The organism is Streptomyces sp. NPDC005374 (assembly GCF_042872225.1).
Taxonomy (GTDB): domain Bacteria; phylum Actinomycetota; class Actinomycetes; order Streptomycetales; family Streptomycetaceae; genus Streptomyces.
On the sequence record NZ_JBIAKA010000006.1, the window covers coordinates 335,419 to 544,764 of the forward strand.

Here is a 209,346-nt window from a genome sequence, read left to right on the forward strand (position 1 = left end):
AAGTCCGGCTCAGCCGGCAGGCACGCCGGTCACCTCGTCGAGGCTTCGGCAATCTGCGTCCAGGCTTGCTGGATCGTCCTGTAGTCGATCACGACGATGCCCTCCTGACGGAGAAGTTCCTCGGCCCGCGACGACGTCAGGAACTCGTAGTCGGTACGGCGAACCAGCCAGCCGGCGTCCACGGCTCGCGAGTCCTGATCGGCGACGCTCGGATGAACAGCCCATTCGTTCAGTCCGGCGGGCAGTTCGCGCAGCAGCTGACCATATCGGGCAGCCTTCCCTTCGATGTCGAGGGAAAAGCTGTCCAGGAAGTCGTTGTCGACGACCGGCAGCCCCCGCCAGCGCATCGCATACCGTCCGGGTTCCAGCCACACCCGCGCCGCGAGGCCGTACTCGGCGGCCAGTCCCACGGTCAGGTCGAGAATGTCGTCGCGTCCGCCGTCGGCCAGACAGTGGAAGTCCAGGTGGGTCGGCGTGAGCCCCGCGTCACCGACGGCATCGATCTGCGCACGGAACTCCAACTCGATCTCGTCGAGCCGGGCTTGGCCGAGCAGAGCGGCACGTCCGGCGGGCGTCGGCGCGAACAGCTCGCCCGCCTCGTCCAACAGTGAGGGCACCTTCTCCCTGGCGGTCATCGGGCCCCACCGCAGCTGAGGCATCTCGCAGACCAGCGTGAGGTGGATCCCGAACGGAATCCCGGGTCGCCGGGTGAGAAGCCGCATCGCGTCCTGCGCAGCCGGACACAGGGTCATGAGACTGCACGAACTGGCGATGCCCTGCTCGATCGACTCGACCACCGCGGTGTTGATCGAGGGATACATCCCGAAGTCATCGCAGTTGACGATCAGCAGTCTGGCATCCGAGGGATACCCCAGACTCTCGCTCGACCGCACAGAAGGTGTGGTGGCCACAGGGGCGACGGCTTCTCCATCCATACCGGAAGTCTGAAGCCCCGCCGGGACATCGGCACGGCATTTTCCCCTCGGATCGGGCCTCGGTTCCGGCGCGTCCGGCCCGGACCGCGACCGAGGTCGTGCTCGATTGTGGGTGCGGCGTCGCGGTCTTGGTACCGGCGGTGGTCAGGCTTGTGACCGACAGGACGCTGGGCGCATGATGATCGTGTGAATGACTGGATGCGTGCCCGGAGCGGTTCAACGGTCCTTCTGATGTTCTGGGGGCTCACACTGACGGGCGGGCTGCTCGGGCAAGCACTGTCGCGGACGGTCTTCGAGCATCACCCCGCGGCATCTTTCACCTCGAACCTGCCCTGGCTGGTGGGCGGTTCTCTGTTCGTGGCCCTCTGCGGCACCGTTGGTGTTCTGCGACGGCGACGCCGACAAGGCTGACGAGCGTCGGCAACGCCGGTTTCGGCGGCCAGGGATGTGGAGATGGCCGCGCGAGGTGGTGTTGTCGGGACGCACTGCCTGGCCCATGCGGCCAGTCGGGTCTGGACCGGCATCCCGCGCCGTCGACTCGGCGTGCTGATCGGCGAGTTGGCCGACGCCTGGACAGCCTCGCAACAGGGGCGACTGCACGACCGTCGTGGCAGTGAAGTCAGTTCAGGGCCGTCGCCCATGCCGCCAGCGCCGCGAAGTCGTCGATGGCGAGGCCGCATCGGGCGTCGATTCGTCGCAGTAGGGCGGGACCGTCGTGGTGTTCCCTCACCCAGACTCGATCGGCCTCTGTGATCTCGTCGTCGATCCAGGCGAAGGCACGGCCTTCCGCCCATGCGACGATCTGCGGCGTCTTCCAGAACACACCGCCGCCGGGCTGGGCCAGCGGCGAAGGCCAGGCGATGAAGGGCAGCTCGGGCAGTCCCAGGACCGGCGCAATGAAAGCGTTGGCTTCTTCCTCCCATGTGGTCGCCCATACCAGGTCGAAAGGAAGGGCACTGAGCGCCGGGCCGTGATCCGGGTTGAGCCACACTCGCAGCGGCTTCACGGACTTGTTCGGCAGCCCCCGTTCAGTCAACCTGCGCCGCTCGGCGGCCTCCCAGCGAGGCGTCAGCAGGCGGTGCGTCCGATAGCCGGCGGGCCTGCGGTGCGGCTTTGCGGCATACGGATTGAGCGGTCCGTCCACATCCACCAACAGCACTGGGCGCACCAACTCATCCCCCTTGGTTCCGCGACGCACGGTACCGGCCGATGACGAGACGGCCCAGTGAGATTCCGGCACGTGGAGATCTCCTCGCGTCCGCGCTCCGGGGTGCCTGGTCGTAGGTCTGAGGTCGGTGGTCAAGTGACGGCCGGCCGCTCATGATGGGAGACGTGCCGTCTCCTTGTTTTGATGTGGACACTTTCCTGCAGCAGCCGTTCACCGCTCGCGTGGCGACGAGCGGACCAACGGTGCGTCCTGTCTGGTTCCTCTGGGAAGAGGGAGCGTTCTGGATATTGACGGGTCCTTGGGCCCGGTTGTTCGACCGTGTGAAGGCCGATCCGAGCGTCGCCCTCGTGGTGGACGAGTGCGATCTCACGACGGGTCGTGTTCGCCAGGTGATCGCTCGGGGCCAGGCCGAGCTTGTGCCTTTCGACGTGGCGAGGGGGCGGCGCAAGCTCGCCCGTTACTTGGGAGCGGACGAAGCGCTGTGGGACGCGCGTTTCGTGCACTACCTGCATGACGATCCAGGCGAACGAGGCACGATGTGGCTGCGTTTGGAGCCGTCCTCGCTCACTGTGAGCGATCTCAGTTACTCCGTGGCCTCGTGATGAAGTGCTTCGTGGCGTCGTTCTCCCGTGCCGCGACGGCTTCTTCGCGGCCCGCAGCTTGGGGCTCGCGGCGTAGGTTGAGCGGGTGACGACTACCGCTCCGCAAGAGGCGTTTTTGCAGGCGTTCCACGCCGAGTACCCGGCAGTCACGACGGAGGCGTTCGGCCGTGGCCGTGCTCCGGACGGCCGGTCCAGCTATGAGATCCTGTGCGACCGGGTCGCGGGGAGCACGCGCGTGCTGGACCTCGGCTGCGGCGATGGCCTGCTGCTCGAGTTGCTGGCCCGAGAGCCCGGGAGACAACTCGCGGGACTGGACCTGTCCTCGCACTCTCTGGCGCTGGCACGACGCCGGCCGGCGCTCTCCGAAGCGAAGCTGGAAGTGGGCCGCGCTCAGGAGCTTCCTTTCGCCGACGACAGCTTCGACGCCTGTGTGTCCCACCTGGCGCTGATGCTGATGAGCGAGATCGAGCAGGTCGCGGCTGAGGTTGCCCGAGTCCTGTCTCCCGGAGGGGTTCTGGCATGCGCGGTGGGCGGCGGGGCCGTAGGCGGCGAGGCCTATGAACGATTCCTGACGCTGTTGCGGCGCACGATCGAGGAGGCGCCAGTCTCGCAGCGCATCCCGGCCTTGGGGGACAGAAGGACACGCAGTCGCGAGGGGCTCGATGAAGTCCTCGGTCCGGCAGGCTTCGCGCCGGTGGACTGGGAGACCGTTCCTGTCGATCTGAGCGGAACGGTGGAGCAGGTATGGGCCGCTGTGTCCGGCCTCTATGACCTCGGCCCTCTCGATCACGCGGCTGTGGAGCGGTTGCGCAAGGCCTTCTTTGCCGAGGTTCGGGATATCACCACGCCGGACGGACACGTCCCCTGCGCCTTCAGGATCCGCCTCGCGACAGCGCGACTGCGTCAGGCGGCTCCTTCGACGGGACCGGTTCCGCCGCGGTCGAGGGCGTAGCGGGCGGCTGCCCGGTGACCGACGTGGCCGAGGCGCCGCCCGCCGTCGACGTCCTCATGGACAGGGCGTGGCTCCTGCTCGAGTCGCTGACGTTCGGGGTCGGGCCGTGCAGGACTGGGGTGTCACCACGGTTCGAGCGCGCCGGAATTCGGGTTGTGTGAGCCGGTGTCGCAACGGCACGTCGTCACGTAGGAGGGTCCGAGCCATGACCATCCCGATCCCCGTCTACTTCATCCACGGGCTGTGGCTGCACAGCGCCTCCTGGCAGCCGTGGATCGACCTGTTCCGGGAACAGGGCTACGATCCGTCCGCTCCGGGCTGGCCGGGCGACCCCGACAGCGTCGCGGAGGCCCGCGCGAACCCGGAGAGCATCGCCGACCACGGCATCGACGACGTCGTGGAGCACTACGCGAAACTGATCGCCGAGTTGCCGGTGCCTCCCGTCCTGGTCGGTCACTCGTTCGGCGGCATGATCGCTCAGAAGCTGCTCGGCCAGGACCGGGCCGCCGCTGCCGTCGCGATCGACGCCGCACAGATCAAGGGGGTCCTGCCGCTGCCGTTGTCGGCGCTGAAGGCCACGCTCCCGGTGTTCCGGAACCCCGCCAACAAGCGCCGTGCGGTGTCCTTGACCGCCGAGCAGTTCCGGTTCGCCTTCGGCAACGCCGTCTCCGAGGAGGAGTCGGCGGCGCTGTACGAACGCTGGACCATCCCCGCTCCGGGCAAACCGCTCTACGAGGCGGCTTCCGCCAACTTCAACCCGCACTCCCCTGCGAAGGTCGCCACCGGCAACTCCGCACGGGGCCCGCTGCTGCTGATCTCCGGCGGCAAGGACCACACGGTTCCCGAGACCGTCACCCGCGCCACTCTCAAGCAGTACCGGCACTCCGACGCCGTCACCGACATCGTCGGCTTCCCCGATCGCGGGCACTCCCTGACCATCGACAGCGGCTGGCGCGAGGTCGCCGAGTCGGTCCTGACCTGGCTGGGCCGACAGAACCTGGGGGCCGCGCGATGACGTCGAGCACCTTCGGGCCCGCGGCCTTCGACCTCGGTCTGGCCGGGCAGAGTGCCGTGGTCACCGGGGCCGGGCGCGGCATCGGCCTGGCCGTCGTCGAGGCACTCCTCGGAGCGGGCGCCCGTGTGGTCGCGGGTTCGAGACAGCGCACCGACGCTCTCGACGCCCTGATCAAGAACGGTGCCGAACTCACCGTCGTGGAGCTGGATCTGACCGATCCCGACGCCCCGGCCGCGCTGGTGGCAGAGGCGGTCGCGGCGAACGGCCGGGTCGACGTGCTGGTGAACAACGTCGGCGCGGTGCGCCCGCGCGTGGACGGCTTTCAGGCCGTGTCCGACGCCGACTGGGACTGGGCCTTCACGATCAACTTCATGGCCGCCGTACGGGCGACCCGAGCCGCGCTGCCCCACCTGATCGCGTCCGGCGACGGACGGATCGTCACCGTCTCCTCCGTCAACGCCCGCCTGCCCGATCCACTGGTCATCGACTACAGCGCCGCCAAAGCAGCACTGACGAACTTCTGCAAGGCCCTTTCCAAGCAGGTCGGGCCGGAGGGCGTGCGCGTCAACACGGTGAGCCCCGGGCCGGTGGAGACCGCGCTGTGGAGGGGCGCGGGTGGTGTCGCCGACACCGTCGGGCAGTCGCTGGGCGTCGACCCGGGAGAAGTGGCCCGCAACGCCGCCGGGGCGGCGGCGACGGGCCGGTTCAGCACCCCGGCCGAGGTCGCCGACCTCGTGCTCTACCTGGGAAGCCGGCGCTCGGGGAACATCACCGGCGCGGACTTCATGATCGACGGTGGCATGATCGACGCCCTCTGAGGAGCGTCCCCGACGGGCCCCTGACGGATGCCGGCCGCCGGGATGCCGTCTGACGGACGCCTTCTGATCGCCGTACAGTCGCGTGGCCTACCGCGATACGCGTTCGTCATCGGGGCAGCGTGCCTGGCGCAGACGCCCGACCCGGAACCTCGCGAGATGCGACTCGGTCGGGGTGCGTCGCATGGAAGTTCCGCGCGGACACCGCCTGTTGCCGGGGCCGAGGAGGAGGTCGATCGCGTCCTTGTATCCCTCTCAGACCGCCCGCCGAGGCGCAGTACCCTGACCTTCCAGGCAGACCGGGTGCGGGGACCCGGTCGATGGGGGGAAACGTGGAGCTCATCGGCCGGGACGATCAGCTGGATCTGTTGCGCCGGCTGCTGGCCGAGCCGCGGAGCCACGGGAGCGCGCTGCTGGTCCGTGGGACGCCCGGCATCGGGAAGACGGCGTTGCTCTCGGAGACCGCCACGCTCGCCGACAAGCTCGGTTACCGGGTTCTGCGCACCAGCGGTGTCGAGGCCGAGAGCGACATCCCCTATGCCGGTCTGCAGCTCGTCCTGCGTCCGTTGTCCGCAGAAGCCGCCAAGCTCTCGGTGCCGCACCGGCAGGCACTGGACACCGCTCTCGGACACGCCGGGGCCGGTGTCCCCGACGTCTTCCTGGTAGGTCTGGCGGTGCTCAACCTCCTGGCCGACGCGGCCGCCCTCGCGCCGGTGCTGGTCCTGGTCGACGACGTCCAGTGGCTCGACGACACGACCGCCGGCGTCCTGGCCTTCGTGGCGCGCAGAGTCGGCACGGAGCCGGTGGTCATGGTGGGAGCCGCACGCGACGGATACCGGTCGCGTCTGGCCTCCGACGAACTCACCTCCCTGGTCCTGGGCCCGCTGACGGACGGCCAGGCCACAAGACTTCTGGCGGACCGGGCCCCGGACCTGCGCCCGACCGCACATCGCCGGCTGCTGGCCGAGGCGGCCGGGAACCCCTTGGCCCTGACCGAGCTCTCCCGCGCCCTCGGAACGTCGGCCGATCCGCACATCAGCGAACTGCCCCTGACCGAGCGGCTCGAACGGGCCTTCACCGACCGCCTGGAAACCCTGCCGGACATCACCCGCGCCCTGTTGCGGATCGCGGCCGTCGACGACACTCCTTCGCTCCCCGAGATCTACCGCGCGACCCGGGAGTTCACCGGCGCGACGGCCTCGGCCGCGGACCTCGAACCGGCCGTGCGCGCCCGGCTCGTCCAGGTCGTCGGCACCGAACTGCGCTTCGGGCATCCGCTGATGCGGTCGGCGATCCACCAGACCATGCCCACCGGCGTCCGCCACGCCGCGCACGCCGCGCTCGCCGCCGTACTCGACGGGGATCCGGACCGGCAGATACGTCACCGGGCCGCCGCGGCCGACAGCCCGCAGGAGACGGTCGCCTCCGCGTTGGAGGACGCCGCTCACCGGGCCGCGCGCCGCGGCGGCATCGCTGCGGCCGTCACGGCTCTCGAACAGGCCGCCGCGCTCAGCGAGGACGCCGGCCACCGGGCGGAACGGCTGTTGCGTGCGGCCGACTTCGCCGTCGAGCTCGGCCGCCCCGAGACCGTGACCCGACTGCTGGACCAGGCATTCACCGGGCCCTTGTCGCGGCGGCAGCACGCCACGGCCGTCTGGCTGCGCGGCAGCTTCGACGAGGGACTGCACGGCCATTCGTCGGGCGCCGTCTCCCTGACGGCGCTCGCCGAGGAGATGGCCGGGGAGGACCACACGCTGGCCCTGCGGATCCTGTGGAGTGCCGCGCAGTTGTGCTTCTGGTCCGAGCCCGGACCGGAGGGTCGCCGCAAAGTCCTTCAGGCCGTGAAGCGGATGGAGCTGGACGAGCTCGATCCGTGGCGGCTGGCCATCTGCGCCTACGCCGCACCTGTCGACTGCGGCGCCTTCGTCCTGGACCGTGCCCGCCACGTCGTACCGAAGGAGGGCGACGACGGCCGTGCCTATCGCATGCTCAGCACGGCCTCGCTCCTCGCCGGGGGTTTCGACCTGGCCCGTGCGTTCTCGTCGGTCGGTGGCGCGCCGCTGCGTGCCCAGGGACGGCTGGGGCTGCTGGCCCGTACGGTCGGCGCGGACGCGTGGAGCGCCCTGGTGGTCGGCGACCTCGGTGCGGCGATCGCCTCGACCGAGGAGTCGCGAGGACTGGCCCGCGAGACCAGCCAGACGATGATGTACGGGCTGATGACCGCCACCGCGGCGAAGCTGGCCGCGTTGCGCGGTGAGGAGGACTCCGCACTGCGGCTGGCCGAGGAGGCGGAGGAGATCGGGCTGCCGGCCGGGGCACGTCCGGTGCTGGCCACCGCGTCGATGGCACGCGGGCTGGCCGCGCTGGGTGCGGGGCGGTTCGAGGAGGCCTTCGGGCATCTCCGCCGGCTGCACGATCCGGCCGACCCCGCGTTCCAGGTCGCCCTGCGGCTGACCACCGTGGGCGACCTCGTCGACGCGGCGACGCACTGCGGGCGGACGGAGGCCGTGATCCCGGTCGTGACGGAGCTGGAAGAGATCGCCACGGTGACCCCCGCGCCGGTGCTGCACGCCGACCTGCGTCTGGTCCGGGCCCTGCTCGCCGCCGACGAGGAGGCCGACCAGCTGTTCACGACCGCGTTGGCCGCCGACCTCAGCGCCTTGCCGCTGACCAGGGCCCGGACCCACCTGGCCTACGGCGAACGGCTACGGCGTCGGCGGCGCAGCGTCGAGTCCCGCGACCATCTCCGGGCGGCCCGCGACATGTTCGACGCGCTCGGCGCGATCCCCTGGGGTGAGAAGGCCCGTCGGGAACTGCGCGCCGCGGGTGAGACCAGTCGCCGCCGGGCGCCGGACGCCCGTGACCGGCTGACCGCCCACGAGTTGCAGATAGTCCAGCTCGCCGCCGAGGGGTTGACCAACCGCGAGATAGGGCAGCGGCTCTATCTGTCGCACCGCACCGTCAGCTCGCATCTGCACCGGATCTTCCCCAAGTTGGGCGTGGTCTCGCGCGCCGAGCTGCGGACGGTGGTCAGCGCACCGAGCTGACCACCGTCACATGACGCTCGCCGCCGTCTGCGTGCCGCTCCTAGCGTTGCTCATGCGGGGGCGTCGACGAGTGGGGAGCGGTTCCATGGTGGGGAACGGTGTCCAGCAGGCATCCGGGCGGCCCACGATCATGGTCGGTCGGCACGCCGAACGGGAAGCCATCGGGCGGCTGCTCGACGCGGTGCGCGACGGGCTGAGCGGCGTCCTGGTCCTGACCGGCGAACCCGGCATCGGCAAGACCCGGCTGCTGGAGTTCGCAGCGGCCCGGGCCACGGAGCTTCGCGTGGTCCGGCTGACCGCGGTCGAGCAGGAGACCGGTCTCGGCTTCGGCGCGCTGCACCGGCTGCTGCGGCCGTTCCTGAGCCGGACGGCCGGGCTGCCCGGGCCGCAGCGGGGCGCGCTGGACGCGGCCCTGGGCCTGGCGTCGGGGCCGCCCGCGGACCGCTACCTGGTCGGGCTGGCGACGCTGACCCTGCTGTCCGAGGTCGCCGCCGATCGGCCGCTGCTGTTCCTGGTGGACGATGCGCAGTGGCTGGACCGTGAGTCGGCGGAGGCGCTCGCGTTCACCGCTCGCCGACTGCATGCCGACTCGCTGGGACTGGTCATCGCCGTCCGGCCGGAGCTCGGCGGCGTGGGCCGGTTCGACGCGCTGAGCACGTACGCCGTGACCGGCCTGCCCGAGTCGGAGGCCAGGGCGCTGCTGCTGACCTCCGGCACCCGGCGGGTGGACGCGGCCGTGGCCGACCGGATCGTCGCCGGCACCGGCGGCAATCCGCTGGCGTTGTTGGAGCTGGCCGACGCCCTGCCCGCCGAGCAGCTGTCCGGGATCGCCCCGCTGCCCGATCCGCTGCCCGTGGGCCATCTGCTGACGAACCATTTCCAGCGACTGGTCCGCGCCCTGCCGCCGGAGACCGTAGCTCTGCTCCTGCTGCTGGCGGCGGCCCCCTCGGGCGACACGGCGACGATGTGGCGTGCCGCCGGGAGGCTGGGCCTGTCGGCCCGCGCCGTCGAGCCGGCGGTCGCCGCGGGCATCCTCGTCCGGAGCGTACCGACGGCCTTCCGGCATCCCCTCATCCGCTCGACGGTGTACGCCGCAGCGGAACCCGGTGAGCGCCGCCGGACGCACGCGGCCCTGGCCGACGCCTACGACGCCGTACGGGACGCCGACCGTCGCGCCTGGCACCGGGCCGAGGCCACCGAGGGCGTGGACGACAAGGTCGCCGACGATCTGGAGGCCGCCTCCGAGCGAGCCCGCTCCCGCGGCGGCTACTCCCAGCAGGCCCTGTTCCTGTCGCGCGCCGCCGATTTCACCGGCGACGCCGGCAAACGGGCCGAGCGGCTGCTCGACGCGGCACAGGCCCATCTGATGTCGGGCGACGCGTCGGCGGCACGGACCGCGCTCGACCTGGCCGACGCCGACGTACGCGGCCCGGTGATGCGCACGCGTGAGCTGCGGATGCGGGCGACCGCACAGATGTTCAGCATCGTCGTCGCCGATGTTCCCGCGATGCTGATGGACGCCGTGACCAGGCTCGGCCCGCAGGACCCACGGCTGGGCTGGGAGCTGCTCTGCGAGGCGCTGCACGCGGCGCTGGTCGCCCACGGCTGCACACAGGGCACATCGTCGGCCGAGGTCGCCGCGGCCGTCGCCGCCGCCGCGCGGCACAGCCCGGTCGTCACCGTGCGCGGCCGTGACCTGCTGATGGAGGGTCTGGCCAGGCGCGTGGCCGGGAGCTACCAGGACGGCGCGCCCGTGCTGCGCACCGCCCTGGACCGGCTGCGGGACGGTGGCGAGATCGGGGACGCGAACAGCCCGTTCGCGGTGATGCTGTCCATGGCCTGCGACGACCTGTGGGACATCCGGGCCGAACGTGACCTCGGCGATCGCCTGGCAGCAGCCGAACGCGACGCCGGCGCCCTGTACGCGCTGGGCATGACGCTGCTCGTCGAGGCGCGCTGCGACCTCTGGGACGGACGGTTCACGCAGGCGGAGGTCCGCTACGCCGAGTTCGACGACATCGCGGCCGACACCGGCTTCCCCGGCGGTGGAGACATCAACCGGCTCCATCTGTTCGCTCTGACCGGCCGGGAGGCCGAGCTGCGGGCGGCCGCACGGCGGACCGCGGAGATGAGGGGCATGGGCCACGGCCTGCTCCAGCTCCTGGCGCAGCACGCACTGACCCTGTTCGAGCTGGGACAGGGCCGCTACCGGCAGGCGATGCGGCACGCTCGGGCGGTTTTCGACGCCGATGCCCCGGCCTGCGGCAACCTTGTCGTTGCGCTGCTCGTCGAGGCCGCTGTGCGCACCGGCGACCGGGCCGGTGCCGACGAGGCGCTGGCCCGGCTGGAGGAGCGGGCTCCGATCGCCGGCACTCCCTGGGCGCTGGGATCCCTGGCGCTCGGCCGTGCGCTGACGGCCGACGGCGACGATGCCGAGATGTTCTACCAGGAGTCGGTCGAACTGCTGAGGCAGGTTCCGCTTGCTCTGGAGGAGGCCCGGTCCCGGCTGCTGTTCGGCGAGTGGCTGCGCCGCCGCAAGCGGCGTTCCGAGGCCAGGACGCAGTTGCGCGCCGCGTACGGGAGCTTCGACGCGTTCGGTGCGGTGCCGTACGCCGAGCGGGCCCGGATCGAGTTGCTGGCCACCGGTGAGAAGGCGCGCAGGCGCACCGAGGAGACCAGGTTCGATCTGACGCCGCGGGAACGGCAGGTGGCCTCCATGGCCTCCTCGGGGTTGACCAACGGGGAGATCGCCACGCGGTTGTTCGTCACCACCTCGACAGTCGAGTTCCATATGAACAAGGTGTTCCGCAAGCTCGCCATCACCTCCCGGAAGCAGATCCCCCGGGCGCTCGGCGAACCGGGCCCGGCGGCCGAAGAGGACTGACCGCTCGGCGCCCTCGGTCGCAGGCGGGCCGACGCCACGCTGCACCCTTCACACGTGGCGGCCCGCACGAGACTGCGTTCAGTCTCCGATGCCTCCCGCGATGCCCGCGGCGAGTGTGTTGCCGTCGGCCGGGTCGATCAGCAGGAAGGAACCCGTTTCGGGGCAGTCGGCATAGCCGTCGAGGGGCAGCGGTTCGGCTGTGCGGACCGTCAGAGTGCCGATGTCGTTCGCGACGAGTTCGCCCTCGACCCGGTGCTGCGCCAGGTCGTGCAGCGTGAGGCGGGAACGGATTTCGCGAACCACCGCCCGTACCGTGCGTGTTGTGTGCCTGATCAGTACCCGGTCGCCCGCGCGCAGCGGCCGGTCCGCCACGTGGCAGACCGTCGCCTCGAACTCCTGGACCAGGGACGGCACTTCGCTGCTCGGTGCGATGACGTCACCGCGTGCGACGTCCACGTCGTCGGCAAGGCTGACGGCGACGGACTGTGGAGCCCACGCCCTGTCGACCGGTGTGCCCAGCATGTCGATGCTCGCGACGGTGCTGGTGCGTCCGGCCGGCAGTACCGTCACCGGATCGCCGACCCGCAGCACACCGGAGGCGATCTTGCCCGCGTACGCCCGGTAGTCGGGCTGCGCGTCGGTCTGCGGCCGGATGACGTACTGGACCGGGAGCCGGGCCACGTCGTTGTCCGGGTCAGGGCCGGTCGGCACCGTCTCCAGGTGTTCGAGCACCGTGGGTCCGGCGTACCAGTCCATGTGGGCGGAGGGTTCCACGACGTTGTCGCCTGCCAGCGCGGAGATGGGGATCGCCGTGATCTCGGAGATCGCCAACTCGCGTGCGTAGGCGGTGAATTCCTTGGTGATGCGCGCGAACACCTCCTCCTCGTAGTCGACGAGGTCCATCTTGTTGACCGCGAGGACCACGTGCGGGACGCGCAGGAGAGCGGCGACGGCGGCGTGGCGGCGGGTCTGCTCCACGACGCCGTTGCGGGCGTCGACGAGGATGACGGTGAGTTCGGCCGTCGAGGCTCCGGTGACCATGTTGCGGGTGTACTGCACGTGGCCGGGTGTATCGGCGAGGATGAACCGGCGCCTGGGGGTCGCGAAGTAGCGGTAGGCGACGTCGATGGTGATGCCCTGCTCGCGTTCGGCGCGCAGGCCGTCGGTCAGGAGCGCCAGGTCGGGGGTACCGGTGCGGGAGATCGACTCCAGTTGGTCGGCGAGGACGGACTTGGAGTCGTGCAGGAGGCGGCCCACGAGGGTGGACTTGCCGTCGTCGACGGAACCGGCGGTGGCGAACCGCAGAAGGGTCGTGGTCGGCGTGTGCACGTTCTGATCGGCAAAGGTCGTCATGTCTAGAAGTACCCTTCACGCTTGCGGTCTTCCATCGCGGCCTCGGACACCTTGTCGTCGGCGCGGGTGGCGCCGCGCTCGGTGAGCCGGGAGGCGGCGATCTCGGAAATGACCTTCTCGATCGTCGTCGCGTCCGAGTCGACGGCACCCGTGCAGGACATGTCACCGACCGTGCGGTAACGGATGAGGCGCGTCTCGACTGCCTCCCCCTCCTTGGGGCCGCCCCAGTCGCCGGCGGTCAGCCACATACCGTTGCGGCTGAACACCCGCCGCTCGTGCGCGTAATAGATCTCGGGCAGGGTGATGTTCTCGCGGGCGATGTACTGCCAGACGTCCAGCTCGGTCCAGTTGGACAGCGGGAAGACGCGGACGTGCTCGCCGGGGGCGTGCCGGCCGTTGTACAGGTTCCACAGTTCGGGGCGCTGGCGGCGGGGGTCCCACTGGGAGAACTCGTCGCGCAGGGAGAAGACGCGTTCCTTGGCGCGGGCCTTCTCCTCGTCGCGGCGGCCGCCGCCGAAGACGGCGTCGAACTTCTCCGCCTGGATCTTCTCGGTGAGCGGCAGGGTCTGCAGCGGGTTGCGGGTGCCGTCGGGGCGTTCGCGCAGCACACCGCGGTCGATGTAGTCCTGTACGGAGGCCACATGGAGGCGCAGCCCATGGGTGGCGACCGCTCGGTCGCGGTATTCAAGGACCTCGGGGAAGTTGTGCCCGGTGTCCACGTGCAGCAGGGAGAAGGGAACGGCCGCCGGGGCGAACGCCTTCAGCGCCAGGTGCAGCATGACGATGGAGTCCTTGCCGCCGGAGAAAAGGATCACCGGCCGCTCGAACTCACCCGCCACCTCACGGAAGATGTGCACCGCCTCCGACTCGAGGGCGTCCAGGTGGCTCAGGGCGTAGGGACTTCCGGTGTCTCCGCTGTGCAGAGCGACTGTGGTCATGCTGTCTCTCCTTCCTTCGTCGACCGTCGCAACAGGCCCCTGTTCCGCAGCATTCGGTGTACCGCGGACACGGACTCGTGGACGGTCTGCGTGTTCGCTTCGATGCGCAGGTCGGGCGACTCGGGCACCTCGTACGGGGCGTCGACCCCGGTCAGCCCGGACAGTTCGCCCGCGGACTGGCGGGCGTACAGGCCCTTCACGTCCCGCACGGAGCAGACGTCGACGGGTGTCGCGACGTGCACCTCCAGGAACGGTGTGCCGTCGGCTTCGTGCCGGGTGCGCACCGCCGTGCGGCTGTCCGCGTACGGGGCGATCGCCGGCACCAGCGCCAGCACGCCGTTCCGGGCGAGGAGCCCGGCCACGAAACCGATGCGCTGCACGTTGGTGTGGCGGTCGGCGCGGTCGAAGCCGAGGCCGGCCGACAGAAAGGCGCGGATCTCGTCGCCGTCCAGGACCTCCACCGCGTGGTGGTCCTCGCGCAGCCGCCGGGCCAGAGCGCGCGCGATCGTCGTCTTGCCGGCGCTCGGCAGCCCGGTGAGCCACACCGTGGCACCGCCCGTTCTGTTCACCGTGGTCCTCGATGGTGCCGGGCTCATGGGCATGGAAGTCGACTCCTTGTCTCGCTGAGGCAGGACGGTCGGTGCTTTCGTCCGGTCAGGCGGCCCGGGTGGGCACGCTCAGCCGATGGGCCCGCAGTTCCTCGTAGAAGGGAAGGTGGAAGGCGAGGAACTCCGCGAGCTGCGGGTCGTTGTCCGGGCCGCGGGTGTAGGCGGAGCCGGTCGCGGCGAAGCCCTCGGAGCGGCTCGTCGACTCGTGCCACGCCTTCGTGCCGACCCATTCCTGGCGCATTTCGGGCCGCCAGGAGAGCGCGGAGTCGATGAAGGGGATCCCGGCGCGGTCGCAGTACGCGCGCACAGTGGCTTCCGGGTCGGCCACGAGGTCGTCGGAGTCCACGACGACCGGGCGCTGCCCCGTCGCCTGCCGCACCGCGTCGTAGATCTCGGCGAGCCGCGAGAACCCGATCTCCTCGCAGGTCGCTTCCGGGTTGATCGCGCAGTGCGACGCGATGGCCTCGCTCGGGTGGCGAATGATGAAGGTGTGAGTCGCCTTCTGGAGGAAGGCGGTGTCCGCGAGCAGGCCCGGGTAGGCGAAGTCGGTGGTGTCCTTGAAGAACACCGGGCCCTTCTCGGCGAGTTCGTGGACGGCCTCGATGAGCTCCGTCTCGCTGCGCACGGTGCGGCCGTCCACCGAGGTCTCGCCGAAGTTCATCACGTGCGAGAAGGGCTCGTGCAGAATCGTGTGGTCGCCGCGCTGCGACATCATCTTCAGGAACGCGGTCGACCTCGATCGAGGCGCGCTCCACAGGGCCAGGATCTGCGGTTCGAATGTCACGGGGTCCCCATTCTCTGCGATCGAAAAATCGGTCAACGCCATGAAAGATACCCGTCGTTCGCGCCCGGAAAATGGGCCGGAGGATATCTCATCAAGGCGATTACACGCGCTTTGGAGCCGTCATCCTCAGTGCGATGCACCTGCCCCGAATCAACGCGATCGCGATACCGTATATCCATCCTGTGCCGATGTACGTGAGCCGTGCACAGCACCTAGCGTCGGGGAGATGAAGCATGCAGCGAATCAGCGAGAAGTTGACACCATCGGTCCCGGGACACCGTTCTTCCGGACGGTGGACCTCACCGACCATCTGAACAACAGGGCCGTCACCACGGAATCAGGAAAGGGGGACGGGAGGCTCAACGTCTGGCGCAACACCATTCCGTCCCAGCATTTTCCCGCGGCCGGGTCACGGGTGGAAGTCGACGGAATCCCCTACCGAATGGCTCCGGAATCCGCGTACGACAACGTGCGCTGCGCGGGTCAGTACGTGACGGTGCCCGAGGGCCGGTACGACTGGATCCGGGTCCTGGCCACCGGCGAGCGCCGGGCGGAGACCGAGATCGCCGTCCATTTCGCCGACGGCCACATCGATTTCGAGGCGCTGCGGGTGTCGGACTTCTGGCACGCCCCGCCGCGGTTCGGCGAGAGCGTCGCGTACCGCACGCCCGTCATGCACTACCCCCACCACGTGCAGGAGCGGGTCCACGCCGGTGTCTTCAGCACGCGTGTGCCGGTCTCCCGCCAGACACCGGTGTCCGCCCTGCGGCTGCCACGGCATGTGGGTGTCCACGTGTTCGCGCTGACGTTGCAGTGCACCCCGGACGACCTGACCAGGAGGAGCACCTCATGACCACGGTGACCGCGTCCGCGCGGCTGAGCGGCGACATCCGCCTCTGGTACCGGGACACCATCAGTTGTCTGCAGGGCACGTTCGCCACCGCCCTCCTGCGCGCCGGGCACGATCCACTGCACGCGCTGGGTCTGCACTGGGAGTTCCGGTACCGGCCGGGGGAGGTCACGAGCGAGGAGTTCTCCTTCCCCTGCCCGCCGGGGACCGATCTGGCCGGGGCCCTGATGCCGCATCACTCGGTCCGCTCCGCGTGGCACCGCGCGTCCGACGCCGGGGACGGAACGGAGGAGTTGCTCTCGGAGCTCTCCCGGGACCGTACGGTGATCACCGCCGTCGACAACTTCCACCTGCCGTTCCGGCCCGCGTATCACGATGTGCACGCCGCGCACCTCCTGGTGGTGTCCGGCATCGACCGGCGCAACGGCACGGTGACTGTCGCGGACGCCATGCCGCCGGAGTTCCTCGGGGCGATACCGCTCACCGCGTTCCTGAACGCGTGGACCTCCGGCAACCCGAGCGACGAACAGGACGCGTTCTTCAGCGACACCCGCATCGAGCGTCGCTATCTCACCGTCGAGGTCGGCACCCCTTTCCCCGAGATGAGCCCGCAGCTCCTGAAGTCGGCCATCGGGAACAGCCTCGATCTGTTCCGGGCGCCGTCGCCCGACACGCACGGCGACCACGTCGGCCTGCACGGGCTGCGCCACTTCCTCGGTGACCTGGTCGAGCGCGCCCGCACCGGACACGACGGGGCCCTCCAGCACGCGTACCCGTTCGGCTGGGGCATGCAGGCGCAGGCCGGCCTGCACGGAGAGCTGCTGCGCACCTGGGGCCGGGCCACCGGGCGGCCCGCGCTGGCGGAGGCGGGCCGTCGGACGGAGGCGGTGGCCCACGCCTGGTCCGGCGTCCGTGTCACCGCCGCCCACGCCACCGCTCATCCCCCGTACGACGCCCAGGCGGTCTCCGCCGATCTGAGCGGTCACGCCCAGGCCCTCGAAAGCGCGTACGCGCGCGCCGTCGAAGCCCTCACCCAGGCGAAGGAGACGCTGTGACTGTGAACGCCGCCCCCACGAAGCGGTCCCAGGACACCCTCGCGGTGTTCGGCGGTGCCCCCGCCGTGCCCCGGCGGTTGCGGTCCCTGGAGTGGCCCGTCATCACCGACGCCGACCGTCAGGCCGTGCTGTCCACCCTGGACGGCGGGCCGTTGGTGTCGGACGTGAACAGCGAGAGCCCGGTGAGCCTCCTGGAGCAGGCGTGGGCCGCCCGCTGCGGCGTCGCCGGGTGCGTGGGCACGTCGAACGGGACCACCGCGCTGACCACCGCACTCGCGGCCCTGGACATCGGCCCGGGCGACGAGGTCATCGTCCCCGCCCTGAGCTTCATCGCCAGCGGACTGGCGCCGCTGCACCAGATGGCGGTCCCGGTCTTCGCCGACATCGACCCCGTCACCTTCACGCTCGACCCGGAGTCGGTGCGCTCCCTGATCGGTCCGAGGACGGCCGCGATTCTCCCGGTCCACCTGCACGGCCACCCCGCGCCCATGGACGACCTGCTCGACCTGGCCCGCCGGCACCGGCTCGCGGTCGTCGAGGACGCGGCCCAGGCGCACGGCGCGCTGTACCGGGGGCGCCCCGTGGGCTCTCTGGGCGACGCGGGCGCCTTCAGCCTCCAGGTGACCAAGAACCTGCCGACCTGCGGCGAAGGCGGGCTGCTGGTCACCGACGACGCCGAGCTGGCCCGCAAGGCACGGCTGATCCGGCAGTTCGGTGAGGTGATCGACGCCGGGAAGGAGCGCGACTACGTGTCGTACCGGCTGGGGTGGAACAGCAAACTCAGCTCGGTGCAGGCCGCGTTCACGCTCTCCCAGCTCGACCGGTTCGACGCCTACGAGGCGGCCCGCGAGGAGCAGGTGACGCGCTTTCTGGGGCGGCTGGCCAGCCTGCCCGGGCTCACGGTGCCGACGGTCGCCGAGGGCAGCACGCACGCGTGGCACATTCTGCGGTTCCGTCTCGAACCCGCCGCGGCGGGCCTGGACGGAATCACCCCGGGGGCGTTCCGGGCTGCCGCACACCGCCTGCTGCGCGCCGAGGGCGTCCCGATGTCCCGGTACCAGCTGATGCCGCTCAGCGATCAGAAGGTGTTCGCCGACCGCGTCGGATTCGGCCACGGACACCCATGGGCGGCGGCGGGCGACGACGGTGCCGCGCGGCCGGTGCCGACCCCGGTCGCACGGCAGGTGATCGACGACTCGCTGACGTTGCAGAAGCGGCATCTGAACCCCGGTGCGGGCGCGGCACTCGACGCGTACGCCGACGGCTTCGAGAAGGTGTGGAACAACCTCGAGGATGTCCTACGCCTCGCGCGTGGCTACTCGAACGAGTAGTCGATCTGGTCGGTGGCCGAACCTAGCGTGGACGCATGGTCGATGCCATCGAAGCACAGCCGACAAGCAGCTCACCGTCTCTCAACGAGAAGCACGCGGTTGACCGTGCCGCCCCCGCGCCCGCCCGCGGGGGCGCACCGGTCCCGACGACGGTCGTCATAGTCGACCCCGTCTCGACGGGCGCCCATCTCGCCCCCGTCTTCCACCAGCAGGGCTGGCGGACCGTCGCGGTCCACAGCAGTGATCCCCTTCCCCCGGTGTACGCCAAGAACTTCCGCCCCGAGGACTTCACGGAAGTCGTCGTGCACCACGGCGACATGGCCGAGACGACACGTCAGGTCGCTGCGTTCGAGCCGCGGTTCGTCGTCGCCGGTGCCGAGCCCGGGGTGGAACTCACCGATGCGCTCGCCGAGCGGCTCGGGCTCTGCGGGAACGGGGTCGCCACGTCCTCGGCGCGCCGCGACAAGTACGCGATGGTCGAGCGGGTCCGCCGGGCCGGGCTCGACCACGCGGCAAGCCTCGTCACCGCCGATGGCGACGAACTGGTCGCCTGGGCCGAGCGGGGCGGACACTGGCCGCTGGTCGTCAAGCCGGTCGACAGCGTCGGCTCCGACAGTGTCACCTTCTGCGCCGACGCCGCCGAGGCCCGCGAGGCGTTCACCCGCATCCACGGGGCGGTCAACCACCTCGGCATACGCAACGACGTCGTCCTCGCACAGGAACTCCTCACCGGTCAGCAGTACTTCATCAACAGCGTCAGCCGCGAAGGCCGGCACTACGTCAACGAGATCTGGAAGGACGTACGCACACACGTCGACGGCGCCCTGGTCTACGACTGGGAGGAACTCGTACCCGGCGAGGGCGCCGAACAGCAGGCGCTGCGGGACTACCTGACGCGGGTCCTCGACGCCCTGGGCATCCGCAACGGTCCGGCGCACAGCGAGGTCATGTTCACCGGGCGCGGCCCGGTCCTCATCGAGTGCGGTGCCCGGATCCAGGGTGCCGACGACCCCGAGCTGCACCGGACGGCGACAGGAACCAGCCAGGTCGATCTCACGGTGCAGGCCTGCGTGGACCCGGCCTCCTTCGACCGGCTGCCCGGACAGGTCTACCGGTTCGACCGGCGGCTGCGGGTGGTGTCGCTCATCGCCCCGTACGACGGTGAACTGGCGGCGGGACCGGCCCTTGACGAGGTGGCCTCGCTGCCGACGCTGGCCGGCTCGGTGCGCGGACTGCACGCGGGGACCCCCGTGCGCAAGACGGTCGACCTGTTCTCCTCACCCGACCACCTGGCCCTGCTCGACGCCGACCCCGCCGCGGTCGAGCGCGACTACACGACCATCCGGCGCCTGGAACGCGAGGGCCTGTACCGGCCCGCGGACGAGGGGCGGGCCGTGCGATGAGCGACGGCGGCACACGGCGGCTGACGCCGCTGCACAAACTGGTCTTCGGGCAGAGCCTCATCGGCATCGCCTACTGGGCGCTGCTCATCGTCATCGAGTCCAAGGCGACGTTCACCCTGCGCGAGGACGCCGCGTACATGGCCGCGATCGCGGTGGCATGGGGCGGCCCCTCCGTTCTGTTGAGCCATCCGGTGGGCCGGATCATCGACGCCGTCGGACCCCGTACGGTCGGGGTCGTCGCGAGCGGCGCCGCCGTCGTGACCACGCTGGCCATGATCGTGACGGACACCGCGCCGCTGCTGTGGGCGGTCACGCTGGCCTCGGGTGTGGCCCGCGCGTTCGCCCAGCCGGCCGCGGACGCCATGCCGAGCTGGCTGCCCGGTCGCGTCGAGCACGTCGAGTCCAGCATCTGGATGGGTTTCGCGACGAGCCTGCCGTTCATCGCGGGACCGACGACGGCCGCGGTGTGCATCGCGTTGTGGGGCACCGTCAGCGCGTTCGGAGTGATCGCGGCGATCTCCCTCCTCGGCGGTCTTGTCTTCATCCTCCTGGGCGCCACCGTCCGGCCCGCTTCCGAGGGCGCGGAGAGCCGGATCGGGGTGCGCGCCCTGATGGCGTCGTTCACCGTCGCCACCGCGCTGGTCCTGACCCTGGTCACCTCGCTGGCGAACGGTGCCTTCCGTCCCCTGGAACCCCTGTACGTGCGTGAGGTCCTGGAACGTCCCGCGAGCACCTTCGCCACCATCGAGGTGATCTTCGGCATCGGGCTCCTCGGGGCGACGGTCTTCATGCTGCGCTGGAAGCACCTGCTGGACCACCCCCGCTTCCTGCCCCTGTCCGTGGTGCTGATCGCTTTCGGCGAGGCGGTGTACATCGGCACCGACCAGGTGCCCGTCGCCTTCGCGGGGGTCTTCGTATGGGGCATCGCGGTCGGGCTGTTCGGTCCCGCGTGCCGTATCGCCCTGCTGCGCGGCGTCAGTTCCGAGCATCACGGCCGCGCCATGGCGCTGTGGCGGGCGATGCAGGCCACAGGCTCGCTGGTGGCTCCCGCCGCGTCCGGGCTGATCGCGGCCGTCGTCGGGATCCAGGCCATCCTCCTCGTCGTGTCCGCCCTCGTGGGCGTCAGCGGGGCCCTCGTCTGGAGCCTCGTAGGACTGCGCACACGTCGCACCACGCCACGGGCACCCGCGACAGCTCCTGAAGGAGCGTGGGGCCCGATGGCCGACGCCGAGCCGGCCCGGGACCGGACGTGACGGCGCGCGAGGCGGCGACGTGGACCGGGGCCGGGTCCGCGCACGCACCCGTCGAGGCGGCGGTCCCCGGAGGGTCCCCGGACGGCGCGCGTCGCACGCATGCGTCCCGCGTCCTCATCTGCGACCAGCTCCCCCTCATGCGGGACGGCTTGCGCACCATGCTGTCCGCCACGTCGGACTTCGTCGTCACCGGCACGGCAGAGGACCGCGGCGCGACGCTGGAGGCGATGGCCCGCACCGGACCGGACGTGGTCCTCGTCGGTCTGTCCGAGCCGGCCGAGGCGGTCGACCTGGTGCACCGGGTTCTGGGTGCGGCACACCAACAGGGCCGTACCCCGCCCTCGTTCGTCGTGCTCTACAACGAGTGCCGCAGCGAGGACATGGCCCAGTTGATCGCGGCGGACGTGCGCGGGCTGATCCGACGCGACGCCACCCGCTCGGAGGTGATCGACGCGATCCACCGTGTCGTCCGCGGCCAGACGGCGTTCAGCCCGGAGATCGTCGACCAGTTACGCACCTGGTTCCTGCGCAAGGGCACCGTGGCCGCCGAGGACACGAGCGGGGCGGCCGACGCGCTGACGCAGCGCGAGCGGGAGATCCTCGTCCTGATCGGCCGGGGCAGTTCACCGGAGGAGATCGCGCAGTCGCTGTTCATCGGACTGACCACGGTGCGCACCCACATCTACCGGATCCGGCACAAGCTCAGCCTCAAGGACCGTGCCCAACTGGTCGCCTACGCCTACCGGACGGGGCTGGTGGAGCGGCTCACCCCGGTCTCCGGACCGTTGGCCTCCTAGAAAGGACCCGCATCGAAGTCTCGTCCGACGATCCCGTTCCCAGGCCCTTTCCGGCGACCCGCTGGAAAGGGCCTCCTGATTTCCCCTTCCTTTCCGCCTCACACAGCCGGGCCGGGGAGGTCATCATCGTGATGACATGAGCCGCCGGAATTCCACGGGAAACGTACGCGCGGTTCATTCCACGATCGATACCGAAATGCCGCGGCGTGCGATGTACTCGAAGACGTACAGCGAAAGCCGCACGACTCAGGAGGAAACTCATGCTTGCCTGCCCCGAATGCGAAACCGACCTGGCGCTGACCGACCAGCCGAAGACCAACGAGATCGTCGAGTGCGGCAGTTGCGCGGTGGAACTCGAGGTGCTCACCGTCGACCCCGTCCAGGTCGGTCTCGCGCCCGAGGTCGAGGAGGACTGGGGCGAGTGACTACCGGTCCGCACACGCCTCCCGCAGCGGTGTGCGCGGTGTTCGCCTCCCGGGTGCGCACGGATGAGAAGCGCATCCTGGAGGCGCTCGACCGCCGCAAACTCCCCTATGTGTTCCTGGACTCGCGCACTGTGTGGCAGTCCCTGGACAGCACCACGGGGCCGGCGCCGCTGGTCCTCAACCGGGAGATCGGTTACGCGCGGGCCCTGTACGGTGCCCGCGCACTGGAAGCGGCGGGCTGCGTGGTCGTCAACTCCGCGCAGGCCACCGAGATCTGCGGCGACAAGTACCGCACCTCGGTGGCCCTGCGTGACGCGGGGATCCCGACGCCGCGCACCGCTCTCGCCCTCACGCCGGAGGCCGCGCTCCCGGCGCTGGACGCCCTCGGCTATCCCGCCGTGGTCAAGCCGCTGGTCGGCTCCTGGGGCCGGCTGGTCAGTTACCTGCCGGACGCGGACACCGCCGGCACGGTGCTGGACTACGTGGCCGCTCTGCCCGGGGCGAACGCGCACATCGTGTACGTCCAGGAGTACGTCTTCAAGCCGGAGCGTGACATCCGTGTCGTGGTCATCGGCGACGAGGCGGTGGGCGCCATCTACCGCAGCGGAGAGGACTGGCGCACCAACGTGGCGCGCGGCGCGGTCAGCCAGCGCTGTGAACTCACCGACGACGTGGCCAAGTTGGCGGTGTCGGCCGCGCGGAGCACAGGAGCCGACGTGGCCGGCGTGGACCTTCTGGAGGGACCGGACGGCGAGTTGTGCGTCCTGGAGGTGAACCACGGAGTCGAGTTCTCCGGTTTCCAGCGCGCACACGGCAGCGACCTCTCCCTCGCGGACCTGATGATCGATCTCCTGGAGGCGAGGCTGCCGTGCTGACCGTGGCCGTGGCCGGTGCTTCCGGCTACATCGGCGGAGAACTGCTCCGCATCCTGCTGGGTCACCCCGACACGCACGTGGCTCTGGCCACGTCGGACTCGCTCGCCGGGAAACGCGTGGACGGGGCGCACCCCAATCTGCGGGGCCGCACCGACCTCGTGTTCGCCCCGCACGACGCCCTCGATACCGGCCCTTCTCCGGACGTGCTGTTCCTGGCCATGCCGCACACCAAGACCATGGCGCGCATGCGGGACTACCAGCGGACGGCCGGTACCGTCATCGACCTCTCCGGGGACTTCCGGCTCGGCTCGACCGAGGCGTACCGGCGCTACTACGGAGTGGACCACGAGGCGAGCGACCTGCTCCCGCACTTCGTGACCGGGCTGCCGGAGTACCACCGCGAGCGGCTGCGCGAAGCCGACCTCATCTCCGTACCCGGTTGCATGGCGACCGCGGGGATGCTGGCCACCGTGCCCGCCGTCGAGGCGGGACTGGCCGGCGGCGAGGTGCTGGTCGACGCGCGCACCGGGTCGAGCGGCTCCGGCGTCACCGCGGGGCCGTCGAACCTGCACGCCGAACGCAGCGGTGCCATGCGCCTGTTCGCGCCCACCGAGCACCGGCACGAGGCGGAGATCGCCCAGGCGCTCGGACTGCCGGTCCGCATGAACGCGACCGGCGTGGAAGCCGTGCGCGGGGTGCAGGTGGTCTGCCGTCTGTCGCTGCACGAGGGCGTCGACGAGGCCCGACTGCGCCGCGCCTACACCAAGGCGTACGAGGCGGAGCCGTTCGTGCGGGTCGTCGCCCGCAAGCGAGGTGACCACCGCCTACCCGAGCCGAAGATCCTCTCCGGCTCCAACTACTGCGACGTCGGCTTCGCCCTCGCTCGGGACGGCACGCACGCGGTGGCGGTGGGCGCTCTCGACAACCTCGTCAAGGGCGGCGCCGGAAACGCCGTCCAGTGCATGAACATCCGCTTCGGCTGTCCCGAGCGCACCGGACTCGAATTCCCGGGACTGCATCCCAACTGACCCCGGACCGAACCGTGGCACGACCCGTACACGTTCGCAGAGATCCCGATTGCGACCGTCCGACATCCGCTTGAGGGGAATCGCCGTATGACCGAGACCATCGTGGTCAAGTGCGGCGGCAATGCCGCCGTGAATGCCGAGGCCGTCTGCGCCGACGTCGCCCGCCTCTCGGAACGGGGGCGGCGCCTGGTACTGGTGCACGGCGGCTCCGCCGACATCGAGCAGCTGGCGTCCCGCCTCGGCGTGGAGTCCCGCACGCTCACCGCGCCCGACGGCATCAGTACGCGCCACACCGACAGCAGCATGCTGGAGGTCGTGCAACTCGCCCTCGCGGGGCTGGCCAAACCCCGCCTGGTATCCCTGCTGAACCGGCGCGGCACCCGCGCCGTGGGCCTGACCGGGCTCGACGGCGGGCTGTTGCGGGCACGGCGCAAGTCCGCGCTGCGCGCCATCGTGGCGGGCCGTCCGACCATCGTGCGCGACAACCACACCGGGAAGATCACCTCCGTCGACACCGGACTGGTGGAGGGCCTGCTGGACGGGGGCTGTCTGCCGGTGATCTCGCCGCCCGCCGTCGCCGAGGACGGACATCCGGTGAACACGGACGCCGACCGGGCCGCAGCCGCCGTCGCGGGGGCGCTCAAGGCCAGCGTGCTGGTCCTGCTCACCGGGGCTCCCGGGGTGCTGGCCGACCCCTCCGACGACTCCTCCGCGCTCGACGTGTGCGAAGTGCCGGCGAGCGGGCCGCCCCCGCACCGGGGCGGCGGCATGGGGCTCAAGCTGATCGCGGCCCGTGAAGCGCTGCAGGAGGGCTGCGACCGGGTGGTGATCGCCGACGGCCGCGTTCCCTCTCCCGTCGAGGCGGCGCTCGCCGGCCGGGGCACGGACGTGGCGGTCGCCGGCTCGGGGGCCGGTTCCGGCGCCTGGGAGGTGGCGGGATGACCACGCACCCGGCGCACGACATCGGTTCCTCGTCGCAGCCCTACGCCGTGGGAGTGCTGCACGGCATGCTGCAGGTGGACTCCCCCTCCTGCCACGAGGGGGAAGTGGCCGCTCACATCGTGTCGTTGATGCGCGACCTGGGGTTCACGGCCGAGATCGACGCGGCCGGAAACGCCGTGGGCACCATCGGCCGGGGCGACGGCCCCTCGGTGATGCTCCTGGGGCACATGGACACGATCCCCGGTCACATACCGGTCCGGGTCGAGGGCGACCGGCTGTACGGGCGTGGCGCGGTGGACGCGAAAGGGCCGCTCTCCGCCATGATCTGCGCCGCCGCCACGGCCGTCGCGCGCGGCTTCCCCGGTTCGCTCACCGTGGTGGGCGCCGTGGAGGAGGAGACGCCCTCTTCGCGCGGGGCCATGCACATCCGCGCGGACCATGCCCGGCCCGACGCCCTGATCGTGGGCGAACCGAGCGGCTGGGACACCGTCGTCGTCGGCTACAAGGGCAAGACCGACCTGTCCTACCAGGTGCGCTGCGACCCGACGCATCCCTCCAACCCGGCGCCCAAGGCGACGGAACTGCTCTGCGGTGCCTGGGCCACGCTGCTCGACGTCCTGGGTCCCGACATCGGGAACCACAGCTTCGCGACGCCGGGTCCGACCCTGGTGTCGCTCAGCGGTGACATGGCCGTGGCCGAGGCGGAGTTCAGCGTCCGTACGCCGCCGCTGTACGACGTGGACCGGCTCGTGGACCAGCTCACCGCGAAGCTCCCCAAGGGGCGCCTGGAGCTGATCAACTCCGTCGCCGCCTGTCGCACCGATCGCTCCGACCCGGTGGTGCGTGCCCTGTCGGGCGCGATCCGCGCCCAGCACCACCGGCCCGTCTGGAAGGTCAAGAGCGGCACCTCCGACATGAACACGCTGGCCGAGGTGTGGGACGTTCCCATGGCCACGTACGGCCCGGGCGACAGCGCCCTGGACCATGCCGACAACGAGCACATCCTCATCGAGGACTACCTGCGCGGTATCGACGTCCTCGTCCGGGCCCTGGAGGCGCTCGGCGCCGATCCGGCCGTCCGTCCCGCACTGTCCCTGCTGACCGCGGAAAGGAGCAGCGGCCCGACCGGGCCCGACTCCCCATGAACGAGACCAGTACGGCCGAACACGCCCGGCGAGTACGCCGACGTGTCGTCGACATGTGCGCGAATCCCGAAGGCGGTCACCTGGGCGGATCCCTGTCCCTGACGGAGATCCTGGTGACCCTCTACTCCTCGGTGCTCCGGATCGACCCGGCGCACCCCGACTCGCCCGACCGCGACGTCCTGATCCTGAGCAAGGGGCACGGCGCGATCGGTCTGTACGCGGCGCTCGCCGAGTACGGCTTCATCCCCCAGGACCACATCGACCGCTACGCCCGGCCCGACGCGCCGCTCACCGCTCATCCGCACGCCGGCATCCCCGGCGTGGAGTGGTCCACGGGCGCGTTGGGACACGGCCTGTCGGTGGGCGTCGGGCACGCGCTCGGGTTCCGTCTCGCCGACGCCGACCGGTGGTGCTACGTCGTGATGGGCGACGGCGAGCTGCAGGAGGGATCGGTGTGGGAGGCGGCCATGGCGGCGAGCACGCACGGCCTGGACCGCCTGGTGGCGGTGGTCGACCGCAACCGTCTGCAGATCACCGGGTCCACCGAGGACAACGCGGCACTGGAGCCGCTGGCGGACCGGTGGGCGGCCTTCGGCTGGGATGTCCACGACATCGACGGCCATGATCCCGGCCGGCTGGCCGAGGCCCTTCGTCCGCCGGCGATCCCCACGGGCAAGCCACGTGTCGTCATCGCCCGCACCGTCAAGGGCAAGGGCATGCCCCAGGTCGAAGGCCAGGTACGCAGCCACTACGCCAAGTTGACCGACCGGCAGCGGCGGCGGGCGCAGAGCTCGCTCACTGCCCGTGACCCGAGGGGGAGCCGATCATGACGCAGCCGACGACCTTGCTCGACGCCCCCGGCACCATTCCCGAGCCGCCCCGGCCGAACCGTGAGGTGTACCGCGATCAGCTCGTCGACCTCATGCGGGCCGATGCCCGCGTGGTGTGCCTGGACAGCGACACGGGACTGTTCGGTCCGGTCGACTGGGGTGAGCTGTCCGACCGTTACGTCAACCTGGGGATAGCGGAGCAGAACCTGCTCAGCACGGCGGCGGGCCTCGCCGCCGTGGGACGCAGGCCGTTCGTCAACACCATGGCCACGTTCGCGACCACCCGGGCCCTGGAGTCCGTGAAGCTCGACATCGCGCGCAACAACCTGCCGGTCCGGATCGCCGCCACACACAGCGGTCTGGCGGCCGGCCATCTGGGGGCCACGCACCACTGTCTCGAAGACCTCGCCGTCATGCGGCTGTTGCCGCACATGACCGTCCTCGTGCCCGCGGACGCGGACCAGACGGCCACCATGGTGCGAGCGGCGGACGCGCTTCCCGGGCCCGTGTATCTGCGTCTCGGCCGTGGGGCGACCCCCGCCCTGCCGCCCGGCGCGGAGCCGTTCCGGCTGGGGAAGGCGCAGACGCTGCGCGAGGGTTCGGACGTCACCATCGTCGCCACCGGCCCTCATCCGGTCCTGAGGTCGCTGGAGGCCGCCGGTCTTCTTGCCGCGCAGGGCATCTCGGCGCGGGTGCTGAACATGCACACCGTCAAGCCTCTGGACGAGGCGGCTCTGCTGGACGCCGCGCGCACGACGGCCGGCATCGTCACCGTGGAGGAGCACTGGGCGCAGGGCGGTCTGGGGTCCGCCGTCGCCGAGGTCATCTCCGCGGCACGGCCCTGCGCACCCGTGCTGCGCGTGGGTGTGCCCGATGCCTTCGCCGCGGGCAGCGGGGGGCATGAGCACCTGCTGAACCGCAACGGCATCACCGCCGAGGCGGTCATGACACGGGCCCGCCGGATCGTCACGCTGGGATAGGGCGAACCGACGGCATGCGGAGGGCCACCCGATCGTGATGATCGGGTGGCCCTCCGAGGTTGTACCTGGGGCGACGGCGGTCAGGTGGATGAAGTGACCGGCACGACACCGCGTCCCGCGGACGTGGAACCGGTCCGCGGCGCGAGGGAGTTCAGGATGCTGTCGGCCACCTGCGCTGCCTGACCGCGGATCTCGGGTATCGCCGTGGTCTCCAGCAGGTTGCCGCGCCGGACCGCGCCGATCGTCCACAGCGGTGCCGCCGGCCCGGTGGCCGGGACCAGGCGTCCGTCGCCCGCGGTGTCGAGTCCCTGGCCCGCCGGCCCCGGCCGTGCGGTCCCGTCGCGCAGGAGGCAGTCCACCAGCGGGTCCCCGGCCCGGTGCAGATCGGTGCGCGCACCGGTGCAGTTGACGACCGCGGTCACCTGGAGCTGCCTGCCGTCGCTGAGCCGCACGCGCACGGCGGCGCGGTCGACGGCGGCGCCGACGATCTCGGCGGCGGCCACCCGCAGCCTGCCCCGCCCGCGCAGCGCGTGCAGACGGGCGGCCGTCGGGGGCGCGAGACGGTGCCGGTGCACCTCCCAACTGCGCAGGTCCTCCTGGAGGAACCGGGTGCGGTCCTCCTCGGTGAGCTGTTGCCACAGGTCCGCCGTCAACGGACGCAGTCCGTCCATGCCCGGTCGCCAGTCGCCGTGCTCGCGCCGGCAGGCGGACAGGTGACGGCGGATGTCGCGGCGCAGCACGTCCAGGCCGAGCGCACCGTCAAGCGGGCACGGTGCGGCGGGCGGGGCCGGCGGGGCGAGGTGGGGGTGCGGGACGAGGCCGTGCCGTGAGACCGCGTGCAGCACCCGGCCGGGGCCGGCGAGGGTGACCGCGACGTCGGCCATGGTCAGGCCGGTGCCGACGAGCAGGACGTCACCCGTGTCCTCGACGGTGTCCAGGGCGCCCGGCGCCCACGGGTCGGCCACGAAGCGTGGGCTGGAGCGCAGTTCGTCGCCGGCCCACTGGGCCGCGGGGACCGGGTTGCCGAGGGCCAGCACGGCGGCATCCGCTCGCAGCCGGGCACCGTCGGCCTGCGTGAGCGTCATCTCCCGGGCCTCACGGTGCACGCCGACGACCTTCGCGTGCAGTCGGCGCGGCCGTCCTGACCGGCTCGTCCGGGCGGCGTGCTCCAGCACCTCTGCGAGGTACTGCCCGTAGTCGCGGCGCGGGACGAAGTCCTCCGGTACTGCGGACGGTCGGCGGGCGGTGAGCCAGCGCACGAAGTGCCCGGCGTCGTCGGGCAGCGCGCTCATCCTGCTCGCCGGCACGTTGAGCAGGTGGTGCCGCTCGCGGGTGCCGTAGGCGAGCCCGGGGCCGGAGCGCCGGGACGGATCGATCAGCGTCATGTCGAGGGCCACCCCGTGCTCCGCGGCACGGTTCAGCAGGTGGACGGTGGTCAGCGCGCCGGCGGCACCGGCGCCTACGACCGCGACGCGGTGTACGGGAGAGTTCCGGGTCACGTCTTACTCCTGTTGCTTCCTGCCTGGGGAGCGTGAGGCTCCCGTGCGGGGGAAAGGTTGACTGCGCGCACCGCTGTCTCGGGCGGTTGCTACGCCCGTGCCGTCTGCATCGCGCTGCTCAGTTCGACCCTGGAACCGACTCCGAGGCGCGGGTAGATCTTCCGCAGGTGGTAGTTGACCGTGTGCGGCGAGAGGTAGACCCGCTGGGCGATCTGACGGTTCGTCAACCCGGAACCCGCCAGGTGCGCGATGGTGCGTTCCACCTCGCTCAGCGTCTCCCAGCCGGTCCCGTTCTCGCGCCGGAACCGCTGGGAGGGGGTGTACCGGCCGACCGTGCGCAGCCGCTGCCGCACGCGCGCCGCGTCGCGATCCGCACCGCAGGCGCGGAACTCCTCGAAGGCGGACTCCAGGGTCCGGGTCCACTCGTGCTGCCCCAGTGCCTTGGTCCGGAGCGAGACGACGGCCAGGTCCTCGAGTGCGCAGCCTCGCGCCCATGCGTCGCAGTGCCCGGCCGCGGCCACCCGCAGGGCGTCCAGGTCCCCCAGCACGAGCCCGCGCGCGTGTTCGTGGACGGCGGCCGTCTCCGGCAACCCGCCGTTGAGGTCGACGATCTCCGCCGTCCTGTCGACGACGTCCTCGGCGAGTTCCGGGTCGTCGACGCTCTGCGCCAGCCGGACCAGCCAGGCGGCGGCACCGGGCTCCTCGAGATACAGGGACGGCTCGCGCCACAGGTGCGCGCCCGGCTCGCCGTCCGTCGCGGACAGCAGCCGGATCGCGGGGCGTGCGCCATGGCGGGCGGCGACCAGTTGGGCCCGCACCCAGCCGTACATCGGTGAGTCGAGGGGCGCGTCGCTGCCCTGCAGTGACACGAGGCAGTGGTCCATGTGGTCGACGGCCTCGGAGAGGTCTCCGCACCGCAGCGCGACCAAGGCTGCCAGCGCCTGCCCCATGGGACGGTAGGCCGCCGCTCCGGCCGTGTCGTCGAAGCGCGTGACGCGCTGCGCCGCGCGACGGGCCTCACCGATCCTGCCCGCCCGCAGCAGCAGGCGGGCACGGGCCAGTGTCGTCTCGCAGGACCGGCCGCTCTCGCTGAGCGGCTCCTCGGGCGCCCGGTCCAGCATCTGCCACGCCTCGTCGGCGGAGCCCATCGCGGCGAGTTTCCCGGAGACCGTCGCCGCGGCGGTCGACGTCCCGTGCAGGCCGACGTCCTCGGAGACGACCCGGCGGCCGATGCGCAGCGAGTCGACGGCGTTTCCGGCGCGCCACAGCTCCTCCACCCGGGCGGCCGGATCAGGAGCGCGTTCCGGCGCCGCGCAGGGGCCCGGTGCGGCCTGCGCCGCCGGTTCCTGCGCGGGTCCGGGTCCCTCGGACCGGGACCCGGACGGGGAGAGGCGTACGGAGCGTGCCACTTCGCTGCGGAGCAACGGGCTGGTGAAGGCCACGCGGCCGTCGTCGTAGGTCCGCAGGAGTCCGGCCGCCACCGCTTCCTCGAGGAAGGGCGCCAGAACGGTGGACTCGTGCCGCTTCAAGGATGTCCGGGAGGACGGGGCGTCGGCCCCGGGCGCGGAGACCGCGACGGCGGCCCTGCATACGGCCTGACGCGAGCGCGGCGAGAGTCGCGCCAGCCGCTGTTCGACCGCGATGCGTACACGCGCGGGCAGTGAGTCGCGCGTCGCCAGGCCGCCGGACGCCGCCCCAGGGGCGGGTATCTCCTCCGTCAGACCCTGGACGAGTTCGGTGATGAGTTGCGGATCCCCGTCGGCCTCGGCCACCTGACGCGCGACCTGACCGGGCAGCATCTGAAAGCCCAGCAGCTTGGCTGCCAACGCGGTCGCCTGTGGTTCGGTCAGCGGACGCAGCATGGTGCGCGTCACGATGCCCGGGCATTCGCGGAGCAGCCGCTCGGCGGTGCGTCCGGGGCGTGCCGCCAGCATCCACACCACGGCCTCGCCGCTGCGGCGGATCGCCCTGCGCAGTGCCCGCTCCGCAGAGGAGGAGAGCGACTGAACGTCGTCGACAGCGACGAAGTGGGGCGTGCCGTCGGCGGGTTCGTCCACGGCAGTCACGCCACCGTGACCGAAGTCCGCCCTGTGCGTCGCGACCGGGAGGCCTCGCGCGCCCGCCCATGCGGCGGCGTCGCGCAGGAGCAGTGACTTGCCGATTCCCGGCCCTCCCTGCACGAGGAGCACGGCAGCGGCTCCCGCCTCGGCCTGCTCCACGGTGGAGACCACACAGCGCCAGGCGTCGTCCCGGCCGATGGTCGCTCGTTCCGTACCAAGTGACGCGTGCATCGGAGCCGCTCCCCTGTGAGTCCACTTAGTTGAACTGCAGTCCATGTATAGACTACATCCCAGGATTACTCAAGAAGCTTCCGTCGCAAGAAACTACGACAATTCGCCACCATGTACGCCTGGTTGATCGCCACCAGGCAGGGTGGCTCCCCAGACCAGGGCAGGACCTGGCGCGTCAAAAATGCACCGCCCCCAATGGCTCGACATATGCCACCCACGATGTTGTACTATGGTCCAAATATGACGCGGGGGCGAAAGGGGCACCCTTCATGACAGCCGCAGGGCCGGTCCCCATGGGACGCCGAGAGCGCAGCAAGCAGCGTGTCCGCGACTCCTTGTACACGTCCGCGCTCAGCCTGTTCGCCGAGCAGGGCTACGAGCGCACGACGATCGACCAGATCGCCGAGCGCGCGGACGTGGCCCGCGGAACCTTCTTCAACTACTTCCAGCGCAAGGAGGACATCGTCCTGGCCTGGGCGGACAAGCGCAGGCAGCACCTCGTCGCCACCATGGAACAGACCCCGCAAGGCCCCCACGACGACGTCGCCGTCTACCTCGAGCGCTGCATGTCGGTCCTGGCGGATTTCAACGAGTCGGAACGGGACGTGGTCCCGGCCATGCTCACCGCCTGGGTCAAGTCGGGCCGGCCCATCTTCGAGGAGCCGTACACGGCACGGATCTTCGCCGACATCATCGAGGCCGGCCGCAAGCGGGGGGACGTCGCCCCGGACGTGGACCCCGCCCGCGTGGGCAACATCCTGCGTGACGCCTACCTGGGGCACCTCTACCGCTGGTCCCAGGCGCCGGACGCGCACGCCCCGCTCCGTATGGAGCTGCGCGAGATCGTGCGAATCATCCTCGCCGGTTCACTCTCCTACGCCCGCCGCGGCTGGGCCTCGCCCGGGGCCGACGATGCGAAGGCCGCTTCCAGGGGCTGACCGCGCTTCACCGACAGGCGCGGAGCATCCCGCTCCCCGCAGCCCGGTTTGGGTCCTTCCGGACCGGGGAGTCGGATGCCACCACGAACCACGGCACGGTACGGCCGACGACCGGCGCCGTCACCGACCCCGTCCGGGCCGCCCTCTTTGCCGGGGCCGCCTGGCGGAGCCGGTCGCGGGAGACGCATGTCATCCCCCGGATGACCGACGCCGAAGACCTGCCAACCATCAGCCGCCAGGTGTTGACTTGGGGACAAAGTTGAGTCCTAGTATATTCTTGTACTTCGCTAGTCTCAGCTAGTCCTTGTGTCCCGCGTCGACCGCCGGGCACAGCCCTCACACAGAAGGCGGACCTGGAGATGGAGCAAGCCCCGGCCGACGACCGATCGCCGATAGCAGTGGTGGGCATGGCCTGCCGCTTCCCCGGCGCCGACGACGTGAACGCCTTCTGGGCGAACCTGCTGACCGGCGTGGACGCCGTGTCACCGGTCCCCCGCGAACGATTCGACGTCACCCCCTATCTGAGCGAGCGCAGCGTCGACCCGGGCCGCACGGTCTCCCGGCACGGCGGTTTCCTGACCGATGCCTTCGGCTTCGATGCCGCCTTCTTCGGAATCTCACCGACGGAAGCGACCGACATGGACCCGCAGCAACGATTACTGCTGCACGTCACGTGGGAATCCCTGGAATGCGCCGGCATCCGGCCGTCGAGCCTGGCCGGCTCCCGTGGCGGGGTGTTCGTCGGACAGGCCACCGCCGAGTACGGCGACGCCGGCTCCCCCAACCGGCACCGCGACGTGCACGAGGTGGTGGGCAACCGACTTCGCGCCGTCACCGCGGGCCGCGTCTCCTACGCCCTGGACCTGCGCGGCCCCAGCGTGGTCATGGACACCGCCTGTTCGTCGTCCCTCGTCGCCGTGCACGCCGCGCGACAGAGCCTGCTCACCGAGGAGTGCGACCTTGCGATCGCCGCCGGCGTGAACATCGTCCTCGCCCCCGACGACGCCATCGCCTACTCCCAGGGCGGCATGCTCTCGCCGGGCGGCCGCTGCCGGTTCGGGGCGGCCGACGGTGACGGCTTCGTGCGCAGCGACGGTGTCGGCGCAGTGGTGCTGAAGCGGCTGTCCGACGCCGAGCGTGACGGCGACCCGGTGCTCGCGCTGCTGCTCGGCTCCGCGGTCACCAACGACGGCCGGGCCAGCGGCCTGTTGCTGCACCCCTCGGTGGACGGGCAGGTCCACATGATCGAGGAGGCCTGCCGCAGCGCGGGCGTCTCCGCCGGCGAGCTCGACTACGTCGAGGCGCACGGAACGGGCACTTCGGTGGGCGACTCGGTGGAACTGCGGGCTCTGGCCGCGGCGTTCGCGTCTGGCGGGGGCGGCGAGCGGTCGCTGCTGACCGGTTCCGTGAAGAGCAACATCGGGCACGCCGAGGCCGCGGCGGGGATCGCGGGCCTCATCAAGTCCGTGCTCATCGCACATCACGGCGAGATCCCGGCATCCCTGCACTGCGGCGACCCGCACCCGCTTCTGACGGACGACGGACTGCCGGTGCGGGTCGTGGGCGAGAACGTTCCCGTACGTCCGGCGGGCCCCGCGGCTCTACTGGGCGTCAGTTCCTTCGGGCTCTCCGGCACCAACGCACATGTGGTGGTCGGCGCCTACGTCCCGGACGGGCCGGGGGCGCCCACGTCCGATCCGGACACCCCTGTCGGGAACGTCAACGCCTCGGTCCCGGACCCCGACTATTCGGACTCGGACGCCGGCACCCCGCACCTGCTGGTGCTGACGGCGAAGTCCCGCGCCGCGCTTCTCCGCCTGGCCGACGACCACGCGGCGCACCTGGAGCCGGGCGGTGCGGGTCACGGACAGTCGTTGCGCGATGTCTGCGCGACGGCCGCCGCATGCCGCGACCCCCTCCCCCAGCGGCTCTGGGTGGTGGCCGCGACGCACGCGGACATGGCCGAGCGCCTGCGTGCCCTGGCCGCGGGCCGTCGGATCCCCCAAGGGGGCCTCGGCGAGGCGGGGTTCGGCGAGCCGCGCAGGACGGTGTTCGTCTTTCCCGGCCAGGGCTCCCAGTGGCTGGGCATGGGACGAGACCTCTACGCGTCCTCCCCTGCCTTCCGCACACAGTTACTGGCCTGCGACGCGGCGATCGGGCGGGAACTGGGCTGGTCGGTGGTGGACGTGCTGCACGCGGACGACCTGCCCACGGAGGTCGAGCGCGTCCAACCGGTGCTGTGGGCGCTGGAAGTGGCGCTGACCGCCGCCTGGCGTGCTCTCGGCGTGACCCCCGACGTCTGCGTGGGTCACAGCATGGGCGAAGTCGCCGCCGCGTACGTCGCGGGGGCGCTGTCCCTCCAGGACGCGGCCTCGGTCATCTGTCGCCGCAGCCGTCTCATGCAACGCACCGCCGGGCTGGGTGCGATGACCGCCGTGGAACTGGGCGCCGCCGACGCGGCGTCGGCCGTGGCCCCCTACGAAGGGGCCGTCTGCGTCGCGGCGGAGAACTCCCCCACTGCCAGCGTGCTGGCCGGAAAGCGGGATGCGCTCGAGGAACTGTGCCGCTCCCTGAGCGAGCGCGGCGTGCTGTGCCGGCCGGTCAAGGTCGACGTGGCCTCCCATTCGCCGCTGATGGACACGCTCCACGACGACCTCCTGGCCGAACTCGCGCGTCTCACACCGTCGCAGGCGACGACCCCGCTGTTTTCCACGGTCACCGGTGAAGCCCTGCGCGGCCCGGAACTTACGGCCCCCTACTGGGCGGACAACCTGCGCAGCCGCGTCCGGTTCACCGGGAGCGTCGAGGACCTCGCCCGGTCCCACGACAGCGTGTTCGTCGAGATCAGCCCGCATCCGGTCCTGAAGGGCGCGCTGGACGAGATCCTCGCCCCCTCCGACAGCACCGCCGTAGCGTCCCTGCGCCGCGACCATGACGGCGGACTGCAACTCCTCTGTGCTGCAGGGCAGTTGTTCGCCTCCGGCGCCGACGTGGACTGGAGCCGCCGCTACCCGAGGCCCTTCACTCCCGTCCCGCTCCCCCACTACTCGTGGGACCTGACGCAGTACCGGTACCCCAGTACGCCGCCGCCCGCCTCGGGACATGTACGCCAGGACGAGCTGGCCGACCTCGGTCTGCCCGCGCAGGATCCCGGCGTGGTCTTCCACGGCATGACGCCGGTGCCGCCGGCCGTGTTCCTGGCCACGGCACTGAAAGCCGCCGGCGACGCGGCGCCGGGCGAGATCTTCGCCCTCGACCATGTCGAACTGGGCACAGAGCCGGTCGAGATCACGGCCGACCAGCAGCTCTCGCTGCGAACCACGGTGGGCGCGCCGTCGCCCGACGGGTCGCGCCACGCCGCGGTGGACGCGGTCAGGGGCGGCTCCGGCTCCTCGGTCCCGTGCGCCACGGCGCTGGTCCGACCGGTCGGGGGCGCCGAATGCGCCGACGCCCCGGACATGTTGGACGCCGCTCTCGGCCGCTGCCGCAGGTACGTCTCCGCCGACGCCTTCTACCGGGGGGCGGAACGTCAGGGACTGTACGTCGGGGAGGCGCTGCGGTCCGTACAGCAATTGTGGCGTCGGGACGGGGAGGCGGTCGCACGAATGCGCCACCCCAAGGCCCCGGCGCCGGCGGCCTGGGAAGCGGCTCTGCAACCTCTGCTGGCCGCCGTACCCGCGTCGCGGGGCGTCTCCTACGTTCCCGAGGCGTTCGACTCCGTGCAGCTCTTCGAGGATCTCCCCGACGAATTCTGGAGCACGTGCCGCTTGTCCGCGGCGGCAGGAGCCGGTTCGGTCGCCGATGTGACCGCCATCGCCCCCGACGGCCGGGTGCTGGCCTCCTTCGCCGGGATACGGCTGCGAAGGCTGGCCGTCGCGTCCGCGCCGACCGCATCGGGCATCCGCCGTTCGCGGTTACGGGCCCGTGCCGCCCACATCGCCTCTCGGCTGTCCCGGCGGCACCCGGCCCGCGAGCCCGCGTCGCCCGCACACCTGCACCGTCCCGACCCCGCCGTTGCCGTCACGGCGGGCGAGCCTCCCCACACGCGGTCCACTCGCCCTTCTCGCCCCGTCCGCGACGTGGCGGCCGCCGCGCTGGGGATGGAGCCGGCCGAATTGGACGACAGGCGGCCGTTGAGCGACTACGGCCTCGACTCCCTGATGGCCAGCAAGATCCGTCTGCAGCTGTCCCGCGATCACGGCGTGGAGGTCACGGCCGGGCAGTTGCTCGGCGGCGACGCCCTGGCCCGCATCGAGGAGCTGAGCGGCCAGGACCCTTTCACGCGGCCCTGATGCGGCCCCCCGGGACCGGGCGCTCAGTCGGCGGCAAGCGCCCTGCGACTGCGGAAGGCCGCCACACGTGTCCGGTTCTGACAGGTCACCGAGCAGAAGCGGCGTCGGCCGCCGGGAGACTGGTCGATGTAGACGTCGGCGCAGTGGCCACCGGTGCAGATGCCGATGCGCGCGAACCCGTGGGCGACGAGGTACTGGCGCAGGGTGATCGCCGCCGCCCCGACCAGGACGTGATCGACGTCGTCGGCGCTCCACGCGGCGTGCAGCGTGCCCGCGGCCCCGGTCTCCACGACGGGACGGACACCGCTGTCGGACAGGAGACGTGTCAGGCTCTGCGCGCACGCATCGGCGTCCCGGGCGGAGAAGATCTCGTGAAGACGGTCCGCCGCGTGGGCGAGTGCCTCCGGGGTCAGCGCGGCGCTCACGGTCGCGGGCAGCTCGAGATGCGCCGCGATGTCGGAAACGGGCAGGTGAGGGGCGCCTCCTCGGCCGTCCTCCAGGCGCGGCAGCGTGCCCCAACCGTTGACCAGTTCCGTCAGCGTCGCGAGCGGGACTTCCGTGAAAGTGACTGCCATACACACCAGTGTAACGCGTTGCGGGTCGTTTTCGCGTTGCAGAGACCACTCCAGGCGGGTAACGTGATGAAGTGTAGTTATGCGTTACTCCATCCGAGCGCGGGAGGTTGTCATGCTGGACCTCACTCTTCTGCCGGCCTACCTGGCAGCAGTCGCGATCATCACCATCGCTCCAGGGCCCGACGCCGCGTACATCGTGGCCGTGGCACTGGAACGCGGCCCGCGAGCCGGTCTCGTCTCCGCCACGGGAATGGCCCTGGGCATGGTCGTGCACGTGACGGCCGCCGCCCTCGGTCTCGCCGTCCTGCTGCGCTCGACCCCCGCCGTGCTGATGGTGGTGGAACTGGTCGGCGGTCTCTACCTCGACTGGCTGGCGGTGACCACGATCCGTTCGGCCAGGAACACGCCCACGGCGGTGCCCGAGACACCACCCGAACGTCAGGTCCTGCGTCGCGCCGTCCTCACCAATCTCCTCAATCCGAAGACCGTGCTGTTCTTCGCCGCGTTCCTGCCGCGGTTCACCAGCCCTGAGCAAGGCCCCCTCTGGGTCCAGCTGCTCACCCTCGGGCTGATCTTCCTGGTGATGGGATTCATCTGGGACAGCACCATCGGCCTCTTCGCCGGCCGAGTGGGACAGGGACTGGTCCGGGGGCGCCGAACGGCCGTGACGGTGAACATGGTCGCCGGGGTCACCTTCGCCGTCCTCGCGGCGTTCCTCCTGGAGGACGCGCTGACCGCCGCCCTCACATGACGGTGACCCCGCTCCGGGCTGGCAGCCCCCGCGGCCCTGCGACCGGCCCGTGCGCGGCACAGTCACCTACGCCCTTCGCAAGGGACCGGCCAGGCAGGCGATCATGCCGTGACCGCAGGTCACAGGCCGACGGATCGCAGCGGCCGGCCCTTCGCCCGTCCCCGGCCGAACGCGTCGCTCAGAGCTGTCCGCCGCGCTCCAGGGGGATCCTCTCGCCCGCCTCGATCGCGACGGGGAGTCGGTTCTCCGCCGGCGGCAGCGGGCAGGTCGCCAGATCGGTGTAGGCGCACGGCAGGTTCCCGGCGCGGTTGAAGTCGAGGCTCACCCGGCCCTGGGCATCGGGGGCCGCGATCCGCAGGGACAGGTTCGCCGCGTACGTCGTCACGCCCGACGTCCGGTCGGTGAACAGCACCATCAGGCTGCCGGGGGCCACACCGTTGAAGGCGGTGAGCCGGTGAACGGTGCCGTCGAGATCGAACTCGACCTGGCCGGGCGAGTCGTAGACGTGCTCCAGTCCTTCCACCGCCGCGCCGACCGTCACCGGGCGCGGTTGCCCGAAGGGCAGAAAGCGGCCCTCGCGCACCCAGCGCGGGTCCGGATCGTACGCGGGAGTGCTGGTGAACGCCGTTCGCAGCGTGTTGCCGGGGTGGCGCGGGCGCAGGATGTCCTGACCGCCGCGCTTGGCGACCTCGATCAGGGCGTCGCCCGCACCGACGTACAGGCTGTCCCGCTCGGCGATCACTCCGAAGTCGTGACGACCGTGCAACGTCTCGCCGTCGAGGGTGAGTTCCTCGCCCTGATCCAGTTCGACCACCACTCCCCGCGGGGTGCTCGACCAGGCTCCGGGCGCGTCCTCGAAGCGGGCCGGTTCCGCGCTCAGCCAGTGCAGACTGGTGATCGCGAGGAATCCGTGCGGGCCGGCGAGCACCTCTTCCTTCTGCCGGTGCCACTGCTCCCAGTCCTCGGTGAAGCTCTGCCGTTCGACGTCCTGGACGCTCACGCGGACTCCTTCTCTCGGGCCTCTTCCTCCCGGTCAACCGCGACGGCCTCGCCGTTCATCCCGGCCCGCACCGGACTCCGGCGCCCGGTGCGGGAAACATGCCCTCAGAGCAGGTCGAGGGCGTCGAACCCGTAGCTGGGGCTGAGGTAGCCTCCGCCGCCCGCCGAGCCGCTGGCGGCGTCGATGCGCAGGGTGTTGGTGCCGGTCACCAACTGGGCGGCGGGGATGACGTATTCGTACGTGTGGTTGTTGCCGCGGTAGCTGCCGACGGTCAGGGTCCGGGTGGAGGGCTCGGCCGCGGCGGCCGGGATGGCGGAGGTCCAGGTGTCGTTGACGGTGATCTGGGGACGGCCGTTGGCCTTGGCCGTGGTGATACCGATCCGGAGGGTCCGGTCGGCGCCGGCCTGGGCGGCGGCGAGGGTGAAGGACACCTGCAGACCCTGGTTGATCTCCTTGAACTGGTAGGCGGGCCAGGCCGAGGCCGTCGAGCTGCCGATGACGTAGGGGTCGGCGGTCCAGGCGGCGGCGCGGGAGTCGGAGGGGTGGGCGTGGGTGACGAGGGAGGCGTTCTTGAAGCCGGCCGGGGTGCCGTTCCAGTCGCCGATGCGCCAGATGGCGGTGTCGGCGGAGGGGTCGCCTGTGATCGTGATGGTGTGCAGGGTCGTGGCCGCGCCCGCGGTGACCGTGACGTCCTCGGTGTGCACGGCGAGTTCGTCCTTGTAGACGGTGAGAGTGTAGGTGCCGGGCAGGATGCCCTTGACCGTGTACTTGCCGGTGCTCGCGTCCACCTTCGTCCAGTACTGGGCGGCGGAGTTGGAGACGCCGACGACGTAGGGGTGCGAGGTGTCGCGCCCCGCGAGCCCGTTGCCGACGATCCGGCCGCGGCCGCTCGCGCCGGTCCAGCCGGTGAGGCCGAGGGCGTCCACCCAGCTGGTGTTGTCGCGCCCGGACACGGCAGTGGTGGGTGCGGAGCCGTCGGTGAAGGCGAGGACGTACGGGCCGTGCAGCCCGAAGCGCTCGGCCTCCGTCTGCCCCTCGGCGTAGTAGAGGTGTTCGTAGAGCCCGGCGCCTGACTCGTTTCCGTGGCGCAGGAGTTGACGGATGAAGGGCCCGCCGGAGTCCTTCTCCTTGTTGGAGCGTACGACCCAGATCGAGGCGGCGGAGGCACTGAAGCCGAAGTAGTCGTAGTCGATGGTCCGCAGGTCGGAGAAGTGCTTGGCCCTGGTGGTGCCGTCGGCCTTGGCGAAGATGTCGGCGGACTCGATGACGGTGTCGGAGTTGGACCAGGTGTCCGGGTAGGTGGTGGGGAAGACGCCGGGCTTGAGGCGCGCGATGTAGCGGCTGGCGGTGACCGACGTGTCGGCCTTGTAGGTGAACAGGTAGATGTTGTTCTCGCCGCTGCGCGCCGCGTAGTAGTGGATCAGGGTGCCGTGGACGACCTTGACGAGGACGACCCCCGTGGCGGGGGTGGAGATCGACACCGTCGAGGTGCCGAGGCCGCTCTCGACGTGGGAGTTCTTGCCGTCGTACCCCTGGTACTCGGTTCCGTTGTAGACGAAGGACGACAGGTCGCCGTTGCTGTGGTCGATCTTGAAGACCAGTCCGGCTCCGGTGTCGACGACGTAGTGGGTGCCGTCGTCGGTGTAGCCGAAGCTCGCGGCCGAGGACCGGACGGGGGTGGCGAGGGCCAGGACGAGTCCGGCCGCTCCGGCGAGAACGGTGCGGCGGGACAGCGGGCTGTCGTACGGCATGCGAAAAACTCCTGTGACGGGAGGGAGGGTTGGGGAGGGACGACACCAGACTGACCGCCCGCGTGACCCCCGGGAAAGATCGACAGCCGATGGCCATGGAGTTGTAACGGCACGCCACATTCGGTCTCAGCATGCGGAATTCGACGACGAATTCGACAGTTCGCGCACGCCTGCTCGCACTCCCGTACCGATCAGGCCCCGGACCCGCCATTGACGTACGGCGAGAGCGCTCCGTACGATCACGAACGGCATTGAGTGTCAGCGTCAAGCCCTGGCTTGCTGACCGGCAACCCTCCCACGCGGTGGGGTGCTCCAGGTGAAAGCCCGGCGGGGATCGCCGATGACCCCCGCAAGCGCGTGGCCCCGTGACCGGGGCCTGAGATGTGGAGGACCGGTATGCGGCACGGTGGTGACCCCGATACCTCCTTCGTCCTCGCCACGGTGTTCTCCCGGCTCGCGCGCCGACGCCACATCGATCTGAAGCGCTCGACCAGCTGCCTCTGTCAGGCCTGACGGTCCTTCCCGCCGCCGGCCGAGTCCGGCACGCGCCGGTCGTCACCGCACCCCTGCGCGGCTGACCCTCGCTTCCCCTGATCCCTGTCTGCACAGCGCTCCCCCGCCACCGGCGTCGCTCCGGCCGGGGCCGCACACCCATGTACGGCCGTGCCTCGTACGGCACCCCATGCCTGGTGACACGAGTTGGAGAACCCTCCGTGACCGCACTTCCGGCTTCCACATCCCCCCGATGGGCGGCGCTGGCCGCCCTTCTCACCACCAGCGTGCTGCTGACCGCCTGCGGGTCGGGGACCGACGGCTCCGGCACCGGCAGCACCACGCCGAAGTCCGGCGGCACCCTGACCTTCGCGGTGGGTTCCGACGCCGGCTGCGTGGACCCGCAGCAGGTCGCCAGCAACGAGACCATCTACTCGGTGCGCCAGATCGTGGACTCCCTGACCGACCAGGACCCCAAGACCGGCAAGATCGTGCCGTGGCTCGCGAAGAGCTGGGAGATCGGCTCCGACGCCAGGACGTTCACCTTCCATCTGCGATCGGGTGTCACCTTCAGCGACGGTTCGAAGCTGACCGCGCAGGTGGTCAAGGACAACTTCGACGCGGTGCCGAAGCTCGGCGCCCTCGGAACCCTGGCCGAGGGCTATCTGAGCGGCGTCAAGAGCACCGTCGTGGTCGACCCGCTCACCGTGAGAGTGACTTTCGCCGAGCCCAACGCCCAGTTCCTGCAGGCCACTTCGACACACTCGCTGGGCATCGAGTCGTCGGCGAGTGTGCGCAGGACCCCGCAGCAGAAGTGCAGCGACGGAGTGATCGGATCCGGGCCGTTCGTGCTGAAGCAGTACGTGCAGAACCAGTCGGTCACCTTGGCCAGGCGCGCCGGGTACGACTGGGGCTCCTCCCTGTGGTCCAAGAAGGGGGAGGCATACCTGGACAAGCTGGTGTTCAAGGTCGTGCCCGAAGCGGGGGTGCGCGCCGGCAGCCTCCAGTCCGGCCAGGTGGACGCCGTCTCCAGCGTCGGCAAGGCCAACGAAGCAGCGCTCAAGGGCGGCCAGGTCACCCTCCTGCGCCGGGCCAACCCCGGTGTGGTGTTCGGCCTCGGCCTCAACAACTCGCGGCCGGTCCTCGAAGACGCGAAGGTCCGGCAGGCGATCCTGTTCGCCATCGACCGGCAGCAGATCGCCGACGCGGTCTTCCCGACCGGCACCCAGGCGGCGAGCAGCGTCCTCGCCCACACCACACCCGACTACACCGACCTCGCCTCGGACCTGTCCTTCGACGCGGCGAAGGCGAAGTCCCTCCTGGACGCGGCGGGTTGGAAGGCCGGCAGCGGCGGCATCCGCGTGAAGGACGGCAAGAAGCTCGCTCTCACCATCGACTGGATTCCCAACGCGGGAACGAACCAGCCCGCGTTGGAGCTGATCCAGCAGCAACTCAAGGCCGTCGGCGTCGCCGTGACCCTCAAGCAGCTCCAGGTCACCCAGCTTGCGCCGACGCTCCAGTCGGGCGACTACGACGCGGCCTGGGGGAACATCACCCGTGGCGACCCGGACATCCTGCGCAGTTCCTTCTCCACCAAGCTGGCGAACTTCTACCGCGTCCCGGCGGGTGACCTCGACACGGCACTGTCCGCGCAGGCGGCGAACACCGACCCGGCCAAGCGCAAGCAACTCGTGGGCGATGCACAGCAGTTGATCGTGCGGAACGCCTACTACGCACCCGTGGTGGAGCTCCAGACCCAGCTGGGTGTCGCGACGAAGGTGCACGACCTCGACTTCGACGCCTCCAGCCGGATCCAGCTGCACGACACCTGGATCGGCTAGCCGTGCGCCGCTATGTGATCAAACGGCTCGCGCAGGCGGTCGGGGTGCTGTGGGCGGCCTACACGCTCTCGTTCCTGGTGCTGGACTATCTGCCGGGCGACCCGGTGACGGCGATGGCCAGTGCGGGGATGGACTCGGGGCAGGTCGACCCGGAGCAACTGGCCGCGCTGCGGCACGAGTACGGCTTCGACAAGCCGGTGCTGGTGCAGTACGCCGAGTACCTCGGCCGGGCCGTGCGCGGCGACTTCGGCGACTCGGTGTCCACGGGCCGCCCGGTCACCTCGACGCTGGCCGACGCGCTGCCGCAGACCCTCCAGCTGACCGGCGCCGCCCTGCTGCTCGCGGTCCTGCTCGGCGGGGGCCTGGCGGTGGTGGCGACCTACACCTCCCGGCGCTGGCTGCGGCAGGTGCTGCTGTCGCTGCCTCCACTGGGGGTGTCCGTCCCGACCTTCTGGGTGGGACTGCTGCTCGTCGAGGCGTTCTCGTTCCGGCTGCGCTGGTTCCCGGCCTTCGGCAACGACGGGGTGAAGGGACTGGTGCTGCCGGCCCTGACGCTGGCGATCCCGACCGGCGCGCAGGTCGCCCAGGTCCTCGCCAAGAGCCTGCTCACGGCGCTGGACCAGGCGTATGTGGAGACCGCGCGGGCCAAGGGCGCGGGACGGTGGCGAGTCCATCTGCGGCACGCGCTGCGCAACGCGTCCCTGCCCGCGCTCACCGTCGTCGGCCTGCTGGTGGGCCAGCTGATCGCCGGCTCGGTGGTGATCGAGACCGTGTTCTCCCGCGACGGCCTCGGCCGGGTGACCGCGGCCGCGGTCACCTTCCAGGACATCCCGGTGGTGCAGGGGGTGGTGACGTTCGGAGCGCTGATCTTCGTGACCACCAACCTGGTCATCGATCTGGTCTATCCACTCCTCGATCCGCGGATCGTGGTGGCTTCGGACAGAAGGGGGAGCTTCGCATGAGCCAGACCTTTGTCGACGACCCGGCCGAGGCAGCCCTCGGCCTCGCGCGGCCGCTGGACCCCGGGCCGGATCCCGGACCGACGCGCTGGGTCGACGTACGGCTGGTGCTGCGGTTCGTGCTGCGCCGTCCCGGTCTCCTGCTGTCGGTCGTCGTCCTCGTGCTGGTGGTGCTCGCCTCGTTCCGGCCGGACCTGTTCACCTCGCAGGACCCGCTGAAGGGGGTGCCGTCGCAGAACTTCCGCGGCCCGGGCGGCGCGCACTGGTTCGGCACGGACGAGTTGGGCCGGGATGTGTTCTCCCGCGTGGTGCACGGCGCCCAACTGTCCCTGAAGGCAACCCTGATCGCGGTGCTGGTCGCGTTCGTGGTCGGCGGTCTGCTCGGTGTGGTCGCCGGGTTCGTGGGCCGCTGGGTGGACGACGTGCTGATGCGCTTCGTCGACGTCCTGCTGTCCATCCCCGCGCTGTTCCTGTCCCTGGCACTGGTCACCGCGCTCGGCTACGGCACGGTCAAGGTGGCCGTGGCGGTCGGCATCGCGAGCGTCGCCTCGTTCGCCCGGGTGGCCCGCGCGGAGGTACTGCGGGTGCGGCAGGCGGTGTTCGTCGAGGCCTCCCGCTCCTGCGGGACCCGCTGGTACTCGGTCCTCGGCCGCCATGTGCTGCCCAACGCGGCGGGACCGGTGATCGTCCTGGCCACCCTCGACTTCGGCTCCTCCATCCTGGCCGTGTCGGCGCTGAGCTTCCTCGGCTACGGCGCTCCCCCACCGGCCCCGGAGTGGGGCACGTTGATCTCCGACGGCCGCAACTACCTCGCCAACGCATGGTGGTTGACCGCACTGCCCGGACTGGCGATCGCCGCGACCGTACTGGCCACCAACCGCATCGCCCGCGCGCTGGACGGCGAATGGTCCCGGCGGCGATGACCGACGAACGTGAACACGGTGAGAACGGTGACGACGTGAGCACACCCCTGTTGGAGATTCGCGGCCTGTCGGTGTCGTACCGCACCCGGAGCGGCACGGTTCCGGCGGTCCGGGGCGTCGACCTCAACGTGTGGCCGGGGCAGGTGACGGCCGTGGTGGGCGAGTCCGGGTCCGGCAAGAGCACGACCGCGCACGCGATCACCCGGCTCCTGTCGGCGAACGGCCGTATCGACGCGGGCACGGTCCGCTTCGGCCGCCACGACCTGGCAACGCTGTCGGAGGCGGAACTGCGCACCGTGCGGGGAGTGCGGATCGGGCTGGTCCCGCAGGACCCGTCGGTGTCGCTCAACCCGGTCAAGCGGATCGGCGACCAGGTGGCCGAGGTGCTGCGCGTCCACAACCTGGCGACCCGCCGGTCTGCCCCCGTCGAGGCGATCACCGTCCTGGACCGGGCCGGGCTGCCCGACGCGGCCGTACGGGCCCGCCAGTATCCGCACGAGCTCTCCGGCGGCATGCGGCAACGCGCACTGATCGCCATCGCCATCGCCGCGAAGCCCGAGCTGATCATCGCCGACGAACCCACGAGCGCGCTCGACGTCACCGTGCAGCGGGTCATCCTCGACCATCTCCAGCATCTCACCGAGGAAACGGGCACCGCGGTCCTGCTCGTGACCCATGACCTGGGGGTCGCCGCCGACCGTTCCCAGCGTCTGGTGGTCATGTCGCAGGGCAGGGTGGTGGAGGCGGGCCCGACCCGCGACATTCTCGCCGACCCGCAGCACGAGTACACCCGCCAACTCCTCGCCGGCGCACCCAGCTTGACCAGCGCCGGACCCGCCAGGCCTGTAGCCGCGCCAAAACCCGAAGCGGCGCCTCTCGTCGAAGTGCGCAACCTGGTCAAGGAGTTCAGGCTGCCCCGCGCCGGGGACGGTCCCCGGATCCTGCGCGCGGTGGACGACGTCAGCTTCACGCTCCACCGCGGGCGGACCCTCGCCCTGGTCGGCGAGTCGGGCTCGGGCAAGTCCACCACCGCCCGGCTGACACTGCGCCTCACCGACGCGACCGCCGGGAAGGTGCTGTTCGACGGCGCCGACGTCACCACCTCGCGAGGCGCCGAGACCCGGAAGCTGCGCCGTCGCGCCCAGCTCGTCTACCAGAACCCCTACGCCTCCCTCGACCCACGCTTCTCCATCGGCGAGGTGATCACCGAGCCGCTGCGCGCCTTCAAGGTCGGCGACCGTGCCTCCCGGCTCGACCGGGCCCGCGAGCTGCTCGACCGGGTGGCACTGCCCGCCGCCACGCTGGAACGCAGGCCGGCGGAGCTGTCGGGCGGGCAGCGGCAGCGCGTGGCGATCGCCCGCGCGCTCGCCCTCTCCCCCGACCTGGTGGTGTGCGACGAGCCGGTCTCCGCGCTCGACGTGAGCGTGCAGGCTCAAGTCCTCGACCTGCTCGCCGAGTTGCAGGCCGACACGGGCGTGGCGTACCTGTTCATCTCCCACGACCTGGCCGTCGTACGGCAGATCGCCCACGAGGTCGCCGTGATGCGCTCCGGCCGGATCGTCGAGACGGGCCCGCCGGAGGAGTTGTTCACCCGCCCCCGCCACGAGTACACCCGCGAGCTGCTGGCGGCGATCCCCGGCGGCCGCGCCCCCTCCCTCGCCGCCGGGACCCACACGAGCCGGGAGTCGGTATGAGCCTTCCCACGATCACCTCACTCGCCTTTCTCACCCCGGGCAACTTCGCCGACGACGACCCGCACACCGGACTGGAGGAGACACTCCAACTCTTCGAGTACGGCGAGCGGTTGGGCTTCGACGGCGCCTGGATACGGCAGCGCCACCTCGAGCACGGCGTCGGCTCGGCCGCCGTGTTCCTCGCCGCGGCCGGCCAGCGCACCGAGCGGATCGAACTGGGCACCGCGGTCATCCCGATCGGCTACGAGAACCCCTTCCGCCTCGCCGAGGACTTGGCCCTGGCCGACGTGCTGTCCCGGGAGCGGCTCCAGATCGGCTTCAGCACCGGCATGCCGCACGCCGACCTCCTCGGCGACCTCGTGCACGACAGCGACTGGCGCGAACTCGACCTGTCGTACGGCAGGATCGCCCGCGTCCTGGACCACCTGCGCGGCGACTACCTCGGCGGCCCGGACACGGTGATCCACTCACCGGGCAACGTCCAGCGGCCCCGTCTGCAACCGCACAACCCCGGTCTGGCGCACCGGATCTGGTACGGCGGTGGGAGCCTGCGCTCGTCCCGCTGGGCCGCCGAGCACGGCCTGAGTCTGCTGTCCGGGAACATCGTCACCGGGGAGGGCACCGACGACTTCACCACGGCCCAGCTGAACCTGCTGACCGAGTACCGCCGCGCCCTCTCCGAGGGCCGCGAGACCCGGGTGGCGCTGGGCCGGGTCATCGTCCCCTTCGACAGCGCGGACGCGCCTGGCCGGGCCCGCTACCGCGACTACGCGGCGAGCCGCCACGAACGGACCCTCGCGCCCCAGGGCCCCAGACGCACCCTGTTCGCCCCCGACGTCGTCGGCACCGCCGAGCAGATCCTCGAGCAGCTCGCCGCCGACCCGGTCCTCGCGGAGGTGTCGGAGCTGCGCCTGGAGCTGCCGTACGAGTTCCACCGCGAGGAGTACGAACAGATCCTCCACGACGTCCGGCACCTGATCGCACCGGAGTTGGGCTGGCGTCCCGCCGCTCTGGCGGAGGGAGCCCTTCGGCTTCGATGAGAACCACCGTGCGCCTTGAGGTGCACCCCCGAGAGCCGTCCGACGCCGGCCACCACTTCCCCGGCAGAGGCGTGTACGAGGTGGTCACCGCCACGGAGGACGAGCGGTCGATCACCGGCGCCCGAGCGTCTCCTACGTCGGCAGGCCGCGCGGATCGGCGCCGTCCGCCTGCGCCTCGACACGATCAGGCAGGCGATCGTCCGCTCCGGGCCGACACGGCATCCGCAGAGTTCGGTGAACCCACTGACCGTCATCTGGGAAACCTGGCGCGACACCGCGGTGCGCGCGGGTGTGGGTCGCGGTCGACGTGGAGGTGGTGTGCTCCGACGTGGCCGAGCACCAACGGCGTATCACCTCGCGGTCACCCGACGCCGCAACACGTAGCGCCGCGGCCCCTCACTTGGTGAAGTGCCGCACCTCACAGCGGCATCGGCCAGGCAGGGAACAATCCGGGGTGGTCGACCGTTCATCAGTATGTGGCTGCGGAGGGGACAGTGTCCCCGGGCCTCACCTATAGCCCACGGGGACGATCGTCCGGCTGAAGCCCCGTGGAGCCTTTCGCCGAGAGGCGACCGCCCTCCGCACGCCACCGCACACGGCCCCGGCTGGTCTCCCCCGTCCAGCCGGGGCTCTTTGCATGCCGGCGGCCGGGCACACCGCGGCGGGGTATTCCGGCGAACGGCGAGCGCTCGCCTCCGTCAGGCCTGTCAGTCGAGGTGAAGATCTGCCAGAGCGGTGGACCAGTCGGTGACGATCGCGCGCTGCGCGGCGGCGAGGGTGACCTTGCCGTTGCAGACCGCGGTGTGCAGCTTGGTCTCCACCGGGTCCTTCTTGTTGTTCACCCCGGCCCCCTTCGGGTGGCCCGGGTCGGCCGGCTCGACCCAGAGGTTGCGCGGGTCGTTCGGGTCGCCGCCGAGCTGAAGGCTGATCAAGTGGTCGTACTCGGCGTCCCCCATGCGGCCGGTGAAGCCGTAGGAGGCGGCATTCAGCTTCTTCTCCTTGCCCGTCACATACGTGGACGGACGTATGCCGGAGGTGTAGCCGCCCTTGCGGCAGATCGTCGACTTCAGGTTCGCCTGCGTCACCGCCGGCGAGATCGCGCCCGGCGTGCACGTCGGGTCCTCGAGCGGCTCGCCGTGCTCGTAGCGGTAGTGGCATGAGCCGGCGGCCGGCTGCTGCTGCACCGTGTAGTGCTTCTGCGGGCCCGCTCCCACCGCGATCGCGCCCCCCGCACCGGCGGTCGCTCCGGGCGCGGGGTGCCCGGTCCCGGAGGGTGTCGACGTGCCGAGTTCGACGGACGAACAGCCCGCCGTCAGCAGACAGGCGAGGAGGGCGGGCGGTATGGCACGGCGGACAGAGCGCATGACGATCCTTCACAGGCAGGGGACGGCTGAGCAGATGCTCCCTTATCACCATCTGGTCCTACCGCGCGGGGTACGACAACGCACAGTGCGGGCCGCGGCTGCCTCGACCTGGGCGGAGTGCGGCGGGCCTCGCGGACATCCCTGGTGCGAGAAGCCGAGGCTCCGGCCGGCTGCCGGCCAGGCCACCAACGGCCGGGGCGTCGGTCCGCGCAACCAGCCGGGCTGATGCCCCGCTGCTCAGACGGCCGGCTCCGGCAGGTGGCCGAGGTGCTCGATGACCCGCTTGCGCAAGACGAGGTAGGCGTCCCAGCGGCGGGGCAAGGGGCCCGGCGGGCGTTCCACGACACGGGTCGCGGTGACGGTCTGGCCCAGCTGGAACTGCTCATGCGTCAGGTCGAGTTCGACGCCGCTGGGGAGCCGGTTCCACCAGTGGAAGCCGCGCTGGTCCCCGCCGAGATGCACTTCCCCGAGCATGAGATCGCCGCCGAAGACATCGTTGACGATCAAGGTCGTGATGTCGCAGTGACCCCAGGCCGGGTTACTCGGCTGCCAGTCGGCCTGGTCGTCGGGCGAGCAGGTGTCCGCGGCCCAGCTGGCTCGCAATGCGTTGTCGAGGTCGAGCAGATTCCAAGGAGTCATGTCGCCAGCATCGCAGCCACCACTGACATCGCAGAGACTGTGCCGGACGCCAGCAGCGCGAGGCCTACCCCCTGGCCGCACGCCAGGACCGCGAGGCCTACCCCCTGGGCGCTCGCACCAACTCCTCCCCGAGGGAGGCCGGTTGCAGGGTCGTGGTGCGACCGCTCCGATCCGTCCTCCGTGTATTCACGGGACTTGTGCCGGGCCGGCGAGCGCGGTCAGAACCAGTGCAGGCAGTGCGGGCGGCAGCCGGTGCGGAACAGGGCGTCAGCGAGCGGGGCCGCATCCGGGCGGTGGGCCCGAATGTGTCCGGCACGCACCAGCGTGCTGGGAGCGGTACCGCCGAGGTAGACCGATCCCAGGTCTCTCACGTCCAGGGACAGGTCCGGCTCGCGGTCCGTGGGGACGCAGTCGGCCTTGCTGTCCCGGACGGTCAGCAGGTAGCGACCGTGCTCGCCGAGGAACGGGTCCGCGACGTCGAGGACGAGTTCCCCGTCCGCGAACCAGCCGCGCGAGGTCAGCGCACGTGGGACGTCGAGGAGACGCACCCAGAGCCAGTCCATGTCACCGCTCACCTCGCCGGCGCGAAAGTCCGCGAACTGCCAGCGCAGCGGGTGATCGGGCGGGACCTGCTTGAACACGACCTGAGACACCAGGTCGTGTTCAAGCACGAACCGGGCCAGGGCCGTGAAGACCGCGTCGTCGGTGACGATGGTCTCGTCGACCGTCAAGGTGTCGCCGTCGACCGAGTAACTGGCATAGCCGTCCGGGACACCAGCGGCGTCCCGGTGGACGGCGATATGACGCGGCGCGTGCGAGATCGGAGGCTGCCCCGCGCGCAAGGCCCACCAGCGGCGCGGGCGGGACAACGCACCGGGTTGGGCGCGGCGGTACCGGTCGTAGACCTCTTCCAGGATCTCGCCGCACTCGGCCCGACGCAGGACTTCGACCGAGCCGTTGTCCGGGCCGGCCGTCGGTGTGGTCGGTGCCGTCGGTGCGGCGGCCGTTCCTCGCGCCCGGGCGAGAGCGAGGGCCGCCCGGTGGCGCTGCACCGTCAGGCGCGCCGTGTAGGTCGCAGGTCCGTACCCGAACCTGCCGTAAATCGCGGCCTCGGACGCCAGCAGCACGGAAAGGAACTCCCCGCGGGCCCGCCCCTGCGCGAGCTGATGCCGCATCATCGCGGTGAGCACGCCCTGGCGCCGGTGCGAGGGCAGGACTCCGACGGCGGTCACCCCGGCAACCGGGACGAGGGTCCCACCCGGCAGCGTGAGCTCGAAGGGGTGCGTGGCGGCGGTGCCGACGGGCCGCCCGTCCGCTGTTCGGGCGAGCAGGCAGCGGTCCGTTTCGAGCGCCGACCACCAGAGCCCGCCGCCCTCGACCGGGGTTTCCGGAAAACGCCCGAACGCGGCATGAACTGTGTCGACGAAGACGTCGAGATCCTTCTCGGTGGTGGGACGGATCTCCATTGCTACCGCTGCCTCCTCGGAGTACCGGCACCACGGACTGGTGGCGTCGGGCAACAATGAGGCGTTGACCCATGGCACGGTCAAACGAATTACGGCTCAGCCTCTGACCGGGGCCGGAGGAGCGCAGTACCGGATCAGGCGACCGTGAAGTCGGCCGCCTTGGTGTTCAGGGTGGTGTCGCCGTCCTTGGCGGTGACCAGGACGGCCACGTGCCACAGACCCCGCGGGGAGTCCTCGGCGTCGGCGCGGGTGACGGGGACCTTGTAGGTGCACCGCTCACTGTCGTCGCCCGAGGGCTTGCAGACGGCCGACTCGACACTGGCCATGTCCTTGGCCGTCAGCCCCTTCTTCGCGAAGGACGAGTTCGCCGGCCACGCCAGCACCTTCACGCTCTTGACGTCGGAGGACGCCGTGACGTCGGTGGTGAAGGTCAGCGAGCCGTCACGGTCGGCCGCGGGAGCGGTGTAGCGAGCGGTGCTGTGCGACAGCGCGGGCGACTGGTCCCCGGCGTAGGCGAAGGCGAAGGCACCGGCTCCACCGAGGACGACGACACCGGCAGCAACGGAAACAGCGATACGACGCGACATGAGAAATTCCCCCGCAGGTTCAGTTGGATCCCATCGGCGCTCTTGGCGGCGCCGTGACTCCCATACTGGTCCCGCGGCGAGCACCAGGGATGAGCACGCGTACTCAACTCCCGCCTGAGTAACGGGCCTTCGGTGAGAGCGGAGGTGGGCGGGAGGCCGTGTTCTGGACGTCGTTCCCGTTGGCTCGCACAAAGAGGCAGAACGGGTGGCCCGCTGGGTCGCACAGGACACACACGTCGGCCTGAGGTTGCAGGTCGGCCACGGTTGCGCCCAAGGCAAGGGCATGCTCGACGGCTGACGGCAGATCGTTCACCTCGATGTCCAGATGCATCATCATCTGCTGCTCGGACCCCGTGGAAGGCCACCGCGGACGTGCGAAGAGAGGCTCTCTCTGGAACGACAGTCCGGCACCGCCGTCGGGCGCCGCGATCTCGACCCAGCCCGGTTCCTCCTTCCGCACCGGCCACCCGAGCAGGCCCTGATAGAACTGGGCCAGTTCATGGGGGTCCGGTGCATCAAGAGTGGTCGCGGCCAACGTGAGACGCGGTTCGGGCTCCATGCACTGCTGCTGCCCGGTTCCGCTGCTGACAGGCCGGCCGTCCACCGTCTGACCGACCTGCCCGAGCCGGGTGCACGGCGCCGACGGGCCACGATGGCCGCTGTGACGTCCGCGGTCTCTGCCGAGCGTCAACGATCCAGCGCAGGCAGGCCGACCAGGCCGGTGTCGCGCATGATGAGGTCGACGGACGCCTCCAGGGTGCTGTCCGCGCCGATGACGGTCTCGATACCGCCCGGCAGGAGGTCGAGAGGCCGGTACCAGTCACGCAGTTCCGTCTCACCGAACTCGTCAGCGACCGGCTTGGTGGCGTGCCGTACGAGGGTCTGCTCGAAAGGCACGTCCAGGTAGTAGGCGTGCGTCGGGCCGCGGTGCTCGGCACACAGCCGGGCGAGCATGTCGCCGTAGCGATCGGCGTACAGGACCCCTTCGACGACGACGTGATATCCCGCGTCCAGGGCATAACGGGCCGTGAGGTCGATCAGCCCGATGTTCGCCGCGCCCGGCCGGTCCCGCTCACGCAGTACGACACGGCGCAGATTGTCCTGGCCGACCAGAGCCAGGCCTCGGCCGAACGTCGCACGGAGGCCGGCCGCGACGGACGACTTGCCCGAGGCACTGTTGCCGCGCAGCACGACCAGCCGGGTGTCCTCGGTGCCCACCATCACGGCGATCACCCTACCCACGACCTTGCTTCGTCTATCGAAATTCGATAGATTCCCATCGTAATTCGATGGAAGGACGGGTCATGGGAAAGCTGACCGTAGGTGCGCTGCGCACCGTGCTCGTGGTGGTGTTCGTCGGCACCTTGTTCGTACAGGCAGGGATGGTGTGGGCGTTGGTCAGCGGGAACGACCCGGAGGACGGCACGCTCCCGCTGACCCCGCTGCGTGTGATCACGATCCTGGGCATGGTGTCGGTCCAGGTCGCCCTGGTCTCCGTAGGACGGCTGGTGACGATGGTGCGACGCGGAACCGTGTTCTCCCCCGCCGCCTTCCGGTACGTGGACGCCGTGATCGGCGCGATCGTGGTGGCCGCTCTCCTGTGGTTCACCGTCACGGCCATCAACGCGCCGGGCCAGCGGGACGACCCGGGCGTCACCCTCATCATGGGCGGGGTCGGCGTAGCCATCCTGGGAGTCGCGCTCATCGTGCTCGTACTGCGGATGCTGCTCGCCCAGGCCGTCGCGCGCGACGTCGAAGCGTCGCAGATGCAGGCCGAGTTGAACGAGGTGATCTGATGCCGATCACCGTCGACATCGACGTCATGCTGGCCCGGCGGAAGATGTCCGTGGGCGAGCTCGCGGACCGCGTGGGGATCACTCCCGCCAACCTGGCGGTACTCAAGAACGGCCGCGCGAAGGCGGTGCGTTTCGCGACGCTCGCCGCGCTCTGCGAAGTGCTCAAGTGCCAGCCGGGCGACCTGCTGCGCTGGGAGGCCGAGGACGCCGCGAGCGGATGACGTGCCCAAGGGCGAGCCTGAGAACGCCCACCTCTGCCGACGCACCTCTCCCGCCCGGGCCCTCGGAACCCGCCGGGCGAGCTGCCGGTCAACGCGCTCCTGCGCAGTCGCGGTGACACGCGGTGCCGCCCTACCGCGCACCACGGCGCGATGGGGCCAGGCCACATCGCACGCCCCCGATCAGGCGCGTGCAACGGACGCGGGAGAGCGGAAGGCCGCAGCGGCGACACCGGCAGCTGTCAGCTGTCAGCTGGCGATGGTGGCCAGTCCGGCGATCCCGACCAGGTAGACGACGATGGCGGTGATGCTGTCGATGCCCATCCGCGCGTACTGCCGGCGGGGCCGGAAGACGAGCCCCGTCATATAGATGACCGTGAGGATGATGCCGAGCGCGGTGAGATAGATGTCGGTGTCGTGCGCGGCCGGCAGGACCGGCTTGCCGGAGATGACCGTTGCCAGGAGGAACAGCACCGGCAGGAAGGCGTTGCCTCCGAAGATGTCGCTGACCGCGAGCTGGTAATCGCCCATCTTCGTGGAGGTCAGGCCGGTGCTCAGCTCGGGCAGCGACGTGGCTGCCGCCAGTACCGTGGCGCCGAACAGCACACCGCTCAGCCCCTGGCGGGCGAAGAACTCCTCGCCACTGCGTTCGATGACAACGCCCGCCACCAGGGTTGCCAGGGCCGCCGCACTGAAGACGAGCGCCGCGCGCGTGGTGCCGACGCCGTTTTCGGTGGCTGCCTTCTCCTTCTTCCCACGGGAGTGGCCGCGGGGCTCCGGCTGACCGTCGGGAGCGTCGCCGCCTTCCCGCCACGGCAGCCCCCGGCCCGCCCGGTTCAGCAGCACCAACCCGATCACCCACAGCACCACGATGGCCACCGACGCCGGAGCCAGCCGGCCGGCATGCAGGTCCGGCGACAGCTGGGTGCCCATGACCACCACCGCCAGTACAGCCACGACGAGCGCCCCCTCCAGGACCAGCAGGAGACTGGCGGCCAAGCGGGTCAGCGGCGCGCGGGGGCGAACCCCGGCAGCGTCCAGGACGGCGAGAACGACCGTCTGGACGGCGATGCCGCCGAGGATGTTGCCGACGGCGACGTCCAGTTGGCCGGCCAGCGCCGCTGAGACAGTGATGGCGATCTCAGGCAAGTTGGTGGCGACCGCCAGGAGGATGAGCCCGCCCAGAGCGCTGCCCAGATGAAGCCGCTCTGCCAGGACGTCGGTGGTGTCGGACAACTTGACACCCGCGTACCAGATGACGCCCGCACTGGCCACGAACAACGACAACAGCACCAAAGAACTCAAAGATCCCATGACGCCTCGTGTACCCAGCGACCACGCCCCCAGCAGATCCCTCGACCCACTGCGGTGGGACCGCCGACGGCCGCACCCTGCCGTACCGCCGTCGGCGGGGCATTGTCAGTGGTGGCAGGCAAGATAACGGACATGACCACACCCACTGTGCAGATCGTGGATGCCGCCGCCTACGCGCAGGCGGTCGAGGAAGCCGTGGAGGCCGCGGCCGCCTACTACACGGGCGCCACCTCGCCGCTGGACGACGATGCCTACGACCATCTGGTGCGCGGCATCGCGGCGTGGGAGGCCGACCATCCGGGCGAGGTGCTGCCCGACTCCCCGACCGGGAAGGTCGCCGGCGGTGCCGTGGAGGGCGATGTCCCGCACACGGTGGCGATGCTGAGCCTGGACAACGTGTTCTCGCCGGAGGAGTTCACCGCCTGGACCGCGTCGCTGTCCCGGCGCATCGGCCGTGAGGTCGAGCGGTTCAGTGTCGAGGCGAAGCTGGACGGCCTCGCGGTCGCCGCCCGCTACACCCGCGGCCGGCTCAGCAGGCTGATCACCCGCGGCGACGGCACGTCCGGAGAGGACGTCAGCCATGCGATCGGCACCATCGAGGGGCTGCCCCTCGAGCTGACCGAGCCGGTCACCGTGGAGATGCGCGGTGAGATCCTGATGACCACCGCCCAGTTCGAGCACGCCAACGAGGTACGCACTGAGCACGGCGGTCAACGGTTCGCGAACTCGCGTGGCGCCGCGGCGGGCACCCTGCGGGCCAAGGACCGTGACTACACAGTGCCGATGACGTTCTTCGGCTACGGCCTGCTCCCCCTGCCCGAGACGGATACGGCGCTCGCGGTACAGCTGCGCGAGGCCGCACACAGCGAACTGATGACGCAGGCCGCCGACTTCGGAGTGAACACCCCCGCCGCCACCGCTGTCCCCGGCGTCACCGCCACGACCGTGGAAGAGGTCCTGGCCCGGGTGCAGGAGATCGCCGCACTGCGGGCGGACCTGCCGTTCGGCATCGACGGCGTCGTCATCAAGGCCGATCCGGCCGCCGACCAGCAGGCGGCCGGATCCGGTTCGCGGGCCCCGCGCTGGGCCATCGCCTACAAGCTGCCCGCCGTCGAGAAGATCACCCGGCTGCTCGCAGTGGAGTGGAACGTCGGCCGCACCGGCATCATCGCCCCACGCGCCGTCCTCGAGCCGGTCACCATCGACGGCGCCACCATCACCTACGCCACCCTGCACAACCCGGCCGACATCACCCGCCGCGACCTTCGCCTGGGCGACCACGTTATCTATAGGAGTCAAACGGCCTCTGGCACATGAGTGTTGAGGGCTCATTCTTATGCCCCTGAAAGGTATCTGATAGGTGTCTGTCACGACTGGCACGTTTGCAGCCATGTCCCCTCGGTATACCGCTGAACGCGCTATCTCCCCCCGCGACGAATCCGTGGCATGGGTGGTGATCTCCTCGGAGTACGAGCTGCATGTGGAGGCGTGCGCCTACTTGGTGAGCCTTCGGAGGGCGGACCGTTCGATCAATACCGAGCGTACGTACGCCTCTCGGGTCGCCTTGTACCTGTCGTACTGCACGGATTGCGGCCTGGACTGGAAGGAGCCGGGGCTGCCAGGGCTGGCCCGGTTCTTGCACTGGCTCATTGATGAGCCGCTGCCGTCACGGACCCGGAAGAAGCGAGTCGAGGGGCGCTTCCGCGAGAAGAAGACCGCCAACCAGATCATGACAACTGTCTGTCAGTTCCTGCGGTTCTGCTCCCAGCAGGGATGGGTGCCGGCGGGGACTGTCGCTCAGCTGTCTGAGCAGAAGTACCTGTCCTATCTGCCGCAAGGCTACGACCCGGGCGAGGAAGGACAGTTCCGCACCGTGCGGACGAAGGCGATCAAGTTCGATGTGGCGGTCGAGGGCTATGAGTGGCTGAACCCCGAACAGTTCACGACGCTCATCGGACTGACCAGGCATGCCAGGGACCGCTTCTTGGTGGCTCTGCTTGCCGGCACCGGCGTCCGGATCGGAGAGGCCCTGGGATTGCGACGGGAGGACATGCACTTCCTGTCGAACTCCGCCGGGCTCGGCTGTCAGGTCGCCGGTCCACACCTCCACGTCCGGCGGCGGCGCAATTCCAACGGCGCGTTGGCCAAGGCGCGCATGCCGCGGTGGATTCCGGTGACGACCGAGCTGGTGACGCTCTACACGGACTACGTCTTCGAGCGGGACCAGGTCGAAGAGGCGGCCGATGTCGACATGGTGTTCGTCAACCTCTTCAAGTCCCCGCTGGGCCGCGCGATGACCTATCACAACACGAAGGACCTGTTCGACCGGCTGGCGACGAAGGCAGGGTTCCCGGCACGGCCGCATATGCTGCGGCACACCGCAGCGACCACCTGGATCCGCAACAAGACCCCGCGCGACGTGGTGAAGAACCTGATGGGGCACGTCTCTGAGTCGTCGATGGAGCCCTACGTCCATGCGACGGACGAAGACAAGAGGGAGGCCGTCGAACGCGTCGCGGCGATCCAGAAGAGCCAGGGCCTCGCGTGAACGGGAACCTCGCGGAGGTCATCGACCTGCCCGGCCGGTCCGCACCCGACCAGAGTGCCTGGGTGGCCTGGCTGAAGTCGCAGTTACTGGAGGACTGGCGGCCTGGCGAATGGGACGGCGGATCGTGGCTGTTCACCGGCGATCTCGACAGCGACAAGACGGTGGCATGGCCATGCGTCATCGACACGTGCCCGGTGATCCACAAGGCCCGGAACCGGCGGTGCAGGTCCTGCGAGGACCACTTTCGGCTCAGCGACTTGACCGAGGAGGAGTTCAGCGTCGCCTACCAGCCGAGCCGGAGCCGCGTCTACAGGCGGGCATTGCTCTGCACCGTCGAACGCGACGGCGAACGGTGCCAGCGCGAACTGCATTCCAAGGGCCTGTGCCGCGGGCACAGCATGCGGTGGATCAAGGCCAGTCGGGCGGCGGACAAGCGCCGGCCGTTCGACGGGACGCTTGAGGAGTGGGTCCGCGATGTCGCAATGCCGCTCGGTGCCTGGCCGGACTGCAAGGTGGCTGGTTGCCCCCTTGAGCAGGTCACGCTCACGACGGGGCTGTGCCGGATCCACTACCAGTGGTGGTCCAAGCACAAGGAAATCATGAAGGTCGCGGACCTCGATGACTGGATCGAGCACACGACGCCCTACATGGCCAGTCACCAGTTCTCGTTGGCGCCGTTGAGCGACATCGCAAGGCTGGAGGTGCTCTACGCGCTTCAGCAGCGTGATCTGCGCACGCGGGTGATGCAGCCCTCCCCGATCCGACCGGTGATCAAGGAACTCGCCGGGGTGGCCTGCCTGTTGACCGCGAAACCCGAGACGTTCTCTCCCGTCGGATGGCCCGAGGTGTCGAACCGTATTTCCGTACTCCGGGACATCGCCTGGATCATCGAACGCGGGCACGACCAGTTCGTGGGGGTCAAACCCACCGACAAGCTGATCTGGGACATGAGGGCGGTGAATGGGCCGATCGGCCTCGGTCCGGGGCGAACTGGGTCGGCCTGGCGATCGGGCAAGGTCGATTTCACGGTCATCAAGCAACTGTGGCTGCGCGATGCGCTGATGGAGTGGGCCCGGTCCACCCAGCCGGACAACAACCGTTTCCGCCGCCACTTGGATGCGTGCCTCCTGACCTCCACGGTTCTGCACCGTCAGCCCGGCGGAGGGCTGAACCCGGCTCAGGTGCGGTACACCGACATGGCTTTGGTCGTGGAGGGCTTTCGCGCGATGACCAAGAAGGACGGCGATCTGTTCTCCAGCAAGCACCGATCGGACTGCCTGTCCATGCTGCACAACGTCCTGGACTTCGGCCGCCGAGCCGGACTGCTGAACGATCTGCACGGCACGTTCGGCCGCCACAAGTCGCTTCGGATTATCCGCGAGGAGTCCAACGAGGATGAGATCGGCAAGGCGATCCCCGAGTCGGTGATCCGCCAACTCGACGGTTGTCTCGGTGGTTTCGGCACCGGTTTTCCCTACCGCGGCTATGCCGAGGACGACATCGCGGCCATGTTCCAGGCGGTTTACCGGGTCCTTCGGGACACTGGCAGGCGGCCGTGGGAAGTGGTAAGTCTGAGGCGGGACTGCCTGGAGTTCGCGGGCAATGACATCTTCTTGATCTGGAACAACTACAAGGGCAAGCGGCTGAAGCGACGGCTGCCGATCACCCGGGACACCGCCGATGACATTCAGAGCTGGGCCGCTCACAGAGACGGGCTGGTCACGCCCAGGCGAAGCGAGAAGTACCTGTTCCCCGCCATCTCTGACAGCGGCAAGTACCCTCACCTGACGTCGGGATATCTCGCGCGGGCAATGCGCCAGTGGGTGCAGCCCCTCGACAGAGTTGACTCCGAGGGGACAGGCCGGGACGGCCTGCCCGTCCCGTTCGACAAGAACAAAATCTTCCCTTACGCGTTCCGTCACTCCTACGCTCAGCGGCACGCGGACGCTGATGTCCCGATCGACGTGCTCAAAGAGCTCATGGATCACAAAAGTGCCGATACCACGGCCCGGTACTACAAGGTGTCGTTGAAGCGGAAGCAGGAGGCGGTCAAAAAAATGCGCCTGCACGTCGTGGATCGGCACGGCAACCCTGCCCCGATGGCGTCGAACAGAGCCTACGAGATACGGGCAGTGGCGGTGCCGTTCGGCGGGTGCACCGAGCCGTCGAACGTCAAGGCGGGCGGCCATGCCTGTCCGATCCGGTTCCAGTGCGCCGGATGCGGCTTCTACCGTCCCGACCCGTCCTACCTCGCAGCGATCGAGGACCACATCCGGGACCTGAAGGCGGACAAGGAGACCGCGCTGGCGATGGGCACAGACGAGTACGTCACCCGCAACCTGCAGGACCAGATCGACTCGTTCAAGAAGGTCGCGGCGAACATGCACGAGCAGATCGAAGCTCTACCGGAGAACGAGCAAGAAGGGTTGATGGAATCGGTGAAGGTCCTACGTAAGAGCCGGGCAGCCAAGGGCCGGATGATGCTGCCGCTGACCGTGATCAGGCCGGGTGAGTCCAGCGCATGACAGGCGAACGCTCCCCCCGTGAAGTGCTCGCCGCCTCTCGCCGCAAAGACAGCCGGGACAAGCGGGCCAGGGTTGTGGCGGTCGTGGACCAGATCGCGGCCCGCGGCGACGCGGTCACCTTCGCGGCCGTGGCCAAGGAGGCCGGAGTGTCGAATTGGCTGGTATATGCAGAAGGCGTCCGCGAGCACATCGAGGCGGCACGCAAGAAGCAGGCGGGCCAGCCACGCCGGGAGACCCAGTCCGGGCTGTCGTCGAGTGCGGCAAGCCTGCGGACGGACCTGCAACTGTCCAAACAGCAGGTTGCCGCTCTGCGTGGCGAGCGCGACAGGCTGAAGGCGGCGCTTCAACGGCAGCTCGGTCAGCAACTCGATCAGGTTGGGGCCGCCGACCTGGTGGCGAGGGTGGAAGAGTTGACCCGCCAGCACGAGGCACTGACTGCCGAGCGTGACACCCTCCGCCGGGAGAAGGCCGGGCTGGAGGAACAGCTGGCCGAGAGCGAGGAGGACCTGGCAGCGGCCCGCTCCAGCCTCAGGCGGATGATCCGGGCTGAGAACGCTGGCCCGTTCTCGGCCTGAGACAAGTCCGTACGCAACTGAGCACGTTCATCTGTGCTTCCCCCCTCGAGAGAGGAGGGAAGCACAGAGATACGTGCTCAGGCTGCGCCTGGGAGCGAGTCCTGGGCACCGGCGGGGCTCCGAGCCGGGCGGTCAGATCGGCCGGGCCGAGATAGGCGATGGCCCGCAAAGCCATGCCCCTGACCGGGAAGAGGCGGTGTTCCAACCCTGCAGTATTCAGGGGCAAGGTGTTCCCGCCAGCTCACACTCTTGCACAGGACGATGTAGAGGGTGCCCCGCAACGCAGCCCGGTCATCCGTCGGCAACCGCCCGGGAAACCGACGTTGGGGCTTCCCTCAAGGCCGGGTAGTTAGGACCTGTGGATCAATAACTCGCCTTCTTGATCTCCGCTGTGGGGATGCCGAGGTGTGCGGCAAGTTCGGTGAGAGGCAGTCGGCAAGGGTGAGGCCGGGACATCGGCCGGTGTAGAGGCCGGGCTGCGGGGGTCTTCTGCCGGTCGCCGCCGCGTCGTTGCTGGAGGCCTTCTTCTCGCTGGGTCTCGCGGGCCACTGCCAGTTCGGCGAGCAGTTGGTCCCACCGAGCTGGGCGGATGCCGGTCAGGGCCGGATGAGCGAGCCGCTCTCGGCTGGGGCCGGGCTGGTCCTGGGGAGGGATCGGGGGGATCCCGCCCCGGCAGTGCTCCTTGGGTCGGAGGCTGTAGTTCCAGTCGCCGTGCCAGTCGTGGCGGTGCAGGGGCAGCGCGTTCAGCTGCCGGTCGCTGATGCGGGCTCCGGTCTTGTAGGGGGCGGTGTCAAGTTCGGCGTGCACGGTCAACCGGTGGTGGCGAGCCTGGACGGACACGGACCCGCCCTCCGAGCTCCAGGCCCTGATCGACGCGGTCACCACCGGACACGGCATTGACCTCTACCTAATAGATCCAATGCTCTGTCACCGCCTAGCAGCAACTCGTCTTCCTGGTCAGGCACTTCGCTTCTTGCGGTCCGCAGAAGGCCGCGTGCTGCTCAATGGATCCGGCGCTCACGCCACCGGGCGGGCACGCCACCCCATGAGCGGTCTGGCCTCCCGGCCGACCAGCAGGGGCACGGTCTGACGACAGAAGTCGAGTGCTTCCGGCAGCGAACGTGCTCACCTGCTGGCGCTACGGCACCGAGCCTCACCGACCCGCCAGGTCCCGTCAGGCGTTGAAGCGGTACGACCCCGCCCGTGCCCGGTACACCTTGTAGGCGGCACCGCCGAAAGTTTCGTCACGGACGTGGGCCACACCCCGGGGAGCGGTGACGGGCTTGTCCTGGGTGGGCACCCAGATCTCGGCGTCGGTGTTGTACGGAACCCTCACCGCGAGCTCGATGCGCCCGTCCGTACGCCGCCGCCACTCCGAGGAGACCGTGCCCCGTACCGTGTCGATCGAGGCACCGACGTGGTCGAGAGTGGCGGGTGACAGGTCGGTGTCGTCGACGCTCGTCGGGACCTGGCTGTTGACCGCGACCGAGGGGACGTACGGGCGGATCCGCAGCGTCTCGTAGGCGGTTGAGGTCGGCCTGATGCCGGCCAGGCTCTGGTAGAACCAGGTCGCCACGTTGGAGCGGTAGTGGTGGTCGACCGAGAGGCGGTCGGTCCACTGTTCCCACAGCGAGGTGGCGCCCTTGGCGATCTGGTAGACGTAGCCGGGCACGCCGGTCTGGGTGACGGCCTTCAGCGCGATGTCCGTGTAGCCGTACTCGCTGAGGATGTTGAACTCGTATCGCGAGCCGTACATGTCGTTCTGGATGTGCTGGTCGGCGGCCGTGATGCGGTCGGCGAGCAGCTTCGCGAGCGCCTTCTTGTTCTGCGCGAGTGTCTTCGTGCCGGACAGGTAGCGGGGGTCGTCGCGGTCCAGGTCCGAGCCGGGCACCAGGTTGAAGGCGATGGCGAGCGTGTTCTCGCTGGAGATGCTGCCCTGCGTGAACCAACCCGAGGAGGCGTCCCAGTAGTCGGCGATGAACGCCTTGCGCAGGGTGCGCGCCAACTGGGCGTAGTGGACGGCCCGTTCGGTACGGCCCAGCCTGCGGCCCACCTCGTCCATGTAGTCGCAGAAGTGGATGTAGAAGGCCAGGCTGATGACGGCGTTGCTGCCGGGGGCCTCGGCACCGGAGTAGGCGCCGAGCGAGGCCTCGAACTTGTAGTCGTTCTCGGCGGTGAACAGCGTCTCGTAGTACTTCAGCAGCGTGTCCTGGTGCTCGTACAGCTCGGCGAAGAGGCTGCTGTTGCCGTAGTACGTGTACAGCTCCCTGGGGATGACGAAATACGCCGAGTCCCAGGCCGGGACCGCCTTCCATGTGGCGTTCCAGCCGGGGGTGTGGTCGTAGCCGTATCCGCCCTTGGCGATCGGGACGAACATGGGCAGCTGGCCGGTGGAGATCTGGGTGTCCGGGAAGTGACGCAGGTAGTTGGTGAGAACCCCGTTGACGTCCCACGTGAGGGATTCGGACTCGGAGCTGGCCATGGCGTCGCCGGTCCAGCCGTTCTTCTCGCGGGACGGGGTGTCCGTGGGCTTCTGCACGAGGTTGTTCTGCTCGGCCCACTCCAGGTTGCGCTGGAGGCGGTTGAGGAGGGCGTTGTCGGTGGTGAAGGTGCCGGTGCGGGCGAAGCCGGAGCGGGCGACGCCGACGGTCAGGACGTCCGCGTCCCGGGTGAGGTCGAGGGGTCGGCCGAGAACGGCCTCGAGGTTCATGACCTCCAGGTAGCGGAAGCCGAAGTGGCTGAACTGCTGTTCCCAGGTCTGCGTCGACCGGCGGCCCAACGTGTAGTAGTGCGTCTGGAGATTGGCGTCGTGCTGGAAGTTCTCCTCCTCCACGGAGAAGGGGGAGGCGGCCGTGCCGTCGCCGCCGGTGACGCGGTTGCCACCCCGGATACGGAGGGTGAGGCCCTCCTTGTCGGAACGGACACCGGTGAGGGACAACCGGACGAGGCCGGTCATGATCTGGCCGTAGTCCAGGACCCAGACGCCCGAGCCGGGTGCCGTCTCGGTGAGCGATATCGGGCGCAGGGTCTGGTTGACCAGCACCGGTTCCGCCTCGTGGGCACGTACGGCTGCCGGCCGGAAGCCGTCGGGGACCGTCGTGGCGGGGAGTGCGCCGTGGTACTCGGGGTTCGGTCCGGAGCAACTGCCCGGCGGGATCAGCACGGTGGCCGGACGCCAGTCGCGGCCGGTGCGGTGGCCGGCCGAGCGCCAGTCCCCCAAGTCGTCGGCGCGGCGGGCGTCGTACTTCTCGCCCGAGTAGACCGAGTCGAGGGTCGTGGGCCCGTCCGTGGTGAGCCAGTCCTTGTCGGTGACCAGGGTGGTGGCGGAGCCGTCGGCGTACGTCACGACGAGCTTCGCGCGCAGGCGGGGCGCGCCGATGTAGGGGGCGAGCTGCCAGTACCACTCCTGAGGGGTCGTCACCCCGTACCAGCCACGGCCGAGTTCGGCGGCGACGACGTTCTCGCGGCCGTTCCGGAGCAGTGCGGTGACGTCGAAGGTGTCGTACAGGACGGTGCGGTCGTAGGTGCTCTGGTCCGTCAGAAGGCGGGGCACGTTGGTGCGGTCGTGGGTCGCCCGTTCGCCGTCGACGGTGATGGGGTCACCGTTGACGGTGAAGGTGACGTTGCCGGCGGCGCTCAGGTGCAGGCGGGCCTTGGAGACACGACGGCCGCGGGGCAGGGTGAAGGCGCGACGCAGCAGGGGTGCCGGGTTGGCGATGGGGAGAATCGCGTTCTTGGCGGGGATGAAGGGGTTCTTCGGCGGGAAGGTCAGGCCGGAGAGCGTGCCGATACCGGACTCGAACGGATTGGCCCCGGTGGTGAGGTCGACGGCGAAGTCGGGGGCGCCGGTGCCGGCCACCTTGACGTGGCGGATGGTGGCGCTGGTGCCCCCGGCGAAGCCGAAACTTCCGTGGCGGCGGATCTGGTCACCGGTGAGAGCGCGGCTGTCGACCTCGACGCCGTTGACCGTGGTGGTGACGGTGAGGCCCACGGCCTCGACCAGGACGGTGTGGTCGCGGGTGGCCCAGGTGTCCTTGGTCAGGCCGGCCGAGGCGGGGAGAGTGACCGTCGCGACGGGGACGGTGCGGGTGCCCGAGACGGTGGGGTTGGTCTCGCTCTGGGGGTCGTAGTGGTTCACGCCCCAGTCCGGCTCGGAGGTGCCGTCGTCGATCCAGGTGTTGCCGGCGTAGTGGCGGGTCGTCATGACGAGCTGCATGTCGTCACCGCTCTGCCTGAAGGTCCAGTTCAGGCCTTCGCCCCAGGTCTTGCCGATGGGCTCGGCGCGCAACAGCAGGGCCAGGCCGGCGGTGGGATCTGCGCCACCACGGAAGACGACGGTCGCGGAGAGGTCACGCCAGTCGTGGTCCTGGGGCTGGCGCCCGCCGATCCACCGCGCACCGGACCAGTCCTTCTCGCCCTTCAGCAGCCCGGTCTCCCACCTCGCGGGCTCACTCCACCGGCCGGGGGTGCCCTTCTCGTCCCAGGTCCGCACCCGCCAGAAGTACGCCCGCTCTGACGTCAGAGCCCCTCCCCCGTAGGCGACTCCGGTACTGCTGGAGCTCGCCACCTTGCCGCTGCGCCAGACGTCCGCGCTGCCGGGGCCGGTGCCGACCTGGATCTCGTACGCGCTCTGCCTGGCGACCGGGGGCACCCAGCTGAAGGCCGGCTCGGTGTCGGCGCCCAGCGGCTCGGTGCGGGAGTTGACCTGCAGCCCGGCCGGTGCGGCCACCCGTCCGCCCGCCGCATGGGCATGCGGCGCGGCGGCGAGCGGGAGGGAGGCTCCGGCCGCCGCCGCGGTCATGATGCCGATCATGCGCCGACGGCTCAGGGCACTTCTGTCGTCCTCGTCCACGGATCGTTCCTTTCGTGAGCAGAAGACGCTGAAACGATTCAATACCTTCCAAGTGGAAAGCTTATGAACGGCGCGGGCGAAGCACAATGGTTTGTTTCAGTCCGGTTTCGAGAGTCACGTCCTCGACGCGGGCCGGGACAGGCGCGCTCGTGACGACCTCGCACTCGACCGTCCCGGTCCACTCCGGCCTCCACCACGGCGAGGGCCGCGTGGTAGCCGCGCTGTGCGAGGTCGTGCGCGCTGACTCGGTGAAGCCCCGGCGGTGCTTCGGTCTGTCGTCGCGGTGGTCCCGGCTTCTGCAGTCTTCGGTGACGCATCGCTGGGCCTGGCGCTTCATCCGGGCAGCGGAGCCTCGATGTTCACTGGATGGACAGTGACGTTGTGCGGGCAGGGACGGCCTCCGGATACTCGCGTGTGGCTGCTTGCCGTGGGTCGGCAGCCGACCGTTACGAGGGGACGCCGGCGTGATCATCCAGGACGAATCCCAGCTCACTGCGGCGGTGCTTGCCGAGACGGAGCGGGCCGGCGACCCGCGTGTCAAGGAGATCACCCAGGCCCTGGTGCGCCATCTGCACGAGTTCGCCCGCGAAGTACGGCTGAGCGAAAGGGAGTTCGACACCGCCCTCAACATCGTGACCCGGCTGGGCCGGCTCACCACGGCCAGCCACAACGAGGTCAGGCTGATGGCGGGCTCGCTGGGCCTGTCGACGCTGGTGTCCCTGATGAACAACGGCACCGAGGACAAGCCGACCTCGGCGAACCTGCTCGGCCCGTTCTGGCGCCGGGGCAGCCCGACGATGAACAACGGCGAATCGATCGTCCGCTCACCCACCGAGGGACCACCGCTGTTCTTCACCGGCCGGATCGTCGACACCGAGGGAAACGCTGTCGTCGGCGCGGAAGTCGACATCTGGCACGCATCACCTGCCGGCCTGTATGAAAACCAGGACCCCGAGCAGGCCGAGTGGAATCTGCGCGGCAAGTTCTTCAGCGACGAGGAAGGTGTGTTCGCCTTCCGCAGCATCAGGCCTTCCGGTTACCCGATACCGATGGACGGGCCCGTGGGCGATCTCTTGACCGCGCTCAATCGTCACCCCTTCCGGCCTGCACATCTCCACGCGCTGATCCATAAACCGGGATACAAGACGATCGCCTCCCAGCTCTACAGCCACGACGACCCCATCCTGGAGACCGACGCCCAGTTCGGCGTCGTACAGAATCTCGTCGGCATCTATACGCGCCACGAGAACGAGCCGGCACCCGACCCGGACGTGACCGAGGCCTGGTTCAGCCTCGAGTTCACCTTCGTCGTCGAGCCGGGTGAGGCCTGGCTGCCGACGCCGCCCGTGTCGGCCAAACGCGACACGACGCCGGACAGGGCCTGATGTGACCGTGCCATCACCCGCCCGGTGCATGCCCCGCTCCACCCGAACGCCGCGTGAAGACAGTCCGTACCTCCCGAGAGGAAACCGGTGATCACCGAAGCAGAACGTCGCGCAGCCGCGGCTGCCCTCATGCAGGCCGACCGTGAGCGTCGACCGATCACCCAGCTCAGCCTGACCTATCCCGATCTCGAGATCGAAGATGCCTACGCCATACAGCAACTCTGGGCGGCGGAGCGTGTGGCGGCCGGAGCTCGGCTCGTCGGGCACAAGATCGGGCTGACGTCCCGCGCCATGCAGATGGCCTCGCAGATGACGGAGCCCGACTACGGTTTCCTCACGGACGACATGGTCGTCAACGACGGTGCCTGTCTCGACGTGAGCCGCTACACGAAGCCCAGACTGGAGGTCGAGATCGCGTTCGTGCTCGGCGCGGACCTGCGTGGGCCGAACCTGCGCGTCCACGACGTCCTGCGGGCGACGGAGTACGTCGTCCCCGCGCTCGAGGTCATCGACTACCGCACCGAGGTGCCGCGCTCGATCACCGACACCATCGCGGACAACGCCGCCGCCGCGGCGATGGTCGTCGGTGGGCGGGTCGTGCGCCCGATGGACGTCGATCTCCGGTGGGTGGCCGCGACGCTGGCGAAGAACGGTGTGATCGAGGAGTCCGGGGTCTCGGCCGCCGTCATGGGACACCCGGCGGCAGGCATCGCCTGGCTCGGGAACAAGCTCGCCGCGGTCGGCCAGCACCTCGAAGCCGGCCAACTGCTGCTGTCGGGCTCGTTCACCCGACCCGTCTCGGTCGAAGCGAACACCGTCATCCACGCCGACTTCGGCCCGTTGGGCTCGATCGGAGTGGCGTTCCGGTGACCGTGCACAACCCGCCGGCCGGAGCATCGCGGCCCGCACCGGGCCAATGGCCCCTGCCGACAAACGCGTTCAAAGCGGCGCTCGCCCGAGGTGAGCAGATGATCGGCATGTGGTGCTCGCTGGCAGACCCGTACCCCGCCGAGATCATCGCCGGCGCCGGCTTCGACTGGCTGCTTCTCGACACCGAACACTCGCACGCCGACATCGCGACCGTGCTCTCACAACTCCAGGCGGTCGCCCCGTACCCCTGCTCGGCGGTGGTACGTCCTCCGGTCAATGACCCCGTCGTGATCAAGCGGCTCCTGGACGTCGGCGCGCAGTCGCTGCTGATTCCGCAGGTCGAGTCGGCCGAGGAGGCACGTGCCGCGGTCGCCGCCACCCGTTACGCCCCCATGGGCGTCCGCGGCGTGTCGGCACTGACCAGGGCCACCCGCTTCGGTCGCGTCAAGGACTACGCCACCCTGGCGCACACCGAACTGTGCGTGCTCGTCCAGGTCGAATCGCGGCAGGCGCTGGAGCAGATCGAGGAGATCGCGTCCGTCGACGGCGTGGACGGGATCTTCATCGGCCCCAGCGACCTGGCCGCCAGCCTCGGTCACCCCGGAGACCTGAACGCACCCGGCGTCATCGAGACAGTGGAGGAGGCGATCGGACGCGTGCGCGCGGCGGGCAGACCGGCAGGCATCCTGACGACCAACTCCACGTTCGCGCGACGGTGCATCGATCTCGGAACCACGTTCACCGCCGTCGGGGTGGACGTAGGCCTGCTGGCGCGCGGCGCCGACGCCGTCGCCCAGTCTTTCCGGCAACAGGCCGCGTCGGCTGCCGCGCCTGCCGTCGCGAGCGGGTCCTCGGAGGCCCCATGAGGGTGGAGCCGTAGCGCCACCCGCCGCCCGTCGAGGGCGCGTTCGTCGGCGGCCACCGGTCGTAGCTTCTACGCCTCTACGTCGCGTACTCAGACGCGGTACGTCTCGTTACGTCCGTCGAGTGGGACGCGGCACGCGGCGGCACGTCTGTCCACAGACCGGGTTCCGGCTTCACGGACAGGCGTCCGGGTGCCTCAATCGGCCTGGAGGAAGGGGTAGCCGGTGTAGCCCTCAGGGCCGTGCGCGTAGAACAGCTCGGGGCGCGGCTCGTTCTCGGGGTGGCCGCCCTGCCAACTCGACCAGGTCGGGGTTGGCGATGAGCCCCCGGCCAATGGCCACGGCGTCGACGTGAGCGGCCTCGATCAACTGGGCCGCTTCCTCGTGCGAGGTGACCGGCGCCGCACGCCCCGGCCTGGCCTGCGGCGGCTTCCGTCAGGACCTCATACCGTCCGTACTCACCCGCCACTTCCGTGTCCTGCAGGAGGCCGGCGTCATCCGGCAGCACGACGAGGGCAAACGTCGCACCAACACCCTGCGCAAGGAAGAACTCGACACCCGCTTTCCCGGACTGACCGACATGGTCCTCAGGGAAGGTGCCGACCAGGTCACGCCGCCGGGAGACGCCGACTGCGCCTGACGCTCCGGAGCCCGCCGGGCGGCCGTCTCGGAGCGTCAGCAGCCCCGGTCTGCGAAGAACCGCTCCAGTCAGTCACCGGAGCTATAGACGGCCATCCCGCCGGTGCCCGCGGCGGCGAAGACGAAGACGGAGACGCAGACGCGGACGCTGGACCAACTGACGCTGGTCACGCCGACGCAGTCGACCTCAGGGGGCGCAGGGCCTCGGTGACTCGGACGAGTTCGTCGAGCATCGCCGGCGCGGAGCTGGTCATCACCTCGTTCGGCACCAGGCCCTTCTCCTCGTCAATCAGCTGGTGCACGAAGGGAATCGACACCGACTCGACGACCGGTGTCATCTTCAGAGTGGTCACGACCTGCTTGATCATCTGCGCGGCCCGGGTGCCGGCCGAGACACCGCCGTAGCTGACCAGGCCGACCGGCTTGTACTGCCACTCGCTGTGCAGGTAGTCGATGGCGTTCTTCAACTCGGCGTTGTAGCCGAAGTTGTACTCCGGCATCACGAACACGAAGGCGTCCGCCTCCGCGACCTTGGCGCTCCAGTCACGGGTGTGCTGGTGAGTGTACGTACCCAGGCGCGGGTGGTGCGGCTCGTTCATGAACGGCAGGTCGATCTCGGCCAGGTCCACCAGCTCTATGTCGTCGAATCCGCCGTGTTCCTTGGAGTGGCTCTCGAACCACTCACCGATGGTGAGGCCGATCCGGCCCGGCCGCGTGCTCGCGATAATGATCTTCAGCTTGGCCATGGGAAGTTCTCTACTCTTTTCTGGGCGGAGATCCGCCTGACGTCGGTTCTGGCCCGGTGTATGCGTATCGAGATGCGTTCGCGCTACTGGGCGCCGGACACCATCTGGGACAGCTCGCTCAGCTGATGCCAGGTCCGGTTGTGGTAAACCAGCGGACCTGATGCGTCACTTCGGGCGTCGGCGCCCGTCGGCGCGTGATGCGCGTGGGTGGCGTTGACGACGACGAGCGTCGAAGCCCCCGCTGTGAAGGTGGCCGCGATCCTGCCACGGATGCTTACCGGAGCCGCGACGAAGTGCGGCTCGCCGGTCGGCAGCCGGGTCCAGGCAGCGGTGTCCGCGAAGCGGTCCGCTCCGCTCGTCGCGCATAGACGTGCGAGGTCGACCTGACCGGCTCCCAGCAAGTGTACGACCACGGACAACGACTCCAGGATCGTCGGCGTCGTCGAAGAGAGGGTCGAGGCAGAGAACACGAGGAGCGGGGGCGTCGCGCTCACCGATATCACCGATGTCGCGGTCAGGGCGACCGGGCCTCGTCCGGCGTCAGCGGTCACGACCGCGACGCCGCCCGCATGGTTGCGGAACGCCTCGCGGAAACCGTCGGGCGACAGCCCCGGCTCCAGAGAAAGTTCGTCGATCAGCGCGACGTGCTGTCGCGCCTGCTGGCGATCAATGTGATCAATGAGTTCGGACATCGGCGGCGTCTCCAGTCAATATCGACGAAACGATGTATTCATAGAACCCGAAGGGCCGGCCTGCCCTCTTGCCCGGTCTCACCAAATTGCTCTTCGCCAATTGCACCGACGAACCAACGTCTCGCCGGGCGACTGATTGCGTGTTCGGCGCGGGAGAGAACAGGTTGAACGCCTGACGGGTAGGGTCACGTTTCTGCCTGACGGCAGTGAGGTATTCCACCGCGTACTCCCACTCCTGGATCCTGGGGGCGCAGCTCACGGACGTGACCGTGCAGATGGCGGACAAGCCCTTGGAGCAACTGACGCAGCCGCGGGTCCGGGGTCCGGCGGAAACCGTCGACGGCCGCGGCAGTGATGGCCTTCACCGCTTCGTTGGTGCCAGGCATGACATGCCTCCAGTCGTAGCGGGCGTTCGAGGAGACGTTACGAAGCCGCAGCCGGGGGCAATCTCCGCGGAGCGCGACCGGCAGCCGCATCACGCGACAAGTGGCGAACGGCCCTCTCCTGGGGGGGCTGCCGGGAGGACTTCGTCTACGTGGTGATGACGCTCACCCGCTCCGGTAAGTTGAAGCTCCTACCTGGGTGCACCTATCCACTCACCGGCGTCGGTGCCCACAAGCTCGCGGAGCACATCGGCATCATGCTGTCCTAGTTTGAGCGTCGCGACGTTCTACGGCGGGGGACGGGAACCGGGCACGATCGGAACCGCCGGCCCCGCCCCGCCCGGCCGGTCAGGCACCGTCGCTCTGCGGGACGAGTATCCGCAGCTGCGTGATCAGTCCGTCCGCGTCGTGGGTCACGTGCTCGGTACCGCTCTGGGACCCGAGTTGGCCGTCGGCGGTGCGCCACGCCATGATGAAGCGGACTTCGATCGTTCCTTCGTCGAGCACCGCGGTGGTCCACACGTGCTTGCCGTCGGCCATGTCCGAGTAGAGGCTTCGGTAGAACTCAGTGATGTCGACCAGGCCGGTCACCGGAGGGAGTTCACCGAACAGCACGGTGGCCTTCGGCGCGAACACCGCATCGAGCTCCTTCAGTGCTTCGGGCTCGTGCACCGCACGGTCGACGAGCGTCATGTAGCGATCGACCACTGTCCCGGTCGTCCGAGTCATTGCGTTTCCTCTTTCTGGTGAGGTGTCAGCCCATCAGGGCTTTGCCGAGCTTGGCGCCGACCAGGGTGGAGGCGGCGCGGATCAGGGTGTTGCGGGCGATGCGGCCGAAGCGGTTGGCGGCATGAAGAAGTGCCGCATGCGCAGGGCTTCCTCCTGGTGGCGGGCGACGAACAGGGGCGCGGCGGCCGCTACGGCAGGGCTCATCCGCGTACGCGTGCCGGGCTCAGGAGCTCCTGCAGACGCGGCAGTTCGTGCCGGTCGGCGCGGTGGACCCGGATCCGCCCCCGCCGTCGGTCGCGTGCACCCCTCGTCGGCTGTGGCGAGGGTGTCCTGGTCGCAGCGAGTATGCGTGACCCATCCGCAGGTGCGTGTGCCACGGGCTTCCCCACGATGGCAGTCCAACTGCCTTACCGTGAGCGCAGGTTGGAAAGATGCGTAACCCTAAACGGTGTTCAGGTCCAGCCCGAAGTGGGCCCTTGCCGTCGTCACAGTGATGACAGGCACGTGCTCCGCGATCTGCGCCTTCGACATCTGCGTCACCAGGAAGTAGTCCTGCAGCGGCAGCCCCTTCCGCGCCACCGAGGAGCCCACCGAGCGGAACAGCAGTTCAGTGGCCTCGTGCGACAGCCGGCACGACGTGTACAGCACATTGCCGAGGGCGACCCAGTCTTCGAAGGACGGGAGGTCACCGTTCGCCCAACGCTCGCCCAGGCGCTCGTAGTCGCGGGCCGCTGTGAGAAGGACCGCCTGGGCCGCGTCGATCGTCGCCCGCGCCTGGCCCCAGATCCTCTGGCCCTCTTCGTGCTTGTACCGCTCGACCATCGGCGGGTACAGGCGCTTCTTGGTCAGGATGGTCTCTTCATAGGCGTCGAGTGCCGCCCACGCCGCACCGACCTGGACAGCCGCGAGCGAGGCCGGATACAGCGGCTGGATCTGGCCCAGGTACAAGGGGTTACCGGTGGAACGGGTGCCGTGCGTGCCTTCGGGAAGGGTCGAGTATCCCCAGTCGAACAGGGGAGAGACGTTGTCGGCCGGGATGAAGACGTCCTCCACGACGACCGTGTTCGACCCGCTCGCGCCGAGGGCCATCGTGGCGTGCCCTCCCCAGTCGTCCCGTACGGTGTAGTCGCTGCGAGGCAGCAGCACGACGGCCGGGACAGGGTCGCTTCCCTCGGCCAGGATGATCGTGCTCACCATCGCGTGGGTCGAGTACGGGACACCGGACGAGTACGGCCACACCCCCGTGAGGCGGAATCCGCCTTCCGCGGGAACGAGCGCGCCTCGGGGGTTGGCGGAGTGCGGCGCGATGAAGACGCCGTCCTCACCGAAGGCTTCCCGCACGACCTCCTCCGGGAAGTGTGCGACCAGGGGGATGGTGTGGCCCGTCCCCAGGGTCAGGCACCAGCCGATGCCGGGGTCGCCGCGCGAGATCTCGATCATCGTCCGGTAGTACGTCTCCAGGTCGAACTCGTAGCCGCCGTACTTCCGAGGTTGCACGAGGCGATAGAAGCCGGCGTCCTGGAACGCCTGGTGGATCTCGGCGGAGTACTTTCCCTCCTCCGCTGCCTTCACGCGATTTTCGCGGAGAGTCGGGCGCATGGCCGCGGCACGGGCGATCACCTCCCGCGGGGTGAGGCCCGGCTCCGGTACCCGGAGATCGCCGATCACAGCGGTCGTGTCGTTCGACGACATCGTCGTTCCCTTCGTCCGCTCCTTCTCACCCGGCCTCGTTGCCGTGGGATGAGGAGTGGAGCGAGTCAAACCCCCCGCACCCGCGCGTCGCTTGCCCCGATCCGCCAAATCCGGCGCAGCGCATTGCCCCAGGGAGGCAAGCGAAATCGGCGGGCGCCGAACGAGCATGAGAGGCGGCTGCTCGACGAACGGCAGCCATACGACGAGACAACGGAAGAGTTGGTGACGATGGTCGACGAAGACTTCTCGTACCCACCGGCGGATCGGGCGGCGAGCCTGTGCGAGCTGATCGAAGAAGGGCGCTTCTGATGGCGAGTGTCCAGCATCTGGCCGTACGCGTCTCGGACATCGAGCGCTCCACGAGGTTCTACGTCGAGACGTTCGGCGGTAAGGAAGCCCTTCGCCCATACCACACCGGCAAGCAGATGACCGAGATCATCTTCGGCCTGAAGGACACCGACTACCGGATCGCTTTCATCGAGCTGCCCGACGGCTTCGGCCTCGAACTGTTCCAGTTCCTCCCCGATCGCAACCCCACGATCGGCGTGCCGCAGCCGGAGGCGTCGTTCATGCACTTCGCCATCTCCGTCGACGACGTCCAGGACACGGTGGCACGTGCGGTGGCGAACGGTGGGGAGAGTTTCGGCGACCCGGCCGGGTGGGCTCCGGGCGACCCCGCGAAATACGCCTATGTCAAGGACCCGGACGGGAACATCCTCGAGGTGAACGACACCACGTGGGAGCGCATCCTGCACTCCGCGATCGAGCTGTATCCCAAGGCCAAGCGGTAACATCGGCTGAATCCAAGGGAGGGCGGGAGCACCGTCCCCGCCCCTCCCGCCGGCGTCGTCCCTTCAGCGGGATACGCGCATACAGTGTGCTGCCATCACGCCTGACCACGTCGGGCGCTCGCGACGATGCGAGAGGGGATGCGGATGTCCGCCACCGGGTCCTGGGTGTGCCGGCTACACCCGAGCGCCTCCCCTGATGAGCTCGAACCGACCTGCCTCCCGGAGACCTGGAACCGGACCGTTGCCGTCATCGGAATCGGGGCGTCCTCGTGGGCCGTCGAATTCTGCCGCGAGCTCGCGGCGCTCTCGGTCGACCCCGACGTCCCGGCCGTCCGCCGCGCGGAAGCCACCGAGGAGCTACGCCCCACCGCCGAGGCGGTGGTCATGGAAGCCCTGGTGGCTCTCTGCCTCGGCCGGGCGGTCCCCACGACGGTCCCCCCGGAGACGACCCGGCAGATCGCCCGAGCGGTGAGACAACGGATCTCACTCGAGCGCATACTCGCGTTCCAGCGAGCCTCCCATGCTCGCTTCAGCGACGCCCTGGTCTCCGAGTTCCGCCGCCTTGTGCCGGCCGATCAGCAGTCGGAGGGGCACTCCGACCTGTCACGCTTTCTGGTCGACCTCGTGAGTTCGTTCTCGCTCGCCTGCAGCGCCGCCTACGCGGCCGAGGAACAAGCGTGGCTCACGAGCATCGACGGTTCGCGCGGGGAGCTGGTCAGGGCTCTGCTGCGTGGCGACCACGCGGTCCTGGACCCCGCGAAGGCCCTGCGGTACGAGCTCGTGAACCGGACCCATGTCAGCCTGATACTGCGACGCGACGCGCACGCCGACGGCGACGACGACGAGGAGTCAGAGGGACTCGACCGGGTGGCCGCCAAGCTCTTGACGTGCATCGGCGCGACCGCACATCTGGTGATCCCTTCGGACGAGCGCGAGGTGTGGGCATGGGGCGGGTTCACCGACCCGCGGAGTGCGGCGGTCCGCTCGACCCCCGTGGTGCCGGGTGCCCTGGTCACGGTCGGTCGCCCAGCGCGCGGACTCGATGGTTTCCGAGCCACGCACGAAGAGGCGAAGGCAGCGGCCCGCGTCACGCTGTACTCGGCCGCCCGCTCACGCGGTCGCACAGTCCTCTTCGAGGACGTCCGACTCGCGACGTTGCTCACCTCGGACCCGGAGCGGGCGCAGAGCTTCGTCCGGGACGAGCTCGGGGCCCTGGGACATCCGCGAGAGTCGCTGCTCCGGGAGACCGTGCGCGTCTACCTCGAATGCAACTGCAGTCCCGCGACAGCAGCGGCGCGGCTCGACGTGGTGAAGAACACCGTCGTGTACCGCATCCGACGTGCTGAGGCGATGCTGGGGCGGAGCGTCAAGGAACAGCAGGGCATTCTGTGGGCGGCGCTCCATCTCGTCGACGTCGTCGACCCCGTGGAGTCGCAGTATTCGGCTTGACGTCGGGTCGCATACGGGCGGATGACCACGCGCCCGCCACGTGGCTCGGCACTTCCGCTCGAACCGCTTGATCATTGGGCGCTGCGGCGTACTGCCTGTGACGGTGAGCACAACAGACACCGCAGGTGGTCAACCTGTCCGACAAGGCCGCCGGTAAGGTCGTCCATGTGACAGGGGAAGAGACGACATCAGGGAAGTCGGGAGCGGCGTCCGGCAGGCAGCAGCGCCGCAGGCACCCCGGTGATCCCGGTCGTCAGCGCGACCCGGTAGGAACCCGGCGGGCCATTCTGACCGCCGCCGGCGCGGAGTTCGCGGCCCACGGATTCGACGGAGCCCGGGTCGTACGGATCGCGGAGTCGGCCGGCGTCAGCCATCAGCTGATCACGTACTACTTCGGGGGCAAACGCGGGCTGTACGAGGCGCTGAGCGATCAGTGGCTCGAGGAGTCCATGCGCGTCAGCCAGACCCGCACCTTCGCGGATGCCGTGCGGCGCTACGTCCACTGGGCGCATGAGGACCCCGCGTGGGTGCACACGCTGACGCGCGAAGAGCCCGGCAGGCGCCCGCCCGCCGAGGACGAGCGGGCCACCGAGTTGTTCAAGCACGTCGAGGAACTCCGCGAGCGGCAGGCGCGCGGTGAATTCCGGAGCGACCTCGACGTGGGGGCCGTGGCCCTCGTCTTCTTCGCCGCCTCGATCGCTCCGGTGGCCATCCCGTGGATCGCCCGTGAACTCGGCCAACAGGACCCGGGCTCACCGGAGTTCATCGACCACTACGCGGAGCAGGTGGGCCTGATAATCTCCGCGCTCGCCGAAGCGACGACGGCGGCGCCGGCGGCACAGGACGAGGGCTCGCCGGTGGACGGCGAGCCCCAGGACTGACGACGACCGGACCCCCGGGTTCCGGGAGTCCGTACGCCGCTCAGCCGGGCGGCAACCGCCGGGCCATCTGGAGGTGCGCCAGCTGCCAGCCACCCGACAGGGAGCGCACCCACACCCGGGTGACCGCGGCCTGGATGACGAACGGGGCCAGCTCGGGCACGAAGGCGACCCACATCTCCTGAAGACAGCTGACCACGGCCGTGGTGCCGAAGCGCTGGACGGTCACGTCATGGGTGTCCACCTGACTGGTGCGGCCCAGGCGTACCGCGTACCGCAGCCAGTCGTCCACGCCGTGGATGTGGCCCACCGCCGAGTGCACGATCACGCAGTCGGGATGCAGCAGGGCGCGAAGCGCCGGTTCCGGGTCCGGGAGGGTCTGCGCGGCGAGCCAGGCGGCCTCGGCCTCCTCAACCGTGGCGGGAGCGGAGGCGGAGACGGGGGCAGCGGCGGCGAGGCCTTTCGCCCCGGTCGACGAGGTGGTCACAGCTCCAGCTCCAGGACCGGGGACTTAGACCGGGACGAGCACGGGGTGAACAGACCCTCCCCGCGCTCCTCATCAGTCAGGACCTCGTCCCGGTGGTCGGGCTCACCGGCGCGCACCCGCACGATGCATTCGCCGCAGATCCCCTGTCCGCACGAGTTGGGCGCCTCGACACCGTTCGCCAGCAGGACGTCCAGGACGCTCTGGTCCTCGGGGACGAGGTACTCCGCTCCCGTGGAGGACAGGCGCACGGTGAATCCACCCTCCCCTCCCCCGCCGGGCTCGGCCGCGACAGGGGGCGGGGGCGAGGCGCTGAAGCGCTCCTTGTGCAGGGCGGACGCGGGCCATCCGAGCTCGGCCGCCCGCCCCAGCGCGTAGTCCATGAACCCGCCAGGACCGCAGACGTACACCGCAGTCCCGGGAGCGGGGTCCCCCAAGTCGCTTCCGAGATCCAGAAGTTGCTCCGGTGGCTCGTCGTCGAAGTGGAGGGTGACCCGCGGATGGTTCTCCAGGTCGGCGAGGAAGGCGGCCTCGCTCCGGCTGCGGGCGCAGTAGTGCAGCCGGTAGTCGCCCCCGGTGGCGTCGAGGCTCTGGGCCATCGACAGCAGCGGGGTGATGCCGATGCCGCCCGCGAGCAGCACGTGCCGGCGCGCGGACGTCAGGCCGAAGCGGTTGCGCGGTGCGGCGATGCGCAGCGTGTCGCCCTCGGCGAGGGCGTGCATGGCGCGTGAACCCCCGCGCGAGGCGGGCTCGTCGAGGACCGCGAGCCGGTACTGCTTGCGGATGTCCGGGGGGCCGCACAGGGAGTACTGCCGGATCAATCCCGCCGTACCGACAGTTACGTCGATGTGGGCGCCGGGCTCGTACTCCCACAGCTCGTCGCCGTCGGCCCGGGCGAGGTCGAAGACCGCGATTCTCGGCGTGGCGTCGTACCGGGCCACGACGACCGCGTCCGTCCAAGTGGTGCTCACGCTTCGGTCACGCCCCCGCCGCCGTGGGCACGGCCGCCCGGTCCGTTCCTGTGGAGTCCTTCGGCCGGGTGGAGAGGCCTGCTTCCACGCGGCGGACCGGCTCGCCGGGGGCGGCGACGCCGAGCGGGGTGCGTCCGGCCTCGACGTCGTCCAGCATCGTGCGCAGCATGCGCCGGAGCATGACGACACCCTTGTCGGACGGCGCCAGGGTCTCCTCGGAGTGCTGGGTGATGGGGCCCTGCGACCACTGGGCCTCGTAGTCGCCGGGGAAGCGTTGCTTCTCCTCCTCGCTCAGCTGCCAGCCGTCCTGGCCGTTCTGCTTGATGCCGAACATGAAGGACGTGGCCCGCTCGGGGTCGGCGGAGCGGATGGAGAAGACCAGCCGGTGGTGGGTGTCGTCGGCGGGGACGACCCAGATCAGCATGTCGTTGCGGACGTCGGGGGCCGAGCGGATGAAGTCGGGCAGGGCGATGATGTTGGGCAGCATGCACTCCACGGACCACTCCAGGTCGACGGGTGCGCCCGCGTCGCCCTTGGTGTCCTGGTAGCGCCAGATGTACCTCACGCCGTTGTCGGTGCGGTGGTAGGTGGTGCGCTCGGCGGCGGTGCGGTGGTCGTAGTAGTGCTCGGGGAAGCCGGTCGTGCCGGTGCCCTGGAACTGGAACCCGCTGTGGTTGGAGTGCAGCCACGCCGCGTGCACGGGGTCGACGGCGTTCTCGAACAGCTGGAGCCAGTTGTAGTCCTGCTCCAGGCCGATGACCTCGGCGCCGGGCACCATCCAGCTGGTGTGGTAGCTCTCGCCCTCGCCCAGGGGTTCGAGGCTGTCGTAGCGCGGCAGCGGGGGCTTGAGCTCGGGCGGGCCCATGTAGACGAAGATGAGGCCGTAGGCCTCCTCCACCGGATACCACGGCTGACGTGCGAGATTGCGGCGCTTGCCGCCGTCGAGTTCGCAGGCCTGGTCCAGGCAGTGGCCCTGCACGTCGAATTTCCAGCCGTGGTAGCAGCAGCGGATGCCGTCCTCCTCGACGCGGCCGTAGAAGAGGCTGCTGCCGCGGTGCGCGCACCGCTCGAAGACGACGCCGGGGCGGCCCTGTCCGTCCCGGAAGACGATCAGGTTCTCGCCCAGCAGGCGTACACGGTGCGGAACGTCGCTGGTCAGGGCGGTGGAGCTGGCGATCGGCTGCCAGTGGCGGCGCAGCGCCTCGCCCATCGGGGTGCCGGGGCCGACCTCGGTCAGGCGGGCGTCGTGGGAGGAGGGCTTACGGCCGTAGCCGGTTCCCGTGTCGGGCACGGTCGTGTCGGTCATGTGGACCATCTCCTCGGCGTTGAGGCAGTGGGGACGCGTGGACAAGGGCCGTTCGAGGGGGTCGGCAGCCCGCGGTCGAGGTTTTCTCGCGCTGTCGCGAGGTGTCACGGCACGAGCGTGCGGCGGCTCTTCCGGCGCTCTCGGACAGGGACGGACAGGCACGGCGAGCGGTGTGTGCCTATGAGGCGTTCATGCCGTTGTACGGCTCTGATGAAAAACTGTCAATGACTCCGACCTGGTTTGATGAATTACTTGCAGACCTCTGTCGGATCGCCGGGCGCCCTTGTTACGGTGACAAGGCACCGAGGTGACGACCCGCTCGCGGACTCCGCCGCACCTCGCGACAACACCTGTAGAACGTGCCGAGCCGGCGACCGCCTCCCCGCGATTTTCCGCAGCTCCTCCAGCGCGCGTTCCCTCCAGAGCCGAAGGAAACGAGATGTCCGGACCCTCCGCAGGACCCTCCATATGAGCGCCGGGCACGGCTCCGCGTACGACTACGTCGTCGTCGGTGCGGGCACGGCCGGCTGCGTCCTCGCCACGCGCCTGTCCGCGGACCCCGGGACACGGGTGCTGCTGATCGAGGCCGGCCCGCCCGCGGACCGCGGCCTGCTCGTTCAGCTGCCCCTCGGGGTCGGGCTGCTGTCGGGACGCAAGGACATCGGCTGGGGTTACGAGTCGGAGCCCGAGCCGGGCCTGAACGGCAGGCGTATCCCGGTCCCGCGTGGCCGACTGGTCGGCGGCACCGGATCGATCAACGGCTCGACTCATGTCCGCGCACACCGCCTCGACTACGACGACTGGGTCAAGTCCGGTGCCACGGGCTGGGGTTGGGACGACCTGCTGCCGTACTTCCGCCGTTCGGAGAGCAGTTGGCGCGGGGACACCGAGCACCACGGCGGGTACGGACCCGTCACCGTGTCGACCACGGTCCGACGAGGTCCTTTCGGCCGCCGTCTGGACCGCGCCGCCCGATCGCTGGGCATCGAGTTCCCCGACGACACCCAGAGCGGGGACCCTACCGGAGCGGGCCAGGTCGAGAACGCCATCCACCGCGGGCGACGGCACAGCACAGCCGCCGCCTACCTGCGCCCCGCGCTGCGGCGGCGCCCGAACCTCTCCCTGCTCACCGGGGTGCTGGTGGACACGCTCGTGCTCGACCAAGGACGCGTGACGGGCGTCCGTGTCGTGAAGGGCGGACAGAGCCGGGTGATCCGGGCCGCCCGCGAGGTCGTGGTCTGCGCCGGTGTCTACAACTCGCCGCAGCTGCTGATGCGTTCGGGCATCGGACCGGCGGATCAGCTGCGCGAGCACGGCATCGAACCGGTGGCGGATCTGGCCGGCGTCGGCGCCAACCTCCAGGACCACCCGGCGGCTCCCGTGCTGTTCGACGTCAAGGATCCGGTGACCTTCCACGAGCACCTGCGCCTCGACCGCGCGGCGGTGGGCGCGCTCCGCTGGCTCCTCACGGGGGACGGTCCGCTGGCCGGGATGCCCGAGTTCCTCTCCGCGTACATTCGCACCCGCCCCGACCTGGACCGTCCCGACGGGTTCCTCGGCATCCTGGGCGGCGGTTTCGACGCCCGGCCGTGGTTCCCCGGCATACGGCCGCTCAAGGACCGGCACTGCGTGGCACTCAACGCCGTCGCGACCCCCCGCAGCCGCGGCGAGGTCAGGCTGGGCTCCGCCGACCCGGCCGCCCCGCCTCGGATCACGTTCAACCTGCTCACCGAGCCGGAGGACGTCGCCGCGCTGCGGGAGACCGTGCGCACCACTCTGGCCGTCCTGCGCAGCCCGGACGTCTCGCCGATGATCCGGGCGGAGCTCGCACCAGGCCTCGACGTACGCACCGACGCCGACTTCGAGCGCTATCTGCGCGAGACCGGTTACACCGCCAACCACGCCTGCGGCACGTGCGCCATCGGAACCTCCGAGACCGCGGTCGTCGACCCCGAGCTGCGGGTGCGCGGCGTCGACGGGCTGCGTGTCGTCGACGCGTCGGTCCTGCCGACCGTGCCCGGCGCGAACATCAACGCCACCGTCATCGCCGTGGCGGAGAAGGCCTCGGACCTGATCCGCGGGATCCCGGCAGCCTCCGCTGCCCCGCTCCATAAGAGGACCGCGGGATGAGGGAACCACTGTCGTACGCCATCGCGTACAGGGCGGCCGAGGCCGCGCTGGGCGCGGCCCGGGCAGAGGGGGCGCGGATCTGCGTGGCGGTCGTCAACCGCAGCGGCATCACCAAGGTCCTGCTCAGCGACGACGGCGTCGGCCCCATCGGGATCGAGACCGCGCGCCGCAAGGCCTACACCGCCGCCGTCACCGGCCTGCCGACCTCGAAGTTCGCCGCCCTCGCCGCGTCACCCGCGATGGCGGTCGCGCCCGTGCACCTCGTCGACGCCGCCCTCCTCGCCGTACCGGGCGGGGTGCCCATCACCGTGGACGACGGCGAGGTCATCGGTGCCGTCGGCGTCGGCGGAGCCGACGCCGAGACCGACGAACGACTCGCCTCCCGCGCCCTGGAGGGCCTGAAAGACCTGATCGTGTGAGCGCCTCTGCCACCCGTGACACCAAAGGAGAACGACCATGATCGAGGACTTCCTCGTCGTCGAGGGCGTGGCCCACAACTACAACTTCCGGCCCGAGAACTGCGTCAACCCGCACATCGGGGCGGCCATCGGCGAGCACCTCTACGGCCTGCACAAGCGGGTCAGCGGCCCCGAATACACCCTCGAACGCTCCACCTACATGCAGGGCGCGGGCGCGGACATCATCGGCCGGGCCCTGCTCGCGGAGAGCCAGACCGACGTGATCGCGTACCACGAGACGCCCATCTACGGCCACTTCCGGGACGGAGGATCGGCGCTGACCTTCGGCCTGGAGATGCGCGAGAAGTGGCCGGAGCGCGTGCTGATCTACGGCGCGGTGTCCCCGCTGCGTCCCGGCGCCCTGGACCGGGTGGACGAGCTGGTGGAGAAGCACCGGGTCAACGCCCTCAAGCTCTATCCGATCGACGTCGTCGAGGGCCGGGTGACCGCGCTGGACATGGGTGACCCGGAGATCTGCTTCCCACTGTTCGAGCGGGCCCGGCAGCACGGTCTGAAGGTCGTGGCCATCCACAAGGCCCTCCCGGTCGGGCCCGGGCCGACCTCCGCCCTCGGGATGAGCGACGTGGAAGCCGCCGCGCTGGCCTTCCCCGACCTCACCTTCGAAGTCGTCCACGGAGGCATGGCCTTCGTCGAGGAGACGGCCCTTCAGCTGGAGTCCTTCCGCAACATATGGGTCAACCTGGAGGCCACGTCGTTCATGGCGGTCTACGCGCCCCGCCGCTTCGCCCAGGCGATGGGCGCCTTCCTGCAGGCCGGTGCCGCCGAGCGGATCATCTGGGCGACCGGCTGCGACGCCGTCCACCCCCGGCCGGCGATCGAGGCCTTCTGGAACTTCGAGATGCCCCGTGACCTGATCGAGGAGTACGGGCTGCCCGAGCTCACCAAGGAGATCAAGGCCGACATCCTCGGCCGCAACTTCCTGCGGATGCACGGCATCGACGAGAAGGACCTCCGCGCGCGCATCCGCGGCGACGAGTTCGACACCACCGAACTCCAGGAACCGTGGGGCGGACGGGTCGCACCGGCCGACGACGCGTTGGCCGGTGCGCTATGACGGTCACGGAAACCCAGGTCCGCGCGACGCTCAACGAGATCGTCGATCCGTGCAGCATTACCGCGGGAGTCCCCGCCGGACTCGACGACATGGGACTCGTCGGTGACATCCGCGTACAGGACGACGGCTCCGGCGGTCAGCGCATCGCGGTCACCGTCGGCGTGACCGAGCCGAGCTGCGTGCTCATCGGCTCGTTCGCGACCGAGGCCCAGATCCGGCTCACGGCTCTGACCGGTGTGTCCGCGGTGGACGTGCGGCTGGCGGACGACTTCGACTGGACCCCGGACAGGCTCGCACCGCACTACCGGCAGCGGCTCGACGAACACCGTGCACACAAGCGTCGCACCCTCCCCCTTCTCGCCCTGACCAGGACAGGACCAACCGGTGACCAGTGAGACCCGACAGCAGCCGCACACCTCGGACCCGACGACCGTGACGGCGAACAACGCCGCCGTCATGGGCCGCTTCATGGAAGGGCTCAGCCGGGCACCGCTCCCGCCCGAGAGGGTCGACCCGACTCCCGTCCAGGTGGTGCGCGACATCGCATACGGCGCGGCACCGGTCGCGGACCTGCGCATGGACCTGTACCTGCCGACGGGCGCGACGTCACCCACCCCCGTGATCGTGTGGCTGCCCGGTGGCGGCTGGCGCCATCAACGCCGGGGCTACGGGCCCAGCTTGCCCCGGCTCTTCGCCGAACGCGGATACGCCATGGCGGACATCGAGTACCGCTCCTCCGAAACCGCCGTCTGGCCCGCGCAACTGCACGACGTCCAGGCTGCGTTGGGCCACCTGCACGGCCTCGCGGACACCCACAACCTGGACCCGGCGTCGATCGGCCTTTGGGGCAGCTCGTCCGGCGCGCACCTCGCACTGCTCACGGCCTTCGCCACCGACGCCGACGGCTCCCCCGCGGCGCCCGGCGTCCGCGCGGTGGTGGCGGGCTATCCCCCGACTGACCTGCTCCGGCTCAACGAGGACGCGCTGCCCGGAGGAATGCTGGGCGTGGATCCCGCCGATCCGGCCTGGGGTCTGCTTGGCGGCCGGCCGTCGGACCGGACCGCTGCCGCGGTCGACGCCAGCCCCGCCCGGCAGGCGCACCCGAGGGTGCCGCCCGTGCTCCTCCTGCACGGCGACGCCGACCTGCTCATCGGCCCGGCCCAGAGCCGCCGCCTCCACGACACCCTGGTCGCCGCGGGCGCCGAGTCCCATCTGCTACTGGTGCACGGCGCCGACCACGGCCTCCTCAACACCGGCGCCTGGGAACTGAACCCCATGACGGCCACAGTGCGGTCCTCACACTCCCCGGATGCCGAGAGCTCCGTACGGCTGACCCCCGCACTGATCGAGCGCTTCTTCGACCGCCACCTGCGAGCGGACCCCTGGAACACCTGACACACCACGGCGCCACGACGACATCGGCCGCGATCTGTTCCGTCGCGCTCTGTGGACGCGCGCAGGCAGGGATGCCCACAAGAGCAGGGTGTTGTGGGGGTGGCGGTGCGGTGTGCCCATGAGTTCGATGCGCCCTACGCGGCCGGCCGGCGCGGCCAGCAGCGCCTCGGCCTTCAGTCGAGCCACGTGCCAGCCGATGCACCGGTGGACGCCCATGCCGAGACCGAGGTGCCCGGTGAGGTCGCTGGTGAGGCCGAAATGAGCGGTGGCCGTCGCGCGCCGAAGGCCACGACCGCGCGATGGCCTCCTCGGCGGCCCGCCCGGTTCAGAGGGAGTCGGGGAACGCCTGGTCCATTCCGAGCAGGCTGAGCGCGTATTCCTCCCGGTTCATCAGGGTGTTGTTCAAGCCGTGACGGCTGGCGACTTCGAGGTCGCGCCACACCCGCTGAAGCGGGTTGGACAGCGCGAAGCTGCGGGTGCCCCCTATGTCGAGGAGCAGGTCGACGGCGTTGCGGAAGCTGCGTGTGGCGACGGCGGCGGCACCGCGAAGGTTCCCTCGCTCGGCGAGGCTGAGAATCCGGCCGTCGTGGGCCGCGCTGTCGATGGCGTCGGCGGCCCGGAGCAGATGGAAGCGACCCGTGTCGATCGCCGTGCGCGCGTCGGCGAGAGCGATGCGGTAACTGGGAGCGTCACGGATGTCGCCGTATGCGGCCGTGATCGGCCGGCCCGACTTCATCGAGTCCAGCACCAGATCCCAGGCTCCTTCGGCCATTCCCATGAGCGGTCCCACGATGCCCAGACAGGCAAGAGTGCCGATCGGAGCCCGGTAGCCGGGCTCCTCCGGGAGCCAGGCCGCGAACTTCCGTCCCGCGAAGGTCTCCACATCCAGCGTGAACTCGCGCGGCACGTACAGATCGTCCGCGACGTAGGTGTTGCTACCGGTGCCGGCCATCCCCGCGACGTACCAGGTGTCCTCGATCGTGAGATCGGCCGCGGACATGAGGGCGAAGCGGATCTCCCGCAGTTGCCCGGCGTCGTCCAGTACCCGGAACGCGGTCAGCGTCCACTGTGCCTGGTGGCTGCCCGACGCGAACGGCCACTTGCCGGTGAGCCGGTACCCACCGTCCACCTCGGTTGCCGCTGCGACGGGTGTGAACTGGCTGATCGCCACACTGTGGGGATCGGTGTAGACGGCGGCTCGCACGTCGTCGGGGAACAGTCCGAAGGAGAAGGCGGTGGTGTTCGCGATGAACGCGACCCAGCCCGTCGAGCCATCGCCACGCGAGAGTTCGGCGGTGACTTCCACCATGGTGCGCAGACCGCCGCCGAATCCCCCGGACGCACGCGGTGTGCAGACCTGGAAGAGACCGGCGGACCGCACCGCGTCGGTCACCTCGTCCGTGAGTCGGCGATCGCGCTCCGTGCGTTCCGCGTTGTCCCGCAGGAGAGGGATCAGGTCATGTGCCGTGCGCACCAGTTTCTCGCGGGTGGCTGCTTCATCGGCTGCCGCTTCCGTGGGGATGACCGCGTTGATCGTCATGATGTGGACTTCCTTCGCGGCAGATGTCCGCCTGCCTTCGGGCTCCGGCCGGGTGGACGGAGCGAAATGGGGCTGCAATCGCGTCATTGCGCGCCCGGCAGCACCTGGGAAAGCTCGCTCAGCTGATGCCAGGTCCGGTTGTGGTAGACCAGCGGGTGCGGCGCGTCACTGCGGGCGGCGACGTCCGGCGCCGCGTAGTACGCATGGGTGGCGTTGACGACGACGAGCGTCGAGGCTCCTGCCGTGAAGGTGGCCGCGACGGTGCCGCGGATGCTCACCGGGGCCGTGACGAAGTGCGGCTCGCCGGTCGCCAGCCGGGCCCAGGAGCCGGTGTCCGCGAAGCGGTCCGCTCCGCTCGTCGCGCAAAGGAGCGCGAGGTCGACCTGGTCGGCCCCCAGCAGGTGCACGACCACGGACGACGACTCCAGGATCGTCGGCGTCGCCGAAGAGAGGACCGACACCGAGAACACGAGCAGAGGTGGCGTCGCGCTCACCGATATCACCGACGTCGCCGTCAGGGCGACCGGGCCTCGGCCGGCATCGGCGGTCACGACGGCGACACCGCCCACGTGGTTACGGAACGCCTCGCGGAATCCGTCGGCCGACAACCCCGGCTCCAGAGAGGATTCCGCGGTCAGCGCGCCGTGGTTGCGTATTCGATCACGGCCACTTGTCTCGGACATCGGCAGCGTCTCCAGTCAACATCGTCGAAACGATGTGTTCATGGAACCGGAGGTGCCCACCTGTCCGCTTGCCCGATCTCACCAAATCGTTCGCCGTCGATTGCCCTGACGGACCAACGCCTCGCCGAACGACCGGCCTACGTGGCTGGAGAAGGAGGACCTGCGTCCGGGGCCGATGACGACCGGGACCGCAGCGCGACGCGCAGTTCGAGCTGCCCGGGCCTGCGCACACCTGAAGCCTGCGGAGCAGGCCTGTTGCCCCCTGCGCCGGGCAGTGTCCGACGGCACGCCAGACGCGCCGTATACGTGGAGTTCTCCACGTATACGGCGCGTCTGCAAGGCCTCGTTCGACCGACTCGGCCCGCGGGCGCTCGGACGCCGGGTCGACGGCGAGGGGCATGCTGCGGGAGCCGGGTCACCGGGTTCCCACCCGGCTCAGTAGGCGACGCTGAACCGTGTCCGGTGGTGAGCAGGCTTGTCGATCTCGTCGAGGAGCGCGATGGCGTAGTCGGCACCGGAGATGGAGGACTTGCCCTCGGCGTCGGAAAGCAGCACGTCACCACCGACGCGGTAGGTGCCGGTGCGCTCACCGGGGACCTGAGCACCGAACTGGGCGGCCGGGCTGAGGTAGAACCAGTCCGCGTCGCTGTCGGCCGCCCGCAGCGCGTCCAGGGTCTGGGCATGCGCGACTATCTCGGCCTTGACGGCATCCGGGAGATCGACGGTGTCGAGCAGCCGCGGCCCGCCCTCCGTCACGTGCAGGCTGCCCGCGCCGCCCACCACACCGAGCCGGGCGCCGCCCTCGACAGCCGCCTTGAGGAGTGACGGGATGAAAGCAGGCAGGAACGGCTCGCCGCCAAGGCTGCTGCGGACCGTGACGACCAGCACATCGGACTTGGCCGCCAGGTCGCCCACGAGAGCCTCGTCAGCGAGGGATCCGGCGACCGGGGTGAGGCCGGGCCGAGGCTCGGTGGAGCCTGTGCGGTTGACCGCGAGCACTTCGTGCCCGCGGCGCAGAGCCTCGTCGATGATGTGGCCGCCGGCGTAACCGGTCGCACCGAACACAGTGATGATCGCCATGATTGGCTCCCTCGGTAGGTATGTAGGTAGGACAGGGCCGGTCTGACGGCGAGTCCGCGCAACGGACCCTTCACGCGCCGCCGCACTCGAGTGCGGAAGACTCCATTGCCGCAAGCCACCGTCGACGTGCTCAAAGGTCCGACAGCACGTGAGGAGCACCGGGGCGCGGCGGCGGTGGGGAGGCTCAGTCCCGCGTGGCGGGGAGGGGCAGGAAACGCCGGAAAGCGGGGACGGCGACAGCGGCGACAAGGACATGCATGACCATCAAGGCGATGACGGCGCCCCAGCTGGTCCCGGGCCGACTGTCGGAGACGCCGACCATGATGTCCGGGATCAGGCTGACGATCAGGATGACGGGCACGAGGGTGCGCAGCAGCCTGTCCGGACGTGCCGAACGCGCGCGGATGATCGCCCAGGCGGCAGCGGCGATCAGGACGCCGAAGACGGTGAGGGGGGCGTAGGCGGAGAGCTGAAGCGGCTGGAAGTCGTCCGAGGCGCCGGCGGCGTGCGCTATCGCGGCGACGACGGCGTTGACGGCGATGGCGACGGCAGCGGTGCCGATCAGACCGCCGGCGATGACGAGGCCGCTGGGGCGGGCCGGGTGGGCGGCGAGCTGGTGGCTCATGGAGTTTCTCCGGATCGAACGGGGACGGGTGGGAAAGCGAGTGAGGTCAGCCGGCTATGACGACGGAGCGGCGGCTGGTGGTGCTGTCGGTGAGCGCGGTGAGCATCCAGACGGCGACGTCGGCGCGACTGATGGTGTCCGCCATGCGCAGGGTGGCCGACCCGGGCAGCAGCTTGGTGACGCCGGTGGCGGGGCCGTTGGTGAGGCGGACGGCGTGGACGAGGGTGTAGTCGAGGTCGCTGGCGCGCAGCGCGTCCTCGGCAGCAGCCTTGTCCTTGACCATGGCGCCCATTGCCGTGCTGGACATGAACTTGGCGGGTCCGCTCAGGCGGTCGCGCAGCACGGCGAAGGAGGACAACTCCACGAACCGACTGACACCGGTGGCGACGGCTCCGGAGATGACGGCCCGCGTGGCATCCGTGATGACGGATCCGCCGGTGGCGCCGAGCGTGCTGATCACCGCACCGACGCCCGACATGGCCTGCGTGACGTCACCGGCGTCGGTGGCCTGCCCGGCAACCACGTCGAGGCCGGGCTGAGCATCCAGCTTCTCGGGTGAGCGGACCAGCGCGCGGACGGTGTGCCCCGCGGCCAGGGCATGATCGACGACCAGGCGTCCGGTGGCACCGGTAGCACCGAGTACGAGCAGCTTCATGGGGGACCCCTCAAGGCTTCGACGCTGCTCGGAACCCCCGGGCAGTCACTTAAAGCGTTAACTCAAAAGTAGCGCCAATGACTTCAAGCTTCAAGTGAAAACTAGATGACTTCACTTGAAGCTTGAAGTGTTCGGTACATTGGAGGGCATGACGAACACCCCTGCCGACGAGGCACCCCGCTGGCTCGACGAAGAGGAGCGCCACGCCTGGCTCGGACTGGTCGGCATCATGCGGCGCCTGGAACACGCGCTCGACGCGCAACTGCGCGACGAAGGGCTGACACATTTCGAGTACGGGGTGATGGCGGCGCTGTCGGAGGCGCCGCAACGGGTACTGCGCATGAGCTCGCTCGCCGCGTACGCCGAGGGCTCGCTCTCTCGCCTGTCCCAGGTCGTGGCCCGGCTCGAACGCAAGGGGTACGCCCATCGGCGCCCCGATCCGGCCGACGGCCGTTACACCCTGGCCACCCTGACCGATGAGGGGTACGAGAAACTCGTCAGCACTGCTCCCGGCCACGTCGCGGAGGTGCGCCGCCTGGTGTTCGACCCGCTGACCAAGGCACAGGTCAAACAGCTCGGCCACATCGGCCAGCGCATCCTGCACACCATCGCCGCCGACCCCTGCGACGGTGACCGCGGCTGAGACTCCTCGGCCCGGGAGGCTCCGCCCCTGGCTCGGCTGCCCGGCCTCAGCAACGCCGCCGGAGCGAACACCCGGACATGCCGGCCACACGGCCGGGTGCCGTGCCGCTCACGCGTATCGAACGCTCCCGGGCGACCGCGCCGCCCGAGGAGACGATGTACGACTGCTGTCACTCTTGATGCACAGGGCCGCCTCGCCACCTCATGGCCGCCGGCGGCCGTACCCGCGATCTCGTCCTCCCGGCCTCCGCCGGGTCGGCGAACTGCGACAAGCTGGACCAGGGCAGGTCCACAAGATCGTGTCAGGAGCTCCAGGGCAACGTGGTGCCGAGTCGTTCCGCGAGTTCGTGGGCGCTGATGCCGTACGTCTCGCGGATCCGTGCGCCGTCGGGGCCGACGTCGAAGACGCCGTGGTCGGTGTAGACGCGGCTGACGCAGCCGGCGCCGGTGAGCGGGTAGGTGCACTGCGGCACGATCTTCGGCTCACCGGAGCGGGTGAAGAGCGTCATCATCACGTAGACGTCCTTGGCGCCGATGGCGAGGTCCATGGCGCCGCCGACGGCGGGGATGTCCTCGGGCCTGCCGGTGGTCCAGTTGGCCAGGTCGCCGTCGAAGGCGACCTGGTAGGCCCCCAGTACGCAGACGTCGAGATGTCCGCCGCGCATCATGGCGAAGGAGTCGGCGTGGTGGAAGTAGGCCGCCCCCGGCAACTCGGTCACCGGGACCTTGCCGGCGTTGGTCAGGTCGGGGTCGACCGCGTCGCCCTCGGCTTTCGGGCCCATGTTGAGCATGCCGTTCTCGGTGTGCAGTACCACCCCGGAGTCGGCAGGCAGATGGTCGGCGATCTTGGTGGGCTGCCCGATACCAAGGTTGACGAAGGAACCGGCCGGGATGTCCCGTGCGATGACTGCGGCCAGTTCGTCCATCGAGAGCCGGTGGGCGGCGCGCAGCTGATCGCTCGGCGTGATGGTCATCGTGCCCCCTGGACGGTGTAGTGACGTGCCTCGACCTGGACGACCCGGTCGACGTAGATGGACGGGGTGACGACAGCCTCGGGGTCGAGTTTCCCGGCATCGACCACCTCGTCGACCTGGACGATGGTCGTCGTCGCGGCCGTGGCCATGACCGGTCCGAAGTTGCGGGCGGTCTTCCGGTAGACCAGGTTGCCCAGAGTGTCCGCGATGTGCGCGCCGATCAGCGCGTAGTCGCCCTTGATCGCGTACTCCAGCAGGTACTTCCGGCCGTCGATCTCACGCTCCTCCTTGCCCTCGGCCAGCGGTGTGCCGACCGCGGTCGGGCAGTAGAACGCGCCGATGCCGGCACCGGCCGCGCGCATCCGCTCGGCGAGGTTGCCCTGCGGCACCACCTCCAGCTCGATCTTCCCCGCGCGGTAGAGGCCGTCGAAGACCCAGGAGTCGGCCTGGCGCGGAAAGGAGCAGAGCACCTTGCGCACCCGGCCGGCGGCCAGCAACGCGGCCAGCCCGACGTCACCGTTGCCGGCGTTGTTGGACACGATCGTGAGGTCCTTCGCGCCCTGCCGGATGAGCGCGTCGATCAGGTCGAACGGCATCCCGGCCAGGCCGAAACCGCCGACGAGGATCGTGGACTCGTCCTCGACCCCGGCGACCGCGGCGTCGGTGCCTTCGAGGATCTCCGCCCGGCTCATCGGTCCGACCCCATGACGTCGCAGTTCTCGAGTACGACGGCCAGGCCCTGACCGACTCCGATGCAGATGGCGGCGACGCCGTAGCGCTGCCTCGTCTCGCGCAGCACCTTGGCCAGCGTGGCGAGGACCCGTCCGCCCGAGGCGCCCAGCGGGTGCCCGATGGCGATGGCGCCGCCCTTCTGGTTGACGATGGCGGGGTCGATCTTCCAGGCGTCGACGCAGGCGAGCGACTGGACGGCGAAGGCCTCGTTGAGCTCGACCGCGCCCACCTGGTCCCAGCCGATTCCGGCCCTGGCCAGCGCACGGTTGGCGGCCTCGACCGGGGCGTAGCCGAAGGCCTGCGGCTCCAGCGCCATCACGCCGCGGCCGGCTATACGGGCGATCGGGGCGGCGCCGATCGCGGCCGCGGCCTTCTCGCTGCCCAACAGCACCGCGGAGGCACCGTCGTTGAGCGGACTGGCGTTGCCCGCCGTGATGGTGCCGCCCTGCTCCGCCGTACGGAAGACCGGCTTGAGCCCCGCCAGCACCTTCGGTGTGGATCCGGCCCGGATGCCCTCGTCGCGGGCCAGGTCGACGCCCTCGACCGGCACCACCAGGTCGTCGTAGAAGCCCGACTCCCAAGCATCGTGGGCGAGTTGGTGGGAGCGGGCGGCGAACTCGTCCTGCCGCTCGCGGGAGATTCCGAAGCGCTCCCGGAGCTGCTCGTTGGCCTCGCCGAGGCTGACCGTCCACTCCTTCGGCATCCGTGGGTTGACCAGCCGCCAGCCGAGCGTGGTCGAGACGGCGGTGACGTCGCCGACCGGGAACGGCTTCGCCGACTTCGGAAGCACCCACGGCGCACGTGTCATCGACTCGACACCGCCGGTCAGCACCACGTCGGCGTCGCCGGACTCGATCGTCCGGCTCGCGATCATCGCCGCGTCGAGGCTGGAGCCGCACAGCCGGTTGACCGTGGTGCCGGGCACGCTCACCGGGAGCCCGGCGAGCAGCGCCGCCATACGGCCGACGTTGCGGTTCTCCTCACCTGCTCCGTTGGCGTTGCCCCACACCACGTCGTCGATCGCGGCGGGATCGAGACCCGGCACCCGGGCGAGCGTCGAGATGATCGCGGCGGCGGCGAGGTCGTCAGGGCGGACGCCGCCCAGCGCGCCGTTGAAGCGCCCGAACGGGGTCCGTGTCGCGGCGTAGAGGAAAGCACTCATGGCAACGACGCTAATCGCGAGCCGCGATATTCTGAAGTACGCATATCCAAGCCGATTGATATGGACGACATATGGATCTGCGTCACCTGAGGTACTTCGTGGCGGTGGCCGAGGAGCGTCACTTCGGTCGCGCCGCCGAGCGGCTCCACATGGCCCAGCCGCCGCTCTCCACGCAGATCCGCCAGCTCGAAACCGAGCTCGGCGTGCAGCTGCTCCGCCGCACCACTCGCCGCGTCGACCTCACCGAGGCCGGCCGCGCCTACCTCGAGCGGGCGCGCGCGATCCTCGCCGATGTCGACGAGGCCGGCCTTCACGCACGGCTCGTCGCCGCCGGATCGGTGGGCCGCCTCGCCATCGGCTGCGTGGGCTCGGCGACGTACAGCCTCCTGCCCGCCCTCTCGCGGCGACTCACGGAGGAACTGCCCGGCGTCGACTTCTCCTTCCGCGGCGAGATGCTCGCGCCCGACCAGGTCGAGGCGCTGCGCACCGGCGCGATCGACGTCGCGCTGCTGCGCCCTCCGGCGGCCGACCTCTCGCTCACCGTGCACACCCTGCGCCGGGACCGGCTCGTCGTCGCCGTACCGGTCGACCACCCGCTCGCCCGCCGGAAGCGGCTGCGGGCAGCGGACCTGGCCGGCGCCGATCTGATCGTGCACTCCGCCGACCGCCGTTCGGTGATGTACGACGTCGTGCTTGGCCTGCTGCGCGACGCGGGCATCGAGCCGCACATCCGCCACGAGGTCGGGGAGACCTCGACGCTGGTCACGCTGGTGGCCGGCGGCCTCGGCGTCGCCGTCGTACCCGAGCCCGTGACCGCGCTGGCCCTCGACGGCGTGGCCTACCGACCGCTGACCGGAGCCGACGCACGCGTGGAGCTTGCCGTGGCCCACCGCTCGGACCGCTCCGAGCCGCACCTGGGGCGCACCGTGGGAATCATCCAGGCGATGTTCTGAGACGTCCACCGACGCCGGACACGGTTGGGCGTCGGCCGCGGGGTCGAGGGTGAGACCGGAGCCTGCGGATCTTGACTCAAGCTCACTTGGCCACTCTCGGCGACGAGGGTGTGCGGAGGCAGCGCCTCGAGGTCGATGTCGGCGGTGCTCATTGAAGGACCATCCTTTATGCAGCCCTCCGGCCTGGGACCACGCACAAAGCACCGGACCAGACGCTCAGTCAGTCGTGCCGGCCGAGGGTGTCGGTCAGCGGATGTCGCCGGCGGTTTGTACGCCACTCCAGCGGCTGGTCTCGGCTTCCAGGTCCAGGGGTTCGATGGGCACGGCGGTCGCGTACGCGGCCCACTGTTCACGCGGGAGCATCCACATGATCTCGAATTCGTTGCCATCGGGGTCGGCGCCGTAGACGCTCTTGGTTGTGCCCCCGTGGCTGGACTCTCCGGTGTACGCGCCGGCCTCTGCCAGTATTTCGCGGGCGCGCTGGAGCTCCTCGATGGTGTCGACCTGCCAGGCCAGGTGGTAGAGCCCGATCCCGCCGCGCCGCTTGGGCGGCGTGGACGGGCCGACGCCCATGAGGCCGAGATCGTGATCGTTGACGGAGCGTGGCAACCGCAGAAACACGGCCCGGCCCCGGGGCTCACGCGCGGCGACGTCCATGCCGAAGACCTCGGTGTAGAACCGCTCAGATCGCGCCACATCGGCGACGAACAGAACGGCATGGTTGAGTCGCACGGGACCGATGCTCATCGGGATTCTCCTTGTCGTGAATGCTCAGGAAAGCGTTGCAGGATGGCCCCGGGTCGCTCGGGGGATGCGCGGCAGGCAGCGTCGCCAGCCCCACGTCCCCCGAGCGGCGGTGTCACTGAGCCAGGGTGAATCCGCCGGTCCAGGAGGTCTTCCCGCCGTCGGCGAGGGGAGTTGCAGGAAGCCGAGTGCCTCCAGCTCCCGAGCCCCATTGAGGCCGCCCGCGTCCACGGCACGCGGCCCGGCGGCCCTGATCACGCCGCCGAGCGGCGCCTCGGCGTGCCGATGATGCTGATGTGCGTCATGACGACCTCCATAGGTTGTAGCTACAACCATGCCATATTCATCCAGTTGTAGCAACAACTATTTTGGTGACATACTGTGCCGCGTGGACACGCGATGGCTCACCCGGGAACAAGTGGCGGCATGGGTACGGCTGGCTGCCGTACTGGAGTTGCTGCCGACGGCCCTGGACAGCCAACTGCGACGCGACGCCCAACTGACGCACTTCGACTACTACGTACTCGCCCTGCTCTCCGAGGCGCCCCAGCGCACGATGCGGATGACCAAGCTCGCCCAGAGCACCACGGCCACCCTCGCCCGACTCTCCCACGTGGTGCAGCGTCTGGAAGGCCGCGGCCTGCTCGATCGCGCTCCCTGCCCGACGGACCGGCGCGCCACCAACGCCCGCCTCACCGAGGCCGGCTGGCAAAAGGTGCAACAGGCCGCTCCGGGCCACGTGACCTTCGTACGAGACCACGTGATCGACGCGCTCACACCCGAGCAGGTCATCCAACTCGCCGACATCACCCAAGCCATCCTGTACAGGCTCGACCCCGATACCGGCCGGGCCGACACGAACCGGTTGCACGACTCGCCCGACTAGCCTCTCGCCCTCGCGAGTGCGAGTGGCCGTGGCCGCGCACGCCAGCTGGGTCGTACCTGCCCGGAAGCGTCAGTCCATCCATTCCGCAACGACATCAGCGATGCCAGGTCCGCAGCGGGACCGCGGACCGTCTGTTCGGCGAGCAGCTCATAGGCCTTCGTCAGTACCAGCGCGTACCGGCACCCCTGCCGCCTGGCCTGGTGGCCCACCGACAGCTCGGCGGAGTCGATCGTGATGGCACCATGCCGCCGCCCCTCCTGCACGACCATGTCGCCCAGCTCTGGACACTGCAGATCAAGCGGTTGCCTCACGCGGGGAGGCCATCCAGCACCAGGAACGTAGGTGGCCGATGCCGCACCCTCTACCCCCACCCGTCGGCTCAGAGAGCGCTGCGGTCAGCACCGGAAGAGCGCCCTGCACCCCGATCCCAGATCATTCAAGCTTCAATGACTCCTCGAGAGAAGGCCCCGTGCCCGGTCCCGTAGTCCACTGGTCCGCCGCCGAGACGGAACGCGCCGGAACACCCCTGATCCTGGCCCTCCACGGCTGGGGCGCCGACGAGCGGTCCTTCGCCGATCTGGCACCGCAACTGCCTGCCGGGACGACCGTCGCCTCCGTCCGGGCGCCCATCCCGGCAGGCGGCGGCTACACCTGGTTCGCCAATCGCGGCATCGGACGGCCGCTTCCGGACTCGATCGCCGACACCGCCCGCTGGCTCTTCGACTGGCTCCACACCGTGCGGCCGCAACATTCCTCCGTCATCGTGCTCGGCTTCTCGGGCGGCATGGCCATGGCCGGCGCTCTGCTACTCGCACGCCCCGGGGAGTTCTCCGCCGCCGTCCTGCTCTCCGGCACCCTGCCCTGGGACGCGGCCCTCCCGGAGGAACCCGGCCGACTCAGCGGTCTCCCTGTCTTCTGGGGGCGCGACACCGAGGACCAGGTGATCCCGGCCGATCTCGTCGCACGCACCGGGACCTGGCTCCGCGAGCAGTCGGGGGCAGTCCTGCGTGAGCACACCTACCCGGGCCTCGGCCACGGCATCAACGCGAAGGAAGTGGCGGACATCCGCGACTTCCTCACCGCGCTCCCCACACCCAGCGCCGGGGGGTCGGCGTCAGGAACGTGAAGGGCACTGTCACGTCGGCCGACTCGTGGGAGTCCCACGAGCCCAGTCTCGACCTCCCGCTGCTGGAGGTGGCACTGCGATTGCCCGAAGTCGGGTACGTCGGGGCGATGGGCTCGCGTCGTACCCACGACGACCGGATGACACGGCTGCGGAACGCGGGACCGACCGAGGAGGAACCGGCCCGTCTCTCCAGCCCCATCGGCCTGGACCTCGGCGCACGCACGCCCGAGAGACCGCCATCAGCATCGCCGCCGAAATCGTCGCCGGCCTTCGAGGGGGATCAGGGCAGCCCCTGGCCCGTTCGGCAGGGCCGATTCACGGGCCGAGGCGGTCCGGGCACGCCGACCAGCGCGAGGACCTTCTCATCGGCGGAAGTGAGCTGGTTCGACCAGAGGGGACTCCGGGTCACCTGTCCGCGTAGGCGGCAGCCTCACCTCATCGGCCCGGGGCCGCTTCCCGCAAGAGTCAGGCGCGCGACGCGAGATCACACACACTGGCCGGCGCCCGGAAATCAGCCACACCGCACAGGTCGCAACGGCGGCAGCGGACCTCGATACGGCCGCCGTACCGACCAGGAGGCAGCCCTGCGCGACAAGAACCTACGCGACGATCTTCGCAACGGAATCGCGAGCCTGCTGCGCGATGCGGTCGTCCGTGGTGTCGTCCGCCCCGCCGACGCCGATGGCGCCGATGACCTCCCCGTCGGCCGTCACGATCGGCACACCGCCGGCGACCGGCAGGAGGTCGGAATCGAGCAGGTGGGGAGGCGCCACCTGCATCTGCGGGGATGCCGCGAAGGCCGCGAACTTGGCCGTCGGGACGCCACTCACGGCCGAGGTATAGGCCTTGCGCCGCGCCGTCTCCACGCCGAGGAGTCCCACGCCGTCGTCGCTGAGGAGGACCTTCGCGACGCCACTTCGGTTGACCACGACAGCGCACACCTTGTGTCCCTCGGCCCTCCCTGCCTCCAGCGCGGCGAGTGCGGCGCCGTGCGCGATCTCGTAGCTGAGCGGCTCTCGCATGGAGCGGTTCCTTCCCTTGCCGACCGGAAGGTCTACCGACCGCCTTCCGTGAAGTCCGCTCAGTATGTAGCCGCCAGGCACGAATGTGAAGCGAGGATCGCATTCGCATCTGACGGTCCGATGCTCACCGCGCCGGCGCGCCGAGCAGGTACAGGCAGGCGACGCTCACCAGCTCGTCGGTGAGCTGACGCCACGTCAGCGCCTGGTCGGACTCGAACAGTTCGCCGTACAGCACGCGGTTCTGACAGGTCCCGTAGATCAAGCGATAGACGACATCCACACGCACCTCCGGCTCCGGCGCGTCGATCATCGGCGCGATCGGCTCCAGGAACTGCCGGAAGACTCGGGCGGCGTCGATGGCGGCCTCGGAGCCGACCCGGGCCACCGCGGAATCGGTGGCGCCCGCGGCCAGGAAGACCCGCATCAGGCGCTGGTGCGCTTGATACGTCTCGGTGAGTCCGGCGACCGCGGAGGCGACCAGCGCGGAGGGATCCGTGCGCAGCGGAGTGAAGCGGCGGATGATGTCGGCGCGGAACTGGTCGATCATGTCGTGCTGCAAGGCCGCGATCAGGCGGTCCTTGTCACCGAACCGCCGATAGACGCTGCCCACCGAGACGCCCGCCCGGGCGGCGACGGCCGCGACGGTGAGCGCTTCGGTGCCGCCCTCTTCGAGCAGGGCCGTGCCTGCCTCCAGGATCCGCTGCTGGGTCAGCCGGCTACGCGCCTGCTGCGCCGGCGGTAGATCGAGCGACGGTTCGATACTCACCGCACCAGCGTATACGGCGCCAACATCCCCTCCCGCAGCCTCCGTACGCGCCGCCGCCGGACGCGACCAGCGGTGCACTCAAGCCCCCTGCCGCCCCCACCCGGCCCCCTGCCGACCGATCGCGTCCTCTGCCCATGAGCACCCGAACGTGACCCTTGACGCACTCGCAGGTTAAATGCGAATGTGAATTAACAATCCTATTCGAGGTCGCGCACGACGGTGCCCTCGCAGGCGCTCCCCCGTAGCCCTGCATGCTCCATCTGCTGTGCACCCGAGCCGTACGGGAGACGCAACGATGACCACCACTTCAGAGGTCGACACCGGCACGGCCTACGGCCGCCCGAAGCCTTCGTACAATGCACGCCTCCGCGAGGTGGGGCCCGGTACTCCGATGGGCGAGGCGCTGCGCCGCTACTGGCACCCGGTCGCCAGCTCGGAAACCCTGGTCGCCGGCGCGCTGCCGCAGAAGACTCGCGTCCTGGGCGAGGACCTGGTCGTGTTCCGGGACGGGCAGGGCAACCCCGGTGTCGTGATCGAGCGCTGCACCCACCGCGGCGCCAGTCTCTTCTACGGCCGCGTGGAGGACGACGGTATCCGCTGCTGTTACCACGGCTGGAAGTTCGACGTCCAGGGCCGCTGCATCGAGCAGGCCTGCGAGCCGGCCCTTGGGCGCAGGCGCGACGCCGCCCGTCAGCCGTGGTACCCCGTCGAGGAGCGTTACGGCCTGGTCTTCGTCTACATGGGCCCGCCCGAGCGCAAGCCCGAACTCCCCCGCTACGACGCGCTGGAGAACCCCGCCGAGGACGAGAGGTACTTCGCCAGCTGGCCGGTCCCGCACGCCGCGGTCCTCGGCATGCCGGCGGACTTCAGCTGGCTCAACATCTACGAGAACTCCGCCGACCCGACGCACGTCACCTGGCTCCACTCCTCGCACAGCGGATACCAGATGCTGGGCACCGGCACCTTCGGCTACCCCGAGAACTTCTTCGACCCGGCCACCATCGCCGAGCGCCTGACGTACGAGCGCACCGACCACGGCGTGAAGTACACCCAGCGGTTCGAGGTCGAGGGTGAGGACGGCGAGGTCACCGAGTACGGCTTCGCAGTCGACCAGCACCTGCCCAACGTTTTCGGCCTGCCGGACTACGTAAAGGTGACCCCCGACGGGCGGGCGGACCAGTTGCTGTGGGTCGTGCCCTCCGACGACACCAGCCACCGGGTCTTCTTCTCGATCCGCACGAACGACGCCGAGCGCATGGTCCGCTTCGTCATCGGCATCGCGCAGGACGGCAGGCAGAACCACGAGCTCACCGACGAGGAGCGTCAGAAGTTCCCGGGCGACACGGAGGCCCAGGGCTCGCAGGGAGCGATCACCCTGGACTCCGAGGAGACCCTGGCCACCGGGGACCGCGGCGTCGTCATGCTGCGTCGCATGCTCCTGACGATGGCCGACGATGTTGAGGCGGGGCGCGACCCGATCAACATCATCCGCGACGCGTCGGAGGTCCACCACGTCGGGACCGGCGTCTTCACCCTCGGCAAGAAGCGCCCGGCGGACGACACCGCCGTCGCCCCGGCCACCGCCGGCATCTGAGCGGGAACCATGAGCAACGAATGGCTCGACACCATCGTGGTCGGACGGCAAGACGCGACTGCCCGGATCGTGGTACTCGACCTGGTCAGTCCTGACGGCTCCGAGCTCCCGGAGTTCGCCGCCGGCGCCCATGTCGACGTCGTGGTGGACGGTGGCGCCGGGCTGGTCCGCCAGTACTCCCTGTGCGGGCCGCCGCACGACCTCACCCGATACCGGCTGGCGGTGCTGGCCGAGACGGAGTCGCGCGGCGGCTCGCTGGGGATGCACCGGCTCAGCAAGGGCGACCGTCTGCGGATCTCCCGTCCGCGCAACAGGTTCGGCGTGTCGGACGAGGCACGTCGCCATCTGCTGGTGGCCGGCGGTATCGGCGTCACACCCCTGCTGGCCATGGCGCACGCGCTCGAAGCCAAGGGCGCGGAGTACGAGTTGCACTACTGCGCTCGAAGCAGGGTGGATGCCGCGTTCCTCGACGAGCTGGAGCTCAACCCCCGCGTCCGGCTCCACTTCGACGACGGCCCTGCCGACCAGCGATTCAGCGTCGCCACCGACCTCGGCCGGCCCGACCCCGGGACGGCGGTCTACGTCTGTGGCCCCGGGGGCTTCATGGACTTCGTGATCTCCTCCGCACTCGAAGCGGGATGGCCTGCCGAAGCGATCCACAAGGAACGCTTCGCACCCGTGGAGGACGTCGCCGCGCACACGGCGGGAGCGACCTTCAGGGTGCGGCTGGCCAGGTCCGGCGGCGAGTACGAGGTCAAGGACGGCGAGAGCGTCCTCGACGCCCTGCTCGCGGGCGGCGTCGACGCCCCTTACTCCTGTCAGCAGGGGATCTGCGGTGAGTGCATCGTGCGCGTACTCGCCGGAGAGCCCGACCACCGCGACGACATCCTGACCGACCGCGAGCGCGCCGACGGCATGTTCACCACGTGCTCGTCACGAGCACGCTCACCGATTCTGGAGCTGGACCTATGACCACAACGCCCACCACCACCGCCACCGCCGTCCAGGCGATCGAACAGGCAGAGGCCGCATGGCTCGCCGCTCTCGTCGAGGGCGAGAAGGCGCTGATTCCCCTCATGCTCGAGGACAGCCGCGTCGTCCACGGCCCGGTCGGGAAGGTCGACGACCGGGAGACCTGGGCCCACTTCCATGTGACCCGCCGCCGCTCCGTCTCCGCGAAGGCCACGGAGCTCAAGATCACCGTGCGTGGCAACACCGCGATCACCACGTGTTTCCACGAGATGTACACCGTCCTGGACGAGAGCATCGCGCCGTTCCCGATGCAGGAGACGGTGACGAAGGTCTGGGAAGAGACCGACGAGGGCTGGCGCCTGGCGCACATGGTCATGGGCAGGCGATTCCCGCCGGTCTGAGGTCCCGCCGAGTCGGTCACATGCCTCCTACACCACTGTTCGATGAACGGACAAGAGGGTTCAGGGCGTGCCGCCGGGCAAGGAAAGTTCGACATACATGGTTGGTACGGCGATCGCCACACATGGTTCATCCGGCGATCGCCGCTGTCGTGAAGGTAGGGCAACACATGTCAACCACTGAGATCGAGGCACCCGCTTCAGGCGCCGTCCGCACCAGTGACCTCTTCATCGCGGGCGAGCACGTCGCGGCCACGGACGGCCGCTACTTCGAGACGACCGAGGCCCTGACCGGCGAACCGATCGCACGGGTCGCCGCGGCCTCCATAGAGGACGTCAACCACGCTGTGGACGCCGCGGCCGCCGCCCTCCCGGAGTGGTCGGCCCTTCCGCCGGCCGCACGACGGTCGGTCCTGGAACGTGCCGCCGCCCTGCTCGGCGAGCGCACCGACGACATCGTCGCCACGATGAGCCGCGAGATGGGCGCCACCCTCCCCTGGTGCGGCTTCAACGTGCACGTCGCGAAGGGCATGCTCGTCGAGGCGGCGGCCCAGGCGTACGCGGCCGTCGGCGAGGTCATCCCGTCGGACGTGCCCGGCCTCACCGCCCTCGGCGTACGTCAGCCGGTCGGCGTCGTCGTCGGTATCGCACCGTGGAACGCGCCGCTGATCCTCGGCGTACGTTCCATCGTGTGGCCGCTGGTGTGGGGCAACACCGTGGTGCTGAAGTCCTCCGAGCAGACACCGCTCACCCAGGCCGCGATCGTCCAGGTGCTGCACGACGCCGGCGTGCCCGTCGGAGCGGTCAACCTCATCAGCAACGCACCCGAGGACGGTCCGGGTGTCGTCGAGGCGCTGATCGCCCACCGCGCCGTCACGCGCGTGAACTTCACCGGATCGAGCCGGGTCGGCCGTATCATCGGCGAGCTCGGCGGTCGCCACCTCACCCGTGTCGTGCTCGAACTCGGTGGCAAGGCGCCCTTCCTGGTGCTCCCCGACGCCGATCTGGAGGAGGCCGCCGCGGCGGCGAGCTTCGGTGCCTTCATGAACCAGGGCGAGATCTGTATGTCGACCGAGCGGGTCATCGTCGACAGAACCGTCGCCGACGAGCTCTCCTCCCGCCTGGCCGAGCGTGCCTCCAAGCTCGTCGTCGGACCCCCGAGCGACCCCGCCTCCCAGGTCGGTCCGCTGGTCCACGGCGCCGCCCGCGACCACGTGGTCGCACTGATCGAGGACGCCCGTGCCAAGGGCGCTCAGGTCCTGGCCGGCGGCACGGCCGACGGCCTGTTCGTGAAGCCCACCGTCCTGCGCGGAGTGACGCCGGACATGCGTATCTACACCGAGGAGACCTTCGGCCCGGTGGTCTCGATCATCGAGGTGGATTCGACCGACGAAGCCGTCACGGTGGCCAACGACACCGAGTACGGACTCTCCGCCGCGGTCTTCGGCAAGGACGCGGCCGCCGCGCTCGACGTGGCCCGCCGGATCAGGTCCGGCATCTGCCACATCAACGGCGCCACCGTGCACGACGAACCCCAGATGCCCTTCGGTGGTGTCGGGGCCAGCGGCTGGGGCCGGTTCGGGTCCCGCGCCGCGCTGGAGGAGTTCACCGAGTTGCGCTGGATCACCATCCAGTCCGGATCCCGCCACTACCCCATCTGACCTGCGCAACGAGATCGATCGGAGATCGAACCATGTCGCAGGCCGACGACGACCGCCGCGAGATCCGGCGGCTCACCGAGAACTGGGCGCTGTGGCGCGATGCCGGTGATTGGAGCCGCTTCGCCACAGTGTGGCACCCGCACGACGGCTGGATGAGCGCCACCTGGTTCCAGGGGAGCGCCACCGACTTCATCAAGGCCAGTCGTGAGGGCTTCGAGAACGGCGTCAGCATCCTCCACTTCCTCGGTGGCCACACCGCGGACATCGTCGGCGACCGGGCCGTCGCCCAGACGAAGATGACGATCAATCAGCGCGCGAGCGTCGACGGCGTCGAGGTCGATGTCGTCTGCACGGGCCGCTTCTACGACTTCCTCTCCCGGCACGAGGGGCGCTGGACCCTCGTGCGCCGGCAGCCGATCTACGAGAAGGACCGGCTCGACGTCGTGGATCCCGCCGCCTCACTGACGTTGGATCCCGAGCTCCTGAAGCGGTTCCCGACCGGCTACCGGCACCTGGCATACCTGCAGACCAAGGCGGGTTTCACGGTGAGGGACGGGCTGCCCGGTCTCACCGGCACAGCCGTCGAGCAGCTCTACGAAGAAGGCAAGCAATGGCTGGCAGAGGCCCGATGAAGTTCACCCACGAAACCCTCCCCCAGCGGGTCGTGTTCGCGGCCGGGCAATCACCCGCCGCCGTCGCGGCGGAGGTCGAGGCGCTCGGCGGTTCCAAGGTCATGCTGATCGCGTCGGACCGCGAGAAGGAGCTGGCCGACCCGATCGCCGAGAAGATCCCGGTCGTACTGCGTCACGAGGAGGTCGTGATGCACGTACCGGTCGAGGTCGTGGGGCGAGCCCTGCGGGCCGCGGTCGGCGCGGAAGCGGACATCCTGGTCAGCGTGGGCGGCGGCTCGACCACGGGTCTGGCCAAGGCGGTGGCGCTGACCACCGGGCTGCCGATCATCGCGGTCCCCACCACGTACGCGGGCTCCGAGGCGACCAACGTGTGGGGTCTGACCGAGGGTGAGACCAAGACCACCGGTGTGGACGACAAGGTGCTGCCCGCGTCGGTCGTCTACGACGCAGCTCTGCTCACCACGCTGCCCGGCGAGATGACGGTGGCCAGCGGCCTGAACGCGATGGCGCACTGCGTGGACTCGATGTGGGGGCCTCGTGCCGACCCGATCGACCGGGCGCTGGCGCAGGAGGGCATCCGTGCGCTGGCGACCGGTCTGCCAGCGGTGGCCGAGGACTCGACGAGCGTCGAGGGCATCGAGCAGACGCTGTACGGCGCCTACCTCGCCGCTGTCGCGTTCGCCTCGGCCGGCTCCGGGATGCATCACAAGATCTGCCATGTCCTCGGCGGCATGTTCAACCTCCCGCACGCCCAGACCCACGCGGTCGTGCTGCCGTACGTGCTGGCCTTCAACGCCCCGCACGCCCCCGAAGCTGAGGCGCGCATCGCCCAGGCCTTCGGCTCCCAGAAGGCGGGCGTCGGCCTGGCCGCCCTGCGCGAGGTGCTGGACGCGCCGAGGGCGTTGCGCGACTACGGCATGCCCGAGGACGGCATCGCCAGGGCACTGGGGCCGATCATGAAGGCGATCCCGGCCAACAACCCCACTCCCGTCACCTACGCGAACCTGACCCTGCTGCTGCAGGCGGCATGGGCCGGCGAACCGAGCAACTGAGAGAGGCCGCCATGGCTACCTATGTCAACCCCGGCTCGGCCCAGGCGGCCGGTGCCCACGGCGCGATCTACCGTGATGTGTCGCCGGAGCAGCAGGCGGTCGAGCAGCAGCTCGTCGACAATGTCGTGGCCTCCTTCGACCTCTGCGAGGACCCGCGGCTGCAGGAACTCATGACCTCCCTGGTCAAGCACGTGCACTCCTTCATCCGAGAGGTCCGGCTGACCGAGGAGGAGTGGGGGACGGCGATCGACTTCCTCACCAAGGCCGGTCACATCACCGACGAGGTCAGGCAGGAGTTCATTCTGCTGTCCGACACCCTCGGCGCGAGCATGCAGACGATCAACGTCAACAACCAGGCCTACCAGGGCGCCACCGAGGCGACCGTCTTCGGGCCGTTCTTCGTCGAGGACTCCCCCGCGATCGAACTCGGCGGCGACCTGGCCTTCGGCGCCCCCGGCGAGCCCTGCTGGGTCGAGGGCACCGTCACCGACACCGACGGCGCCCCGCTCGCCGGCGCGTTGATCGAGGTCTGGGAGGCCGACGAGGACGGGCTGTACGACGTGCAGTACGAGGCCGGCAAGCGTGCCGGCCGGGCGCACCTCTTCTCCGCGGCTGACGGCGGCTACCGCTTCTGGGGCCTCACCCCGACGCCGTACCCGATCCCGAACGACGGACCCGTCGGCAAGATGCTCGACGCGGTCGGCCGCTCACCGCTGCGCGCCAGCCACCTGCACTTCATGGTGTCCCACGAGGGTGCGCGCACGCTCGTGACGCACATCTTCCCCGAGGGCGACCCGATCGGCCGCAAGGACACTGTCTTCGGTGTGAAGGACTCGCTGATCAAACGGTTCGAGCGACAGCCGGCCGGCTCGGCGACGCCCGACGGCCGGGCCATCGACGGCACCTGGAGCCGGGTGCGCTTCGACATCGTCCTCGCCCCCAAGGGCGTATGACCGCTTGCCGCTCTGCCTCTCCGACCGGGGAGGCAGTTCCGGCGCCGTTTCACACTGACGAGCGGCGTTTCGCCTCGCCCGGGGCCAGCAGGCCGTCCACCACCAGTCCGGCCAGGGCCTCCGCCCTGGCGAGACGTTCCGCCTGCGACAGCTGCTCGGGGCGGCCCAGGCGCCGGGCGAAGGGCTCCTGCACCAGCCCGGCCACGGGAGCGATGATGGCGAAGAACAGGACGTCCATCGGGACCCGTGTCATACGCCCGGACGCCATCAACCTCTCGATGCCAGGCACGACGAGAGCCAGCGTCGGCTCGATGTAACGCTCGTAGAGGTAGTCCAGCCGCTCGGTGTCCCGTCCGGATTCGTCCGCCATCAGCAAGGCCAGATGCGGTTCGCCGATGTTGACGCGGTAGAACTCCCTGACGAACTGCCGCACCACGTCCTCGTCGCCGCTCCCGGGCGCCGCGGGTGCCATGCGCGTGAGCTGAGCGCCGAGCGCGGCGTCCACCACGGCTCGCCAGAAGGCCGCCTTGGACCCGTAGCGGTCGTTGATGAAGGTGTGGCTGACCCCGAGACGGCGCGCGAGCTCCCGTGCCGACGCCCGGTCGTAGCCCAGCTCCGAGAACGCCTCCAGGCCGCGCAGCAGGACGTCCCGCTCCGCGGGTACCGCGGCGGAATCCGCGCCGGGGCGACCCGGGCGTCGAGTGGTGCTCGATCTGTCTCCCAAGTGTCCCCCTCAGCCGGCCGTACGGGCGTGCCCGCCAGTCTGACCAGCGTAGTCGCCCGGATCGGCACATCCAGCACGGGTTGACACCGGCCCGGCGGCAGATAAACTGACAGCTGTCGGATATCAGGCGGGACCGTCCATGCGACACACCCCAGGACGGCTGCTCGCGTCATCGGGCGACCGTTCACCGACCCCCTTCCCCCGCGCAACAGGTCCTCCCACACGTAACCGCGTTCATCGACAGTACGAAACAGTTTCGTTCACTAAGGACTGCCATCCGTGCAGAACCCCCGCGCAAGGAGCCACCATGCGTAAGACCACCGTCGGCGCGGCCGCCATCGCCTCCGCGCTGATCGCCTCACTCACACTCGCCTCAGGCGGGCCCGCCACGGCGACGACCGCCGCCGACCCGACCGCAGCGCACCACACCGCCTCCACGAAGGGGCTGACCCGGACCGGCCTCCCGGTTCTCATCGACCCCGCCGCAGACCTCACTTACGACCCCGCCCAGTCCAACCAGTCCTGGTACGTGACAGCGCACGTGACCGCCGGGGGCCACCGGTACGGATTCCTGGCCCACTACCTGAACTCCAGCTTCGGCGAACGAGGGGGCGCCATCTCGAGGGTGTCGATCGTCAATGAGGACACCGGCTGGTACACGAAGTCGGAGATCGCCCTCCCTTCCGCGACGGGACTTTCCGACAAGCAGGGCGTGGACATCCACACCGACAACATCACCTGGACCGGCGACGCCAGGGAGATGAAGCTGCACGCCAAGGTCCCGGAGGGGACCATCGACGTCACGCTGCGCCCCCGCGGAAACACCCTCTACAACATGGGCACGGGCTACTTCCCCATGTTCGGTGACGCGGAGTACTCCAACTACGAGTACGCCCTGCCCACCGTGGACACCTCCGGGTCCCTCACCCTGAACGGACGCGCCGAGAAGGTCCGCGGACAGTCCTGGGTGGACCGCCAGTGGGGACCCCTCCCCGACCTCAGCACGGGCCACGGCTCGTGGTCCTGGATGAACCTCAACCTGTCCAACGGCGACAAGGTCAGCGTCTGGAACCAGAAGTACGACGACAAGAAGAACAACTTCGCGACCATCCTGAAGCCCGACGGCACCCAGACCCTCACCGCGGCGACCCTCACGCCCGACAAATCCACCCTCTGGACCAGCCCGGCCACCGGAAAGCGCTACCCCACGCGCTGGAAGGTCACCATCCCGGGCGAGCACGCCAAGCTGAACGTCACCGTGTACGCCGAGGGCCAGGAACTGACAGTCCCCTCACCCGGCTACGAAGGCAGCGCCGCCGTCACCGGCACCTACGACCACCGCCCGGTCACCGGCGCCACCTACATCGAACTCACCAACGGACAGTAGCCGTCCACGGCCTCTCGACACCGGCGAACGCTGTGGACGACCGGGGGCGCCTCCACAGCGTTCGCCCGGGCTTCGTGGGAAGGCGCTCCACATCGCGAACACGAGGCCCGTGGCGGGCACCGGCCCATGGTCAGGCCGGCACCAACTCCGCGAAGTCGCGCGGAAGCCGCGCCCCGTGCCGGTCGACTGATGCCCGTCAGACTGAAGCGAAGATCCCGCGCGTGATCTCGTTGTCCTGGACGAGCGCGTCATCCCCGGGTGTCTTCACCGGAGAACTCGGCCTTCCCCGGCTCACCTCGGTAGGTGCAGCCCCGCTGCCGACCTCCCGTTCACGGACCAGGGCCCGACGCCGAGTTGGTCGGTCCACCAGCGCATCCCGGCAGCGAGGTCGGGGACCGCGTACGGCGACCCGGATGACCATGCTGGTCGTCCTCGCTCGGGTCCTGTGGCGCGGGTGGTGATCGGCGGTGGCCGTCTCCGCTACGTCGGCGGGCGGGTGAAGCCGGTGGCGCCGCCGTCCACCGGGAGCGCCGCGCCTGTGATGTAGCCGGCTTCGGACGAGGCCAGGAAGAGCACGGCGTCGGCGAGCTCGTCCGGCTCTCCTTCTCGGAGCATGGGAGTGCTGAGCCTGACCCGCTCCCGGAACGCCTCGGCTCCGTCGGACGGAAGTCCCGCCGTGCGGGCGGCGATGTCGGTGTTCATGCCGCCCGGAATGACGATGTTGACCCGGATCCCCTCGCCGATGACTTCGGCGGCGAGGATGCGTGTCAGGTGCTCGAGTGCGGCCTTGCTGGTTCCGTGGGCGACGGTTCCCGCGCCGTCCCTTCGGCCGGCTGCCGGGCCGCAGAAGACGACGGCCCCGCCAGGTGCGAGCAAGGGCCTCAGACCCTGCACGAGGAAGAACGAACCCTTGACGTTGGTGTCGAACACCATGTCCCAGGTCGCTTCGTCCATGTCGTCGAGGCGCTTGACGCCCGCCTGCCCGGCGTTGAGGAAGGCGGCGTCGACGTGGTCGACCCGTGCGGCGACCTCCGTGACCGCGACCTTGATGCCGGCCGACGAGGAGAGATCGGCTGTCACGGCGATCGTGCCGTCTCCGATCAGATCGCTCGCGGTCTTCAGCCGGCCCGGGTCCCGCGCGATGATGATCACGCGTGCGCCCTCTCGCGCGAAGGCCTGCGCGGCTGTCAGTCCCACTCCTCTGCTGCCGCCGGTGACGAGGCAGGTCTTCCCGAGGAAACGCTGACGCCGGTTCTCGACGGTCGGGTCGCGAAGTCCGGCGTCAGTCGTGTCTTTCACAGTTCTCCTCTCCTTCGTGGGGGGCAGGAGTGAGGGATCAGGAGGTGCGGTTCACGCGTCGATCTCGACGCCGCCGAACGGTGCTCCACCGTTCAGGACACGCTCCTCCGGAGGAATCGGCGCGAGGCTCACGCGTACGTCGATGCATGTCGGCCGGCGGGCCGCGAGGGCGGCCTCGATCGCGGGGCGGAGCTGGTCGAGTTCTGTGACGTCGACGCCGTCGGCACCGAGAGCTCGTGCCACGCCGCTGTAGGAGCCGTTCGCCAGGCGGTTGTTGGTGACGCGGTCCTGTCCGTAGAAGAACTGCTGTGTGTGCAGTGTGGCGCCCCAGGCCTGGTTGTTGAGGACGATCACGACGACCGGGAGCCCCGCCCGGACGAGGGAGTCGAACTCGGCGAGGCTGTAGCCGACGGCACCGTCACCGGTGACCAGGATCGTCGCCTTGTCGGACGCCCCGTACTGCGCTCCCAGGGCCACGCCGAGGTTGCTCCCCATCGAGCTGAGGTAGCCGTGCCCGAGGTAGTGCGCCAGCGGCGCGAGGGCGATCGTCTCGGAGAGCCACAGCTCGGTCAGGGCGCCGTCGACGACCACGGTGGCCTGGTCGGGGACGCTCTCGGCGATCGTGCGGACCGCGAGGTACGGGTGGATCGCGTCGTCCTCGTGCTCTTCGGTCTCGGCGGCGAGTGCCGAGCGCCGGGTGGCCGAGATGTCCCGCAGGGTGGCCGGCCAGTCGCCGCGCCCGGAGGGTACGGGGCTGTCGCCCAGGCGCTCGTTCAGTAGGCCGACCGTGCCGATCGGATCCGCCTGGACACCGAGTTCCACATTCTGCAGGCGGCCCAGTTCACGGCCGTCGGGGTCGATCTGGAAGATCCGCGCGCTCTTCGGGAGCAGTCGGCCCGTGCCGAACTGTGTCGTCATTCCGAAGCGCAGCCCGAGCAGAAGGACCAGGTCGGGCCGCTCGTCCTCGGGGACGGTGGCCAGGGTCTGGATGAGACCGACGTGCTGCCCGGAGCCGACGATCGCCCCGAGGCCCTCCCAGTCGGAAAGCAGGGCCACTCCGGTGCGTGCGGCGAACTCGTGCAACTGGGCCCGCGCTTCGGCGGTGACGAAGGACTTGCCGACCAGCGCGATCGGCCGCTGGGCGGCACCGAGCGCATCGATGATCCGGTCGACGGCACCGGCGGGGGCGATGCCGGTGCCGTCGATCTCGACGCGGTAGTCCTCGAACTCGTCGAAGTCGATCTGCCGGCGCAGGACGTCCCAGGGAATGTCGAGGAGCACTGGGCCCTTGGGCTCCGACTGCGCGGTGCGGATCGCCTGGGCGACCAGGCGGGGGATCAGGTCCGTACGGGTGACGCGGTGCGCGAACTTGGTCACCGGGGCAGCCATGGCGACCTGGTTGAATCCGGCCTGCTGGTCGTTGACCTCGTCCGTCTCGAGAGGACCGGAGCCAGTGATGTAGAGCACGGGGGTCCGGTCCAGATAGGCGTTGGTGATCGAGGTCAGCACGTTGGTGAAGCCACCGCCGGCCGTGACGACGGCGACACCCAGGTCCCCGGTGACCCGTGCGTAGCCCTCGGCCGCGTGACCGGCGTTCATCTCGTGACGCACGTCGACGACCCGGAGCTTGGCGTCCATGGCCTCCTGGAGAATGGGGTCGATGTGCGCTCCGGGCAGGCCGAAGGCGACGTTGACTCCGGCTCGCTGCAACGTACGCACGACAAGCCCACTACCGGTTGCGGTTGCCATTCGATGATCCGCCCTTCGGGACGTACTCAGAGTTTCAAAAAAAGACGCTGGGGACAGGGCCATGTCTCACTGCCTCCCGTACCGGATTCTCGGGTGTGGCCTGGATGACGACAATGGCCGTGTTCGTTGGACGGTCAACGCCTTGTTCGACATAGAAAGGCCGAGACCCGTCGACCGGACTGCTCAAGGATGGGAAGTCGGACTTACGGCCATCCGGAATACGCTGGTATGCCGTTCCGGGCGATACAAACCCCGCCGGCTCAATATCCGCCTGGCGCCCGGCCGGTACTCGGAGACTGCCGCGAGGACCGCGTGATGCGGCAGCTCAGCCCTTCCCCTGCGACCGCCTCGGCGACCAGGTTCCGGACCCGCGTCGCCACCCGTCCAGCCGGTCAGCACGGCCGCCAGGCTGACGTCGATCACCTCGGCCCGCCGGGCCGGGCAGAGGTGAAAGCCGCAGCGCCGTGCGGTACCGAGGACACCGCCCACAGCCTCGCAGCCTTAACAGAGACACCAAGGCCATCAGCCGGTCCGCGAGCTACATCTTGCGCTCGACGATCCGGCGTTGGATCTCGGCGAAGCCGTCGGCCAAGATGTCCAGTTGCTGTTGAGTGAGGGTATCGATCACCAGTTCCCGGACCAGGCCGACGTGACCGGGTGCCGCGCGGCTGATCAACTCCATGCCATGCGGAGTGACAGTGGCGATCACTCCGCGGTCGTCGGTGGCGCAGGCTCTGCGACTGACCAGTCCTTCCTTCTCCATTTGCACGATCTGGTAGGTCAGGCCGCTCTTGGTGACCGCCAGCGCTTCGGCGAGCGCCAGCATCCGCATCGACCCGTCGGGGGCGCCGGCGAGGCGAGTCAAGATGCCGTACTGCACGTGGGACAGCCCGGCGTCGGTGCGCAACTGCTGATCGATCACCCGGTTGAGCAGCGTGCTGGCGGTCACGAACGTGCGCCATGCCTGCTGCTCGCGCTGGTCCAGCCACTTGGATTCGTCCACAGGTCCAAACTATCACCACTTGTTCAAGTTCGAACTACCTGTTAGCTTCACCTTGTAGTTCAAGTTCGAACGACTCGCTTCTGCGCGGCGCCCATGTGTGATGAAAGCCGCGGCGGGTTCGAGCAACCTTTCAAGGAGGAATGTCATGATCGATCGTCGCGCTGTGCTCCGCGGCAGTGGCGCTGTCGCCGCGGGCGCCCTTGCCATCACCGCAGTGGAAAGCGGCAACGACCCGGCGTTCGCGTCGGTCATGCCCGCGCTGATGGGCAACCCGGCCGAAACCGGCGAGTCGCTGGGCTACCCCAAGCACCTGACCCACCAGGAGCGGCGCAATCTGGAGACCTTCGACGAGTTGGACTTCGTCGTCTACTCCGGCCAGCAGTGGGACCGAGTCCGTGAAAGCCACTCGGACAAGATCCGCGCGCACTGGCCCGACGGGCACTACACCGACGGCCTGGCCGCGCACATCGAGGACCTGAAGTTCCAGTTCATCTTCGCGCCCGACACCCGCGCCGTCGACCACCCGGTCCGAGTGGCCAAGGACAACTTCACCGCCGTGACTGGAGTCGCCACCGGCACGTTCACCCGGCCCATGCCCGACGGCCAAGGCGGCTTCATCCCGCCCACCGGCAAGAAGTACGCCATCAACCTGGTCACCGTCGGCATCTGGAACAGACAGGGTGTGATGGACGAGGAATTCATCATCTACGACCAGTTGACCTTCATGCGGCAACTCGGGCTCGCCTGAATTCCTTGCTGCGCAGCCGAATTTCCGGGTCTCCATCGGAGCCATCGGCGCGGGACCACCGCTGTCGCCCCGCGGGCGAAGACGACGATCGGCTGTCCGGGGCGCGGGCTGAACGACTCCGGAACCGAGCCCGCCCGGTGACAACGCCGCAGCCGAGCGGTCCCGTCAGGCGCAGAGGGATGCCCTTCGGACGGACAGAGGTTTTCCCTCGCTCTCAGCCGTGACCAGTCCCGGGAGGCACATGTGCCTCCCGGGACTGACGTCACACCGAGGCCGAGACGGCGATTTCGGGGTCGTACTCATAGATCCAGCCGTTCGCCCTGAGTGGGTCGGCCTGCGAGTACGCCAGGTCGCGGGCCTGCTGCTCGGGGCCGTCCGGAAGGTGGTTGATGTGGGACCTTCCGTGCGACACCTCCTGCAGGCGTGCCGTGCGGCGTCGACGGAGCTCTTCGTAGCGCCCCAGCGCCGCGAACGGGTTGTCCCGGTCCTCCGCGAGGCACAGGGCCAGGACGGCGCCGTCCTCGATCGCCTGGGCGGCGCCCTGGGCGAAGAACGGGAACATCGGGTGGGCCGCGTCACCCAGCAGGGTCGCGTTGCCGCGGTTCCAGTGGTCGAGGGGCTCGCGGTCGAGCAACGCCCAGCGTCCCGGCGTGTCGGCCGACCTGATCAGCTCCACCAGACGCGGATCCCAGCCGTCGAACTCGTCGAGCAGTTCCGCGAGCGTCGCGGTGGCCGTCCACGATTCGACACTGCTCGCCCCGGCCGGCGCGAAGGCGACGAGGTTGACGTACTCCCCGCCCGAGATCGGGTAGTGCACGAGGTGGTGATCGGGGCCGATCCAGAGAGTCTGGGCGTGCCGCCTGGCGAACTCGGGTGCCTTCTGTGCCGGTACGAGGGCCCGGAAGGCGCAGATGCCCGACTCCCTGGCCTGAGTCGGCCCGACGATGGCGCTGCGCACGCGTGAGTGGACTCCGTCGGCACCGATCAGGATGTCCGGGCGAACCGTCTCGCCGTCCTCGAACCGCAGGACCGCCTGGTCGCCTTCGAACTCGACCGAGACGCAGCGCCTTCCGAGGTGGATCGAGTGTTCGGGAACAGCCGACGTCAGGGCGGCCAGCAGGTCGGCGCGGTGGGCGGCGTAGGTGTGCTCGCCGTACAGGCGCTTGCACCCGTCCTGCAGGTTCTCCGCGGAGAGGACGACGCCGTCCTCCCAGCGCCGGAACTCCCAGCCGATCTCCATCTGCACCGCGCGCTCGATGAACCGGTCCAGCACACCGAGACGCCGGAGCAGGCGGGCGGCGTTGGGGGCGATCACCAGGCCGGCTCCGACCTCGGTCAGGGCGGCGGCCTGCTCGTAGACGTCACTCTGGAAACCCTTGTCGCGGAGGAAGGCCGCGGCAGCCAGGCCTCCGATGCCGCCACCGAGGATCGCGATGCTGGGGCCTGCTTCCGTATTCATCATGCTCTTTCACTCCCGTGGACCTCTGGCGAGGCGATAGCTGGCTCCTGCAAGAGTTCGGCAAGGTGCGCACTGAAAGAACTGTTCCATCCATTCAACGAACATTGAAGGTAAGGTGGCTGCTCGGGGCAACACATCATGAAGGAGAGGCCCATGCCTCGTGCGAACGAGCCAGGACGCACCGTCAGCTCCCGACTCTGGGATCTGCTGTTCGCCTTTGACCCCAACAACACCGAGCTGACCCTCGCCGACCTGGTCCGACGCACCGGCATGCCGCACGCCACCGCCAGGCGCCTGACACTCGAACTCGTGGAGGCCGGCGCACTGGAGCGCACCAGCGACAACCGCTTCGCGATCGGTCTGCCGCTGTGGCGCCTCGGGACCCTCGCGCCACGCGCCGAGACGCTCCGCAGCGCCGCGCAGCCGTTCGTGGAGGACCTGTACACGGCTCTTCGCCAGCACGTACAACTGGCCGTCCTGCAGGGCGACCAGGCCGTGATCATCGAGCGGCTGTCGGCGGTCAACGCCGTTGTTCTGACATCGCAGGTCGGCGGACTGCTGCCCCTGCACTGCTCAGGAGTCGGCAAGGTGCTGCTGAGCCACAGCAGTCCGGCCTTCATCGATGAGGTGCTGGCCGGAAGACTGCGGCGCTTCACTCCCAGGACGATCGTGGACCCGGCCGAACTCCGTGGCGAACTGGCGTCCTGTCGCTCGACCGGAACGGTGGTCGTCAAGGAAGAGCTGAGCGAAGGCGCCGAGTCGGTCGCGACGCGCATCATCGACAGCAGCGGCAAAGTCGTCGCGGCTCTCTCCGTCGTCGTGGCCGCAGGCTCGATCAGGCTGCAGGCGGCCGTTCCCTCGCTGGTCGCGAGCGGACTGGGATTGTCCAGGAGTCTCGGCTGGAGGCCAGGCATCCCCATTCGCACCTCGTGACATCTCACGGGGGGAGGGAACCGGCACGTCATGCCGACGGCTGCCGTCGGGAGAGCTATATGTGGCCGAGGCGCCGTCCCTCGCCGAGCGAGAACCACACCCTGGTGGCCACGTCCTGCGCCGGCAACGGCGGCAGGCCGGGCAGGCGCCGGATGCGCATCTTCTGGAAGCACGTCGCGACGGCCCGTCCGCCACGCTCCAGGCAGGTCACCTCGCTGGTCTCGGCCTTGACCGTGGCTCCCATGGACGGCGTTGCAGTCGAGAAAACGCTCTCCTTCATGGACATTCCCGACCGGGCCGTGGACGATCACGCAGTCGGGGAGCATGGGTTCACGCTGTTCCTTGTCGCCGTTCGTGATCGCGACGAGCCACGCGGCCTCCGCCTCGGCGACCGTGTTCGGTATGCGGGCGTGGGTCCTGCTCGTCTCTGGGTGTGTCGTCACTGTTCGACTCCTGCCCGAGTGTGCCTGTCGGCCGCATCGTGTCCGCCTTGGCCCGCCGCGACCGCTTCTCCCGGGAGGAGGTGGAGTCGCGGCGGGCGCTCCGGCAGTGTGCCGACGCCGACACGTTCGCCAGGCGGTCAGCCTTCGAGGGTGTGCGGATCGTCGTCGAGATGAGTCCGGCCCACACCGCCGCGCGCGCCGACGAGAACAAGTGCCGCCGCCACGAGAGCAGCCACGCCACCGAGTACGTATGCGATGGAGTAACTGCTGCTGAGGGCGTCGAAAGCGACGTCCTTGAGCGGGTTGAAGGGCATCACCTGACCGTTCGGCAGTGTGATGGTGGCCGGCACCGAGTTGGCGCCGAGCGGGCCCGATGCCACGGCGTGCACTGCCGCCTCGAGCTGTGGTCTCTGATCCGCGGGAGCATGGGCGGCAGAGGCCTGGAAGGCCTCGTAGGCCTTACTCAGTCCAGGGTCACCGGCCAGCTTGCGAGCGATCTCGTCGGCGGCTCGGCTCAGCGCGACAGCGCCGGCGATCGCGGGACCGAGGGCGAACCCGAGGTCCCGGAACGTGCTCGTGACACCGCTCGCCATACCGGCGAGGTGGTTGGGCAACGTGTTGACCGCGACCGCGGTGATGGAGGCGAAAGCGAGTGCCGAGCCGACGCCGGCGAGAGTCAGGGGCCCGGCGATGGCGCTCAGAGCCCGACTGCTCGTCGGAACGCCGGAGAACCACAGCCCGCTGGCGCCGATGAGGGTCAGGGCTGTGCAGAGAACCCACCGGGGGTTGTATCGCTCGAGCAGCTTGGAGGTGAGAGGCAGCAGTACGAAGCCGATGCCTCCGAAGAAGAGGTAGGCGACGGAGCTCTGCAGTGGGCTGAACCCCTGGATGATGGTGAGCCGGATACTGGTGCTGTACATGATCACGAGGAACGCGAACATACCGATCAGGGTGACCACCGAGTTCATGGCGAAGGCCCGGTTCCTGAACACGCTCAGGCGGAGGAGCGGCTCGGCCGCACGGTTCTCCGCGAAGACGAACAGCGCGAGGAAGACGGCGGCGACGAGGAACGCGATGACGATCTGCGGTTCCCCCCAGCCGCTCTCGGAACCCTGGATCACGGCGTACATCAGGGCGAACAGGCCAAGCGCGGCCGTGATCTGACCCGGCCAGTCGACGGATCGGCCCTCGGGCGCGGAGGAGTTCTGGGCGAGGGCCAGCGACAGGAGCAGGCTCACCGCGGCGATGACGAGGACACCGACGAAGGCCCAGCGCCAGTTCGCGTTCCCGACCCAGCCGAGTTCGATCTTGGCGGAGAGGCCGGCCAGCAGCGGTCCGAGGAAGCCGCCGACCGAGAGCGCGGTGGCCCAGATCGCCACGCCACGCGCGCGTGTGGCGGTGGTGTGCGTGCCGGCCGCCACCATGGCGAGGCTCGTCGGGAAGATGGCCGCGGCCCCGACACCGTTGAGGACCTGGGCAAGGATCAGCCACGTCACGCGCGTGTCGGTCGAGGATCCCCCGCCGGGCACCAGGACCGCGAGAGCCGAGCCCACGACGATGAGCGCGGCGCCCCCGATGAGCAGGCGCTTACGGCCGAACAGGTCACCGAACACGCCGAAGCCCAGCCCCATCGCGGCGACGGGAAGCATGAAGGCCTCGGTGATCCACGTCAGTTGGGCCGAAGACGGCGCGAGATCCTGCTGGATGAGCCCGTTGATGAGCGAAGGGACGGAAAGCGCTATCTGCGCGAGGCACACGGCGAGAACCACCGCGACCAGGGTGCGCGGGGTCAGGGTGTATCTGCCACCCTCTCCCTCTACCGCCTTGGGTGAATCGATCTGAACCATGGACGACTCCTTGGCGCAAAGCGCCGCTGTCGGAACCGGCGTCCGCTGCCGGACCCTGTTTTGTGGGTGCTTCTGTCGCGGCCATCCCGGCAAAACCGCTGCCGTGCCGCCCCTGGGCCTTGCGGAGACCTCCGCACGCCCTTCCACCGGACCTGATTCAGGACACTCGGCGTGGCAATCCGGCCAGCCGAGCAGCGTCAAGCTAGGAGTGACCCCCGTCACGCTCAACGGTCATGTTCATTAGACGAACAAGCCGCCACTGATCCCCGGTCCCGAAGCGCACCATCCCTGGAGGACGGCCTTGCCACTGCCGCCCGGAAGGAGCAGTGACTCATGGCTGGGATGCTGACGGGCAGGACCGCCGTCGTGACCGGAGGCAGTACGGGCATCGGGCAGGAGATCGCCCGCAGGCTCGCGGCGGAGGGAGCGGACATCGCGGTCGCGGACATCGATCCGGCCGACGAGACGCGGGACCTCGTCGCGGAAACCGGTCGGCGATTCTTCAGCGACAAGGTCGACGTCTCGGACGAGGACGCGATCAACGGGTTCGCCGCCCGGGTCCGACGTGAGCTCGGCGCCGCCGACATCCTGGTGAACAACGCGGCCGTCGTTCTGCTGGCCGATATCGACCACGTGACCTTCGACGAATGGCGTCGCACCTTCGCCGTCAACGTGGACGGCCCCTTCCTGGCCTCCAGGGCGTTCCTGCCGGACCTCAAGGAGTCCGGGTCGGGACGGATCATCAACATCACGTCCGCGAGCTACTGGACTCCGCCGCCGCCCTTCGTCTCCTATGTCTCCGCCAAGGGCGCGCTGAACGGATTCACCTCTGTCCTGGCCGCCAACCTCGCCGCTCACGACATCACCGTCAACGGCGTCGCGGCGAGCCTGGTCCGGACGGCCACTGCCGCGGAGAAGACGAGCGAGTTCTTCTTCGAGCAGACCGTGCGGATGCAGAACATCAAGCGTGTGCAGATGCCGGCCGATGTCTCGGGCGTCGTGGCGTTTCTCGCCTCCGACGACGCCGCGTTCATCACGGGGCAGATCGTCGTCGCGGACGGCGGAGGCACGCGCCGCTGAGGGGGCCCTTCGGAGGGGGCGCCCGCCCCTCTCGGCAACCTCCTGGTCAGCTCCGGCGATGAGATGGCCGTCGGCCCGCGCTCCCCTCACCGGATCCGCACGGTCGAGCGGTGGCATCACCCGACCGCGAGATCCTCCGCGGTCGCATCCTGGGTGACGTGATGCCCGTAAGGGCGTTGTGCGCTCAGGGCCGCCTGACTGTACGACGGATGCGGGAGACCGCGGATGCGAGTAGCGGGACGGCGCCCAGGCATGGACTGAGACAGCCAAGCACTCCTGCCGGCCGACGGACTCGTCCGCCGCCGGCTCAGTGGCGTCCGACCGGCACAACAGCCCTCGCACCGTCCCCGGGGCCACTGCGCTCACCGCCGGATCACACGAGCCCGCGACGCGTGCACATCTGGGGTGCCGGACCGGAACGTACCGATGATCAGGTCGGCGCCAGGAGTCGAGCCGACCACCACCCGCGTAATTAGTATGTTGACATAGGTTTCCCTTCATAGGTAACTTGGGGTCGTGACCGGAATCAGTGAGGCTCGTCCGAGCCAGGGCGTCGACCAGGTGGCCGCAGGCCTCGTGGCGTGCCTGCCCGCGCTGAACCGGTACGTCAAACAGAGCATCGACCGGCGACTGCCCTACCCCAAGCTCCCCGAGCGGCAGTTGGCCCTGCTCCAGTACGTCGCGGAGCACGACGGCGCGACCGTCCACAAGGCTGCCGACGCGCTGCGGATGATGCCGAACAATGTCAGCGCCCTGGTCACCCGCCTCACCGACGCGGGCCTGCTGGAACGGCACCAGGACGACGCCGACAAGCGCGTCGCGCGCCTGCGTGTCACCGCCGAGGCGCGTCAACGCATTCGCCAGGCCGAGGACGTCGCGGCGCGACAGCTCGCGGCCGCGCTGCGGACTCTCACGGACGGCGATCGCGACGCCCTCGGCTCGGCTCTCGGCGCCCTTGAGGCTCTCACCCGGCGCCTGCGCGACCACTCCGCCGCCTGACCGTTCGGTCCGGCTCCCGTACGCCTACTGCACTTGCCGCTGCTGCGGCAGGGCTGGGTGTGCTGGCCCCCTGCACAGGCCCCACACACAGCTCGCTCCCACATGTCCACGCGCCCCAGCCGCGCCCCGCACGTCCCGAGGACAGCTCACATATGTCGGTCACCGCTGTTTCCACAGCGCCCACTCCCGTATCCGACCCCCACTCCCGCGGTCGTCGCGCCAACCCCTGGCTGACGCTGATCGCCGTCGCGCTCGGCCTGTTCATGGTGGGCCTCGACGGCTCCGTCGTCTCGATCGCCAACGCCGAGATCGCCCGCGACCTGAGCGCCACCACCGCCGAACTGCAGTGGGTCACCAACTCCTACCTGCTCGCCCTCGCCGCCGCCCTCATCCTCGGCGGCAAGCTCGGCGACCGCTTCGGGCGCCGCACGGTCTACCTCGTCGGCGTCGTCGGATTCACCGTCGCGTCCGTCGCGATCGGCCTCGCCGGCTCGGTCGAGGGTGTCATCGCCTTCCGGGCCTTGCAGGGCCTCTTCGGCGCGATGCTCATGCCCAACACGCTGGCGTTGCTGCGTGCGGTGTTCCCGCCGAAGAAGTTCGGCATGGCGGTCGGCATCTGGGCGATGATCTCGTCCGTCGCCACCGCGCTCGGCCCGATCGTCGGCGGACTGCTCGTCCAGCATGTCAACTGGGAATCTGTTTTCTACATCAACGCCCCCATCGGCGTGATCGCCCTGGTCTTCGGTCTCGTAGTACTGCCGCAATCCAGGAACGAGGCAGCGGCGAGCGAGAAGTTCGACGTGCCCGGCGTCGTGCTGCTCGCGCTCGGACTGATCGCCGTCGTCTTCGGTGTCGTCAAGGGCGAGACGTGGGGCTGGACTTCGGCCGGCACGTTCGGCGCGATCGTCGGCGGTGTCGTCGTCCTGGTCCTCTTCGGCTGGTACGAGACCCGCGTCGCGCACCCTCTCCTGCCCATGCGGCTGTTCCGCAACCCGGCCCTGACCATCGGCACGATCGTCACCGCGCTGAACTTCTTCGTCCTGCTCGGCGCGATCTTCTTCGTGATGCTGTACCTCCAGAACGTGCACGGCTTCACGCCCGTCGAGTCCGGTGTGCGCACCCTGCCGCTCAGCCTCGCCTCCATGCTGGCCTCGCCGCTCGGCGCGAAGCTCACCGAGAAGTTCGGCCCGCGCCTGACCATGCCGCTCGGGATGGTGTTCCAGGCCGGCGCCGCGTTCACGATGCTCGCGTGGAGCGCCGACTCCTCGTACGCCGCCATGTGGCCGCCGTTCGTCGCGCTCGGTCTCGGCGTCGGCATCGTGATGGCCGCGTCCTCCGACGCGATCGTCGGCAACGCCCCCGTCAAGGACGGCGGCATCGCGGGTGGCCTCCAGGCCACCTCGCTCCAGGTCGGCGGCGCGCTCGGCACCTCGGTGCTCGTCTCCCTCATCAGCAGCCGCGTCGGCTCCACGCTCACGGACTCACTGACCGACGCCGGCGTTCCCCACGCGGCGGCCGCTCGCTTCGGGGAGGCGAAGGACGCGGTCGCGATGGGAGTCGCCCCGGTCTCCGACGCGATGCCCGCACAGCTCAGGGCGGCCGTGGTGGAGGGCAGCCACACCGCCTTCATGAACGGCGTCCACACCGCCGTCCTGGTCACCGGCATCCTCGCCCTCGCGGGCGCCGCCCTGGCGGCGTTCGGCCTCCGCGGCCGGGAGGACGGGACCCACGAGAACAACGAGCACGACACGAAGGTGCCGACCCCGGCCGCAGCCGCTGTCCGGTCCTCCGCCAGCGTCCCGGTCAAGTCATCACCCTGATCTCGCAGGGCGGCCGACAGGTGGGCCGCGTGGTGGCCCACCCGGACGGTTCGTACACGGTGGAAGCGCCGGACGCGGAAAACTACCGTGCTCGTCGCCTCCGCCGAGGGCTGCGAGTGACACTCGCCCGGTCGGACACACCCTTGCGTTCCGGACGTGCCCGGCCCGGCGGTGAAGGACCCCGGACCCGGTGAGCCCCGGACCGGTGACGGCGGCCTGTCGCCACCGGTCCGGGGCTCACTACGAAAGTTCTTCCGGCTCGGACTCGACATCGGCGAGGACCGCTACCCGAGTATCTGGGACACCGTGGCAGACGGTACGGCCTCTCAGGACCAGTACAGGCGCAGCGGCAGGGACTGCAGATGCCGGACGGTGAGTTCACGCTGGTAGGCGAGCCGCTCCGGTGGGACCGTCGGCTCGAAGCGTTGCACCGTGCCCAACAGCACCTCCACAGCGATGCGCACTTCGAGGCGGGCGAGGGCGTGCCCCAGGCACGTGTGCGCTCCCCGGCCGAACGCGAGGTGCGCGTGGGGCGAGACACGATCGAGGTCCAGCTCGTCGGGCCGTTCGACCAGCTTCGCGTCACGGTTGCCCGCGCCAAAACTCACCAGGAGACGAGCGCCGGCCGGAACCGGACAGCCGCCGATCTCGGTGTCCCGGGTCGCGGTCCGGAACAGTCCCTGAACCGGCGATTCCAGGCGCAGCGACTCCTCGACGAACGTGGCGAGCCGCGACGGGTCCTGCCGCAACCGGTCGGCCAGCCGCGCATCCTCGGCCAGCAGCCTGGTGCTGCTGCTGATGGCATCGGCGGTCGTCACGTTACCGGCGAACAGCAACTCGATGACAAACAGCGTGGCGTCCTCCGCGCCGAGGCCGGCGGCCGCGATCGTATGCAGAATGGTGGTCTCCTGCTCGACACCGGCCGCAGCCTCCAACGCCGGGGCCAGGAGGGCACCGAACTCCTCGCAGGCCAAGCTGAAGCCGGCCGGGTCGGGTGAACCGACGAGGGAGGAAAGCACCTTCTCCGAGAGCCGCCGCATCACACCGGTGTCCGCTTCCGGGATGCCCAACACCTTGGCGATGACGGCGATGGGCAGCTTGACGGCGAAGTCGGTCACGAAGTCGACCTCCTCCCGTCCACGCAGTCCCTCGATCAGCTCCGCGCACATCGTCCGGATCTGCGGCTCGAAGCGGGCGACCCGGCCGGACGTGAACGCCCTGGCCGCCAGCCGCCGGCGTCGACTGTGCTCCGGCGCATCCGTGGTGACCAGATAGAACGCGGCCCCCGTCTGCTCACTCCCCGGTTCGACCGGCGTGAGTCCGAGCGTGTCGCGCGAGGAGAAGGTCTCGACATCACGCAGCACCGTGTCGACGTCCTCGGCCCGAGTGACCATGAAGGCGCCCGCCTCCTCGACGAAGGGCACGCCTCGCTCTCTCAGTTGGGAGTACAGCGGGTAGGGGCAGTACGCGGCCTCGGGTTCGACCTGGATATTCCTGTCATGGCTGGACATGGGTTGCTCCCTGTTGTCCGTTCAGCGGCTCACTGACATGGGGAAGACCTGACCGGCCATGTTCCATGGACTCCGCCCGTGCCGACAGAACGGCACCGTTGAACGAACAACACCTGCCGCCTCATGGGAGCTGCCAGGTCGGAGAGACCTGGTGCCGTAGCCGCCGGCAGGTGAGCACTTTCGCCGCCGAAAGCAGTCGAGTTCTGGTGTCGGACCGTGCCCCTGCTGGTCGGCCGGGAGGCCGGACCGCTGATGGGGTGGCGTGCCCGCCGGGCAGTGGGGCGTGAGCACACCGGCGCCGAGGTCAGCTGGACCGTCGCCCATCGCGCCTTCGTCGCGCATCCCGGCTCGGAGGACCAAGTCCTGCTTATCGATGGGCAGTTACGAATCGGGACGCCCGACTCCTCCCCCTCGACAGGGCGCTACGCCTCGCCTTCAGTCGCTGTTGACAAGGCCTGGACCGCCTGGGTGACATCCGTACGGAGGTCGTCGAGGCTGTGGTCGGGGCCGAGCACCATGCGCCGCAGCTGCGGCATGGCGATGCTCCAGCCGGTCAGGGCAAGGGTGAAGAACACGCGGGCGCGGGCGTCGCCGGCCCGGCCGCCCGACGCCGCGGCGTCGATCTTGTCCTGGTAGTGGGCTGTACGGGCCTCCTCCGCGGGAACCGGCCGGTCGCCGATCTCCAGGGCCTCCCACATGACGAGCCGCAGGGCCTCGGGGTGGGCACGGTGGTAGTCGAAGAGACGCTCGGCGTAGGCGGGGAGATCCGCGCTGGGTGGTACGGCGTCGGCGAGGTCGGCCAACGCATGTTCCAGGACGACGGCGAAGAGCTTGTTCTTGTCGCCGAAGTAGTCGTAGATGGCGCGCTTGTTGGCCTTGGCCTCAGCGGCGATACGGTCCACCCGCGCACCGGCGACGCCGTGCGCGGCGAACTCCGCGGTCGCCGCCGCGAGGATGCGTTCCCTGGTCGCTGTGGAGTCGTAGGCCATGCATCCCATGCTAACGAACTGGTTCGTTTGACGTATCAAAGGTGGTCGTGTCAGGGTCGAAATTCGAACCATCCAGTTCGTTCGGTTGGAGATATGTGATGTCCCGGAACGATCCGCCCTTTCCCGAGTCGCCGGGCATGGGGCGCAGGCTTCCCCTCCTCATGGCGCTGGCCTGCGGTGTCAGCGTCGCGAACGTCTACTTTCCGCAGGCCCTGACCCCGCTCATCGCCGACGGTCTCGACATCTCTCCGGCGACGGCGGCGGTCGTGGCGACGGTGACCCAGCTCGGCTACGCGGCCGGGCTCTTCCTGCTGGTTCCGCTCGGCGACCGCCTGCCGCGCCGTCCGCTGATCACCGGACTGCTCATCGTGACCGGTCTCGCCCTGCTGGCCGCAGGTCTCGCCCCGGCCTCCGGTCTGCTGCTCGCGGCCGGCAGCGTGGTGGGCCTGGCGACCGTGGTCCCGCAACTCCTGCTCCCCATGGCCGCGGGGCTGGTCGAGCCGGACCGGCGTGGCAGTGTGATCGGCACCCTGCAAGCCGGACTGATCGGCGGCATCCTGCTGGCCCGCACCTTCGGTGGCGTCCTGGGCGAGCACCTGGGCTGGCGTGCGCCGTACCTGGTCGCCGCCGCTCTGACCGCGCTGCTCGCCGTGGTCCTCGGCCTCGCCCTGCCCAGCACCGCCCCCGCCGTGCGGGACCGCTACCCGACCCTGCTGGCCGACACCCTGCGCCTGCTCCGCGACGAGCGGCAGCTTCGGCGTTCCGTGTTCTTCCAGGTCACCGTCTTCGGCGGGTTCAGCGCTGCCTGGACAGCGCTGGCTCTGCTGATCACCGGCCCCCGGTACGACATGGGAACCCAGACCGTGGGCCTGCTGGCCCTGATCGGCGCAGGAAGCATGTTCTGCGCGCCGACGGCCGGCCGCTGGGTCGACCGGCTCGGCGCCGACCGGTTGAACCTGTGGTGCATCCTGGCCGCCCTCGCCTCGGCGGCGGTGCTCACCGCGGGTCTGCTGGGCGGAGCGCCGGGGCTCGTGGGGCTGGCCGTCGGGCTGCTGCTGCTCGACGTGGCGGTGCAGTGCGGCCAGGTCGCCAACCAGGCCCGCATCTTCGCCCTCCGGCCCGAGGCTCACAGCCGTCTCAACACCGGCTACATGACCTGCGCGTTCCTCGGTGGAAGCGCCGGTTCATGGCTCGGCACGCGCGCCTACACCGCACTGGGCTGGGGCGCCGTGTGCGCGCTGATCGCCGTCACCGGGATCATCGCGCTCGCCGCGTACGCGACCGACCGCCCCGGGCGCTACGGCGGCCAGAGCGACCGGCTCCAGTCGGTTGCCTCCACCCGCTGAGCACCGGCGCGACCAGCGCCTGATGTACCTGTGCCGGCCGTAGGCACGCCCAGGCCCCTGGGTGAGAGGCCGGGTGGTAACTGCCGTATGGGTAAGCACAGTTACCAGGCTTCAACTGCGGCCGGTGTGTTGGCGATCGGCCGAGAACGTCAACCCGAGCGGCGGGCGAACTCGTACCTCTCCCCCGCAGACCGAATCTCGCACACCGTCTTCGGGGCGACCGGAAGTACTCCGTTGAACGTCGGCGCGGGCTCGGGCTCCCCGTCAGCCGGGCCTCTTGGACCACGCCGCCTCGACGGCATCGGCGAGGGCTTCTCCCTTGGCGAAGCCGTAGTACGCGGCGAACTGCAGCACGATCTCATCCATCTCCTCCTTGGTGACGTCGCCGGAGTGGAGCGCGGCGGTGACGTGCGACTGCAGCGGGACGGGCGAGTCGTCGAGGGCGACGCACGCGACGGTGATGATGCGGCGTTCGCGACGGGTCAGTCCGGGGCGCTGCCACACGTGACCGAAGACGAAGCCGAGGATGCCGGCTTGCCGGTACGGCGAGTTCGTGGGCGGTGCGGGGAGAAGGTTGACGTCCGTGAACTCCTCGGCGCCCCGCTTGAGTCGCTCGTCCCAGGCGCCGGGACCGAGCGTGTCGTTGCCCAACTGGGGCCAGGGCGGCGTCTGTTCGCCGCGCTCACGATGGATGCGGTCCCACTGTCGGGCGACGGCGCCCTCCAGGTGGGAGGCCTTGGGCCAGCCGCAGTACACCGCGAAGTGCAGGACGAACTCCAGCATGGGTTCCAGGGCGATGTCGCCGGACGCGAGTGCCGCGTGGACGTGGTCCTCGATGGGCTGGGGTGCGTCGGCTGCGGCCACGCAGGTCAGGGTGGTCCAGCGGCGGTCCCGGCAGCTCAGGCCGGGGCGCGACCAGACCTCGCCGTACAGGAAGTCGCGTGAGGCACGGCCGAACGGGGTTCCAGCCGTGGCCGGTTGGCGGTCGGGGAGCACGTCGGTCAGGATCCGCACTGCGGGGTTGTCGTTCATCTCGGTCTCCTGGGGCGGGAGTTCGGGCGGGTCGTCACGCACGGATGAAGACGTTCTTGGTCTGGAGGAACTCGTACAGGCCCTCCTTGCCGCCTTCTCGTCCGTAGCCGCTCTGCTTGTAGCCGCCGAAGGGTGCGCCCGGGGGCTGACCCGAGGCGCCGTTGACGAGGACGGTGCCCGACTGGAGTTGCGGGACGACGCGTTGGACGCGGGAGACGTCTCGGGTGTGCAGGGCGGTGCCGAGGCCGTAAGGGGTGGAGTTGGCCAGCTCGACCGCCTCGTCCTCGGTCTCGAAGGGGATCAGGGCGAGCACCGGGCCGAAGACCTCGTCCCGGCCGACCTCGCCGTACGGATCGACGTCCGCGAGGACGGTCGGGTCGATGAAGTAGCCGTCACGGTTGTCCGGGGGCAGGGTCGAGGGGTCGGTCGCGTGGCCGCCTATGACGACGCGGCTGTCCTTCGCGGCGCGTTCGACCATGCCGAGGATGCGTTCGTGCGCTGCTTTGCCGATGACCGGGCCGAGGGCCGTCGCCTGGTCGAAGGGGTCGCCGACGCGGAGGGCTGCGGCCGCCGCGCCGGTGGCGGTGACCACCCGGTCGTACACCTCGCGGTGGACCAGCATCCGGGTGGTGAGGTTGCAGCCCTGGCCGGAGAGGGTGAAGCAGGAGCGGACGGTCTCGGTGACGGCCTCGTCGAGGTCGGCGTCGGCGAAGACGATGTTGGCCGTCTTGCCGCCGAGTTCGAGTACGACGGGCTTGAGGGTGTGGCGGGCCGCGTCGAGGATCTTCTTCGCGGTCGGGATGCCGCCGGTGAAGGAGATCTTCGCGACGTCGGGGTGGCGGACCAGCCGGTCGCCGGCTTCCGGGCCGCCGGGCAGGACGTGCAGCACGCCCGGGGGCAGCCCGGCCGCCAGGGCGATCTCCGCGAACCGGGCCACGGTGAAGGGTGCCAGGTCGGGAGCCTTGACCACGACACAGTTGCCGGCCGCGAGCGCGGGGGCGACCTTCATGCCGACCGACATGATCGGGCCGTTCCAGGTCAGGATGATCCCGACGACGCCGTACGGCTCGGGCACGGTGTAGTCGAGGCCGGGCACCACGCGGGGGCTGGGCGGGATGGTGGCGCCCTCCAGTTTGTCCGCCCAGCCCGCGTAGTAGCCGAACCAGCCCGCGCTCAGATGGGCCAGGGCCGCGGAGGTGCGGATGGGCACGCCGAGTTCGAGGGCGTTGATCCGGCCGAGCTCCGGCACGCGCTCCAGCATCAGCTCCTCCACGCGCTGGAGGATGCGGCGGCGTCGGTCCGGGGACATCATCCGCCACTCGGGGAAGGCATTCTTGGCCGCCGCGACGGCCGCGTCGACCTCCTGCGGCCCGGCGAGCAGGACGGTGCCGTTCGTGCGGGCGGTCGCGGGGTTGACGTGGTCCTGCGGACCGGCGGAGGTGCTGTCGAGCCAGGTGCCGTCGACGAGGGGGCCGGTGGTGCCGAGGTCATGGGACAGGGACGTGGTCATGTCGGTGCCGCCTTGGGGTCGTCCGGGTGGGGCGGGGGTCAGGGCGCCGGGCGCCGGCCCAGCGTCGCCAGGGTGTGGGTGGTCAGGTCCGCCAGGGTCTGGGGCCGGGTGGCACGGGCCGTGTCGGCGACATCGAGCAGCAGGCCGACGTCCTTGTGCAGCAGGGGCAGGGCCTGCCGCAGTCCGTCGGTGTTGAAGCCGGAGGCGGCGAGGATGGCCGCCGCACGGCTTCCTCCCGTGCCGTGGGCCAGTACCTGCGCGACGGCGGCCCGGTCGATGCCGAGGCCGTCGGCGAGCGCGTAGGTGTCCAGCGCCAGGCCGACCTGCGCGGTGAACACGAAGTTGTTGAGCAGCTTGGCGAGTTGGCCGCTGCCCAGCGGTCCGAGGTGGATCACCGGGTCGGCGAAGGCGCCGAACACCGGGCGGCACCGGGCGACGTCCGACTCCCGTCCGCCGGCCATGACCAGCAGCCTGCGCTGCCCGGCGGCGCCGCCGCCCCCGCTGACCGGGGCGTCCACGACGGCGATCTCCCGCTTGGCGGCCTCGTCGGCGACGCGCCGGCAGGTGTCGGGGTGGACGGTGGAGTGGATGGCGATGACCCCTCCGGGAGCCATGCCGGTCAGTACGCCGTCGGGTCGCAGCAGTACGTCCTCGACGTCCGCGTCCGCGACGACGCACAGGCACACGAGGTCGCTCGCGGCGCCCAGGTCTGCCGGTGTCGCGGCCACAGTGGCGGCCGTGTCCGCGAACGCGTCCGTCGACGTTCGGCGGCGCGCCCACAGCGTCAGGGGGAAGCCCTCTTCGGCGATCCGGCGGGCCATCGGCGCACCCTGGCTGCCCAGTCCGATGAAGCCGACCCGTGTGGTGGGTGCGTTCGCGCCGGTCACAGCCGGGTGACCCAGCCGCCGTCGACGCTGATCGTCTGTCCGTTGATCCAGGCGCCGGCCGGGGAGGCGAGCAGGAGAAGGGGACCGAGGAGGTCTTCGGCGGGGGCGGACTTCTTGCCCGGGATGGCGGCGGCCAGGGCGGCGCGTATGGGGTGGTCGGCGGGGAGGCTGCGCATCCCGGGTTCGTTCTCGACCAGGCCCGGCGCGATGGCGTTGACGTTGATGCCGTGCGGGCCGAGGGAGCGGGCGAGGCCGACGGTGACGTTGACGAGGGCGAGTTTGCTGACTCCGTAGATGCCGCCGCCCATGAAGGCGCCCGCGGAGACCTGGTTGATGATCCGTCCGCCGCCACGTTCGACCATCGACGCCTTGACCGCGCCCGCGCAGACGACGGCGCCGAACACGTTGACGCGCATGACCCTGTCGAACCAGTCCTCGGGCAGGTCCAGGATGTCGACCTGGGGGATTTCGGCCATCAGGGCGGCGTTGTTGACCAGGATGTCGATGCCGCCGAAGGCGTCGGTCGCCTGCGCGGCCATGTCGGCGGCGGAGGCGCGGTCGGTGATGTCCACCCGCACGCCCAGTGCGTGCAGGCCGTCGGCGGCGAGAGCCTTGGCGGCCTGCTCGGCGCCTTCGCCGTTGAGGTCCGCGAGGACGACGGAGGCGCCGGCCTCTGCCAGTGCGCGGCCGTAGACCTGGCCGATGGCACCGGCGCCGCCCGTCACGACGGCGACCTTGTCGTCCAGGCGGAGCCGGTCGATGGTGCTGCTGCTCATGGGGCGTCCTTCGTCAGACGGGACAGGTAGGCGTCGACATCGGCACCGTGTTCGCGCAGTTCCTCGGCGGCTTCGGGTGCGGTGAGGATGAGGAAGCGGTCGTGGGTGACGCCCTCGGCGACGAGTTCTCCGACCGAATCGGCGTCCATGACAGGGAAGTTCGGGCCACGGGGCGGCGCCGGTTTCCCGTAGAAGGCGATCTGCTCGACGATGTTGGTGGAGACGCCTGCCGGGCACAGGCAGGAGACGCCGATGCCGCGCGGGCGCAGGTACAGGGCGAGTGCCTCGGACAGTCCGACGAGGGCGTGCTTGGTCGCGGTGTACGGCAGCCGGTCGAACCCGTAGGGCAACAGGCCTGCCGTGGAGGCGGTGTTGACGATATGGCCCGATCCCTGCTCCAACAGGTGAGGCAGGAATGCGAGGTTGCTGCGGACGACGCCCAACAGGTTCACGTCGACGACACGTTGCCAGGCTTCCAACGGGATGTCCTCGACGGGTCCGACGGCGAGGATGCCGACGTTGTTCATGACCAGGTCGATCCGCCCGAAGCGGTCGAGGGCCAGCTTCCGGACCGCCTCAAGGTCGTCGAGGCTGGTCACGTCACAGGCCGCGGGGACGGCCCGGTCACCGAGTTCACCAGCGACCGTTTGGGCCCGTTCGTCCACGAGGTCGGTGACGACCACCCGCGCGCCGCGCCGGGCGAAGGCGTGGGCGGCGGCACGGCCGATCCCGCTGCCGGCACCGGTCACCACCGCCACGGCGTTGTGCAGATCGATGCTCATCGGACGCTCGCTCCTCCGCTCGCGGGTGGGAATGCGGGTGTTCAGGGGTACAGCGGCAGGGCGGGCTCGCTCGGTCCGCTCTCGCCCAGCACGACCGCGGTCGTGGCGGAGAGCGGGGCCTGGAGGAAGCCGACCAGGCCGTCCAGCAGGTCGCCGACGTGAACGGCGAAGGGCAGCACGCTTCCGCCCCGCGTCCGGGTCCGCTCACGTTGGGCGGCGGCGTGCACGCCGAAGGCGAGAACCTGCGCGATGCGGTGACCGCGCAGCGGTTCGGGAAGATGCGGAAGGAGCGCGCCGATCCGCTCGACGAAGTCGGTGGTGGGCTTGGCGAGTTCGGCCGGGAGACTCTCGAAGAGATCCCGGCGACCGTGTTGCTGAAGCATGGCGACGAAGCTGAGATAGTGGCTGCCCTCCTGCTCGCCCTGTTCCAGGACGGGCAGGATGTGGCATTCCACCCACGCTCGGAGATCACTGGGGTGCCGGCGGGCCACCAGCAGCCGCCGCCGCTCGTTCAGGTCCGGCAGGCGGTACTCGAAGATCTCCTGGACCAGGCGTTCCTTGGATCCGAAGTGGTACTGCACCGCCGTGTTGTTGCCGTTCCCGGCCGCGGCGCTGATCTGGCGCAGGGACACCCCTTCGAGGCCGTGGACGGCGAAGAGCCGCTCGGCGGCCAGGACGATCTGCTGTTTCACGGACGGTTGCACCACGGCAGCAAACCCCTTGGAGATTCTTGTCATGCAGGGTGGAAAATTCTATTTCCGAATATCAGGGATCCATTTGCGTCGTGGCGTGAAAGCAACTTCCTTGACCGTCAGCCGACGGACCGGGACGACGGAGCGGCCGAGGGCGGGAACACCCGCTCACCGCTCCTGGCGTCGGCTATCCCGATGGCCTCGATCGGGCAGGACTCGGCGACTTCCAGCACCTCTTCAGAGGCCGGCAGGCTCTCGGACCGCGCCCGTCCCTGTCCGTCCTCGTCGAGCCGGAACTCCTCCGGTGCGGCTGCCACACACAGGCCCGTGCGGACGCAGACCCGCTTGTCGACCGTGACGGTCCAGCGGTCGGCCATCACCGGGCTCCTTCGACGACCAGCGGCAGGGTCTTCCAGCCGCGCACGGTCGAGGTCTGCGCCAGTTCCGCCTGGTCCCAGTCGACGTCCCAGCCGGGGAACAGCTGCAGGAGTTCCTCCGCCGCAATCCGGCCCTCCAACCGGGCCAGGGCGGCTCCCAGGCAGTAGTGGGCGCCGACACCGAAGCTCATGTGCTGGCTGACCCGGTGGATGTCGAAACGGTCCGGATCCTCGAAGCGCCTGGGGTCACGGTTCGCGGCCGCCTGGACGAACAGGATCGCGCTGCCCGCCGGCACGGTACGGTCGTACAGCTCGACGTCCCTGGTGACGTATCGCGCGGTGAACGGGCCGGTCGGCTCGAAGCGCAGGATCTCCTCGATCGCGTTCGGGATCAGGGACGGGTCGGCGGCCAACTCCCGTCGCGCGTCGGGGAATCGGGCCATGAGCGCACCGAACCAGCCGACGAGGCGGCCCGTAGTCTCGTTGCCGGCGCCGGCGACGACCGTGCAGTAGGTGAGGACCTCTTCGTCGGTGAGGGTGCGGGTGACGCCGTTCTCGTCCTCGAACTCGGCGGTCATCAGCTCGGTCATGAGGTCGTCGGAGGGATGCTTCTTGCGCCACTCGATGTAGTCCCTGAAGGCGTCCGTGCTGAGGATCTCCTCGTGGTTGATCTTTCCGCCGTCCTGGGTGCCCAGCGTGTCGTCGGTGTAGTCGCGGATGGCGGGCTGGTCGGCCTCCGGGATGCCCAGCAGCATGCCGATCACCCGCATCGGCATCTCCGCGCCGACGGCCTCGACGAGGTCGAACCGCCCTGCCCCGGTTACCGGTTCGAGGGCCCGGCGGCAGAAGGCGCGCACGCGCGGTTCCAGGGTGGCGATACGGCGGGGTGTGAACACCCGGGCGAGCAGGCGGCGATGGATGTCGTGGACGGGCGGATCCTCGAAGATGAGAGTGCCGGGCGGGAGCTGGATGTCCGCCTGGACGATCTCCAGGATGTCCCCGCGCGCGGAGGAGAAGGTCTGCCAGTCGGCGAGACCGCGCTGTACGTCGGCGTAGCGGCTGACGGCATAGAAGTTGTGCTCGGCGTTGTGGTACAGCGGCACCTCTTCGCGGAGCCGGGCGTACAGCGGGTAGGGGTCGCGGGCGAGGGCGGGGTCGTAGGGGTCCCAGTAGATCGTGTCGGTGGTCGTCACGGACACAACTCCTCTGCTGTACGGCTCACTTGAGCAGGGCGCCGGCGTCGATGGGCAGGGTCACGCCGGTGATGAAGCGGGCCTCGTCGGAGGCGAGGAAGAGGACGGCGTTGCTGATGTCCAGCGGCTCCACCCACGGGGTGGGAAGCATGTGCATGCCCTGCGAGACGGCCGCGAAGTCGTCGACCGTGGGGTTCTCCAGGTCGGGGCGGAACATGCGGTAGGTGGCCTCGTGCATCACCATCGGCGTGTTCACCTGGGTGGGGTGCAGGGTGTTGACCCGGATGCCGTGCGATCCGAGCTCCCCTGCCATCGTGCGCATCAGCCCCACCACGCCATGCTTGGCGGCGATGTAGTGACCGATGTTCGCGTATCCCTTCAGACCGCCCACGGAACTCGTCAGGATGACCGAGCCGCCCCGGCCGCCCGCCACGATGTGTGGGGTGGAGACCTTGGCGGACAGCCAGACGCCGGTCAGGTTGACGTCGATCATGTCGCGCCAGGTCTTCTCGTCCATCTCGTCGAGAGTGGCCCCGTCGCTGCCGAGCCCGGCGTTGGCGACGACGATGTCCAGACGCCCGAACTCGGCGACACCGTCGTCGACGGCGGCCTTGAGCGCGTCGTGGTCGCGTACATCCGCCTGCACGGCGTGGATGCGACGGCCCAGCTTCTGTACCTGGTTGACGGTCTCGTCCAGGTCCTCGGGCGTGGACATGGGGAAGGTGACGCCCTCGAGCTGCTCGCAGACATCCACAGCGATGATGTCGGCACCTTCTTCCGCCAGCCGTACGGCATGACTGCGCCCTTGACCACGGGCTGCTCCGGTGATGAAGGCGACCTTGCCCTCGACTCGTCCGGGCATGACTGACCTCGATTCGTGAGTGAGCTGGAGTGCGGCGAGTTGGGTGGCACGGGCGAGAGGCCGGCCGGACGCGGCGTCAGCGGCCGTCGGGGACCAATGCGAGGAGGAGCGGTGCGGCGAGCGCTGTTTCACGGACGGTTGAACCACGGCAGCAGACCCGTTGGAGATCTTTGTTATGCAGGTTCGAGAATGCCATTTCCGTATGGCAGGAATCTAGTTGCGCGGTGGAGTGAAGTCAACTGCCTTAACAGTCAGTCAATGGATCGGGACGGCGGAGCGGCCGAGGGCAGGAACATCCGCCCCCCACCGTCCGTTTCCGCGATGCCGACGTCCTCGACCGGGCAGGACTCGACCCTCCCCGGCACCGGCTCGGACGCCGGGAGGGCCTGCGTCGGCGCGTCGACGAGGAGCGGGAGCGGGAGCGGCAGATCATCCTCATCACCGCGAGGAGACCCGGGCCGAACTCGCCGCGCCTCGAACACCACCGCGAGGCGCATCCGCAAGCGCTCACCCATCAGGCCCGCGAAGACGGGCCGAGCTGCCGCCCGAGGAGTCCCCGACCGTGCCACTCACACTGACGACGACCCTCGGCCGGGCCATCATGATGAGAACACGACGGGCATGACGGCTCGTCACACGGAAGCCCTGACCTTCGCGGAGCAGTCCCTCCAGCGCTACGAGGATGACGACGCGGAGACTTAAGGGTGCGCGCGAATCACATTCTGATCAGTGGTAGATCTTTGTTCGCGTCGTCGAGGAGGGTGAGCACACCGTGGATCAGGCAAAGGCACGTGGACCGTACGCCAAAACACCGGCCCGCAGGGCGGAGATCGTCCGCGCGGCCCGCGGCAGCTTCGCCGAGCACGGATACGCCAAGGCCTCCCTGCGCGACATCGCGGAACGGGCCGGCATCACCCACGCCGGGCTCCTGCACCACTTCCGCAACAAGGACGAACTCCTCGCAGAGGTGCTCGCCGACCGCGACTCCGAGGAGTGGCAGCGGGGCCTGGACGAGGTCGAGCGACCGGACCAGCTCGGCCCCTACCTCGCCGAACTCGTCCGCCACCACCAGAAGGCCCCCGAGCTGATGCGGCTCTGGATCGAGCTCGCGGCGGCGGCCTCAAGGCCCGATCACCCGGCGCACACCTACTTCGTCGAGCGTTACGAACGCAGCCGCGCCCAGTTCGTCGACGGATTCCCGGACGAGGCGGCACGCGGGAGGCTTCGTGAGGGCGTCAGCCCCGAGAGTGCCGCGGTCCTCTTCCAGGCCGTGCTCAACGGGCTCCAACTGCAGTGGGTCCTCGACCAGGACCTCGACATCGTGGGGCCTGTCACCGACTTCGTCCGACTGCTGTTCACCCGGGACGACACCGTCGACGCCGTGTGATCGGTCCCGGACAAGGCCCAAGAGCGGCCGAGCCGTGCCGCAGACGCTCATACAGTCGGTGTCACCCAGCACCGCAGCCCGCCGAAGGGGCGCTCCCGCGCCCCTGAACGGCCCTGGGCCCTTGTACACAGTTCGAACGCAGGCACGGTGAGCATCTCCCGTGCGGAGCACCCGCGTCGTCGGCGCGGCACGGACGCGGCGGCGCTAGGCGACGGCTATCGGCCACCCAGCGGGACAAAAACCCGCCCACAAATGTAACGCTCGGGTTACGAAACCGCCCCACACTCTTCCTTCCCCCGCGATCCCGGTTTACGTTCCAGCAAAAACCAACCACTTGGTAAGTGTTGGCGCTGGGGCACAGCCCCGCCCGAGCACGCATCGACGGTCCGGCTGCCCGAGCGCCGCCGGACCGTCACTTTCGTCAGTCAGGAAGGCAGTCGACGATGACCGAACTCGCTCCCGGATTTCTCTGGGGCGCATCCACGGCACCGCACCAGATCGAGGGCAACAACCTCAACAGCGACTTCTGGGCGAACGAGGGACGCATCCCTGGCATGGAGCGCAGCGGCGACGCCTGCGACAGCTACCACCGTTACCGCGAGGACATGCGGCTGCTCGCGGACGCCGGCCTGAACGCCTACCGCTTCGGCATCGAATGGGCTCGCGTCGAGCCCGTCCCCGGCCTGGTCTCGCGCGCCGAACTCGCCCACTACCGGCGCATGATCGAGACGGCCTTCGAGCTCGGCCTGACCCCGGTCGTGACTCTGCACCACTTCACCAGCCCGCTGTGGTTCTCCCAGGAGGGCGGCTGGCTCGGCGACCGGGCCATCGACAGGTTCCGGACCTACGTCGAGGCGGTCGCACCGATCCTCGAAGGCGTCGAATGGGTCGTGACGATGAACGAGCCGAACATGCTGGCCATCATGGTCGGCATGGCGCGGGCCTTCCAGAACCCGCAGGCCGACGGGGAGTGGCAGAGCCCCACCCTCGACAACGAGGGCCCGCGGCCGCCGCTGCCAGCCCCCGACCCGGCCATCGGCGCTCGGCTCGTCGAGGCGCACCACGCCGCGCGGGAGGTGCTGCGTGAGCACACCGGCGCCAAGGTCGGCTGGACGGTCGCCAACCGTGCCTTCGTCGCCCGTCCGGGCTCGGAGGAGAAGAAGCGGGAACTGGAGCGCACCTGGGAGGACCTCTACCTGGAGGGGTCGCGCGGTGACGACTTCGTGGGCGCGCAGTCGTACTCCAGCCAGTGGGTCGGCCCGGACGGCATCGAGCCCTACCCTCCGCACCCGGACAACACGCTCGTCGGGAGCGCCTACCGGCCCGATGCCCTGAGCATCGCGGTACGGCACACCGCCGAGGTCACCGGCGGCCTGCCGATCATGGTCACCGAGAACGGCATCGCCACCGGCGACGACACCCGCCGTATCGCCTACACCGGCGAGGCACTGGAACACCTCGGCAAAGTGATCGCCGACGGCGTGGACGTCCGCGGCTATCTGCACTGGAGCCTGCTCGACAACTACGAGTGGGGTCACTGGGCACCGACGTTCGGCCTGGTCGAGGTCGACCGCGAGACGTTCGAGCGCCGCCCGAAGCCCTCTCTGGCCTGGCTGGGCGAGACCGCCCGCCGCGGCCGGATCTGACCACACCGACGCACGGAGGACACGCCATGCAGGTATCCGTACCCGACGTCTCGTCGAAGTCCCTGGCCGAACTCGTCTCGCTGACCGGGCGGCGCGCCGTCGTGACCGGCGCGAGCCAGGGGCTGGGCCGGGCCGTCGCCGAGCGGCTGGCCGAAGCGGGAGCTCACGTGCTCGTCGCGGACATCCGCGACGAACTCGCCACCGCCGTCGCCGAAGACCTCAGCACCCGCGGGCAGGGCCGGGCCCTGGCCACCCGCCTGGACGTCACCGACCCCGACAGCGTCGTGGCCACCGCCGACCTCGCCGTCCGGGAACTCGGTGGGATCGACATCTGGGTGAACAACGCCGGGATCTTCCCCAGCGTTGCCGCCCTGGAGATGTCCGGCAAGGCCTTCGACGAGGTGTTCGCCGTCAACACCCGCGGGGTCTTCCTCGGCTCCAGGGAAGCGGCGCGCCGGATGAGCGAGGCCGGACACGGGGGCGTCATCGTCAACGTCGTCTCCACGGCCGGGTTCCGTGGCACGGCCCCCGGGCTCGCCGCGTACGTCGGCTCCAAGCACGCGGCGCGCGGCCTGACCAGCCAACTCGCCCTGGAGTTCGCCCCGTTCGGCATCCGCGTGCTGGGCGTCGCACCGACGTTCGTACCGACCGAGGGAAACCTGGCGGCAGCCGCCGCGGCCGGCGTGGACTCCGAAACGATCATGTCCGTGATGCAGCCGGGCCCCCTCGGCCGGCTCGGCGTGCCCGACGACGTCGCCCGGGTGGTGCTGTTCTGCGCGAGCGACCTCTCGGCCTTCATGACGGGCAGCACGCTCCTCGCGGACGCCGGAGAAACGGCTTGACGCGCGCCGCCCCGACCACCCCGACCGCTCCGATCACCCGGTAGGAACTCCATGCTCTCGCCCCGCACCACCCCCACCCGCGATGTCGTCGGTCTCGACGGCCTGTGGCGGTTCGCTCTCGGCACCCGGGCCGGCGCCGCCCCCTGGGCCTCGCGCCTCGCCCCGCCGCTCGAAGTCCCGGTGCCCGCCAGCTACAACGACCTCTTCGTGGACCCGGAGATCCGTGACCACGTCGGAGTCGTCTGGTACCAGCGCGACGTGCGCGTGCCGCGCGGCTGGACGGGTGAGCGTGTGATCCTGCGCTTCGGGTCCGTCACTCATGCCGCGCAGGTCTATGTGGACGAACGGCTCGTGGCCGAACACACCGGCGGCTACACACCGTTCGAGGCAGACCTGACCGGCGTCGTCGAGCCGGGCGCCGAGTTCCGGCTGACCGTCGGCGTCGACAACCGGCTGACAAACCTGACCATCCCGCCCGGCACCGTCACGACCGGCCCCGACGGCCGCGAACGGCAGTCGTACCTGCACGACTTCTACAACTACGCGGGCATCGCCCGCCCGGTGCGCCTCTGCAGCACGCCGACGACGTTCGTCGAGGATGTCACCGTCGTCACCGGGCAGGACGGTTCGGCCGGCACCGTCGGCTACCGCGTGGAGACCGCCGGTGTGCACGCCGAGACGGTCGCCGTGCGGGTGCGCGCGGTGGACGAGGCCGGCCGGACCGTCGCGGAGGGAGCGGGCCACGAGGGTGTCCTGCGTATCGAGGACGTCACCCTCTGGCAGCCGGGCGCGGCCTACCTCTACGACCTCGTCGTAGAACTGGCCGTGAACGGCGAGACCGTGGACAGCTACAGCCAGCCCTTCGGTGTCCGGACCGTCGAGGTACGCGGCAGCGACTTCCTCATCAACGGGGAGCCGTTCTACTTCACCGGCTTCGGCAAGCACGAGGACACCCCGGTCCGCGGCAAGGGCCATGACGACGCCTATCTCGTCCACGACTTCCAGCTCATGCAGTGGACGGGCGCCAACTCCTTCCGCACCTCCCACTACCCCTACGCCGAAGAAGTGCTGGACTTCGCCGACCGGCAGGGCATCGTCGTCATCGACGAGACCGCCGCCGTCGGCCTCAACCTGGGTGTCCAGGGCGGACTGACCGGCGTTCCCCCGACCCCGACCTTCGCGCCGGAGAACTTCGGCGGGACCACACGGGACGTCCACGCCCAGCACCTGCGGGAGCTGATCGAACGGGACAAGAACCACCCGAGCGTGGTGATGTGGTCGCTCGCCAACGAACCCGCCTCCAACGAGGACGGCGCCCGCGAGTACTTCGAGCCGCTGGTCGAACTGGCCCGCAAACTCGACCCGACCCGTCCCCTCACCTACTCCGCGGTCATGTTCGCGACACCGCAGAACGACCAGATCGGCGACCTGTTCGACGTCCTGAGCATCAACCGCTACTACGGCTGGTACCTGTTCACCGGCGACCTCGCGACCGCCGAGGGATACCTGGAGCAGGACCTGCGCGGGTGGGTCCAGCGCTTCGGCAAGCCCGTCATGATGTCCGAGTACGGTGCCGACACCCAGCCCGGCCTGCACTCCGTCTGGGACGCCCCGTGGAGCGAGGAGTACCAGAGCGACTTCCTCGCCATGTACCACCGCGTCTTCGACCGCATCCCCGAGTTCGTCGGCGAGCACGTGTGGAACTTCGCCGACTTCCAGACCTCGCCCGGCATCCACCGTGTCGACGGCAACAAGAAGGGTGTGTTCACCCGCGACCGGAAGCCGAAGTCGGCCGCGTTCGCGCTGCGCCTCCGCTGGCAGGGCCTGGAAGGCCGCAAGCCCGTCCAGAACACGGCCGACTGACACCTCACAGGCCGGAGGGACGCGGCCTCGTCCTCGGCGCGACGACCCGGGAGCCGCCGGGCCGGACGATCCGCACCGGCGCTTCCCACCGCGCACGGACGATCCGCGCCGGCACACTGCACCGAACCGGTCACTGACGGCACGGACCCGGCGACGCGGGGCGTGCGTTCTGCCGTCCTGCCGACCCCGTCCGTACCTTCATCACACCGGTGCGGACACGCGGCCCGACGACCGTAGTGGCGGGCACCGTCTCCGCCCACCGTGAGCGGCAGGGCCCAGCGTTACCCCGTGACGGGACCCGTCGGCGGTACGGCGTCGACCGTACCGCCCACATCCCGGCAGCCAGGACCGCTTCGTTCCACCGCTCCCGTCGCTCCTCGGCCGGACCTGATCGAACCACCGCTCCACCAGGGCAACTGCCATGCGGCCGGTGGTCCGACTCGCGCACCCAGCCCGGGCGAGCCCGGTTCCGCGCGCCCGCCCACCCCATCTCCCCATCTCCCCGCACCGGCGCAGAGCGGCCCTCCGTGCGAAACCGCCGCGGCCGAAGTACCCCGCCCTGGCGGTACTCCCCCGGCGGCCGCCGCCGCGCCCTGCGACCATGTTGACGAAGGAGTCTCCATGCCTCACGACGACCGGGACGTCAGGGTGGTGCTTCCCCCATCCACGGCCTCACCGCAGGACGCCGACCAGGCTCCCGCCCCACCCGAGATCGAGGCACCGCCGCTGCAGCGCGTCGCCAGGGGCTACCTCGTCTGGCTGATGATCGCCAGCTTCGGTGGCTCCCTGGCCCTGATGGTCCCCCTCGCCTACTCCCTCGCTGTGCGGATCGACGATCTCGCACCCGGGCACGAGGAACGGCTCGGCTACGTCACCGGGTCCGCGCAGTTCGTCTACCTGGTCCTCAGCCCCCTGATCGGCCTGTGGAGCGACCGCACGCGCTCCCGGCTCGGCCGTCGCACCCCCTTCATGATCGGCGGCGCTCTGCTCGGCACCACCGCGCTCGTCGGGGTCGCCCTCGCGCCGTCGGTCCTCCTGCTGGGCCTGGCCTGGGTGGTCGGCATGATCGGCTGGGCGACCGCCGGGCAGGCGATCCAGAACGTCCAGGCGGACCGGGTGCCCGAGGAGCAGCGGGGCCGGATCTCCGCCCTGACCAGCGTCATGACCCAGATCGCCCCGGTGCTCGGCATCGGCCTCGCCTACGCGGTGGCCTCCAGCACGTTCCTGGTGTTCCTGGTCCCGGGCGTCCTGGGTGCCGCCATGGTGGTGCTCTTCCCCGTACTCAAGCCCGAGGGCGACTCCCGCGCACTGGTACACAGCAGCGGTGTGACGCTGAAGGGCATGGTCGCCAGCTACGGCTTCAATCCACGCAAGTACCCGGACTTCGGCTGGAACTGGCTCGGCCGCTTCGTCTTCTTCATGGGCCTGTACTTCAACACCACCTTCGGCACCTTCTTCTACGCGCAACGGCTCGACCTGCCCGTCAAGGAGGTCGCCGGGATCGTGGCGGTCATCGGGACCATCGGCGTGGTGGCCGCGGCAGGCGGCGCCATCGGGGGCGGCTTCCTCTCCGACAAGCTCGGCCGGCGCAAGCTGTTCGCCCTGATCGGCTCCACGGTGTTCGTCGCCGGGGCCGTCACCGAGGCGTTCGCCCGCTCACTGCCCCAACTGGTCGTCGGCGCGGTGCTGATGCAGTTCGCCATCGCCGTGTTCAGTGCCGTCGACCAGGCGATCGTGTTCGCGGTCCTGCCGGACCGGGCCCAGGCGGGCCGGTACCTCGCCGTCGTCGGCTTCGCGCAGAAGATTCCCAGCGCCGTCGCCCCGCTGATCGCCCCGCTTGTCATCACCCTGGGTGTCAGCGCCGGCGGTGAGAAGAACTACACCCAGCTCTACCTGCTCGGCGCGGTCCTGGCCCTGGTCGGTGGCCTCATCGTCAAGTTCAAGATCAGGTCGGTCCGATAAGGGCGTTCCCTGGCCGTCGCCCCCGAGAAGCGTCCTCCGAGTTCAGAGAAGGCACATCATGCGCAACGCTCCGTTCGACCTGGGCATCGACAGCGGAGGAGACGACTTCCCCGTGTCGGGACCCGCGCCCCGGCTGTCGTGGAGGCCACCGTCCGACACAGCGCGCCCGGTGGCGTACGAGGTGCGGTGCACCGTCGACGGCGACGCACGGGCCACCGTGACCACCGCCGTGGGCGGGCACCGGTTTCTCCCCTGGCCGTGGGCGGCCCTGGACAGCGGCCGCCGGGTGGCCTGGCGGGTCCGGGCACTCGCCACCGACGGCGACTCGCCCTGGTCGCAGTGGCACGCGTTCGAGAGCGGTCTTCTGGACGCCGACTGGCGTGCGCACTGGATCAGTCCCGCCGAGTCCGCGGATCGCGGATACGGCAGACGGCCCGCGTACATGCTGTCGACCCGGTTCCCCGTACCGGCCGGGGTGCGCTCGGCACGGCTGTACGCGACGGCACTCGGCGTGTACGAGGCGTACGTCAACGGCGAGCGGGCGGGCAGCGCCGAACTCTCGCCCGGGTCCACCTCCTACGACCGTACGCTCCACGCCCAGGCGTACGACGTCACGGCCGCCGTCGTCACGGGCGACAACCGGATCGAGATCCTGCTGTCCGACGGCTGGTACCGAGGCCAGGTGGGTGCCTTCCGCCAACCGGCCGGCTGGGGCACGGTGCCCGGCGCGCGGGCCGAACTGCACCTCGTGCACGAGGACGGCACACGGCAGGTCGTCCGCACCGACGGAACGTGGACGAGCACGGAGTCGGCCATCACCCGGGCCGACCTCATGGACGGACAGACCACCGACTTCCGGGCCGGACCGGGCGTCGAACACCCCGTCCTCGTGAACCAGGTCGAGGCACCCCCGGTCACCTGGTCGGAGGGACCGCCGGTTCGGATCGTGGAGTCACGCCCCGCACAGTCGGTCCGGCAGCTCAAGGACGGGCTGTGGATCGCGGACTTCGGCCAGAACGCCTCCGGCTGGATCAGCCTCGGCGACCTCGGCCCGGCCGGCACCCGTACCGTCATCGACTACGGCGAACACGTGGGCGCTGACGGCGACCTGACGACCGCTCACCTGGACGCGACCCGGCCGGGGCAGGCGCCGATCCCCTTCGTCCAGCGCGACGAGGTCGTGTCCGCGGGCCGCGGCGAGACGTTCGAGCCGCGCCACACCGTGCACGGTTTCCGCTACACCCGCGTCCGCCGCGACGGTGCCCCGCTCGACCCGGCGAGCCTCGTCATGCGGGTCGTCCACTCCGACCTGCGCCGTACCGGCACCTTCGCCTGCGGCCACGAAGACCTCGGCCGCCTCCACGACATCGCCGACTGGAGCTTCCGCGGCAACGCCGTCGACGTGCCAACCGACTGCCCGACCCGGGAACGGCTCGCCTGGACCGGCGACTACCAGGTCTTCGCCCCCACCGCGACGCGCCTGTACGACGTCCTGGGTTTCAGCCGCAAGTGGCTGCGCTCCGTGCGCGACGACCAGCTGCCCGACGGCCGGATCGCCAACTTCTCGCCCGACGGACGCCGTATCAAGCACCACCTCGACGACCAGTTCGCCATGATGACCGGCTCGGCCGGGTGGGGAGACGCCGTCGTCGCCGTTCCCTGGGAGCTGTACGAGTCATACGGCGACCGGGAGGTTCTCGCCGAGAACTGGGAGGCGATGGTGGGTTGGGTGGAGTGGGCGCTCACGACCGCCCGCACCGCCCGCCATCCGTCCCGGATCGAGCGCTCGACCGAGCCGCTGCCGCACGAGCGATACCTGTGGGACGGCTCCTTCCACTGGGGCGAGTGGACCGAACCGAAGGAGAGGGCGGCGGACGGCACCCGTATCGACCCCGTCCAGAGCGACCCCGTCGCCTGGTTCATGGCGGACAAGGGCGAGATCGGCACAGCGTTCCTGTACCGCTCGACGGCGACACTCGCCCGCATCGCGCGAGTGCTGGACCACACCGAGGACGCGGACCGCTACGCCGCGACCGCCGAGCGGATCCGCGACGCCTGGCGCACCGAGTTCCTCTCTCCCGACGGACGTACCACCGGCGACATCCAGGCCGGCTACGTGCGCGCGCTGGACCTCGGACTGGTTCCCGACGCGCTGCGCGAAGCCGCCGCCGCGCGTCTGGTCGAGCTGATCCGCGCGGCCGGCACCCACCTCACCACCGGGTTCCTCGCGACCGGAGATCTGCTGCAGGTCCTCGCCGACACCGGACACGCCGGCATCGCCTACGAGTTGCTCCTCCAGCGCACCGCACCCTCCTGGCTGTACATGCTCGACCGGGACGCGACCACCATCTGGGAGGACTGGGAGGGCATCGACGAGACCGGCACCGCCCACGAATCCCTGAACCACTACAGCAAGGGCGCGGTGATCCGCTTCCTGCACACCCACGTCCTGGGACTACGGCAGACGCCGGGATCGATTGCCTGGGAGTCCTTCGAGGTCGCACCTCTTCCGCACCCGTCCGTGCCGTGGGCGCGGGGCACGCACGAGTCCCCCCAGGGCACGATCGCCGTGGAGTGGCGGACGGCCGGCGACCGGCTCACCGTCACAGTCGACGTCCCACCGGCCACCACCGCACGCATCGTCTTCCCCGACGGCACCGCCGTAGAGCCCCTCGGCTGCGGCAGTTTCAGTGCCACCCGTCGTATACGGGAGGCGGATTGAAGATCCACCGTGTCGGACCTCAAGGTCGTCTGCCTCGGCGGTGATCACGGATCCTCGGATGCCTGCACGCGGATATGGCAACCCCCCACGATCCGCACGGGAGGTACGCCAGGTGACCCACGACACCGCACCGGAATTTCGCGCGCTGATCACGGCCCGTGGAGCCGAACTCGATCTGCTGGCAGAGAAGTTGGGCGGGCAGCTTCAGGAGGTGCGCGACGAGCTGGAGGAACTCGCGGTCACCGGGCGGGTCGCGCGTCGGGCAGCTGAGCAGTTGCACGCCGAGGCGGAGGGGAAGGCGCGCGCCGGCCCCCGGGCAGGTCGCGGGCCGTGTCGTGCCGCTGGTGCCGCCGCACGAAGTCGGCGCCGACGAGACGGTCCTGCCCGAGGACTACCAGCGGATCATGGACGTGGTACGGCGGGGGGCAGGCCGGTCATGGTCAAGCAGGTCTGCCCCGAGCCGGGGATCTCCACCGAACCGGCGCGCTCGGAGGCGATGCGTGCGAAGGGGAGCAGCCCTCGCCCTCCGGCTGGCCGTCGGCGGCTTCCCGAGCGACGGCTGGACCGGCAGGGGGGTCCGGCACCCGCGTGCGGCGATCTCTCCCCCTGCGAAACTGCACATCCGTGCAGGTCGGAGTCGTTCGAACTGCCACCGCCGCCAAGTCTGTCGACCTGGTGCGCAGCGACCTCGATCGCCCCTCCGCACCACGGACTCCACGCCGGCCGCGAGATCACCCGAGGACGGCTCGGACTGAACAGCAGCACGGCTGGTCACTCACCGTGCGGGAGTGTTTCCGCGTCCTGGCAGGTGGGCTGGCGACCGTCAGCACCTGGTGCGTTCTGGACCGCGAGAATACGGACGCTGTCGCGGTCACCGAGGGCACGCCAACGGTGCGGTGTGCCGCCGGGGTAGGTGAGACTGTCGCCGGGGCCCAGTCGCTCGACCCGCCGACCGCCCGGGGCCTGGATGTCGATCTCTATCTCTCCGTCCACGACGTAGAGAAACTCGTCGCCGGGGTGCTCGTAGTAGTCCTGGAAGTCCGGGTGCATTCCGCGGTATTCGACCGGGTGGAGACGCAGCGGAGCGGTACCGAGCATGCGGGCGACGCCACCGTCCTTCGACACCGCCACCCCGTCCTCGTCCCCGGCACGCGTCACTCGGATCGCGGTGCCGGGGGCGGCCGGCGCCACGGCCTGGACGAACAGTGCCTGCTGAGTGGTACCTAGGGCGCGGGCGATGCGGTGCAGCGAGGACATGCTGGGCCGGGTCAGGCCCCGTTCGAGCTGGCTCAGGAAGGGGTGTGAGAGCTCCGCGAGCCTGGCGAGCTGGACCAGGGTCAGTCCGCGCTCCTTGCGCACCCGCCGGATGACGGCGCCGAGTTCGGTCTGCAGGGCGGCATCGCTCGGGCCGCCGGCTTCCGCAGCCGTGCCGCCCGACGCGTCCGCGCCGGTGCGTGAGGAGGAGGAGTCCGAGGTGGTCAGCTCTGGCATGGGTGGATCCTAAAGGGCTCGGCCGGCTCGATGGACTCGGCCGGCTCGGTCGGCGGGCGGTCGAGGTGGGGAGCGGGGAGGTTTTACCCCTGTGAAACAAGCACCTCCCTATGCTGAATGTTGATGATACGAACATTACTTCGTTCGCGGTCATCCCTCTCCTCACCCGACGCCCCCGGAGCCCGTATGCCTGCGGCCAGCCCAGACCAAACCCTCACTCCCCATTCCGACGCGGCCTTCCTCGACGCCATGTCCGCCCTGGCCGGCGGTGTGTGCGTCGTCACCTCGACAACCGCCGACGGCCGTCCGGTCGGATTCACCAGTACCGCCGTGATGAGCCTGAGCAGGGACCCGCGGTTGCTGGCGATCGGAGTGGGCCGGCACAGTCGTACGCTGCCGTTCCTGCTGGAGACGGGGAGGTTCGCCCTGAACGTCCTGCATGCGGGCGGCGAAGACGTCTCGCGCCGGTTCGCCGACTCCGGGGCCGACCGGTTCGGGGATCTCGACTGGGAGCAGGCCGACGACCTGCCACTGCTCGGCGGACACAGCTCCCACATGATGGTCTGCCGGGTGCAGCAGGACGTCCCGGCGGGCGACCACCGGCTGATCATCGGCCTGGTCGAGAAGGTGCTCCCGGGCCTGGGCCATGTCGCCGGCTCGCTGGTCTACCTGGGGCGCGACTACCACCCTCTCCGCCACCCGGCGGAGTTCGGCGGGGGCTCGTGATCCGCCCCGGCTGGTTCTCCGTACGGGAGACCGGACCGGGCGTGCACCTCATCGCCGAACCCGGGCACGTCAACAGCTACCTGGTCCTGGGTGACTCGTTCGCCCTGCTCTACGACACCGGCATGGGCATCGCCGACATCGGCCGCGAGGTCCGCGCGCTGACGGGACTACCCCTGCTGGTGGTCAACTCGCACCACCACTACGACCACCGGGGCGGCAACGCCTCCCTGTCCGGCGAGGCCAAGGAGTTCGCGGTCCACGCCGCCGGCGCCGAACTGCATGGCTCACCGGCCCCGCGCGAGTGGCTGGAGTCGTACGCACACATCGCACGCGGCCTGCGCGAGCGGTACGAGGTCTTCCACGCGGCGGACTCGGCCGCCTTCTTCCTCACCGACTCCCGCATCGAGGTCCGCCCGGTGCCCGAGCTGGAACACTGGAGGATCGAGGCCGTTCGCCCCACCCGCCTGCTGCACGAGGGCGACGTGATCGACCTCGGCGGGCGCCGGCTGCACGTCCTGCACACCCCCGGACACTCACCGGACGGCATCTGCCTGTGGGAAGCGGAGACCGGGCTGCTGCTCGCCGGGGACACCCTGATCAGCGGCACCTTCTTCGCCCATGTCCCGGGCGCCGACGTGCCCTCGTTCGCCGGCTCCACCCGGCGGCTGACCGGACTGCCGGTCACCACCGCGCTGCTCGGGCACAACCTGCGCCACCGGGAGACCGTGGACTTCGTCTACCGGGTCGCGGACGCCTTCGAGCGGGTGCGTGACAAAGACACCCGCCCTTCGCGGTCGGCCGACATGTTCGGCACCGCCGTATGGCGCCACGACTTCGACGGCTTCGCGGTCCTCACCGCTTTCGACGACCCGCCCGCAGTGCGCCCATGATCTCGCCCCTGCTGCTGCGCGGCGCGCGGGTCCCCGGCGGTCCCGTCCGCGACCTGCTGCTGGAAGGCGGCCTGGTACGCCGCGTCGCCCCGGCCGGCACACTCCCCGCCGGGCCGGCCGAACTCGACCTGTCCGGACACCTTCTGCTGCCCGCCCCCGCCGAACCCCACGCCCACCTCGACAAGGCCCTGACCTGGGACCTCGTCGGAGCCCCGCCCTGCGACCTTCCGTCGGCCGTGGCCGCCTGGCGGGCGTACGCCGAGAAGGTCGACGAACGCGACGTCGGCGCCCGCGCCCGCCGGGCGCTGGAGCAACTGGTGGCGAACGGCGCCACCGCCGTCCGCACCCACGCCGACATCCTGCCCGGCGACGACCCGCTGCGCGGACTGCGCGCCCTGCTGCGGCTGCGCGAGGAGGTGCGCGGTCGGGTGACGGTGCAGATCTCCGTCCTGCACGTCGACGCGCCCGAGCCGCTGCTGCGCGAGGCCCTTGCCATGGGAGCCGATCTGCTGGGCGGCTGCCCCCACCTGTCCCCCGACCCGGCTGCCGCCGTCGAGCGAGCGGTGACGCTGGCCGCCGAGTGCGGCGTCGGGCTCGACCTGCACACCGACGAAAACCTTGACCCGGCCTCCCAGGATCTGCGGCTGCTCGCGGCCGCGGTCCGCCGCCACGGCTTCACCGGGCCGGTGACCGCCGGGCACTGCGTGAGCCTGGGTGCCATGGAACCGGAGGAGGCCGCCCGGGTGGCCAAGGAGGCTGCCCAGGCGGGCATCGGAGTGGTGACCCTGCCCCTCACCAACCTCTATCTCCAGGGCCGCGAGCATCCGTCGTCGACACCGCGCGGGCTGACGGCAGTGCGCGCCCTGCTCGACGCGGGCGTCCGCCTGGCGGCCGGCGGTGACAACGTCCGCGACCCGTTCAACCCCGTGGGCCGGGGCGATCCGCTCGAAACCGCCGCGCTTCTCGTGGCGGCCGGCCATCTGACCCCGTCCGAGGCCGTGCACGCCGTGACCGCCGGAGCCAGATCGGTGCTCGGACTGCCGGCGGCCGGGCCGTACGAGGGTGCCGTCGCCGATCTGCTCGCCGTGCGCGGCACGTCGCTGTCGGAAGTACTGGGGACGGCGAGCCCCGACCGCCTGGTCATCAGAGCCGGGCGCGTGGTCAGCCGTACCACCGTCCTTCGCGAACTGTTCTGACCCATCGAGACGTACACCGCGCCGATATGGGGCGGAAACAATCAATGTTCATGCTATCAACATTCACTGCCGCCACCTGGTGAGGAGCAACGACGTGCCGGTCGCACAGAATACGGCGCTGACCTTCGACGGCGTCCACAAGCACTTTCCCAGCGGAACGACCGCCCTGGCGGACGTGACACTGTCCGTGGCACCGGGCGAGTTGGTCGCGGTGGTCGGCCCCTCCGGCTGCGGCAAGTCCACCCTGCTGCGGCTGGCCTCCGGTCTTGACAGCCCGACCGCCGGGACCGTCCGGACGGACGAGGGTTCCGTCGGTTACGTCTTCCAGGACGCCACCCTGCTGCCCTGGCGCAGCGTCCTGGCCAACGTCGAGCTACCGGCCGAACTCGCCGGGACCGACCGTGCCGAACGGCGTGCGACGGCGCTTCAGGCGCTGCGCCTCGTCGGTCTGGACGGCTTCGAGAAACAGCTGCCTAGCCACCTCTCGGGCGGGATGCGCATGCGCGTCTCGCTGGCCCGCGCCCTGATGATGAGCCCGTCGCTGTTCCTCTTCGACGAGCCGTTCGGCGCCCTGGACGAGATGACCCGGCTGCGGATGCAGGAGGAGCTCCAGCGCCTCTTCGCCGAACAGGGCTTCGCCGGCCTGTTCATCACCCACTCCGTCTCCGAGGCGGTCTTCCTGGCGACCCGGGTGGTCGTGATGTCCCCGCGGCCGGGCCGGATCACCACCGTCTTCGACGTCCCCTTCCCGCACCCCCGCCCGGCCGAACTGCGCTACTCCCCCGAGTTCGCGCGGACCGTCGGCGAGGTGTCCGCCGCGCTGCGAGGAGATGCCCCGTGACCGTCCCCGCCTCCACCGCCCCGGCCGCCGGCACCGTACCGGTCGCCACCGCCCGCCAGGCGCCTCCCGCCGATCGCGCCCGCCGACGCGGACGTCGGCTCGCCCGGCTGGTCCCGCTCGCTTCCTTCGCCCTGGCCGTCGGCGTCTGGTACGCCGTCAGCTACCTCGCCCTCTCACCCGACCGACGCTTCCTCGTGCCGCCGCCCCACCAGGTACTCACCACCTCCTTCCTGGACTGGACGCACCTCCAGCCGATGCTCCAGGCACTGGGACTGACAGCCCAGATCGCCCTGGTAGGTCTGCTCATCGCGACGTTCGCCGGCATCGGCACGGCCGTCCTGATGAGCAGGGGCCGACTCCTGGAAGGGCTCATCTACCCGTACGCCGTCGTCCTGCAGACCGTGCCGATCCTCGCCCTCGTACCGCTGCTCGGTATGTGGTTCGGCTTCGGCTTCACCAGCCGGGTCATCGCGTGCGTGCTGATCGCCCTCTTCCCGATGATCAGCAACACCCTCTTCGGACTCCAGTCCGTGGACCAGGCCCACCACGACCTGTTCACCCTGCAGAAGGCGAGCCGCTGGGCGCGCCTGCTCAAGCTCGAACTGCCCGCCGCCCTCCCGGCGATCTTCACCGGGCTGCGTACTTCCTCGGGCCTGTCCGTGATCGGCGCCATCGTCGGCGACATGTTCTTCAAACAGGGCAGCCCCGGCATCGGCACACTGCTCGATGTCTACCGCGCCCGCCTGCAGTCCGAGGACCTCTTCGCGGCGATCCTGCTCGCCTCCCTCTTCGGCGTGACCGTGTTCGCCCTCTTCACCCTCCTCGGCCGGATCTGCGTCGGGTCCTGGCACGCCTCGGCCTCCGACGGCCGCTGACGGCGCTGACGGCACCGCACCTCCCGCCCTGGCCCCTCACCCTCCCGTCCTTCTCCGCTCACCCACTCTGGAGTCCGCCATGCCCGCATTCAGCAGACGTACCTGTACCGCGTACGTTTCCTCCCTGTTCGTTCTCGTATCCCTGAGCGCTTGCGGCGCCAGTTCGGAGACCACCGCCGGCTCCGCCGAGAAACTGACGGCCGCACCGAGCGCGGAGCGGCTCTCGGGGGTCTGTCCCAAGACCGTCGTCGTCCAGATCGACTGGGAGCCCGAGGCCGAGCACGGCCCGGTCTACAACCTGGTCGGCCCCGGCTACACCGTGGACACGAACAAGAAGCGGGTCACCGGACCGCTCGTCGTCGACGGTGCCGACACCGGCGTGAAGATCCAGGTCCGGGCAGGGGGCGGGGCGATCGGCTTCCAGAGCGTTCCCTCACAGATGTACGTCGACAAGTCCATCACCCTGGGCACGGTCACCACGGACGACGCCATCGCCGCCGCCAAGCAGCCCGTGACCGCGGTGGCGTCGCTGATGAAGGAGAGCCCGCAGATGCTGATGTGGGATCCGAAGACCCACCCGGACTGGAAGACGATCGGGGACATCGGCAAGAGCGACGCCAAGATCATCACCAGCGAGGGTGCCACGTACGCGGAGCTGCTCGTCGACAAGGGACTCATCAAGAAGAACCAGGTGGACAGCAGTTACGACGGGTCGCCGTCCCGATTCGTCTCCGATCCGAAGATCGCCATGCAGGGGTTCGCCACCGCCGAGCCGTACATCTACCAGCACGAGGTGAAGGCCTGGGGCAAGCCGGTCAGGTACCAGCTGCTGTCGGACGTCGGCTACTCCGTGTACCCGGAGCCGCTGTCCGTCCGCAGCGGTGAGCTGACGAAGCTCACCCCCTGTCTGAAGAAGCTGGTGCCGATCATCCAGAAGTCCACCGCGGGCTTCGCCGCGAAGCCCGACCACGCCCTGGACGTCATCAACGACCTGGTGACGCAGTACAACACCAGCTGGGTCTACTCCAAGGACACCGGAACCTACGCCGCCGGGCAGATGGTGAAGCTCGGTCTCCTCGGCAACGGAGCCGACGGCAGCGTGGGCGGATTCGACATGGCCCGGGTCAAGGACACGCTCACCACCTTCAGGCCGCTGATCACCGACAGCGGCGCCAAGGTGCCCGCCGACCTCACCGCGGACCGGCTGGCCACCAACGAGTTCATCGACACCTCCGTCGGGATGAAGACCTCATGACCAGCGAGCCCACCGCTTCCATGCTCCCCGCCGCCGAACTGCGCCGGCTCACCGAACTCGTCGCCGACAGAACGCGACCCGGGGTGGCCACGGGGAACACCGCCACCCCCGGCCTCGAGGCGTTCTGCGCCGAGGCGTCCGCCCTGCTCGGCGCGGACGCTGTCGTCCGGGACGACGCCACGCTGGACAAGGCCTCGCGTGACTGGGCCCACATGTCCCCGATCCTGACGGCCAAACTGCCCACCGCCGGACGCGCCGAGGCCGTGCTGCGCCCCACCGCCCACGACCAGCTGTCGGCCGTCCTCGCCCTAGCCCACCGACACCAGGTCCCCGTCACCCCCCGGGGCAAGGGCACCGGCAACTACGGCCAGGCGATCCCGCTGCACGGCGGCGCCGTCCTGGACCTCACCGGCTGCGACCGCATCCTCGACGCGGGCGACGGCTGGATCGCCGCCGAGGCCGGGGCGAAGATGTCCGACCTGGAAGCGCACGCCCGTACGCTCGGCCAGGAGCTGTGGATGTTCCCCTCCACCTTCGGCACCACCATCGGCGGCTTCCTCTCCGGCGGCAGCGGCGGCACCGGCTCCCTGGTGCACGGCACCAACGCCGACGGCTTCGTGCGGGAGGTGACCGTCGTCCCGTGCACGGCGGACGCCGCCCCTCTCACCGCCCGGGGCGCCGACTGCCTGCCGTACCTGCACGCCTACGGCACCACCGGCATCATCGCCACCGCCACGGTCGCCCTCCAGCCGGCCCGGGTGTGGACCGGCCTGTTCACCGCCTTCGACACCTGGGCGGCGGCCACCGCGGCGCTCACCGACCTCGTCCGCCTGGAACCCGCCCCGCGTCTAGTGTCGCTCGACGAACCCGGCCTCGTCGAGACGTTCGCGCCGGACACGGCACTGGACCCGGCCGCGCTGAGCCTGCGCGCCATCGTCGAGGAGGAGGCCGTCGCCGACGCCCGCGCCATCGTCGAGGGCCACGGCGGACGCGTCCTGGAAGTCCGCCCCGCCCCACACGGCCCGGCGCTGGTCAGCTCGCTCTCCTTCAACCACCCCACCTACCACCTGATGAAGGCGAAGGAGGGCTGCTTCCACCTGGAGATCCGCGGTGAAGTCCTCCTCGGCGACCCCGCCGCCGTCAAGGCCGTCTTCCCCGGCACCCTGCTCCACCTGGAGGGCATGCGCACCGGCACTGTCGGCATGCTGATGGCCGACTACCGGGACGAGGAGACCGTCTACGCCGGGATCGAGGCCCTCCAGGCCCAGGGCGTCGGCGTCCACGACGTGCACAACTGGTACGTCGACCGGCGCCTGGACACCGTCCGCGCCACCGCCGGCGGCATCGACCCGCTCGGCCTGCTCAATCCCGGCCACCTTCCCACGGTCTGAGAGGCAAGCCATGACCTTCACCCGCTTCACCGACCTCAGCGGCCCGGCCGTCACCGGTCTGCCCTCCGACACCGTGGCCGTCCTCCCGGTCGGCGCGATCGAACAGCACGGCCCCCATCTGCCCGTCGCCACCGACTACTTCATGGCCGAAGCGGTCGCCGAAGGGGCCGCGCGGGCTGCGGGCGCGGACCGCGAGATCACCCTCCTGCCCGGTCTGGCCTACGCCAAGTCCGACGAACACGCCTGGTCCGCCGGCACGTTGTGGCTCAGCGCAGGCACCCTGTTCGCGGTGCTCGACGACATCGGCCGCTCCCTGGCCGCCGGTCCCGTGCGCCGCCTGGCCTTCCTCAACGCACACGGCGGCAACAGCGCCCTGCTGAGCGTGGCCCTGCGCGAACTGCGAGTCAAGTACGGCCTGTTCACCTTCCTCCTGCACGCCTCCCTCCCCGCCGACCAGGGCGGCACGTCCCCGGCCGGCGAACTCGGACTCGGCGTGCACGGCGGACTCAAGGAAACCTCCGCCATGCTCCATCTCCACCCGGACCTGGTCGACATGAGCCAGGCGCGGCGCAGCGTCCCCGAACACCTCACCGCCTACGAACACATCGGCTTCGGCAAGCGGGTGTCCTTCGGCTGGACCAGCGACGACTTCCACACCGGCACCGGCGTGATCGGTGACCCGACCGAGGCCACCGCCGAACTCGGCCGCAAGTTCGTCGAGACCGCCGTGGCGGACGCGGCCGCCGCGCTGCGCGAGTGCGCCCGCTTCAGCCCAGCCCCCTGACCTTCATGAGGAGTTCGTCCACCATGCCCGTCCCGCCGCTGCACAAGCCGCTGCGCGAGATCACCGCGCACCACATCACCGCGGGCGACACCGTCAAACTCGCGGTCCTGACCGGACCCCGCGACGGGTCCCCCACCACCGTCGTCTTCGAGATCTGGGATCCCGGCGGCGCACAGCCGGTCAACTGGCACCCCGAGTCCGTCGAGACCTTCGTCGTCCTGGCCGGCCGCGGCCGCGCCGTCAGCGACGAACACGAACGCGACCTCGCGCCGGGAGACATCCTGGTCCTGCCCGTCGGCTCCAAGCACCGCATCACCAACACCTCCGCCACCGAACGCCTCTACACCCTCACCGTCATGGCCCCCGACGAGGGCTTCGCCGACCTGATCGAGCGCGGCCCGGCCGCCGTACTCGACGAGCGGGATCTCGCCGTACTGCGAGCGTCCGCCTGATGGACGACCTGCTGAACGCCTTCTGGTCGTACGAGGCGGCGCTGGCCGCCAACGACCTGACGGCCCTCGACCACTGGTTCGGCGACTCTCCCGACACCCTGCGCGCCGAAGGCGACATCGTGCTGACCGGACCCGCCGAGATCGCCGACTTCCGGCGCACCCGCACCGGCGGCGCCCCACCGCGCACCGTGGAACGGGTCCACGAGGTACGACTCGCCCCGGACCTGGCCGTGCTCACCGCCGAGACCCTGCGCGCCGACGGCTCACGCGGCCTGCAGACCCAGGTCTGGCAGCGCGGCCCGGACGGCTGGCGGATCCGTGCCGCTCACGTCAGCGCCGTACCGGGGCGGACGGTCCAGGCCCCTGGCTCGGATAGCCGGGCGGTATGGCGGACGACCGGCGAACCGCTGGTCGCGGGAGCGCCGGACGGCCCCCTGTCCGGTGTCCGGATCGCTGTCAAGGACCTCTTCGCCGTCGCCGGCCACCGGACCGGGGCGGGCAACCCGGCCTGGCTCGCCGAGGCGGCCGTAGAAGAGACACACGCTCAGGCGGTACGTCTCCTGCTGGACGCCGGAGCCGACATCGCCGGTATCGCCCACACCGACGAGCTCGCCTTCAGCCTCTCCGGCGCCAACGTCCACTACGGCACCGCACCCAATCCGGCCGCCCCCGGCCGCATCCCCGGCGGATCCAGCGGCGGCCCCGCCTCCGCGGTCGCCCACGGCTGGGCCGACCTGGGCCTGGCCACCGACACCGCGGGCTCCATCCGTGTGCCCGCCTCCTACTGCGGGCTGTACGGCTGGAGGCCCACCCACGGGACCGTGCCGACCGGTGGCCTGCTGGCGCTGGCACCCTCGTTCGACACGGCGGGGCTGTTGGCCCGCGACCCCGGCCTGCTGCGTACGGCGGCCGAAGTGCTGCTGAAGCGGACCGACGCGCGACCGGTCCGCCACCTGGTCGTGGACGACCGACTCACCGCCCTCGCCGAACCTGAGGTCCAGACCTCCTTCACGGCAGCCTGCCGGGCACTGGCCCTCCGTACCGGGCTGCCCGCGGCCGACCGGATCGCCGTGGCCACCGACGACCTGGACGACTGGCTGGACGCCTTCCGTACGGTGCAGGCGGTCCAGGCGTGGCGACAGCACGGCGCCTGGATCGACAAGCACCCCGGCGCCCTCGCCCCGGAGGTCGAAGCCCGGTTCGCCGCCGGGCGGGACGTGCCGGCGGAGCGGCTCGGGGCGGCGGAAACGACGCTGGCCGAGGCCCGCGCCCACCTCGACGCCGCCCTGCCGCCGGACACCGCCCTGCTGCTCCCGGCGACCGGCGGCAGCGCCCCGCCGACCGACGCCGGACCACAGGAGGTGGAGGCCGTACGGGCGGCCACCCTGCGTCTGACATGCCTGGCCTCACTCGCCGGGTTGCCGTCGGTCGCCCTGCCCCGCCTGCGGGTGCGCGGGCTGCCGGTGGGCCTGTGCCTGGTCGGGGCACGCGGCACCGATCTCGCCCTGCTGTCGCTCGCCACGCACTGAACGCCACGAGACGAAGGAGCATGTGACGTTGACCCCGTCCCAGGGCCTGATCGGCCCCAACACCCGCAACGCCTGGCGGGCGGAGCCCGGGAGCGTGCGTCTGGCGCGCACCACCCGGCCGCCCCGCACGGCCACCCTGGAGGCCCTGCCCCGGACGGTGGTCGTCGACCTCGCGGCGACCGCGCTGATCGTCGTCGACATGCAGAACGACTTCTGCCACCCGGACGGCTGGCTTGCCTCCATCGGCGTCGACGTCGGTCCGGCCCGCGCTCCCATCCCCGTCCTCGCCGGTCTGTTGCCCCGTCTGCGGGCCGCCGGCGTCCCCGTCGTCTGGCTCAACTGGGGCAACCGGCCGGACCGGGCCAACCTGCCGCCCGGTGTCCTTCACGTGTACGACCCGGACGGCACCGGCGCGGGCATCGGCGCCCCGCTGGCCTCCGGCCTCGGCCGCGTACTGGAGCGGGGCAGCCCGTCGGCGGCCGTGGTCGCCGGGCTCGAAGCCGCCGAGGAGGACCTGCACGTCGGCAAGTACCGGATGAGCGGCTTCCAGGACACCGAACTCGACAGCGTCCTGCGCAACCTGCGCGTCGACAGCCTGCTGTTCGCCGGGGTCAACGCCGACCAGTGCGTCCTGGCCACCCTCATGGACGCGGCGAACCTCGGCTATGACGTCCTGCTCGTCGAGGAGGCCACCGCGACCACCTCCCCGGCCTTCTGCATGGACGCCACCCTCTACAACGTCCGTCAGTGCTTCGGGTTCACCCTCACCGCCGACGCCCTGAGCCGGGGTCTGGCGACCGCTGCGAGCGCGCCGTGCTGAACATGCTCCAGCCCGGCCGGGGCCCCGTCGACGGTGACCACTACCTCACTGCCGACCCCGGGCTCGTGCACTGGGGGCACCTGCCCAACGCCACGGCCGAGCCCGTCCTGACCCTCGGCTCCGGCGAGACCGTCACCGTCGACACCATCAGCCACGAGGGGATCCTCGCCGACCAGGGCCGTGATCCCACCGCCTTCTTCGCCGCCGCCGGCATCCCCGCGGCGGGCCTGCTCCAGGACGCCGTCGAACTGGCCGCATCCGCCCGCGCACACGACTCCGCCGTGCACGGACCGCATGTGGTCACCGGACCCGTGGCGCTGCGCGGCGCCCGGCCGGGCGACGTACTGGAGGTCGAGGTGCTACGACTGCGCCGCAGAGCCCCGTACGGAGTGATCAGCAACCGCCACGGCAAAGGCGCGCTGCCCGGCGAATACCCCCTGCTTCCCGCCGGAGCACCGCCCGACGCCCCCGCGCCCACCGTCAGTCTCGTCGCGACCGTCGACGCGGGCGGACTCGGACGGCTGCCCACGGGCGACGGCCGCCATCTCTCATTCCCGCTGCGCCCCTTCCTGGGCATCATGGGCGTGGCCCCCGCCACCGAAGCGGCCGTTCACTCGGTGCCGCCCGGCCGCCACGGCGGCAACCTCGACGTCCGTCATCTCGGCACCGGCGCCCGCCTCTTCCTCCCGGTCCAGGTGCCCGGCGCCCTCTTCTACGCGGGCGACCCGCACTTCTCCCAGGGCGACGGGGAGGTGGCGCTCACCGCCTTCGAAGCGCCGCTGCGCGCGACCCTGCGGCTGACTCTGCACACCGACCGCGCCACCCGGGTGCTTGCCGCCCGGCTGCGCGCCCCCTTCGCCGAGACCGAGACGGAACACCTCGTCCTGGGCCTCGACCCCGACCTCGACGAGGCGATGCGGCACGCCGTCCGTGACGCCCTGACCCTGCTCACCGACCGGTACGCCGTGCCGGGCCCGGTCGGCCTGGCCTACCTCAGCGCCGCCGCCGACTTCCATGTCTCCCAGGTGGTGGACTGCGTCAAGGGCGTGCACGGCCGACTGTCCAAATCCCACCTCCCATCATTGAACCCACCCCTGCGGTGAGCCGCCCACAGGACCCATGCCAGCCCCATGACCAGCACGTTCAGGGGGAATAACGCACATACCTTGCTGATGCGCGGTGGCGTCTCCGCCGTCGGAGGCAGGGCCGTCCCTATCGGCCACCACGCGCCGTCCCGCGACGATCTACCCGTCCGCGCCACGGCACGCATCGCGGTCGTCCGGGCCGTACGACACAGGCGCACAGCGGATTGGGGTAAGACGGTCCGCACATCCGTCCCCCGGGCGCCACCGCGCACGGACCGTCATGTACGGCGTCGACCGGTCACGTGCGAGCGCGGACCGGTCCGGTACAGACCTCACATCCTGCTCACCGGCTCCTCGGCGTTCGGGCAGCCACGCCTGACCAACGACCTTTTGCTGCAACGGAGTTGCAAGTGTCTCAGGGGATGGTCAGGCCACCCGCCAGGAGGGCTTGACGGTTGGCCGCGAGCAGTTCGAAGCGGTCGGCTTCGGTCCGGTCGATCTCCGTGATGTGCCACCGCAGACGGGTGCCGGCACGCAAGGCTGCCGGGATGTCGATGTCGCCGGTACCGATGGGCGTCTGAGGTCCGTCCAGCACGGCAGGCCCGTCCTTGAGGTGGGCGGCCACAGCGCGTTCTCCAAGACGTTTCAGGACCTCGGCCGGGTCCTGGCCGGCCACGGCTGCCCAGTAGACGTCGACCTCGGCGAGGACCTCGGGGTCAAGCAGATCCCACAGCACGTCGAAGGCGGGAGCGCCGTCGGGCAGCCGGGCCCATTCGAAGTGGTGGTTGTGGTACCCGAGCCGGATCCCCGCTCCGGCCAGTTCCCGTGCGGCCGCGTTGAGACGACCGGCGAAGGCGCGTATGCCGTCGTGGCTCTCCAGGGCCCACTCGTCGAAGCCGTCCACGAGCCACGGAATCGGCACGAAGGCGGTGTCCGTGCCGAGGATGCGGCAGGTCTCGATCGCAGACGCCTGGCTGCAGGCCGAGACAGCGATGTGCACCGAGCTGACGCCGAGATTCGCCTCGTCCAGATCCGCCCGCAACGCGCGTGCGGAGGACGCCAGTTCGTCAGGAGGCGTGGTCCACAGGCCGAGGGCGAACGGCTCGACATGGCGGAAGCCGAGCGCGGCAAGGCGCGAGAGGGTACCGGGGCGGTCGGCTTGCAGAGCCTCGATCACGCTGTACAGCTGAACGGCGAGGATGCCGGGACTCATGCTTCGTCCTCAGGTTCTGCGGGTCTACGGATCCGCGGGAAGGTCATCCGCATGAAGGACCGGATCGGGCCGACGATGTCGAGCTCCTGGTCGAGCAGCCACTGCAACTGAAGGCCGTTGAGCACGGCTTGCAGCAGGGTGGCCGCATGGTCGGGGCAGAGCGCCGCGTGGAGTTCGCCGCGTTCGTCCTTCCCGAGCATGCCCCGGGCGAACTGGTCGCGTCCCCAGGCGTAGCGCTGCGCGAAGTAGCCGTGCGCGGGGTGCTCCGGGCGGGAGGCGGCCGCCGCGAGTTCGATCCACAGGCGCATCAGTTCGGGGGCCTTCTGGTGGTGGCGCAGCATGTCGCCGAGGTAGGGCGCGAGATGGTCCATGTCGGACACCTGCGCCTCGGCGTACCGCCGTTCCTCGGCATCGCGTTCGGCGAGCACGGCGGCCAGCAGGTCGTCCTTGTTGCGGAAGTGATGCAGCAACCCGGCGTGGGTGATGCCGGCTCGTTCGGCGATGTCGCGCAGCGAAGCCTTCGTGAATCCGTGTTCCGCGAAGCTCTCGCGAGCCGCCCGGACGATCTCGGCCCGTCTGGCGGGGGTCTTGGTGTACGGGCCGCGGGCCTTGGCCTGGGTCACAGTGCGCTTCCTCTTCCCGGATCCCGCATGACGCTACAAAAACCTTCCAAGCCTTAGATTTTCACTGCCTGCCCGGAGTGTGGGCGGCGACCGTCGCGAGCGCAAGGGGTGGGGCCCGACGATTTCGCGCCAGGTAACGCTCTGATTACGAACAAGGTCTCCCATCTTCCCGCGCCTTCCGCCGGGGCTTACCTTCCGAGTGAAATTCAACCACGTGGTAACTGTTCGCATGACGGGACCCACCGGCGGATCCGCGACCGCCTCACCGTCCCTGTGCACCACCCGCATGCCGGCCTCACGGGGCTCCGCCGCACACCCCCACATGTGCATCGGCCAACTCGTGCACCCCATGCATGACCACGCCCACATACCGACGCACTGACGAAGGCCTCGGCTCTTCAGGTTCCAGGACGAAGGAATCCGCCCATGCGTATCCGCTTCTCGCATTCCCGGCCCACGCCACGGCCACGGCAGCGCTCACAGGCCCTTGCCGCCGCCGTGACCGTCGCCCTGCTGGCAACAGCCACAGCCGCGTGTGACACCGCCCCGGCCGCGACGTCGAACTCCGGCGCCGACGCGACCCTCTCGCTGTCCATCTTTGGCACGCCCAACTCGTTCGACCCCGCCCAGCTCATCGAGGGCCAGCAGACCTACGTCTGGGATTCGATCTTCGACACGCTGCTCCTCCAGGACAACAAGGGTGTACTCCACCCCGGCGCGGCCCAGAGCTGGTCGTACTCGAAGGACGGTCTCGCGCTCACGCTGAAGATCCGCCAGGGCATGAAGTTCAGCTCGGGCGATCCCGTCGACGCGAACGCGGTGAAAGCCACCCTGGAGCGGATCCGGTCGACACCCGGGCAGAGCCAGCTGTCGCTGGCCTCCGTCTCCTCGGTCGAGGCCCCCGACACCTCGACGGTCCTCATCAAGCTCAAACAGCCCGACGCCTCACTGCTCGCCGCGCTGTCGACGTCGCCCGGCGTGATCGGCGACCCGAAGACGATGGCTGCCAAGAGCTCCATCCTGAACCCGGTCGGCTCGGGTCCCTACACCCTCGACGCCAAGGCCACGGTCAACGGCTCCGTCTACGTCCTCAAGAAGCGCGACGACTACTGGAACAAGAAGGCGTATCCGTTCAAGACGGTCAAGATCCGCGTGATCACCGACCCCACCGCCTCGGCCAACGCCCTCAAGGCGGGCCAGACCAACGCCGGTACCGTCGACGTCTCGCAGATCTCCGCGATCAAGGCGGCCGGCTTCCAGATCTCACACGTGCAGGCCACCGCGGGCGCCTTCCTCGTCCTCGGCGACCGCGCGGGCAGCAAGCTGAAGCCGCTCGGCGACCTGCGCGTGCGCAAGGCAATCAACATGGCCTTCGACCGGCAGAAGATCGTCACACAGATGCTGCGGGGCTCCGGCAAGGCCACCGACCAGTTGTTCAACCCGCAGGGCGGGGCCTACGACGAATCGCTCAACAAGCTCTACCCCTATGACGTCGCCGGGGCCAAGAAGCTCCTCACCGAGGCCGGCTACCCCAAGGGATTCTCCGTCACCATGCCGAGCCTCGTCTTCACCAAGAGCTTCGAGCCGATCTTCACCCAGGCGCTCGGCGACATCGGCGTCAAGGTGACCTGGGAGCCGGTGCCCGCGCAGCAGACCACCACCGCCGTCGCCTCGGGCAAGTACCCGATGTTCCTGCTCGTGGAGGGCCTCGCCTCCGACGCCGTCATGACCCGCAGCTTCTACACCCCGACCGGCTTCCGCAACGTCTTCCGCTCCACCGACCCGAAGCTGACCGATCTGCTCGGCCAGGCCTCCCGGGAACTCGACCCCGCGAAGTCCGCCGGGATCTACCGGGAGATCAACCAGTTCGGCGTCGAGCAGGCGTGGCTGGCGCCCGTCTTCTACCTCGGTACCGACTGGGCCACTAAGAAGGGCATCACCTATCTCGGTGACGGCTCCTCCACCATGGCCACCATCCGCCAGTTCGGCGTGGCCGGCTCCTCGCAGTCCGGCGGGTGAGCAGGCCACCATGACGCTCTATGTGCTGCGTCGCCTGACCGCGGGCCTCGTGCTCGCGGTCCTGGTGACCATGATCACGTTCACGCTGCTCAGCACATCCTTCGACGATGTCGCGAGCAGCGTCCTCGGCAACGGCGCCACCCCGCACCAGATCGCCGCCCAGAAAGCGCAGATGGGCCTCGACCGACCTTTGGCGGCGCAGTACGGCGACTGGCTCGCGCACGCGGTCCGCGGTGACCTCGGCGCCTCGTACCTCACCAGTGAACCGGTCCGCTCGGCCATCACCGCCCGGCTCGGCGTCACCCTGTCGATCGTCGTCGTAGCGCTGCTCGCCACCTCCCTCATCAGCGTCGCCCTCGGGGTGGCCGCCGCCGCGCGCGGCGGCGCCGTCGACCGGTTCGCACAGGGCGCCGCGATGGTCGGCTACCTCGTCCCGAGCCTGCTCGTCGCCATCGCACTGGTCTACGTGTTCGCCGTCAAGCTGCATGTGTTCCCGGCCACCGGATACACCACCTTCAGCGAGAGCCCGAGCCGCTGGGCAAGCAGCATCGCCATCCCGGTGGTCGCCCTGATGATGGGCGGGATCGCCAGCCTGACCTCGCAGATCCGCGGCGCCATGATCGGCGAACTGCTCAAGGACTACGTCCGCACTCTGCGCACCCGGGGCATTCCGACTCGCTCGATCGTTCTGCGTCACGCCCTGCGCAACGCCGCGGGTCCGGCCCTGACGGTGCTGTCCCTGGAGTTCATCCAGATGCTCGGCGGGGCCCTGATCATCGAGCAGATATTCGCGCTGCCGGGCTTCGGCCAGTACGCGTTCAACGCCTCCCTGCAGGGCGACGTGCCGATCATCATGGGCATCAGTCTCTTCGGCGTGCTGCTCGTCGTGGTCGTCAACCTCGTCGTCGACCTGCTGGGCGGCTGGCTCAACCCGAAGGCGAGGACGGTCAGTTGACCACCACACACAAGGAAGGGCGGCGCCGCTCGGCGCTCCGGCACCTGATCGCCGACCCGCAGGCCGTCATCAGCGCGGGCCTGCTGATCGTCGTCGTCCTGCTGGGGCTCCTCGCCCCCGTCCTCACCGACCACGGTGCGAACGAGGCGAACCTGGACGCCGTCAACGCCGGCCTCGGCGACCACGGTTACCTGCTCGGCGGGGACAAGAGCGGCCGCGACATCTTCGCCAGGCTGCTGTTCTCCATCAACACGAGCGTGGTCTCGGCGCTCATCGGCGCGAGCATCGGCCTCGCGATCGGGATCACGTCCGGGCTGGTCGGCGGCTACTTCGGGCAGCGGGTCCGCGGCGTCACCGAATGGCTCTTCAGCCTGATCATGACGTTCCCCGGACTGCTCGTACTCATCATCCTGATGCCGGTCACCAAGGGCGACTACCGGGCCACCATGGTCGTCTTCGGGGTCCTGCTCTCCCCCGGCATCTACCGCCTCGTACGCAATCTGGTTCTCGGCGTGAAGAACGAGCTCTACGTCGACGCCGCCCGGGTCTCGGGACTGCCGGACCGCCGCATCCTGCGACGGCACGTGTTCACCGTCGTGCGCGGCCCGGTGATCATCGCCACCGCGTTCCTCGCCGGTTCCTCCATCGCCGTCCAGTCGGGTCTGGCCTTCCTGGGCGTCGGCTCGAACACCGTGCCCAGCTTCGGCGCGATGATCTCCGAGGGCTTCACCAACCTGTACGAGGAACCACTCCAGTTCCTGTGGCCGAGCCTCGTCCTCGGGATCATCACGGCTTCGCTGGTGCTCCTGGGGAACGCGCTGCGGGACGCCTTGGAGGGCGGGCGCCCCAAGCCGGTCCGTATCGTGACCGCCACCGGGTACCGGCCTCCGGCCACGGAAGGGGCCGCCGTCACCGGACTGCTCACCGTCGACGACCTGGCGATCGCCTACCCGGCCCCCGACGGTGAACTGAAGGAGGTCGTCAGCGGCGTCACCCTGAGCGTGGCGGCCGGGGAGACCCTCGGCCTGGTCGGCGAGTCCGGCTCCGGAAAGACACAGACCGCGTTCGCCGCGCTCGGGGTGCTGCCCGCGGAGGCGGTCGTCACGCGTGGTTCGATCCGGCTCGACGGCCGCGAACTGCTCGGCCTGAGCGAGCGCGAACTGCGCGGGGTACGAGGTACATCCATCGCCTACGTCCCCCAGGAACCGATGTCCAACCTGGACCCGTCCTGCACGGTGGGCGCCCAGCTCGTGGAGGGCCTGCGCGCGGCGACGCCCATGTCGAGGGGCGAGGCCCGCGAACGGATCCTGGCGCTCCTCGCACGGGTCGGCATCCCCGACACCGAACGCACCTTCCGCTCCTACCCACACCAGATCTCCGGCGGCATGGCACAGCGCGTCCTCATCGCGGGTGCCGTGGCGAGCCGTCCCCTGCTGCTCATCGCCGACGAACCGACCACCGCTCTCGACGTGACCGTCCAGGCGGAGATCCTCGATGTGCTGCGCGACCTCCAACAGGAACTGAACATGGCTGTGCTGCTCGTGACCCACAACTTCGGCGTGGTCGCGGACATCTGCGGCCGCGTGGCCGTCATGCGGGAGGGCACGGTCGTCGAAACCGGCACGGCGGAAGAGCTGTTCGCCGCGCCGAAGCACCCCTACACGCGCATGCTCTTGGACGCGATCCTCGACGAGACCGCACTGCGCACCGACCCGCCGGCCGCCCCCGCGGACGTGCTCGAAACGGAGACCCGATGACCACACTGCTGGAGGTGAGCGACCTGCGCGTCACCTACCCCCGCCGGGGCATCCGGGCCCGCCCCCACGAAGTCCTGCACGCCGTGTCGCTCACCGTGGGGCAGGGCGAGACCCTGGGCGTCGTAGGCGAGTCGGGCTCCGGCAAGACGACCATCGGCCGCTCCGTGCTCGGCCTGGTGGCGCCCAGCGGCGGCACGGTCCGATTCCAGGGCCACGACATCACCCACGCCGGGCGAAAGGAGCGCCGCGCCCTGGCCCGGGACATCCAGGTGGTCTTCCAGGACCCGTACTCCTCCCTGAACCCGGCCCTCACCATCGGTGACATCCTCAGCGAACCTCTGATCGTGCAGGGTGCCGCGGCGAGTGCGGCCCGGACCCGGGTCACGGAGCTGCTCGACCAGGTGGGACTGCCGAAGGACGCCTCGCAGCGACTGCCACGGGAGTTCAGCGGCGGCCAACGGCAGCGCGTCGCGATCGCCCGCGCCCTCGCGCCCGCCCCGCGGCTCATCGTCTGCGACGAACCGGTCTCCGCACTCGACCTCACCACCCAGGCCCGCGTCCTCGATCTGCTCATCGACATCCAGCGGCGCACCGGCGTCGCCTATCTGTTCATCTCGCACGACCTCGCGGTCATCCGGCACATCAGCCACCGCGTGAGCGTCATCCACCGAGGCGACATCGTCGAGACCGGACCAGCCGGCGACGTCACCTCGAGCCCCGAACACCCCTACACACAGAAGCTGTTGTTGGCCGCCCCGGTCGCGAACCCGGCCGAACAGCGTCGGCGGCGCGAGGCCCGGCAACTCCTGTGATCCACTCGCCGTACCACCTCACCGAGTTCGAGAAGGACCGCGCAGAGGCCCCCTATGGGCGCCCTCCTACCGCGCGTACTCCGACGACAAGATCTCCTTCGCGTTCGACATCGAGATCGCGGAGACCAAGGAACCTAAGGAAACCAACGGCATGCCGGCCGGGGTCGTCCTGCGGGATGTCTCCACCGGCAAGACCCACGACCTGGATGTGACCGGCCTGTTCATCGAGATCGGCCACCATCCCCGCACCGAGTTGTTCAAGGGCAGCTGAACCTGGACGACGAGCGAGACCTGAAGGTCGCCTCGCCCTCCACCCGCACGAACATCCCCTGTCCGCCCGAGCCCGCCCGGTTGCGCGAATCAGGCACCCACAGTGAGCTGCAGCCGTCGAACGAGACCGTCCGGTACGTACCGAACCGAACCCCCGGCGTCGTCGGACGACCGAGGGGACCCGCGAGTACCTCAAACAGTGACCGTACTGGCGCACGTCCGAGTCGGTGGCTCAGATCCCGCAGGGCCTTCGCGTTCGGCGAGGCCCTGCCGGCTTGTCCCAGACCGGCTGGTAGCCGACCTCGGGGAACAGACACACCTCGAGCAGGAAGTACATCCGGACGCGGGAGGGCAGATCACGCGGCCGCTGCTGCACCCTCCGCATCTTCGCCGGTACCGCGTCGACGAGTTCGAACGGCACCACGGGTCAGCTCCCCCAGATGACCCGGCGCGAACCTACCCACGGCCACGGTACGGGTGATGGCCGGCGGCGCGGACGGCAGGACAGCATGAAAGGGCTACGGAGCTCCTCACGTGCGAGCTGTCCTGGTCGACTGCCTGTACCGACGAGCTCCGTTGGGCTCCGCCTTCAAACCCGCAACACGCTTGCCCCGCCTGCGGAAACGCCCGCTTCCCAGCCTTGGGGAAGGCCCGATCACCGACGCCTCGGCCTGCACCGCGTGACCATCATTGGCTACAGGAGCGAGTTGGAACGGCTGGAAGCCGGAACCGCGACGCCCGCGGCATCCACCCACCGCTCCACCCCTATTGACCCCCTGGCCAAAGCCGTCGCCGCGCTGCGCACCTGCATTCTGGTTATGGCACCAACAAGACCCATACCCCGTTTGACGAGCACGATCTGCAGGGCGAGGTCGCTCACAAGGGCGACAAAGCCCTTGCCCAAGCCGGCCAGCGATGGCATATCGAGCGGGCGACCGCCAGGCACAGCGGCGCCTGCGACCGGTTACAGCGACCCAATGAACGCCGCGAGATCGTCATCGACGCGCTCTTCGAGCTCGCCGACATCATCGTTACCGTCCGTAGCATGATCCGGCACGCTTGGACTACTCACCGCTGGAGAACCCGGCCAGACAGTCACGCAGGGTCAGCACGAAGTGGACTCCGACTGTGCGCCGACCCCGCCCAGGGCGCCCGACCGCTCGCCGCTGCCGAGATCCCGCCGCCGCAGCCCTCGCCTGAACAGGATAACGCCACCCCTCTCGACCACGCGGGCACTCGGCCCACCGAGACGAACACCCGCATGGTCGGCACCACCCGCCTCATGACCGGTTCCGCTGCTCAATTTCATTCCGAACACTTTGTTGGTACGTCCTGACAAACCTGTTGACATCCCTGCAGGGCGGCTCCATAGTCTCTCCAACTAGAGCGCGCTACTAAAGCGCTCCAGTCGCTACTCAGGTAGTCCACACCTATGGCTGCCACAGAAGAACGAGCCGCCACGCACGGCCCAGACACACACCGCGTCGCCACACGGCGATCACGCATCAGCCGCCGCCGGACGCGGTTCCGCTCACCGCAGACTCCACCCCAACAAGCACAGCGAGGTGCAAGGGACATGCACAGAAACCACCGAGCCGCCATTCTCACCGCCACCGTCCTCGCCGGGACCCTGCTCGCCACCGGCTGTTCCAGCAGCTCGGGCGGCAAGAAGTCCGAGGAAGGAAGTGCGGACGCCTCGGCGGGCAAGGCCACCACCCCGCGCATGACCGTGGCCATGGTCACCCACGCCTCCCCCGGCGACACCTTCTGGGACCTGGTCCGCAAGGGCGCCCAGGCCGCGGCCGCCAAGGACAACATCAAGCTCGTCTACTCCAGCGACCCCAATGCCGGCAACCAGGCCAACCTGGTGCAGAACGCAATCGACCAGAAGGTCGACGGCATTGCGCTCACTGCTGCCAAGCCGGACGCTCTGAAGGATGTCGTGGCCAAGGCCAAGACGGCCGGAATCCCCGTCGTCGGTTTCAACTCCGGTGTCAGTGACTGGAAAAGGCTCGGCATGCTGGAGTACTTCGGCCAGGACGAGAACATCGCCGGCCAGGCCTTCGGCCAGCGCCTCAATCAGCTCGGTGCCAAGCACGCCCTCTGCGTCATCCAGGAACAGGGACAGGTCGCTCTGGAGGCCCGCTGCGCCGGCTTGAAGAAGGGCTTCAGCGGCAAGACGGACATCCTCTACGTCAACGGCACGGACATGCCGTCGGTGAAGGCGACGCTCACCGCCAAGCTCACGCAGGACAAGTCCATCGATCAGGTGGTGACCCTGGGTGCCCCGATCGCGCTGACGGCGGTCCAGTCGCTGTCCGACGCGAGCAGCAAGGCCAAGCTCGCCACCTTCGACCTCAACAAGGATCTGGTCAAGGCCATCCAGGACGGCACGATCGAGTTCGCGGTCGACCAACAGCCTTATCTGCAAGGCTACTTGGCCGTTGACGCCCTGTGGCTCTACAAGACGAACGGCAACTTCAGCGGTGGCAGCAGTGCGCCCGTCCTCACGGGCCCGGCCTTCATCGACAAGACCAATGTCGATGCGGTGGCGAAGTTCGCCGCCAACGGAACCCGGTGATGAGCATGACCCAACAGGCTGAGCCGGCGGTGACCACACCGCCGGCCCCCGGCCCCAATACGACAGACGGCCGCACCGCCGAACGACCTCTGGTGATGCGGCTGTTGGCACGCCCCGAGGTGGGTGTCTTCCTCGGCGCCGCCGCCGTGTACGTGTTCTTCCTGATCGCCGCTCCACCGGTGCGGGACGGCGCCTCGATGGCGAACATCCTCTACGGATCGTCGACCATCGGCATCATGGCCCTGCCGGTCGCCCTGCTCATGATCGGCGGCGAGTTCGACCTCTCCGCCGGTGTCGCCGTCATCACCTCCGCGCTGACCGCGGCCATGCTCAGCTACCAGCTCACCACGAACGTGTGGGTCGGCGTGATCGCCGCCCTGGTGGTGTCGCTGGGGATCGGGTTCCTCAACGGCTGGCTGGTGGTCAAGACCGGGCTGCCGAGCTTCCTGGTCACCCTGGCCAGCTTCCTGATCCTGCAGGGCGTCAACCTCGCCGTGACGAAACTGGTCACCGGGAACGTCGCCACCGACGACATCAGCACCATGGACGGCTTCGACCAGGCCAAGAAGGTCTTCGCGTCGTCCTTCGACGTCGGCGGCGCACAGGTGAAGATCACCATCGTGTGGTGGCTGGTGTTCGCGGCCATCGCCACCTGGGTCCTGCTGCGCACGAAGTACGGCAACTGGATCTTCGCGGTCGGCGGCAACAAGGACTCCGCGCGCGCGGTGGGTGTGCCCGTCGCGTTCACGAAGATCTCGCTGTTCATGCTGGTGGGTTTCGGCGCCTGGTTCATCGGCATGCACCAGCTGTTCTCCTTCAACACCGTCCAGTCCGGTGAAGGCGTCGGCCAGGAACTCATCTACATCTCCGCGGCCGTCATCGGCGGCTGTCTGCTGACCGGCGGCGCGGGATCGGCGATCGGCCCCGTCTTCGGGGCGTTCATGTTCGGCATGGTCCAGCAGGGCATCGTCTACGCCGGCTGGAATCCCGACTGGTTCAAGGCGTTCCTGGGCGTGATGCTGCTCGGCGCCGTCCTGATCAATCTGTGGGTGCAGCGCACCGCGACCCGGAGGTGACCTTCATGAGCGACAACACGAGTGGCACCCACGGTGCGATCCTGACCGGCACCGTGCCCGAGGGCGGCGGGCACCCCCTTGTCCAGCTCCGCAACGCGGGCAAGGCCTACGGCAACGTCCGTGCCCTGCACGGCGTCGATCTCACCGTCCGCCCGGGCCAGGTCACCTGTGTGCTGGGTGACAACGGTGCGGGCAAGTCCACGCTGATCAAAATCATCTCCGGGCTGCACCAGCACACCGAGGGCGAGTTCCTCGTCGACGGGCAGCCGGTGCACTTCTCCACCCCGCGCCAGGCGTTGGACAAGGGCATCGCGACCGTCTATCAGGATCTGGCCGTCGTGCCGCTGATGCCGGTGTGGCGCAACTTCTTCCTCGGCTCCGAGATGACCAGCGGCCCCTGGCCCTTCCGCCGGCTCGACATCGAGAGGATGAAGCAGACGGCGGACGAGGAACTGCGCAACATGGGCATCGTCCTGGACAACCTGGACCAGCCCATCGGCACCCTCTCCGGCGGCCAGCGCCAGTGCGTCGCCATCGCCCGCGCCGTCTACTTCGGCGCCCGCGTCCTCATCCTCGACGAGCCCACCGCCGCCCTCGGCGTCAAGCAGTCCGGCGTCGTCCTCAAGTACGTGGCCGCAGCCCGTGAACGCGGCCTCGGCGTCATCTTCATCACCCACAACCCCCACCACGCCTACATGGTCGGCGACCACTTCAGCGTCCTGCGCCTGGGCACCATGGAACTCTCCGCCGAGCGCAGCGAGATCACCCTCGAAGAACTCACCAACCACATGGCCGGCGGCACCGAACTCGCCGCCCTCAAACACGAGTTGTCCCAGGTCCGCGGCGTCGACGTGGAAGAACTCCCCGAGGAGACGGACCTGAAGGCCTCTGCGAGCAAGGCCGGGTCCGAGGCGTGAACACCCTGCGGATCGGAGTGATCGGCGCCGGCAACATGGGCGCCGATCACGCGAAGACCCTGCACCGTCAGGTATCCGGTGCCACGGTCACCATGGTCGCCGACCTCGACGAGGGACGGGCCGCCGGCGTTACCGGTGCCCTCCCGGGCGCCCGCGCCACCGGCGACCCGTACGCGGTGATCGCCGACCCGGAGGTCGACGCCGTCGTCGTGGCCTCGCACGACTCCACCCACGCCGACCTGTCCGTCGCGGCCGTACGGGCCGGAAAGCCCGTACTGTGCGAGAAACCTCTCGCCCCCACCGTCGACGCATGTCTCCGTGTCGTGCGCGAGGAGCGAAGGACCGGCCGACCACTGATCTCGCTGGGTTTCATGCGCCGCTTCGACCCGGCCTACGTGGAACTGCGCGAGGCGCTGACCGCCGGGGTCTGCGGAGCGCCACTGCTGCTGCACTGCGTCAGCCGAGGGGTCTCCTCCGCGCCCGGGGCCACTGACGAGTCGAGCATCACCGGATCGTCGATACATGAGTTCGACACCGTGCCCTGGCTACTCGACTCCACTGTCGTGGAGGTCAGCTGGCATGCTCCTCGCTCCACGTCGGCGGCGACCGGGCTGCGCGACCCGCACCTGATGCTGCTGCGCACCGCGGACGGTGCGCTGACGACCGTCGAGGTGTTCCTCAACGCCACGTACGGATACGACGTCCGCTGCGAAATCGTGGGCGAGCGCGGCACGTTGGCCCTGGCCAATCCCGCCCGGCTGGTCGCCGACTCGGTCCGGACCCGTTCCCTGGGCTACCCGGCCGACTGGCGGCCCCGGTTCGCCGACGCCTACCGCCTCGAACTCCAGGCCTGGACCGACGCCGTGGCGAGCGGCGGTCCGCCACCACTCGCCACGGCGCACGACGGTCTGCTGGCCGGCGCGGTGGCCGAGGCCGTCATCACGTCCATGAAGAACGGGGGCCGGACCATCGCCGTCCAGGTTCCGGAGGTCTGAACATGCCCGCCTTCCCCAGCGCCCTGCCCGCTCCGCGTACCCCGGCCCCGGAGGACGCCCCCGCACTGCGCTGGGGCGTCCTGGGCACCGGCTGGATCGCCGAACGCTTCGTGCGTTCCGTGCAGCGCCACACCCGCCAGCGCTTCACAGCCGTCGCCTCCCACGACGCCACCCGCGCAAGGGAGTTCACGGACCGCCACGACATTCCCCACTCCTACGGCTCCTACGAGGAGCTGGCTGCGGCGGCGGACGTCGACGTCGTCTACGTCGCCACCGAACACACGGCCCACCTGGCCTGCGCCCGGATCGCCCTCGAAGGCGGCAAGCACGCACTGGTGGAGAAGCCGCTCGGCCTGAACGCCGTCCAGGCCACCGAGATCGCCCAACTCGCGGCGGAACGCGGCCTGTTCTGCGCCGAGGCCCTGTGGAGCTTCTTCCTTCCCAGGTTCGATGTCGTCCGGCAGGTCCTCGACTCCGGCGCCCTCGGCGATATCCGCACGGTGCTGGCCGACTGCGGCGAGCACTTCGCCGCCGGACATCGCATTCTCCGCCCCGACCTGGCGGGCGGTCCCCTTCTCGATCTGGGCACCTATCCTGTCGCCTTCGCCGTCTCGGTGCTCGGCGCACCGGTGGAGGTGCTGGCCTCCGCGCAGCCGCACCCGGCGGGTGTCAACGGCCAGACCTCCGCCCTCCTCCAAGGCGTCGATGGCGCTCAGGGCATCCTCCACACCACCCTCTTCAGCGACACGCCCACAACAGCCACCATCGCCGGAACTCACGCCACGCTGCATCTGCCCGGCCCCTTCTACCAGCCTGGCGACATCGTCCTCACCCTCGCGGGAAGCGGCACGCGACTGACGTACACCGAACCGCACACCGCCCATGACGCGCTGCACTTCGAGGCCGCGGAGGTGGCCCGCCGTATCGCCGAAGGCCGACTTCAATCCCCGCTGCGCCCGTTGGGCGACTCCGTGACCACGCTGAAGGTGATGGACGAAATCCGACGGCAGGGGGACATCCACTTCGAGGGAGAGGAGGGAAGCGGGGCGGGAACACCTCTCGATGCCGCCTGACGACCGCTCAGCCTGCGGCCGGTGGCGGAGTGCGCTGGTCCCTAGAACCACGTGTTCCGGCTCCACCACCGCTTCGTGCAGCTCCCGTTGGGGGCTTTCCAGGCGTTCCACCGCGAAACTCACCGCGTGCTCGGCCATGGGCCCCGCGTCCTGACGGACGGTGGTCAGGCCGATCGGCATCAGGTGGGAGAGATTGCTGTCCGCGTAACCGATCACGGACAGGTCCCGCGTACCTCGATGCCCGCCCCGGTCAGGGGCATCAACAGGGCCATCGCGCTGTGGTCATTGCCCGCGAGGGCCGCGGTGGGCAACGGCGGCCCCTCGTCGCGATCACCAGCAGCCGGCCAGCCTCGATGCCGGTCTGCTCGGTGTGCTCACCGGGGATGATCCGCTCCTCGGCCTCCAGTCCGTGCCAGCGCATCGCGGCCCGGTAGGCACACCGGCGCTCTGCCGAGCAGGACCACCGCTGTGAAGCGGTGATCCTGCTCGGCTCCTTCGCCGAACCCGCCTTCTTCGACGCGATCGGACGCTGCACGGTCACCGTCTCCGTCAGCCGCCGCGTCGCGCACGCCCACGTCGACTTCGACTTCGTGCATTGCGCCGAGGGCACGGGCGTACGGCCGGCCATGGATCACCTCGTCGAACTGGGACACCGCAGGATCGTACACATCGACAGCAGACGCGGGCTGAGCAGCGCTCGGCCTCGGGCCAGCAGTCGGACCGTGCCGTCCTGCAGGTCGGATGGGGGCGTGGGAGAGGCCCCGCATCAGTGCGATGTCCGTTTCCGTTTACTGGTCGTCAAGCCGCGTCACCAGGGCTTCGAAGTCATCGCGCGGTGTGCCGGTGTCTGTACCGGCGACGCAGGCCAGGCGTCCGTCACCGCGCCGAGCTCTTTGGACGTCGACAACGGCTGCAACCATGGCCGACACCGACTGCTGCAACGCCGAAGCTGCCCGACGCCGCTGGACCGGACTGCCGCAGCGCCCGGCGTCCGGAGGTGGACGCCGGGCGCTGCCGGACTCCGGCGGATGGTTACACCGCGAGTTCCTTGGTGATCCGGTCGAGCATGAACGCCGAGGACTCGCGGGCGCGTTCCTCCCAGGCGAAGACGCAGGCGGTGGCGACGCCGTCGAAGTTCAGTTCGCGCAGGGTGCCGAAGAAGGCGTCCCAGTCGACCTCCCCCTGGCCGATGTCGAGGTGCTGGTGGATGCGGGCGGTGGTGCCGGGCGGGTTGAGGATGTAGCGCAGGCCGGAGGAGCCCTTGTGGTTGAAGGAGTCGGCGATGTGGACGTGCCGCAGCTTGTCGCCGGCGTAGCGCATCATCGCCGCGATGTCGGCCGTTGGGTCCGTGCCCGAGAGGTGGAAGGAATGGGGCGCGCAGTAGAGGTAGTTCACCCAGGGTTTGTTGATCGCGCGGACCAGGTCGACGGCCGGGGTGTTCTCCTCGCAGAAGTCGTCCGGGTGGGCCTCCAGGTTCAGGGCGATGCCTTCGCGCTCGAAGACTGGCAGCAGCTCTTCCAGTGAGCGCCAGAACGCGGCCTCGCTCTCGGCGGCTTGATCGGGGCGCCCGTTGAACTCCGAGTTCATCAGGGGACATTCGAGGTCCGCGGTGATCTCGATCATCCGCTTCCAGTAGCGGACGGCGGACTGCCGCTCGGTCTCGTCGGGCGAGGACCACTTGTACAGCGGCAGCACCGAGGACAGCTTCACGCCGTGCGCGCGCAGCGAGTTCTTCAGTTCCGCGATGCGCTCGTCGTCCGCGCGCGGGTGCAGGAAGAACGGCATGAAGTCGTCACGTGGCGACAACTCGATGTACTCGTAGCCGAGTTCGGCCACCGTGCGCACCATGTCGTCGATCGGCAGGGCGCGGAACATGTACGGGTCGAGGGCGATCTTCATGCGGTGCCTCCGTAGAGGGTCGGGCGGGGCTTGAGGTCCGTGGCGACGACGCGGCCCGACTCCAGGGCCTCGACGGTCGCGCTGGTGATGACGGTGGCGGCGTAGCCGTCCCAGGCGGAGGGGCCTGTGGGCTCGTCGCCGGCGGCGATGCCCGCGATCCACTCGCGGAACTCGGTGTCGAAGGCGTCCCGGAAGCGGCCCGCCCAGTCCGTGAGCACTTCGGTGCTGTGCTGAGCGGCGGTCCGGACACCCACGGTGGCCGGGTCGGGCAGCCGTACGAGGCCCTCCTCGCCGACCGCCTCGCACTGGATGTCGTAGCCGTACTGGCAGTTGACGAAGACCTCCAGATCGATCCGGACGCCCTTCGCCGTCTCGAAGAGCATGATCTGCGGGTCCTTGAGGTGCGCGAACCGCTTGCTGGTGGGGCGCGGGGTGACCACCTGCGTGGAGACGATCTCGTCGTCCAGCAGCCAGCGCAGCACGTCCACCTCGTGTACCGCCGTGTCCAGGGCCGCCATCGAGGAGGTGTACGACTCCGGCACGGTCGGGTTGCGGTGGGCGCAGTGCACGATCAGCGGTGCACCGATGCGGCCGGAGTCGATGACCTGTTTCATCTGGCGGTAGCCGGCGTCGTAGCGGCGCATGAAGCCGACCTGGACGAGGCGGCGACCGCCCGCCGTCTCCGCCTCGATGATCTTCAGGCAGTCCTCGGCGGTGGTGGCGAGGGGCTTCTCGCAGAACACCGGTTTCCCGGCGGCTATCGCGGTGAGCACGTGCTCGGCGTGGGTGGGGCCCCAGGACGTCACGAGGACGGCGTCCACGTCGTCGGCCGCGATGAGTTCGGCGCCGTTCGCGTAGACGCGGGCGCCGACCGGCGCCGCCGCCTCGTCGGCGCGGGCGGCGTCGATGTCGGTGACCGCGGTGATCCGGGCACCGGTGACGGTGTGGGTGAGGCGTCGGATGTGCTCGTGGCCGATCCAGCCGGCGCCGATGACTCCTACACGTACAGGCATGGTCATTCCTTCAAGAGGGGGGCAGGAGAAGCGCGCCCGGAGTTCGGCTTCGAGGGTTTCGAGGGTGCGGCCCCTGGTCTCGGGGACGTAGCGCTTGACGAAGGTGATCGAGAAGGCGCCCGCAGTCGGGAGACGGCGGGCGGGGCGTCGTCCGTGAGGGCGGGTGCCCGAGTGGCGTCGTCCCCGGCCTCCCTGGCCGCCTCCTACCGGTCGTCGTTCGGGCGTCGGGTACCCGTCAGGCCGCACTCGGCCAGGTGCTCACGGGTGCTGGTCGCGATGGGCAGCGGCACCTCGGGAGCGCACGGGTACAGGTCCTGCTCGACGATCACGAACAACTCGGCGTCGAGCTGGGCGAGTTCGGCCACGACGTCGGCGGGCTTGGGCACGCCGGCGGGCGGCGACACGCACACCCCGCGCTTGACGGCCTCGCCGAACGAGAGGTCCTCCGCGGCCACCTGGGCGAGGATCTCCGGGTCCATCTGCTTGATGTGGACGTAGCCCACCCGCTCGCCGAACCGGCGGATCAGGTCCAGGTTGTCGCCGCCGCCGTAGGCCACGTGCCCGGTGTCGAGGCAGAGGTTGGTGTAGCGGCTGTCCGACTCGTTGAGCAGTCGCTCGATCTCGGGCTGGGTCTGGATGTGGCTGTCGGCGTGCGGGTGGATCACCAGCCTGACGTCGTACTCGTCGAGGAGCAGCTTGCCCAGCCGGTCGGCGGCCTTGCCGAAGCCCGCCCACTGCTCGGCGGTCAACTCGGGCGACTCGGTGAACGCGCCGGTCTTCTCGTCCCGGTACATGGGAGGGATGAAGACGAGGTGGTGGGCGCCCGCGGCAGCGGTCAGCGTGGCGACCTGCCGGACGTGCGCGAGCATCTCGTCCCACGCCTCCGGGCGGTGCAGCACGCCGAAGGCGGTACCGCCGGAGACCTGGAGCCCGCGAGCGTCCAGCTCCTCCTTCAGTCGCCGGGGGTCGATGGGGAGGTAGCCGTACGGGCCGAGCTCCAGCCACTTGTAACCGGCGTGCACGAGCTCGTCGAGAAAGCGGGTGTACGACACCTGGTGCTCGTCTTCGGGGAACCAGACGCCCCAGGAGTCGGGGGCGGAGCCCAGGCAGAGGTTGCCCGCGGTGGTGCGGAGCGGAGATGGCGCCGTTGCCATGGCGTGTCCTTCGGGATGGGGGGGACAGAGATCAGTTGGAGGTGGGGAAGTCGAAGCCGGCGGTGACCTGCAGGGCGGGCTGGGGCCAGCGGGTGGTGACGACCTTGGGGCGGGTGTAGAAGCGGATGCCTTCGGGGCCGTGGATGGGGTTGTCGCCGATGAGGGAGTCCTTCCAGCCGCCGAAGGAGTAGTAGGCCATCGGGACCGGCACCGGCACGTTGATGCCGATCATGCCGACCTTGATCTTGCGCTGGAAGGTGCGGGCGGCTTCGCCGGAGGCGGTGAACAGGGCGGTGCCGTTGCCGTAGGGGTTGGCGTTGATCAGCTCGATGGCCTGGTCGAGGCTTTCGGCGCGGACGATCGCGAGGACCGGGCCGAAGAGCTCCTCCTTGTAGGCGTCCATCTCGGTGGTGACGTGGTCCAGGAGAGAGGGGCCGGTGAAGAAGCCGTCCTCGTGCCCGTCCACCTTCAGCCCACGGCCGTCGACCACCACGGTGGCGCCCTGCGTCTGGGCGGTGCCGACCGCGTTCTCCACGCGCTCCTGGGCGGCCTTGGTGACGAGGGGACCCATGTCGGTGCCGGGAGCGTTACCGGGGCCGACCTTGATCTCGTCGGCCTTGCGGGTGAGGATCTCCACCAGGCCGTCGGCTGCGTCGCCCACCGCCACGGCCACCGAGACGGCCATGCAGCGCTCGCCCGCGGAGCCGTAGGCGCCGGCGGTGATGTGGTTGGCGGCGAACTCCAGGTCGGCGTCGGGGAGGACGACGGCGTGGTTCTTGGCGCCGCCGAGGGCCTGGACCCGCTTGCCGTGCGAAGTCGCCTGCTCGTGCACGTACTTGGCGATCGGCGTGGAACCGACGAAGGACACGGCTTCGATGCCGGGGTGGGTGAGGATGGCGTCGACGGCGTCCTTACCGCCGTGCACGACATTGAACACGCCGTCCGGCAGACCGGCCTGCTTGTACAGGTCGGCGACGAAGTTGGCGGCGGAAGGGTCGCGCTCACTCGGCTTGAGGATGAAGGTGTTGCCGGTCGCGATGGCGATCGGGTGCATCCACAGGGGCACCATGGCCGGGAAGTTGAAGGGCGTGATGCCGGCGACGACACCGAGCGGCTGGCGGAAGTTGTGCACGTCCACACCGCGGGAGACCTGGTCGGAGAAAGAGCCCTTGAGGACGTCGCCGAGGCCGCAGGCGAACTCCACGACTTCGCGACCCCGGGTGATCTCGCCGCGGGCGTCGTCGACGGTCTTGCCGTGCTCGGCGGAGATGATCCGGCCCAGCTCCTCCTCATGCTCCACGAGCAGCTGGCGGAAGGCGAACATCACCTGAGTGCGCTGGGTGAGGGAGGACTCCGACCAGGTCTCGAAGGCGCGGGTGGCGGCCCGGACCGCGGTGTCGACGTCGGCGGTGGTGCCGAGGACCACCCGGGCCTGTTCGGCGCCGGTGGCCGGGTTGAACACCGGCTGCGTGGCGGAGCCGGAGCCCGGTGCGGAGGAGCCGTTGATCCAGTGCTCGATGGTCTTCACGGTGCGGGTTTCCTTTGCGGGGAAGGGAGCTACAGGTAGTGGTGCTGGGCCTGTTTCCGGGCGGCGTACGTCTCGTACGCGCTGCGGGTGGTGTCCAGGGCGGATGTCTGGCTGACGGGGACGTCCCACCAGCCGTGGCCGGGCGGGTTGGGCCCGTACAGGTCGGTCTCGACGTGCACGAGGGTGGTGCGGCTCGCCGCCTTGGCCTTCTCCATCGCGGTGCGGAACTCGTCGACGGTGGCGGCGTGCAGGACGTCGGCGCCGAGCGAAGAGGCGTTCGCGGCGAGGTCGACGGGCAGGACGTCCCCGTCGAGCTGTCCCGAATCGCCGTCCCGGTAGCGGTACTTGGTGCCGAACCGCTGGGAGCCCAACGACTCCGACAGCGCGCCGATGGAGGCGAAGCCGTGGTTCTGCACGAGGACGACGATGACCTTGAGCCCCTCGGAGACCATGGTCACGATCTCCTGGGCCATCATCAGATAGGAGCCGTCACCGACGAGGACGACGACCTCGCGCGACGGGTCGGCCATTTTCGCGCCGACGCCAGCGGCCACCTCGTAGCCCATGCACGAGTAGGCGTACTCGACGTGGTAGGCCTTGGGATCCCGGGCCCGCCAAAGCTGTTGGAGATCCCCGGGCATGGAGCCGGCCGCGTTGATGACGACGGCACGGTCGTCGAGCACGTCGTTGAGGGCGCCGAGGATCTCGGTCTGGGCGGGCAGCGGGCCGTGGCCGAGGTTGAAGCACCGGTCTTCGATCTCCCGTGTACGGGCGATGAGTTCACGGGTGCGTTCGCGGTACTCCGGGGCGACCTCCCAGTCCGTCAGCGCGCCTGCGAGAGCCTGGATGCCGAGCCGGGCGTCGGCCACCAGCGGTTCCGCCGAGTGTTTGACGGCGTCCAGGCGGGCGACGTTGAGGTTGACGAAGGTGACGTCCGGGTTGTCGAAGACGGTGTGGCTGGCCGTCGTGAAGTCGGAGTAGCGCGTGCCGATGCCGAGGACGACGTCGGCTTCCCGCGCCAGCTCGTTCGCCGCGTACGACCCGGTCGAGCCGATGCCGCCCACCGCGTACGGGTGGTCCCACGGCACCGCGCCCTTGCCCGCGTGGGTGTCGGCGACCGGGATGCCGGTGGCCTCGGCGAAGGCTCGCAGGGCGGTCTCCGCGCCGGAGTACACGGTCCCGCCGCCCGCCACGATCAGCGGCCTGCGTGCCCCGCGCAGCAGACGGGCGGCCCGCTCGATCGCGGCCGGTTCCGGCACCGGGCGGCCCACATGCCACACCCGGCGCCGGAAGAAGGGGACCGGCCAGTCGTACGCCTCCGCTTGCACGTCCTGTGGCAGCGACAGCGTGACCGCGCCGGTCTCCACCGGGTCGGTGAGTACCCGCATCGCTGCCAGCGCGGCCGGGATCAGTTGCTCGGGGCGGGAGACGCGGTCGAAGTACTTGGATACGGCGCGGAAGGTGTCGTTGACGGTGACGTCCCCGCCCCGGGTGTCCTCCAGCTGCTGCAGGACTGGGTCGGCGGCGCGGGTGGCGAACATGTCGGAGGGCAGCAGGAGGACGGGCAGCCGGTTGGTGGTGGCCAGCGCCGCGCCGGTGATCATGTTGGTGGAACCGGGACCGGTGGAGGCGGTGCAGGCGAAGGCGGCCAGCCGGTCGCGCATCTTCGCGTAGGCGACGGAGGCGTGGACCATGCCCTGCTCGTTGCGGGCCAGGTAGTACGGCAGGTCGGCCTCGCCGGTGGTGGCGGCCTGAAGCAGGGCCTGCCCGATGCCGGCGACGTTGCCGTGGCCGAAGATGCCCCACACGCCGGGGATGAGCCGATGTTCCTGGCCGTCGCGCTCGCTGTACTGGTTGGCGAGGAAACGCACCAGGGCCTGGGCGGTGGTGAGTCGGACGGTGGTCATCAGTTCTCTCCGAAAGGCAGCCGGTCATCGACGTCCTGGGAGGCCCAGGTGGCCCGTACCCAACCGTGGGCGGGGTCGTCGCAGATCAGCCAGGCGCGGTCCTGGCCAGGACCGGCCATTACGTTGAGGTAGTAGAGGTCGTAGCCCGGGGCGGCGATCGAGGGACCGTGCCAGCCGTGCGGGATCAGCACGGTGTCGCCGGAGCGGATCTCGGCGAGCACGTCGATGGGCCGCTCGGGGCTGCCGTAGACCCGCTGGTAGCCGAAGCCGTTCCCGGCGCCGGAGACCTGGAAGTAGTAGATCTCCTCCAGCTCCGATTCCTGGCCGGGGAGCGCCTGGTCGTGCTTGTGCGGCGGGTACGACGACCAGTTGCCGCCCGGCGTGAGCACCTCGCACACCAGCAGCTGCTCCGCTGCGAAGGTGCCGGGCAGGCAGTAGTTGTTGACCTGCCGTGAGCACGCCTCCGCACCGCGCAGTTCCACGGGGACATCCTCCTTGGGCCCGTACCGAGCGGAGAGTGAGCTCCGCTCGGTACGGGCGGAGGGCAGCGCGAACAGACCTCCCTGCGCGCTGCTGATCAGGGCCTCCGACTCGGGAGGCAGATAGGCGAAGTCGGTGACCGAGGCGAATACGCCTGTCCGGCCTTCGAGTTCGAAGCGCTGTCCGGCGGCGACCGTGACGGTGCAGCCGCCTGCCAGGGGCAGGACCAGGAACTCCGAGTCCCCGGTGGAAAGGGTGTGCGTCTGGCCCGGCTTCAGGGTCAGGATCCTGAGGCCGGAGTATCCCCAGCCGGCCGACTCGGGTGTGACCACGAGGTCGTAGGGACCGTCGGCTGAAGTCCCCTTCGGCAGGTGGTACTTGCTGCTCACAGCAGGCTCACCGCCTTGTCGACCGCGCCGGCGACGTCGCCGCCCGCGGGATAGAGCAGGGAGCGGCCGACGACCAGACCCTGCGCGGTGGGCTGCCTCAGAGCCTTGCCCCAGGAGGCGAACGCGGCCTCTGGATCCTTGACCTCGCCGCCGAGCAGCAACGCGGGGAGAGTGGAGGAGGCCAGGACACGCTCCATGTCCTGGACGACGGGGAGCTTGAGCCAGGTGTAGGCGGTGCGACGACCCAGTCCCGAGGCGATGGAGATCGACTTGACGACGGCGTCGGTCGAAAGGTCGTTGCGGATCTTCCCCTCCTGCCACACCGAGAGGAACGGCTCGACCATGGCGATGAGGCGACGGTCATTGAGCTCGTTGACCGCTCGAGCCGTCTCGGACAGGGCGGCCGGGGTCGCCGGGTCCTCCAGCGCGATCCGGGTGAGCATCTTGCCGCCGTCGAAGCCCATCGCGGCGATGGTCTCGGCGTCGTAGCCGGTGAACCGGTCGTCGACCTCGAAGGTGGAGCCAGCGAGTCCGGCGCGGTTCATCGAGCCGAAGACGCTCTTGCCGTCCAGGACGCCGAGCAGCAGCAGGTCTTCCAGGATGTCCGCGGTACCCAGGACCCCGGTCACGCCGGGGCGTTCGAGGGCGATGCACAGCCGGTCGAGGAGTTCGGAGCGGTCGGCCATGGCGTTGGGGTCGCCGCCGACGCCGTTGGCTCCGCGCGCGGGATGATCCGCCGCGATGATCATCGCCTTGCCATGGGTGCCGAATAGCGAGGGGGCTTTCACACGGCGTGCGGCGGCCGCTGCGATCGCGCCGGGGTCGTTGACCCGGGCGTTCACGATCCGGCTCAGGTTGTCGGACAGCACGTCGTCACACCTCTCGCTGAGAGTCGTCGGGGGTATCGGCGGTCGCGGGGTGAAGCTTCGCCTCCACCTCGGCTGCGGTCGGCATGGCGTCGGAGCAGGACAGGCGGCCCGCGACGATGGCGCCGGCGGCGTTGGCGAAGGCGACCGTGCGGCGGGTGTCCCAGCCGGACAGCAGCCCGTGGCACAGCGCCCCACCGAAGGCGTCACCGGCACCCAGCCCGTTGACCACGACCACCGGGACCGGCGGGATCTCGACCGCCTGACCGTCCCGGTCCATGGCCAGCACGCCCTTCGGGCCCTGCTTCACCACGGCCAGCTCGACGCCGGCGGCGAGCAGGGCCTTCGCGGCCGCGTACGGCTCGCGCTCGCCGGTGGCGACCTCGCACTCGTCGAGGTTGCCGACGGCCACGGTGGTGTGGCGCAGGGCCTCCGTGTAGTACGCACGCGCCTGGTTCGCGTTGGCCCGGGCTGTGTCTTTCCAAAACATCGGCCGCCAGTCCAGGTCGAAGACCGTCGGGCCGGACTTCGCTCGGTGCGCGAGCGCGGCGAGCGTGGCCGACCGGCTCGGCTCTTCGCTCAGCCCGGTCCCGGTGACCCAGAAGATCCGTGCGTCGCGGATCGCGTCCAGGTCCAGTTCTCCCGGCTGGATGTCCAGGTCGGGGGCCTTGGGCAGCCGGTAGAAGTACAGCGGGAAGTCGTCCGGCGGGAAGATCTCGCAGAACGTCACCGGGGTCGGCGCGATGTCCGACGTGCCGACGAACCGGGTGTCCACGCCGTACCCGTCCAAAGCCGTGCGCACGAAATCCCCGAACGGGTCGCGGCCCGTCTTGGTGATCACGGCGGCGGAGTGCCCGTAACGAGCGGCGGCCACGGCCACATTGGTCGGGCTGCCGCCCAGGTACTTGCCGAACGAGGTGACCACCGCCAGCCCCACGCCGGTTTGGAGCGGATATACATCCACCCCCACACGGCCCATGGTCAGCATTTCGAACGGCATCACGCTGGTTTCCCTTTCGTGCCAGAGACGGTGGCTCTCACCCGATGTACTGACGCGCTCTACTAGCGCGCTCTAGTCTGTGTACGATGACCCCTGTCCAAATGTCATGTCAATACCCTGTTGCTGGGAGATTTCAAGAGGGCCCGTAGGGTGGGCCGCGTCGGAGGGTGGGTTCACAGGTGGATGCGTCGGGAAAGCGGCGGCCGACGATGGCGGACGTCGCGGCGAAAGCGGGGGTGTCCCGGGCGCTCGTCTCGATCATCTTCCGTGGTCAGCCAGGGGCGAGCGAAGAGACCCGGGAGCGGGTGCTGCGGGTCGCCGACGAGATCGGCTATCACCCCGACAGCGCGGCCCGGCTGCTGGCTCGCGGCCGCAGCCGCACGATCGGCGTGATGTTCACCGTGCACCAGACGTTCCACGCGGAACTCATCCAGGGGATCTACCCGGAGGCCGAACGTCTCGGCTATGATGTCCTGCTCTCCGCCGCCACTCACGGCCGTAGCGAGGTGAAGGCGGCCGAGGCGCTGCTCAGTCACCGCTGCGAGGCACTGATCCTGCTCGGTCCCGAGGCCGAAGCCGCGTATCTCGACGCACTCGGACACCGGGCAGTGACCGTCACGGTCAGCCGCCGGGTGCCCCGCGCCCGCGTGGACTTCGTGCACAGTGCCGAAGGCAAGGGCATACAGCAGGCCATGGAGCATCTCGTCGAACTGGGGCACCGCCGGATCGTGCACATCGACGGTGGCAGAGGACCCGGATCGGCCGAGCGGCGGCGTGCCTACCGGGCCGCGATGCGCCGGCACGGGCTGGAGTCCGAGGCGCGGGTGATCCCCGGAGAGCACACGGAGAAGTCGGGCATCGAGGCGGGCCGCCTGCTCCTGGCGGAGCGCGATCGGGGACAGGCCCTGCCGACCGCGGTCCTCGCGGGCAACGACCGGTGCGCATGGGGCCTGCTGATGGCCCTGACGCGGGCGGGCATTGAAGTCCCGCGCGACATGTCCGTCGTCGGCTACGACGACAGTCACCTTTCCCATCTGATGCCGATCGGCCTGACCACCGTCCGCCAGGATGCGGCTCTCATGGCGGAGCATGCCGTGCGGTTCGCCGTGGAGCGGTTGGAGAAACCGGACCTGGAAGCTCGGGAGGTCGTACTGGACCCGAAGCTGGTGGTACGCGGCACCAGTGACACGGCACCGCAGACATCGCCGTGAGACATCGGCGACCGGGGGCGGAGGGAGGCGGCCTCGTGGGATCGGGGCACGCACGCGGTACCCCCAGCAGTTGGGGCTTTCGGCCTTGCCGCGCCGGATGTGCCACCGACCGCACGTCTGTCGGGATCGAGCCCTTGACTATGCGGGCGAGGAGCCAGGACGACCTGCTGGACAGTCGCTCCAGCTCCGCGTGCGGGAGCCTGCGCCGTGCGTCCCGTTCGGCGGCGCCCTTGCGGAGCTCCGCAGCCGGCTCTGCGACCGCGGCAGGGGCCTCGGCGTCGTCGGCGATGACGTGCGTGGCCCTCATCCGGCGGCCGCCAGCAGCGTCGTACGGCCGCCCAGCACGGCCGAGAACTGATCCGTGATCTGTCTTCCGCTGTCGGCGCGGTGACGAGGCGGGCCGCGCCGAAGCGGTCGCGTACGGCGGGTCGGTCGGGCACCCCGAACATCCGCTCGGCTGGAAGGAGTGACCCCGGCGGCGCCATTCCTCCGCGAGCAGTTCGTACGAGCGGACCCGGTCCGTGTGGTCATGCGCAGACGAAGAACCTGCCGGTGGCCGCCCCTCGGCTCTCGGATCGGGCAGCCGCTCACGCGACCCGACGTCATGACTTCTCTCACCGGCGCTCGGAGGCGCCGATTTCAGGGTCTCCAAGATCCTTAAGGCGATGAAAAATATCATCGTGGGCGTCGCTGAGATACGCAACAGAGTCGGCTATGGCCACGGAAATCCAGAAGCGCAGAAGGGGCTCCAGGAGAGTCACGCCCTGCTCGTCATCGACTCGACCTACACCCTGACACGGTTCATCACCACACGCCTCAACGAGAAGTTCAGCTGAGTATGTCCCTCACGTGACTTACAACGTCATTGGCCTCTGAACTGCATGCTCACTTGACAACCCTAGATAAACACGGTCATGGTCCACCGCGCCGGCGACGTCATCCCCCGCGTCGAAGCTCCCGTCGCACACCTTCGCACCGGCGACGAAGAGCCCATCGTCTTTCCCGAACTGTGTCCACGCTGCGGATCCGGTATCGACACCAGCGAGCAGCGCTGGCGGTGCGAGAACGGCCGCAACTGCCATCTGGTCGCAGCCCTTTCCTACGCCGCCGGCCGCGACCAGCTCGACATCGAAGGCCTGGGCGCCACCCGCGTCGTCCAGCTCGTCGACGCGGGCCTGGTCTCCGACCTCGCCGACCTGTTCAGCCTCACCCGCGATCGGCTCCTGAACCTGGAGCGCATGGGTGCGACCAGCACCGACAACCTCCTGGCGGCGCTCACCGCGGCCAAGGGCCGGCCGCTGTCACGGGTACTCTGCGCGCTGGGCGTGCGGGGCACCGGGCGCTCCATGTCGCGCCGGATCGCACGGCACTTCGCCACCATGGACAACATCCGAGCCGCCGACGCGGAAGCGATGCGGCAGGTCGAGGGCATCGGCACGGAGAAAGCCCCGTCCATCGTGGCCGAACTCGCCGAACTCGCCCCGCTCATCGACAAACTCGCCTCCGCCGGGGTGAACATGGTCGAGCCCGGCGCCACCCCGCCCGTCCCGGCGGCTGTCGATGCCGAAAGCACCTCGGGGAGCGCGGGGACAGCGGACGGGCCGCTGGCCGGAATGACGGTGGTCGTGACCGGCGCGATGACCGGCGCTCTGGAAAAGCTCAGCCGGAACCAGATGAACGAGCTCATCGAACGCGCCGGGGGCCGTTCCTCCTCCAGCGTCTCCCGCAAGACCACCCTGGTCGTCGCGGGCGAAGGCGCCGGATCCAAGCGCACCAAGGCCGAAGACCTCGGTATCCGGCTGGCAGCACCGGACGAATTCGCCGCCCTCATCGCCGACTTCCTTCCGTAGCCTCTGCCCGTCACCAGCGTCTGCCGATGATTCCGCCAGGGTGCACTCGCACGATGTCGGCACGAGCACGATGGGGACGAGCCCGGTACGCGGGACCTTAATTGGGTTGCCGCTCCCCGTGTCCGCCCCTCACCATGGGCGCGACACCGGGAGCTGCCCGGTGCTCCACGAGAGGAGGCACGACTGTGACCACGACTGTCATCGGCCTGCCCGCAGACCACCTTCCTCGTACCTCATGGAGCACCTCCAGCGATGTCTCACGACTTCCCGCACCACCCCCAGCACCCGGCCACTCCTGACGACTTCATCGCCGACCGCCACCGCGGCGTCCCGCCGCCGGACGTCCTGGGCGACATCGACGACCGGTTCGTCTTCGACTTCCACACCTACGACGACCTCGAGGACGGCCAGCGCTGGTCGACCTGGCTCAGCGTCGAGCCCCTCTGCCGAGGCCCCGAGCCGCTGCCGGACTGGGTGGTGACCTCGCAGGGCGCGATCGACACCGAACTCGGCGTCCTCAAGACCGGCAAGGAGGCGGACGTCCACCTCGTCGAGCGCGCCGACCCGCTCGACCCGGCCGCCGGCGTGGTCATGGCGTCCAAGCGGTACCGCTCTCCCGAGCACCGGTCCTTCCACCGCGCCGCCTCCTACACCGAGGGCCGCTCGATGAAGCGCTCCCGTGACGAGCGGGCCGTCAAGCGGAAGAGCACCTTCGGCCGACAGGTCGCGGCCGGCGAGTGGGCGGTGTCCGAGTGGGGTGCGCTGGTACGGCTCTGGAACCTCGGGCTGCCGGTTCCCTACCCGGTCCAGATCGACGGCACCGAGATCCTGATGGAATGGATCACTGTCGTCGACGAGGACGGCACTGTCGGGACCGCCCCTCGGCTCGCCCAGACCCGACCCTCACCCGAGCTGCTGGCGTCGTACTTCGAGCAACTCACCGACGCGCTCGCGACGATGGTGCAGAACGGCGTCGTGCACGGCGACCTCTCGGCGTACAACATCCTCGCGGCGGGCGAACGGCTGGTCATCATCGACCTGCCGCAGATCGTCGACCTGGTCGGCAACCTCAACGGCATGAGCTTCCTCCAGCGCGACTGCGCCAACATCTGCGGCTGGTTCCGCTCGCGGGGCCTCGATGCCGACGAGCACGCGCTGTTCGCGGAGCTGATGGCGCACGCCTTCTGAACCGCAGGTGGTGCAGGTGCCGGTACAGCAGGAACGTCCGCGGGACGCCGACCCTCGCCACCCGACCACACCGCGCGGGGCCGGGTCGGTTCACTGCTTCTGCAGGTCTCGCCTCGGACCTGCGTGGTGAATTGCGTGGTTACACGGATGCGGGTCCCTACCCTGTCGCGCGTACTGTGCCCGGTGTGGATCTTCCCTTCAACGTGCTGCACGGCCTGATGGTTCTCGCCGGCCCGGCCATCCGCAATGCATCCGCGGACGGCCGCGGCCGCAGCAGTCGTGCCACTGGACAGGCATGGCCGGCGTTGGAGCGGCACCTGTGTCCGCCTTCTTCCGGATCTGCGCACTGACCAGATCAACAGGCCCGGCCGGGAAGGCAGTTCCGCGGGCTTCTTCAACACCAGGGGTAATCACATGCGTATACGTGTCACAGCCGCCGCGTTCTCCGCTGCCGTCGTCGTGTCCACGCTCGCTCTTCCGGCGACCGCTCAGGCGGCTGAGCGTCCGAGTGCACCGGCACGCCTCGGCGGCTTCGCCGCGAAGGCCGTCCATCCGAACGACTCGCTGGGCAGCATGAAGTTCTCGAAGGCTGTCATCAACGGCGGGAAGGACATCGTTCTGGGCGCCACGACCAAGAAGACCGTCACCGTCACCTATGTCGCCACCAGTTCGAGCGGGGTCGCGCTCACGGAAGCCTTCCTCTGGCAGGGCACGGACAGTTCCAGCACGGACACCATCACCGGTTCCCTGGGCACCGACGACGACCCCGCCTGCACCGAGTCCACGGTCCAGACCGGCGTCTACTCCTGCACAGCCGTCTTCCACATCAACGCGGCCTCCGACTTCAAGGACAACGGCGTCGCCGGCACCTGGAAGCTGTTCCTCGGCGGTTACGACCTCTACGCGAACGCCAGCTACGACGACAACGTCGCCACCACCAGAATCAAGAAGGCCTCCCAGCTGACCGTCAATGCCACCCCGGAGCCGGTGAAGAAGGGGAAGACCATCACCGTCGTCGGCAGCCTGAAGCGCGCCAACTGGAGCACCGGCAAGAACGCCGGTTACCCGGGGCAGAAGGTGCTGCTGCAGTACCGCAAGAAGAGCAGCCGGACCTACACCACCCTCAAGTCCGTCACCAGCGGCAGCGGCGGTGCGCTCAAGTCCACCACCAAGGCCACGGCCGACGGCTACTACCGGTACTCGTTCGCGACCAACAGCACCACCGGCGCGTCCTCGGCGGCGGGCGACTACGTCGACGTCAAGTAGCGCCCGTCACGTCGCCGACCGCAGAGCCGATGGGCGGCCCTTGAGCAGGACGTCCGCTCAGAGGCCGAGCAGTACCGGCTCGGCCGGAACACCAGAGGTGATCAGCGCTGTCAAAGGAGCCGCAAGATCGCGAGGGGAGAACAGGTCGGAGCCCTGGTAACCGGCGATCTCCCGCGGGTGCCACCACTTCATGCCGCTGATGTTCTCCGCGGCGAGCTCGTCGTCGGACAGTGTTCCGCGAGGGGTGAACCTGGTCGTGCGTATGAGGAAGTAGTCGTTGACGACACCGTCGTAACCCGCGGCATGTCCCGGTGCCACGACTTCCTGGTGCCACACGTGTGGCGGACGGGTCCCGACCGTGAGACCCACCTCTTCTTGTAGTTCACGGCGCAGTGCGGCGAGCGGGGTCTCGTCCGGCTCGATCCCTCCGCCGGGCGCTGCCCACACCACGGTTCCCGCCGGATCGGGAATCGCGAACCGGCAGAGGAGGATGCAGTTGTCCGCCTCGAGGATGATCGCGCGCACCGAATGGCGCAGATTCACGGATGGCATCCGGTCACGCTAATTGCCTCGGGAACGCAACCGGGGACAAATCCAACTGCCGGTGCGTGCTCGTGACCTGGCTGATCCTCGTTCGGCTCAACGATCTCCCGGTCGGCCCAGTACTCTCTGTGTCCGGGGACGGATGGGAAGGCCGAAAGGGGACCAGGTGAGAGCGGCGCGGACGCTGGCTACGTTCGACGACGTCGAACTCGGTGACCACGTCTGCTGGCACACGGACTCAGCCGCCTCGGCGCCGGCCGATGTGCTCGCCTACGTGGCTGACGGCGCTCTGTACGGAGACAAGATCGTGGTGGTCGGCTCGACCGGCGCCGTCTCCGGCCTCACCCATGACGCTGTCCCGTCCGCCGCGGTGATTCTCGATCTTCCACGTGCCGCGGACCCCGACTCCCTTCTGGCCGCGGTGCGCCGGGAAGCCCGCAACGCGGCCCGGGAGGGCTACCGGTCAGTACGCATACTGACCGAGCGGGCGCCTTGGACAGCGCCCGGCATGACCGAGAACCTGGTGGCCCAGGAGCTGGGACTCGATGAGTTCGCCTCGGAGAGCAATGCCATCGTGCTGTGTGCCTTCCAGCCGTCGCAGTGGGACGCGCCTACGCTGGAACACGTGGCAGGAGTGCACCCGCACGAGATGGGCATACGCGCTGAGCGTCCGGCTTTCCGGATGTACAGCGCGGGCGCCGACAGCTGGAGCGTTGACGGAGTGATCGACTCGGAGTGCGCGGGCGCGTTCAACATGGCGGTGCGTGCGGCGATCCGGTGCTCGCCCAAAGTGCGGCTGCGCTTCGACAGCCTGGAGATGATCGACGCCGCGGGCATGCACGCCCTCGTCGATGCCGCCCGTCACCTGCCGGACCGGCTGATCGTCGTGGAAGGCGCCAACGAGACGGTACGACTGTGCTGGGACCTCGCCGGCTACGCGACGGCCGACATGCCGGTGGTGATGGCCGCGTGACCGCGATTCCGCCCTCGAAGCCGGCAGGCCAGGCCTGGCCCTCGTTCCGCCACGAGCTCTACCGCTATCGCGGAGACGCGCAGTTCCTGTCCGGAACGCTGGGTTACATCCACGAGGCCCTGGAGGGCGGTGAGGCCGTGGTCGTCGCCGTTCCGTCGGACAAGGTCTCACTCCTGCGCGGCGAACTCGCCGACGAGCCCGCCGTCACCTTCGTCGACACCACGGCGCTCGGGCCCAACCCCGGCCGGTCCATCGGCGCCTGGGTGGCCTGGATGAAGGAGCGTGGTGAGGGTGACCGCCCGGTCCGGGGCATCGGAGAGACAGCCTGGCGTGAGGCACGCAATGCCGCGCACCTGTCTGAACTGCGCTATCACGAGTGGCTCTTGAACCGAGCGTTCGCCCACAGCTCCGCCTGGTCGATGCTGTGCCCCTACGACGATGCGGACGACGACCAGAGCGCCCTGGAGTCCTTGTCCCGCTGTCACCCGCTGATCCGCCAGGACGGCCACTACGTCCGCAACGAGGGCTACCTCAGCGCCGACGAGTACCCCTTCGAGGCCCTGAACCCGCCGTGCGATCCGTTCCAGGAACTGAGCTACACACATGGTGATCTGACAGCGGTCCGCTCGAAGGTCTCCCAGTGCGCGTCCGACGCGGGCGTCCCGGAGGATGAGCAGCGGAAGCTGGCCGTCGCCGTCTCGGAGATCGCCACGAACAGCATCCGGCACGGCGGGGGCCGTGGAACCGTGCGTACCTGGACCCGGGACTCGACGTTCCTGTGCGAGTTCCGTGACGCCGGCTACATCGCCGACGTGATGGCCGGCCGTACTCGCCCCACCGCCGACCAGATCGGCGGCCGCGGCCTCTGGCTCGTCCACCAGCTCTGCGACCTGGTCGAGATCCGCTCCACCCGGGACCACGGCACCACCATCCGCCTCCACATCAACGTCCCCGGGCGCAGTTGACGGCTCGCGGGAGGCCGGCCGCCGCCCCTGGACCACCTCTCGCCGGCCCGCCGTCACGGCGGCTGGAGTGTCGCGGCGCCGGCCGGGCATGAGGTTGTTCGGGCTCGCTCGGCAGCCCGTGATGTTCTCGTTCCATGGCCCGGTGGGAGATTCGGCGTGACACTCGGCGGTAGACCTGCATCCCTTGCCCGCGACACCGCGCCCGACGCGGCGGCGCGCAAGCAGCGCCTACGGCGCCGTCTGGAGCGGCTGATCGGCGTGGCCGCCACCGAGGGCAACGCCTTGGTGCCCTTGCGCAACGGTGATCAGATCTTCCCCGCGATGCTCGGGGCGATCCGTTCGGCTCGGCACACCATCGACATGATGACGTTCGTGTACTGGCGCGGTCAGGTCGCCCACGACTTCGCCGCCACGCTGGCCGACCGCGCTCGCGAGGGAGTGCGGGTACGTCTGCTGCTCGACGGATTCGGTGCCAAGGAGATCGAGCGGCAGCTGCTGGACCTCATGAGCGACGCCGGTGTGCAGGTGGCCTGGTTCCGCAAACCGGCGTGGCTGTCGCCGTTCAAGCAGAATCACCGCTGCCACCGCAAGGCTCTCATCGTCGACGAGCACACCGCCTTCACCGGTGGCGTCGGCATCGCCGAGGAGTGGTGCGGTGACGCGCGCACCCCGGCCGAGTGGCGGGACACCCATGTCCAGGTGCGGGGTCCGGCCGTCGACGGCATCGCGGCCGCGTTCGCGCAGAACTGGGCGGAGTGCCACGAGGAACTCTTCGACGACCGCGACCGCTTCACGGAGCATCCGCAGGCAGGCTCGGCGGTGGTACAGGTCGTCCGCGGCTCCGCGAGCATCGGCTGGCAGGACATGCAGACCCTCATCCGGGTCATGCTCAGCTCCGCAGAGGAACGCTTCCGGCTGGCCACCGCGTACTTCGCCCCGGACGCCTACTTCATCGACCTGCTGTGCGAAACCGCTCGTCGCGGTGTGCGCGTCGAGATCCTGCTCCCAGGCCCTCACACCGACCAGCGTGCCTGTCAGCTCGCCGGTCAACATCACTACACCCGTCTGTTGCAGGCCGGTGTACACATCCGTCAGTACCAGCCGACCATGATGCACGCCAAGATCATCACCGTCGACTCGGTCGCCTCGCTCATCGGATCCACCAATTTCAACCGGCGGTCCATGGACCACGACGAAGAGGTGATGCTCGCCATTCTCGACGAGGAGTTCACCGCCTCGCTCGACCGGGACTACGAGTCGGACCTGACGCACAGCGTGGACATCGATCTCACGCGATGGAGACGGCGGGCGGTGGTGCAACGCGTCAAGGAAGTCGCGGTCACCCCGATCCGGCGCTTCCTGTGAGCCGGCCCGCAACTCTGACACCGGAGCGAATCGCAGGCGTCGCCCGAGTTCATGCACACAGCCTGGGCAAAGCTTGAACCGGTCACCATTGATGAGCCGCACAGTGACAGGTACAAGTGACGGGTGACAGAACCCCTTGCTCCCCGCCCGGCCGACCAGGTGCCCTCGAAGCCGGGAGGGTGGACCAGGCAGTCAGCGGGTGCGATGTTCGCCGCCGTCGCGGCGTTCCTCCTCACTCGCGACGTCACGTTCGGGTTCTTCATGCAGACCCTGCCCGACTGGGCGTACAGGGCCACGGTTTTCACGGGACTCGCTGTTTCGGCCGCCGCCTACGGCCTTGCCTTGTTGTGGCTACGGCGACTGCCCCACTAGGGCTCGCGTCACTGACCGCACAGCACCGTCACTCACCGACGATGCTCTGTTTGTGAAGGAAACCCCGGGGAATCAGCGGGATACCGCACGCCTTCAGGGCTTTACCGTGCCCTCTCCATCGATAGCCAGGAAAAGATCGGGCGGAAATGATTCCGGTCCCTTTTTCGGAGAATGAGAACATCCGCGCCATGGATGACGCAGACCGTCGTACGGCTCGCTGGTGGGGGGCACTGCGGCGGACGCCGGTGAGCGTCTGGAACGACGACGTCACAGACTGGGCCGCCGCGCTCACCTATTACGCGGTTCTGGCCCTCTTCCCGTTGCTCCTGGTGATCCTCTCGATCCTGGGTCTGACCATGCCCACGGCCAAGCCGGATGTCATCGACCGCATGGTGCAGGCCGCTCCGACCGCATCCCGCGCTCTGCTGCGCAGCACCCTGCAGCAGATGGCGGAACAGTCGTCGACGGCATGGACGTTGATCTTCGTCGGAGGCACGGGAGCCCTGTGGTCGGGGTGCAGCTATCTGAGCGTCTTCCGTCGGGCGCTCTACGCCATGCAGCGGACAAACGCGAACCGGCCGGTCTGGCGTACCGCTCCGCGCATCATCGCCACGGCCCTGGTCCTGATCGCCCTGCTTCTCACATCGACGCTCGCGTTGCTGCTCACCGGCGATCTGGCCGGGCGTCTGGGCGGCGCGCTGAGTCTGGGTACCGGGCCACGGGCCGCCTGGGACACACTGCGATGGCCGGTCATGGCCGTGGTCGCCGTCGCCCTGGTGCTCGTTCTGTACCGTTCGGGCCCGGTCGGCTCCCGTCCCGTCCGCCGGATGGCTCCCGGGGGCACCTTGGCGGTGGTGCTGCTGCTGGTCGTCTCTCTCGGATTCGCCGTCTACACGTCACACGTCGCCACCTACAACCGTCTGTACGGTTCGCTGGCAGGTGTCGTGATCTTTCTGATCTGGCTGTGGCTGTCCAACCTGGCGCTTCTGGTCGGCGCTCAGTTCAACGCGGAGCTGGCGAGGTCCGCGCACGGGGAATGAGCCGGTCCGCCTCACCCGGGCCGCGCTGTTGCGGGATGGCATGCGGTGAGGCCGGTTCGCGGGATCCTGCCTTGTGACCGGCAGGATCCCGCGAACCGGCCTACCACGGGCCGACGTCCGTCACTGGGTGCTGAGCATGCCCTCGCGCAGCCGGGCCAGGAGGCGCGTGATCAGTCGGGAGACGTGCATCTGGGAGACGCCGAGTCGCTCGCCGATCTGGGCCTGGGTGAGTTCTTCGACGAAGCGCCAGTGGATGATCTGCCGGTCGCGCTCGTCCAGTTCGGCGATCATCGGAGCGAGGGTATGGAAGTCCTCGACCAGTCCGAGGGCGGCGTCCTCGTTGCCGATGAAGTCCGCCAGCGCGGCCTCGCCGTCCTCGTTGCCGCTGATGGCCGCGTCCAGGGAGGCCGACCTGTATCCGTTGGAGGCCAGTTGGGCCTCGACGACCTCCTGCTCCGGAAGGCTCATCAGCTCGGACAGTTCCCTGATCGTCGGTGTCCGGCCCAGTCGGCTGTGCAGTTCCTCATTGGCGCGCGCCAGTTGGACGCGGGCCTCCTGCAGACGCCGGGGCACATGCACGGCCCAGGAGGTGTCGCGGAAGAACCGCTTGATCTCGCCGACGATGTAGGGGACGGCGAAGGAGGTGAACTCCACCTCACGGGTCAGTTCGAACCGGTCGATCGCCTTGATCAGGCCGATCATGCCGACCTGGACGATGTCCTCCATCTCCTCCGGCCCCCGGCTGCGGAACCGGCCGGCCGCGTAGCGGACGAGGGACATGTTCATCTCGATCAGCGTGTTGCGCGCGTACTGGTAGGCGGGCGTACCTTCGTCCAGTACCGAGAGCTGGTCGAAGAACAGCCTCGACAACTCTCGTGCGTCCTTGGGCGCCACCTTGGACGGTTCCGCGATCTCAGGAACGTCCAAGGTCTGCTCAGCGGTCTGCACGGTGGCTGTCGTCATGATGCGCCCCTCCCGGCTGATCGGTCTCGTGCTCGCCGGACCCTCGTCCGGCAAGCACGCGTATACCCCGGCCATCGACCGGCATTCCTCGAAGTTTCGAGCGTTTTCTGGCGTGCGCCGCAGCTGGCCCTCACCGATCCGGAGGTCGGCTCGCGCACACCGCGACCCGACGGGGACCCATTGCCTCCCCTCAGTTGCCGCTCCAGGGATCCGCCCTCCGCGCCAGCTTCTTCGCCCGGCGGCGCATGTCCGGGGGGAGGCGGTCGAGAGCTGTACGGGCCGCTCGGCGAATGTGCGGGGCCGAAGTGGTGTGCAGGAGCAGGCGGTGCGGGAGCGTGGCCCGGCCCGGTGGGCGGACGGAGAGCCGGAGTTGGCCGGTCGGGCCGCCCCAGCCCGAGATGACCAGACGGGGCGGAGTGCCGACCTGGACCGAGCCGAAGCCGAGACCGGTCGCAAAGCCCGGGCCGGCACGGCGCGTTGCGTCGTCCCTGGTCACCCTCGCCCTGCGGCCCACGCCGAGAAGTTGGGCACTGGCCCACACCAGGTGCATGCCGGGCCCCATCGGCGTGCCCCCGGCCAGGACGAGGGGAGCGATGGCTGTTTCACCGGCGAGTACGACACGGTGGCGGCCGCCGCCGAGCGGTTGCGTGCGCGGGGTCAGGTCGGCGTCCGGGTACCACCACAGGTCCTGGGCCGTGTCGTGGACGAGGAGTTCACCGTGGGCGTGCCCAAGGGGGTGCGGGGCCTCCCAGCCCTCGGCGCCCTTGATGCCGGCCAGCAGGTCGGGGTCGAGGAGCAGACGGCCGTAGCGTTCGACGAGAGTGAGGGGTTCGCCGTCGGCACGGCGCATCCCGATCGTGGTGGTGAGGTGGAGTTTCCCGTCGCGCCAGCGGATGTCGTCGACGGTGATCTCGGGCCTGATGCCCTGGATGCGGCGGGCGAGTTCGACGAGGGAATCCAGGTACCCCTCCTCCAGCAGGTGCGCCCGGAGTCTGGTGAGGGCGGGGAGGCCGTCGCGGACACCGGGCGGATAGGACTCGAGAGCCATGCCGCGTACGACGTCGAAGTGGCGCTCGAGGTTCTTGCCGGTGCGCTTGAGGACGCGGGGTTCGCCTACCGGGCGCAGGAGTTCGACGCGGTAGGAGCGCCGTAACAAGTGGTCCTGCAGGGGGCCGGACCGGGTGTCCTGCTTGATGGCCTCGACGACCGTGCGGAGGTGACCGTAGTAGTCCTCCGGGGTGGTGCCGCGGCTGCTGGTGTTGCCGCCGTCGTCCCGGCGCTTCCATATGTAGCAGGGGTGGTGGGCGAGGATCGAGACCGTCTTGGCGCGCAAGTAGGCGCGGACCATGAAGAGTTGGTCCTCCAGCCGCACGGGCCCTTCGGGGAACCTGAGGTCGTGGTCGAGAAGGAAATCGCGGCGGAACATCTTGTGCGGGGTGAGGCTCTCCATGAGGGGCGCGTCCTCGACGGTGCAACGCTCCACGGTGCGCTTGAAGACGTTGCTGGGGCCCTGCATGGTGCCGATGACCTTGCCCAGGACGATGTCGGAGTGGTTGCGGGTGGCCAGCAGATGCAGATGTTCGAGAGCCGCCGGGGTCAACTCGTCGTCCTGGTCGACGAACTGCACGTATTCGCCACGGGCCTCCCGGACGCCGACGTTGCGGGGTTTGCCGGGCCACCCGGAGTTCTCCTGGTGGACCACTCGCACGTGCGCGTGCTTGTCCGCCAACTCGTCGAGCCTCTGCGGCGAGTCGTCGGTCGAGCCGTCGTCGACGTAGATGATTTCGTACGCGTCCTCCCTCAAGGTCTGATGCAGAAGTGACGGCGCGCATATGTCGATGTATCGGCCCGCGTTGTAGACGGGTACCACGATGCTGACCTTGAGCATGAACGTGAACGCTCCCCCGGCGAAGACAACATGTCTCTTGTTGTTCTTTGGACGTTCAGGCTCTGGCAAAGGTTGTGTCATACGAAACGATTCGGGCGATCTTCTCCTGAAGGGAGCCTCGCGGATGAAGTGGCGCAAGGCGTCCTGGAGTTGGGGAGGGAGCCAGAGGGGTGCCGGCGTCTCGATGCAGGCCGGCAGTATCCGTGGCGACCAGCTGGCGAGCTGAGTACGTTCGGCTCTGCCCGAACCCGGACGAGAGGAACCCGCATGAACGACGACGCTCTCCTGACCGAGCAGATGGCCTACTACCGGGTCGGAGCGGCCCAGTACGACCGGCCCTACGCAGAGTACGAAGCCCTGCAGGAGTTACTGGCTGTCGTCGATGACCTGCCGATTGCCGGGGATGTGCTGGAGTTGGCCTGCGGAACGGGCCAGTGGACCCCGAGGCTCGCCGCGCGGGCGCAGTCGGTGACGGCTGTCGACGCGTCGTCCGAAGTGCTGGACCTGGCTCGTGCGCGCACGGCATCCCCCACCGTTCAATTCCTTCAGGCCGACCTGTTTCAATGGCAGCCGCCACGACGCTACGACACCGTGTTCTTCGCCTTCTGGCTCTCCCATGTCCCTCCGACGCGGTTGCCCCACTTCTGGCACACCGTCGCGTCCGCCCTCGCGCCGGGCGGCAAGGCGATCTTCATCGACGACGGCCCCACCGCTGCGGCGTACGAGGAAGTTCTCGCGAACCAGCCGGCCCCGGCGGCGCTGCGCCGGCTCGATGACGGCAGCCAGTACCGCATCGTGAAGGTGTTCCACGATGCCCAGACCCTCAAGGACGACCTCACAACGCTCGGGTGGTCGGTCCACATCCGGACCATGGCCGCGCATTTCATCGGCATCGCAGAACCTCCGCCCCACCCCTGACCACACCACGTGGGCGGACCAGATCATCTGAGACAGGAGCCGGACCGACAGCGAACCCAGTCGTCCAGGCTTCCTCGTCAGCGAACCTGGTCGCCCTCCGGTCCGAAGCCTTTGATCCTGGTCGGAGTTCCCTCCGGGGCGAACGAGTGGTGGAAGGTGAAGGCCTGCGGCGCGGAGCCGTGGTCGTGGAGGTGTTCCAGCCTGGAGACCCCGTCCTGCCACGCGGGGACCACGCCGTCGGCGACCCACCAGAACACGTGACTCGGGTGTCCTGTCCTCTCGAACCAGTCGTAACGCCTGTTCAGTGCCTCACGGTGCACACCGGTGTAGATGGCGTCGAAGGCGGGGCGCAGGTCGGTCCAGAGCGAGAGGGTCGCGGCCAGGGCGGTGGTTTCCGCCGTACGGCCCTTGCTGTACCAGGTCGGTACGGCGAACTCGCCCCAGGCACCCCAGTCCGCCTCGAAGAGGGAACCCCGGTCGCCGTCTGCCGCTTCGGCATGAGCGAGGTACCCGGGGTGCTGGCTGATCTTCCGGTAGACGGCCTCACCGACGTCGTAGAACTCGCGCGTGAGAGGTGCGGGATCGGCGAGAGGTGACTTCAGGACGCCGAATGTGTACAGCGCAAGATGGGGCATGCGTCTCTCCCTGGTCGGGGGTGCCTGGTGTGGACTCGGTCCCTCGGCTTGCGCATGGGGCGGGGGTTCGTGGGACATGGCCGACTCGTCCCGTCGCGGGTGGCGCAGGCCGAGAAACCCCTGTGCGACCGCGGGCGATCGCCGAGGACCAGGTGAAGGTAGCTGCCTCCGCGGGCCCTGTCGAAGTTGCGCTTTTCCCCTCCAAGTGGCCTCCTGCACCGGTCATTGCGGGGTCTGGGGACGGTGACGGGCGGGACAGCCGGGACGGGCTGCGGGGTACCAGTGACCCACTTCGGCCGGTCGGTTCGCCCGCCATGCCCGCCCCCCGGCTGATGACCCCGCGTGCCGGCCGCGGGTGCGGGTGCGTGCACAGGTGGTGGTGCAGGCCGCGCCTGGACGCTCCGACGCAATGGATCGCCGCCCGGGAGACAGGACCGCATCTGGGCACCGAGCGTCGCCGGCGTGTCCGGTCCGCCCAGGAGGGGCTGTCCGGCTCAGAGACCGTCAACGCGGCGGCCGTCCCGCCTCGTTCACACCGCCACAGACCGTCGAGGTAAAGGCGCCCACCTGCCTGCCGAGAGGGAAGGCGCCGCTCTCACATCGGCCGTGCCCGGAACCGGCCCACGACACGCTCAAGCCGCCGGTGCCGCTCCTGGATCTTCATCGCCAGGCCCGGCTTCCAGCCCCGGAACAGGCGGCGACGCGGAGAACTGCCTCAGGTCAGGCCTGCGGCACAAGGCCGAAGCAGCGGGGCCGGACGAGCTCGACGCCGACCTTCACATGCCCGCCTGATCGTGCTCGAGAACGGTTCGGCCGGAGGGGTCGGATATCGTCGGAGGCCGACCGGTGCAGGCCCTCTACGGCCCTCTCGGGCCCACCTATGCAGCGGGCGCCGCCCTGGTCAGATCTTCCAGGACCGGATTTGGTCGGCGGCTTCGGGGACCCGTAGGCGGGTGTCGCGGATCTTCCGGACGAGGTCCGGAAGGGCACCGTAGGGCGGGTCTATGCCCTCGCCCGACTGGTCCATGTACTGAGCCGCGACGAACGCGGCGTAAAGACTGTTGCGGAACGGGAGCGGCTCCAGGCGCACGATGGTGTGCATGAGCGCGGCCGCGCGCCAGGCGGCGTCCGGGTCGGCGGCCTGGAGGGTGGGCAGTTTGGTCCTGTGCCGGGCCACGGCGGCGACCAGGGCGGAGTAATCCGCGACCGACATGTCCTCGGAGCCGAGGGCGGCCTCCTGGACGTCGAGGAGCCAGGAGACGTCGATGTGCAGGTGCATCAGGCAGCCGCAGCCCCGCCGGGATGCTCGGAGGGGGGCACCTCGTCGGGGAAGGCGTCGTCGAACTCGTCGCGCAGCCGGTCCGCCCAGGCGCTCGCGCCGGTGATGAACTGCTTGCGGTGCATCTCGCGGACGCCGAGGTCGTGCAGGTACTGCTTGAGACTCTTGCCCTCGGCGCCCGCGGCCGCGCGCACGCCTTCGAGCTCTTCTTCGGTGAACGGCACGTTCAGGGATGGCATACACCGCATGGTACCTAGTAGGTACCGGCCGTGTGAACCGTCGGCGGAACGGCCGTACGACGCGCTCGCCGGGGAGTGGGCAGGAGTCGCGGGGATGCCTCCCGGTCGGAAGCACCGACAGGGCCAGGGTGACCCACGCCACACAGCCGGAGTGCATAGCGGCGAGCGGTCCAGTGTCTTAGTGAAGGGTGTAGGGGGTTCGCGGCCGCGCGGCGGCGCATGGTGTGCATGAACGTGTCCGCCGCTCTGCGCCACGAAATGCGGCAGAAGCCGGGGTGTCCGGCAGGGGGCAGGGGTCGACGCTGATGGGGCAGTTGCGGGCCGATGAGTTCGACCGCTTCGTCGCGGCTCGGTGGTCGGCATTGCTTCACCTGGCACGGCTGCTGACCGGTGGAGACCGGCACCGGGCCGAAGATCTCTTGCAAGAGGCGCTGGTCAAGCTGTGGTTCGTCTGGCCGAAGGTCGCCGAGCAGGCGCCCGAGGCGTATGTGCGCAAGGTGCTGGCCCGCGCCGCAGCCCGCTCGGCACGGCGTCGCTGGTGGGGCGAGCGTCCCGTGGACCAGCTGCCCGATCCGCCCGACGCAGGAGACGAGATCGCGGCCGTGGACGAACGGACGCGCCTGGAGGCCATGTTGGCGCTGCTGCCGGCGCGGCAGCGCACCGCGATCGTGCTGCGCTACTACCAGGACCTGCCCGAGCAGCAGGTCGCCGAAGTACTGGGGTGTCCGGTGGGCACCGCTCGCTCGCTCACGGCACGCGGTGTCGCGCGATTGCGGCGGCTTATGTCCGATGCGGTCGAACCGGTGGAGTGAAGAAGGAACCATGGATCACTTCGAGCAGGACCTGGCACGAATGATGCGTGACAGCCGACATGACACGCCGTACGAAGACCGGCACCGGCACCGCCTGCGAGCTGCCGTGCGCGCCCGGCAGCGGACCCGGACAGCGTGGATGGCCACCGGTTCCGCGCTGACGATCGCCGGTCTCGGACTCGGCCTGTTGGCGGTCTCGAGCTCTTTCGCCGACGGCGGCACCGCGCCCCGCCCCCGGCCCGCCACCTCCGCCGAGTCCGTCCCGGGGCCGCCGGTGGTCCGACCGGCGTCGACCGCCGAGGACGGTTCGAAATCCACCCTCACATCGACCACAGCACCGCTCCCGACGCCGTACCGCGTCACCACGAGCGGGAAGCCCACCACGTGATTGACGACAACGCCCCCGCACCCGTCCCTGTGGCACGGAACGCGCCCGCCTCCCTCCCCGTCACACACACCGGAGCGGATCGCCGGCCGGTCTCCTGGCAGCGGCGACTGCGCGACTTCGGGTACGTCGGACACGCGCACCCGTCCGTGCGCGACCGCCTGGTCGCTCCGTTTCCCGCACCACGGCCACTGCTGTGGCGCACGCTCGGGCTGTCCCCGGCGGTGGCGCGTTGGTCGGGGTGGGGCGGGCCGCTGCTGGTGGCGTTGCTGGCCGGGCTGCTGCGCTTCTGGCGTCTGGGCAGCCCGCGGACGGTCGTGTTCGACGAGACGTACTACGCCAAGGATGCCTGGTCCTTGCTGCGGCTCGGTTATGAGGGCACCTGGCCGGACCGCAAAATCGCCGACCCGCAGATCCTGGCTGATCCGCAGGTGATCCCACTCTCCGGTTCCGGCTCCTTCGTCGCGCACCCGCCGACGGGCAAGTGGGTCATAGCCCTTGGCGAGTGGATGTTCGGCCTCACCCCCTTCGGCTGGCGTTTCATGACGGCGGTACTCGGCACCCTGTCGGTGTTGATGCTGTGCCGGACAGGGCGCCGGCTGTTCCGTTCGACCCTGTTGGGCTGCCTGGCCGGGGCGCTGATGGCGGTGGACGGTCTGCACTATGTGATGAGCCGCACGGCGCTTCTCGACCTCGTCGTCATGTTCTTCGTGCTGGCAGCGTTCGCGAGTCTGCTCATCGACCGCGACCAGACGCGGGCCCGACTGGCGGCGGCCCTGCCGGCCGACGAGGACGGCCGGGTCCGCCCGCACGCGGGCACCGGTGACCGGGCCGGAACAGGAATGCGGCCCTGGCGGGCGGCAGCCGGCCTCTTCCTGGGCCTGGCGGCATCGACCAAGTGGAACGGCCTGTACTTCCTCGTCTTCTTCGTGGTCCTCACCCTGCTGTGGGATGTCGGCTCGCGCCGCGTCGCAGGGGCGCGCCATCCCTACCGCGCGGTGCTGCGCAAGGACCTCGGCCCGTCGGTCCTGTCCGTCGTCCCCATCGCCACCGTCACGTATCTGGCGACATGGACCGGCTGGTTCCTGTCCGACGACGGCTACGGACGCCACTGGGCGGACGGCCGCGGCGGCCCGTGGTCGTGGGTTCCGGCACCGTTGCGCAGTCTCTGGCACTACGAGTCGGGGGTGTACCGGTTCAACATCGGTCTGCACGATCCACACAAGTACGAGTCGAATCCGTGGAGTTGGCCGGTACTGGGTCGGCCTGTGCTGTTCCACTACCAGTCCCCCGAACCCGGCACCGACGGCTGCCGCTCGACGACCGACTGCTCCCAGACGGTCCTCGCCCTGGGCACACCGCTGTTGTGGTGGGCGGCGTGCTGCGCGCTCGGGTATCTGCTCTACCGGTGGGCGCTGCGCCGGGACTGGCGCGCGGGCGCCGTCCTGTGTGCGGTGGGGGCCGGTTATCTGCCGTGGTTCCTCTACCAGGACCGCACTATCTTCTCCTTCTACTCGATCGTCTTCGTGCCGTACCTGTGTCTGGCCGTCGCGATGATGCTGGGTGCCATGCTGGGCCCGCCGGGCGCGGCCCACGGGCGCCGACTGCATGGCGCGGTGGCCGCGGGTGCGCTCGTCCTGCTCATTGTCTGGAACTTCATCTACTTCTTCCCGATCTACTCCGGGCAGACGATCCCGTACGCCGACTGGCACGCCAGGATGTGGCTCGACACCTGGATCTGAGCCGCGCCGTGCGGCCGGCACCGTGCGCTCGCGGTTCTCTGGACCGGCCTCCGCCCTCAAGAACTCCGGGGGTGCGTAAGTCCCAGAATGGACCGTTCCACCCTCCGCAACCACACGCGCGGTTTCAGAAAGCGGTTCTGCGTCCAGGAACGAACACGCTCGAAGAGCGCGAGGCCACCCAGCAGGGTTCCCGCGCCGACCACTGCAAGAACGGCGAGGAAATCGATGTGGGCGACCGCCTGAAACGCGGAGTTCACCAGGCTCCAGTGGTCCTGGGCCGACAGAACGACAAAGACGAGGAGGACAGCCTTTGCGATTCGGTAGAAACAGGACTCCGGGACGGCTCTACCGAACTCGAGGAAGACACGGAACGGGTTCTCGATGGATATCGGCTTGACCCCGTCGTCACTGGAGTGCCGCCAGGAATACACGACAAGAACCCGCTTCCATGCGAAGTGAGCAGTCCCCCACAGATAGGGTATCCAGGCCTGGTGCTCAAGTCGGCGAAGGTAATTGAAAGCGGGACTGTGTGCGATGACCTGGAGAACCGGAGGCAGGACCAGAAAAAAATTGACCCGTTCGATCTCCGCGATCCTGGAACGCAACGGGCGCTCCTGGCTCGCGAATCTGCTCTCCCGAATGTCAGATATCCGCAGGTCGACCCTGGCTCCGCCGCCGCCGCGCTTCCATTCCCAGATCGGCTGGGTCCCGAACACCTGCCAGCGCAGCCGGATGTACCGACGCTGTCCTGGTGGTATGGATTTGTCCAAGGGCACCCTGAACAGGGAGCAGTCGTCGCGCTGCTTGAAATCCTCGACGGGCGCGACCTCGTTCTCGCGTATGCGAACGAATTGGAGTGGCTCCGCCAGCCTGCTGGATTCGACCCGGCGTTCGCCGGCGGAGAGGTGCTGCTCCACAGGTCCGCCGAAGATGAGTTCGGCGGTGTCGCTTTGGCCGGCGATCTCCCAGAGGTCCAACGCGTACGCGGCACCGGTCCGCCAGCGCGCCTCCTCGACCCGGAACGGCAACAATAACTGGACCGACTTCACGGGACGGTTGCCCACGGCCTCGATGTCGAGGCCGACATCGAAATACAGCAGCCGACGCCCGGGAAGCAGTCCAGGCAGGGCCCATAAGTTTATGTGGCACCGCTGGATTCTGAACTTTTCGCCACTATTCCTGAAGAGAACGGCAAAGTACCCCACTCTCGGCCCCCGGCCCCCGTGTTACCGCTAAGACCCTGAAACGTTGCTGATCACCAATTCGTTCCGACCCGGCCCGTAGCGGTCCTCCTGGACCGCGATGCACGCGAATCCAAACGCCTTGACCAGGCGTTCCACTTCGTATGCACCCTGGCTGGCGACCGTCATGTAGACCTCGCTCCACCCTTCACGTCGCCATCGGGTGTCAAGATCACTGAAGAACGAGAAACCCACGCGCATGTTCCGGAAGTCTGGATGGATGTAGAGAGTCGAGAGCTTCATCCTGCCACGGCTCTTCGGCTTCTCGATCGAGACTGCCACGATGTCGTTCCCGATTTCGCCGACGGTCAGACGTGCTTTCCCTTGACGAATCTCTCCGAAAGTACGGTCCAACCATTTGTCGCCATGCGGGTAAAGATCTGGAAGGCCGCCCAGCAAATCCCTCACATGAGGCTCGTCTGCTTCGGCGTATGCACGGATGTGCAACACATCGGAAGCGATCTTCCGCTCATCCGTAGCGCCCGCGTCCACATCGGCCCCAAGTGATCTAGAAGGTCGCCCCATCGTACGCTCCCGGGTACCCAGGTCGAGTGAGGATCCGAGTAAGTCATATCGACCTGCCGACCGCATACGCGACACCGCCGAACAGCGGAACGCGCACTCCTCATTCGCCGTGCTCGTTGCCTCCCCGGCCCGGCTCCGCGACCGCCGACGGTAGGCCGGCCACCCATGCCGAACCCGAGCGGACGCGGACACATTCGGGCGACTCGAAGACCGCGATGTGGGAACCGGGAGAGAAGCCCTGACGCACGACAGGGAGCCGGGTGCGCGGATACCCGCCTTCCGCACCGGAAAAGAGGCCACGATGGCGCGTGAACACGACTCCCAGCAGGCTGTTCCGAACATGCCGGGGATGCGTCCCGACAGCGGGGGCGTCACACGCCGTCGGCCACTGCGCAAGCAGCATGTCGAGGAGACGGTCGAGGTCGCGGTACCGGTGCGGACGGCGTACAACCAGTGGACGCAGTTCAAGACCTTCCCCCGGTTCTCGACCGTGGTGCTCGGCGTCGAACAGCTCAGGCCCACCGTGACGGCCTGGACCATCGGCTACGGACCGCTGCGCCGCCGCTTCGCGGTGGAGATCGTGGAGCAGGACCCCGATTCCTACCTGGCCTGGCGCGGTCTGGAACAGCACCCCTCCCACCAGGGTGAGGTGGAGTTCAGGCCGACGGAGTCGGGCGGCGCGTCGGTCACCGTCCGGTTGCTGCTCGAACCGCACGGAGTGGCGAAAGTGCTCACCGGATCGTCCAGGGCGGCGCAGGTGACCGCTCGGCTGGTGCGCCGCGAGCTCCACAACTTCAAGCAGTTCATCGAGGGACTCGGTCAGGAGGGCGGGGCCTGGCGCGGCACCATCCGCAACGGGCGAGTACAGCACGACCATCCGGAACCGCCCAGGAGCCGTGTGGCCCAGTGGCCCGTCGGCTGACCCGCGGCCCGGACTCGGCAAGAGAAAGGCGAACCGATGCAGAACCCGCCCGGTGAGGAGCCGGAGACCACCCTCTCCGTGACACCGCCGAAGAAGTGGGCAGCCGGAGTCCCCGCGGTCGTGCACGCGCTGGAGTACTCCCTGGAGCAGACCTCCCCGCGCAGGACCGGGGTGGATCTGCTGACCATGAACCAGGTGGGCGGGATCGACTGTCCCGGCTGCGCCTGGGCCGATCCGGCCCCTGGGCACCGTCATCGCAACGAGTACTGCGAGAACGGCGCCAAGCACATCAACGACGAGGCCACGACGCGCCGGATCACCGCCGACTTCTTCCGTGAGCACAGCGTCTCCGAGCTCGCAGGGCGCTCCGACATGTGGCTCAACCAGCAGGGCCGGCTCACCGAGCCGATGATCAAGCGCCCGGACTCCGACCACTACGAGCCCATCAGCTGGAACGACGCCCTGGGCGTGGTCGCCGAGGAACTCACCTCGCTCCACTCCCCCGACGAGGCCGTCTTCTACACCTCGGGCCGGGCCAGCAATGAAGCCGCCTTCGTCCTGCAGCTCTTCTCCCGTGCCTTCGGCACCAACAACCTGCCCGACTGCAGCAACATGTGTCACGAATCCAGCGGATTCGCCCTCAGCGAGACGCTGGGCACCGGCAAGGGCACCGTCAGCCTCGACGACCTTCATCACGCCGACCTGATCTTCCTGGTCGGCCAGAACCCCGGAACCAACCATCCGCGCCAGCTCTCCGCCCTGGAGGAGGCCAAAGGCAACGGTGCCCGCATCGTGGCGGTCAACCCGCTGCCCGAGGCCGGGCTTCGACGCTTCAAGAACCCCCAGAAGCCGAGCGGCGTCATCGGACGAGGCACCCAGATCGCCGACCGTTTCCTGCACATCAAGCCCGGTGGCGACCTCGCCCTCTTCCAGGCCCTCAACCTTTTGCTGCTGGAAGCCGAGGACGCCCGGCCCGGCACCGTCCTGGACCACGACTTCATCGACGCCCATACCGCCGGCTTCGAGGAGTTCGCCCAGCACGCCCGCACGGTGGACTGGGCCGACGTCCTCGCCGCGACCGGACTGACCCGCGAAGAGATCGAGAAGGTACGCGACGACGTCCTGCGCAGTGAACGGGTCGTCGTCTGCTGGGCGATGGGCATCACCCAGCACAAGCACGGCGTTCCCACGATCCGGGAGATCGTCAACTTCCTGCTGCTGCGCGGCAACCTCGGGCGCGCCGGGACCGGCGTCTGCCCGGTGCGGGGTCACAGCAACGTCCAGGGCGACCGCACGATGGGCATCTGGGAGCAGATGCCGGACTCCTTCCTCGACGCGCTCCAGAAGGAGTTCGGCTTCGATCCACCGCGCCCGCACGGACTCGACTCGGTGAACTCGATCAGGGCGATGCGCGAGGGCCGCATCAAGGTGTTCCTCGCCCTGGCAGGCAATTTCGTGCGCGCGGCTCCCGACAGCGCGGTCACCGAGGAGGCGATGCGCTCGTGCCGGCTGACCACCCACATCTCCACCAAGCTGAACCGGTCCCACACCGTCTGCGGTGATACGGCGCTGATCCTGCCGACCCTCGGCCGCACCGAGCGGGACATCCAGGCCGACGGCGAACAGTTCGTCACGGTGGAGAACTCCATGAGCGAGGTGCACACCTCAACGGGACGCCTCGCACCGGCATCCCACCTGCTCCTCAGCGAAGTCGCCATCCTGTGCCGGCTCGCCCGCCGCACCCTCGACGGCAAGGCGGACATCCCCTGGGACCGGTTCGAAGGGGACTACGGCACGATCCGTGACCGCATCTCCCGCATCGTGCCGGGATTCCACGACTTCAACGCGCGGGTGTCGCGCCCGGGCGGCTTCCAGCTGCCCAACCCGGTCAACGAGGGCGTGTTCAACACCTCGGCGGGCAAAGCGCTGTTCACCCGCAACGAGCCGGTGGTCCCGAAGGCGCCCGAGGGCCATCTGCTGTTGCAGACCCTGCGCTCGCACGACCAGTGGAACACCATCCCCTACACGCTCAACGACCGCTACCGCGGCATCCACGGAAGCCGCCACGTCGTCCTCGTCAACCCGGCAGACCTCTCGGCACTCGGTCTCACCCAGGGCGACCGCGTCGACCTGGTGAGCGTCTGGGCGGACGGCATGGAACGCCGGGCCGAGAACTTCGAGGTCGTCCCCTACCCGACCGCGCCGGGCTCCGCGGCCGCCTACTACCCGGAGACCAACGTCCTGGTGCCGCTGGACAGCGTCGCCGACATCAGCAACCAGCCCACGTCGAAGGGCCTCGTCGTACGCCTCGAACCCACGCCCGATCGCACGGCTCCGGCTCCGGCCGTACACCCAGGAGTCCCACGGCTCCCGGAGTGACCACGATCGGCCGAATGCCGTCTGTGCACGGACCGGTGAAGGCCAATAGCGTGTGCGGCCTTCGCGCTCTGGGGGGTCCCGTGAACGGTCTCCGTGCGGTCTTCGTCTGGCTCGTGGTCGCGTGTGTCGCAGTGGTGTCGCCCACTGCGGCCGCGACGGGGGACGCCGCAGTGCCACCGAGTTGGTCGGCACTGCCGGTGCCGTCGGCGGCTCCACCGGTGACCGTGTCCGATCTCGCCGCCCGCGGGCCGGGGGAGGCGTGGGCGACCGGGTACGAGCAGGCCGCCGATGGCCTACGGCCGATGCTGTACCGGTGGGACGGCACCGCGTGGAGCCGGGACACCACGTTCCCCGGTGCCGGTGAGCCGGGCTGGCTCGGCAAGGTGCAGTTCGTGGGTGCGGAAGTCTGGATCTTCCACAACCGTGCGGGTGAGGGCGAGATCCTGCGCCGGTCGGCGCGAGGCTGGAGCACCGTCCCGCTGCCGCAGACCTTGTGGACCTACCAGGACTTCACCGCGGTTCGGGGCGCCGCATGGGTGGTCGGCGAGGACGCCACCGGGCTGAAGGTGCTGCACTACGACGGTTCCCGCTGGACCGCACAGTCCACTCCGGACGGTGTGCTGTTCCTGATGGGGATCACCGCGCGTACCGCCGCCGATGCCTGGGCCTGGGCCGACACCAGCAACGGAACCACCGTCCTGCGCTGGGACGGCACGACGTGGCGGGACGCAGAGGTGCCGTTGCCACCGGACAGCAACGTGCACACGATCCTGCTCGAACCGTCCGGCCGGGTCACGATCGGCGGCAGCCGGTACACCGACGGTGCGGCCCGCACCTACCTGATGACCTGGGCCGGGCACGGAGCCTGGCGCACCGCTTACCCACCGCTGGGCGACACCTATACCGAAGGCATGGTGCGCGGCCCGGACGGAGCGCTGTGGCTGCCGGTGCGCAGCGACCGCGCGTTCCAGTCGAAGTACGCGCGGGTCGACGGCCCGCGCACCACCTTCTCCTACGGCCCGGAGCGCACGAACGCGATCGACGTAGAACCGCGTGCCCTGGCGAGCGCCGGAGTTTCGCTCCTGTCCTTCGGGACCGTCGAGGTCTACGGCTCGAAACCGAACCTGATGAGTGAACGGCTGGGAGGCTGACCATGGCACGCAGACTTCTCGTCGCGGTCCTGGCCGTCGCCATGACCTTCATGACGACCATGGCCTCGGCAGCGGCAGAGCCCTCTTCCTGGCAACACTTCCCCGTACCCGCGCAGGTGCGGCCACAGGCCGGGCTGAACGAGGCCGTGGCCTTCGGACCGGACCGGGCCTGGGCGGTGGGCACCGACGCCGTCGGTCGCCAGGCACCGGGCTTCCCACTGGTACTGCGCTGGGACGGAACAGCGTGGCAGCGCCAGAGCCTTCCCGGAATCGGCTGGCAGGGAGAACTGTTGTCCATCGCCGCGACCTCACCCACCGAGGTCTGGACCGCCGGCCGGGACTCCGCAGGCGGCGCACGCCTGCTCCGCTTCGACGGGATCGCCTGGTACGAGAGCCCGCCACCGCGTGGTGTCGTGCCGACGAAACTCGTCGCCGGCCCCGAGGAGACCTGGCTGATCGGATCGCGGGACGGAGCACAGGTGCTGCTGCGCTGGGACGGGCGCGGCTGGCAGGACCTCCCCGTGCCGCCGGGATCCGTGTACGGCCTGCACGTCCTTGCGGCCGACGACGTCTGGGCGGCGGGCGCCGCCGACTCAGGGGCGGCCGTGTCGCACTGGGACGGGCAGGGGTGGCAGCAGACGATCGTGGACGGGTTCCCGCGGTCGGCCGTGGGCAGCGTGCTGGCTGTCTCACCGACGGAGGTGTGGGCGGGTGGCACGGCCGGGTTCGTCGGCGGCCCGCCGGGCCGGCCGATTCCGCCCCTGCTGGTCCGCTGGGACGGGCAGAACTGGAGCCGGATGGCCGTGCCCACCGACTTCGGCTCGATCAGCTCCCTGGCACCCACCACGTCCGGCGAGTTGGCCTGGGTCGCGGTGGCCCGCTCCGAGAAGTGGGGTCCGTCTGGCAGCACTCCGCCGCTTGTCCCCGGCCCGGACTTCCTGGCCTGGAACGGACAGTCCTTCACCGAGTACAGCGAACCGACGGTTACCGGGGAGGGCGACTCCTGGTCGCTGCGGCTGGCACCGGTGCCGGGCACGGCGACGGTGTGGGCCGTCGGCCGGGCCGACGGCCCCGAAGGCACCTTCGCGCCACGCATCCTGAGGTTCGGCTGAGCCGACACCACTACATGGGGGCGGCGTCGTAGATCGCGCGACTGCCCCATACCGTACCTCTGCTCGTCAGGGCAGTTGGCCGGTGGCATGCAATGCGTCAAACACCATCTGGTCCACTGCCGAGACCCGCGCACGATCGCCATAGCCGAACCAATCAGACTCCGCGATCTCCCTCGCGGCAAGCAACGGCCCAGTGTGCGCAGCGGTGTAGCAGATCATCCTGAACTCGACGCGTCCGTCGGTCGCACTCCGCGTCTCGAAGGTGCCGACGTGCCCCCATCCATCCAAGAATTGCGCACTTTCGTTCCCGTTTATGCCTGATATGGTTCCGCTTTATGGAAGGCAGTGTATATACAGGAAATGCAGGCGCGGATGCCCCACTGGATCGTGGGTGGATTCTCGGACACTTCAAGGATGTCGACGATCCCCGTCACACCCAGGCGGTGGAGATCAAATGGGGCATCCACCCGCGTGGCGACGAGCGTCTGGAGTGGGTGAGGGGTGAAGAGCGCACCGCTCTCCTGGTGCTCATCAGCGGCCGGTTTCGCGTGGATTTCCCAGAACGCAGCATCGTTCTGGAAAAGCAGGGAGATTATGTTGTCTGGGGGCACGGAGTCGACCACTCTTGGTTCGCGGAAGAGGAATCCGTGTTGCTGACGGTTCGCTGGCCGTCTGTGCCCGGTTATGCGGTCACACAGGAATAAACTGGATTCCCCCGCCCCCTTTCCGTTCCTGGCAGTCCGTCGTAACCATTTCCATCGAAGGTGCTCCGGTCGACCGGAGCACCTTTCGTTTTGGCGCGGGTCTGGTTGGGGTGTGGTTAGAGGTTTTGGGCGAGGCGGTGGTAGGCGGCGTTCCAGCGGATTTCTTTGGCGAAGTGGTTGGTGGTGGTGTGTTCGTCGATGGTGAGGAGTTCG

The 209,346-nt window shown here is 69.6% G+C and carries 182 protein-coding genes, 7 pseudogenes and 1 riboswitch; of the genes and pseudogenes, 112 read left to right on the plus strand and 77 right to left on the minus strand.

What is annotated here, in order from left to right; all coding sequences use genetic code 11:
- Positions 1 to 29 precede the first annotated feature (29 nt).
- Both ACFYRX_RS17790 and ACFYRX_RS17795 read right to left on the minus strand, forming a co-directional pair.
- Positions 30 to 935 (minus strand): polysaccharide deacetylase family protein, encoded by a 906-nt coding sequence (locus ACFYRX_RS17790; RefSeq protein WP_389100515.1) that lies wholly within the window; start codon positions 933 to 935, stop codon positions 30 to 32.
- A gap of 619 nt (positions 936 to 1,554) precedes the next feature.
- On the minus strand, positions 1,555 to 2,106 hold the full coding sequence (locus tag ACFYRX_RS17795) for a hypothetical protein (protein WP_389100854.1): 552 nt from the start codon (positions 2,104 to 2,106) through the stop codon (positions 1,555 to 1,557).
- A gap of 182 nt (positions 2,107 to 2,288) precedes the next feature.
- On the opposite strand from ACFYRX_RS17795, the gene ACFYRX_RS17800 reads away from it, so the two are divergent.
- The 6 genes from ACFYRX_RS17800 (at position 2,289) to ACFYRX_RS17825 (ending at position 11,418) form a co-directional block, all read left to right on the plus strand.
- Positions 2,289 to 2,705, plus strand: coding sequence for a pyridoxamine 5'-phosphate oxidase family protein (locus ACFYRX_RS17800; protein ID WP_389100516.1), 417 nt, complete (start codon positions 2,289 to 2,291; stop codon positions 2,703 to 2,705).
- An 85-nt stretch (positions 2,706 to 2,790) separates the two neighbouring features.
- Positions 2,791 to 3,657: a class I SAM-dependent methyltransferase gene (locus tag ACFYRX_RS17805; RefSeq protein WP_389100518.1), complete on the plus strand. Its 867-nt coding sequence runs from the start codon at positions 2,791 to 2,793 to the stop codon at positions 3,655 to 3,657.
- Between the two features lie 205 nt (positions 3,658 to 3,862).
- Positions 3,863 to 4,672, plus strand: coding sequence for an alpha/beta hydrolase (locus ACFYRX_RS17810; protein ID WP_389100519.1), 810 nt, complete (start codon positions 3,863 to 3,865; stop codon positions 4,670 to 4,672).
- A complete protein-coding gene (locus ACFYRX_RS17815; RefSeq protein ID WP_389100521.1) occupies positions 4,669 to 5,490 on the plus strand; it encodes an SDR family NAD(P)-dependent oxidoreductase in 822 nt (273 codons plus the stop codon). Before ACFYRX_RS17810 ends, ACFYRX_RS17815 begins: the two co-directional genes overlap by 4 nt.
- Positions 5,491 to 5,807: 317 nt before the next feature.
- Positions 5,808 to 8,534, plus strand: coding sequence for an ATP-binding protein (locus ACFYRX_RS17820; RefSeq protein ID WP_389100523.1), 2,727 nt, complete (start codon positions 5,808 to 5,810; stop codon positions 8,532 to 8,534).
- Positions 8,535 to 8,619: 85 nt separating this feature from the next.
- Positions 8,620 to 11,418 carry a BREX system ATP-binding domain-containing protein gene (locus ACFYRX_RS17825; protein WP_389100525.1) on the plus strand — a complete coding sequence of 933 codons (2,799 nt, stop codon included), beginning with the start codon at positions 8,620 to 8,622 and terminating at the stop codon, positions 11,416 to 11,418.
- 78 nt (positions 11,419 to 11,496) lie between these two features.
- Here the strand turns inward: ACFYRX_RS17825 and ACFYRX_RS17830 are convergent, their stop codons facing one another.
- Genes ACFYRX_RS17830 through ACFYRX_RS17845 form a run of 4 tightly spaced genes read right to left on the minus strand, consistent with a single transcriptional unit; the run spans position 11,497 to position 15,101 of the window.
- Entirely contained in the window at positions 11,497 to 12,771 is a 1,275-nt protein-coding gene (locus ACFYRX_RS17830) for a sulfate adenylyltransferase subunit 1 (protein WP_389100527.1), read from the minus strand.
- A 2-nt stretch (positions 12,772 to 12,773) separates the two neighbouring features.
- Entirely contained in the window at positions 12,774 to 13,709 is a 936-nt protein-coding gene (cysD, locus tag ACFYRX_RS17835) for a sulfate adenylyltransferase subunit CysD (protein WP_389100529.1), read from the minus strand.
- On the minus strand, positions 13,706 to 14,305 hold the full coding sequence (cysC, locus tag ACFYRX_RS17840; protein WP_389100856.1) for an adenylyl-sulfate kinase: 600 nt from the start codon (positions 14,303 to 14,305) through the stop codon (positions 13,706 to 13,708). Before cysC ends, cysD begins: the two co-directional genes overlap by 4 nt.
- Positions 14,306 to 14,363: 58 nt before the next feature.
- Positions 14,364 to 15,101, minus strand: coding sequence for a sulfotransferase (locus tag ACFYRX_RS17845; protein WP_389100531.1), 738 nt, complete (start codon positions 15,099 to 15,101; stop codon positions 14,364 to 14,366).
- Between the two features lie 226 nt (positions 15,102 to 15,327).
- Between ACFYRX_RS17845 and ACFYRX_RS17850 the strand changes: the two genes are divergently transcribed.
- The 13 genes from ACFYRX_RS17850 (at position 15,328) to ACFYRX_RS17910 (ending at position 28,015) form a co-directional block, all read left to right on the plus strand.
- Positions 15,328 to 15,954: a hypothetical protein gene (locus ACFYRX_RS17850; RefSeq protein ID WP_389100533.1), complete on the plus strand. Its 627-nt coding sequence runs from the start codon at positions 15,328 to 15,330 to the stop codon at positions 15,952 to 15,954.
- Positions 15,951 to 17,006: a BtrH N-terminal domain-containing protein gene (locus ACFYRX_RS17855; RefSeq protein WP_389100535.1), complete on the plus strand. Its 1,056-nt coding sequence runs from the start codon at positions 15,951 to 15,953 to the stop codon at positions 17,004 to 17,006. Before ACFYRX_RS17850 ends, ACFYRX_RS17855 begins: the two co-directional genes overlap by 4 nt.
- Entirely contained in the window at positions 17,003 to 18,337 is a 1,335-nt protein-coding gene (locus tag ACFYRX_RS17860; protein WP_389100536.1) for a DegT/DnrJ/EryC1/StrS family aminotransferase, read from the plus strand. Before ACFYRX_RS17855 ends, ACFYRX_RS17860 begins: the two co-directional genes overlap by 4 nt.
- Positions 18,338 to 18,372: 35 nt before the next feature.
- Positions 18,373 to 19,740 carry an ATP-grasp domain-containing protein gene (locus ACFYRX_RS17865; protein ID WP_389100538.1) on the plus strand — a complete coding sequence of 456 codons (1,368 nt, stop codon included), beginning with the start codon at positions 18,373 to 18,375 and terminating at the stop codon, positions 19,738 to 19,740.
- Positions 19,737 to 20,993, plus strand: a complete 1,257-nt coding sequence (locus tag ACFYRX_RS17870) for an MFS transporter (protein WP_389100539.1) — start codon at positions 19,737 to 19,739, stop codon at positions 20,991 to 20,993. Before ACFYRX_RS17865 ends, ACFYRX_RS17870 begins: the two co-directional genes overlap by 4 nt.
- On the plus strand, positions 20,990 to 21,790 hold the full coding sequence (locus ACFYRX_RS17875) for a LuxR C-terminal-related transcriptional regulator (RefSeq protein WP_389100541.1): 801 nt from the start codon (positions 20,990 to 20,992) through the stop codon (positions 21,788 to 21,790). Before ACFYRX_RS17870 ends, ACFYRX_RS17875 begins: the two co-directional genes overlap by 4 nt.
- Before the next feature lie 260 nt (positions 21,791 to 22,050).
- A complete protein-coding gene (locus tag ACFYRX_RS17880) occupies positions 22,051 to 22,215 on the plus strand; it encodes a lysine biosynthesis protein LysW (RefSeq protein WP_389100543.1) in 165 nt (54 codons plus the stop codon).
- A complete protein-coding gene (locus tag ACFYRX_RS17885) occupies positions 22,212 to 23,090 on the plus strand; it encodes a RimK family alpha-L-glutamate ligase (RefSeq protein ID WP_389100545.1) in 879 nt (292 codons plus the stop codon). The genes ACFYRX_RS17880 and ACFYRX_RS17885 overlap by 4 nt, the downstream gene beginning before the upstream one ends.
- Positions 23,084 to 24,118 carry an N-acetyl-gamma-glutamyl-phosphate reductase gene (gene argC / locus ACFYRX_RS17890; RefSeq protein ID WP_389100547.1) on the plus strand — a complete coding sequence of 345 codons (1,035 nt, stop codon included), beginning with the start codon at positions 23,084 to 23,086 and terminating at the stop codon, positions 24,116 to 24,118. The genes ACFYRX_RS17885 and argC overlap by 7 nt, the downstream gene beginning before the upstream one ends.
- 87 nt (positions 24,119 to 24,205) lie before the next feature.
- A complete protein-coding gene (locus ACFYRX_RS17895; protein ID WP_389100549.1) occupies positions 24,206 to 25,060 on the plus strand; it encodes a [LysW]-aminoadipate kinase in 855 nt (284 codons plus the stop codon).
- Positions 25,057 to 26,205, plus strand: coding sequence for a M20/M25/M40 family metallo-hydrolase (locus ACFYRX_RS17900; RefSeq protein ID WP_389100551.1), 1,149 nt, complete (start codon positions 25,057 to 25,059; stop codon positions 26,203 to 26,205). The genes ACFYRX_RS17895 and ACFYRX_RS17900 overlap by 4 nt, the downstream gene beginning before the upstream one ends.
- Positions 26,202 to 27,035, plus strand: a complete 834-nt coding sequence (locus tag ACFYRX_RS17905) for a transketolase (protein ID WP_389100552.1) — start codon at positions 26,202 to 26,204, stop codon at positions 27,033 to 27,035. The genes ACFYRX_RS17900 and ACFYRX_RS17905 overlap by 4 nt, the downstream gene beginning before the upstream one ends.
- Entirely contained in the window at positions 27,032 to 28,015 is a 984-nt protein-coding gene (locus ACFYRX_RS17910) for a transketolase family protein (RefSeq protein WP_389100553.1), read from the plus strand. Before ACFYRX_RS17905 ends, ACFYRX_RS17910 begins: the two co-directional genes overlap by 4 nt.
- A gap of 80 nt (positions 28,016 to 28,095) precedes the next feature.
- Here ACFYRX_RS17910 and ACFYRX_RS17915 read toward each other — a convergent pair whose 3' ends face one another.
- Together ACFYRX_RS17915 and ACFYRX_RS17920 are read right to left on the minus strand one after the other, a co-directional pair.
- On the minus strand, positions 28,096 to 29,514 hold the full coding sequence (locus ACFYRX_RS17915) for an FAD/NAD(P)-binding protein (RefSeq protein ID WP_389100554.1): 1,419 nt from the start codon (positions 29,512 to 29,514) through the stop codon (positions 28,096 to 28,098).
- An 89-nt stretch (positions 29,515 to 29,603) separates the two neighbouring features.
- Positions 29,604 to 31,805, minus strand: a complete 2,202-nt coding sequence (locus ACFYRX_RS17920) for a LuxR C-terminal-related transcriptional regulator (protein ID WP_389100555.1) — start codon at positions 31,803 to 31,805, stop codon at positions 29,604 to 29,606.
- Between the two features lie 269 nt (positions 31,806 to 32,074).
- Here ACFYRX_RS17920 and ACFYRX_RS17925 point away from each other — a divergent pair, with 269 nt between their 5' ends.
- Together ACFYRX_RS17925 and ACFYRX_RS17930 are read left to right on the plus strand one after the other, a co-directional pair.
- Complete coding sequence (locus ACFYRX_RS17925) at positions 32,075 to 32,743, plus strand: TetR/AcrR family transcriptional regulator (protein ID WP_389100557.1); 669 nt, start codon at positions 32,075 to 32,077, stop codon at positions 32,741 to 32,743.
- Between the two features lie 359 nt (positions 32,744 to 33,102).
- The gene (locus ACFYRX_RS17930) at positions 33,103 to 37,035 is read left to right on the plus strand and encodes a type I polyketide synthase (RefSeq protein ID WP_389100559.1); all 3,933 of its coding nucleotides are present in this window, start codon (positions 33,103 to 33,105) and stop codon (positions 37,033 to 37,035) included.
- A gap of 23 nt (positions 37,036 to 37,058) precedes the next feature.
- Here the strand turns inward: ACFYRX_RS17930 and ACFYRX_RS17935 are convergent, their stop codons facing one another.
- Positions 37,059 to 37,610, minus strand: coding sequence for a CGNR zinc finger domain-containing protein (locus tag ACFYRX_RS17935; RefSeq protein ID WP_389100560.1), 552 nt, complete (start codon positions 37,608 to 37,610; stop codon positions 37,059 to 37,061).
- Positions 37,611 to 37,722: 112 nt separating this feature from the next.
- Between ACFYRX_RS17935 and ACFYRX_RS17940 the strand changes: the two genes are divergently transcribed.
- The gene (locus ACFYRX_RS17940) at positions 37,723 to 38,361 is read left to right on the plus strand and encodes a LysE family translocator (RefSeq protein WP_389100562.1); all 639 of its coding nucleotides are present in this window, start codon (positions 37,723 to 37,725) and stop codon (positions 38,359 to 38,361) included.
- 178 nt (positions 38,362 to 38,539) lie between these two features.
- On the opposite strand, the gene ACFYRX_RS17945 is transcribed toward ACFYRX_RS17940, so the two are convergent.
- On the minus strand, positions 38,540 to 39,361 hold the full coding sequence (locus ACFYRX_RS17945) for a DUF1684 domain-containing protein (RefSeq protein ID WP_389100563.1): 822 nt from the start codon (positions 39,359 to 39,361) through the stop codon (positions 38,540 to 38,542).
- Positions 39,362 to 39,465: 104 nt separating this feature from the next.
- A complete protein-coding gene (locus tag ACFYRX_RS17950) occupies positions 39,466 to 41,112 on the minus strand; it encodes a rhamnogalacturonan lyase B N-terminal domain-containing protein (protein WP_389100564.1) in 1,647 nt (548 codons plus the stop codon).
- A 247-nt stretch (positions 41,113 to 41,359) separates the two neighbouring features.
- Positions 41,360 to 41,474, plus strand: a riboswitch (SAM riboswitch).
- Positions 41,475 to 41,825: 351 nt separating this feature from the next.
- Between ACFYRX_RS17950 and ACFYRX_RS17955 the strand changes: the two genes are divergently transcribed.
- Genes ACFYRX_RS17955 through ACFYRX_RS17975 form a run of 5 tightly spaced genes read left to right on the plus strand, consistent with a single transcriptional unit; the run spans position 41,826 to position 48,061 of the window.
- Positions 41,826 to 43,445 (plus strand): ABC transporter substrate-binding protein, encoded by a 1,620-nt coding sequence (locus ACFYRX_RS17955; protein ID WP_389100566.1) that lies wholly within the window; start codon positions 41,826 to 41,828, stop codon positions 43,443 to 43,445.
- 2 nt (positions 43,446 to 43,447) lie between these two features.
- Positions 43,448 to 44,407: an ABC transporter permease gene (locus tag ACFYRX_RS17960; protein WP_389100568.1), complete on the plus strand. Its 960-nt coding sequence runs from the start codon at positions 43,448 to 43,450 to the stop codon at positions 44,405 to 44,407.
- The gene (locus ACFYRX_RS17965; RefSeq protein WP_389100570.1) at positions 44,404 to 45,327 is read left to right on the plus strand and encodes an ABC transporter permease; all 924 of its coding nucleotides are present in this window, start codon (positions 44,404 to 44,406) and stop codon (positions 45,325 to 45,327) included. Before ACFYRX_RS17960 ends, ACFYRX_RS17965 begins: the two co-directional genes overlap by 4 nt.
- Complete coding sequence (locus tag ACFYRX_RS17970) at positions 45,324 to 47,021, plus strand: dipeptide ABC transporter ATP-binding protein (protein ID WP_389100572.1); 1,698 nt, start codon at positions 45,324 to 45,326, stop codon at positions 47,019 to 47,021. The genes ACFYRX_RS17965 and ACFYRX_RS17970 overlap by 4 nt, the downstream gene beginning before the upstream one ends.
- A complete protein-coding gene (locus ACFYRX_RS17975) occupies positions 47,018 to 48,061 on the plus strand; it encodes an LLM class flavin-dependent oxidoreductase (protein ID WP_389100574.1) in 1,044 nt (347 codons plus the stop codon). The genes ACFYRX_RS17970 and ACFYRX_RS17975 overlap by 4 nt, the downstream gene beginning before the upstream one ends.
- Before the next feature lie 707 nt (positions 48,062 to 48,768).
- On the opposite strand, the gene ACFYRX_RS17980 is transcribed toward ACFYRX_RS17975, so the two are convergent.
- The 6 genes from ACFYRX_RS17980 to ACFYRX_RS18005 form a co-directional block, all read right to left on the minus strand.
- The gene (locus ACFYRX_RS17980; RefSeq protein ID WP_389100576.1) at positions 48,769 to 49,425 is read right to left on the minus strand and encodes a hypothetical protein; all 657 of its coding nucleotides are present in this window, start codon (positions 49,423 to 49,425) and stop codon (positions 48,769 to 48,771) included.
- Positions 49,426 to 49,662: 237 nt separating this feature from the next.
- Positions 49,663 to 50,064 (minus strand): hypothetical protein, encoded by a 402-nt coding sequence (locus tag ACFYRX_RS17985; protein ID WP_389100578.1) that lies wholly within the window; start codon positions 50,062 to 50,064, stop codon positions 49,663 to 49,665.
- Between the two features lie 218 nt (positions 50,065 to 50,282).
- Positions 50,283 to 51,530 (minus strand): GNAT family N-acetyltransferase, encoded by a 1,248-nt coding sequence (locus tag ACFYRX_RS17990; RefSeq protein ID WP_389100579.1) that lies wholly within the window; start codon positions 51,528 to 51,530, stop codon positions 50,283 to 50,285.
- A gap of 134 nt (positions 51,531 to 51,664) precedes the next feature.
- Positions 51,665 to 52,117, minus strand: a complete 453-nt coding sequence (locus ACFYRX_RS17995) for a DUF5707 domain-containing protein (protein ID WP_389100581.1) — start codon at positions 52,115 to 52,117, stop codon at positions 51,665 to 51,667.
- A 103-nt stretch (positions 52,118 to 52,220) separates the two neighbouring features.
- On the minus strand, positions 52,221 to 52,676 hold the full coding sequence (locus ACFYRX_RS18000; RefSeq protein ID WP_389100583.1) for a VOC family protein: 456 nt from the start codon (positions 52,674 to 52,676) through the stop codon (positions 52,221 to 52,223).
- A gap of 128 nt (positions 52,677 to 52,804) precedes the next feature.
- Complete coding sequence (locus tag ACFYRX_RS18005) at positions 52,805 to 53,338, minus strand: kinase (protein WP_389100858.1); 534 nt, start codon at positions 53,336 to 53,338, stop codon at positions 52,805 to 52,807.
- 83 nt (positions 53,339 to 53,421) lie between these two features.
- On the opposite strand from ACFYRX_RS18005, the gene ACFYRX_RS18010 reads away from it, so the two are divergent.
- Complete coding sequence (locus tag ACFYRX_RS18010; RefSeq protein ID WP_389100585.1) at positions 53,422 to 53,913, plus strand: DUF2975 domain-containing protein; 492 nt, start codon at positions 53,422 to 53,424, stop codon at positions 53,911 to 53,913.
- Positions 53,913 to 54,134, plus strand: a complete 222-nt coding sequence (locus tag ACFYRX_RS18015; RefSeq protein ID WP_095878373.1) for a helix-turn-helix transcriptional regulator — start codon at positions 53,913 to 53,915, stop codon at positions 54,132 to 54,134. The genes ACFYRX_RS18010 and ACFYRX_RS18015 overlap by 1 nt, the downstream gene beginning before the upstream one ends.
- 246 nt (positions 54,135 to 54,380) lie before the next feature.
- On the opposite strand, the gene ACFYRX_RS18020 is transcribed toward ACFYRX_RS18015, so the two are convergent.
- The gene (locus tag ACFYRX_RS18020) at positions 54,381 to 55,445 is read right to left on the minus strand and encodes a sodium:calcium antiporter (RefSeq protein ID WP_389100587.1); all 1,065 of its coding nucleotides are present in this window, start codon (positions 55,443 to 55,445) and stop codon (positions 54,381 to 54,383) included.
- 132 nt (positions 55,446 to 55,577) lie between these two features.
- Here ACFYRX_RS18020 and ACFYRX_RS18025 point away from each other — a divergent pair.
- The 4 genes and pseudogenes from ACFYRX_RS18025 to ACFYRX_RS18040 form a co-directional block, all read left to right on the plus strand.
- A pseudogene (locus tag ACFYRX_RS18025) lies at positions 55,578 to 56,732 on the plus strand (NAD-dependent DNA ligase LigA); the annotation flags it as partial.
- A 73-nt stretch (positions 56,733 to 56,805) separates the two neighbouring features.
- Positions 56,806 to 57,993, plus strand: coding sequence for a tyrosine-type recombinase/integrase (locus ACFYRX_RS18030; protein WP_389100589.1), 1,188 nt, complete (start codon positions 56,806 to 56,808; stop codon positions 57,991 to 57,993).
- On the plus strand, positions 57,990 to 60,518 hold the full coding sequence (locus ACFYRX_RS18035; protein ID WP_389100591.1) for a tyrosine-type recombinase/integrase: 2,529 nt from the start codon (positions 57,990 to 57,992) through the stop codon (positions 60,516 to 60,518). The genes ACFYRX_RS18030 and ACFYRX_RS18035 overlap by 4 nt, the downstream gene beginning before the upstream one ends.
- Positions 60,515 to 61,093 (plus strand): DUF6262 family protein, encoded by a 579-nt coding sequence (locus ACFYRX_RS18040; protein ID WP_389100593.1) that lies wholly within the window; start codon positions 60,515 to 60,517, stop codon positions 61,091 to 61,093. The genes ACFYRX_RS18035 and ACFYRX_RS18040 overlap by 4 nt, the downstream gene beginning before the upstream one ends.
- A gap of 425 nt (positions 61,094 to 61,518) precedes the next feature.
- Here ACFYRX_RS18040 and ACFYRX_RS18045 read toward each other — a convergent pair.
- Both ACFYRX_RS18045 and ACFYRX_RS18050 read right to left on the minus strand, forming a co-directional pair.
- Positions 61,519 to 61,906 (minus strand): annotated as a pseudogene (locus ACFYRX_RS18045) (ISAzo13 family transposase); the annotation flags it as partial.
- Between the two features lie 361 nt (positions 61,907 to 62,267).
- Positions 62,268 to 65,945 carry a family 78 glycoside hydrolase catalytic domain gene (locus ACFYRX_RS18050; protein ID WP_389100594.1) on the minus strand — a complete coding sequence of 1,226 codons (3,678 nt, stop codon included), beginning with the start codon at positions 65,943 to 65,945 and terminating at the stop codon, positions 62,268 to 62,270.
- 464 nt (positions 65,946 to 66,409) lie between these two features.
- Between ACFYRX_RS18050 and ACFYRX_RS18055 the strand changes: the two genes are divergently transcribed.
- The 4 genes from ACFYRX_RS18055 (at position 66,410) to ACFYRX_RS18070 (ending at position 69,703) form a co-directional block, all read left to right on the plus strand.
- Positions 66,410 to 67,330, plus strand: coding sequence for a dioxygenase (locus tag ACFYRX_RS18055; RefSeq protein ID WP_389100596.1), 921 nt, complete (start codon positions 66,410 to 66,412; stop codon positions 67,328 to 67,330).
- Positions 67,331 to 67,417: 87 nt separating this feature from the next.
- Positions 67,418 to 68,200: a 2-oxo-hept-4-ene-1,7-dioate hydratase gene (gene hpaH / locus ACFYRX_RS18060; protein WP_389100598.1), complete on the plus strand. Its 783-nt coding sequence runs from the start codon at positions 67,418 to 67,420 to the stop codon at positions 68,198 to 68,200.
- Between the two features lie 98 nt (positions 68,201 to 68,298).
- Complete coding sequence (locus tag ACFYRX_RS18065; RefSeq protein ID WP_389100600.1) at positions 68,299 to 69,066, plus strand: aldolase/citrate lyase family protein; 768 nt, start codon at positions 68,299 to 68,301, stop codon at positions 69,064 to 69,066.
- A 388-nt stretch (positions 69,067 to 69,454) separates the two neighbouring features.
- Entirely contained in the window at positions 69,455 to 69,703 is a 249-nt protein-coding gene (locus tag ACFYRX_RS18070; RefSeq protein ID WP_389100602.1) for an ArsR family transcriptional regulator, read from the plus strand.
- A gap of 166 nt (positions 69,704 to 69,869) precedes the next feature.
- On the opposite strand, the gene ACFYRX_RS18075 is transcribed toward ACFYRX_RS18070, so the two are convergent.
- The 4 genes from ACFYRX_RS18075 to ACFYRX_RS18090 all read right to left on the minus strand — a co-directional run bounded on the left by ACFYRX_RS18075 (position 69,870) and on the right by ACFYRX_RS18090 (position 73,944).
- The gene (locus ACFYRX_RS18075) at positions 69,870 to 70,448 is read right to left on the minus strand and encodes an NADPH-dependent FMN reductase (RefSeq protein WP_389100603.1); all 579 of its coding nucleotides are present in this window, start codon (positions 70,446 to 70,448) and stop codon (positions 69,870 to 69,872) included.
- A gap of 83 nt (positions 70,449 to 70,531) precedes the next feature.
- Positions 70,532 to 71,140, minus strand: coding sequence for a flavin reductase family protein (locus ACFYRX_RS18080; RefSeq protein ID WP_389100605.1), 609 nt, complete (start codon positions 71,138 to 71,140; stop codon positions 70,532 to 70,534).
- Positions 71,141 to 71,871: 731 nt separating this feature from the next.
- Positions 71,872 to 72,252, minus strand: a complete 381-nt coding sequence (locus tag ACFYRX_RS18085) for a nuclear transport factor 2 family protein (protein ID WP_389100607.1) — start codon at positions 72,250 to 72,252, stop codon at positions 71,872 to 71,874.
- A gap of 441 nt (positions 72,253 to 72,693) precedes the next feature.
- Complete coding sequence (locus ACFYRX_RS18090) at positions 72,694 to 73,944, minus strand: acyl-CoA dehydrogenase family protein (protein ID WP_389100608.1); 1,251 nt, start codon at positions 73,942 to 73,944, stop codon at positions 72,694 to 72,696.
- Positions 73,945 to 74,252: 308 nt separating this feature from the next.
- On the opposite strand from ACFYRX_RS18090, the gene ACFYRX_RS18095 reads away from it, so the two are divergent.
- The 3 genes from ACFYRX_RS18095 to ACFYRX_RS18105 all read left to right on the plus strand — a co-directional run bounded on the left by ACFYRX_RS18095 (position 74,253) and on the right by ACFYRX_RS18105 (position 77,065).
- Complete coding sequence (locus ACFYRX_RS18095) at positions 74,253 to 74,735, plus strand: VOC family protein (protein WP_389100610.1); 483 nt, start codon at positions 74,253 to 74,255, stop codon at positions 74,733 to 74,735.
- 144 nt (positions 74,736 to 74,879) lie between these two features.
- Positions 74,880 to 76,184 (plus strand): PucR family transcriptional regulator, encoded by a 1,305-nt coding sequence (locus ACFYRX_RS18100; protein ID WP_389100612.1) that lies wholly within the window; start codon positions 74,880 to 74,882, stop codon positions 76,182 to 76,184.
- Between the two features lie 167 nt (positions 76,185 to 76,351).
- On the plus strand, positions 76,352 to 77,065 hold the full coding sequence (locus ACFYRX_RS18105; RefSeq protein WP_389100614.1) for a TetR/AcrR family transcriptional regulator: 714 nt from the start codon (positions 76,352 to 76,354) through the stop codon (positions 77,063 to 77,065).
- A gap of 40 nt (positions 77,066 to 77,105) precedes the next feature.
- On the opposite strand, the gene ACFYRX_RS18110 is transcribed toward ACFYRX_RS18105, so the two are convergent.
- The 3 genes from ACFYRX_RS18110 to ACFYRX_RS18120 are packed head-to-tail and all read right to left on the minus strand — an operon-like array spanning position 77,106 to position 79,823.
- Positions 77,106 to 77,549: a nuclear transport factor 2 family protein gene (locus ACFYRX_RS18110; protein ID WP_389100616.1), complete on the minus strand. Its 444-nt coding sequence runs from the start codon at positions 77,547 to 77,549 to the stop codon at positions 77,106 to 77,108.
- Positions 77,546 to 78,517: a PDR/VanB family oxidoreductase gene (locus ACFYRX_RS18115; protein ID WP_389100617.1), complete on the minus strand. Its 972-nt coding sequence runs from the start codon at positions 78,515 to 78,517 to the stop codon at positions 77,546 to 77,548. The genes ACFYRX_RS18110 and ACFYRX_RS18115 overlap by 4 nt, the downstream gene beginning before the upstream one ends.
- A 7-nt stretch (positions 78,518 to 78,524) precedes the next feature.
- Entirely contained in the window at positions 78,525 to 79,823 is a 1,299-nt protein-coding gene (locus ACFYRX_RS18120; protein ID WP_389100619.1) for a Rieske 2Fe-2S domain-containing protein, read from the minus strand.
- Positions 79,824 to 80,291: 468 nt separating this feature from the next.
- Here ACFYRX_RS18120 and ACFYRX_RS18125 point away from each other — a divergent pair, with 468 nt between their 5' ends.
- From ACFYRX_RS18125 to ACFYRX_RS18145, 5 genes are read left to right on the plus strand one after another with little or no spacing between them, the layout of a single operon-like run.
- On the plus strand, positions 80,292 to 81,953 hold the full coding sequence (locus ACFYRX_RS18125; protein WP_389100621.1) for a GMC family oxidoreductase: 1,662 nt from the start codon (positions 80,292 to 80,294) through the stop codon (positions 81,951 to 81,953).
- Positions 81,950 to 82,372 carry a heme-binding protein gene (locus ACFYRX_RS18130; RefSeq protein ID WP_389100623.1) on the plus strand — a complete coding sequence of 141 codons (423 nt, stop codon included), beginning with the start codon at positions 81,950 to 81,952 and terminating at the stop codon, positions 82,370 to 82,372. The genes ACFYRX_RS18125 and ACFYRX_RS18130 overlap by 4 nt, the downstream gene beginning before the upstream one ends.
- A 37-nt stretch (positions 82,373 to 82,409) precedes the next feature.
- Entirely contained in the window at positions 82,410 to 83,486 is a 1,077-nt protein-coding gene (locus tag ACFYRX_RS18135; protein WP_389100625.1) for an amidohydrolase family protein, read from the plus strand.
- On the plus strand, positions 83,483 to 83,881 hold the full coding sequence (locus tag ACFYRX_RS18140; protein WP_389100626.1) for a metal-sulfur cluster assembly factor: 399 nt from the start codon (positions 83,483 to 83,485) through the stop codon (positions 83,879 to 83,881). The genes ACFYRX_RS18135 and ACFYRX_RS18140 overlap by 4 nt, the downstream gene beginning before the upstream one ends.
- Complete coding sequence (locus ACFYRX_RS18145) at positions 83,871 to 84,881, plus strand: alpha/beta hydrolase fold domain-containing protein (RefSeq protein ID WP_389100627.1); 1,011 nt, start codon at positions 83,871 to 83,873, stop codon at positions 84,879 to 84,881. Before ACFYRX_RS18140 ends, ACFYRX_RS18145 begins: the two co-directional genes overlap by 11 nt.
- Before the next feature lie 325 nt (positions 84,882 to 85,206).
- Here ACFYRX_RS18145 and ACFYRX_RS18150 read toward each other — a convergent pair whose 3' ends face one another.
- The 5 genes from ACFYRX_RS18150 to ACFYRX_RS18170 form a co-directional block, all read right to left on the minus strand.
- Positions 85,207 to 86,421: an acyl-CoA dehydrogenase family protein gene (locus ACFYRX_RS18150; RefSeq protein WP_389100629.1), complete on the minus strand. Its 1,215-nt coding sequence runs from the start codon at positions 86,419 to 86,421 to the stop codon at positions 85,207 to 85,209.
- A gap of 83 nt (positions 86,422 to 86,504) precedes the next feature.
- Positions 86,505 to 87,104 carry a flavin reductase family protein gene (locus ACFYRX_RS18155; RefSeq protein ID WP_389100631.1) on the minus strand — a complete coding sequence of 200 codons (600 nt, stop codon included), beginning with the start codon at positions 87,102 to 87,104 and terminating at the stop codon, positions 86,505 to 86,507.
- Positions 87,105 to 87,539: 435 nt separating this feature from the next.
- Positions 87,540 to 88,184, minus strand: coding sequence for an NAD(P)-dependent oxidoreductase (locus ACFYRX_RS18160; protein ID WP_389100633.1), 645 nt, complete (start codon positions 88,182 to 88,184; stop codon positions 87,540 to 87,542).
- Between the two features lie 184 nt (positions 88,185 to 88,368).
- A complete protein-coding gene (locus ACFYRX_RS18165; RefSeq protein ID WP_389100634.1) occupies positions 88,369 to 88,809 on the minus strand; it encodes a DUF6069 family protein in 441 nt (146 codons plus the stop codon).
- A gap of 46 nt (positions 88,810 to 88,855) precedes the next feature.
- A complete protein-coding gene (locus tag ACFYRX_RS18170; RefSeq protein WP_389100636.1) occupies positions 88,856 to 89,464 on the minus strand; it encodes an NAD(P)-dependent oxidoreductase in 609 nt (202 codons plus the stop codon).
- 148 nt (positions 89,465 to 89,612) lie between these two features.
- Between ACFYRX_RS18170 and ACFYRX_RS18175 the strand changes: the two genes are divergently transcribed.
- Positions 89,613 to 90,107 carry a MarR family winged helix-turn-helix transcriptional regulator gene (locus ACFYRX_RS18175; RefSeq protein WP_389100638.1) on the plus strand — a complete coding sequence of 165 codons (495 nt, stop codon included), beginning with the start codon at positions 89,613 to 89,615 and terminating at the stop codon, positions 90,105 to 90,107.
- 301 nt (positions 90,108 to 90,408) lie between these two features.
- Here ACFYRX_RS18175 and ACFYRX_RS18180 read toward each other — a convergent pair whose 3' ends face one another.
- From ACFYRX_RS18180 to ACFYRX_RS18190, 3 genes are read right to left on the minus strand one after another with little or no spacing between them, the layout of a single operon-like run.
- Positions 90,409 to 91,080, minus strand: coding sequence for a 3-oxoacid CoA-transferase subunit B (locus ACFYRX_RS18180; protein WP_389100640.1), 672 nt, complete (start codon positions 91,078 to 91,080; stop codon positions 90,409 to 90,411).
- Positions 91,077 to 91,772 carry a 3-oxoacid CoA-transferase subunit A gene (locus tag ACFYRX_RS18185; RefSeq protein WP_389100642.1) on the minus strand — a complete coding sequence of 232 codons (696 nt, stop codon included), beginning with the start codon at positions 91,770 to 91,772 and terminating at the stop codon, positions 91,077 to 91,079. The genes ACFYRX_RS18180 and ACFYRX_RS18185 overlap by 4 nt, the downstream gene beginning before the upstream one ends.
- The gene (locus tag ACFYRX_RS18190; RefSeq protein WP_389100644.1) at positions 91,769 to 92,974 is read right to left on the minus strand and encodes a thiolase family protein; all 1,206 of its coding nucleotides are present in this window, start codon (positions 92,972 to 92,974) and stop codon (positions 91,769 to 91,771) included. The genes ACFYRX_RS18185 and ACFYRX_RS18190 overlap by 4 nt, the downstream gene beginning before the upstream one ends.
- Before the next feature lie 71 nt (positions 92,975 to 93,045).
- Here ACFYRX_RS18190 and ACFYRX_RS18195 point away from each other — a divergent pair, with 71 nt between their 5' ends.
- On the plus strand, positions 93,046 to 93,927 hold the full coding sequence (locus ACFYRX_RS18195; RefSeq protein WP_389100646.1) for a LysR substrate-binding domain-containing protein: 882 nt from the start codon (positions 93,046 to 93,048) through the stop codon (positions 93,925 to 93,927).
- A 246-nt stretch (positions 93,928 to 94,173) separates the two neighbouring features.
- Here the strand turns inward: ACFYRX_RS18195 and ACFYRX_RS18200 are convergent, their stop codons facing one another.
- Positions 94,174 to 94,674 (minus strand): VOC family protein, encoded by a 501-nt coding sequence (locus tag ACFYRX_RS18200; protein ID WP_389100648.1) that lies wholly within the window; start codon positions 94,672 to 94,674, stop codon positions 94,174 to 94,176.
- Positions 94,675 to 95,059: 385 nt separating this feature from the next.
- Between ACFYRX_RS18200 and ACFYRX_RS18205 the strand changes: the two genes are divergently transcribed.
- From ACFYRX_RS18205 to ACFYRX_RS18215, 3 genes and pseudogenes are all read left to right on the plus strand, one after another.
- The gene (locus ACFYRX_RS18205) at positions 95,060 to 95,557 is read left to right on the plus strand and encodes a MarR family winged helix-turn-helix transcriptional regulator (protein ID WP_389100650.1); all 498 of its coding nucleotides are present in this window, start codon (positions 95,060 to 95,062) and stop codon (positions 95,555 to 95,557) included.
- 469 nt (positions 95,558 to 96,026) lie between these two features.
- The gene (locus ACFYRX_RS18210) at positions 96,027 to 96,683 is read left to right on the plus strand and encodes an alpha/beta hydrolase (protein WP_389100652.1); all 657 of its coding nucleotides are present in this window, start codon (positions 96,027 to 96,029) and stop codon (positions 96,681 to 96,683) included.
- A 50-nt stretch (positions 96,684 to 96,733) separates the two neighbouring features.
- A pseudogene (locus tag ACFYRX_RS18215) lies at positions 96,734 to 97,104 on the plus strand (XdhC family protein); the annotation flags it as partial.
- Between the two features lie 178 nt (positions 97,105 to 97,282).
- Here the strand turns inward: ACFYRX_RS18215 and ACFYRX_RS18220 are convergent.
- Positions 97,283 to 97,705 carry a heme-binding protein gene (locus tag ACFYRX_RS18220; RefSeq protein WP_389100654.1) on the minus strand — a complete coding sequence of 141 codons (423 nt, stop codon included), beginning with the start codon at positions 97,703 to 97,705 and terminating at the stop codon, positions 97,283 to 97,285.
- Positions 97,706 to 97,829: 124 nt separating this feature from the next.
- The gene (locus ACFYRX_RS18225; RefSeq protein ID WP_389100656.1) at positions 97,830 to 98,471 is read right to left on the minus strand and encodes a TetR/AcrR family transcriptional regulator; all 642 of its coding nucleotides are present in this window, start codon (positions 98,469 to 98,471) and stop codon (positions 97,830 to 97,832) included.
- Positions 98,472 to 98,766: 295 nt separating this feature from the next.
- Between ACFYRX_RS18225 and ACFYRX_RS18230 the strand changes: the two genes are divergently transcribed.
- The 7 genes from ACFYRX_RS18230 to ACFYRX_RS18260 all read left to right on the plus strand — a co-directional run bounded on the left by ACFYRX_RS18230 (position 98,767) and on the right by ACFYRX_RS18260 (position 105,733).
- Positions 98,767 to 100,065, plus strand: a complete 1,299-nt coding sequence (locus ACFYRX_RS18230; RefSeq protein WP_389100658.1) for a Rieske 2Fe-2S domain-containing protein — start codon at positions 98,767 to 98,769, stop codon at positions 100,063 to 100,065.
- 9 nt (positions 100,066 to 100,074) lie between these two features.
- Positions 100,075 to 101,037 (plus strand): PDR/VanB family oxidoreductase, encoded by a 963-nt coding sequence (locus ACFYRX_RS18235; protein WP_389100660.1) that lies wholly within the window; start codon positions 100,075 to 100,077, stop codon positions 101,035 to 101,037.
- Complete coding sequence (locus ACFYRX_RS18240) at positions 101,034 to 101,438, plus strand: nuclear transport factor 2 family protein (RefSeq protein WP_389100662.1); 405 nt, start codon at positions 101,034 to 101,036, stop codon at positions 101,436 to 101,438. Before ACFYRX_RS18235 ends, ACFYRX_RS18240 begins: the two co-directional genes overlap by 4 nt.
- A 167-nt stretch (positions 101,439 to 101,605) precedes the next feature.
- Complete coding sequence (locus tag ACFYRX_RS18245) at positions 101,606 to 103,096, plus strand: aldehyde dehydrogenase (RefSeq protein ID WP_389100664.1); 1,491 nt, start codon at positions 101,606 to 101,608, stop codon at positions 103,094 to 103,096.
- Positions 103,097 to 103,128: 32 nt separating this feature from the next.
- Positions 103,129 to 103,728, plus strand: coding sequence for a nuclear transport factor 2 family protein (locus ACFYRX_RS18250; protein WP_389100665.1), 600 nt, complete (start codon positions 103,129 to 103,131; stop codon positions 103,726 to 103,728).
- Complete coding sequence (locus tag ACFYRX_RS18255) at positions 103,725 to 104,780, plus strand: maleylacetate reductase (RefSeq protein WP_389100860.1); 1,056 nt, start codon at positions 103,725 to 103,727, stop codon at positions 104,778 to 104,780. The genes ACFYRX_RS18250 and ACFYRX_RS18255 overlap by 4 nt, the downstream gene beginning before the upstream one ends.
- Positions 104,781 to 104,791: 11 nt before the next feature.
- A complete protein-coding gene (locus ACFYRX_RS18260; protein WP_389100667.1) occupies positions 104,792 to 105,733 on the plus strand; it encodes a dioxygenase in 942 nt (313 codons plus the stop codon).
- 49 nt (positions 105,734 to 105,782) lie between these two features.
- On the opposite strand, the gene ACFYRX_RS18265 is transcribed toward ACFYRX_RS18260, so the two are convergent.
- Positions 105,783 to 106,457: a TetR/AcrR family transcriptional regulator gene (locus ACFYRX_RS18265; protein ID WP_389100669.1), complete on the minus strand. Its 675-nt coding sequence runs from the start codon at positions 106,455 to 106,457 to the stop codon at positions 105,783 to 105,785.
- 307 nt (positions 106,458 to 106,764) lie between these two features.
- Here ACFYRX_RS18265 and ACFYRX_RS18270 point away from each other — a divergent pair, with 307 nt between their 5' ends.
- Positions 106,765 to 107,844: a lipocalin family protein gene (locus ACFYRX_RS18270; RefSeq protein WP_389100671.1), complete on the plus strand. Its 1,080-nt coding sequence runs from the start codon at positions 106,765 to 106,767 to the stop codon at positions 107,842 to 107,844.
- Positions 107,845 to 108,324: 480 nt separating this feature from the next.
- Here ACFYRX_RS18270 and ACFYRX_RS18275 read toward each other — a convergent pair whose 3' ends face one another.
- The 3 genes from ACFYRX_RS18275 to ACFYRX_RS18285 form a co-directional block, all read right to left on the minus strand.
- The gene (locus ACFYRX_RS18275) at positions 108,325 to 109,143 is read right to left on the minus strand and encodes an SDR family NAD(P)-dependent oxidoreductase (protein ID WP_389100672.1); all 819 of its coding nucleotides are present in this window, start codon (positions 109,141 to 109,143) and stop codon (positions 108,325 to 108,327) included.
- A 51-nt stretch (positions 109,144 to 109,194) separates the two neighbouring features.
- Positions 109,195 to 110,955 carry a thiamine pyrophosphate-binding protein gene (locus ACFYRX_RS18280; RefSeq protein WP_389100674.1) on the minus strand — a complete coding sequence of 587 codons (1,761 nt, stop codon included), beginning with the start codon at positions 110,953 to 110,955 and terminating at the stop codon, positions 109,195 to 109,197.
- 475 nt (positions 110,956 to 111,430) lie between these two features.
- Positions 111,431 to 111,895, minus strand: a complete 465-nt coding sequence (locus ACFYRX_RS18285) for a MarR family winged helix-turn-helix transcriptional regulator (RefSeq protein ID WP_389100676.1) — start codon at positions 111,893 to 111,895, stop codon at positions 111,431 to 111,433.
- Between the two features lie 145 nt (positions 111,896 to 112,040).
- Here ACFYRX_RS18285 and ACFYRX_RS18290 point away from each other — a divergent pair, with 145 nt between their 5' ends.
- Positions 112,041 to 112,643 (plus strand): ester cyclase, encoded by a 603-nt coding sequence (locus tag ACFYRX_RS18290; RefSeq protein WP_389100677.1) that lies wholly within the window; start codon positions 112,041 to 112,043, stop codon positions 112,641 to 112,643.
- Between the two features lie 262 nt (positions 112,644 to 112,905).
- Here the strand turns inward: ACFYRX_RS18290 and ACFYRX_RS18295 are convergent, their stop codons facing one another.
- Positions 112,906 to 114,105, minus strand: a complete 1,200-nt coding sequence (locus ACFYRX_RS18295) for an FAD-dependent monooxygenase (RefSeq protein WP_389100679.1) — start codon at positions 114,103 to 114,105, stop codon at positions 112,906 to 112,908.
- 150 nt (positions 114,106 to 114,255) lie between these two features.
- Here ACFYRX_RS18295 and ACFYRX_RS18300 point away from each other — a divergent pair, with 150 nt between their 5' ends.
- Positions 114,256 to 115,035 carry an IclR family transcriptional regulator gene (locus ACFYRX_RS18300; RefSeq protein WP_389100681.1) on the plus strand — a complete coding sequence of 260 codons (780 nt, stop codon included), beginning with the start codon at positions 114,256 to 114,258 and terminating at the stop codon, positions 115,033 to 115,035.
- A gap of 55 nt (positions 115,036 to 115,090) precedes the next feature.
- Here ACFYRX_RS18300 and ACFYRX_RS18305 read toward each other — a convergent pair whose 3' ends face one another.
- Complete coding sequence (locus ACFYRX_RS18305) at positions 115,091 to 115,315, minus strand: hypothetical protein (RefSeq protein ID WP_389100683.1); 225 nt, start codon at positions 115,313 to 115,315, stop codon at positions 115,091 to 115,093.
- Between the two features lie 300 nt (positions 115,316 to 115,615).
- Positions 115,616 to 117,325: an MFS transporter gene (locus ACFYRX_RS18310; RefSeq protein ID WP_389100685.1), complete on the minus strand. Its 1,710-nt coding sequence runs from the start codon at positions 117,323 to 117,325 to the stop codon at positions 115,616 to 115,618.
- A 333-nt stretch (positions 117,326 to 117,658) separates the two neighbouring features.
- Between ACFYRX_RS18310 and ACFYRX_RS18315 the strand changes: the two genes are divergently transcribed.
- The 3 genes from ACFYRX_RS18315 (at position 117,659) to ACFYRX_RS18325 (ending at position 121,224) form a co-directional block, all read left to right on the plus strand.
- Positions 117,659 to 118,405, plus strand: coding sequence for an SDR family NAD(P)-dependent oxidoreductase (locus ACFYRX_RS18315; protein ID WP_389100687.1), 747 nt, complete (start codon positions 117,659 to 117,661; stop codon positions 118,403 to 118,405).
- A gap of 525 nt (positions 118,406 to 118,930) precedes the next feature.
- The gene (locus ACFYRX_RS18320; protein ID WP_389100862.1) at positions 118,931 to 119,404 is read left to right on the plus strand and encodes a MarR family winged helix-turn-helix transcriptional regulator; all 474 of its coding nucleotides are present in this window, start codon (positions 118,931 to 118,933) and stop codon (positions 119,402 to 119,404) included.
- Positions 119,405 to 119,556: 152 nt separating this feature from the next.
- On the plus strand, positions 119,557 to 121,224 hold the full coding sequence (locus ACFYRX_RS18325) for an MFS transporter (RefSeq protein ID WP_389100689.1): 1,668 nt from the start codon (positions 119,557 to 119,559) through the stop codon (positions 121,222 to 121,224).
- Positions 121,225 to 121,550: 326 nt separating this feature from the next.
- Here ACFYRX_RS18325 and ACFYRX_RS18330 read toward each other — a convergent pair whose 3' ends face one another.
- Positions 121,551 to 122,735 (minus strand): cytochrome P450, encoded by a 1,185-nt coding sequence (locus tag ACFYRX_RS18330; RefSeq protein ID WP_389100691.1) that lies wholly within the window; start codon positions 122,733 to 122,735, stop codon positions 121,551 to 121,553.
- Positions 122,736 to 123,157: 422 nt separating this feature from the next.
- A complete protein-coding gene (locus ACFYRX_RS18335) occupies positions 123,158 to 123,724 on the minus strand; it encodes a TetR family transcriptional regulator (RefSeq protein WP_389100693.1) in 567 nt (188 codons plus the stop codon).
- Between the two features lie 98 nt (positions 123,725 to 123,822).
- Here ACFYRX_RS18335 and ACFYRX_RS18340 point away from each other — a divergent pair, with 98 nt between their 5' ends.
- Positions 123,823 to 125,070, plus strand: a complete 1,248-nt coding sequence (locus tag ACFYRX_RS18340; RefSeq protein ID WP_389100695.1) for an MFS transporter — start codon at positions 123,823 to 123,825, stop codon at positions 125,068 to 125,070.
- Between the two features lie 264 nt (positions 125,071 to 125,334).
- On the opposite strand, the gene ACFYRX_RS18345 is transcribed toward ACFYRX_RS18340, so the two are convergent.
- The 9 genes from ACFYRX_RS18345 to ACFYRX_RS18385 form a co-directional block, all read right to left on the minus strand.
- Entirely contained in the window at positions 125,335 to 126,144 is an 810-nt protein-coding gene (locus tag ACFYRX_RS18345) for a carboxymuconolactone decarboxylase family protein (protein WP_389100697.1), read from the minus strand.
- Entirely contained in the window at positions 126,137 to 127,612 is a 1,476-nt protein-coding gene (locus ACFYRX_RS18350; RefSeq protein ID WP_389100699.1) for an aldehyde dehydrogenase family protein, read from the minus strand. Before ACFYRX_RS18350 ends, ACFYRX_RS18345 begins: the two co-directional genes overlap by 8 nt.
- A 38-nt stretch (positions 127,613 to 127,650) precedes the next feature.
- Positions 127,651 to 128,499: an NAD(P)-dependent oxidoreductase gene (locus ACFYRX_RS18355; protein WP_389100701.1), complete on the minus strand. Its 849-nt coding sequence runs from the start codon at positions 128,497 to 128,499 to the stop codon at positions 127,651 to 127,653.
- Positions 128,496 to 129,275, minus strand: a complete 780-nt coding sequence (locus ACFYRX_RS18360; protein ID WP_389100703.1) for an SDR family oxidoreductase — start codon at positions 129,273 to 129,275, stop codon at positions 128,496 to 128,498. Before ACFYRX_RS18360 ends, ACFYRX_RS18355 begins: the two co-directional genes overlap by 4 nt.
- Positions 129,272 to 130,057 carry an SDR family oxidoreductase gene (locus ACFYRX_RS18365; protein ID WP_389100705.1) on the minus strand — a complete coding sequence of 262 codons (786 nt, stop codon included), beginning with the start codon at positions 130,055 to 130,057 and terminating at the stop codon, positions 129,272 to 129,274. Before ACFYRX_RS18365 ends, ACFYRX_RS18360 begins: the two co-directional genes overlap by 4 nt.
- A gap of 41 nt (positions 130,058 to 130,098) precedes the next feature.
- The gene (locus tag ACFYRX_RS18370; protein ID WP_389100707.1) at positions 130,099 to 130,764 is read right to left on the minus strand and encodes a TetR/AcrR family transcriptional regulator; all 666 of its coding nucleotides are present in this window, start codon (positions 130,762 to 130,764) and stop codon (positions 130,099 to 130,101) included.
- Between the two features lie 104 nt (positions 130,765 to 130,868).
- On the minus strand, positions 130,869 to 131,126 hold the full coding sequence (locus ACFYRX_RS18375) for a ferredoxin (protein ID WP_389100708.1): 258 nt from the start codon (positions 131,124 to 131,126) through the stop codon (positions 130,869 to 130,871).
- Positions 131,126 to 132,319 carry a cytochrome P450 gene (locus ACFYRX_RS18380; RefSeq protein WP_389100710.1) on the minus strand — a complete coding sequence of 398 codons (1,194 nt, stop codon included), beginning with the start codon at positions 132,317 to 132,319 and terminating at the stop codon, positions 131,126 to 131,128. Before ACFYRX_RS18380 ends, ACFYRX_RS18375 begins: the two co-directional genes overlap by 1 nt.
- A 25-nt stretch (positions 132,320 to 132,344) precedes the next feature.
- Positions 132,345 to 133,181: a mycofactocin-coupled SDR family oxidoreductase gene (locus ACFYRX_RS18385; protein ID WP_389100712.1), complete on the minus strand. Its 837-nt coding sequence runs from the start codon at positions 133,179 to 133,181 to the stop codon at positions 132,345 to 132,347.
- 772 nt (positions 133,182 to 133,953) lie between these two features.
- On the opposite strand from ACFYRX_RS18385, the gene ACFYRX_RS18390 reads away from it, so the two are divergent.
- The 6 genes from ACFYRX_RS18390 to ACFYRX_RS18415 all read left to right on the plus strand — a co-directional run bounded on the left by ACFYRX_RS18390 (position 133,954) and on the right by ACFYRX_RS18415 (position 143,603).
- Positions 133,954 to 134,568: a TetR/AcrR family transcriptional regulator gene (locus ACFYRX_RS18390; RefSeq protein ID WP_389100714.1), complete on the plus strand. Its 615-nt coding sequence runs from the start codon at positions 133,954 to 133,956 to the stop codon at positions 134,566 to 134,568.
- Between the two features lie 443 nt (positions 134,569 to 135,011).
- Entirely contained in the window at positions 135,012 to 136,214 is a 1,203-nt protein-coding gene (locus ACFYRX_RS18395) for a family 1 glycosylhydrolase (protein ID WP_389100716.1), read from the plus strand.
- A 26-nt stretch (positions 136,215 to 136,240) separates the two neighbouring features.
- On the plus strand, positions 136,241 to 137,056 hold the full coding sequence (locus tag ACFYRX_RS18400) for an SDR family NAD(P)-dependent oxidoreductase (RefSeq protein ID WP_389100718.1): 816 nt from the start codon (positions 136,241 to 136,243) through the stop codon (positions 137,054 to 137,056).
- Between the two features lie 51 nt (positions 137,057 to 137,107).
- Positions 137,108 to 138,919, plus strand: a complete 1,812-nt coding sequence (gene uidA, locus ACFYRX_RS18405) for a beta-glucuronidase (protein WP_389100720.1) — start codon at positions 137,108 to 137,110, stop codon at positions 138,917 to 138,919.
- 621 nt (positions 138,920 to 139,540) lie between these two features.
- Positions 139,541 to 140,881, plus strand: a complete 1,341-nt coding sequence (locus ACFYRX_RS18410) for an MFS transporter (protein ID WP_389100722.1) — start codon at positions 139,541 to 139,543, stop codon at positions 140,879 to 140,881.
- A 58-nt stretch (positions 140,882 to 140,939) separates the two neighbouring features.
- Positions 140,940 to 143,603 (plus strand): family 78 glycoside hydrolase catalytic domain, encoded by a 2,664-nt coding sequence (locus ACFYRX_RS18415; RefSeq protein WP_389100724.1) that lies wholly within the window; start codon positions 140,940 to 140,942, stop codon positions 143,601 to 143,603.
- 771 nt (positions 143,604 to 144,374) lie between these two features.
- Here ACFYRX_RS18415 and ACFYRX_RS18420 read toward each other — a convergent pair.
- Entirely contained in the window at positions 144,375 to 145,094 is a 720-nt protein-coding gene (locus ACFYRX_RS18420) for a helix-turn-helix domain-containing protein (protein ID WP_389100726.1), read from the minus strand.
- A 186-nt stretch (positions 145,095 to 145,280) separates the two neighbouring features.
- Between ACFYRX_RS18420 and ACFYRX_RS18425 the strand changes: the two genes are divergently transcribed.
- The 12 genes from ACFYRX_RS18425 to ACFYRX_RS18480 all read left to right on the plus strand — a co-directional run bounded on the left by ACFYRX_RS18425 (position 145,281) and on the right by ACFYRX_RS18480 (position 156,956).
- Positions 145,281 to 145,820 (plus strand): flavin reductase family protein, encoded by a 540-nt coding sequence (locus tag ACFYRX_RS18425; protein WP_389100727.1) that lies wholly within the window; start codon positions 145,281 to 145,283, stop codon positions 145,818 to 145,820.
- Positions 145,817 to 146,710 carry an MBL fold metallo-hydrolase gene (locus ACFYRX_RS18430; RefSeq protein WP_389100729.1) on the plus strand — a complete coding sequence of 298 codons (894 nt, stop codon included), beginning with the start codon at positions 145,817 to 145,819 and terminating at the stop codon, positions 146,708 to 146,710. Before ACFYRX_RS18425 ends, ACFYRX_RS18430 begins: the two co-directional genes overlap by 4 nt.
- Positions 146,707 to 147,906, plus strand: a complete 1,200-nt coding sequence (locus ACFYRX_RS18435; protein WP_389100731.1) for an amidohydrolase family protein — start codon at positions 146,707 to 146,709, stop codon at positions 147,904 to 147,906. The genes ACFYRX_RS18430 and ACFYRX_RS18435 overlap by 4 nt, the downstream gene beginning before the upstream one ends.
- 94 nt (positions 147,907 to 148,000) lie before the next feature.
- On the plus strand, positions 148,001 to 148,747 hold the full coding sequence (locus ACFYRX_RS18440; protein ID WP_389100733.1) for an ABC transporter ATP-binding protein: 747 nt from the start codon (positions 148,001 to 148,003) through the stop codon (positions 148,745 to 148,747).
- Positions 148,744 to 149,622, plus strand: coding sequence for an ABC transporter permease (locus ACFYRX_RS18445; protein ID WP_389100735.1), 879 nt, complete (start codon positions 148,744 to 148,746; stop codon positions 149,620 to 149,622). Before ACFYRX_RS18440 ends, ACFYRX_RS18445 begins: the two co-directional genes overlap by 4 nt.
- Before the next feature lie 79 nt (positions 149,623 to 149,701).
- Positions 149,702 to 150,877 carry a hypothetical protein gene (locus ACFYRX_RS18450; protein ID WP_389100737.1) on the plus strand — a complete coding sequence of 392 codons (1,176 nt, stop codon included), beginning with the start codon at positions 149,702 to 149,704 and terminating at the stop codon, positions 150,875 to 150,877.
- Entirely contained in the window at positions 150,874 to 152,268 is a 1,395-nt protein-coding gene (locus ACFYRX_RS18455) for an FAD-binding oxidoreductase (protein WP_389100739.1), read from the plus strand. Before ACFYRX_RS18450 ends, ACFYRX_RS18455 begins: the two co-directional genes overlap by 4 nt.
- 10 nt (positions 152,269 to 152,278) lie before the next feature.
- A complete protein-coding gene (locus ACFYRX_RS18460; protein WP_389100740.1) occupies positions 152,279 to 153,052 on the plus strand; it encodes a creatininase family protein in 774 nt (257 codons plus the stop codon).
- A gap of 23 nt (positions 153,053 to 153,075) precedes the next feature.
- On the plus strand, positions 153,076 to 153,504 hold the full coding sequence (locus ACFYRX_RS18465; RefSeq protein WP_389100742.1) for a cupin domain-containing protein: 429 nt from the start codon (positions 153,076 to 153,078) through the stop codon (positions 153,502 to 153,504).
- A complete protein-coding gene (locus ACFYRX_RS18470) occupies positions 153,504 to 155,033 on the plus strand; it encodes an amidase (RefSeq protein WP_389100744.1) in 1,530 nt (509 codons plus the stop codon). Before ACFYRX_RS18465 ends, ACFYRX_RS18470 begins: the two co-directional genes overlap by 1 nt.
- A 28-nt stretch (positions 155,034 to 155,061) precedes the next feature.
- On the plus strand, positions 155,062 to 155,853 hold the full coding sequence (locus ACFYRX_RS18475; protein WP_389100746.1) for a cysteine hydrolase family protein: 792 nt from the start codon (positions 155,062 to 155,064) through the stop codon (positions 155,851 to 155,853).
- A 2-nt stretch (positions 155,854 to 155,855) separates the two neighbouring features.
- A complete protein-coding gene (locus ACFYRX_RS18480; RefSeq protein ID WP_389100748.1) occupies positions 155,856 to 156,956 on the plus strand; it encodes an acetamidase/formamidase family protein in 1,101 nt (366 codons plus the stop codon).
- A gap of 397 nt (positions 156,957 to 157,353) precedes the next feature.
- Here the strand turns inward: ACFYRX_RS18480 and ACFYRX_RS18485 are convergent, their stop codons facing one another.
- Complete coding sequence (locus tag ACFYRX_RS18485) at positions 157,354 to 158,151, minus strand: sugar phosphate isomerase/epimerase family protein (protein WP_389100750.1); 798 nt, start codon at positions 158,149 to 158,151, stop codon at positions 157,354 to 157,356.
- Positions 158,148 to 158,774, minus strand: coding sequence for a TetR/AcrR family transcriptional regulator (locus ACFYRX_RS18490; protein WP_389100752.1), 627 nt, complete (start codon positions 158,772 to 158,774; stop codon positions 158,148 to 158,150). The genes ACFYRX_RS18485 and ACFYRX_RS18490 overlap by 4 nt, the downstream gene beginning before the upstream one ends.
- Positions 158,775 to 159,200: 426 nt before the next feature.
- Here ACFYRX_RS18490 and ACFYRX_RS18495 point away from each other — a divergent pair, with 426 nt between their 5' ends.
- The 5 genes and pseudogenes from ACFYRX_RS18495 to ACFYRX_RS18515 form a co-directional block, all read left to right on the plus strand.
- A complete protein-coding gene (locus ACFYRX_RS18495; protein WP_389100754.1) occupies positions 159,201 to 160,793 on the plus strand; it encodes an ABC transporter substrate-binding protein in 1,593 nt (530 codons plus the stop codon).
- A 10-nt stretch (positions 160,794 to 160,803) separates the two neighbouring features.
- The gene (locus ACFYRX_RS18500) at positions 160,804 to 161,748 is read left to right on the plus strand and encodes an ABC transporter permease (protein ID WP_389100755.1); all 945 of its coding nucleotides are present in this window, start codon (positions 160,804 to 160,806) and stop codon (positions 161,746 to 161,748) included.
- Complete coding sequence (locus tag ACFYRX_RS18505; RefSeq protein ID WP_389100757.1) at positions 161,745 to 163,505, plus strand: ATP-binding cassette domain-containing protein; 1,761 nt, start codon at positions 161,745 to 161,747, stop codon at positions 163,503 to 163,505. The genes ACFYRX_RS18500 and ACFYRX_RS18505 overlap by 4 nt, the downstream gene beginning before the upstream one ends.
- Positions 163,502 to 164,317 (plus strand): ATP-binding cassette domain-containing protein, encoded by an 816-nt coding sequence (locus ACFYRX_RS18510; RefSeq protein WP_389100759.1) that lies wholly within the window; start codon positions 163,502 to 163,504, stop codon positions 164,315 to 164,317. The genes ACFYRX_RS18505 and ACFYRX_RS18510 overlap by 4 nt, the downstream gene beginning before the upstream one ends.
- Positions 164,318 to 164,387: 70 nt before the next feature.
- A pseudogene (locus ACFYRX_RS18515) lies at positions 164,388 to 164,647 on the plus strand (thioredoxin-disulfide reductase); the annotation flags it as partial.
- A 172-nt stretch (positions 164,648 to 164,819) separates the two neighbouring features.
- On the opposite strand, the gene ACFYRX_RS18520 reads toward ACFYRX_RS18515, so the two are convergent.
- Positions 164,820 to 165,011, minus strand: coding sequence for a transposase domain-containing protein (locus tag ACFYRX_RS18520; protein WP_389100761.1), 192 nt, complete (start codon positions 165,009 to 165,011; stop codon positions 164,820 to 164,822).
- A 1,152-nt stretch (positions 165,012 to 166,163) separates the two neighbouring features.
- Here ACFYRX_RS18520 and ACFYRX_RS18525 point away from each other — a divergent pair.
- From ACFYRX_RS18525 to ACFYRX_RS18545, 5 genes are read left to right on the plus strand one after another with little or no spacing between them, the layout of a single operon-like run.
- Positions 166,164 to 167,168 carry a sugar ABC transporter substrate-binding protein gene (locus tag ACFYRX_RS18525; protein ID WP_389100763.1) on the plus strand — a complete coding sequence of 335 codons (1,005 nt, stop codon included), beginning with the start codon at positions 166,164 to 166,166 and terminating at the stop codon, positions 167,166 to 167,168.
- Positions 167,168 to 168,244, plus strand: coding sequence for an ABC transporter permease (locus ACFYRX_RS18530; RefSeq protein WP_389100765.1), 1,077 nt, complete (start codon positions 167,168 to 167,170; stop codon positions 168,242 to 168,244). The genes ACFYRX_RS18525 and ACFYRX_RS18530 overlap by 1 nt, the downstream gene beginning before the upstream one ends.
- Positions 168,245 to 168,249: 5 nt before the next feature.
- Complete coding sequence (locus tag ACFYRX_RS18535; RefSeq protein ID WP_389100766.1) at positions 168,250 to 169,161, plus strand: ATP-binding cassette domain-containing protein; 912 nt, start codon at positions 168,250 to 168,252, stop codon at positions 169,159 to 169,161.
- Positions 169,158 to 170,156, plus strand: a complete 999-nt coding sequence (locus tag ACFYRX_RS18540; RefSeq protein ID WP_389100768.1) for a Gfo/Idh/MocA family oxidoreductase — start codon at positions 169,158 to 169,160, stop codon at positions 170,154 to 170,156. Before ACFYRX_RS18535 ends, ACFYRX_RS18540 begins: the two co-directional genes overlap by 4 nt.
- 2 nt (positions 170,157 to 170,158) lie before the next feature.
- Positions 170,159 to 171,229: a Gfo/Idh/MocA family protein gene (locus ACFYRX_RS18545; protein ID WP_389100770.1), complete on the plus strand. Its 1,071-nt coding sequence runs from the start codon at positions 170,159 to 170,161 to the stop codon at positions 171,227 to 171,229.
- 33 nt (positions 171,230 to 171,262) lie between these two features.
- Here ACFYRX_RS18545 and ACFYRX_RS18550 read toward each other — a convergent pair.
- Positions 171,263 to 171,683 (minus strand): annotated as a pseudogene (locus ACFYRX_RS18550) (substrate-binding domain-containing protein); the annotation flags it as partial.
- A gap of 7 nt (positions 171,684 to 171,690) precedes the next feature.
- Between ACFYRX_RS18550 and ACFYRX_RS18555 the strand changes: the two are divergent.
- Positions 171,691 to 171,948: pseudogene (locus ACFYRX_RS18555) on the plus strand (LacI family transcriptional regulator); the annotation flags it as partial.
- A gap of 313 nt (positions 171,949 to 172,261) precedes the next feature.
- On the opposite strand, the gene ACFYRX_RS18560 reads toward ACFYRX_RS18555, so the two are convergent.
- From ACFYRX_RS18560 to iolC, 8 genes are all read right to left on the minus strand, one after another.
- Positions 172,262 to 173,128 carry a sugar phosphate isomerase/epimerase family protein gene (locus ACFYRX_RS18560; protein WP_389100772.1) on the minus strand — a complete coding sequence of 289 codons (867 nt, stop codon included), beginning with the start codon at positions 173,126 to 173,128 and terminating at the stop codon, positions 172,262 to 172,264.
- A complete protein-coding gene (locus ACFYRX_RS18565; RefSeq protein ID WP_389100773.1) occupies positions 173,125 to 174,141 on the minus strand; it encodes a Gfo/Idh/MocA family protein in 1,017 nt (338 codons plus the stop codon). Before ACFYRX_RS18565 ends, ACFYRX_RS18560 begins: the two co-directional genes overlap by 4 nt.
- 203 nt (positions 174,142 to 174,344) lie before the next feature.
- Positions 174,345 to 175,295, minus strand: a complete 951-nt coding sequence (locus ACFYRX_RS18570; protein ID WP_389100775.1) for a TIM barrel protein — start codon at positions 175,293 to 175,295, stop codon at positions 174,345 to 174,347.
- Positions 175,296 to 175,326: 31 nt separating this feature from the next.
- The gene (locus ACFYRX_RS18575) at positions 175,327 to 176,823 is read right to left on the minus strand and encodes a CoA-acylating methylmalonate-semialdehyde dehydrogenase (RefSeq protein ID WP_389100777.1); all 1,497 of its coding nucleotides are present in this window, start codon (positions 176,821 to 176,823) and stop codon (positions 175,327 to 175,329) included.
- A gap of 29 nt (positions 176,824 to 176,852) precedes the next feature.
- A complete protein-coding gene (gene iolD, locus ACFYRX_RS18580) occupies positions 176,853 to 178,730 on the minus strand; it encodes a 3D-(3,5/4)-trihydroxycyclohexane-1,2-dione acylhydrolase (decyclizing) (RefSeq protein WP_389100778.1) in 1,878 nt (625 codons plus the stop codon).
- Positions 178,730 to 179,599, minus strand: coding sequence for a 5-deoxy-glucuronate isomerase (gene iolB / locus ACFYRX_RS18585; RefSeq protein WP_389100780.1), 870 nt, complete (start codon positions 179,597 to 179,599; stop codon positions 178,730 to 178,732). Before iolB ends, iolD begins: the two co-directional genes overlap by 1 nt.
- Positions 179,596 to 180,468 carry an aldolase gene (locus ACFYRX_RS18590; RefSeq protein ID WP_389100782.1) on the minus strand — a complete coding sequence of 291 codons (873 nt, stop codon included), beginning with the start codon at positions 180,466 to 180,468 and terminating at the stop codon, positions 179,596 to 179,598. Before ACFYRX_RS18590 ends, iolB begins: the two co-directional genes overlap by 4 nt.
- Before the next feature lie 4 nt (positions 180,469 to 180,472).
- Positions 180,473 to 181,465 carry a 5-dehydro-2-deoxygluconokinase gene (iolC, locus tag ACFYRX_RS18595; protein ID WP_389100864.1) on the minus strand — a complete coding sequence of 331 codons (993 nt, stop codon included), beginning with the start codon at positions 181,463 to 181,465 and terminating at the stop codon, positions 180,473 to 180,475.
- A 209-nt stretch (positions 181,466 to 181,674) separates the two neighbouring features.
- Between iolC and ACFYRX_RS18600 the strand changes: the two genes are divergently transcribed.
- From ACFYRX_RS18600 to ACFYRX_RS18620, 5 genes and pseudogenes are all read left to right on the plus strand, one after another.
- Positions 181,675 to 182,676 carry a LacI family DNA-binding transcriptional regulator gene (locus ACFYRX_RS18600; protein ID WP_389100866.1) on the plus strand — a complete coding sequence of 334 codons (1,002 nt, stop codon included), beginning with the start codon at positions 181,675 to 181,677 and terminating at the stop codon, positions 182,674 to 182,676.
- Between the two features lie 653 nt (positions 182,677 to 183,329).
- Positions 183,330 to 183,512, plus strand: a complete 183-nt coding sequence (locus tag ACFYRX_RS18605; RefSeq protein WP_389100868.1) for an abortive infection family protein — start codon at positions 183,330 to 183,332, stop codon at positions 183,510 to 183,512.
- Between the two features lie 75 nt (positions 183,513 to 183,587).
- Positions 183,588 to 184,526: pseudogene (locus tag ACFYRX_RS18610) on the plus strand (helix-hairpin-helix domain-containing protein); the annotation flags it as partial.
- A 252-nt stretch (positions 184,527 to 184,778) separates the two neighbouring features.
- Positions 184,779 to 185,714: a serine protein kinase RIO gene (locus ACFYRX_RS18615; RefSeq protein ID WP_389100784.1), complete on the plus strand. Its 936-nt coding sequence runs from the start codon at positions 184,779 to 184,781 to the stop codon at positions 185,712 to 185,714.
- 414 nt (positions 185,715 to 186,128) lie between these two features.
- The gene (locus tag ACFYRX_RS18620) at positions 186,129 to 186,980 is read left to right on the plus strand and encodes a hypothetical protein (RefSeq protein WP_389100786.1); all 852 of its coding nucleotides are present in this window, start codon (positions 186,129 to 186,131) and stop codon (positions 186,978 to 186,980) included.
- Positions 186,981 to 187,037: 57 nt separating this feature from the next.
- Here the strand turns inward: ACFYRX_RS18620 and ACFYRX_RS18625 are convergent, their stop codons facing one another.
- Positions 187,038 to 187,532 carry an NUDIX hydrolase gene (locus tag ACFYRX_RS18625; protein ID WP_389100788.1) on the minus strand — a complete coding sequence of 165 codons (495 nt, stop codon included), beginning with the start codon at positions 187,530 to 187,532 and terminating at the stop codon, positions 187,038 to 187,040.
- Positions 187,533 to 187,689: 157 nt separating this feature from the next.
- On the opposite strand from ACFYRX_RS18625, the gene ACFYRX_RS18630 reads away from it, so the two are divergent.
- From ACFYRX_RS18630 to ACFYRX_RS18650, 5 genes are all read left to right on the plus strand, one after another.
- The gene (locus ACFYRX_RS18630) at positions 187,690 to 188,496 is read left to right on the plus strand and encodes an MEDS domain-containing protein (RefSeq protein WP_389100790.1); all 807 of its coding nucleotides are present in this window, start codon (positions 187,690 to 187,692) and stop codon (positions 188,494 to 188,496) included.
- Positions 188,493 to 189,461: an anti-sigma factor RsbA family regulatory protein gene (locus ACFYRX_RS18635; protein ID WP_389100791.1), complete on the plus strand. Its 969-nt coding sequence runs from the start codon at positions 188,493 to 188,495 to the stop codon at positions 189,459 to 189,461. The genes ACFYRX_RS18630 and ACFYRX_RS18635 overlap by 4 nt, the downstream gene beginning before the upstream one ends.
- A 156-nt stretch (positions 189,462 to 189,617) precedes the next feature.
- Entirely contained in the window at positions 189,618 to 190,826 is a 1,209-nt protein-coding gene (locus tag ACFYRX_RS18640; protein WP_389100793.1) for a phosphatidylserine/phosphatidylglycerophosphate/cardiolipin synthase family protein, read from the plus strand.
- A gap of 123 nt (positions 190,827 to 190,949) precedes the next feature.
- Positions 190,950 to 191,198, plus strand: a complete 249-nt coding sequence (locus ACFYRX_RS18645; RefSeq protein WP_389100795.1) for a hypothetical protein — start codon at positions 190,950 to 190,952, stop codon at positions 191,196 to 191,198.
- A gap of 188 nt (positions 191,199 to 191,386) precedes the next feature.
- The gene (locus ACFYRX_RS18650) at positions 191,387 to 192,238 is read left to right on the plus strand and encodes a YihY/virulence factor BrkB family protein (protein WP_389100797.1); all 852 of its coding nucleotides are present in this window, start codon (positions 191,387 to 191,389) and stop codon (positions 192,236 to 192,238) included.
- 120 nt (positions 192,239 to 192,358) lie between these two features.
- On the opposite strand, the gene ACFYRX_RS18655 is transcribed toward ACFYRX_RS18650, so the two are convergent.
- Both ACFYRX_RS18655 and ACFYRX_RS18660 read right to left on the minus strand, forming a co-directional pair.
- A complete protein-coding gene (locus tag ACFYRX_RS18655) occupies positions 192,359 to 193,201 on the minus strand; it encodes an RNA polymerase sigma factor SigF (RefSeq protein WP_389100799.1) in 843 nt (280 codons plus the stop codon).
- 190 nt (positions 193,202 to 193,391) lie between these two features.
- The gene (locus ACFYRX_RS18660) at positions 193,392 to 195,089 is read right to left on the minus strand and encodes a glycosyltransferase (RefSeq protein ID WP_389100801.1); all 1,698 of its coding nucleotides are present in this window, start codon (positions 195,087 to 195,089) and stop codon (positions 193,392 to 193,394) included.
- A gap of 267 nt (positions 195,090 to 195,356) precedes the next feature.
- Between ACFYRX_RS18660 and ACFYRX_RS18665 the strand changes: the two genes are divergently transcribed.
- The gene (locus ACFYRX_RS18665) at positions 195,357 to 196,007 is read left to right on the plus strand and encodes a class I SAM-dependent methyltransferase (RefSeq protein WP_389100803.1); all 651 of its coding nucleotides are present in this window, start codon (positions 195,357 to 195,359) and stop codon (positions 196,005 to 196,007) included.
- Between the two features lie 77 nt (positions 196,008 to 196,084).
- Here ACFYRX_RS18665 and ACFYRX_RS18670 read toward each other — a convergent pair whose 3' ends face one another.
- From ACFYRX_RS18670 to ACFYRX_RS18680, 3 genes are all read right to left on the minus strand, one after another.
- Entirely contained in the window at positions 196,085 to 196,642 is a 558-nt protein-coding gene (locus tag ACFYRX_RS18670; protein ID WP_389100805.1) for a DUF3291 domain-containing protein, read from the minus strand.
- A 901-nt stretch (positions 196,643 to 197,543) separates the two neighbouring features.
- Positions 197,544 to 197,921 carry a toxin Doc gene (locus ACFYRX_RS18675; protein WP_389100807.1) on the minus strand — a complete coding sequence of 126 codons (378 nt, stop codon included), beginning with the start codon at positions 197,919 to 197,921 and terminating at the stop codon, positions 197,544 to 197,546.
- On the minus strand, positions 197,921 to 198,160 hold the full coding sequence (locus ACFYRX_RS18680; protein WP_389100808.1) for a hypothetical protein: 240 nt from the start codon (positions 198,158 to 198,160) through the stop codon (positions 197,921 to 197,923). The genes ACFYRX_RS18675 and ACFYRX_RS18680 overlap by 1 nt, the downstream gene beginning before the upstream one ends.
- Before the next feature lie 305 nt (positions 198,161 to 198,465).
- Here ACFYRX_RS18680 and ACFYRX_RS18685 point away from each other — a divergent pair, with 305 nt between their 5' ends.
- From ACFYRX_RS18685 to ACFYRX_RS18695, 3 genes are read left to right on the plus strand one after another with little or no spacing between them, the layout of a single operon-like run.
- Entirely contained in the window at positions 198,466 to 198,972 is a 507-nt protein-coding gene (locus tag ACFYRX_RS18685; protein ID WP_389100810.1) for a SigE family RNA polymerase sigma factor, read from the plus strand.
- A 10-nt stretch (positions 198,973 to 198,982) separates the two neighbouring features.
- On the plus strand, positions 198,983 to 199,360 hold the full coding sequence (locus ACFYRX_RS18690; protein WP_389100812.1) for a hypothetical protein: 378 nt from the start codon (positions 198,983 to 198,985) through the stop codon (positions 199,358 to 199,360).
- A 29-nt stretch (positions 199,361 to 199,389) separates the two neighbouring features.
- Complete coding sequence (locus ACFYRX_RS18695) at positions 199,390 to 201,099, plus strand: dolichyl-phosphate-mannose--protein mannosyltransferase (protein ID WP_389100870.1); 1,710 nt, start codon at positions 199,390 to 199,392, stop codon at positions 201,097 to 201,099.
- A 56-nt stretch (positions 201,100 to 201,155) separates the two neighbouring features.
- On the opposite strand, the gene ACFYRX_RS18700 is transcribed toward ACFYRX_RS18695, so the two are convergent.
- On the minus strand, positions 201,156 to 202,304 hold the full coding sequence (locus tag ACFYRX_RS18700; protein WP_389100814.1) for a hypothetical protein: 1,149 nt from the start codon (positions 202,302 to 202,304) through the stop codon (positions 201,156 to 201,158).
- Positions 202,305 to 202,331: 27 nt separating this feature from the next.
- Positions 202,332 to 202,832 (minus strand): hypothetical protein, encoded by a 501-nt coding sequence (locus ACFYRX_RS18705; protein WP_389100816.1) that lies wholly within the window; start codon positions 202,830 to 202,832, stop codon positions 202,332 to 202,334.
- A gap of 334 nt (positions 202,833 to 203,166) precedes the next feature.
- Here ACFYRX_RS18705 and ACFYRX_RS18710 point away from each other — a divergent pair, with 334 nt between their 5' ends.
- The 5 genes from ACFYRX_RS18710 (at position 203,167) to ACFYRX_RS18730 (ending at position 209,133) form a co-directional block, all read left to right on the plus strand.
- A complete protein-coding gene (locus ACFYRX_RS18710; protein ID WP_389100818.1) occupies positions 203,167 to 203,787 on the plus strand; it encodes an SRPBCC family protein in 621 nt (206 codons plus the stop codon).
- A gap of 36 nt (positions 203,788 to 203,823) precedes the next feature.
- The gene (locus ACFYRX_RS18715; RefSeq protein WP_389100820.1) at positions 203,824 to 206,166 is read left to right on the plus strand and encodes an FdhF/YdeP family oxidoreductase; all 2,343 of its coding nucleotides are present in this window, start codon (positions 203,824 to 203,826) and stop codon (positions 206,164 to 206,166) included.
- Between the two features lie 80 nt (positions 206,167 to 206,246).
- Positions 206,247 to 207,317: a hypothetical protein gene (locus ACFYRX_RS18720; protein WP_389100822.1), complete on the plus strand. Its 1,071-nt coding sequence runs from the start codon at positions 206,247 to 206,249 to the stop codon at positions 207,315 to 207,317.
- A gap of 2 nt (positions 207,318 to 207,319) precedes the next feature.
- Positions 207,320 to 208,429 carry a hypothetical protein gene (locus ACFYRX_RS18725; protein WP_389100824.1) on the plus strand — a complete coding sequence of 370 codons (1,110 nt, stop codon included), beginning with the start codon at positions 207,320 to 207,322 and terminating at the stop codon, positions 208,427 to 208,429.
- A gap of 335 nt (positions 208,430 to 208,764) precedes the next feature.
- Positions 208,765 to 209,133 carry a signal peptidase I gene (locus ACFYRX_RS18730; protein ID WP_389100825.1) on the plus strand — a complete coding sequence of 123 codons (369 nt, stop codon included), beginning with the start codon at positions 208,765 to 208,767 and terminating at the stop codon, positions 209,131 to 209,133.
- Positions 209,134 to 209,346: the final 213 nt, after the last annotated feature.

Coding starts and splice junctions, on each gene's coding strand:
- ACFYRX_RS17790 (WP_389100515.1), bottom strand. CDS start 935: ATGGATGGAGAAGCCGTCGCCCCTGTGGCCACCACACCTTCTGTGCGG.
- ACFYRX_RS17810 (WP_389100519.1), top strand. CDS start 3,863: ATGACCATCCCGATCCCCGTCTACTTCATCCACGGGCTGTGGCTGCAC.
- ACFYRX_RS17815 (WP_389100521.1), top strand. CDS start 4,669: ATGACGTCGAGCACCTTCGGGCCCGCGGCCTTCGACCTCGGTCTGGCC.
- ACFYRX_RS17820 (WP_389100523.1), top strand. CDS start 5,808: ATGGGGGGAAACGTGGAGCTCATCGGCCGGGACGATCAGCTGGATCTG.
- ACFYRX_RS17825 (WP_389100525.1), top strand. CDS start 8,620: ATGGTGGGGAACGGTGTCCAGCAGGCATCCGGGCGGCCCACGATCATG.
- ACFYRX_RS17830 (WP_389100527.1), bottom strand. CDS start 12,771: ATGACGACCTTTGCCGATCAGAACGTGCACACGCCGACCACGACCCTT.
- cysD (WP_389100529.1), bottom strand. CDS start 13,709: ATGACCACAGTCGCTCTGCACAGCGGAGACACCGGAAGTCCCTACGCC.
- cysC (WP_389100856.1), bottom strand. CDS start 14,305: ATGAGCCCGGCACCATCGAGGACCACGGTGAACAGAACGGGCGGTGCC.
- ACFYRX_RS17850 (WP_389100533.1), top strand. CDS start 15,328: ATGAAGCATGCAGCGAATCAGCGAGAAGTTGACACCATCGGTCCCGGG.
- ACFYRX_RS17855 (WP_389100535.1), top strand. CDS start 15,951: ATGACCACGGTGACCGCGTCCGCGCGGCTGAGCGGCGACATCCGCCTC.
- ACFYRX_RS17865 (WP_389100538.1), top strand. CDS start 18,373: ATGGTCGATGCCATCGAAGCACAGCCGACAAGCAGCTCACCGTCTCTC.
- ACFYRX_RS17870 (WP_389100539.1), top strand. CDS start 19,737: ATGAGCGACGGCGGCACACGGCGGCTGACGCCGCTGCACAAACTGGTC.
- ACFYRX_RS17880 (WP_389100543.1), top strand. CDS start 22,051: ATGCTTGCCTGCCCCGAATGCGAAACCGACCTGGCGCTGACCGACCAG.
- ACFYRX_RS17895 (WP_389100549.1), top strand. CDS start 24,206: ATGACCGAGACCATCGTGGTCAAGTGCGGCGGCAATGCCGCCGTGAAT.
- ACFYRX_RS17900 (WP_389100551.1), top strand. CDS start 25,057: ATGACCACGCACCCGGCGCACGACATCGGTTCCTCGTCGCAGCCCTAC.
- ACFYRX_RS17905 (WP_389100552.1), top strand. CDS start 26,202: ATGAACGAGACCAGTACGGCCGAACACGCCCGGCGAGTACGCCGACGT.
- ACFYRX_RS17910 (WP_389100553.1), top strand. CDS start 27,032: ATGACGCAGCCGACGACCTTGCTCGACGCCCCCGGCACCATTCCCGAG.
- ACFYRX_RS17920 (WP_389100555.1), bottom strand. CDS start 31,805: ATGCACGCGTCACTTGGTACGGAACGAGCGACCATCGGCCGGGACGAC.
- ACFYRX_RS17925 (WP_389100557.1), top strand. CDS start 32,075: ATGACAGCCGCAGGGCCGGTCCCCATGGGACGCCGAGAGCGCAGCAAG.
- ACFYRX_RS17930 (WP_389100559.1), top strand. CDS start 33,103: ATGGAGCAAGCCCCGGCCGACGACCGATCGCCGATAGCAGTGGTGGGC.
- ACFYRX_RS17935 (WP_389100560.1), bottom strand. CDS start 37,610: ATGGCAGTCACTTTCACGGAAGTCCCGCTCGCGACGCTGACGGAACTG.
- ACFYRX_RS17940 (WP_389100562.1), top strand. CDS start 37,723: ATGCTGGACCTCACTCTTCTGCCGGCCTACCTGGCAGCAGTCGCGATC.
- ACFYRX_RS17950 (WP_389100564.1), bottom strand. CDS start 41,112: ATGCCGTACGACAGCCCGCTGTCCCGCCGCACCGTTCTCGCCGGAGCG.
- ACFYRX_RS17965 (WP_389100570.1), top strand. CDS start 44,404: ATGAGCCAGACCTTTGTCGACGACCCGGCCGAGGCAGCCCTCGGCCTC.
- ACFYRX_RS17970 (WP_389100572.1), top strand. CDS start 45,324: ATGACCGACGAACGTGAACACGGTGAGAACGGTGACGACGTGAGCACA.
- ACFYRX_RS17975 (WP_389100574.1), top strand. CDS start 47,018: ATGAGCCTTCCCACGATCACCTCACTCGCCTTTCTCACCCCGGGCAAC.
- ACFYRX_RS17980 (WP_389100576.1), bottom strand. CDS start 49,425: ATGCGCTCTGTCCGCCGTGCCATACCGCCCGCCCTCCTCGCCTGTCTG.
- ACFYRX_RS17985 (WP_389100578.1), bottom strand. CDS start 50,064: ATGACTCCTTGGAATCTGCTCGACCTCGACAACGCATTGCGAGCCAGC.
- ACFYRX_RS17990 (WP_389100579.1), bottom strand. CDS start 51,530: ATGGAGATCCGTCCCACCACCGAGAAGGATCTCGACGTCTTCGTCGAC.
- ACFYRX_RS17995 (WP_389100581.1), bottom strand. CDS start 52,117: ATGTCGCGTCGTATCGCTGTTTCCGTTGCTGCCGGTGTCGTCGTCCTC.
- ACFYRX_RS18000 (WP_389100583.1), bottom strand. CDS start 52,676: ATGGAGCCCGAACCGCGTCTCACGTTGGCCGCGACCACTCTTGATGCA.
- ACFYRX_RS18005 (WP_389100858.1), bottom strand. CDS start 53,338: ATGGTGGGCACCGAGGACACCCGGCTGGTCGTGCTGCGCGGCAACAGT.
- ACFYRX_RS18010 (WP_389100585.1), top strand. CDS start 53,422: ATGGGAAAGCTGACCGTAGGTGCGCTGCGCACCGTGCTCGTGGTGGTG.
- ACFYRX_RS18015 (WP_095878373.1), top strand. CDS start 53,913: ATGCCGATCACCGTCGACATCGACGTCATGCTGGCCCGGCGGAAGATG.
- ACFYRX_RS18020 (WP_389100587.1), bottom strand. CDS start 55,445: ATGGGATCTTTGAGTTCTTTGGTGCTGTTGTCGTTGTTCGTGGCCAGT.
- ACFYRX_RS18040 (WP_389100593.1), top strand. CDS start 60,515: ATGACAGGCGAACGCTCCCCCCGTGAAGTGCTCGCCGCCTCTCGCCGC.
- ACFYRX_RS18065 (WP_389100600.1), top strand. CDS start 68,299: ATGATCGGCATGTGGTGCTCGCTGGCAGACCCGTACCCCGCCGAGATC.
- ACFYRX_RS18075 (WP_389100603.1), bottom strand. CDS start 70,448: ATGGCCAAGCTGAAGATCATTATCGCGAGCACGCGGCCGGGCCGGATC.
- ACFYRX_RS18080 (WP_389100605.1), bottom strand. CDS start 71,140: ATGTCCGAACTCATTGATCACATTGATCGCCAGCAGGCGCGACAGCAC.
- ACFYRX_RS18085 (WP_389100607.1), bottom strand. CDS start 72,252: ATGACTCGGACGACCGGGACAGTGGTCGATCGCTACATGACGCTCGTC.
- ACFYRX_RS18090 (WP_389100608.1), bottom strand. CDS start 73,944: ATGTCGTCGAACGACACGACCGCTGTGATCGGCGATCTCCGGGTACCG.
- ACFYRX_RS18095 (WP_389100610.1), top strand. CDS start 74,253: ATGGCGAGTGTCCAGCATCTGGCCGTACGCGTCTCGGACATCGAGCGC.
- ACFYRX_RS18100 (WP_389100612.1), top strand. CDS start 74,880: ATGTCCGCCACCGGGTCCTGGGTGTGCCGGCTACACCCGAGCGCCTCC.
- ACFYRX_RS18120 (WP_389100619.1), bottom strand. CDS start 79,823: ATGACCGACACGACCGTGCCCGACACGGGAACCGGCTACGGCCGTAAG.
- ACFYRX_RS18125 (WP_389100621.1), top strand. CDS start 80,292: ATGAGCGCCGGGCACGGCTCCGCGTACGACTACGTCGTCGTCGGTGCG.
- ACFYRX_RS18130 (WP_389100623.1), top strand. CDS start 81,950: ATGAGGGAACCACTGTCGTACGCCATCGCGTACAGGGCGGCCGAGGCC.
- ACFYRX_RS18135 (WP_389100625.1), top strand. CDS start 82,410: ATGATCGAGGACTTCCTCGTCGTCGAGGGCGTGGCCCACAACTACAAC.
- ACFYRX_RS18140 (WP_389100626.1), top strand. CDS start 83,483: ATGACGGTCACGGAAACCCAGGTCCGCGCGACGCTCAACGAGATCGTC.
- ACFYRX_RS18150 (WP_389100629.1), bottom strand. CDS start 86,421: ATGACGATCAACGCGGTCATCCCCACGGAAGCGGCAGCCGATGAAGCA.
- ACFYRX_RS18155 (WP_389100631.1), bottom strand. CDS start 87,104: ATGTCCGAGACAAGTGGCCGTGATCGAATACGCAACCACGGCGCGCTG.
- ACFYRX_RS18160 (WP_389100633.1), bottom strand. CDS start 88,184: ATGGCGATCATCACTGTGTTCGGTGCGACCGGTTACGCCGGCGGCCAC.
- ACFYRX_RS18165 (WP_389100634.1), bottom strand. CDS start 88,809: ATGAGCCACCAGCTCGCCGCCCACCCGGCCCGCCCCAGCGGCCTCGTC.
- ACFYRX_RS18170 (WP_389100636.1), bottom strand. CDS start 89,464: ATGAAGCTGCTCGTACTCGGTGCTACCGGTGCCACCGGACGCCTGGTC.
- ACFYRX_RS18175 (WP_389100638.1), top strand. CDS start 89,613: ATGACGAACACCCCTGCCGACGAGGCACCCCGCTGGCTCGACGAAGAG.
- ACFYRX_RS18180 (WP_389100640.1), bottom strand. CDS start 91,080: ATGACCATCACGCCGAGCGATCAGCTGCGCGCCGCCCACCGGCTCTCG.
- ACFYRX_RS18185 (WP_389100642.1), bottom strand. CDS start 91,772: ATGAGCCGGGCGGAGATCCTCGAAGGCACCGACGCCGCGGTCGCCGGG.
- ACFYRX_RS18190 (WP_389100644.1), bottom strand. CDS start 92,974: ATGAGTGCTTTCCTCTACGCCGCGACACGGACCCCGTTCGGGCGCTTC.
- ACFYRX_RS18195 (WP_389100646.1), top strand. CDS start 93,046: ATGGATCTGCGTCACCTGAGGTACTTCGTGGCGGTGGCCGAGGAGCGT.
- ACFYRX_RS18200 (WP_389100648.1), bottom strand. CDS start 94,674: ATGAGCATCGGTCCCGTGCGACTCAACCATGCCGTTCTGTTCGTCGCC.
- ACFYRX_RS18220 (WP_389100654.1), bottom strand. CDS start 97,705: ATGCGAGAGCCGCTCAGCTACGAGATCGCGCACGGCGCCGCACTCGCC.
- ACFYRX_RS18230 (WP_389100658.1), top strand. CDS start 98,767: ATGACCACCACTTCAGAGGTCGACACCGGCACGGCCTACGGCCGCCCG.
- ACFYRX_RS18235 (WP_389100660.1), top strand. CDS start 100,075: ATGAGCAACGAATGGCTCGACACCATCGTGGTCGGACGGCAAGACGCG.
- ACFYRX_RS18240 (WP_389100662.1), top strand. CDS start 101,034: ATGACCACAACGCCCACCACCACCGCCACCGCCGTCCAGGCGATCGAA.
- ACFYRX_RS18245 (WP_389100664.1), top strand. CDS start 101,606: ATGTCAACCACTGAGATCGAGGCACCCGCTTCAGGCGCCGTCCGCACC.
- ACFYRX_RS18250 (WP_389100665.1), top strand. CDS start 103,129: ATGTCGCAGGCCGACGACGACCGCCGCGAGATCCGGCGGCTCACCGAG.
- ACFYRX_RS18255 (WP_389100860.1), top strand. CDS start 103,725: ATGAAGTTCACCCACGAAACCCTCCCCCAGCGGGTCGTGTTCGCGGCC.
- ACFYRX_RS18260 (WP_389100667.1), top strand. CDS start 104,792: ATGGCTACCTATGTCAACCCCGGCTCGGCCCAGGCGGCCGGTGCCCAC.
- ACFYRX_RS18270 (WP_389100671.1), top strand. CDS start 106,765: ATGCGTAAGACCACCGTCGGCGCGGCCGCCATCGCCTCCGCGCTGATC.
- ACFYRX_RS18280 (WP_389100674.1), bottom strand. CDS start 110,955: ATGGCCCTGTCCCCAGCGTCTTTTTTTGAAACTCTGAGTACGTCCCGA.
- ACFYRX_RS18290 (WP_389100677.1), top strand. CDS start 112,041: ATGATCGATCGTCGCGCTGTGCTCCGCGGCAGTGGCGCTGTCGCCGCG.
- ACFYRX_RS18295 (WP_389100679.1), bottom strand. CDS start 114,105: ATGATGAATACGGAAGCAGGCCCCAGCATCGCGATCCTCGGTGGCGGC.
- ACFYRX_RS18300 (WP_389100681.1), top strand. CDS start 114,256: ATGCCTCGTGCGAACGAGCCAGGACGCACCGTCAGCTCCCGACTCTGG.
- ACFYRX_RS18305 (WP_389100683.1), bottom strand. CDS start 115,315: ATGAAGGAGAGCGTTTTCTCGACTGCAACGCCGTCCATGGGAGCCACG.
- ACFYRX_RS18310 (WP_389100685.1), bottom strand. CDS start 117,325: ATGGTTCAGATCGATTCACCCAAGGCGGTAGAGGGAGAGGGTGGCAGA.
- ACFYRX_RS18315 (WP_389100687.1), top strand. CDS start 117,659: ATGGCTGGGATGCTGACGGGCAGGACCGCCGTCGTGACCGGAGGCAGT.
- ACFYRX_RS18325 (WP_389100689.1), top strand. CDS start 119,557: ATGTCGGTCACCGCTGTTTCCACAGCGCCCACTCCCGTATCCGACCCC.
- ACFYRX_RS18330 (WP_389100691.1), bottom strand. CDS start 122,735: ATGTCCAGCCATGACAGGAATATCCAGGTCGAACCCGAGGCCGCGTAC.
- ACFYRX_RS18335 (WP_389100693.1), bottom strand. CDS start 123,724: ATGGCCTACGACTCCACAGCGACCAGGGAACGCATCCTCGCGGCGGCG.
- ACFYRX_RS18340 (WP_389100695.1), top strand. CDS start 123,823: ATGTCCCGGAACGATCCGCCCTTTCCCGAGTCGCCGGGCATGGGGCGC.
- ACFYRX_RS18350 (WP_389100699.1), bottom strand. CDS start 127,612: ATGACCACGTCCCTGTCCCATGACCTCGGCACCACCGGCCCCCTCGTC.
- ACFYRX_RS18360 (WP_389100703.1), bottom strand. CDS start 129,275: ATGAGCAGCAGCACCATCGACCGGCTCCGCCTGGACGACAAGGTCGCC.
- ACFYRX_RS18365 (WP_389100705.1), bottom strand. CDS start 130,057: ATGAGCATCGATCTGCACAACGCCGTGGCGGTGGTGACCGGTGCCGGC.
- ACFYRX_RS18375 (WP_389100708.1), bottom strand. CDS start 131,126: ATGGCCGACCGCTGGACCGTCACGGTCGACAAGCGGGTCTGCGTCCGC.
- ACFYRX_RS18385 (WP_389100712.1), bottom strand. CDS start 133,181: ATGCCCGGACGAGTCGAGGGCAAGGTCGCCTTCATCACCGGAGCAGCC.
- ACFYRX_RS18395 (WP_389100716.1), top strand. CDS start 135,012: ATGACCGAACTCGCTCCCGGATTTCTCTGGGGCGCATCCACGGCACCG.
- ACFYRX_RS18400 (WP_389100718.1), top strand. CDS start 136,241: ATGCAGGTATCCGTACCCGACGTCTCGTCGAAGTCCCTGGCCGAACTC.
- uidA (WP_389100720.1), top strand. CDS start 137,108: ATGCTCTCGCCCCGCACCACCCCCACCCGCGATGTCGTCGGTCTCGAC.
- ACFYRX_RS18410 (WP_389100722.1), top strand. CDS start 139,541: ATGCCTCACGACGACCGGGACGTCAGGGTGGTGCTTCCCCCATCCACG.
- ACFYRX_RS18415 (WP_389100724.1), top strand. CDS start 140,940: ATGCGCAACGCTCCGTTCGACCTGGGCATCGACAGCGGAGGAGACGAC.
- ACFYRX_RS18420 (WP_389100726.1), bottom strand. CDS start 145,094: ATGCCAGAGCTGACCACCTCGGACTCCTCCTCCTCACGCACCGGCGCG.
- ACFYRX_RS18425 (WP_389100727.1), top strand. CDS start 145,281: ATGCCTGCGGCCAGCCCAGACCAAACCCTCACTCCCCATTCCGACGCG.
- ACFYRX_RS18435 (WP_389100731.1), top strand. CDS start 146,707: ATGATCTCGCCCCTGCTGCTGCGCGGCGCGCGGGTCCCCGGCGGTCCC.
- ACFYRX_RS18450 (WP_389100737.1), top strand. CDS start 149,702: ATGCCCGCATTCAGCAGACGTACCTGTACCGCGTACGTTTCCTCCCTG.
- ACFYRX_RS18455 (WP_389100739.1), top strand. CDS start 150,874: ATGACCAGCGAGCCCACCGCTTCCATGCTCCCCGCCGCCGAACTGCGC.
- ACFYRX_RS18460 (WP_389100740.1), top strand. CDS start 152,279: ATGACCTTCACCCGCTTCACCGACCTCAGCGGCCCGGCCGTCACCGGT.
- ACFYRX_RS18465 (WP_389100742.1), top strand. CDS start 153,076: ATGCCCGTCCCGCCGCTGCACAAGCCGCTGCGCGAGATCACCGCGCAC.
- ACFYRX_RS18470 (WP_389100744.1), top strand. CDS start 153,504: ATGGACGACCTGCTGAACGCCTTCTGGTCGTACGAGGCGGCGCTGGCC.
- ACFYRX_RS18480 (WP_389100748.1), top strand. CDS start 155,856: ATGCTCCAGCCCGGCCGGGGCCCCGTCGACGGTGACCACTACCTCACT.
- ACFYRX_RS18485 (WP_389100750.1), bottom strand. CDS start 158,151: ATGAGTCCCGGCATCCTCGCCGTTCAGCTGTACAGCGTGATCGAGGCT.
- ACFYRX_RS18495 (WP_389100754.1), top strand. CDS start 159,201: ATGCGTATCCGCTTCTCGCATTCCCGGCCCACGCCACGGCCACGGCAG.
- ACFYRX_RS18500 (WP_389100755.1), top strand. CDS start 160,804: ATGACGCTCTATGTGCTGCGTCGCCTGACCGCGGGCCTCGTGCTCGCG.
- ACFYRX_RS18510 (WP_389100759.1), top strand. CDS start 163,502: ATGACCACACTGCTGGAGGTGAGCGACCTGCGCGTCACCTACCCCCGC.
- ACFYRX_RS18525 (WP_389100763.1), top strand. CDS start 166,164: ATGCACAGAAACCACCGAGCCGCCATTCTCACCGCCACCGTCCTCGCC.
- ACFYRX_RS18530 (WP_389100765.1), top strand. CDS start 167,168: ATGAGCATGACCCAACAGGCTGAGCCGGCGGTGACCACACCGCCGGCC.
- ACFYRX_RS18535 (WP_389100766.1), top strand. CDS start 168,250: ATGAGCGACAACACGAGTGGCACCCACGGTGCGATCCTGACCGGCACC.
- ACFYRX_RS18545 (WP_389100770.1), top strand. CDS start 170,159: ATGCCCGCCTTCCCCAGCGCCCTGCCCGCTCCGCGTACCCCGGCCCCG.
- ACFYRX_RS18560 (WP_389100772.1), bottom strand. CDS start 173,128: ATGAAGATCGCCCTCGACCCGTACATGTTCCGCGCCCTGCCGATCGAC.
- ACFYRX_RS18565 (WP_389100773.1), bottom strand. CDS start 174,141: ATGCCTGTACGTGTAGGAGTCATCGGCGCCGGCTGGATCGGCCACGAG.
- ACFYRX_RS18570 (WP_389100775.1), bottom strand. CDS start 175,295: ATGGCAACGGCGCCATCTCCGCTCCGCACCACCGCGGGCAACCTCTGC.
- iolD (WP_389100778.1), bottom strand. CDS start 178,730: ATGACCACCGTCCGACTCACCACCGCCCAGGCCCTGGTGCGTTTCCTC.
- iolC (WP_389100864.1), bottom strand. CDS start 181,465: ATGCCGTTCGAAATGCTGACCATGGGCCGTGTGGGGGTGGATGTATAT.
- ACFYRX_RS18600 (WP_389100866.1), top strand. CDS start 181,675: ATGGCGGACGTCGCGGCGAAAGCGGGGGTGTCCCGGGCGCTCGTCTCG.
- ACFYRX_RS18615 (WP_389100784.1), top strand. CDS start 184,779: ATGTCTCACGACTTCCCGCACCACCCCCAGCACCCGGCCACTCCTGAC.
- ACFYRX_RS18620 (WP_389100786.1), top strand. CDS start 186,129: ATGCGTATACGTGTCACAGCCGCCGCGTTCTCCGCTGCCGTCGTCGTG.
- ACFYRX_RS18625 (WP_389100788.1), bottom strand. CDS start 187,532: ATGCCATCCGTGAATCTGCGCCATTCGGTGCGCGCGATCATCCTCGAG.
- ACFYRX_RS18650 (WP_389100797.1), top strand. CDS start 191,387: ATGGATGACGCAGACCGTCGTACGGCTCGCTGGTGGGGGGCACTGCGG.
- ACFYRX_RS18655 (WP_389100799.1), bottom strand. CDS start 193,201: ATGACGACAGCCACCGTGCAGACCGCTGAGCAGACCTTGGACGTTCCT.
- ACFYRX_RS18660 (WP_389100801.1), bottom strand. CDS start 195,089: ATGCTCAAGGTCAGCATCGTGGTACCCGTCTACAACGCGGGCCGATAC.
- ACFYRX_RS18665 (WP_389100803.1), top strand. CDS start 195,357: ATGAACGACGACGCTCTCCTGACCGAGCAGATGGCCTACTACCGGGTC.
- ACFYRX_RS18670 (WP_389100805.1), bottom strand. CDS start 196,642: ATGCCCCATCTTGCGCTGTACACATTCGGCGTCCTGAAGTCACCTCTC.
- ACFYRX_RS18675 (WP_389100807.1), bottom strand. CDS start 197,921: ATGCACCTGCACATCGACGTCTCCTGGCTCCTCGACGTCCAGGAGGCC.
- ACFYRX_RS18680 (WP_389100808.1), bottom strand. CDS start 198,160: ATGCCATCCCTGAACGTGCCGTTCACCGAAGAAGAGCTCGAAGGCGTG.
- ACFYRX_RS18685 (WP_389100810.1), top strand. CDS start 198,466: ATGGGGCAGTTGCGGGCCGATGAGTTCGACCGCTTCGTCGCGGCTCGG.
- ACFYRX_RS18690 (WP_389100812.1), top strand. CDS start 198,983: ATGGATCACTTCGAGCAGGACCTGGCACGAATGATGCGTGACAGCCGA.
- ACFYRX_RS18710 (WP_389100818.1), top strand. CDS start 203,167: ATGGCGCGTGAACACGACTCCCAGCAGGCTGTTCCGAACATGCCGGGG.
- ACFYRX_RS18715 (WP_389100820.1), top strand. CDS start 203,824: ATGCAGAACCCGCCCGGTGAGGAGCCGGAGACCACCCTCTCCGTGACA.
- ACFYRX_RS18725 (WP_389100824.1), top strand. CDS start 207,320: ATGGCACGCAGACTTCTCGTCGCGGTCCTGGCCGTCGCCATGACCTTC.
- ACFYRX_RS18730 (WP_389100825.1), top strand. CDS start 208,765: ATGGAAGGCAGTGTATATACAGGAAATGCAGGCGCGGATGCCCCACTG.